This window comes from Arthrobacter globiformis (assembly GCF_030818015.1).
Classification (GTDB): domain Bacteria; phylum Actinomycetota; class Actinomycetes; order Actinomycetales; family Micrococcaceae; genus Arthrobacter; species Arthrobacter globiformis_C.
Genome location: NZ_JAUSZX010000001.1, coordinates 286464 through 512698, shown reverse-complemented (window position 1 = coordinate 512698; position 226235 = coordinate 286464). Strand labels below are relative to the sequence as shown.

General features: G+C 65.8%; 200 protein-coding genes, 12 pseudogenes and 3 riboswitches (1 of these 215 only partly in view). Of the genes and pseudogenes, 93 read left to right on the top strand and 119 right to left on the bottom strand.

The features are described 5' to 3' along the window. The first annotated feature begins 69 nt into the window (after positions 1-69). Positions 70-1356 (top strand): ammonium transporter, encoded by a 1287-nt coding sequence (locus QFZ23_RS02400; RefSeq protein WP_306920347.1) that lies wholly within the window; start codon positions 70-72, stop codon positions 1354-1356. 6 nt (positions 1357-1362) lie between these two features. Here the strand turns inward: QFZ23_RS02400 and QFZ23_RS02395 are convergent, their stop codons facing one another. Together QFZ23_RS02395 and QFZ23_RS02390 are read right to left on the bottom strand one after the other, a co-directional pair. Continuing rightward, positions 1363-1830 (bottom strand): GNAT family N-acetyltransferase, encoded by a 468-nt coding sequence (locus tag QFZ23_RS02395; protein WP_306926621.1) that lies wholly within the window; start codon positions 1828-1830, stop codon positions 1363-1365. A gap of 87 nt (positions 1831-1917) precedes the next feature. Further along, on the bottom strand, positions 1918-3852 hold the full coding sequence (locus tag QFZ23_RS02390) for an FAD/NAD(P)-binding protein (RefSeq protein ID WP_306920346.1): 1935 nt from the start codon (positions 3850-3852) through the stop codon (positions 1918-1920). A gap of 245 nt (positions 3853-4097) precedes the next feature. On the opposite strand from QFZ23_RS02390, the gene QFZ23_RS02385 reads away from it, so the two are divergent. The 8 genes from QFZ23_RS02385 to QFZ23_RS02350 all read left to right on the top strand — a co-directional run bounded on the left by QFZ23_RS02385 (position 4098) and on the right by QFZ23_RS02350 (position 12617). Beyond that, positions 4098-5138: an amino acid ABC transporter permease gene (locus QFZ23_RS02385; RefSeq protein WP_306920345.1), complete on the top strand. Its 1041-nt coding sequence runs from the start codon at positions 4098-4100 to the stop codon at positions 5136-5138. 5 nt (positions 5139-5143) lie between these two features. After that, positions 5144-5953, top strand: coding sequence for an amino acid ABC transporter ATP-binding protein (locus tag QFZ23_RS02380; protein WP_306920344.1), 810 nt, complete (start codon positions 5144-5146; stop codon positions 5951-5953). A 9-nt stretch (positions 5954-5962) separates the two neighbouring features. Next, the gene (locus QFZ23_RS02375; RefSeq protein WP_306920343.1) at positions 5963-7027 is read left to right on the top strand and encodes an ABC transporter substrate-binding protein; all 1065 of its coding nucleotides are present in this window, start codon (positions 5963-5965) and stop codon (positions 7025-7027) included. After that, positions 7024-8190 (top strand): LLM class flavin-dependent oxidoreductase, encoded by a 1167-nt coding sequence (locus QFZ23_RS02370; RefSeq protein WP_306920342.1) that lies wholly within the window; start codon positions 7024-7026, stop codon positions 8188-8190. The genes QFZ23_RS02375 and QFZ23_RS02370 overlap by 4 nt, the downstream gene beginning before the upstream one ends. Further along, positions 8168-9043, top strand: a complete 876-nt coding sequence (locus QFZ23_RS02365) for a DUF1684 domain-containing protein (protein WP_306920341.1) — start codon at positions 8168-8170, stop codon at positions 9041-9043. Before QFZ23_RS02370 ends, QFZ23_RS02365 begins: the two co-directional genes overlap by 23 nt. Next, positions 9040-10233, top strand: a complete 1194-nt coding sequence (locus QFZ23_RS02360; RefSeq protein ID WP_306920340.1) for an LLM class flavin-dependent oxidoreductase — start codon at positions 9040-9042, stop codon at positions 10231-10233. The genes QFZ23_RS02365 and QFZ23_RS02360 overlap by 4 nt, the downstream gene beginning before the upstream one ends. A 10-nt stretch (positions 10234-10243) precedes the next feature. Beyond that, positions 10244-11671, top strand: coding sequence for an NtaA/DmoA family FMN-dependent monooxygenase (locus QFZ23_RS02355; protein ID WP_306920339.1), 1428 nt, complete (start codon positions 10244-10246; stop codon positions 11669-11671). Positions 11672-11825: 154 nt separating this feature from the next. Next, positions 11826-12617, top strand: a complete 792-nt coding sequence (locus tag QFZ23_RS02350) for an IclR family transcriptional regulator (protein WP_306920338.1) — start codon at positions 11826-11828, stop codon at positions 12615-12617. A 44-nt stretch (positions 12618-12661) separates the two neighbouring features. Here the strand turns inward: QFZ23_RS02350 and QFZ23_RS02345 are convergent, their stop codons facing one another. The 9 genes and pseudogenes from QFZ23_RS02345 to cycA form a co-directional block, all read right to left on the bottom strand. Continuing rightward, positions 12662-12799 (bottom strand): hypothetical protein, encoded by a 138-nt coding sequence (locus tag QFZ23_RS02345; RefSeq protein WP_306920337.1) that lies wholly within the window; start codon positions 12797-12799, stop codon positions 12662-12664. A gap of 211 nt (positions 12800-13010) precedes the next feature. Continuing rightward, positions 13011-13235: pseudogene (locus tag QFZ23_RS02340) on the bottom strand (glycerate kinase); the annotation flags it as partial. Further along, complete coding sequence (locus tag QFZ23_RS02335) at positions 13232-14221, bottom strand: 2-hydroxyacid dehydrogenase (RefSeq protein WP_306920336.1); 990 nt, start codon at positions 14219-14221, stop codon at positions 13232-13234. The gene QFZ23_RS02335 and the pseudogene QFZ23_RS02340, both read right to left, overlap by 4 nt. Positions 14222-14223: 2 nt before the next feature. Next, positions 14224-15222 carry a hydroxymethylglutaryl-CoA lyase gene (locus QFZ23_RS02330; protein ID WP_306920335.1) on the bottom strand — a complete coding sequence of 333 codons (999 nt, stop codon included), beginning with the start codon at positions 15220-15222 and terminating at the stop codon, positions 14224-14226. Next, positions 15219-16484, bottom strand: a complete 1266-nt coding sequence (locus QFZ23_RS02325) for a CaiB/BaiF CoA transferase family protein (RefSeq protein ID WP_306920334.1) — start codon at positions 16482-16484, stop codon at positions 15219-15221. The genes QFZ23_RS02330 and QFZ23_RS02325 overlap by 4 nt, the downstream gene beginning before the upstream one ends. A 56-nt stretch (positions 16485-16540) precedes the next feature. Continuing rightward, positions 16541-17989 (bottom strand): GntP family permease, encoded by a 1449-nt coding sequence (locus tag QFZ23_RS02320; protein ID WP_306920333.1) that lies wholly within the window; start codon positions 17987-17989, stop codon positions 16541-16543. Positions 17990-18200: 211 nt separating this feature from the next. Further along, the gene (locus tag QFZ23_RS02315; protein ID WP_306920332.1) at positions 18201-19010 is read right to left on the bottom strand and encodes a methylenetetrahydrofolate reductase; all 810 of its coding nucleotides are present in this window, start codon (positions 19008-19010) and stop codon (positions 18201-18203) included. A gap of 93 nt (positions 19011-19103) precedes the next feature. Continuing rightward, on the bottom strand, positions 19104-20048 hold the full coding sequence (gene purU / locus QFZ23_RS02310; RefSeq protein WP_373427840.1) for a formyltetrahydrofolate deformylase: 945 nt from the start codon (positions 20046-20048) through the stop codon (positions 19104-19106). Then, positions 20045-21535: a D-serine/D-alanine/glycine transporter gene (cycA, locus tag QFZ23_RS02305; protein WP_306920331.1), complete on the bottom strand. Its 1491-nt coding sequence runs from the start codon at positions 21533-21535 to the stop codon at positions 20045-20047. Before cycA ends, purU begins: the two co-directional genes overlap by 4 nt. Positions 21536-21683: 148 nt before the next feature. After that, a riboswitch (glycine riboswitch) is annotated at positions 21684-21781 on the bottom strand. A 249-nt stretch (positions 21782-22030) separates the two neighbouring features. Continuing rightward, positions 22031-22131, top strand: a riboswitch (glycine riboswitch). A gap of 149 nt (positions 22132-22280) precedes the next feature. On the opposite strand from cycA, the gene gcvP reads away from it, so the two are divergent. From gcvP to QFZ23_RS02275, 6 genes are all read left to right on the top strand, one after another. Next, a complete protein-coding gene (gene gcvP, locus QFZ23_RS02300) occupies positions 22281-25145 on the top strand; it encodes an aminomethyl-transferring glycine dehydrogenase (RefSeq protein ID WP_306920330.1) in 2865 nt (954 codons plus the stop codon). 10 nt (positions 25146-25155) lie between these two features. After that, complete coding sequence (gcvT, locus tag QFZ23_RS02295) at positions 25156-26304, top strand: glycine cleavage system aminomethyltransferase GcvT (RefSeq protein WP_306920329.1); 1149 nt, start codon at positions 25156-25158, stop codon at positions 26302-26304. Between the two features lie 29 nt (positions 26305-26333). Beyond that, positions 26334-26717 carry a glycine cleavage system protein GcvH gene (gcvH, locus tag QFZ23_RS02290; protein WP_306920328.1) on the top strand — a complete coding sequence of 128 codons (384 nt, stop codon included), beginning with the start codon at positions 26334-26336 and terminating at the stop codon, positions 26715-26717. Positions 26718-26781: 64 nt separating this feature from the next. Then, a complete protein-coding gene (locus QFZ23_RS02285) occupies positions 26782-28179 on the top strand; it encodes an L-serine ammonia-lyase (RefSeq protein WP_306920327.1) in 1398 nt (465 codons plus the stop codon). A gap of 22 nt (positions 28180-28201) precedes the next feature. After that, positions 28202-29209: a lipoyl synthase gene (gene lipA, locus QFZ23_RS02280; protein ID WP_306920326.1), complete on the top strand. Its 1008-nt coding sequence runs from the start codon at positions 28202-28204 to the stop codon at positions 29207-29209. A gap of 32 nt (positions 29210-29241) precedes the next feature. Continuing rightward, positions 29242-29814, top strand: coding sequence for an MOSC domain-containing protein (locus tag QFZ23_RS02275; protein ID WP_306920325.1), 573 nt, complete (start codon positions 29242-29244; stop codon positions 29812-29814). 32 nt (positions 29815-29846) lie between these two features. On the opposite strand, the gene QFZ23_RS02270 is transcribed toward QFZ23_RS02275, so the two are convergent. Further along, positions 29847-30851 carry an ABC transporter substrate-binding protein gene (locus QFZ23_RS02270; protein ID WP_306920324.1) on the bottom strand — a complete coding sequence of 335 codons (1005 nt, stop codon included), beginning with the start codon at positions 30849-30851 and terminating at the stop codon, positions 29847-29849. 175 nt (positions 30852-31026) lie between these two features. Here QFZ23_RS02270 and QFZ23_RS02265 point away from each other — a divergent pair, with 175 nt between their 5' ends. Continuing rightward, complete coding sequence (locus tag QFZ23_RS02265; RefSeq protein WP_306920323.1) at positions 31027-31641, top strand: DUF6919 domain-containing protein; 615 nt, start codon at positions 31027-31029, stop codon at positions 31639-31641. 179 nt (positions 31642-31820) lie between these two features. Continuing rightward, on the top strand, positions 31821-32984 hold the full coding sequence (locus QFZ23_RS02260; protein ID WP_306920322.1) for an ABC transporter substrate-binding protein: 1164 nt from the start codon (positions 31821-31823) through the stop codon (positions 32982-32984). Between the two features lie 66 nt (positions 32985-33050). On the opposite strand, the gene QFZ23_RS02255 is transcribed toward QFZ23_RS02260, so the two are convergent. Beyond that, on the bottom strand, positions 33051-33506 hold the full coding sequence (locus QFZ23_RS02255) for a hypothetical protein (RefSeq protein WP_306920321.1): 456 nt from the start codon (positions 33504-33506) through the stop codon (positions 33051-33053). 203 nt (positions 33507-33709) lie between these two features. Beyond that, positions 33710-34426, bottom strand: a complete 717-nt coding sequence (locus tag QFZ23_RS02250; protein WP_306920320.1) for a GntR family transcriptional regulator — start codon at positions 34424-34426, stop codon at positions 33710-33712. Positions 34427-34553: 127 nt separating this feature from the next. Between QFZ23_RS02250 and QFZ23_RS02245 the strand changes: the two genes are divergently transcribed. From QFZ23_RS02245 to nagA, 4 genes are read left to right on the top strand one after another with little or no spacing between them, the layout of a single operon-like run. Next, positions 34554-35972, top strand: coding sequence for a sugar porter family MFS transporter (locus tag QFZ23_RS02245; RefSeq protein ID WP_306920319.1), 1419 nt, complete (start codon positions 34554-34556; stop codon positions 35970-35972). Continuing rightward, positions 35972-36997: an N-acetylglucosamine kinase gene (locus QFZ23_RS02240; RefSeq protein ID WP_306926617.1), complete on the top strand. Its 1026-nt coding sequence runs from the start codon at positions 35972-35974 to the stop codon at positions 36995-36997. Before QFZ23_RS02245 ends, QFZ23_RS02240 begins: the two co-directional genes overlap by 1 nt. A 58-nt stretch (positions 36998-37055) precedes the next feature. Next, a complete protein-coding gene (locus tag QFZ23_RS02235) occupies positions 37056-38132 on the top strand; it encodes an SIS domain-containing protein (protein ID WP_306920318.1) in 1077 nt (358 codons plus the stop codon). Then, a complete protein-coding gene (nagA, locus tag QFZ23_RS02230; protein ID WP_306920317.1) occupies positions 38129-39277 on the top strand; it encodes an N-acetylglucosamine-6-phosphate deacetylase in 1149 nt (382 codons plus the stop codon). The genes QFZ23_RS02235 and nagA overlap by 4 nt, the downstream gene beginning before the upstream one ends. Positions 39278-39456: 179 nt before the next feature. Here the strand turns inward: nagA and QFZ23_RS02225 are convergent. The 10 genes and pseudogenes from QFZ23_RS02225 to QFZ23_RS02175 form a co-directional block, all read right to left on the bottom strand. Then, positions 39457-40025, bottom strand: a pseudogene (locus QFZ23_RS02225) (recombinase family protein). 274 nt (positions 40026-40299) lie between these two features. Then, on the bottom strand, positions 40300-40473 hold the full coding sequence (locus QFZ23_RS02220; protein WP_306920316.1) for a hypothetical protein: 174 nt from the start codon (positions 40471-40473) through the stop codon (positions 40300-40302). Between the two features lie 90 nt (positions 40474-40563). Then, complete coding sequence (locus QFZ23_RS02215) at positions 40564-41667, bottom strand: hypothetical protein (protein WP_306920315.1); 1104 nt, start codon at positions 41665-41667, stop codon at positions 40564-40566. Positions 41668-42154: 487 nt separating this feature from the next. After that, on the bottom strand, positions 42155-42709 hold the full coding sequence (locus QFZ23_RS02205) for a DUF3090 domain-containing protein (RefSeq protein WP_306920314.1): 555 nt from the start codon (positions 42707-42709) through the stop codon (positions 42155-42157). Between the two features lie 9 nt (positions 42710-42718). Then, positions 42719-43070, bottom strand: a pseudogene (locus QFZ23_RS02200) (histidine phosphatase family protein); the annotation flags it as partial. A gap of 1637 nt (positions 43071-44707) precedes the next feature. After that, positions 44708-45364, bottom strand: a complete 657-nt coding sequence (locus QFZ23_RS02195) for an amino acid ABC transporter permease (RefSeq protein ID WP_306920313.1) — start codon at positions 45362-45364, stop codon at positions 44708-44710. Continuing rightward, on the bottom strand, positions 45361-45999 hold the full coding sequence (locus QFZ23_RS02190) for an amino acid ABC transporter permease (protein ID WP_306920312.1): 639 nt from the start codon (positions 45997-45999) through the stop codon (positions 45361-45363). The genes QFZ23_RS02195 and QFZ23_RS02190 overlap by 4 nt, the downstream gene beginning before the upstream one ends. Positions 46000-46003: 4 nt before the next feature. Further along, positions 46004-46786, bottom strand: coding sequence for an amino acid ABC transporter ATP-binding protein (locus QFZ23_RS02185; protein ID WP_306920311.1), 783 nt, complete (start codon positions 46784-46786; stop codon positions 46004-46006). A gap of 20 nt (positions 46787-46806) precedes the next feature. Beyond that, positions 46807-47817, bottom strand: a complete 1011-nt coding sequence (locus QFZ23_RS02180) for an ornithine cyclodeaminase family protein (protein ID WP_306920310.1) — start codon at positions 47815-47817, stop codon at positions 46807-46809. Positions 47818-47822: 5 nt separating this feature from the next. Then, positions 47823-48665 carry an ABC transporter substrate-binding protein gene (locus QFZ23_RS02175; RefSeq protein ID WP_306920309.1) on the bottom strand — a complete coding sequence of 281 codons (843 nt, stop codon included), beginning with the start codon at positions 48663-48665 and terminating at the stop codon, positions 47823-47825. Between the two features lie 235 nt (positions 48666-48900). On the opposite strand from QFZ23_RS02175, the gene QFZ23_RS02170 reads away from it, so the two are divergent. The 6 genes from QFZ23_RS02170 to QFZ23_RS02145 all read left to right on the top strand — a co-directional run bounded on the left by QFZ23_RS02170 (position 48901) and on the right by QFZ23_RS02145 (position 58136). After that, positions 48901-49581, top strand: a complete 681-nt coding sequence (locus QFZ23_RS02170) for a GntR family transcriptional regulator (protein ID WP_306920308.1) — start codon at positions 48901-48903, stop codon at positions 49579-49581. A 227-nt stretch (positions 49582-49808) separates the two neighbouring features. After that, positions 49809-50999 carry an NAD(P)/FAD-dependent oxidoreductase gene (locus QFZ23_RS02165; protein WP_306920307.1) on the top strand — a complete coding sequence of 397 codons (1191 nt, stop codon included), beginning with the start codon at positions 49809-49811 and terminating at the stop codon, positions 50997-50999. Positions 51000-51043: 44 nt separating this feature from the next. Beyond that, positions 51044-52456 carry a 2-oxoadipate dioxygenase/decarboxylase gene (hglS, locus tag QFZ23_RS02160; RefSeq protein WP_306920306.1) on the top strand — a complete coding sequence of 471 codons (1413 nt, stop codon included), beginning with the start codon at positions 51044-51046 and terminating at the stop codon, positions 52454-52456. A 38-nt stretch (positions 52457-52494) separates the two neighbouring features. Continuing rightward, positions 52495-54021 (top strand): L-piperidine-6-carboxylate dehydrogenase, encoded by a 1527-nt coding sequence (gene amaB, locus QFZ23_RS02155; RefSeq protein ID WP_306920305.1) that lies wholly within the window; start codon positions 52495-52497, stop codon positions 54019-54021. A gap of 79 nt (positions 54022-54100) precedes the next feature. Further along, entirely contained in the window at positions 54101-55240 is a 1140-nt protein-coding gene (locus QFZ23_RS02150; RefSeq protein ID WP_306920304.1) for a Glu/Leu/Phe/Val family dehydrogenase, read from the top strand. A gap of 34 nt (positions 55241-55274) precedes the next feature. Next, positions 55275-58136, top strand: a complete 2862-nt coding sequence (locus QFZ23_RS02145; RefSeq protein ID WP_306920303.1) for an FAD-binding and (Fe-S)-binding domain-containing protein — start codon at positions 55275-55277, stop codon at positions 58134-58136. 326 nt (positions 58137-58462) lie between these two features. Here QFZ23_RS02145 and QFZ23_RS02140 read toward each other — a convergent pair whose 3' ends face one another. From QFZ23_RS02140 to QFZ23_RS02100, 9 genes are all read right to left on the bottom strand, one after another. Then, on the bottom strand, positions 58463-58672 hold the full coding sequence (locus QFZ23_RS02140; RefSeq protein ID WP_373427839.1) for an IS3 family transposase: 210 nt from the start codon (positions 58670-58672) through the stop codon (positions 58463-58465). Positions 58673-59577: 905 nt separating this feature from the next. Beyond that, the gene (locus tag QFZ23_RS02135; protein WP_306920302.1) at positions 59578-60723 is read right to left on the bottom strand and encodes a Gfo/Idh/MocA family protein; all 1146 of its coding nucleotides are present in this window, start codon (positions 60721-60723) and stop codon (positions 59578-59580) included. 29 nt (positions 60724-60752) lie between these two features. Then, positions 60753-61610 (bottom strand): mycofactocin-coupled SDR family oxidoreductase, encoded by an 858-nt coding sequence (locus QFZ23_RS02130; protein ID WP_306920301.1) that lies wholly within the window; start codon positions 61608-61610, stop codon positions 60753-60755. After that, positions 61600-63333 (bottom strand): GMC family oxidoreductase, encoded by a 1734-nt coding sequence (locus tag QFZ23_RS02125; protein WP_306920300.1) that lies wholly within the window; start codon positions 63331-63333, stop codon positions 61600-61602. The genes QFZ23_RS02130 and QFZ23_RS02125 overlap by 11 nt, the downstream gene beginning before the upstream one ends. After that, entirely contained in the window at positions 63330-63875 is a 546-nt protein-coding gene (locus tag QFZ23_RS02120; protein ID WP_306920299.1) for a gluconate 2-dehydrogenase subunit 3 family protein, read from the bottom strand. The genes QFZ23_RS02125 and QFZ23_RS02120 overlap by 4 nt, the downstream gene beginning before the upstream one ends. Positions 63876-63888: 13 nt before the next feature. Next, positions 63889-64749: a sugar phosphate isomerase/epimerase family protein gene (locus tag QFZ23_RS02115; RefSeq protein WP_306920298.1), complete on the bottom strand. Its 861-nt coding sequence runs from the start codon at positions 64747-64749 to the stop codon at positions 63889-63891. 27 nt (positions 64750-64776) lie between these two features. Next, entirely contained in the window at positions 64777-65796 is a 1020-nt protein-coding gene (locus tag QFZ23_RS02110) for a substrate-binding domain-containing protein (protein WP_306926615.1), read from the bottom strand. Positions 65797-65897: 101 nt separating this feature from the next. After that, entirely contained in the window at positions 65898-67001 is a 1104-nt protein-coding gene (locus QFZ23_RS02105) for an ABC transporter permease (protein ID WP_306920297.1), read from the bottom strand. A gap of 2 nt (positions 67002-67003) precedes the next feature. Further along, a complete protein-coding gene (locus QFZ23_RS02100; RefSeq protein ID WP_306920296.1) occupies positions 67004-68482 on the bottom strand; it encodes a sugar ABC transporter ATP-binding protein in 1479 nt (492 codons plus the stop codon). A gap of 149 nt (positions 68483-68631) precedes the next feature. On the opposite strand from QFZ23_RS02100, the gene QFZ23_RS02095 reads away from it, so the two are divergent. Further along, positions 68632-69885 carry an ROK family transcriptional regulator gene (locus QFZ23_RS02095; protein WP_306920295.1) on the top strand — a complete coding sequence of 418 codons (1254 nt, stop codon included), beginning with the start codon at positions 68632-68634 and terminating at the stop codon, positions 69883-69885. Between the two features lie 299 nt (positions 69886-70184). Here QFZ23_RS02095 and ppgK read toward each other — a convergent pair whose 3' ends face one another. The 8 genes from ppgK to QFZ23_RS02050 all read right to left on the bottom strand — a co-directional run bounded on the left by ppgK (position 70185) and on the right by QFZ23_RS02050 (position 78730). Continuing rightward, entirely contained in the window at positions 70185-70955 is a 771-nt protein-coding gene (ppgK, locus tag QFZ23_RS02085) for a polyphosphate--glucose phosphotransferase (protein WP_306920294.1), read from the bottom strand. A gap of 109 nt (positions 70956-71064) precedes the next feature. Further along, the gene (locus QFZ23_RS02080) at positions 71065-72066 is read right to left on the bottom strand and encodes a sugar phosphate isomerase/epimerase family protein (protein ID WP_306920293.1); all 1002 of its coding nucleotides are present in this window, start codon (positions 72064-72066) and stop codon (positions 71065-71067) included. 217 nt (positions 72067-72283) lie between these two features. Beyond that, a complete protein-coding gene (locus QFZ23_RS02075; protein ID WP_306920292.1) occupies positions 72284-73144 on the bottom strand; it encodes a sugar phosphate isomerase/epimerase family protein in 861 nt (286 codons plus the stop codon). Between the two features lie 32 nt (positions 73145-73176). Further along, a complete protein-coding gene (locus tag QFZ23_RS02070) occupies positions 73177-74205 on the bottom strand; it encodes a zinc-binding dehydrogenase (RefSeq protein WP_306920291.1) in 1029 nt (342 codons plus the stop codon). A 21-nt stretch (positions 74206-74226) separates the two neighbouring features. Beyond that, positions 74227-75087: a carbohydrate ABC transporter permease gene (locus tag QFZ23_RS02065; protein WP_306920290.1), complete on the bottom strand. Its 861-nt coding sequence runs from the start codon at positions 75085-75087 to the stop codon at positions 74227-74229. Continuing rightward, positions 75087-76067: a carbohydrate ABC transporter permease gene (locus QFZ23_RS02060; protein ID WP_306920289.1), complete on the bottom strand. Its 981-nt coding sequence runs from the start codon at positions 76065-76067 to the stop codon at positions 75087-75089. Before QFZ23_RS02060 ends, QFZ23_RS02065 begins: the two co-directional genes overlap by 1 nt. Before the next feature lie 40 nt (positions 76068-76107). After that, positions 76108-77535 (bottom strand): ABC transporter substrate-binding protein, encoded by a 1428-nt coding sequence (locus QFZ23_RS02055; protein ID WP_306920288.1) that lies wholly within the window; start codon positions 77533-77535, stop codon positions 76108-76110. Positions 77536-77596: 61 nt separating this feature from the next. After that, on the bottom strand, positions 77597-78730 hold the full coding sequence (locus tag QFZ23_RS02050; RefSeq protein ID WP_306920287.1) for a Gfo/Idh/MocA family protein: 1134 nt from the start codon (positions 78728-78730) through the stop codon (positions 77597-77599). 250 nt (positions 78731-78980) lie between these two features. Here QFZ23_RS02050 and QFZ23_RS02045 point away from each other — a divergent pair, with 250 nt between their 5' ends. Continuing rightward, on the top strand, positions 78981-80255 hold the full coding sequence (locus tag QFZ23_RS02045; RefSeq protein ID WP_306920286.1) for an ROK family transcriptional regulator: 1275 nt from the start codon (positions 78981-78983) through the stop codon (positions 80253-80255). A 310-nt stretch (positions 80256-80565) separates the two neighbouring features. Further along, positions 80566-81588 carry an AraC family transcriptional regulator gene (locus tag QFZ23_RS02040; RefSeq protein WP_306920285.1) on the top strand — a complete coding sequence of 341 codons (1023 nt, stop codon included), beginning with the start codon at positions 80566-80568 and terminating at the stop codon, positions 81586-81588. A gap of 328 nt (positions 81589-81916) precedes the next feature. Here the strand turns inward: QFZ23_RS02040 and QFZ23_RS02035 are convergent, their stop codons facing one another. Next, the gene (locus QFZ23_RS02035; RefSeq protein ID WP_373427838.1) at positions 81917-83530 is read right to left on the bottom strand and encodes a glycoside hydrolase family 32 protein; all 1614 of its coding nucleotides are present in this window, start codon (positions 83528-83530) and stop codon (positions 81917-81919) included. Positions 83531-83757: 227 nt separating this feature from the next. Between QFZ23_RS02035 and QFZ23_RS02030 the strand changes: the two genes are divergently transcribed. From QFZ23_RS02030 to QFZ23_RS02010, 5 genes and pseudogenes are all read left to right on the top strand, one after another. After that, positions 83758-85194: a family 43 glycosylhydrolase gene (locus tag QFZ23_RS02030; protein ID WP_306920283.1), complete on the top strand. Its 1437-nt coding sequence runs from the start codon at positions 83758-83760 to the stop codon at positions 85192-85194. A gap of 48 nt (positions 85195-85242) precedes the next feature. Next, positions 85243-86576, top strand: a pseudogene (locus QFZ23_RS02025) (ABC transporter substrate-binding protein). Between the two features lie 45 nt (positions 86577-86621). After that, a pseudogene (locus QFZ23_RS02020) lies at positions 86622-87502 on the top strand (carbohydrate ABC transporter permease). Then, complete coding sequence (locus QFZ23_RS02015) at positions 87499-88398, top strand: carbohydrate ABC transporter permease (protein ID WP_306920282.1); 900 nt, start codon at positions 87499-87501, stop codon at positions 88396-88398. Before QFZ23_RS02020 ends, QFZ23_RS02015 begins: the two are co-directional and overlap by 4 nt. Positions 88399-88436: 38 nt before the next feature. Then, entirely contained in the window at positions 88437-89516 is a 1080-nt protein-coding gene (locus tag QFZ23_RS02010; RefSeq protein WP_306920281.1) for a LacI family DNA-binding transcriptional regulator, read from the top strand. Between the two features lie 241 nt (positions 89517-89757). Here QFZ23_RS02010 and QFZ23_RS02005 read toward each other — a convergent pair whose 3' ends face one another. Further along, complete coding sequence (locus tag QFZ23_RS02005; protein WP_306920280.1) at positions 89758-90084, bottom strand: PepSY domain-containing protein; 327 nt, start codon at positions 90082-90084, stop codon at positions 89758-89760. Between the two features lie 154 nt (positions 90085-90238). Continuing rightward, on the bottom strand, positions 90239-90442 hold the full coding sequence (locus QFZ23_RS02000; RefSeq protein WP_306920279.1) for a hypothetical protein: 204 nt from the start codon (positions 90440-90442) through the stop codon (positions 90239-90241). Between the two features lie 14 nt (positions 90443-90456). On the opposite strand from QFZ23_RS02000, the pseudogene QFZ23_RS01995 reads away from it, so the two are divergent. The 3 genes and pseudogenes from QFZ23_RS01995 to QFZ23_RS01985 form a co-directional block, all read left to right on the top strand. Continuing rightward, a pseudogene (locus tag QFZ23_RS01995) lies at positions 90457-90687 on the top strand (carbohydrate ABC transporter permease); the annotation flags it as partial. A gap of 65 nt (positions 90688-90752) precedes the next feature. Continuing rightward, positions 90753-90878, top strand: a complete 126-nt coding sequence (locus QFZ23_RS01990) for a hypothetical protein (protein WP_306926979.1) — start codon at positions 90753-90755, stop codon at positions 90876-90878. Between the two features lie 20 nt (positions 90879-90898). Then, positions 90899-91366: an NUDIX domain-containing protein gene (locus QFZ23_RS01985; protein WP_306920278.1), complete on the top strand. Its 468-nt coding sequence runs from the start codon at positions 90899-90901 to the stop codon at positions 91364-91366. A gap of 43 nt (positions 91367-91409) precedes the next feature. Here QFZ23_RS01985 and QFZ23_RS01980 read toward each other — a convergent pair whose 3' ends face one another. The 4 genes from QFZ23_RS01980 to QFZ23_RS01965 form a co-directional block, all read right to left on the bottom strand. Then, positions 91410-92306 carry an NAD(P)-dependent oxidoreductase gene (locus tag QFZ23_RS01980; protein ID WP_373427837.1) on the bottom strand — a complete coding sequence of 299 codons (897 nt, stop codon included), beginning with the start codon at positions 92304-92306 and terminating at the stop codon, positions 91410-91412. Positions 92307-92320: 14 nt separating this feature from the next. After that, entirely contained in the window at positions 92321-94240 is a 1920-nt protein-coding gene (locus QFZ23_RS01975; protein ID WP_306920276.1) for a TRAP transporter large permease, read from the bottom strand. A 97-nt stretch (positions 94241-94337) separates the two neighbouring features. Then, entirely contained in the window at positions 94338-95360 is a 1023-nt protein-coding gene (locus QFZ23_RS01970; protein ID WP_306920275.1) for a DctP family TRAP transporter solute-binding subunit, read from the bottom strand. 90 nt (positions 95361-95450) lie between these two features. Continuing rightward, positions 95451-96803, bottom strand: coding sequence for an NAD(P)H-dependent oxidoreductase (locus QFZ23_RS01965; protein WP_306920274.1), 1353 nt, complete (start codon positions 96801-96803; stop codon positions 95451-95453). 206 nt (positions 96804-97009) lie between these two features. On the opposite strand from QFZ23_RS01965, the gene QFZ23_RS01960 reads away from it, so the two are divergent. Next, positions 97010-98059 (top strand): LacI family DNA-binding transcriptional regulator, encoded by a 1050-nt coding sequence (locus QFZ23_RS01960; RefSeq protein WP_306920273.1) that lies wholly within the window; start codon positions 97010-97012, stop codon positions 98057-98059. A 13-nt stretch (positions 98060-98072) separates the two neighbouring features. Beyond that, on the top strand, positions 98073-98384 hold the full coding sequence (locus tag QFZ23_RS01955) for a putative quinol monooxygenase (RefSeq protein WP_306920272.1): 312 nt from the start codon (positions 98073-98075) through the stop codon (positions 98382-98384). Positions 98385-98416: 32 nt separating this feature from the next. Here QFZ23_RS01955 and QFZ23_RS01950 read toward each other — a convergent pair whose 3' ends face one another. Beyond that, on the bottom strand, positions 98417-99421 hold the full coding sequence (locus QFZ23_RS01950) for a LacI family DNA-binding transcriptional regulator (protein WP_306920271.1): 1005 nt from the start codon (positions 99419-99421) through the stop codon (positions 98417-98419). Between the two features lie 143 nt (positions 99422-99564). On the opposite strand from QFZ23_RS01950, the gene QFZ23_RS01945 reads away from it, so the two are divergent. Next, the gene (locus QFZ23_RS01945; RefSeq protein ID WP_306920270.1) at positions 99565-100743 is read left to right on the top strand and encodes a Gfo/Idh/MocA family protein; all 1179 of its coding nucleotides are present in this window, start codon (positions 99565-99567) and stop codon (positions 100741-100743) included. Beyond that, positions 100740-101756, top strand: coding sequence for a sugar phosphate isomerase/epimerase family protein (locus QFZ23_RS01940; protein ID WP_306920269.1), 1017 nt, complete (start codon positions 100740-100742; stop codon positions 101754-101756). Before QFZ23_RS01945 ends, QFZ23_RS01940 begins: the two co-directional genes overlap by 4 nt. Here the strand turns inward: QFZ23_RS01940 and QFZ23_RS01935 are convergent. The 6 genes from QFZ23_RS01935 to QFZ23_RS01910 all read right to left on the bottom strand — a co-directional run bounded on the left by QFZ23_RS01935 (position 101753) and on the right by QFZ23_RS01910 (position 106797). Then, positions 101753-102283, bottom strand: a complete 531-nt coding sequence (locus QFZ23_RS01935; protein WP_306920268.1) for a YbhB/YbcL family Raf kinase inhibitor-like protein — start codon at positions 102281-102283, stop codon at positions 101753-101755. The two genes, QFZ23_RS01940 and QFZ23_RS01935, sit on opposite strands and share 4 nt — an antisense overlap. A 9-nt stretch (positions 102284-102292) precedes the next feature. Beyond that, complete coding sequence (locus QFZ23_RS01930; protein WP_306920267.1) at positions 102293-103258, bottom strand: carbohydrate kinase family protein; 966 nt, start codon at positions 103256-103258, stop codon at positions 102293-102295. A gap of 52 nt (positions 103259-103310) precedes the next feature. Next, positions 103311-104489, bottom strand: coding sequence for a fatty acid desaturase family protein (locus tag QFZ23_RS01925; protein ID WP_306920266.1), 1179 nt, complete (start codon positions 104487-104489; stop codon positions 103311-103313). Between the two features lie 14 nt (positions 104490-104503). Then, a complete protein-coding gene (locus QFZ23_RS01920; protein ID WP_306926613.1) occupies positions 104504-105622 on the bottom strand; it encodes a ferredoxin reductase in 1119 nt (372 codons plus the stop codon). A gap of 88 nt (positions 105623-105710) precedes the next feature. After that, positions 105711-105833 (bottom strand): hypothetical protein, encoded by a 123-nt coding sequence (locus QFZ23_RS01915; RefSeq protein ID WP_306920265.1) that lies wholly within the window; start codon positions 105831-105833, stop codon positions 105711-105713. A gap of 142 nt (positions 105834-105975) precedes the next feature. Beyond that, positions 105976-106797 (bottom strand): alpha/beta hydrolase, encoded by an 822-nt coding sequence (locus tag QFZ23_RS01910; RefSeq protein WP_306920264.1) that lies wholly within the window; start codon positions 106795-106797, stop codon positions 105976-105978. A 206-nt stretch (positions 106798-107003) separates the two neighbouring features. Between QFZ23_RS01910 and QFZ23_RS01905 the strand changes: the two genes are divergently transcribed. From QFZ23_RS01905 to QFZ23_RS01895, 3 genes are all read left to right on the top strand, one after another. After that, on the top strand, positions 107004-108110 hold the full coding sequence (locus tag QFZ23_RS01905; RefSeq protein ID WP_306920263.1) for a GTP pyrophosphokinase: 1107 nt from the start codon (positions 107004-107006) through the stop codon (positions 108108-108110). Between the two features lie 6 nt (positions 108111-108116). Beyond that, positions 108117-109619, top strand: a complete 1503-nt coding sequence (locus tag QFZ23_RS01900; protein WP_306920262.1) for a SulP family inorganic anion transporter — start codon at positions 108117-108119, stop codon at positions 109617-109619. Positions 109620-109799: 180 nt separating this feature from the next. Continuing rightward, positions 109800-109964: riboswitch (cyclic di-AMP (ydaO/yuaA leader) on the top strand. Between the two features lie 3 nt (positions 109965-109967). Next, on the top strand, positions 109968-110768 hold the full coding sequence (locus tag QFZ23_RS01895) for an NlpC/P60 family protein (protein ID WP_306920261.1): 801 nt from the start codon (positions 109968-109970) through the stop codon (positions 110766-110768). Positions 110769-111002: 234 nt separating this feature from the next. Here the strand turns inward: QFZ23_RS01895 and QFZ23_RS01890 are convergent. After that, positions 111003-112141, bottom strand: a pseudogene (locus QFZ23_RS01890) (GGDEF domain-containing protein). 156 nt (positions 112142-112297) lie between these two features. Here QFZ23_RS01890 and QFZ23_RS01885 point away from each other — a divergent pair. Beyond that, complete coding sequence (locus tag QFZ23_RS01885) at positions 112298-113317, top strand: bile acid:sodium symporter family protein (RefSeq protein ID WP_306920260.1); 1020 nt, start codon at positions 112298-112300, stop codon at positions 113315-113317. Here the strand turns inward: QFZ23_RS01885 and QFZ23_RS01880 are convergent. The 7 genes from QFZ23_RS01880 to QFZ23_RS01850 all read right to left on the bottom strand — a co-directional run bounded on the left by QFZ23_RS01880 (position 113314) and on the right by QFZ23_RS01850 (position 121342). Next, positions 113314-114723: an LLM class flavin-dependent oxidoreductase gene (locus QFZ23_RS01880; protein ID WP_306920259.1), complete on the bottom strand. Its 1410-nt coding sequence runs from the start codon at positions 114721-114723 to the stop codon at positions 113314-113316. The two genes, QFZ23_RS01885 and QFZ23_RS01880, sit on opposite strands and share 4 nt — an antisense overlap. A 46-nt stretch (positions 114724-114769) precedes the next feature. Continuing rightward, entirely contained in the window at positions 114770-115693 is a 924-nt protein-coding gene (locus QFZ23_RS01875) for an ABC transporter permease (RefSeq protein ID WP_306920258.1), read from the bottom strand. Continuing rightward, positions 115693-116601, bottom strand: coding sequence for an ABC transporter ATP-binding protein (locus tag QFZ23_RS01870; protein WP_306920257.1), 909 nt, complete (start codon positions 116599-116601; stop codon positions 115693-115695). The genes QFZ23_RS01875 and QFZ23_RS01870 overlap by 1 nt, the downstream gene beginning before the upstream one ends. A 359-nt stretch (positions 116602-116960) precedes the next feature. Further along, the gene (locus tag QFZ23_RS01865; RefSeq protein WP_306920256.1) at positions 116961-117596 is read right to left on the bottom strand and encodes a LacI family DNA-binding transcriptional regulator; all 636 of its coding nucleotides are present in this window, start codon (positions 117594-117596) and stop codon (positions 116961-116963) included. Positions 117597-117655: 59 nt separating this feature from the next. Next, positions 117656-118489 carry a hypothetical protein gene (locus QFZ23_RS01860; RefSeq protein WP_306920255.1) on the bottom strand — a complete coding sequence of 278 codons (834 nt, stop codon included), beginning with the start codon at positions 118487-118489 and terminating at the stop codon, positions 117656-117658. Between the two features lies 1 nt (position 118490). Continuing rightward, positions 118491-120215: a multicopper oxidase family protein gene (locus tag QFZ23_RS01855; RefSeq protein ID WP_306920254.1), complete on the bottom strand. Its 1725-nt coding sequence runs from the start codon at positions 120213-120215 to the stop codon at positions 118491-118493. A 377-nt stretch (positions 120216-120592) separates the two neighbouring features. Then, complete coding sequence (locus QFZ23_RS01850; protein ID WP_306920253.1) at positions 120593-121342, bottom strand: LysR family transcriptional regulator substrate-binding protein; 750 nt, start codon at positions 121340-121342, stop codon at positions 120593-120595. A gap of 94 nt (positions 121343-121436) precedes the next feature. Here QFZ23_RS01850 and QFZ23_RS01845 point away from each other — a divergent pair, with 94 nt between their 5' ends. Together QFZ23_RS01845 and QFZ23_RS01840 are read left to right on the top strand one after the other, a co-directional pair. Continuing rightward, positions 121437-121835 (top strand): DUF5997 family protein, encoded by a 399-nt coding sequence (locus QFZ23_RS01845; RefSeq protein ID WP_306920252.1) that lies wholly within the window; start codon positions 121437-121439, stop codon positions 121833-121835. Between the two features lie 358 nt (positions 121836-122193). Next, positions 122194-124479: a chitobiase/beta-hexosaminidase C-terminal domain-containing protein gene (locus QFZ23_RS01840; RefSeq protein WP_306920251.1), complete on the top strand. Its 2286-nt coding sequence runs from the start codon at positions 122194-122196 to the stop codon at positions 124477-124479. Positions 124480-124574: 95 nt separating this feature from the next. Here QFZ23_RS01840 and QFZ23_RS01835 read toward each other — a convergent pair whose 3' ends face one another. From QFZ23_RS01835 to QFZ23_RS01815, 5 genes are all read right to left on the bottom strand, one after another. Further along, a complete protein-coding gene (locus QFZ23_RS01835; protein WP_306920250.1) occupies positions 124575-125618 on the bottom strand; it encodes a hemolysin family protein in 1044 nt (347 codons plus the stop codon). Continuing rightward, positions 125611-126972, bottom strand: a complete 1362-nt coding sequence (locus tag QFZ23_RS01830) for a hemolysin family protein (RefSeq protein ID WP_306920249.1) — start codon at positions 126970-126972, stop codon at positions 125611-125613. The genes QFZ23_RS01835 and QFZ23_RS01830 overlap by 8 nt, the downstream gene beginning before the upstream one ends. A gap of 132 nt (positions 126973-127104) precedes the next feature. Further along, the gene (locus QFZ23_RS01825; RefSeq protein WP_306920248.1) at positions 127105-128259 is read right to left on the bottom strand and encodes an MFS transporter; all 1155 of its coding nucleotides are present in this window, start codon (positions 128257-128259) and stop codon (positions 127105-127107) included. Positions 128260-128332: 73 nt separating this feature from the next. Further along, the gene (locus QFZ23_RS01820) at positions 128333-128776 is read right to left on the bottom strand and encodes a hypothetical protein (protein ID WP_306920247.1); all 444 of its coding nucleotides are present in this window, start codon (positions 128774-128776) and stop codon (positions 128333-128335) included. Beyond that, on the bottom strand, positions 128739-129035 hold the full coding sequence (locus QFZ23_RS01815; RefSeq protein WP_306920246.1) for a hypothetical protein: 297 nt from the start codon (positions 129033-129035) through the stop codon (positions 128739-128741). Before QFZ23_RS01815 ends, QFZ23_RS01820 begins: the two co-directional genes overlap by 38 nt. A gap of 243 nt (positions 129036-129278) precedes the next feature. Between QFZ23_RS01815 and QFZ23_RS01810 the strand changes: the two are divergent. Further along, positions 129279-129710: pseudogene (locus tag QFZ23_RS01810) on the top strand (DNA alkylation repair protein); the annotation flags it as partial. 144 nt (positions 129711-129854) lie between these two features. Beyond that, positions 129855-130439 carry a PadR family transcriptional regulator gene (locus QFZ23_RS01805; protein WP_306920244.1) on the top strand — a complete coding sequence of 195 codons (585 nt, stop codon included), beginning with the start codon at positions 129855-129857 and terminating at the stop codon, positions 130437-130439. 107 nt (positions 130440-130546) lie between these two features. On the opposite strand, the gene QFZ23_RS01800 is transcribed toward QFZ23_RS01805, so the two are convergent. Further along, positions 130547-131338 (bottom strand): lytic transglycosylase domain-containing protein, encoded by a 792-nt coding sequence (locus QFZ23_RS01800; RefSeq protein ID WP_306920243.1) that lies wholly within the window; start codon positions 131336-131338, stop codon positions 130547-130549. 164 nt (positions 131339-131502) lie between these two features. On the opposite strand from QFZ23_RS01800, the gene QFZ23_RS01795 reads away from it, so the two are divergent. From QFZ23_RS01795 to QFZ23_RS01745, 11 genes and pseudogenes are all read left to right on the top strand, one after another. Next, entirely contained in the window at positions 131503-132738 is a 1236-nt protein-coding gene (locus QFZ23_RS01795) for a CaiB/BaiF CoA transferase family protein (RefSeq protein ID WP_306920242.1), read from the top strand. A gap of 1 nt (position 132739) precedes the next feature. Further along, entirely contained in the window at positions 132740-133615 is an 876-nt protein-coding gene (locus tag QFZ23_RS01790; RefSeq protein ID WP_306920241.1) for a hydroxymethylglutaryl-CoA lyase, read from the top strand. A gap of 73 nt (positions 133616-133688) precedes the next feature. Then, positions 133689-135083, top strand: a complete 1395-nt coding sequence (locus QFZ23_RS01785; protein ID WP_306920240.1) for a 2-hydroxycarboxylate transporter family protein — start codon at positions 133689-133691, stop codon at positions 135081-135083. Between the two features lie 72 nt (positions 135084-135155). Beyond that, positions 135156-135692: a gamma carbonic anhydrase family protein gene (locus QFZ23_RS01780; RefSeq protein WP_306920239.1), complete on the top strand. Its 537-nt coding sequence runs from the start codon at positions 135156-135158 to the stop codon at positions 135690-135692. A gap of 33 nt (positions 135693-135725) precedes the next feature. Beyond that, positions 135726-136145, top strand: a complete 420-nt coding sequence (locus QFZ23_RS01775; protein WP_306920238.1) for a thiamine pyrophosphate-binding protein — start codon at positions 135726-135728, stop codon at positions 136143-136145. After that, complete coding sequence (locus QFZ23_RS01770; protein ID WP_306920237.1) at positions 136042-137007, top strand: thiamine pyrophosphate-dependent enzyme; 966 nt, start codon at positions 136042-136044, stop codon at positions 137005-137007. The genes QFZ23_RS01775 and QFZ23_RS01770 overlap by 104 nt, the downstream gene beginning before the upstream one ends. Before the next feature lie 22 nt (positions 137008-137029). Beyond that, positions 137030-137683 carry an IclR family transcriptional regulator gene (locus tag QFZ23_RS01765; RefSeq protein WP_306920236.1) on the top strand — a complete coding sequence of 218 codons (654 nt, stop codon included), beginning with the start codon at positions 137030-137032 and terminating at the stop codon, positions 137681-137683. A 302-nt stretch (positions 137684-137985) separates the two neighbouring features. Next, positions 137986-138195 (top strand): hypothetical protein, encoded by a 210-nt coding sequence (locus QFZ23_RS01760; protein ID WP_306920235.1) that lies wholly within the window; start codon positions 137986-137988, stop codon positions 138193-138195. Between the two features lie 109 nt (positions 138196-138304). After that, entirely contained in the window at positions 138305-138607 is a 303-nt protein-coding gene (locus QFZ23_RS01755) for a DUF4193 domain-containing protein (protein WP_003802821.1), read from the top strand. A gap of 49 nt (positions 138608-138656) precedes the next feature. Then, positions 138657-139359 (top strand): annotated as a pseudogene (locus QFZ23_RS01750) (hypothetical protein). A gap of 68 nt (positions 139360-139427) precedes the next feature. Continuing rightward, on the top strand, positions 139428-139922 hold the full coding sequence (locus tag QFZ23_RS01745; RefSeq protein WP_306920234.1) for a MarR family winged helix-turn-helix transcriptional regulator: 495 nt from the start codon (positions 139428-139430) through the stop codon (positions 139920-139922). A gap of 105 nt (positions 139923-140027) precedes the next feature. Here QFZ23_RS01745 and QFZ23_RS01740 read toward each other — a convergent pair whose 3' ends face one another. Further along, on the bottom strand, positions 140028-141404 hold the full coding sequence (locus tag QFZ23_RS01740) for an aspartate aminotransferase family protein (RefSeq protein ID WP_306920233.1): 1377 nt from the start codon (positions 141402-141404) through the stop codon (positions 140028-140030). A 126-nt stretch (positions 141405-141530) separates the two neighbouring features. On the opposite strand from QFZ23_RS01740, the gene QFZ23_RS01735 reads away from it, so the two are divergent. Then, positions 141531-143075: a PucR family transcriptional regulator gene (locus QFZ23_RS01735; protein ID WP_306920232.1), complete on the top strand. Its 1545-nt coding sequence runs from the start codon at positions 141531-141533 to the stop codon at positions 143073-143075. A gap of 54 nt (positions 143076-143129) precedes the next feature. Here QFZ23_RS01735 and QFZ23_RS01730 read toward each other — a convergent pair whose 3' ends face one another. Next, positions 143130-144635, bottom strand: coding sequence for a CoA-acylating methylmalonate-semialdehyde dehydrogenase (locus QFZ23_RS01730; protein WP_306920231.1), 1506 nt, complete (start codon positions 144633-144635; stop codon positions 143130-143132). A gap of 189 nt (positions 144636-144824) precedes the next feature. Here QFZ23_RS01730 and QFZ23_RS01725 point away from each other — a divergent pair, with 189 nt between their 5' ends. The 3 genes from QFZ23_RS01725 (at position 144825) to QFZ23_RS01715 (ending at position 146514) form a co-directional block, all read left to right on the top strand. Then, positions 144825-145049, top strand: a complete 225-nt coding sequence (locus QFZ23_RS01725) for a hypothetical protein (protein WP_306920230.1) — start codon at positions 144825-144827, stop codon at positions 145047-145049. A 172-nt stretch (positions 145050-145221) separates the two neighbouring features. Continuing rightward, complete coding sequence (locus QFZ23_RS01720) at positions 145222-145908, top strand: GntR family transcriptional regulator (protein WP_306926612.1); 687 nt, start codon at positions 145222-145224, stop codon at positions 145906-145908. Positions 145909-145920: 12 nt separating this feature from the next. After that, positions 145921-146514, top strand: a complete 594-nt coding sequence (locus QFZ23_RS01715; protein WP_306920229.1) for a short chain dehydrogenase — start codon at positions 145921-145923, stop codon at positions 146512-146514. Positions 146515-146662: 148 nt separating this feature from the next. Here QFZ23_RS01715 and QFZ23_RS01710 read toward each other — a convergent pair whose 3' ends face one another. Further along, a complete protein-coding gene (locus QFZ23_RS01710; protein WP_306920228.1) occupies positions 146663-148150 on the bottom strand; it encodes an HNH endonuclease in 1488 nt (495 codons plus the stop codon). Positions 148151-148802: 652 nt separating this feature from the next. Here QFZ23_RS01710 and QFZ23_RS01705 point away from each other — a divergent pair. The 10 genes and pseudogenes from QFZ23_RS01705 (at position 148803) to QFZ23_RS01665 (ending at position 157587) form a co-directional block, all read left to right on the top strand. Next, positions 148803-149651 carry a substrate-binding periplasmic protein gene (locus QFZ23_RS01705; RefSeq protein ID WP_306920227.1) on the top strand — a complete coding sequence of 283 codons (849 nt, stop codon included), beginning with the start codon at positions 148803-148805 and terminating at the stop codon, positions 149649-149651. Between the two features lie 52 nt (positions 149652-149703). Further along, positions 149704-150471, top strand: coding sequence for an amino acid ABC transporter permease (locus tag QFZ23_RS01700; RefSeq protein WP_306920226.1), 768 nt, complete (start codon positions 149704-149706; stop codon positions 150469-150471). Further along, entirely contained in the window at positions 150468-151334 is an 867-nt protein-coding gene (locus tag QFZ23_RS01695; protein WP_306920225.1) for an amino acid ABC transporter ATP-binding protein, read from the top strand. Before QFZ23_RS01700 ends, QFZ23_RS01695 begins: the two co-directional genes overlap by 4 nt. Before the next feature lie 39 nt (positions 151335-151373). After that, a complete protein-coding gene (locus tag QFZ23_RS01690) occupies positions 151374-152624 on the top strand; it encodes an NAD(P)/FAD-dependent oxidoreductase (protein ID WP_306920224.1) in 1251 nt (416 codons plus the stop codon). A gap of 27 nt (positions 152625-152651) precedes the next feature. Then, positions 152652-153566 carry a dihydrodipicolinate synthase family protein gene (locus QFZ23_RS01685; protein WP_306920223.1) on the top strand — a complete coding sequence of 305 codons (915 nt, stop codon included), beginning with the start codon at positions 152652-152654 and terminating at the stop codon, positions 153564-153566. Continuing rightward, on the top strand, positions 153563-154639 hold the full coding sequence (locus tag QFZ23_RS01680) for a proline racemase family protein (protein WP_306920222.1): 1077 nt from the start codon (positions 153563-153565) through the stop codon (positions 154637-154639). The genes QFZ23_RS01685 and QFZ23_RS01680 overlap by 4 nt, the downstream gene beginning before the upstream one ends. Positions 154640-154673: 34 nt before the next feature. Next, positions 154674-156161 carry a gamma-aminobutyraldehyde dehydrogenase gene (locus tag QFZ23_RS01675; RefSeq protein WP_306920221.1) on the top strand — a complete coding sequence of 496 codons (1488 nt, stop codon included), beginning with the start codon at positions 154674-154676 and terminating at the stop codon, positions 156159-156161. A gap of 45 nt (positions 156162-156206) precedes the next feature. Next, positions 156207-156752, top strand: a pseudogene (locus QFZ23_RS23675) (SDR family NAD(P)-dependent oxidoreductase); the annotation flags it as partial. 35 nt (positions 156753-156787) lie between these two features. Further along, entirely contained in the window at positions 156788-156934 is a 147-nt protein-coding gene (locus tag QFZ23_RS01670; RefSeq protein WP_373427836.1) for an SDR family oxidoreductase, read from the top strand. Then, the gene (locus QFZ23_RS01665) at positions 156931-157587 is read left to right on the top strand and encodes an SDR family NAD(P)-dependent oxidoreductase (protein ID WP_306920220.1); all 657 of its coding nucleotides are present in this window, start codon (positions 156931-156933) and stop codon (positions 157585-157587) included. The genes QFZ23_RS01670 and QFZ23_RS01665 overlap by 4 nt, the downstream gene beginning before the upstream one ends. A 201-nt stretch (positions 157588-157788) precedes the next feature. On the opposite strand, the pseudogene QFZ23_RS01660 reads toward QFZ23_RS01665, so the two are convergent. From QFZ23_RS01660 to tkt, 4 genes and pseudogenes are all read right to left on the bottom strand, one after another. Then, positions 157789-157926 (bottom strand): annotated as a pseudogene (locus QFZ23_RS01660) (ribose-5-phosphate isomerase); the annotation flags it as partial. Between the two features lie 12 nt (positions 157927-157938). Continuing rightward, entirely contained in the window at positions 157939-158658 is a 720-nt protein-coding gene (rpe, locus tag QFZ23_RS01655) for a ribulose-phosphate 3-epimerase (protein ID WP_306920219.1), read from the bottom strand. Positions 158659-158749: 91 nt separating this feature from the next. After that, the gene (gene tal / locus QFZ23_RS01650; protein ID WP_306920218.1) at positions 158750-159871 is read right to left on the bottom strand and encodes a transaldolase; all 1122 of its coding nucleotides are present in this window, start codon (positions 159869-159871) and stop codon (positions 158750-158752) included. A 78-nt stretch (positions 159872-159949) separates the two neighbouring features. Further along, positions 159950-162106: a transketolase gene (tkt, locus tag QFZ23_RS01645; protein ID WP_373427835.1), complete on the bottom strand. Its 2157-nt coding sequence runs from the start codon at positions 162104-162106 to the stop codon at positions 159950-159952. A gap of 152 nt (positions 162107-162258) precedes the next feature. On the opposite strand from tkt, the gene QFZ23_RS01640 reads away from it, so the two are divergent. Next, entirely contained in the window at positions 162259-163566 is a 1308-nt protein-coding gene (locus QFZ23_RS01640) for a helix-turn-helix transcriptional regulator (protein ID WP_373427834.1), read from the top strand. Between the two features lie 347 nt (positions 163567-163913). On the opposite strand, the pseudogene QFZ23_RS01635 reads toward QFZ23_RS01640, so the two are convergent. From QFZ23_RS01635 to hxlB, 4 genes and pseudogenes are all read right to left on the bottom strand, one after another. After that, positions 163914-164801, bottom strand: a pseudogene (locus QFZ23_RS01635) (glucose-6-phosphate dehydrogenase assembly protein OpcA); the annotation flags it as partial. Next, positions 164798-166354: a glucose-6-phosphate dehydrogenase gene (gene zwf, locus QFZ23_RS01630; protein WP_306920217.1), complete on the bottom strand. Its 1557-nt coding sequence runs from the start codon at positions 166352-166354 to the stop codon at positions 164798-164800. The gene zwf and the pseudogene QFZ23_RS01635, both read right to left, overlap by 4 nt. Before the next feature lie 214 nt (positions 166355-166568). Beyond that, positions 166569-167192, bottom strand: a complete 624-nt coding sequence (gene hxlA, locus QFZ23_RS01625) for a 3-hexulose-6-phosphate synthase (protein WP_306920216.1) — start codon at positions 167190-167192, stop codon at positions 166569-166571. Between the two features lie 89 nt (positions 167193-167281). Continuing rightward, a complete protein-coding gene (gene hxlB / locus QFZ23_RS01620) occupies positions 167282-167881 on the bottom strand; it encodes a 6-phospho-3-hexuloisomerase (RefSeq protein WP_306920215.1) in 600 nt (199 codons plus the stop codon). A 513-nt stretch (positions 167882-168394) separates the two neighbouring features. Here hxlB and QFZ23_RS01615 point away from each other — a divergent pair. From QFZ23_RS01615 to QFZ23_RS01605, 3 genes are all read left to right on the top strand, one after another. After that, positions 168395-169888: a glyceraldehyde-3-phosphate dehydrogenase gene (locus tag QFZ23_RS01615; RefSeq protein WP_306920214.1), complete on the top strand. Its 1494-nt coding sequence runs from the start codon at positions 168395-168397 to the stop codon at positions 169886-169888. A 123-nt stretch (positions 169889-170011) separates the two neighbouring features. Beyond that, entirely contained in the window at positions 170012-170605 is a 594-nt protein-coding gene (locus tag QFZ23_RS01610) for a histidine phosphatase family protein (RefSeq protein WP_306920213.1), read from the top strand. A gap of 124 nt (positions 170606-170729) precedes the next feature. Beyond that, positions 170730-171443, top strand: a complete 714-nt coding sequence (locus tag QFZ23_RS01605) for a hypothetical protein (protein WP_306920212.1) — start codon at positions 170730-170732, stop codon at positions 171441-171443. An 87-nt stretch (positions 171444-171530) separates the two neighbouring features. Here QFZ23_RS01605 and QFZ23_RS01600 read toward each other — a convergent pair whose 3' ends face one another. Further along, positions 171531-172361: a PRC and DUF2382 domain-containing protein gene (locus QFZ23_RS01600; RefSeq protein WP_306920211.1), complete on the bottom strand. Its 831-nt coding sequence runs from the start codon at positions 172359-172361 to the stop codon at positions 171531-171533. 232 nt (positions 172362-172593) lie between these two features. Between QFZ23_RS01600 and QFZ23_RS01595 the strand changes: the two genes are divergently transcribed. From QFZ23_RS01595 to QFZ23_RS01580, 4 genes are all read left to right on the top strand, one after another. Further along, positions 172594-173394 carry a hypothetical protein gene (locus QFZ23_RS01595; protein WP_306920210.1) on the top strand — a complete coding sequence of 267 codons (801 nt, stop codon included), beginning with the start codon at positions 172594-172596 and terminating at the stop codon, positions 173392-173394. Further along, on the top strand, positions 173391-173813 hold the full coding sequence (locus QFZ23_RS01590; protein ID WP_306920209.1) for a phage holin family protein: 423 nt from the start codon (positions 173391-173393) through the stop codon (positions 173811-173813). Before QFZ23_RS01595 ends, QFZ23_RS01590 begins: the two co-directional genes overlap by 4 nt. Continuing rightward, a complete protein-coding gene (locus QFZ23_RS01585) occupies positions 173810-174451 on the top strand; it encodes a DUF3618 domain-containing protein (protein ID WP_306920208.1) in 642 nt (213 codons plus the stop codon). The genes QFZ23_RS01590 and QFZ23_RS01585 overlap by 4 nt, the downstream gene beginning before the upstream one ends. 149 nt (positions 174452-174600) lie before the next feature. Next, positions 174601-176769, top strand: a complete 2169-nt coding sequence (locus tag QFZ23_RS01580) for a transglycosylase domain-containing protein (RefSeq protein WP_306926604.1) — start codon at positions 174601-174603, stop codon at positions 176767-176769. A 35-nt stretch (positions 176770-176804) separates the two neighbouring features. On the opposite strand, the gene QFZ23_RS01575 is transcribed toward QFZ23_RS01580, so the two are convergent. The 12 genes from QFZ23_RS01575 to QFZ23_RS01520 form a co-directional block, all read right to left on the bottom strand. Beyond that, a complete protein-coding gene (locus QFZ23_RS01575) occupies positions 176805-177536 on the bottom strand; it encodes a GAF and ANTAR domain-containing protein (RefSeq protein ID WP_306920207.1) in 732 nt (243 codons plus the stop codon). Between the two features lie 43 nt (positions 177537-177579). Then, entirely contained in the window at positions 177580-177927 is a 348-nt protein-coding gene (locus tag QFZ23_RS01570) for a DUF3846 domain-containing protein (protein WP_306920206.1), read from the bottom strand. An 80-nt stretch (positions 177928-178007) separates the two neighbouring features. Next, complete coding sequence (locus tag QFZ23_RS01565; RefSeq protein ID WP_306920205.1) at positions 178008-178799, bottom strand: DeoR/GlpR family DNA-binding transcription regulator; 792 nt, start codon at positions 178797-178799, stop codon at positions 178008-178010. 65 nt (positions 178800-178864) lie between these two features. Further along, a complete protein-coding gene (locus QFZ23_RS01560) occupies positions 178865-179545 on the bottom strand; it encodes an SDR family NAD(P)-dependent oxidoreductase (RefSeq protein ID WP_306920204.1) in 681 nt (226 codons plus the stop codon). After that, positions 179542-180807 carry a sialidase family protein gene (locus QFZ23_RS01555; RefSeq protein ID WP_306920203.1) on the bottom strand — a complete coding sequence of 422 codons (1266 nt, stop codon included), beginning with the start codon at positions 180805-180807 and terminating at the stop codon, positions 179542-179544. The genes QFZ23_RS01560 and QFZ23_RS01555 overlap by 4 nt, the downstream gene beginning before the upstream one ends. 3 nt (positions 180808-180810) lie before the next feature. Then, positions 180811-181587, bottom strand: a complete 777-nt coding sequence (locus QFZ23_RS01550) for an HpcH/HpaI aldolase family protein (RefSeq protein ID WP_306920202.1) — start codon at positions 181585-181587, stop codon at positions 180811-180813. Positions 181588-181616: 29 nt separating this feature from the next. After that, positions 181617-182606, bottom strand: a complete 990-nt coding sequence (locus QFZ23_RS01545) for an aldo/keto reductase (protein WP_306920201.1) — start codon at positions 182604-182606, stop codon at positions 181617-181619. A 73-nt stretch (positions 182607-182679) separates the two neighbouring features. Then, positions 182680-183507, bottom strand: a complete 828-nt coding sequence (locus tag QFZ23_RS01540; protein WP_306920200.1) for an ATP-binding cassette domain-containing protein — start codon at positions 183505-183507, stop codon at positions 182680-182682. Continuing rightward, entirely contained in the window at positions 183500-184423 is a 924-nt protein-coding gene (locus QFZ23_RS01535) for an ABC transporter ATP-binding protein (RefSeq protein WP_306920199.1), read from the bottom strand. The genes QFZ23_RS01540 and QFZ23_RS01535 overlap by 8 nt, the downstream gene beginning before the upstream one ends. 1 nt (position 184424) lies before the next feature. Beyond that, a complete protein-coding gene (locus QFZ23_RS01530) occupies positions 184425-185384 on the bottom strand; it encodes an ABC transporter permease (RefSeq protein WP_306920198.1) in 960 nt (319 codons plus the stop codon). Further along, positions 185381-186316: an ABC transporter permease gene (locus tag QFZ23_RS01525; protein ID WP_306920197.1), complete on the bottom strand. Its 936-nt coding sequence runs from the start codon at positions 186314-186316 to the stop codon at positions 185381-185383. Before QFZ23_RS01525 ends, QFZ23_RS01530 begins: the two co-directional genes overlap by 4 nt. Before the next feature lie 3 nt (positions 186317-186319). Next, a complete protein-coding gene (locus QFZ23_RS01520) occupies positions 186320-187894 on the bottom strand; it encodes an ABC transporter substrate-binding protein (RefSeq protein WP_306920196.1) in 1575 nt (524 codons plus the stop codon). A gap of 162 nt (positions 187895-188056) precedes the next feature. Between QFZ23_RS01520 and pdxA the strand changes: the two genes are divergently transcribed. Next, positions 188057-190408, top strand: a complete 2352-nt coding sequence (gene pdxA / locus QFZ23_RS01515; RefSeq protein ID WP_306920195.1) for a 4-hydroxythreonine-4-phosphate dehydrogenase PdxA — start codon at positions 188057-188059, stop codon at positions 190406-190408. A gap of 27 nt (positions 190409-190435) precedes the next feature. On the opposite strand, the gene QFZ23_RS01510 is transcribed toward pdxA, so the two are convergent. From QFZ23_RS01510 to QFZ23_RS01495, 4 genes are all read right to left on the bottom strand, one after another. Further along, complete coding sequence (locus QFZ23_RS01510) at positions 190436-191212, bottom strand: SDR family NAD(P)-dependent oxidoreductase (protein WP_306920194.1); 777 nt, start codon at positions 191210-191212, stop codon at positions 190436-190438. A 31-nt stretch (positions 191213-191243) separates the two neighbouring features. After that, on the bottom strand, positions 191244-192626 hold the full coding sequence (locus QFZ23_RS01505) for an MFS transporter (protein ID WP_306920193.1): 1383 nt from the start codon (positions 192624-192626) through the stop codon (positions 191244-191246). A gap of 118 nt (positions 192627-192744) precedes the next feature. Then, entirely contained in the window at positions 192745-193767 is a 1023-nt protein-coding gene (locus tag QFZ23_RS01500) for a PHP domain-containing protein (RefSeq protein ID WP_306920192.1), read from the bottom strand. A 6-nt stretch (positions 193768-193773) separates the two neighbouring features. After that, on the bottom strand, positions 193774-194151 hold the full coding sequence (locus QFZ23_RS01495) for a VOC family protein (RefSeq protein ID WP_306920191.1): 378 nt from the start codon (positions 194149-194151) through the stop codon (positions 193774-193776). Between the two features lie 167 nt (positions 194152-194318). On the opposite strand from QFZ23_RS01495, the gene QFZ23_RS01490 reads away from it, so the two are divergent. From QFZ23_RS01490 to QFZ23_RS01475, 4 genes are all read left to right on the top strand, one after another. After that, positions 194319-194963: a hypothetical protein gene (locus QFZ23_RS01490; RefSeq protein WP_306920190.1), complete on the top strand. Its 645-nt coding sequence runs from the start codon at positions 194319-194321 to the stop codon at positions 194961-194963. Between the two features lie 43 nt (positions 194964-195006). After that, positions 195007-195474, top strand: a complete 468-nt coding sequence (locus tag QFZ23_RS01485) for an SRPBCC family protein (RefSeq protein ID WP_306920189.1) — start codon at positions 195007-195009, stop codon at positions 195472-195474. Between the two features lie 108 nt (positions 195475-195582). Beyond that, positions 195583-195789, top strand: a complete 207-nt coding sequence (locus QFZ23_RS01480; protein ID WP_306920188.1) for a hypothetical protein — start codon at positions 195583-195585, stop codon at positions 195787-195789. Between the two features lie 211 nt (positions 195790-196000). Then, positions 196001-197167, top strand: a complete 1167-nt coding sequence (locus tag QFZ23_RS01475; RefSeq protein ID WP_306920187.1) for a cytochrome P450 — start codon at positions 196001-196003, stop codon at positions 197165-197167. 36 nt (positions 197168-197203) lie between these two features. On the opposite strand, the gene QFZ23_RS01470 is transcribed toward QFZ23_RS01475, so the two are convergent. The 4 genes from QFZ23_RS01470 to QFZ23_RS01455 all read right to left on the bottom strand — a co-directional run bounded on the left by QFZ23_RS01470 (position 197204) and on the right by QFZ23_RS01455 (position 202214). Next, the gene (locus tag QFZ23_RS01470; protein WP_373427833.1) at positions 197204-198394 is read right to left on the bottom strand and encodes a fumarylacetoacetate hydrolase family protein; all 1191 of its coding nucleotides are present in this window, start codon (positions 198392-198394) and stop codon (positions 197204-197206) included. A gap of 35 nt (positions 198395-198429) precedes the next feature. Beyond that, a complete protein-coding gene (locus tag QFZ23_RS01465; protein ID WP_306920186.1) occupies positions 198430-199950 on the bottom strand; it encodes an aldehyde dehydrogenase (NADP(+)) in 1521 nt (506 codons plus the stop codon). Beyond that, positions 199947-201293 carry an L-fuconate dehydratase gene (locus QFZ23_RS01460; protein WP_306920185.1) on the bottom strand — a complete coding sequence of 449 codons (1347 nt, stop codon included), beginning with the start codon at positions 201291-201293 and terminating at the stop codon, positions 199947-199949. The genes QFZ23_RS01465 and QFZ23_RS01460 overlap by 4 nt, the downstream gene beginning before the upstream one ends. Before the next feature lie 198 nt (positions 201294-201491). Continuing rightward, on the bottom strand, positions 201492-202214 hold the full coding sequence (locus tag QFZ23_RS01455) for a GntR family transcriptional regulator (RefSeq protein WP_306920184.1): 723 nt from the start codon (positions 202212-202214) through the stop codon (positions 201492-201494). A 225-nt stretch (positions 202215-202439) separates the two neighbouring features. On the opposite strand from QFZ23_RS01455, the gene QFZ23_RS01450 reads away from it, so the two are divergent. Continuing rightward, positions 202440-203768 carry an MFS transporter gene (locus tag QFZ23_RS01450; protein WP_306920183.1) on the top strand — a complete coding sequence of 443 codons (1329 nt, stop codon included), beginning with the start codon at positions 202440-202442 and terminating at the stop codon, positions 203766-203768. 92 nt (positions 203769-203860) lie between these two features. Here QFZ23_RS01450 and QFZ23_RS01445 read toward each other — a convergent pair whose 3' ends face one another. From QFZ23_RS01445 to QFZ23_RS01435, 3 genes are all read right to left on the bottom strand, one after another. Further along, positions 203861-204343, bottom strand: a complete 483-nt coding sequence (locus tag QFZ23_RS01445; protein WP_306920182.1) for a pyridoxamine 5'-phosphate oxidase family protein — start codon at positions 204341-204343, stop codon at positions 203861-203863. Between the two features lie 97 nt (positions 204344-204440). Next, positions 204441-205955 (bottom strand): APC family permease, encoded by a 1515-nt coding sequence (locus QFZ23_RS01440; RefSeq protein WP_306920181.1) that lies wholly within the window; start codon positions 205953-205955, stop codon positions 204441-204443. Between the two features lie 71 nt (positions 205956-206026). Further along, positions 206027-207451 carry a flavin monoamine oxidase family protein gene (locus QFZ23_RS01435; protein ID WP_306920180.1) on the bottom strand — a complete coding sequence of 475 codons (1425 nt, stop codon included), beginning with the start codon at positions 207449-207451 and terminating at the stop codon, positions 206027-206029. Between the two features lie 144 nt (positions 207452-207595). Here QFZ23_RS01435 and QFZ23_RS01430 point away from each other — a divergent pair, with 144 nt between their 5' ends. Together QFZ23_RS01430 and QFZ23_RS01425 are read left to right on the top strand one after the other, a co-directional pair. Further along, positions 207596-208288, top strand: coding sequence for a TetR/AcrR family transcriptional regulator (locus QFZ23_RS01430; protein WP_306920179.1), 693 nt, complete (start codon positions 207596-207598; stop codon positions 208286-208288). A gap of 72 nt (positions 208289-208360) precedes the next feature. Further along, a complete protein-coding gene (locus QFZ23_RS01425) occupies positions 208361-208948 on the top strand; it encodes a hypothetical protein (protein ID WP_306920178.1) in 588 nt (195 codons plus the stop codon). Between the two features lie 199 nt (positions 208949-209147). Here QFZ23_RS01425 and QFZ23_RS01420 read toward each other — a convergent pair whose 3' ends face one another. The 6 genes from QFZ23_RS01420 to QFZ23_RS01395 all read right to left on the bottom strand — a co-directional run bounded on the left by QFZ23_RS01420 (position 209148) and on the right by QFZ23_RS01395 (position 214791). Continuing rightward, positions 209148-209585, bottom strand: a complete 438-nt coding sequence (locus tag QFZ23_RS01420; RefSeq protein WP_306926600.1) for an EAL domain-containing protein — start codon at positions 209583-209585, stop codon at positions 209148-209150. Between the two features lie 354 nt (positions 209586-209939). After that, entirely contained in the window at positions 209940-211058 is a 1119-nt protein-coding gene (locus tag QFZ23_RS01415; protein WP_306920177.1) for an NAD(P)/FAD-dependent oxidoreductase, read from the bottom strand. A 140-nt stretch (positions 211059-211198) separates the two neighbouring features. Then, complete coding sequence (locus tag QFZ23_RS01410) at positions 211199-212242, bottom strand: Gfo/Idh/MocA family protein (RefSeq protein ID WP_306920176.1); 1044 nt, start codon at positions 212240-212242, stop codon at positions 211199-211201. Then, positions 212242-213018 carry an amino acid ABC transporter ATP-binding protein gene (locus QFZ23_RS01405; protein ID WP_306920175.1) on the bottom strand — a complete coding sequence of 259 codons (777 nt, stop codon included), beginning with the start codon at positions 213016-213018 and terminating at the stop codon, positions 212242-212244. Before QFZ23_RS01405 ends, QFZ23_RS01410 begins: the two co-directional genes overlap by 1 nt. Then, positions 213015-213803, bottom strand: coding sequence for an amino acid ABC transporter permease (locus QFZ23_RS01400; protein ID WP_306920174.1), 789 nt, complete (start codon positions 213801-213803; stop codon positions 213015-213017). The genes QFZ23_RS01405 and QFZ23_RS01400 overlap by 4 nt, the downstream gene beginning before the upstream one ends. A 121-nt stretch (positions 213804-213924) precedes the next feature. Continuing rightward, the gene (locus QFZ23_RS01395; protein ID WP_306920173.1) at positions 213925-214791 is read right to left on the bottom strand and encodes an ABC transporter substrate-binding protein; all 867 of its coding nucleotides are present in this window, start codon (positions 214789-214791) and stop codon (positions 213925-213927) included. Between the two features lie 176 nt (positions 214792-214967). On the opposite strand from QFZ23_RS01395, the gene QFZ23_RS01390 reads away from it, so the two are divergent. After that, positions 214968-216095 carry a LacI family DNA-binding transcriptional regulator gene (locus QFZ23_RS01390; protein ID WP_306920172.1) on the top strand — a complete coding sequence of 376 codons (1128 nt, stop codon included), beginning with the start codon at positions 214968-214970 and terminating at the stop codon, positions 216093-216095. A gap of 36 nt (positions 216096-216131) precedes the next feature. Beyond that, the gene (locus tag QFZ23_RS01385) at positions 216132-216611 is read left to right on the top strand and encodes an MFS transporter (protein ID WP_306926598.1); all 480 of its coding nucleotides are present in this window, start codon (positions 216132-216134) and stop codon (positions 216609-216611) included. Positions 216612-216707: 96 nt separating this feature from the next. On the opposite strand, the gene QFZ23_RS01380 is transcribed toward QFZ23_RS01385, so the two are convergent. From QFZ23_RS01380 to QFZ23_RS01340, 9 genes are all read right to left on the bottom strand, one after another. Continuing rightward, the gene (locus QFZ23_RS01380; RefSeq protein ID WP_306920171.1) at positions 216708-216983 is read right to left on the bottom strand and encodes a hypothetical protein; all 276 of its coding nucleotides are present in this window, start codon (positions 216981-216983) and stop codon (positions 216708-216710) included. A 171-nt stretch (positions 216984-217154) separates the two neighbouring features. Beyond that, the gene (treS, locus tag QFZ23_RS01375; RefSeq protein WP_306926597.1) at positions 217155-219386 is read right to left on the bottom strand and encodes a maltose alpha-D-glucosyltransferase; all 2232 of its coding nucleotides are present in this window, start codon (positions 219384-219386) and stop codon (positions 217155-217157) included. Positions 219387-219847: 461 nt separating this feature from the next. Beyond that, entirely contained in the window at positions 219848-220171 is a 324-nt protein-coding gene (locus tag QFZ23_RS01370) for a hypothetical protein (RefSeq protein ID WP_306920170.1), read from the bottom strand. Positions 220172-220307: 136 nt separating this feature from the next. Next, positions 220308-221165, bottom strand: coding sequence for a LacI family DNA-binding transcriptional regulator (locus QFZ23_RS01365; RefSeq protein ID WP_306920169.1), 858 nt, complete (start codon positions 221163-221165; stop codon positions 220308-220310). 8 nt (positions 221166-221173) lie between these two features. Further along, positions 221174-222460, bottom strand: a complete 1287-nt coding sequence (locus QFZ23_RS01360; RefSeq protein ID WP_306920168.1) for a mannitol dehydrogenase family protein — start codon at positions 222458-222460, stop codon at positions 221174-221176. 2 nt (positions 222461-222462) lie between these two features. Beyond that, positions 222463-223467, bottom strand: a complete 1005-nt coding sequence (locus QFZ23_RS01355; protein WP_306920167.1) for a carbohydrate kinase family protein — start codon at positions 223465-223467, stop codon at positions 222463-222465. Positions 223468-223533: 66 nt separating this feature from the next. Then, positions 223534-224595: an NAD(P)-dependent alcohol dehydrogenase gene (locus tag QFZ23_RS01350; RefSeq protein ID WP_306920166.1), complete on the bottom strand. Its 1062-nt coding sequence runs from the start codon at positions 224593-224595 to the stop codon at positions 223534-223536. Positions 224596-224633: 38 nt separating this feature from the next. After that, on the bottom strand, positions 224634-225551 hold the full coding sequence (locus QFZ23_RS01345) for a carbohydrate ABC transporter permease (RefSeq protein WP_306920165.1): 918 nt from the start codon (positions 225549-225551) through the stop codon (positions 224634-224636). Next, a protein-coding gene (locus tag QFZ23_RS01340) for a carbohydrate ABC transporter permease (protein ID WP_306920164.1) crosses the window boundary here: on the bottom strand, positions 225548-226235 show its 3' portion. The gene runs 281 nt beyond the window's last position; only the last 688 of its 969 coding nucleotides appear in the window; its start codon lies off the right edge, out of view — the gene reads right to left on this strand; its stop codon occupies positions 225548-225550. Before QFZ23_RS01340 ends, QFZ23_RS01345 begins: the two co-directional genes overlap by 4 nt.

The window sequence follows — 226235 nt, the reverse complement described above, 5'->3', positions numbered from 1 at the left end:
GTGGGGACAACGGCATTCTTCCGGGTCTCAGCAAAATGCCACCCACCGATTTCTTGAGTGGAGTCCGAAATGAACGCTGGAGATGTTGCCTGGATCCTCGCAAGTTCCGCACTGGTGTGCATGATGATTCCCGCCCTGGCCCTCTTCTACGGGGGCATGGTGGGGTCCCGCCGGATCCTGAACATGATGATGATGTGTTTCGGCGGGGCCAGCCTCGTGGCCGTGCTGTGGGCACTGTTTGGATACTCGATGGCCTTTGGCAATTCCGTGAACGGCCTGGGCCTGATCGGGGACGTCACGCAATTCGTCGGCTTGGAGCCTTTGCTGGCGGATAAACCCGGTGCCGCCCTGCCCGGGGCCCTGTTCGCCGCGTTCCAGCTGTTCTTCGCCTGCGTGACCACCGCGCTGGTTGCCGGGGCGGCCGCCGGCAGGATGAAGTTCGGCGCCTGGATGGTGTTCGCCGGCGTATGGGCAACCCTGGTTTATTTCCCCATCGCGCACTGGGTGTTCGCGTTCGACGCGGCGGACGGCTCCATGAAAGGCGGCTGGATCGCCAACGGCATCAAGGCCATCGACTACGCCGGCGGAACAGCTGTCCACATGAACGCCGGTGCCGCCGCGCTTGCCCTGGCCCTGGTATTGGGCAGGAGCAAGGGCTGGCCCAAGATGGAGCACTCGAAGCCGCACAGCCGCCCGCTCGTACTGGTGGGCGCCGGCCTGCTCTGGGTGGGGTGGTTCGGCTTCAACGCCGGATCTTCGCTGGCCGCCGGGCACGCGGCGTCCGTGGTGTTCCTCAACACCGCGGTGGCGGCCGCTGCCGGCCTGCTCGCCTGGGCACTGGTTGAGCGCATCAGGCACGGCGCCACCACCAGTATGGGCGCCGCCTCGGGCCTGGTCTCCGCCCTCGTCGCCATCACCCCCGCCTGCGGTGCCGTCAGCCCGCTCGGGGCCGTGGCCATCGGCGCCATCGCCGGCGCGGTCTGCTCACTCGCGATCGAATGGAAGTTCCGGCTGGGATTCGACGATTCCCTGGACGTGGTGGGCGTGCACCTCGTGGGCGGCATCATCGGCACGCTCCTGATTGGCATCTTCGCCACGGACAGCGCACCAAATGGAGTCAGTGGCCTGCTCTACGGCGGCGGACTCCGGCAGCTCGGTATCCAGACACTTGCCACGGTAGCCGTGCTGGTCTATTCCTTCGGGTTGACATGGGTCATCGCGAAGGTCGTGAACGTGGCCATGGGGCTGCGAATCGACGAGGATGACGAACTCCGCGGCATCGATCTGGCCGCACACTCCGAGCTTGCCTACCTCACGGATGAGGACCCGGTGAACCTCGGTTCTCCGATCCGCTGAACCGGGTCAGTTTTCCAGGAGAGCCAGACCCTTCGTGAACGCCAGCGGCCCGATGGTCTCGGGATCGGCGGCCAGGTCGAACTGCGCCGTGTACCCGGTGTTCAGGTACAGGTGCTTGGCCTCCGGCTGGCGCGGACCCGTGGTGAGGTAGACGCTGCGGTACCCGCGCTCGACCGCCAACCGCTCCAGCTCCGCCAGTACCCGCCGCGCGAGGCCGCGCCGCCGGTGGGCAGAGTGCGTCCAGATCCGCTTGAACTCGGCGGTTGCCGCGTCGTACCGGCGGTAGGCTCCGCCGGCCACGGACTCGCCGTTCTCCTGGATGATCAGCAGTGCACCGGACGGCGCCTCGAATTCCTCGGCCGGGTATCTGTTCAGTTCCTCCGCAGCCGCGCCCCGGCCGAACAGGTCGCCGTAGCGGGTGTCGTACTCGACAGCCAGCTCGTCCAGGAGCGGCCGGACCCGGGGGTCGTGCATGGGCAGTTCGAGGAGGATGAGGTGTCCAGGGGTTGCTTCCAGTTGCTGCGTTGTTTCCAGTTGCTGGGTTGTTTCCAAGTGCATCATTCAGGCCTTTCCGACGGCGGCAGCTGTGCGTGGCCGGCCGGCGCCGGACAACGCTTCAAGTATTTTTCGGGCCAGGGCGTCGTTCTCCCGGAAGGGCGCCGCGTTGGTGCCGGGCCGGGCAAACGCGCCCGCTCCCCAGCCGGAGGTCCCGGGGCCGATGCCGAACAGGCGGTTCCGGGTGCCGCCGCCGCGGCCCACAATCCGGTGGCCCGAGGTGATCAGGAGCCGGCCGGTGGAGTGGCCGCCGTCGGACGTGAGCAGGTGCTGCTCCGCGCCCAGGCCGGTGCCGTGCAGCGAGCGGAGCAGCGGGTTCGCGGAGCGGGCCACGGCGGGACCGGGCAGCCGCGCCTCGATGAAGGCGTTCGCACGCACGCTTACCGGTGACTGCGCGGACGTCGCCACGAACTCGCCGGTGGCGTCATCGGCGGCGACCGCAAGTCCCGGTCCCAGGAAGTGCAGCAGTCCGGCGCGGTGGAGGGCCAGCATCTCGCGCAGGCGGTGGGGCGGCGGGCCGGAATCCACGAAGCTGAAGAACCCGTGCCACCAGCCGTGCACGTCCTCCTGCGAGCGCGCGTTCAGCCGTTCGGGCGGGACGAGCCTGCCCAGCTCCATGTACACCTTCAGCAGGGCCATGAACAGTGCCAGCGTTTCCGGGTGGTCGGGTCCCGTCCGCAGTTCGAGGTCATGCTCGATGTAGGCGGCCACCGCCGCCTGGACGTCATCGTGGCTGGTGAAAAGCCGCCCGCCGAACGGCTTGTCCAGCCGTTCGAGGTCCAGGTGCAGCTCAGAATCCGGCACGGCCGCTGCGACGAGCTCGTGGCGGGCGCTGCTGTACCAGTCGAGGGCAGCAAACCGCCCGGCAAACTCGTCCCAGCCCAGCGCCACGCGCTCCGGGCTGCCGGTGAACAGTTCGCGGTAGTAGCCGTAGCCGGCGTCCTTGGCGATCAGGGGCCAGAGGTGAGAGCGGAAATCCAGTTCGGCGTGTTCCGCCAGGAGCGCGTCCACGGCGGCAGCGGTGAAGAACCGAGGCGCCGCCGCCGATTCGCCGCGCAGGGCCACGGAGATCTTGGAGTGGAACGGCACCCCACGGCGCGAACCTGCCCAGAGCCTGGGCTCGGCTCCGGACGGAAGGTAGCGCAGCCCGCCGTCGGCCGCCTCTTCAAAACGGCCACCGCGGCCTTCGGTGAGCAGCACCAGCAGGTCCACAAACGCCAGGCCCATGCCGGAGACGATGACGTCCTGGCCGGGCGCGACGGGTGAATAGTCGACGTCGGTGGTGTAGCTGGGTGCCGCATGGAACCCGCCGTTCCGGGCCGCAAACGCGGACCAGGCAGCGGAGCGGGCATCGGGCTCCGCGTCTGTGTGCCCCACGGCGGTAATCACGACGTCGGCGTGCAAAGTGCCGCCGCCGGCCAGCCCAACGCTGTACCTGTCGTCGTCGGCGCCCTGTGGTTCGACGCTGACCGCGGTGTCGCGGTGGACGGTGACGCGGACGTCGCTGCCCAGGGCGAGGACGGCGCGGCGGAAGAACCACTCGAGGTACTTGCTCTGAAGCTGGCGGGTGGGAAAGGTGCCGCCCGTCAGCTGCCGCAGCTGTTCCTGCAGGTGCGGGGGCAGGGCCGGCGCGTCGTTGATGGAACCGTCCAGGATGCCGGCAGCCCACGCGGCCAGTCCCGGCCCGTCGATGGCCGGGCCCTCGCAGACCACTGAGGAGTCGGTGAACATGGTGACGTCCTGCGCGGCGGAATTCAGCATCAGGCCGGGGTGCTGGTCGTAGCGCCAGATCCTGCCGGATCCGGGCTCGTACGGTTCCACGATGTGGATCTGCAGCGGACCCTCCGCCAGCCCGGGCCTGTTGGCCGCGAGCCGCTCGAGGATGCCGGCCGTGCGCGGACCACCGCCGATGAAGACCACGGATGGGTGCTGCGCTGGCATCGGAACTCCTGATTAGAAACGGCTCGGAGCCCTCAATCTAGGGTCTGGACAAACCGCCGGTCGAAGGCCCTGTCACGGCCGTTCACCCCGCGTAACGGCGCGTAAATCAGGGCAAGAATTCGTCTCATGACGCCCCGCTAAGCCGCGTGAACGAATGCAACAGACGGCTTTGCCGGACCTTCCGGGCGCACCTAGATTTGCAGCCAACTACCCCGAATAACCAGCCGGAAGAAGCGAGATGGCGCATGAGTTCAGCAGCAACCAGGACGTCCCAGTCCCCACCTGAGGCACCGTCCCCCACTGACGCGCCGGCCGCCAGCGGGACACCGTCTTCGGCGGAGCCGGCCCGCCCCGCCGAGCTGCGTGCCGCCGTCGACTACGCCGACTACCGGCTGGTTCCTGCCCGCCGCCCGTGGCGCTGGGTGGGCACCGTGCTGGTGGCACTCGGGGTGGCTGCCGTCGCATGGTCCCTGGCAACCAACCCGCGCTGGGAATGGGGCGTGGTGGCCCAGTGGTTCACCGCCAAGTCCGTGGTGAACGGCCTGGTGGAAACCCTCAAGCTCACGGCCATCTCCGGGGCGCTCGGCTTCATTCTGGGCTTCATCCTCGCCCTGATGCGGCTGTCCGCATCGCCGCTGCTGGTCTCCGTGTCCTGGACATTCTCGTGGATCTTCCGGTCCACACCACTGCTGGTCCAGATGCTCCTCTGGTACAACCTGGGCTACCTCTACGAGAAGATCAGCCTGGGCATCCCGTTCACGGACATCCGGTTCTTCGAGGCGCAGACCACCACCCTGATCAGCCAGTTCGCGGCCGCCGTGCTAGGCCTGACGCTGAACCAGGCCGCCTACTCGGCCGAGATCATCCGCGGCGGCATCCTGTCCGTGGACCAGGGCCAGCTCGAGGCAGCAGCCGCCCTGGGGATTCCCGCTTGGCGCAGGTCCACCCGGATTGTGCTGCCCCAGGCCATGCGCGCCATCCTGCCCACGGCCTTCAACGAGATCATCGGACTGGTCAAGGGCACCTCGATCGTCTACGTCCTGGCCTACTCGGAGCTCTTCTACACCGTGCAGGTCATTTACAACCGCACCCAGCAGGTCCTGCCGCTGCTGCTCGTGGCCACGCTCTGGTACGTGGTGATCACCTCCGTGCTCAGCGTGTTCCAGTACTACATCGAACGCCACTACTCCAAGGGTGCGGTGCGCACCCTGCCCCTCACACCGCTGCAGAAGGCCCGGAAGTTCTTCGCCGCCCACGCCCCGGTCAACACCACCGGAAGGAAATGATTCCGATGAGCACAACACTTGAGGCCCTCGCCCCCACGCGCGGACTTGTCGAAATCACCAAGGTCCGGAAGTCCTTTGGCCCCACCGAAGTCCTGAAGGGCATTTCCCTGACGGTGGAGCCCGGCGGCGTGGCCGTCATCGTCGGCCCTTCGGGTTCCGGGAAGTCCACCCTGCTGCGGACCATCAACCACCTGGAAAAGGTGGATGCCGGGTTCATCGCCATCGACGGCCAGCTGGTGGGCTACCGGGTCAAAGGGAACAAGCTGCACGAGCTGCCCGAGAGGGACATCCTGAAGCAGCGCACCGAAATCGGCATGGTGTTCCAGAACTTCAACCTGTTCCCGCACCTCACGGCGCTGGAGAACGTGACCGAGGCCCCCGTCGTCGCGCAGGGACGGTCTCAGGCCGAGGCCCGCGAGCGCGGCCTGGAACTCCTGGACCGTGTGGGCCTGCGGGAGCGTGCCGATGCGTACCCCCGCCAGCTCTCGGGCGGCCAGCAGCAGCGCGTCGCCATCGCCCGAGCCCTGGCACTGGACCCGAAGATCCTGCTCTTCGACGAGCCCACCTCTGCCCTTGACCCGGAACTGGTCAACGAGGTGCTGGACGTGATCCGCGAGCTGGCCAAGTCCGGCACCACCCTGATCATCGTCACGCACGAGATGGGCTTTGCCCGCGACGTGGCGGACACCGTGGTGTTCATGGACCAGGGCCAGATAGTCGAACAAGGCAAACCCCAAGACATTTTCACGAACCCGCAGGAAGAACGCACCAGGAGTTTCTTCTCCAAGGTGATCGAGCCCGCCTTCAACATCTAAGGAACTCTTATGGCACTCCTCTCCAGACAGCGCCGCAACGGCGCGCTGCCCGCCGTCGTTCTTGTCGGTACCCTGCTGGGCACCGCGGCCCTGTCCGCCTGCTCCGATCCCGGCGCCGCCGCCTCCGGCGGTCCCACCGGCGCCGCATCAGGTGCGGCGACGACGGCGGCCCGCAACGGCGTCGTCTACAACACATCACCGGACCAGCAGCGGATCCGCGCCGAAAAGGACGCCGGGCTGGCCGCCAAGGTGCCGGCGCTGATCGGCAAGGACGGCAAGCTCACGGTGGCCACCACCGCTGGCTCCATCCCGCTGTCCTTCCACGCCACGGACGACAAGACTCCCATCGGCTCCGAGCTGGACATCGCCCAGCTGGTGGCGGACAAGCTGGGCCTGGAGCTCGATATCCAGGTCACGTCCTGGGAGAACTGGCCCCTGAAAACCCAGTCCGGCGACTTCGAGGCGGTGTTCTCCAACGTGGGCATCAACAAGGACCGGGTGAAGCTGTTCGACTTCGCCAGCTACCGGGCCGCGTACATGGGCTTCGAGGCGAAGAAGTCCGCGTCCTACAACATCCGGGGCGCCGACGACATCTCCGGCCTGAAGGTTTCCGTGGGCTCGGGCACCAACCAGGAGAAGATCCTGCTGGCCTGGAACAAGGAGCTCGAGGCCAAGGGCAAGGAGCCTGCAACCCTTCAGTACTACTCGTCCGACGCCGACACCATCCTTGCGCTGTCTTCCGGACGGACCGACCTGAACATCGCGCCCTACCCCTCGACGGTCTACCGGGAAAACACCCGCGACGACCTCAAGATCGTCGGCAAGGTCAACGCCGGCTGGCCGTCGGAGACCCTGGTGGCCGCCACCACGCTCAAGGGCAACGGCCTGGCACCGGTGATCACCGAGGCACTGAACTCCGCCATCAAGGACGGCTCCTACGCCAAGGTGCTGGACCGCTGGGGACTGTCCGAGGAAGCCCTGCCGGAATCCAAGACCGTGACCGAGGCAAACTTCGCTTCCACCCAGACTGGGGCAGCGCAGACGGGGACAACACAGACGGGGGCCGCGAAATGAAGTTCCAGGTCCTGGACATCATTCCGCACCTGAAGAATCCGGTCACCGGGGAAATCGTCTCCACCGCCGACCGGCTGAACCAGGTGGTGCAGACAGCGCGCCGCGCCGAGGAGCTCGGCTACGACAGCTTCTCGGTGGGCGAGCGGCATGCCGGGGAGTTCATCTCGTCCTCCCCCACCACGGTGCTCGCCGCCATCGCGGCCGTCACCTCCCGGATTCGGCTGCAGAGCGGCGTCACCGTCCTGTCCGTCCTGGACCCCGTGCGGGTGGCTGAGGACTACGCCGCGATCGACCAGCTCAGCCGCGGCCGGCTGGAACTGGTGATCGGCAAGGGCAACGAGGTGCTGCAGTACCCGCTCTTCGGCCTGGACCTCGCGGCCCAGTGGGACCTGCTGGAGGAGAAGTACGCCCTGCTGCGCCGGCTCTGGCGCGAGGAAGACGTGACGTGGTCCGGCCGCTTCCGTCCGACGCTCACCGATAAAACCACCACCACGCCCCGCCCCTATGCCGGTTCCCCGCGGATTTGGCACGGCTCTGCTACAACGCTAACGTCGGCGGCTCTGGCCGCGCGCTGGGGCGACCCGCTGTTCACCGCGAACGCCATCCAGCCGCGGGAAAACTACAAGGTGCTCATCGACCACTACGTGGCGGAGTACGAGCGGCACGGCCACGATCCGCGGCACCGCTACCTGGGCTCGGGCAGCGGGGCCGGCGGAGTGTTCATTGCCGACACCACGCAGGAGGCCAAGCGCCAGTACGGCCCGGTGTACGAGGGACTCACGGCTGCACGCAACGTTCCCGGGAACAACTCGCCGTTCCGGGACATCGACCACGCGGTGGCGGAGGGGCCGGCACTCGTCGGCAGCCCGGAACAGGTGATCGACAAGATCCTTAGCTACCACGAGCTCTACGGGCACGACCTGCAGTCCATCTCGCTGCCCACCACCCTGCCCTTCGAGCAGCAGTTGGACATCCTGGAGCGGTTCGCGCTCGAGGTGATCCCGGCCGTGCGCAGGTCAGCCCCCACCACCCTCTGGGAGTCAACGGATCCCTTTGGCGGCCGCCCCGGCTTCGCGGGAGCCACCGAACCGGACGCCGCCTCCGCCGTCACCACCGACCACGACAACCACAGGAGCGACCATGCCCACGTCTACGCACACTGAATCGGATTCCCCCACAGCAGTCTTCGCCGCCGAATGGGAGCAGTGGCACGCTGCGCATGAGCGCCGCCGCGCTGATCCCCACGGCTTCCTCGCCGTCACCCACCTGCACTGGCTGAGTGCGGAACCTTCCCGGCTCGAGGGCGTTCCGGGCGTCTGGAGCGTGAAGAACGACGCCGTCACGGTGGTTTTGGAGGCCAGCGAAAGCCTGCTGCGGGACGGCAAGGAATTGAATGGGCGGGAGCTGAACGGCAGCGCAGCCAAGGACGGAAGTACCACCGTCGTCTTCAATCCGATCGCCGAGCGTGAGGGCATCAACCTCACGGCGGGTCCCGCCGTCGTCGAACTCGCCAAGCGCGGCGGGGAATACATCGTCCGGCCCCGGCACCCGGAGAACGCCCTGCTCAACGAGTACCGCGGCACGCCGGCCTACGCGCCGGACCCGCGCTTCGCCGTCGAGGGCGTGTACGTACCGTTCGAGTTGCCCCGGCCCACCACTGTGGGGGCCGCCGTGGAGGGCATCGTGCACGTGTACGAAGCACCCGGCGAGATCCGGTTCGAACTGGACGGCCAGGACCTCACCCTCACGGCCTTCAACGGCCACACGCCGGGCACCCTGTCCGTGCTGTTCACGGACGCCACGTCCGGCAAGACCACGTACGCGGCGAACCGCTCGCTCACGGTGGCCGCACCGGACGCCGACGGCCGCGTGACCCTGGACTTCAACCGCGCCGTGAACCTGCCGTGCGCCTACACCGAACTCGCCACCTGCCCGCTGCCGCCAGCCGAAAACCGCCTGACGGTGGCCATCGAAGCGGGCGAACAGAACCCCCACGAAAGGCAGGCCGGAAAGTGAGCACCGCAGCCAACTCCTCCACTCCTTCCGCTGCCCGGCGGGGCTTCCTCGCGCTCGAACTGGACGGCGACGGCGGGCACCCCGCAGCCTGGCGCAAGGCCCGGCACACTCCCGCTGAACTGCTGGACGGAACCCGCGTCCGCGCCACGGTGCTGGCCGCCGAATCGGCCGGGTTCCACGTGGCCACGTTCGCGGACGGAGCCCTGCCCCCTGCGGCCGACTCCCTGGACGGCCGCGACATCCCGGGCCGGCTGAACGCCCTCCAGCGCGCAGCCTTTGCCGGGCCGATCACGGGCTCCATCGTGCTCGTCCCCGAGGTGGACACCGTCTACACCGAGCCGTTCCACATCTCCACGCAGCTGGCCAGCCTGGACTACGTGTCTGGCGGCCGCGCCGGCTGGCTGGTGGCTGCCTCCGACCAAGCGGTTGACGCTGCCGCCGTCGGACGTTCTTTTGTCTCTGCTGACGGGCTGGGCCGGGAGGCCGCCGCTTCGATCGAGGTCAGCCGCCGGCTCTGGGACTCCTGGGAGGACGACGCCGTGATCCGCGACGTCGCCACCGGCCGGTACATCGACGTCGACAAGCTGCACTACGTTGACTTTGCGAGCACTGTTGACTTCGCGAGCACTGCCGGCGCCGGCTACTCCGTCAAGGGGCCGTCCATCATTCCCCGTCCGCTGCAGGGACAGCTGCCCGTTCTGGCACCGGCCGGCCTGCTGAGCGCGGACCAGCTGTCGGCCGGGGCGGCGGACGCCGTCCTCGTCTCCGCGCCCACGCCCGAGCTGCTGGCCGGCGAGATCGCCGAGGCCCGGGCAGCCGCTCCCGCGGCCGCTGTCATCGCCGAGCTCGACGTCGTCCTCGACGCCCGCGGGCAAAGCGCCGCCGGGCGCCTCGCAGAGCTGGATGCGCACACTCCCTGGCAGAGCAGCCGCGCCCGTTTCGTCGGCACCGCTGCGGCGCTCACTGAACTGCTGGGCTCCGTTTTGGAGACTGCCGACGGCGTACGGCTCCACCCCGCGGTCCTGGACGTGGACCTGGAGGAGCTGGCCCAGCTGGTGCTTCCTGCCCTCCGGCGCCGGGGCGTGCTCGCCCCGCAGCAGCCGGGTTCCACTTTCCGGAACCTGCTGGGCCTGCAGCGGCCGGCCAGCCGGTATGCCGCTGTATCCGTGCCCTCCGCGGCCAACAACTAGGGAGAGACCCATGGCAGACACACACATCGGCAACGGCTTCGTGCCCTCCGGCCAGTTACAGCTTGGCGTCTTCTTCCAGGGCGTGAACTCGGGTACGGTCTGGAAGTCGCCGGAATCCGGATCGCAGACGGACTTCGAATCCTTCCGCCGCATCGCCCAAACCGCGGAACGCGGCCTGTTCGCCGCGTTCTTCCTCGGTGAGGGGCTGCGGCTCCGCGAGCACCTCGGCCGCCCGCACGCTCTGGACGTCGTTGGCCGGCCGGACGCGCAGACCATGCTGGCCGCCCTGGCCTCCGTGACCACCCGCATCGGGCTGGTGGCCACGCAGAACACCACGTACAACGACCCCGCCGATTTGGCGCACCGGCTGTCCAGCCTGGACCTGCTCTCCGGCGGCCGTGCTGCCTGGAACGTGGTCACCACGGACAACGCCTGGACCGGCGCGAACTTCCGCCGCGGCGGTTACCTGGACCACGCCGACCGGTACGTCCACGCCGAAGCGTTCGTGACCACGGCCAAGCGGATCTGGGACTCCTGGGAGGACGGCGCCATCGCCGAAACGCCGGCCGCCTCCGCCTGGGCCGCGCCCGGTTCGGCCAGGCCCGTGCACCACGGGGGCAAGCACTACACCGTGGACTACGTGCCGCGGCTGCCGCGCAGCGCCCAGTACCGGCCGGTGCTGTTCCAGGCCGGCGACTCGCCGGAGGGACGCGACTTCGCTGCCCGGCAGGCCGACGTCATCTTCTCCGCCCATCCGAGGCTCGACGACGCCCTCAGCTTCCGCCGCGACATCGTCGAGCGCACGGTCAAGGCCGGCCGCGGCGCGAACGACGTCAAGATCATGCCCGCAAGCGAGTTCATCCTGGCCGCCACCCCGCAGGAAGCGCTCGAGAAGAAGAACTGGGTGCGGAGCCTGCAGATCGGCCCCGAGCAGGCCATCGCCTACCTCGAACAGTTCTGGGGCCGCGAGCTTCAGGGCTTCGATCCGGACGGGCCGTTGCCGGACATCGACCCCGTGGTGGAGGAGACCTCCGAGACCCGCGGCAGCGGTTTCCACGGTGCCAAGGCCAAGCAACTGGCGGATCAGTGGCGGGCCGAAGCAAAGGACAAGGGCCTCAGCATCCGCCAGTTCGTCTCGGCCCGGACCAGCCGCGGGGACTCCAGCTTCACGGGCTCCTACACCGAGGTGGCGGACCGGCTGGCGGAGTATGCCCGCACGGGCGCCGTGGACGGCTTCAACATCTCGCCGTGGCTGATCCCCACCGGCCTGGACGACATCGTCAACCACCTCGTCCCGGCCCTGCAGGAACGCGGCGTCTACCCGACGGAGTACGCCGGATCCACGCTGCGGGAGAACCTCGGGCTGGCGACGCCGGTCAGGCAGGACAACGCAGACACGGTCCGGCTTCGGCTGACCGTCGGTGAGCAGCTCCTCTGAACCCCGTCGGTTGCTCCATAGGTGCCCTTTTCACGCTCCAAAACGGCGCCTACGGAGCAATCGATGGATATTTTTGAGCTGGCGCCGGGACCGCCAGTGACAGGAAGTCTTCAAAGATTGGACCGTGGTGAAGCCACCGTCTAGCGTGAGTCCTATGTCGGCAGCCGATGCTTCAGCGAAATCCAGCAGCAACCCCCTGCTCGTCCTGGGGAAGATCACGTCGATCCTGGATGCCTTCTCGCTCTCGCGGCCGGTGCTCTCGCTGAGCGACATCCGGGAGTACACCGGGATGCCCACTTCCACCGTCCAGCGGCTGGTCACGAACCTCACGTCACAGGGCTTCCTCGACCGGGAGGAGGACGCCTACCGCATCGGCATGCGGATGGCATACTGGGCGGCTCCGGCCACGCGAGGCATGGAAGTCATCGACGTTCTCAGCCCCTTGCTCAAGACCCTGCGGGACACCACCGGTGAAACCGCCTGCTTCTTCAAGGCCGAGCAGCACTACCGGGTGTGTGTCGCCATGGCGGAGACCCGGCATGCACTGCGCCGGGAGATGCATCTTGGCAAGGTGCTTCCGCTCTACGCAGGCTCCGCGGGCCGGGTGCTGCTGGCGTGGGATCCCGAGCTCATGGACGCCGTCCTCAAGGATCCGCTGGAGCCGATCACCGAGTCCACCATTACGAGTTCCGAGGACCTGGAGAGCGTGGTGAAGCAGACCCGGACGGACGGCTTTGCCATCACGGTGGGTGAACGCGAAGACGGGGCCTCCGGGCTTTCCGCGCCGGTTTTCGACTCCGCGGCTGGACTGGTGGGCGCGGTGACCATCAGTGGACCGACCCTGCGCATGCCCCTGGAGACCTGTGAGTCGTGGGTTGAGCCGCTGCTTGCAGCAGCCGAACATATGACACGGCTGATCGGCGGCCGGTTCCCCGGCGAGGCGTAGCGCCCCGCCGGAAACCCCCGCCGGGAACCAGGCCAACCGAAGCGCTACAGCCGCGCCGCCGAGTACCCGGCCACGGACTTGCCCGCCGCGTACATCGCGTCGGCATCCGGGGCCACGAGTACTTCGCTGAAGTTTTGGGCATAGGCGCCGCGGTCCTCCGCGACTGACCCCACGATGGCCATCACCGGGATGTTCCAAGGGTTCCGGGGATACGAATCCGCCAGTTGCCTGAGCCGCTGTTCCAGCAGTCCGATCTCGGCAGGGTCGGCGCCCTTCTGCGGCCCGAAAATCCGCGGCGCATCCAGGAAGGTCGACGTGACATCGGCTGCTCGGCACCGTCAGGCCGCTGGCCTGTGCAAGCTCGACGACGGCGGTGCCGTCCGCTGACAGCCCGATGGTCGCCGTGAGCGGCTCACCCCAGGGGTTCTGCGCGACGACGGAAACAGCAGACGCGTGCAGGCTGCTGCACAGCGCATCGAACGTTCCCTCCCCGCCGTCGGCGACGGGCAGCTCTGTGGCCGTCCCGCCTGCGTCACGGATGCTGGCGGCGATGGCCGCCGCCACTTCCGCCGCCTGGTACGTCCCCTTGAAGCTGTCCGGGGCGACCAGGACGGTCATGCTCCGGTGAGGTTGTTGACGGCGTGTGGCGGGGTGCGTCCCTCGGCGATTGCGACGGCGTTCAGCGCGCTGAGGCGGGCCATCTCGCCGCGGACCGGGACGGTGGCGCTGCCCACGTGTGGCAGCAGCACGGTGTTGGGCAGCTCGGCCAGGCCGGGCGCGAGCCGCGGCTCGTCCTCAAACACGTCGAGCCCGGCACCGGCGATGAGCCGGTCCCGGAGCGCTTCGACCAGGGCGGCCTCGTCCACCACCGGCCCGCGAGCGGTGTTGATCAGGATGGCATCGGGTTTCATCCGCTCGAGCACTGCCCGGTCCACCAGGTGCCGGGTCTGGTCGTTGAGCGGGACGTGCAGGGACAGGAAGTCGCTGCGTTCCACCAGCTCATCCCAGGAGACCTGCCGCACCTTTCCGGCGAACTCGCCCAGCTCCTCGTCGCTGACCTGCCGGTGTCCCGGAGGCCGCGGCGCAAAGAGCACCTGCATCCCGAAGCCCAAGGCCCGGCGGGCGGTGGCACGGGCGATCCGGCCGAACCCGGCCAGGCCCAGCACCGCGCCGGAAACGTCCCGGCCCAGCAGCAGCTCGGGTTCCCAGCCGTGGAATTTCCCGTCGCGGACCAGCCGGTCCGCTTCCACCACGCGGCGGGCGGTGCCGAGGATGAGCAGCATGGCGATGTCCGCCGTCGCATCCGTCAGCACCCCGGGGGTGTTGCCCACCAGGATGCCGTGTCGGGTGGCGGCGTCCACGTCGATGTTGTTGTAGCCGACCGCGAAGTTGGACACACCCTTCACCTGCGCACTGGCCAGCAATGGGGCGTCGACGACGTCGCGAAGCTGGGTGAGGACGACGTCGTACTCGCCGGAGGCGCACAGCGCCGCCAGCGTCCCATAGTCGGGAGGCGACGGCAGCACGGTGACCGTGCCGGCGTCGGAAAGCAGCCGAAGCCCGGGGTCCGGGATCGCGGTGGTGACCAGGAAACTGCTGCCCATTCCTACTTGCCTCCCGTCGCGCCGGGTGCTTCAGCGGGGCTGTCCGACGGGATGACCCAGCGGAACGCCGGGGCTTTGGACCTGGCGCCCTGCGCCGCCTTGGAGCGGTTGGGTTCGCCCAGCTCGGCGAGCAGCTTCTCGGACAGGACAACGAGGTCCGCGAACGTTTCCGGAGTCACCCAGCCGGACCGGGTGGCGAACAGGATGTCTTCACTGGAGGTGTTGCCGCTGGCGCCCGGGGCGAAGGGGCACCCGCCAAGTCCGCCGAGCGCGCCGTCCACCATGGCGGCCCCTGCCTGGATCGCGGCGAGGGTGTTGGCCACGCCCAGGCCCCAGGTGTCGTGGCCGTGGTAGACGATCCGGCGTGCCGGGGATTCCGTCCGGACGCGATGGATGAGACCCGCCACCTGGGCGGGGATCGCCTGGCCCAGCGTGTCGCAGAGGACGATGTCCGTGGTTCCCTCCGCACGGGGGTCGTTGGCGATCGCCAGGACCCGCTCCTCGGGCACGGTCCCCTCGAACGGGCAGGTGAAGGACGTGGCGATGCACAGCTGGATCTGCCCGTTGACCGCCTGCGCGTACTCCACAGCCTGGGGCAGTGCGGCGAGGCTCTCCTCCGTGGTGCGCCCGATGTTCGCCTTGTTGTGCGAGTCCGACGCCGAGAGGCAGTACTGGAAGTTGCGCGCTCCGGCGGCCGCGGCCTTGGCCACGTGGCCGGGGGTGGCCACCCAGATCCAGCACTTTTCCAACTCCTCCGGCGTGAGGTTCTGGACCACCTCCAGGGTGTTGGCCATGGTGGGGACGAGGTCCGGGCGGGCCATGGAGCCCAGCTCGATGGCCGGGACGCCCAGGCGGAGCAATTCCCGGACCGTCTCCAGCTTCCGTTCGGTGGACAGGACTTTCCCTGTGAGCTGCAGCCCGTCCCGCAGGGTGACATCCCGCAGGATGGCGCCGCCGAGAGTCGAGGCGAGGTCAGGGGCTGAGTTGTGGTGCTGGTTCATGCCTGGAGTGCCTCCTCGCGGCCCGATGCCGCACTGATCTCTGCCGGGTCCATGCCGAGGAGTCCGGCGAGGATTTCTGCCGTGTTTTCGCCGAGGTCCGGGCCGAGGTTCCTGATGGGGAGCGATTCGCCGCCGATGACCGGAACAATGCCCGGGAAGCCCACGCCGGGCAGGATCTCCTCGCCGGTGGAGACGTCGAATTTCTGGACCATGTTCCGGGCCGCGTACTGGCTGTCGGTGCTGATGTCCGCCGCCGTGTAGATGGGCCCGGCCGGGACGCCGGCTGCGTCGAGGGCTGCCAGGGCGTCGGCGGCATCCAGTTCCGCGGTCCAGGCGCCGATGGCCTGGTCCAGTTCCTCGCGGCGGCCCCACCGGCCGGCGTTGCTCTGCAGCGTGGGGTCTTCGGCCAGGTCGGGGCGGCCGATGGTCTGCATGTACCGCTGGTAGATGGAGTCCCCGTTGCCGGCGACCACGATGCTGGCGCCGTCCCGGCAGATGTAGGCATTTGAAGGCGCTATCCCTTCCATCCGGCCGCCCACGCGCTGCCGGTCCACACCGTACGCCTGGTAGTCGGGGATCAGGGATTCCATCATGGAGAACATGGCCTCGTTGAGCGCGACGTCGATCACGCGTTCTGTCAGCGGCACGGGGCTCAGCGGCCCGGCACCGGCCGCATTCCCGCGCCGCGCTTCGCGCTGGTAGAGGCTCATCATGGACCCAAACGCGGCGTAGAGTCCGGCGATCGAGTCCCCGATCGAAACGCCCACGCGGACGGGCGGACGGTCGGGGTCGCCGACGAGGTTACGGAACCCGCCGTACGCTTCGGCGACGGCGGCAAACCCCGGACGCTCGGACAGCGGGCCGGTCTGCCCGAAGGCGGAGATGCGCGTGATGATGAGTTCGCGGTTGGCCTCATTGAGGACCTCCGGGCCGAGGCCCCATTTCTCCAGCGTGCCCGGGCGGAAGTTTTCCAGCAGGATGTCCGACTTCGCGGCGAGCTTCAGGACCGCCTGCTTGCCGGCCTCGGTCCGCAGGTCCAGCACCACCGACTTCTTGTTGCGGTTGATGGTCCGGTAGAGCATGGAGGTGTCCCCCTTGTGCAGCCGCCAGTTGCGCAGCTCGTCGCCGGTTCCCGGCCGCTCCACTTTGATGACCTCGGCGCCGAAGTCGGCGAGGAGCCGTCCAGCCGTCGGTGCGGCGATGTAGTTTCCGAGTTCCAGGACGCGGATGCCTTCCAGGGGCGCGATGCGCGGTGGTGTCATGGTGTCTTCTTCTTTCGTGGGCGTACGCCGGGAACGCGTGGGGTTCTCAGGTTCGATTAGAACAGCAGGCTCATGGGCAGGATCAGCAGGATGGCGACGACGGACGCCACCGAGACTCCGACGGTCACCGATTTCAGTGCACCCCGCACGCTCTGGCCCAGGAGCGACTGCAGGAGCCAGAACGTGTTGCTGGTGACGTGGACCATGAACAGTGATCCGGCGCCGGCGGACAGCGCCAGCAGCACGGGGTCCAGGCCGATGACGGGTGCGATGGGAGCGAGCAGGCCTGCGGCGGTGATGGCGGACAGGGTCACGGACCCGACCGCGATGTGCAGCACCGCCGCGATGGCCCAGACCACGAGGAGCGGGGCGACGGTGCTCGCGGAGAAGAAGCCGCCGAGGATGTGGCCGAGGCCTGCTGCGGCGACGGTAGCGGCGAGGGAGCCGCCCACGCCGGTGAGGATCAGGATCTGGCCGCTCTCCTTGAAACCGACGGCGATGGCCTCCTCGACGCGCTTCTGCCCGATGGCGGAGCGGGTGACGAGGCAGGTGCCGATCAGGCCGATCAGCAGGGCGATGACGGGTTCGCCCAGGAGCTGCAGCCAGGGCAGGTCGATCTTCAGGATCTGCAGGATGGCCCCTGCGCCGATGAGGAGCAGCGAGGTCAGCAGCGGCGCAAACAGGACGATCAGCGGGAACTGCTTGGGTTCGCGTTCGGCCACGGCGACACGCCCGGCAGCCTGGGGAGCGGTTCCGTTGGTTCCCGGCCCGCCGGCGGGGTTGCCGGCGGCAACAGGGCGGCCAGCACCGCCGTCGTACTCCTCCTCTTCACCCTCCCGGTCCTCTTCGGCGACGAAGGTATGGTCCTCATCCTTGGCTTCGTTCCAGAAGCCGCGGCGGAAGAGGAACGTCATGATGGCGATGGCGATGATGATCGTGGGGATGACCAGCAGCAGGCCAAACAGCAGCATCTTGCCGAGCGGCACGTTCAGGAGGCCTGCCAGGGCAAGGGATGCGACGCCGGGAACCGTGAAGACGATGCCGCATTCGAGGGCGATGGCCATGGCGGTGGCCATGCGTGCCGTGCCGAGTTTGCCGATTTTAGGTGCCAGCTTGCGGGCCAGCGGGGCCGAGATGACGAGCAGAACGTCCAGGAAAATGGATTGCAGCACCGTTCCGATGGCCAGGCCCATGGTGTAGGGCAGGCGCTTGGGCCCGAACGTGTTCAGCAGGTGCTCCACGAGGCGCCGGATGGCTCCGCTCTGGTTGAGGATGGATCCCATGAGGACGCCGAAGGCGATGAGCAGGCCGACGTCCACCATGATGTCGCCGAATCCGGCGGTGATGGTCTTGACGGTCTTTTCGACGCCGAGGCCGACGGCGAGGCCGAGGTACACGGAGCTGACCACCAGGGCGATGACCGGGTTGACTCTGAAACGGACAATCAGCAGCACGGCGGCGAGAACCGCGACGGCTGTGTTGATCAGGACAGCGATGTCTTGCATGTTGGGAAATCCGATCGTTGGGCCTTCCGCACTGAAGGCTTGGGAGCAGGGGCGGTCGTGAGGGACGACACATTCACTGTTCCCATATTATGGGTTACAGCTCACAATGCAAGATGTCCACCCAACTTTAAACGCAAGAAGGCGCCCGGCCGTGTGGCCGGACGCCTTCTGCGTTGGTTGTCCGCGTCGCGTGTGGGTGAATGCTCCCGGTTCAGGAAGCCTTTGCGCCTTCCCCGCCGCTCCAGTGCATGGCCGGCTGGGTTTCGACGTTGTTGAACGTGTAAAGGTGGATGCCCGCAAGTGCGGGCTCCGTGGCGGCCAGTTCGGCAACCAGGGACCGGGATGAATAGCTGCCGGCGTTCAGGAGCCTGCGGGCGAGCGGGCCCTTGCGGTTCAGGAACTTCAGCGAGGGCCCTACCCCGATCTTGGTGGCCAGCGAGATCAGCTTGGCGCGCGGGACGGCCCCGGCCACGCCCGCCCAGATGGGAAGGTCCACACCTTCGCGGCGCAGCAGTTCGGCGTACCAGCCAATCCTGGGCGCCGAAAAGCACATCTGCGTCACCACGTTCGAGGCCAGATGCTGTTTCTCCAGCAGCGCGTCGAGCATCTTCAGTTCATTGTGCTTCGGATGGCCTTCCGGGTAACCGGCGACGCCGATGGCCATGGTCCCGCCGGTCAGGTCGGCAATGTCCTCCATGAGCCGGCTGCTGTTGCCGTAGGGACCGGCAGCCTCCGCAGCGTCGCCCCCGATCGCGAAAACCTCCGTGATCCCCACAGCCTCACAGTCCCGGAGCATCCCCGCCAGCTGCGCGCGGCTGTCGATGCTTCGTGCGGCAAGATGGGGAATCACCGTGTAGCCAAGCTGCCCAAGCTGAACCGAGGCACGCACGGTGGCCTCAACCCCATGGTGCGGCAGGCACGTCACGGTCAGCGTTGATCCGCCGGGAACTTGGGCGTGGACTTTGGGAATGATGCCGTCCGTGGGGATGATCTCCAGGCGCAAAGGCAATTGGTTCGTCATGAGCAACTCCAGGTCTGGTCGGCCACGGGTGCGCGGCGCGGATAGGTCTTCGATGCGGGGCTGGCTGCTGACAGCCCCGCACCGGTGGGCTTGTCAGCGGAGGATGACCGTCCGGTTCCCTGACAGGATGATTCTTCCTTCGGCGTGCCAGCGCACGGCGTTTGTCAGGGCCTTGCACTCCGCATCCTTGCCCACGGACACCAGATCCACGGGAGTGTACGTGTGGTCGACCTCAATCACCTGCTGCGCAATGATCGGCCCCTCATCAAGCTCTGAGTTTACGTAATGGGCCGTGGCGCCGACCGTCTTCACTCCGCGCTCATGCGCCTGGTGGTACGGTTTTGCGCCCTTGAAGCTGGGCAGGAAGGAATGGTGGATGTTGATGGCCTTGCCGGCGAGCCGGGCTGTGGCGGAGTCGCTGAGAACTTGCATGTAGCGGGCCAGGACCACCAGTTCAACCTCATACGCGTCCACCAATTCCAGGAGCCCGGCCTCCGCTTCGGCCTTGCGCTCCGGCGTCACGGGGATGTGGTGGAACGGGACCCCGTGCCAGGCCGCAAGCCCTTCGAGGTCCGAGTGGTTGGACACTACCGCCGCTATCTCGATCGGCAGTTCGCCGTTGCGGGCGCGGACCAGCAGGTCGTTGAGGCAGTGATCATACCTGGACACCATCACCAGGATCCGCTGCTTGCGGTCATGGCGCTCGAGGCGCCAGTCCATGCTCCATTGCCCTGCCAGCGGCGCGAAACTGTCCCGGAGCTGTTCGACGGCGGCGTTGTCACCCGTCGACGCGAAGTGGACCCTCATGAAGAAGTGCCCCGCGGTCCGGTCGCCGAACTGCTTGAGGTCAACGATGTAGCACTCCTGCCTGAGCAGGAAATCCGCGACCGCCTGGACGATTCCCAGGGAATCCGGGCAATGGAAGGTCAGCACAAACTCCCGGCCGGTTCCGGGGGCCTGACCCGCCGCGGCCTCGCCCGCCGCCGTCGGGTCCGCCTTCTGGGCAACAAACGGCATCTTTTCGTCTGTCCTGATCATCCCTTGACGCTTTCCTTCTCCTCGAGACGCCGGCTCGCATGCTCGCGGGCGGCGCTCTCCTCAGCCTGCAGTTCATCCTGGAACGCTGCATAGCGGGCCAGGTGCGCGGGCCGGCGGCGCAGAACCAGCCAGGCCGCACCGAGGAGGACGAACCAGACGGGTGTGATCAGCAGCGCGGTCAGGGTGTCGGGCTGGGTGGTAAGGGTCCACAGCACAAAGGCGAAGAACGCGAAAACCACCCACACCATGGGAACGCCGCCGGGCATCTTGAACCTGGAGGCAGTGTGCAGGTGCGGGCGACGGCGTCGGAACGCGATGTAGCTGGCGAGGATGATCGACCAGACGAAGACGAAGCAGACAGCGGATACCGTGGTGACCATGTCGAACGCCTTGCCGACGTCCTGGCCGGCGTACATGAGCACCACGCCGGAGAGCAGCAGCACGCAGGACAGGAACAGGGCGTTGTTGGGGACCTTGCGCCGGGACAGGCTGCCGAAGGCGGCCGGCGCGTCGCCTTCCTGGGCCAGGCCATAGACCATGCGCGAGGTGGAGTAGATCCCGGAGTTGGCCGAGGACATGGCCGAGGTCAGCACCACGAGGTTGACCACCGTGGCGGCGGCACCGAGCCCGGCCAGCGAGAACATCGCAATGAACGGGCTGTGACCGGCTGCGAACTGGGTCCACGGCGTGACGGACATCAGGATGATGAGGGCGCCCACGTAGAAGAGCAGCACGCGCACCGGGATGGAGTTGATGGCCTTGGGAAGGTTCTTCTCCGGGTTCTTCGCCTCCGCAGCCGTGGTACCCACCAGTTCAATGCCCACAAAGGCGAACACGGCGATCTGGAAACCGGCCACGAAACCCATGAACTCATTGGGGAAGAAGCCGCCATGGCTCCACAGGTTCGTAAAGGTGGCAGGGCCGGCGTCGGACTGGAAACCGGTGAAGATCATGAACAGGCCCACGATGATCAGCGCGGCGATGGCGATGATTTTGATGAGGGCAAACCAGAATTCGGTTTCACCGAATGCCTTGACTGTGGTGAGGTTCAGCAGCAGCAGGATGGCGACGGTGGCCAGGCCCGGGATCCAGAGGGGCAGTCCCGGCCAGAGTTCCTTCGAATAGCCGGCGATGGCGATGACGTCCGCGATTCCGGTAATCACCCAGCAGAACCAGTAGGTCCATCCGGTGAAGAACCCCGCCCACGGGCCCAGCAGGTCAGCGGCGAAATCGCTGAAGGACTTATAGTTTAGGTTGCTCAGCAGCAGCTCGCCCATGGCCCGCATGACGAAAAAGAGCATGAAGCCGATGATCATGTAAACGAAGATCACGGAGGGCCCGGCCGCGGAAATGGTTTTGCCGGAGCCCATGAACAGGCCCGTGCCAATGGCACCGCCGATGGCGATTAGCTGGATGTGCCGGTTGCTCAGCTGCCGCTCCAGGCGGGGAGCCTCGCCGGCCGTGGAGGCAGGAGGATGAATCGTCATAAGGAACTCCATCGTTCAAGTGGCTTTGAATGGCCACACTGATTCGGTTCCTCCCCGCTCTGTATGGGACCTGAGAGATTCCGCGGACATGGTTCTCCGCTTGCACCGTCGGTGAGACAGGACGGGCCTGCCTGCTTTCCAGAGTTGCCTCGCCGCGGCGGTACGTGGGCCTGAGAGTTTCCTGGGGAGGGTTTGCTCCTACGGCGCCTGCTGAACGTACCGGCAGGGCTCTCCCGCCGCAGATCGTAAGCATTTTCAATTATTATCGAGAAAAAATTCATGCGCGCCGGCGGCGGCCGTCTTCCCGGCCCTGACCCGCTGGTCACCGGTTCAGTGTGGTCTCGGTCACGAAGAAATGTCAAACGGCGGCCGGCTTAGCTGCCTTGACGGCCTGCGGAAAGGAACGTGCGAAACACCCACGCATGGTTCCGATTTGGCCTGGACGGAAATGTCCGGTAACTTGTGAGCCGAATCACCCACATCTTCATAGCCTTTCGAACCGTGGCGGGAGAGTCCTCCCAGTCATACTCCGGGCAGGCGCCGTAGGAGCAAATCCTCCCCAGGAATCTCTCAGGCCCACGTACCGCCGCGGCTAGGCAACTCTGGAAAGCAGCCAAACTCTGTTTGGCTCACCGACGGTGCAAGCGGAGAACCATGTCCGCGGAATCTCTCAGGTCCAATACAGAGCGGGGAGGAACCCAAATCATGCCGTGCCACACGTGGCCGGCCATACCTGGAGTTCCTCATGACGATTCAATCGCTTCCATCAACCTTTGCCGACCGGCATATCGGCGCCCGCCGCCAGGCCGATATCGACACCATGCTCAAGAACATCGGCTATGACTCGGTCGATGGCCTCGTTGACACTGCCGTTCCGGCGTCCATTCGCCAAGAGAACCCCCTGCTGCTCACCGCTGCGCTGAGCGAAGTTGAGGTCCTGGCCGAGCTCCGCCGCCTGGCCGCCAAGAACAAGACCGCCGTCCAGATGATCGGCCAGGGCTACTACGACACCGTCACACCGCCCGTGATCCGCCGCAACGTCCTGGAAGCCCCGGCCTGGTACACCGCGTACACCCCGTACCAGCCGGAGATCTCGCAGGGCCGGCTTGAGGCGCTGCTGAACTTCCAGACCATGGTCCAGGACCTCACTGCACTGCCGGTCGCCAACGCTTCCCTGCTGGATGAAGCCACCGCCGTGGCCGAGGCCGTGCTGCTGATGCGCAGGGCCAACAAGAACGCAGCAGCCAAGGACGGCAAGACGGTCCTGGACGCCGACTGCCTCCCCCAGACCATCGCCGTCGTCAAGGGCCGCGCCGAAGCCCTCGGCTTCGAGGTGGAGGTGGCAGACCTGTCCAACGGGCTTCCCGACGGCGACATCAACGGCGTCGTCCTCCAGCAGCCCGGCGTTTCGGGCCGGGTATGGGACCAGTCCGCCGTCATCGCCGAGGCCAAAGAGCGCGGTGCGCTGGTCACCGTGGCCGCCGACCTGCTTGCCCTGACCCTGATCACGCCTCCGGGCGAACAGGGCGCCGACATCGCCGTCGGAACCGCCCAGCGCTTCGGGGTGCCGCTGTTCTTCGGCGGTCCGCACGCTGCCTACATGGCAGTGCGCACCGGTATGGAGCGAACGCTCCCGGGCCGCATCGTTGGCGTTTCCAAGGACAACGCCGGCGCCCCCGCCTACCGCCTGGCGCTGCAGACCCGCGAGCAGCACATCCGCCGCGAGAAGGCGACCTCCAACATCTGCACCGCCCAGGCGCTGCTGGCCATCGTGTCGTCCTTTTACGCCGTCTACCACGGCCCCGACGGACTGAAGGCAATCGCCGGGACCGTGCACAACAACGCCCGCGTCCTCGCCACCGCGCTCAGGACGGCGGGCCGCGAACTCCTCAGCGATTCCTTCTTCGACACCCTCACCGTGCGCGTGCCCGGCAAGGCCACCAAGGTCATCACGGCGGCAGAGGCCCGCGGTATCAACCTGCGCCTCATCGACGCGGACACGGTGGGCGTTTCCGTTGATGAGACGACGACGGCGGCAACACTTTCCGCTGTCGCCGTCGCCTTCGGCGCCGGTCCGGTAGGGGACGCGGCGGGCTTTGAACTCCCCGAAGCCGTGCTGCGCACCTCCGACTACCTGCAGCACCCGGTGTTCAACACGCACCGCTCGGAGACCCAGCTGCTGCGCTACATCCGCAAGCTTTCCGACCGCGACCTGGCGCTGGACCGCACCATGATCCCGCTGGGTTCCTGCACCATGAAGCTGAACGCGACGGCGGAGATGGAAGCCATTTCCTGGCCGGAGTTCGCCTCGATCCACCCGTTCGCCCCGGATTCCCAGACCGAGGGCTGGCGCGAACTGATTGATGGCCTGGAGGCGGACCTCGCCGAGATCACCGGGTACGACCAGGTGTCCATCCAGCCCAACGCCGGTTCCCAGGGCGAACTGGCTGGCCTGCTGGCCATCCGCGGCTACCACCTCTCCCGCGGCGATCACCAGCGCAACGTCTGCCTGATCCCCGCCTCGGCGCACGGCACCAACGCCGCCTCGGCCGTGCTGGCCGGCATGAAGGTGGTCGTCGTGGCCACCGCCGCCGACGGCACCATCGACCACGCTGACCTGTACGCCAAGATTGAGGCGCACAAGGATGTTCTCTCGGCGATCATGATCACCTACCCGTCCACGCACGGCGTCTACGACGCCGACGTCCGCGAGGTCTGCGACGCCATCCATGCGGCCGGCGGCCAGGTCTACGTGGACGGGGCCAACCTCAACGCGCTCGTGGGCTTGGCCCAGCCCGGCAAGTTCGGCGGCGACGTCTCGCACCTGAACCTGCACAAGACCTTCTGCATCCCGCACGGCGGCGGCGGCCCCGGCGTCGGTCCCGTTGCGGCAAAGGCGCACCTGGCTCCATTCCTGCCGGGGGATGCCAACAACGCCGCGCATGAGGCGGGCCCTGCCGGATCAACAGGCGTTGCGATCAGCGCGTCGCGGTTCGGTTCCGCGGGCGTGCTGCCCATCTCCTGGGCGTACGTGAAGCTCATGGGCGGCAGCGGCCTGACCGAGGCCACCAAGTCCGCGCTGCTCGCCGCGAACTATGTCGCGTCCCGGTTGAACGAGTTCTTCCCGGTCCTCTACACGGGAGACAGCGGGCTAGTGGCGCACGAGTGCATCCTGGACCTGCGTGAGCTCACGGCCCGGACCGGCGTCACCGCCGAGGACGTGGCCAAGCGCCTGATCGACTTCGGCTTCCACGCCCCCACCCTGGCGTTCCCGGTCGCGGGCACGCTGATGGTGGAGCCCACCGAGTCCGAGGACCTGGCCGAGATCGACCGGTTCATCGACGCGATGATCACCATCCACGCCGAAATCGAGCAGGTCGCCAGCGGCGACTTCACCGTGGAGAACTCCCCGCTGCGCAACGCACCCCACACGGCGGCCGCCGTGGTCAGTTCCAACTGGGACCGTTCCTACCCGCGCGAGCAGGCCGCTTTCCCCGTGCCCTCACTCAGGCAGGACAAGTACTTCCCGCCGGTGGGCCGCATCGACGGCGCAGCCGGCGACCGGAACCTGGTCTGCTCCTGCCCTCCCATTTCCGAGTTCGAGAGCTAAGGATTCCGCAATGACCGAGAACTACACCGCCCTCTACGAGCAGCACAAGAAAGCAGGCGCATCCTTCACCGACTTCGGTGGCTGGCAGATGCCCCTCAAGTACGATTCGGAGCTCGCCGAACACCATGCAATACGCAACGCGGCCGGCCTGTTCGACCTCTCCCACATGGGGGAAATCTGGGTGGCCGGCCCGGATGCCGGCGCCTTCCTGGACTACGCCCTGGCAGGCAAGCTGTCCGCAATCGCCGTCGGCAAGGCCAAGTACTCCCTGATTTGCGACGCCGACGGCGGCATCATCGATGACCTGATCACGTACCGCCTTCGCGCGGCTGCGGATGGAACAGCCAAGTACCTGGTGGTCCCCAACGCCGGCAATGCAACGAAGGTTGCCGCTGCCCTCGCAGAACGGGCAGCGAAATTCGACGTCGCCGTCGAGGACGTCTCAGCGGAGACCTCGCTGATCGCGGTGCAGGGACCCAACGCGGAGGAGATCCTGCTCCAGCTCGTCCCGGCCGGACAGCATTCCCTGGTGACCGAGCTGAAGTACTACGCCGCCGTCGAGGTAAGGATCACCGTCGACGGCGCTGTCCAGACCCTGCTGCTGGCCCGCACCGGATACACCGGTGAGGACGGGTTCGAAATCTACGTGCCCAACGACGATGCGCCGGGCCTCTGGGAGGCCCTGCTCCAAGCCGGCGAAGGACACGGCCTGGTCCCGGCCGGCCTCGCCTGCCGTGACTCGCTCCGGCTGGAAGCCGGGATGCCGCTCTATGGCAACGAGCTCACGCGTCAGGTCAACGCCTACGCTGCGGGACTGGGTCCGGTGGTTTCGCTAGCCAAGGAAAGCGACTTCGTGGGCAAGGAGGCGCTGGCCGCAATCAAGGCAGCCGGCGTCGGTTCCACCGTTGGCCAAAAGCTCGTGGGCCTCAAGGGCACCGGCCGGCGCGCCGCCCGCGGCCACTACCCTGTCCTCAAGGACGGCATGCTGGTCGGCGAGGTCACCTCCGGCCAGCCCTCCCCCACCCTCGGTTACCCGGTCGCGATGGCGTATGTCGACGTCGAGCACTCCGAAGTGGGCACGGTCCTGGACGTCGACCTGCGTGGCAAGGCCGAGCCGTTCGAAGTGGTCGCGCTGCCGTTCTACAAGCGCTCCAAGTAACCAGCCCCTAAACCTCAAAGGAAAATCGCATGAGCAAGGTTGTTTCTGAACTGAAGTACTCCGCCGAGCACGAATGGGTTGCTGCTGACGGCGCCGGGCCGGTGGGGATCGGGATTTCCGCTGTCGCTGCCGACGCCCTGGGCGACATCGTGTATGTGGACCTGCCCGAGGTCGGCTCCACTGTCACGGCAGGCGAAACCTGCGGCGAGGTGGAATCCACCAAGTCCGTCTCCGACCTGTACGCACCGGTCACCGGTGAAGTGACCGAGATCAATGACGGCGTCGTCGCCGATCCGGCACTGATCAACAGCGACCCCTACGGCGCCGGCTGGCTGTTCAAGGTGGCCGTCACCGACGAGGGTCCGCTGATGTCGGCGGAAGAATACGCAGCAGCAAACGGCGGCGAACTGTAGTTCCCCCCAGCAAGTCCACCTCCCCAGCCCGAACCGACCACAACTATCCAGTTAGGAACCGACCATGGCTGTTGGCGTCTTTGACCTGTTTTCCATTGGGATTGGCCCTTCGTCCTCGCACACCGTCGGACCCATGCGGGCTGCGGCGGTGTTTGCCGAGGAACTGACGTCCTCCGGCGTGCTGGAGCAGGTGGCGTCGCTGCGGGTGGACCTGTACGGCTCGCTCGCGGCGACGGGGCACGGGCACGGAACCATGACGGCGATCCTGCTTGGCCTGGAGGGTTACCACCCCGAGCTGATCCTGCCCGATGAGGTTGAAGCACGGCTGGCGTCGATCGCGGAGACCGGGACGCTGCAGCTGGCCGGATCGGTTCCGCTGCCCTATGGCGTGGCGGACATGGTGCTGCGGCCGCTGACCGTGCTGCCCCGGCACACCAACGGCATGACGTTCACGGTGTTTGATGCCGCCTGCTCCGAGCTCCGGAAGGCGACGTTCTTCTCCGTGGGCGGCGGTTTCATTGTCCGCGAAGGCGAGGAGGACGCGGCCCAGCAGGAGCTGGAGGAATCGAAGAAGGAACTGCCGCTGCCGTTCCGCACCGCCGCGGAACTGCTGGAGCACTGCCGCGCCCAGGGCCTGTCCATCTCCGACATCATGCTGGTCAACGAACGCGCTTCCCGGTCCGAGGAGGACATCCGCGAAGGCCTGCTCCACATCTACTCGGTGATGGAAAGCTGCGTGGAGGTGAGCCTGAAGCGGGAGGGGCTGCTGCCCGGCGGACTGAAGGTCCGCCGTCGTGCTCCCGACTGGCACGAACGCCTCCTGAAGGAGGACAAGGACCGGGACCCCAAGTACTGGCAGGAATGGGTCAACCTCATCGCCTTGGCCGTCAATGAGGAAAACGCCTCCGGCGGGCGCGTGGTCACCGCCCCCACCAACGGCGCCGCCGGCATCATCCCGGCGGTCCTCTATTACGCGCTGTATTTTGCTCCCGGGATGGATAAGGCCAGCCAGGAAGACCGCGACGACGTGGTGGTCCGTTTCCTGCTCGCCGCGGGCGCCGTCGGGGTGCTGTACAAGGAGCAGGCGTCCATTTCCGGCGCGGAGGTGGGCTGCCAGGGCGAGGTGGGATCGGCGTCGTCGATGGCCGCCGCCGGGCTTGCCGAGGTCATGGGCGGCACACCCGCGCAGGTGGAGAACGCCGCGGAAATCGCCATGGAGCACAACCTGGGCCTGACCTGCGACCCGATCGGCGGGCTGGTGCAGGTGCCCTGCATCGAACGCAATGCGATCGCCGCCGCGAAGGCCATCAACGCGGCCAAGATGGCCCTTTGGGGTGACGGCTCGCACCGGGTCTCGCTGGACGAGGTCATCGTGACCATGCGGGAGACCGGCAAGGACATGAGCTCCAAATACAAGGAAACGGCCATGGGCGGCCTCGCCGTCAACGTCGTGGCCTGCTGATTTAGCACTAAGGAAGAGAACAATGACACTGGCACCAGAAGGCCGGAAAATGCTGCGGATCGAGCAGCGCAATGCGGCCACCCCGGTGGAACGCAAACCGGACTGGATCAAGGCCAAGGTCCAGATGGGCCCGGAATTCGTCGGCCTGAAGAACCTGGTCAAGAAGGAAGGCCTGCACACCGTCTGCGAAGAGGCCGGCTGCCCCAACATCTTCGAGTGCTGGGAAGACAAGGAAGCCACCTTCCTGATCGGCGGCTCCGAATGCACACGCCGCTGCGACTTCTGCCAGATCGACACCGGCAAACCCTCCCCCGTGGACAGGTTCGAACCCACGAAGGTGGCCCGCTCCGTGCAGGCAATGGCCCTGCGCTACGCCACCGTCACCGGCGTCGCCCGTGACGACCTCGAAGACGAAGGCGTCTGGCTCTACGCCGAAACGGTCCGCAAAATCCACGAACTCAACCCCGGCACCGGCGTCGAACTCCTGATCCCGGACTTCTCCGGCAAACCCGGGCACATCGCCGCGATCTGCGACTCCAAACCCGAGGTGTTCGCGCACAACGTCGAAACCGTGCCAAGGATCTTCAAGCGGATCCGGCCCGCGTTCCGCTACGAACGCTCCCTGGACGTCATCACCCAGGGCCGGAACCTGGGCATGGTCACGAAGTCCAACCTGATCCTGGGCATGGGCGAAACCCGCGAAGAAATCTCCGAAGCCCTCCGCGACCTCCACCAGGCAGGCTGCGACCTGATCACCATCACCCAGTACCTGCGCCCCTCCGAACGCCACCTCCCCGTGGACCGCTGGGTCAAGCCGCAGGAATTCGTGGACCTGCAGCACGAAGCCGAGGAGATCGGCTTCCTCGGCGTCATGTCCGGACCCCTGGTCCGCTCCTCCTACCGCGCCGGCCGGCTCTGGGCCACCGCCATGCGCAAAAAGGGCTGGGAAATCCCCGCCGAACTCGCCCACATCGAGTCCTCCGGATCCACCCGCCAGGAAGCCAGCTCCCTGCTCGCGAGGCCGGCCTGACCTCTGTCCTGAGCGGGGTATAGCGTAATTGCATGACGGCAACCTACCGGTACAACGTGGACGTCCTGCATCTGCTCGTCTCGCCGGCGCACGCCTACTTCGGCCGCGCGCGTGACGGCGCCGCTGATGTGCCGACGGCCGATGCCAGCCGGGTGGAGATCGTGGCCGGTAAAGGCATCGTCGGTGACCGGTTCTTCGGCAAGGCTGCCCACATGGACGCGGCGGTCACCCTGTTCGCTGTCGAAGCCCTCGAAGCCATGGCCGCGGAACTGGACGCTGGCCCGTTCGACCCGCTGCTGACCCGGCGCAACGTGATCCTCAGGGGTGCGCATCTGGCCCCGCTCCTCGGCCAGGAGTTCGTGCTGGAATCCCAGGGCGGGGTGGTGCGGTTCAAAGGCGGGCGGCCTGCCCATCCCTGCGCGTGGATGGACCGCATGCTCGCGCCCGGCGCGCACGCCGCCATGCGCGGGCGCGGGGGCATGCGCTGCCGGGCACTTTCCGACGGTGTGCTGCACCGCGGGCCTGCGGTGCTGGTCAGCCCGGTCTCGCTGGAGCCTGATCAGGCGGGCATTCCGAGCGTGCTGCGGCCCGGACGGCTGCCGTAGGAGTAGCTGCTCGCCAGGGTGGTTCCGGCAACCTAGCTCTTGGGCAGGCCCGTCGGGTTCAGTTCCGATTTGGCCACGGCTTCCGATGACAGGCCCCAGCGGTCCAGGATCTTGCCGTAGGTGCCGTCCTCGATCAGGTGGTTCAGGCCTGCCTGTGCAGCGGCGGCGAACCCGTTGCCCTTCCTGGTGGTGGCGGCGATGCTCGCCTTGAGGGGCCAGCCTCCGTCCACCAGGCCCACCAGCTTGGTCTTCTCGTCGGTCGCGGCCTTGTAGGCGGCCGTGGCGTTCGGCCCGAACGTCAGGTCCGCGCGGCCGGACTGCAGGGCCAGGTTCGAGGCGGAGTCGTCGTCGTAGTACTGGAACTCGACCGGCTTCAGCCCCTTGGCCTTGTTCTCCTCGTCCCAGCGCAGCAGGATGGACTCCTGGTTAGTGCCCGAGCCGACAATGACGCGCTTGCCGGCGACGTCCGCGGCGGATTCGACCTTGGTGAGGCCGCTGTCGCTCTTGGCATAGAAGCCGAGCTTGTCGTCCCGGTAGCTGGCGAAGTCGAACTTGAGCTTGCGCTCCTCAGTCACGGTGACGTTGGAGAGAACGGCCTCGTACTTGCCCGATTCGACGCCGAGGGGCCAGTCCGCCCAGGCGGTCGGAACGATCTCGGCTTCCAGTCCCAGCGTCTGGGCCAGCGCGACGGCGATGTCCACTTCGTTGCCCACCGGCGTCTTGTTGTCCGTGGCGTAAACCGCCAGCGGCGGTGCGAAGGGGCTGACGGCCACGGTCAGCGTTCCGTCCTTCTTGATGGCTTCCGGAACCAGGGCCGCAGCAGCCTTGTCCACGGTGACGGGAAAGCGGTCCTGCTCGGGCGTGAGGTTGAAGGTCTTGGCTGCCGACGTGACAGTGGTTGTGGCAGCCGCGTTCGCCGAAGCCGCAGCCCCGGGATCGGAGCAGGCGGACAGCGCCAGCAGGCTGGTGGCGGTGAGGGCCAGGCCCACCCCCGGCTTGATTGTGCCCGTGCGGGATTTGAGAGACTGACGGACCATGGTTGCCCCCTGGAAATAGTGAACGCGAAGGTTGTGGCAGCAACTATCCGGTAACCCAAAAGGGGGGTCAAAGCGCGGAGAAACCGGAAGATACACGGCGTAACCGCGATTCACACTGCGTTCGAAGGCGTCATTCAGCCTGTCGGTCATCCCGAAACCACGCCTAGCATCGAGTATGAGCGATCAATTCACCACCGAACGTGACGGCTACGGCAGGCTCCTGGCAGACCGTGAAGTGTGGCGCCAGGCAGCCTCCCTCCCCGCGGCCGGGGAGCTGACCGCGCGGTGGCTTGAAGGCACCAGCGAGTACCAGCCCGGAACCCTCGCCCCGCGCTTCGATGACGAGACCCTGCCCATCGCCGGCCAGCTGGCCGAGCTCAACCGCAGCGGACTGTTCACGAAGGAATCCCAGCCGGGTTTCGGTCCCGACGCCGGGCATGCCCAGCGCGAGTATGTCACCGGCTTCTGCTCCGCCGAGGCCGCCGCCCGCCTGCTGCGGCTGTCGGCCGAGACGGAACTCATTGCCATCGCCCATGCCCCGGGCGAGGTCAGCCAGGCCTCCGTTCCGGTCACGCTGCACGACGGCGAAGTGGTCACTGTTTTGGGAAGCAGCGAAAATCCGGTCGAGTCCGACCAAATCCAGGACTGGGCACGCGAAAGCAACGAAACCCTTGCCCTCCTGCTGGCCGACTCCTGGTACGTCGAGCTGCTCGACCCGGTTTGGGGCCGGCAGCAGCATCTTTTGCCCGCCGTGCTGGAAACCCTGAAAGCCGCCCCGGACGGTCTCTGACCCGCGATTCTTGACGTTCCGCGACTCCCGATGAAGGTATAAGACCGCCAGGATGAACGATTGCGACGCCGGGTGAACGCCTGCGTCAGCTGCCGTTGTGGCCGCCGGAGGGGCCTCCGTAATCTCAATCCAACGCTCAGCGCCATCCCCTCCGCTCCATCGTCCAAAAGGAAAACATCATGTCTTCTTCACCCGAGAACCAGGGCTCCACCCGGATCGCCGCGGGCCAGCCCAGCGGCCGGAAACGCCCCAGCGGGCTCAAGATCGGCATCGCCGCCGGCATCCTTGCAGTCCTGGGCGCAGGCGTGGCCGTCGCCACCACGGCCGCCAACAACGCCGCCCCGGATTCCGCCAACGCGGCCGCAGTCACCAGCCCCGCGGCCGAGCTGAAGCTGGGTTACTTCGGGAACATCACCCACGCCACCGCGCTGGTCGGAGTCCAGAAGGGCTTCATCGCGAAGGAGCTGGGCGGCACCAAGCTGAGCACCCAGGTGTTCAACGCGGGCCCGGCCGCGATCGAGGCGTTGAATGCCGGCGCGATCGATGCCACGTACATCGGCCCTAACCCGGCCATCAACTCGTTCGTCAAGAGCAAGGGCGAGTCCATCAGCATCATCGCCGGGGCGGCATCCGGCGGCGCGCAGCTGGTGGTCAAGCCCGAGATCAAGACCGCGGCTGATCTGAAGGGCAAGACCCTGGCCTCCCCGCAGCTGGGTGGCACCCAGGACGTGGCGCTGCGCGCCTGGCTGGGTAAGCAGGGCTACAAGACCAACACCGACGGCGGCGGGGACGTTGCGATCAACCCCACCGAGAACGCCCAGACCCTGAAGCTGTTCCAGGACGGTAAGCTCGACGGCGCGTGGTTGCCTGAGCCGTGGGCCTCCCGTCTGGTGCTCCAGGCCGGCGCGAAGGTCCTGGTGGATGAGAAGGACCTGTGGGACGGGTCGCTGACGGGCAAGCCGGGCGAGTTCCCCACCACCATCCTGATCGTGAACAAGAAGTTCGCTGCGGAGCACCCGCAGACTGTCGAGGCGCTGCTCAAGGGCCACGTCGAGGCCGTGAAGTGGCTCAACGACGCCCCGGCCGCCGAGAAGGCCACGGAAGTGAACGCCGCCCTGAAGGAGGCCGCCGGCAAGGCACTCCCGCAGGACGTTATTGACCGCTCGCTGAAGAACATCGTGTTCACGGTGGACCCGCTGGCAGGGGCGTTCAAGAAGCTGCTACAGGACGGCGTGGATGCCGGCACCACGAAGCAGGCCGACATCAACGGCATCTTCGACCTGGCCAAGCTGAACGAAGTCACCGGTGGAAAGACCTCTGCCGCAGGACTGGGCAAGGAATAACCCGGAAGACAGACAAAAGGATCCGGCGGGAGCATTCCCGCCGGATCCTTTTTGGTTGACTCGGTTTTACAGCAGCGCCGAATACTCCGGCACGGCCGAACACTCAGGCACGACGTACGGGTCCTCCGCGTTTTTCAGGGCGTAGTGAAAGACCATGCCGCCCGGGCTTTCCTGGCTTCCGACGTATTCCGCAGCCACCCATTCACCGCTGGCCACGGCTCCGGCCCAGGCATGGGCCTCCTCCCAGTGGACGGCGGAAGCCATCCGGCCGGGCTGCAGGCTCATGGACACGGCAACGCGCACCGAGGGCGCGCCATCGGAGGAACGGGGGCAGGTGAAGCCGACGATGTCCACGGAAACTCCCGGGGTGGCAAGGCACGGCCGGCGGGCCATGGTGGTGGCCGCCGCATCCAGGCCTCCGGAACCGATGTCCTGCCGCGCGAGTGCGTGCACCTGGCTGCGGAACGTGTTCAGTTCCGCGCTGCACTGCGTCCGGATTCTGTGCACCAAAGCTGTGATCATGTCCCCCTCGATTCAGGGAGGGCGTAAAGCCGCCCCGTCGTGATTATGGACTTACACAACCACCCGGTAACTTGCTTCACAATGCCCGGCGACACCCGCCGTCGTGCAACGCAACAGTGCTTCACCTTCCGCAGTTGGGCGTAACAAACGGACGCGGGCCGCCCGCACCGTGCCGTGTGCCGCCCCAAGGACTAAATGCCTCCTTAGACGTGCATCCGCGCCACGAAACGGAACCGGTCCCCTCGGAACACCGACTCGGTCCACTCCACAGGCCGCCCGTCGGGGGTGAAGCCGAGGCGGTGGACCAGGAGCATGGGAGCCCCCATCTCGACGTCGAGGAGCTGCACCTCGGCCGGTCCGGCCAGCTTTGTCTCCACGGTGTCCTCCACCTCGGCGATCCGGATTCCGTAGTCCTCGCGCAGGGCAGCGTACAAGGAGCCGCGCTCGGCCACGGTCCGCGCCAGGTCCGGGAGCGGACCGGCAAGGAATGCAATCTCGTGTGCGAGCGGCTCGCCGTCCACCAGCCTGATCCGTTCCACCCGGTGGATATCCGTTCCCGGTTCCACCGCCAGGCGCCGTGCCGTGGCCGGGTCGGCCGGCAGCTCGCTCACGTCAACGATCCGCGCCGCGGCCGTGAGGCCCTGGCTCGCGGCGTCGTCGGTAAAGGAGGTGAGCTGGCGGACGTGCGTCACCTTCGGGGGCGCCACAAAGGTTCCCCTCCCCTGCGTCCGGTCCAGGCGGCCCTCGGCCACCAGTTCGCCAATGGCCTGGCGGACAGTGGTGCGGGAGGTTCCGTACTGCTCCGCGAGTGCGCGCTCGGTGGGGATCAGGGTTCCGGGCGCCGCGTCCTCGATGAGTGCGAGGATCTGCTCCTTAAGTACGTAGTACTTGGGCAGGGCAGCGGCCGCGGAGGTTTCCATGAATCTGATGGTACCTATTGACACGAAAATTGGTCTAGGCCAAAATGATTGGAAATTGGTTTACACCAATTCTCGTTTGCATCAGTTCCAGACCCTAATCCCGCACCCCACTTCCAAGGACCCAAAGATGTCGTTCCTGCAAGACCTGCGCCAGACGCCCCGCCTCGGCCTTCTGGTCGGCGGCACCGCCGCCACCATCGGCATAATCTACGGCTACGATCTGTCGAATATCGCCGGCGCCCTGCTGTTCATCACCAAGGAGTTCCAGCTCTCCACCAGCCAGCAGGAGCTGGTGACCACCGCCGTCGTCGTTGGTGAAGTTCTGGGCGCCGTCCTCGGCGGCTGGCTCGCCAACAAACTGGGCCGCAAGGCCTGCATGGTGGGCGTGGCCGGAGCGTATGCCGCGTTCGCGGTGCTCAGCGCCCTCGCTGCTGACGTGCCCATGCTGCTCGTGGCCCGCCTGCTCCTGGGTCTGACCATCGGCATTTCCGTGGTGGTGGTGCCCGTCTTCGTGGCCGAGTCAGCGCCGCCCAAGGTGCGCGGCGCCCTGCTCGTTGCGTACCAGGTGGCCACCGTCATCGGCATCATCATCGGGTACCTGGCTGCCTACGTGCTGTCCAGCACCGAAAACTGGCGGCTGATGCTGGGCCTCGCCGCCGTTCCGGCCCTCGCGGTCCTCGCCGTCACCCTCCGCCTCCCCGACACCGCCCGCTGGTACATGATGCGCGGACGCACTGAAGACGCGCGCCGCACGCTCAGCTCGATCGAGCCGGATGCCGACGTCGACGCCGAACTGGCGGAGATGCGCCGCGCCATCAGCGAAGAGCGCGGCGGCGGCCTGCGCGAGATGCTCCGTTCGCCGTATCTGAAGGCGACGGTGTTCGTCGTCGGCCTCGGTTTCTTCATCCAGATCACCGGCATCAACGCCGTGGTCTATTACAGCCCGCGGATCTTCGAGGCGATGGGCTTCACCGGCAACGCCGCCCTGCTCCTGCTGCCCGCACTGGTCCAGGCCGCTGCCCTGGTTGCTGTCTTCGTGTCGCTGTCCCTCGTGGACCGGGTGGGACGGCGTCCCATCCTGCTCGGCGGCATCGGCATGATGATTGTCGCCAACATCATCCTCGTCGCCGTCTTCATGGTGGGCCGCGACTTCGGCGGCGCCCTGACCGTGGTCGGCTTCCTGGGGGTCCTGCTCTTCACGGTGGGCTTCACCTTCGGCTTCGGCGCGCTGGTCTGGGTCTACGCCGGCGAGTCGTTCCCTGCCCGGCTGCGCTCACTCGGAGCCAGCGCCATGCTGACCTCGGACCTCGTGGCCAACGTGATTGTCGCGGCGTTCTTCCTGACCATGCTCCAGCGCCTCGGCGGTGCCGGCACCTTCGCAGTGTTCGGGGCGCTGGCCATCGCCGGCTTTGTCTTCGTCCACCGCCTCGCCCCCGAAACCAAGGGCCGGAACCTCGAGGAAATCCGCCATTACTGGGAGAACGGCGCCCGCTGGCCGGAAGCCACCGGCAGCACCGACAGCAGCAGCAAGCCGGCGGCCAAGTGATGCTGCCCGTCCTCGGCCTGGGCCGTGTCCTGGGCCTGGATATCGGCGGCTCCAAGACCCACGCCATCCTGGCGGTAGTTGCAGGGAAGGACGACGGCGGGACCTCCGCCGATGCCTCTGTCCCGGGCGGCGCTGGCGGCGCTGCCGCACCAGCCCGGAAGCTCGCTGAGTGCACGGTGGGCAGTGCGAACATTGCCTCCGTCGGTCCGGACGAAGCCGCCGCTTCGCTGGACGACCTCGCCGCACAACTCGGCATCGCCGATTCTGCAGGCCATGGAATAGATGCCGTGTTTGCAGGCGCCGCGGGGGCGGACACGCCGGCGGCCAGGGAACGCCTGACTGGCCTGCTCTCCCGCAGGTTCCCGGGAGCCCGGATACACGTGGACCACGACACCCGCATCATCCTCGCCGCCGGCGGCCTCACGGCAGGCACCGTCCTCATCTCCGGCACCGGCTCCGCCGCGTGGGCGAAGGCCGGCGACGGCAGGGAAGCCCGGGCCGGCGGCTGGGGCTATCTGCTCGGCGATGAAGGCAGCGGCTACGCCGTGACCCGCAGCGCGGTCCGCTACGCTTTGCGGGAATCCGACGACGGACTGCCCGCCGGGCCGTTGACCGCCGAACTGCTGGCGCGGACCGGAGCCGCGGAACCCGGCGACCTGCTGGACCTGTTCTACCGTCGGCCGGAGCGCCGCTTCTGGGCCGGGCTGGCAGGAACCGTGTTCGCCCTCGCCACCTCGGACGCAGCAAGCGCAGCCATCGCCGAGGACGCCGCACGGCACCTCGCGGGCCTGGCCCTGACGGTGACCAGGAGGCTGGGCACCGTTCCGGAAGATGCACCGGTCCTGCTTGCCGGGGGGATGCTGGTGAACCAGCCGTCGTTGGCCACCCGGGTGCGCGAGCTGCTGGCTGCCAGCGGCCTCACCGACGTCCGCGTGCTGGACCGCGCGCCCGCCTGGGGCGCCGTGGAGCTGGCCAGCCAGCTTGCGGGCGCGCCACACCGGCCAGCCACCAGAATTTCTGCCTGATCACCCTCATTCGACCCCTGCTGATCCCAACCCTTCTGATCCCACTCCAAGGAGACCCATGACCGCCCCGCACACCACCGCAGCCCCCACTCTCGCCGACTCGCCGCTTCCCGGTTCCCTGATGGCCGCCGAAATCCTGGAACAGCCGGAGGCACTCGCACGGCAGCTTGAACACGGGCGTCCCGCCGTCGCCCGCCTGGCCGCCACCCTCCGGGACGCCGACATCAGGTACGTCCTCCTGGCCGCGCGCGGCACCAGCGACCACGCGGCCCTGTACGCGAAGTACCTCATCGAGACGGTGCTGGGGCTGCCGGCCGGGCTAGCGTCGCCGTCGAGCCTTACGGTGTACGGAGCGGAACCGAAGATGGACGGGGTGCTGTGGCTGGCGGTCAGCCAGTCCGGCGGCTCCCCCGACCTGGTGGACTCCACCGCCGCTGCCGCCCGGGGCGGCGCCCTCACCGTGGCCGTCACGAACGCACCGTCCTCGCCGCTGGCCACTGCCGCACGGCACCACCTGGACATCCTAGCCGGGCCGGAGCGGGCCGTGGCCGCAACGAAGAGCTACACGTCCCAGCTGCTGGCGCTGTGGCAGCTGATCGACGCGTGGGCCGGAGGAAACGGCGCGGAAGCGGCGGACCTGCCGCGTCTCGCCGCCGATGTCCTTGCCCGGCCGGAGATACTGGAGGTTGCAGACCGCTACCGCTTCGTGAACCACATCATCACCACGGGACGCGGCTTCTCCTACCCCACCGCACGGGAGGCGGCACTGAAACTGATGGAAACGTCGTACCTGGCCGCACACGCCTTCTCCGGTGCCGACCTGCTGCACGGGCCCTTCGCCATGATCGACGCCGACCGGCCCGTCATCGCCGTCGCCTCGCCCGGCGCCGGCGGCCGTGCCCTGTACCCCGTGCTGGACCGCCTCGCCGAACGGGGCGCGGACGTCTGCCTGGTGGGTGACGCCGGGGCTGCCCGCCCGCTGAACCATGTGGTGCCGCTGCCGGCCGTCCACGAGCAGCTCTCGCCGATCCTGGAGATAATGCCCCTGCAGCGGCTGGCGCATGCGATGGCCGCCGCGCGCCACCGGGACCCTGATGCTCCGCGGGGCCTGCGCAAGATCACGGAAACCTGGTGAGTCCGACGCTCATTTCTGCTTCCCGTGTCATCCTGCCGGACGCCGCACTGGAGCCCGGCTGGGTGGAGACCGACGGGTCCCTGATCCTTGCCGCCGGATCCGGGCGGGCCGCCAGAGAGCCCGACTTTAGCTTCGCGGACGGCACCCTCGCGCCTGGCTTTGTGGACGCCCACATCCACGGCGGCGGCGGGGTCAGCTTCAATGACGCTGACCCTGCTGCCGCGGCGGTCCGGATCGCCCAGGTGCACCGTTCGCACGGGACCACCACGCTGATGGCCAGCCTGGTCACCGCCCCGCTTACCCAGCTTGAGAAGGCGGTGGCCGCGCTGGCGGCCCTGGTGGAGGAAGGGGTGCTGGCCGGGATCCATCTGGAAGGCCCGTGGCTCAGCCCCGAACACCGGGGCGCCCACGCGGAGGACCTTCTGCTTGCCCCGTCACCGGCGGCCGTCGACAGGCTGATGCTGGCCGGGCGGGGCACCGTGCGGATGGTCACGATCGCGCCTGAACTGGACGGGGGCCTGGCCGCCATCCGGCAGGTCACGGGCTACGGCGCCGTCGCGGCAATCGGCCACACCGGCGCCGGCTACGACCTGGCCCGTGAAGCGATCGCGGCGGGGGCCACCGCCGGGACGCACGTGTTCAACGCGATGCGGCCGCTGCACCACCGGGAACCTGGCCCCGCGCTGGCGCTGCTGGAGGACCCTTCAGTTTTCGCGGAAGTGATATCCGACGGCGTCCACCTCCACCCGTCGCTGGTCCGCTTCATATTGTCGAGCCCGGCGCGGGCCGTTTTCGTCACCGACGCCATGGCGGCAGCCTGCGCGGAGGAAGGCACGTACCAGCTTGGCGGGCTGGACGTCAGGGTGGCCGACGGCGAGGCGCGCCTGGTCAGTGACGGCACCATCGCCGGCAGCATCCTCACGCTGGACGCGGCCGTTCGGCACGCCGTCCTTGACGCAGGCATCCCACTCGCCGACGCCGTCCGGGCGGCAAGCCAGAACCCGGCGGACATGCTGGGGCTGTCCGACGTCGGGCGGATTGAGGCCGGGCGGCAGGCGGATTTGGTGGTGCTCGCCCCGGATCTTGACGTGGCTGCGGTGATGAAGGCGGGTCGCTGGCTGAGCCTGTCGACACCCGTGCGTTGAGGTGGGCCGGAAACCCGCCGGTTGAGCGTCGAGCGGGGTGGTTGAAGCTGTTTATTGAGGTACCGGCCCCTCGCTGGTGGGGTCCTCAACGTACTCCCGCGGGTTTCAGGCCGATAACCGTGATTCCGTCAAGCTGGCGTGGTTGCCGTGGCGTCAGCGGCTGGGTCAGCAGGGAGGGCTTAGTCCGGCTTGGCTTGGCGGAGGTACTGGTACACCGTTTCCCGGCTGATGCCGTAGTCGCTGGCGAGGACGGATTTGGGGATTCCATTCGCTGCCCGCTGGACCAGCTCGGCCGCCAGTTCCGGCGTGAGGGTCTTTTTCCGTCCGCGGTAGGCACCGCGCTGCTTGGCCAGGGCGATGCCTTCCCGCTGCCGCTCCCGGATCAGGGAGCGTTCGAATTCGGCGAAGGCACCCATCACCGAGAGCATGAGGTTGGCCATGGGGGAGTCCTCCCCCGTGAAGACCAGACTCTCTTTGACGAACTCTCCACCCGCACGCCCTTACGGGTCAGAGCCTGGACCAGTGAACGCAGGTCATCCAGGTTGCGGGCGAGCCGGTCCATGCTGTGCACTATGACTGTGTCCCCGTTACGGGCGAACCGCAGCAGCTCAGTCAGCTCCGGTCTGGACGTGTCCCTGCCGGAGGCTTTGTCGGTGAAGACCCGGTCCAGGACCTGGCCGTCCAGCTGGCGTTTCTCGTTCTGGTCCAGCGTGCTTACGCGCACGTACCCGATCCGTTGACCAGCCACCTGAGCCTCCAAACCCTCAACCTGTCAGATTGAGTTCTATGGCCTTTATTGGAGCATAGGTGGCGAGTTCAGGTGGTGAGCGCAACACCTTGAGCTGGGGGGTGTTGTCTCGTGCCGTCGGTGTCGGCCCGGCGTCTGTCCAAGGCTTTTGTGTTCCGTTTGCGCGGGCCGTCCAGCCGCCCAATGATTTAGAGCTAAACATGGTGATGTTGTTCCCGCACAGCCTCGCGGCAGTGCGGGAACAACATCACTTGGTGCCCTTTTCCGATCTGGATCATGAACCCGAGGGGAGGCTGCTCTGGGCGTTGTGGTTGGGCCACCAGCCGATGTGTGCACGCATGGGATCCGGCCAGTTGCCGATTGCACGTCCCATGGGATCGGGCCAGTTGCCGATGTGGGAGCGGCGGGACTGGTCGGAGGCAACGGAAAGCGGGGTGCGGTTGGACATGGCAATTCTCCTGACTGAACGTTGAGTCCGTAGGCCGAGTGCGGCGTACGGCTGGTCTTATCTGCCTGTGTGAAGGCAGAGCTGACCTGTTCAGTCGGGGGAAGACCCCGGATCGGCGGCGGGACCGGAGGGCGGTATCACCGCTGCGCCCGGGGCGAGGGCGCTGGCGGCGGGGAACAGTTCGTTCCAGGAGGCGGCGATATCGGCCGTGTGTGAGCCGGAGCTGTCTGAGCCGGAGGAGCCCGACTCGCCGTGCGTCGCGGCAATATTCAGCCGCTCTGTGGCGGGGTGTTCGTGCAGCAGCCCTTGAGCCGGCGCCTGGATAGCGCGGGCCGGAGGGCGGGTCGAGGCAGTGATCTTCAGCTGGGCGAGTGTCTTGAACGGCGAATCAATGTTTTGGACCGTGGCCAGGTTCGAGGGGGCGGGGGCCGGGGTTGCTGTGCCGGAGAGCGTCGCCGAAGCCGGAGCAGGGCTGGAAGCCTCTGCGGTTGCGGAAACTGCTGCGGCCCGCGTCGGATGAACCTCCCCGGACGGATGGCCAGGGACGGGCCGCCGGGCGTCCGCAACGGGTGATCGCGGCACAGTGGACACCACCGCCGCCAGCGTCTTGCGGACGGTAGCGACAGGAAAGTCCGGGTTGGGCAGTTGTGGAGGTTTGACCGCCGGAAGGGGCAGCCGCAGTAGCCGTTGGGTCACGGAAGCAATGGCGTCGTCCATAGCTGCAACCGCATGATCGACAGTGGAAACTGCCGGGGCCGCAGTCCTGTTCACGGTGGCGGCTACCGATGCGGCTGCCGGAGAAACGGCGGAGACTGCCGGTCCGGCCGTCTTGGTGACAGTGGCGACTGCCGGCGCCGCGACCCGGGGCACTGGGAGGGCCACCGGCTCGGTGGTCGCGGCCACCGTGGAAACAGCAGGCGCGGCCCTGCCCACGATCGCATCGGCGGCAGCTGCAACGTGGTGCGCGGCGGAACCGGCCGGATCCTGCCCGGCCCGCAGAACCTGAGCAGCATGGAGAGACGGAGCATTGGAGAGGCCGAGGTCCAGGGCGCTTTCAGAGACGACGGCCTTGGAAGGGTCCGTTGACGCCTGCGCGCTGCCCGCACCCCACACGAGCCACGCCAGTGCAAGCAGGGCCGGGACCAGAAGGGCGCGCACAGAAACCGTGCGGCAATAGCGAAGCATGCTGCCCATTCCATTCACCCCCCAGAGCAATGCGAGATCAGAATATGCCCGGAGGAGGAACACGTCCAGAGAATATTTGTTCGCATGCTTACCATCGTCCGCCTCGTGCGTAATTCCAGTCCCTTTCCGCGGTTGCTGTCCTGCTGCCGTCAAACGCTCCGCCAAACTCGATACAGCCTAAAAATTGATTCAAAAGGTATACCGGAAAGTGGTTACGCATCGTTGCAGCAGCGCCGCGGTGCCCTGATACATTCCAGGAAAACCGTTTGATGAACACGGCGGTTTTGGCCCGATTCCAAACGCCGATATCCGGCCTTCCGTCAACCTGGGTGAGCCGGGGTGCCGTCGGGAAAAAGTCCCGCAGCGGACTTTCGCCTGCTATCAGCTAAAGGGACGACCACCACGTCACCGATGGTGCCCAGGAATGTAGCGTTTGATGCCGTCGTGATGCGGCGGGTGAGCGTCAGCTTGGCGGTCACAAGGTCCGGGGCTGGTATCAGACCCCGGGAAGGGTGCAGATGTGCCCGTCGGCGTCTATGGGGTAGCCGCAGAGCGAGCAGATCGGACGCCCGGCGCCCACGACCTCACGGGTGCGCTTGGCGAATGCGCGGGCAGTGCCGACCGGCATCCGCACCAGCAGCATTTCGTTCTCGTTAGGGCCGTTCTCATCAAGGGATTCGTCGTCGTCATCAGCATCAACATCGGTGATGGGGTAGGCCTCTATTACGACCTGCGCCGTCGTTGGGTCCCAACCTAAGCTCATGGCGCCGGTCCGAAACTGCTCCTGAACGGCCTCGAGCTGGTCATTATCGACAAGTTCAATGGGCGTACTCGTGGGAACGCTGAAGGGGTTGTTCTCGATGGTGACGAGCTGGTCGAGAATTTCGTCGATCTTCTCGGCGAGCAGAGCCGACTGCTGCTTCTCCAGGGCAATGCTCACGATCTGCGTCCCTGCGCGCACCTGCAGGTAGAACCTGCGCGCCCCCGGAAGGCCAATGGTGCCAACGACGACCCGATCGGGCCAGGCAAACTCGTGAACACGTGTAGGCATGTCAGTATTTTAGGCACGTGAGGTCCATGGTGCCTTTTGCCCTGCACCCCCGCCCACGGGTGCATCGCCAGAGTGGACGCCGTTCGACAGCCACGACAGGTCGCCCGTTTCGGTGTTGGTCGCATAGACGCTCGCCGACTTACGCCGCAGGCACGATCGATACGGAGCAGGGGCCCACGTTAATGCGCTGGAACAGGTCAAGGTGCATGCCGAACGAGTCGGCGAGGATTGACTTGATGATGTCACCGTGACTCACCGCCACTCACACGGCCCCTGGCCCGTACTCGGTTTCGAAGGCTGTATCGGGGCATCGAATCGCTGCCACCGACCGAGCCTGCATCGCTGCCATGGATTCACCGCCGGAAAGATGACGGCGGACAGGTCGCGGACCGGCTCGGGCAGACGGATCGAATCCTGATCTGCCTTCAGCCACCGGGTCTCCTGCAACTGCTGTCATGCTTCCACGGTCGCGCGGAAAGCATGCCGTATTAACGCCCAAATCACAGGCTAAATGACAAGCCCGAAACGCCGATAATGGACCTTTCGGCAACCTGGGGGAGTGGTCTGCCCGGCCCGCTGTAGAAGTGAAGAGTCGAACGGCACCACGTCGAGGAACTGTCTAGAGGCGGCAATTCCGGGGAGCAGGCTCCAAATTTGGAAACTAAGCCTACTGACGATATTTTGGTTGTAGTGTCTCCGCGTTCCCCCATTCGCGGATGCATCGACCTAGAAGGACCCCGCGGCGTTGACTCGTGCTGCGGGGTCTTTCGCCGTCCGCATACACTCCTGAGCCAAGCCGGAGCCCCGAAAATGCCGCCGCGCTTGCTGGTCCAGCGGACGCCATCGCGCCGCCCGTCACGGCGCATGCTGGTTCTCACACGGCCCGAAGGGGAGCGCGCTCCCCCTGTGTGATTGTGAACAGGCTGACCGGTAGGAGCTGAACGACGGGAACTTAGGCCAACACTCCCGGAAGCTCGGACACGCCGGCTCTTCCTGGTGGATAACAGGAAGGCATTTCTCAACAGATCCCTGATCGCTCGGACGGCGACGGTGGACATGCTGTGCACAGCATCCGCATGGCTTTGTCCGGCTTCTCAAAGTGTCAGCACCCCGCCCCTACGATGGTCGTCCCAGTCGAAGGAACAGGTGGTCTCAGGTGAGCGAACAAGGCAGTGGAAAGGCGAGTCGGGTGCAGGTCGCGGGTCTGTGGATTGCGTCGTGCAGCCTTGCCTTGGCGCTGCTCCGGACTGTGCTCGACGTCCTTGAAGTCATGGGACGCTGAGCGGCAAACCGTCCTTGAAGGGTTGCAGGACCGGGTGTTAGGGCGACGGTTCCTGAACATCCGGCCGTGAACCTGGTGCTGGTTGGCCAGTTCTGACCCTGAAGTTATGAGGGGGAAAGGCCCGATCGGCAGTCGTCCCCTGGCCAGATGACGGGTCTGTGATCGACGCCAGCACCAATACTTGGCGCTGCTCGTTCAGAGTGGCCGTGGCCGGTTCTCTATGACGTTCTTCATGACCAGTGTGGAGCTCACGCGCTGGACGCCGGGCAGGGCGGAGATATTCTCGTCGTGATGCCGTTCTCCTAACCGGCTGCTTCCGAGGCGGCTTTTGCGGAAGTGACTTGCGACCCTCGTGACGTAAGGCCAAGCGGGAGACGCACCACCACCTATCGGCGTTCGAAGCTCCCGAGACCGGCCGCTGGGTCGAGCATTGATTACGCTGGCACCCATTCCTCACGCGCCGTCGATGAACTCCGGCCTTCGGTCTCCAACCTACCGATTCTCGGCGAAGCGGGCCGGAAGGCGTGGGACAGGCAGTGGCGTCCCGGACTGCCTGAAGGCGGGTGCTCGTTTATTCAGTCTGTCTCCGGGCCGACACAGTAGTCGCATCCGGCCTCGCACTCGTCTGCAAGAAATCCGCTCGCAGCCTTCACGCGCGTAGCTTCCGCGGTTTCTGGTGCTCTTTGAAGGAGTAAGCTCATATCCGGCTTCCGTCTCTAAAGGTGTTTGGCTAGGTGCTTTTCTGCGCCCACGGAAAGCCAAGTGGCGGGAATCGAAATCGCTGCGTAGATGGCACCGGCAATGATGAACAGATTCAAGTATTTGAAGGAGGATGAGCCCGCTGAGTAGGCCTGGCTCATGAGTTCGGGAACAGCCACGGAGTATGCAAGGGACGTCGCTTGGAACAGCAGGACGGCGAATCCCATCAGGGCCGGCAGCGCAATCCGCATGCCCTGCGGGATGATGACGAAGCGCAGGGTGTCCGCATGGCTCATGCCAAGGGCCTGGGCGCCTTCGATCTCGCTTGCGGGAACTGAGGCGAGGCCGCCGCGGATGTACTCGGCCATGTAGGCCGCGGCGGTCCACGTCAGGGCGAGCGTTGCTGAGGCGAAGGCAGTCAATGTGATGCTGGCGTTGGGAAGCCCGTAGTACATCAGCTGCAGGAGCACCAGCGCGGGCGCTCCACGCCCGACCTCAACGAAGAAGGTGGACGCCCAGCGAAAGGCGGTGTTCCTGGACGTGATGCCGAGCGCGAAAACAAGGGCGAAGACGGTGCCGAAAAGCAGGCTGAGGCCGGTCAGGGCGAGGCTGATTTTCAGGCCGCCGAGCAGGGTGGGGCCGTAATCGATGATGTCTTGGAGGATGGTGTTCATCGGGCCACGGCCTTCCGCATTTTGATGTCCAGGTTCCGGGAGAGCATGCCCAGCGGCATGCTGAGCATGATGTAGATGGCTGCGGCGATGAAGTACACCACGATGCCCTGCCCGGACATCCTGGCGTTTTGCTGGGTGAGGTACACAATCTCCGCGACGCCGATGGTGGACACGATGGAGGAATCCTTCAGCAGGCCGATGCCGTAGGTGGTAAAGCCGGGGATGGCCACACGAAGTCCCTGCGGACCGATGATCCGGGTCCACAGGGTGAACCTGTCCAGGCCCAGGGCTTCGCTGGCCTCCCACTGTCCGGCGTTGACTGCCCCAAGGGCGCCACGGAAAATCTCGGTCAGGTAGGCGCCGGCAACGACGCCGAGTCCGATGACGCCGGCCCAGAAGGCACTGAGCTTGAAGGTGCCGACGCTGATTCCGTAGAAGAGGACGAACAGCCAGACGATGGGCGGGATGCCCCGCAGGATGTCGATCACGGCCCGGGTCAGGAATCGGACGGCGGTCCGGCCGGAACGGAGGCCCGCCAGCAGGGGCAGTGCCACCAGGCTGCCGATGCCTAGGGAAACCGCGGTCACCAGGAGCGTCATTGGCAGGCCGAGGGCGATGGCTTTGAGGATATCCATGTGCTCAGCGCTCCAGTACAGCGCGAAGGAAGCGGCGGGTGCGCTCGTGCTCCGGTTCGCGCATGATCCGGTGCGGATCCCCCTGTTCGATGATGCCGCCGTCAGCCATGACAACCAGGGTGTCGGAGACATTCTCGGCGAAGCCCATTTCATGGGTCACCACGATCATGGTCATACCGTCGGAGGCCAGCTCCTTCATGACCTCCAGGACTTCGACGCCGACCTCCGGGTCAAGCGCGGACGTGGGCTCGTCAAAGAGCATCACCTGCGGTCCGAGCGCCAGGGCGCGGGCGATGGCGATGCGCTGCTGCTGCCCGCCGGAGCACCGCGACGGGTATTGCTTCGCCTTGTCTGCCAACCCCATGCGGCCCAGAAGCTCCATGGACTTGGTGTCCGCTTCCTCGCGGCTGCGGCCGAGGATGCGCTGCTGGGGCAGGCTGATATTGCGCAGCACGGTCATGTGCGGGAACAGGTTGAAGTGCTGGAAAACCATGCCGGCGCTGCGCCGCAAGGGCGCCAGGCTCTTGGCGGAGAGCGGCTTGGATGCGTCGATGCGGTGGCTGCAGATCTCGATCTGGCCTTTGTCCGGCCTTTCCAGCAGGTTGATGCAGCGAAGTAGTGTGGACTTGCCGGCGCCGGACGGACCGATCATGGCGGTCACTGTGCCGGGCGCGACCTCCAGGGTGACGTCCCTGAGGACCACGTGGTCTCCGTAGGCCTTGGCCAGGTTGGTTACCCTCACAGCCGTTTGCCCTGTGGTGAGGGGGTCCTTAGCGATGCTTTGCATTGTGAAGTCCTTTCGGTGGGTCAATTGGGCTCAGCCGGCGAAAGCGCCGGCGAACCATTATCGGAGAGCCACAGCCGGTGGATGGCTGCCGCGATGGCAAGGTCCTGCCAGGGCATTCCCGTGGTTTTGAAGACGGCTGGCCTGCTGGTAGACGGTGCGGGCGGGCCGTTCTGTTGCAGGCGGGCCAACGTGATCAGGTTCTGCGGGTTCAGCTCCCCGTGGGCGACGGCGTCGATGACCTCGCCGGCCTCTGCCAGGGCGGTGTTGGCGGACTCAACGCAGATCCGTGCCCTGGCCATAAGCTCCCGGTCCAGTTCCCTGTTGCCTGATTGGTGGGAGCCGGTGGCCACGACGGTGGCACCGGGCCGCACGGAACGCCCGGAGAACAGCGGGGAAGGCGAGGCAGTGCAGCAGACCGTGACGTCCGCGCTGCCCACCAGCGTCTCTGCCTCCGCCAGGCCGTGCGATGATGCCTTGAGCCCGAGTTCCTCTGTTGCCTTCGTCGCCAGGCCCGCGGCGGCGCCGGGGTTCCGCGCGGCGACAGCGACTGTTTGCAGCCCGAAGACCGCGTGGAAGACCCTGATGTGTTCCCAGGCCTGGACACCGGCACCGAAGACAACTATCCGCGGGATTGTCCGGTGCCCCAGCAGCCGAAGGCCGAATGCTGAGACGGCCGGTGTGCGGATCCGGGTCAGGGCCGCGCCGTCAATGACGGCAGCGGGTTGCTGGGTGTCACCGGCGAAGAGGACATAGACGCCCTGGATGCCGGGCCTGCCCCGGGAGGTGTTGCCAGGCGTCAGAGTGAGGATTTTTGTTCCGGCGTAGTCCTGTGAGGCAGCGGGCATCTGGAGCAACTGGCCATGCGGTGTTTCCACGCGGCTCCGGACGCCGTCGCGCTCGGGGTCGACGCCGCTGGACAGCGCGTCGCTGAGGGCCTGGACGGCTGCCATGGGCGGCAATGCCATGACGTGGTCCGGGCCGAGCACGGTGAGGGGCGGATCCACAACGGTCAGTGCCGCACTGATGGGCATGTGGCTCAGCCGATGAGTCGGGGTGCGCCCGTGTCGGCACCGGTTTCCGGGAGGCCGGCCCCCTTGAGCGCAGAACCGATCGTGCCGTCGGATTTCATTGAGGTGATGGTTGCGTCCAGCGCAGCACCCAGCCCGCTGTTGGACTTGATGTAGGGGAAGGCGATCTGCGCTGGCTCCTTGGACGCCTTGACGCGGGCATCAGGCTGCACGGCAGTCACCTTGTACTTGGAGTCACCCTTGTACATCTCGACGGCGGATCCGTAGCTGTCGATCCCCGTGTCGATGCGGCCGGCTTTCAGGTCGGCCTGCATTTCCACGGCCGACGGGTAGATGGTCAGCTTGTCGCCGAGCAAGGCCTTCAAGTCAGGAACCCAGAGGTATCCATCCACAGTGCCCACCTTGCGGCTCTCGAGTGCGGAAACCTGATCGATGCCCTCGATGCTGACGGTGGCCATCTCGTCCGTGTAGACGGGTCTCGTCAGTCCGACGATCTTGTCCCTTTCCGAGGTCCGGTAGTAGGCGCCGATGGCGACGTCAGCACGGCTGGATTGCACCGCCGGGATGGTGCCCGCGTAAGACGTTGGCTCGGCTTTGACTTCGAGGCAGTTGCGCTTCGCGAATTCCTTGATGAGTTCACCGTCCACGCCGGCCAGCTGGCTGTTGGCGTAGGTGGAGAACGGCGGAAGTTCCGGGACGGCCACCGTGAGCGTGCCGGCACTAAGGGTTTGGAACGAAGCCGCAGGCTTGCAGTCGGCTGCCACCGTCTTTGCGGCGTCATTGCCGCATGCGGTCATCGAGGAGACGACGAGGGCGCCAAGGGCCGCAGCTGTCAGAACAGACTTCTTCATGGAGAGATCCTCTACTGGGAAACGGAGATGTGAGGCGCGACACCTGATCGGTTGTCGATTACTAATAACAGATCACTTCAGCTCCCCTGTCAAGAGGCACTTACTTTTGCGACGTCCGGCGGTTGCGAGACGGTTTCCCTGCGATTTCGGGGGCGTTTCGCCACGCCGGAAGAGCGACTAGGAGTAAGCGCGAAGGGTGCTGGACAATGGATTACACAACACTCGGGAGGAAATCATGCAGCCCATCTCATCCTGGGGCGGCCACGTCGACCCGTCAGCCCTCCAGCACCTGACCCTGAAGGATTCCGCCGAGGAAATCGTCCGTCGCGCACTCCTGAGCGGGTCCATGAAGCCCGGGCAGATCTACTCGGCCAACAGCCTCTCCGCCCAGCTGGGCGTGTCGAACAGCCCCACTCGCGAGGCCATGCTTGCACTTGCCGGCAAGGGACTCCTGGAAGTAGTGCGCAACCGCGGCTTCCGCGTGGTCGAGATGTCCGATCGCGACAAGCAGGAGGTCTATGACCTCCGCCTTCTTATCGAAGTCGAAGCCGTGCGGCGCGTGACCGCTGCAGGCATCGGTGAGTCCGAGTCCGTGGCCCTGAAGGCCCTGGCGGACAAGACCATCGACGCTGCGGAGACCGAGAACATGCTCGAGTACCTGGAAACAGACCAGCAATTTCACTCCCACCTGGTGGGCCTGCTCGGAAACCGTCGGTGGACCGCCATTGTTGAAAACCTCAGGGACCAGTCCCGGATCACCGGCTCCTATCACCTGCAGGAGCGCGGCCTGCTCATGAGCAGCGCCGAGGAACACCGAGGCATCCTCGAGGCAGTCCTCGCTGGTGACGAGAAGCTTGCTGGCGAGCGAATGTCACGCCACCTCGACTACGCGCGCCCGGAGACCGGAAAGGACTGAGCTCTCCCAAGCACGACCTCCGCCCCGCCCTGCGCCAGCAGGGCGGGCTTTTTTCTCGCGTGCGACGGCCAGGCATCCCTCGTCGTCCAACGGCCAAAAAATAAATCTTCTGCCAGCCTCTTGACGGCCATCGTGGCAGCGGTCACGATATAGGTAATCCATAACCCATTACCGATCGCTCTTCGCTACGCCCTTAGGGGGCGCGGGGCCCAGTTAGGAGAGATTTCGTGGCCAATCAGGTTGTTCCGCTGGACTTGAGCTACGCCTATTCCCAGCCGACGGAAGCAGAAGTCGTCATTATCGGCGGCGGCATCATGGGTGTCAGCACGGCTTGGCACCTGGCAGACCGCGGAGTGAAAAACATTGTCGTCATTGAACAGGCCGAACTGGGCAGCGGGTCCTCCGCCAAGCCTCTCGGCGGCGTGCGGGCAAATTTTTCCGATCCGGGAAACATCATCCTGGGACAGCGGTCGCTGGCCGAGTACACCAGGTTTCCGGAAAGGTTCGGTGCCGATATCGGCCTGCAGACCGTGGGGTACCTGTTCCTGTGCCGCTCCGCAGGCGAGGTCGCCGACCTGGAGCGGGCCACGGAGATCCAAAACTCCATGGGCGTGAACAGCCGCATGGTGTCCCCGTCCGAGGCTGGCAAGATCAATCCGCTGCTGGATCCGTCGGTTCTCACGGCTGCATCTTTCTCTCCCGGTGACGGGTTTGCCGAGCCCGGCCTGGCCGTTGAAGCCTATGCCGCAGCAGCCCGGGAACGCGGGGTGACCTTCCTCAACCGCACCCAGGTGGTCGAGATCCAGCGCAACGGCCGGTCGATTGAAACGGTGATTACCAACCGTGGCACCATCCGCACCGGTGCGGTGGTGTGCTGTGCGGGTGCGTGGAGCGCCCGGATTGGCGACATGGCCGGTGTGGACCTGCCGGTCACGCCTGTGCGGCGGCTCATCGGCATGACCCGGCAGCAGGCCCGGCCCTTTCCACGCGTTCCCTTCACCCTGGACCTGTCCACCACCATGTACTTCCACAACTATCTCAATGGCCTGCTCGTGGGTATCTCCCATGAGCAGGAGGGCGGATTTTCCCGCGAGTTCAACTACGACTGGCTGCCGGAGTTCAACGCGGCCGCCTCGGTCTGCGCGCCGGAGCTGGAGAATCCCGACCTGGAGTGGGGCTGGGCCGGACTCTATGAGAACACCCCCGACCACAACGCCCTCATTGGGCAGGCGGAGGAGCTTCCCGGGTTCTTCTACGCCACCGGGTTCTCCGGGCATGGTTTCCTCCAGGGCCCGGCCGTGGGCGAACTCGTGGCCGACCTGTACCTCGGCAAGCCGACTTTCCTCGACCCTTCCCACTTCTCAGCGGACCGCTTCAAAGGGACTGAAACAGCCTTGCGGGAAGTCAACATCATCTGACCACCGAAACAGGCATTGACCACCCGACCAGAAAGGAACCATCCATGTCTTTCCGAGAACCCTGGCAGCTCCGGGCTAAATTCGCCCGCAGGTTATCGACGATGTACGGCGAGGAGGTCCCGGCGTACAACACCCTGGTGGACGTCTCCACCGCCGTCAACGAAGACTACCTGCGCAGCAAGGGCGCCGAAGCGGAACGCCTCGGAAGCATCTCCCGGGTCACGGCCGAAAGGCACGGCGCCATCCGGGTCGGATCCGCCGCAGAAATGGCCCAGGTTGCCCGCGTTTTCGCCGCCTTTGGCATGCACCCGGTGGGCTTCTACGACCTGCGGGACGCCTCCAAATCATCCGTGCCCGTCGTCTCCACCGCATTCCGCCCCGTCGACCCGGAGGAACTGGCCCGGAACCCGTTCCGCGTGTTCACCTCCATGCTGGCCGCCGACGACCCCCGCTTCTTCAGCGCCGAACTGCAGGAGCAACTGCAAAGGTTCATCGGTTCCCGCACCCTTTTCCCAAAAGAGCTGCTGGACCTGGCGGACAAGGCCGCGGCCGCGGGCGGCCTCGAGGACGACGAGGCGGACCGGCTCCTGGAGCTGGCCACCGCCGCATTCAAGCTGTCGGACCACCCCGTGGACCACGCCTGGTACAAGAAGCTCGAGGCGGTCTCCGCCGTTGCCTCCGACATCGGCGGGGTCAGCACCACGCACATCAACCACCTCACGCCCCGGGTGCTGGACATCGACGATCTCTACGGCCGGATGGAAGCCCAGGGGATCACCATGATCGACGAGATCCAGGGCCCGCCCCGCTGGGACGGACCCGACGTCCTGCTGCGGCAGACCTCGTTCCGGGCACTCTCGGAAGACCGGGTCTTCCGCTTCGAGGACGGCACCGTCGGCCCCGGAGAACTTCGGGTCCGCTTCGGCGAGGTCGAGCAGCGCGGTATTGCCCTCACTCCCGCAGGGCGCGACCTGTACGACAGGATGGTCGCCGAAACGGACCGCCGGCTGGCCGCCGGCCAGGGCAACGGCATCCGCGTCGACGTCGCCCGGGGGGTCTGGGAGGAAAACCTCCCCCGCACCGAGAAGGAACTGGCCATGCAGAAACTCGCCTACTTCACATTCACCGTGGACGGCGACGCCCAGTGGAGCCATTACGGCGACTCGCTCCGCGGCCGGACCGTCTCACTGACGGAACTGATCGAACGGGGCGTCGCAGTTCCGGAGCCCATCGTCTACGAGGATTTCCTCCCCCGCTCCGCGGCCGGGATTTTCCAGTCCAACCTCACCGACGAAGGCTCGCGCGACGACGCGCAGGCCGGCACCGACTACGACATCACCGTGATGTCCACGATCGTCGGCCGCACCGTGGCGGATCCGAATGAGCTCTACCAGCGGCAGCAGGACGCCTCCGTTGCCGCGCTGGCAGAAGACCTGGGCACGACTGTCGAAGTCTGACCCGCAAACAACACGAACCCAGAGGAGACAGAAGAAAAATGACTGAGACCATCCAGGAAACCGCCCTCGCAGCATCCGTCAGCCGAGCCCTTGAGGCCTGCGGCGTAACCGCCGATGCGCTCGGCGGCGACCATGAAGCGCGCAGCCCGCTCACGGGCGAAGTGCTGCTCACCGTCCCCAGTGCCACCGCTGACGAGGTCAACGAAGCCATCACGAAGGCCCACGAAGCCTTCCTGAGGTGGCGCGAGGTCCCGGCTCCCGTGCGCGGCAACGTCATCAAGCGGTGGGGCGAACTGCTCACCGAGCACAAGGAGGACCTGGCGGTTCTCGTCCAGGCTGAGGCGGGAAAAATCACCTCCGAGGCCCTCGGCGAGGTCCAGGAAATGATCGACATCTGTGACTTTGCCGTCGGCCAGTCCCGCATGCTCTACGGCAAGACCATGCCGTCCGAGCGCCCGGGCCACCGGCTGCAGGAGACGTGGCACCCCCTGGGCGTGGTGGGTGTCATCTCCGCCTTCAACTTTCCCGTCGCCGTGTACTCCTGGAACACCGCGCTGGCCCTGGTCTGCGGTGACTCCGTCGTCTGGAAGCCGTCCGGCATCACGGTCCTGAGTGCCCTCGGCGCCCACGCCCTGCTGGCCCGCGCCATCAAGGACACCGGCGCACCGGCCGACATCCATCAGCTGGTCATCGCCGACCGCCACGCCGGCCAGGCGATCGTGGACGATCCGCGGGTAGCGCTCGTGTCCGCCACCGGCTCCGTGCGCCTGGGGCAGGAGATCGCCCCGCGCATCGCCGCCCGTTTCGGCCGCGCGCTCCTGGAGCTCGGCGGCAACAACGCAGCGATCGTCGCCCCCAGCGCCGACCTGGACCTCGCCCTGCGCGGCATCGTCTTCGCCGCCGCCGGTACGGCCGGACAGCGCTGCACCACCATGCGCCGCCTCATCGTGCACGAGTCCATCGTTGACGAGCTCACCGAGAAGCTCATCAGCGCCTACGGCACGCTCCGCATCGGCGATCCGACGGACCCGTCCACCCTGGTGGGCCCGCTCATCAACAAGAAGAGCTTCAACGACATGCAGGGTGCCCTCGCCGACGCCAAGGCCCAGGGCGGTACCGTCGTGACCGGCGGCGGCCGTGTCCTCGCCGACGAGCGCCCTGACGCCTTCTACGTTGAACCCGCTATCGTCCGGATGCCCCGGCAGAGCGAGGTGGTCCAGGACGAAACCTTCGCACCCATCCTGTACGTGCTGACCTACAGTGACTTCTCCGAGGCGATCGCGCTGCAGAACGGCGTGCCGCAGGGCCTGTCCTCCGCCATCTTCACCAATGACCAGGCCGAAGCCGAGAGGTTCATCTCTGCCGCCGGGTCGGACTGCGGCATCGCCAATGTCAACATCGGAACCTCCGGTGCCGAGATCGGCGGTGCGTTCGGCGGCGAAAAGGAGACCGGCGGCGGACGCGAGTCCGGTTCCGACTCCTGGCGCGTGTACATGCGGCAGGCAACCAACACCATCAACTACTCCGGCGAACTCCCCCTCGCCCAGGGCGTCAAGTTCCTCTGACCCCTGCCGCTGTGGCCCGGTCACGCCGGCCGGGCCACAGCCGTCCTTTCTCGTAAGCACATCTAGGAGCGCACCGCCGATGGCAAGCATGTTCGACCTCATGGACGAATGGGGTCCTGAGAAAATCGTCGCGGTCAGCGACGCCAAGACGGGGATGAAAGGCGTCCTCGTCATCGACAACACCTCCCGCGGCATCGGCAAGGGAGGCACCCGGATGCAGCCGGGAGTCACCGTCGAGGAGATCGCCCGCCTCGCCCGCGTCATGACCTGGAAGTGGGCTGGCGTCGACCTGTTCTACGGCGGGGCGAAGGCCGGCATCCAGGCCGATCCGCGTTCCCCCTACAAGGAGGAAATCCTGCGGTCCTTCGTGCGCCGGCTCTCCAACGAAGTTCCCCGCGAATATGTCTTCGGCCTGGACATGGGCCTCACCGAGAACGATGCAGCAGTCATCATCGACGAACTCGGCGACCGGGGTTCCGCCGTCGGCACCCCCTACGAGCTGGGCGGTGTGCCCTACGACCAGCTGGGCATCACCGGGTATGGCGTGGCCGAAGTCGTGGATCAGGCCGCGAGCCGGCAGGGGCTGCAGGGTTCCCGCGTGGCCGTGCAGGGCTTCGGCGCCGTGGGCCACGCCGCTGCCTCCCGGCTGCATGAACTGGGTTACCAGGTGGTGGCGATATCCACTGCCGAGGGCGCCATCGCAGACCCGTCCGGGCTGGACATCCCCGAGCTGTTGCGCCGCCGCAGCGAGTCCGGAGACGCCCTGGTCGCTGATTTCCCTGAGTTGAAGATCGACCCGGGCGACGAGCTCTTCGTGGACGCAGAAATCGCGGTCCCGGCAGCACTGCAGGACGTGATCGACGCCTCCGCCGCGGAGCGGATGGGCGCCCGCCTCGTCGTCGAAGGCGCCAATCTGCCCACGAGCTCCGAAGCCCAGCAGGTGCTGCTGCGGCGAGGTGTGACTGTGGTGCCGGACTTTGTGGCCAACGCCGGCGGCGTGGTGAGCGCGGCCTTCGCCATGGACGCCCGATACTCGCCCTTCCGGGCAGCGACGGAGTCCATCTTCAGCACGGTGTCGGAAAAGCTTCGTGCAAACACCGTCCAGGTTCTCGAGGCGGCCGAGAGCCGCTCGGTGACCAGTCACGAGGCGGCCCGCAGTCTTGCCCAGGAACGGGTCCGCGCTGCCATGCTGCTGCGCGGCAAGCCGTTGCCGCACTAGCATCAGCCATCAAGACCCCAACAGGAGTATGAGCATGTCCCCGTCAACGAACCTATCCGGTCACGCGGCAGCAGAAGCGCTCGTTGACGAGCTGCACCGGCTGGGGCTGGAAGGCACTGTCGATGACTCCTCCCTCACGCGGAGCCTGTATTCGACCGATGCCTCCAATTACCGTGTGGTCCCGGAGGTGGTGGTCCTTCCCCGCTCGAAGGAGGACGTCATCACCACGGTGCAGGCGGCGGGCAGGCACCGGGTTCCTGTCACCGTCCGCGGGGCCGGCACCTCGTGTGCCGGCAACGCGGTCGGCCCGGGTGTGGTCATCGACTTCTCCCGGTTCATGAACCGGGTCCTGTCGGTCACCCCGGAGAGTTCGACGGCGGTCGTGGAACCCGGCGTCGTGCTGACCACCCTGCAGGCAGCAGCCCAGCCGTTCGGGCTCAGGTTCGGACCGGACCCGTCTACCGCAACCCGCTGCACCCTCGGCGGGATGATTGGCAACAACGCCTGCGGCCCGCACGGGCTCTCCTACGGCCGCACGGCAGACAACGTGGTGTCCATGACATGGCTGACCGGCCGCGGCGACGTCGTTACGGTTGGCTCCGGAGCCGATGCCCTGGACGCCGTCCCGGGACTGGCGTCGCTCGTGGACGAACACCTGGCGGTGCTGCGCACCGAGTTCGGCCGCTTCGGCCGCCAGATTTCCGGCTACTCCCTCGAGCACCTGCTGCCGGAGAATGGCCGCAACCTTGCCGCGGCACTTGTCGGCACCGAAGGCAGCTGCGGCATCCTCCTGGAAGCCACCGTCAAACTCGTTCCCCGCGCCGCCGCTCCGGCACTGGCTGTGCTGGGGTACAGCGACATGGCCACCGCTGCCGACGACGTGCCCAACCTCCTGCCCTTCCGCCCGCTGGCTCTGGAAGGGCTGGACGCCCAGCTCGTGAACGTGGTGCGCCGCGCGCACGGTGACGGGAGTGTTCCGGCGCTGCCCGCCGGCGGCGGCTGGCTGATGGCTGAGGTCGGCGGGGACACCTCCGAAGAGGCCATCGAAGCAGCCGGCAAGCTCGTCGCCGCTGCCAGCGCCATCGAGGCCATCGTCCTGCCCGCCGGTCCCGAAGCCGTCCGGCTGTGGCAGATCCGTGCAGACGGCGCAGGCCTCGCCGGACGCACCGCCGCCGGGGAGCAGGCCTGGCCCGGCTGGGAAGACTCCGCCGTCCCGCCGGAAAAACTGGGCGGCTACCTTCGCGGCATGGAAGCCCTCATGGCCTCGGAAGGCCTCTCCGGCCTGGCCTACGGCCACTTCGGGGACGGGTGCGTGCACGTCCGCATCGACTTCCCGCTGGAACGCGATGCCGCGCTCATGCGGCGGTTCCTCGAGCGGGCCGCCGCGCTGGCCGCCGAGCACGGCGGCTCCCTCTCCGGCGAACACGGCGACGGCCGCGCCCGCTCGGAACTCCTGAAGACCATATACAGCCCCGAAGCCCTCCGGGTCATGGAAAAATTCAAGGCACTGCTCGATCCCGAGGACCTGATGAACCCGGGCGTCGTGGTCCGTCCGGCGCCGCTCGACGCCGACCTGCGCCGGCCCCAGGCACTGGAGCTGAAGGCCACCGACGGCTTCGCCTTCGCCCACGACGACGGCGACATCACCAAAGCGGTGCACCGCTGCGTCGGCGTCGGGAAATGCCGCGCCGACCTGCGCCCACAGGGCGGCTTCATGTGCCCCTCCTACACTGCCACGCTGGACGAGAAGGACTCCACCCGCGGACGCGCCCGAACTTTGCAGGAGATGCTTAACGGCGGCGTGGTCACCCTGGGCTGGAGTTCCCCGGAGGTCCACGACGCCCTGGACTTGTGCCTGAGCTGCAAGGCCTGCGCTAACGACTGCCCCACCGGGATCGATATGGCCATGTTCAAGTCCGAAACGCTGCACCAGACCTACAAGGGACGCCTCCGCCCGCTTAGCCACTACACGCTGGGCCGGCTGCCCCAGTGGCTCAAGCTCGCCGCGCCCACCGCCCCGCTGATCAATCTCGCAGGCCGCATTCCCGCGCTGCGAAAGCTCATGATGACTCTGATGGGCGCGGACACCCGCCGTTCCCTGCCGCCGCTTCCACTGGTGCCGTTCCGCTGGAGCAAACCAGCGCGACGCTCCCTCACACTGGCCGCCGCCGGCGGCCCTCAACACGGCCCAAAAGTCCTGCTTTGGGTCGACTCCTTCTCCGACGCCATGGCCCCGGGCATTCCCCGCGACGCCCTCCACGTGCTCACGGCGGCAGGCGCCGACGTCGAAATCGCCGGCCCCGGTGCCTGCTGCGGCCTCACCCTCATCTCCACCGGCCAGCTCACCGCAGCCAAGGCAAAGCTCCGGAAAACCCTGGACCTGCTCATCCCTCACGTCCGGGAAGGCCGCACCGTCGTCGGGCTCGAACCCAGCTGCACCGCCACCCTGCGCTCCGACCTGCTCGAACTGCTCCCCGACGACCCCCGCGCAGCCGAGCTCGCACGGTCCGTGAAGACCGTCGCGGAGTTCCTGACCTCCATCAACTGGACCCCGCCTCAGGTCGCGGAGAAACTCCTCGTCCAGCCCCACTGCCACCAGTACTCGGTCATGGGGTACGGCGCGGACCAGGCGCTGCTGGAAGCCATGGGCTGCGACGTCGAAACCTCAGCGGGTTGCTGCGGCTTGGCCGGGAACTTCGGAATGGAAAGAGGCCACTACGAGGTTTCCGAAAACATCGCTCGCGCCGGGATCCTTGCTAAGTCAGACGCCGCACCGGACCGGAAGATCATGGCTGACGGCTTCTCCTGCCGCACCCAGGTCCAGGATCTCGCCGGGCTCGACAGCCGGCACCTCGTCCAGGTCCTTGCCGAAGCACTCAAGGCTGAAACCGGTTAAAAGTCATGCTCGTTGCTCGTGTCGCTATCACTGCCACTATCCATTGTCGGCCGGCCGGAACACACGTGGCAGGACCCACTTGGCCTTGGCGAAAATTGCCGGGCAGCTCAGCGCCTAGGGGTGCTTCCCTATTCAGACGTCACGTTGAAGCACGCCCCAACCTGACAGTGCATCCCCTTGCAGCTTTGCGGAAGGCCGGTTATCGGCGTGCGAAAACCATCCGAAAGTAGGGGCAATTAATACGTCTAGCGGCCGGTTTTTGGGGTGCGTTCGTAGTCTGGCTGGCGCAGGAAGCGCTGTGCAGACCCTGAAAACTAGGAAGCCTGTCAGCAAGTGAGCTGCCAGGGCCTGAGCCCATATTGCACCGGACTCAGGCCCTTGAGCTTTGTTGAGATTCTTTCGTCGTTGTACCCGCGGATGTACTTGTCCGTGCTGTTTCCAGTGCGTCGGAGTTGAGGAATCTGACGTGGTGGAAGAGCTCTTCCTTGAGGTGGCCGAAGAAGTTCTCCATCACAGCGTTGTCGTAGCAAGTGCACTCTCGATTGCTGCGGCCGCCACCTCGTTTCCGGCACCGTCGACGCCCGGTCCAATTTGAGGAATGGACCGCCCGTTATTCTGGTGCAGCCACGGCAGCTGTTAGGTCAAAACGGAACATCCTGAGGTTCTCCAACGGTTCTTATTCGGTGGCGGTCCCATCTCCACACCTGCGGTCCGGCTTTGAGGCGGCCTTCGCAGGAACTGAAGTCAGTGCAGATCCACTGCGAACCGAGTGTCCATGTCTGGACAGAGGCCGTGTAGTATCCAAAATCGCTATCGCGCCACACACTGAGATTTGAAAATACCCGCTTGGACCTGTCCCGTCCCTGCGGACTCAGACAGAGAAAATCCGACATGCCGGCTGAACCAGGCGTGAAGCATTCGTTATCCATACACGGGGGAGCATCTCCGAGTAGCTCACGGAGCAAACCGCAGTCACCTGCATCTACCGCGGAGCACCACAACGACAACAGATTCTCCACGTGGTGCCTGAGCGTGGCCATGCCGCTCAGATTTAGCTCCATACACAGAGGCAAGGGCCCGAAATTCGCTGCCTGTCCATTCTCGCCACGAGCGGGTTCATTCTGCCCGGACCGCGAGGGATTACAGCGCCCAGGACCGTGCTCCCCCGCATGGAATTCGCCGCCTGTCACCAGCTTCGAAATCACTGCCTTGCCGGGCGGATTCCTCATCACTCTTGTCCTTTCGTACCGGCGAGGTGGCACCTGCTCAGCAGCCGAATTGATACCCGGCCACGGCCGGAACTTTTGTCGAACCGTGAACACCCTGCCGTCGGCCCCTCCGAGGAAAAGGCGCCTCGCCCTCAGCATCGGCCGGCGGCACGGGGCGCCCCCGCTAGAGGGTCAACGCGTATTCCTTAGCCCACGGGGGCTGGACGTCCTGATCAAGTTCGACAACGATTGGCTTCGTGTCCGTTAAGGTCCACTCCGGAAGATAGACGCGTTCCCCGCCCCGCATAGCCGATTCGTGCGAGAGGATGCCGGAACAGGTGATGTTCGCCGCCCCGAACGGCGTTCGGGAACGGCTCGGCCTCGCCGAGGACGGCTTGCAACAGACGGTCGGCCAGGTGGGGGTGAGAACCGCCATGGCCCCCTCCCTGAACGAAGGAGCGGTGTTCCGATTCGCCTCCCGCCGTATAGACCCCGGCAGTTGTGAAATGTCGAATTGGTTCGGGGAGACGGTCGGCGAAATCGGGGACAGTGATACGTTCCGGTTTTTCGCCGAGGTACAGCACGTGGGCCGCATCTTCTGTCTGTGCCCATTCGAAGGAACGAATAGAGCCGTATACGTCAAAACTTTCGCGGTATTCCCGAGCCACGGCCCAAAGGTGCCTTGTCACTTCTGCACCTGTATCGCTGTCAAGGAATTTGATGTGCGTGGATTCGATGGCGAAGGGGGAGCCATACTGGCCCTTCATCCGGTCGAAGACGCTCCCCGAACCCAGGCACTGGACGTACTCGGCTTGGTTTCCCCCGAGCCCAAGGGTGGGTCCGATGGCGTGGGTGCCGTTATACATGGGCGGCATGCCATCCCAGTAGGACGGCCAGCCCGTCATGTCCTGATGGTGGGAGGCGCGAAGGAATTGGACTTTCCCGAGGGCCCCCGTCCGGTAGAGCTCCTGGAGGTAAAGGAATTCCCTGCTGTAGAGGGTGGTCTCCATCATCATGTATGTCAGCCCGGTCCGCTGTTGCGCGTCGACTATGCGCTTGCAGTCCTCCACAGAAGTGGCCATTGGTATGGTGCAGCCGACATGCTTGCCGGCTTCCAGGGCTGCGACCACCTGGTCGGCGTGCAGCTGGAGAGGCGTGTTGATGTGGATGACGTCGATGTTGGGATCGGCCAGCATTTTGTCGTAGTCGGTGTATCTGACCTCGACTCCGTACTGGTCACCGACTTCGTTCAATTTGGATTCGGTGCGCTGGCAGATCGCGTACATTTCAGCGTTCGGGTGCTGCTGATAGATGGGGATGAATTCGGCGCCGAATTCCAAGCCGACGATGCCGACCTTGAGGACCTTTGCAGATGACACAGCGTGCCCCTTTCTGATGCTACGAGTAGTTATTTTTTGCTCTCGCCAGCGTCAACGGTCATTTCTAGACCGGTGACCAGGCGTGCTTCGTCGGACAGCAGCCACAGGACGGCGGCGGTGGTATCCGCTACTTCCAGATCGGTATTGATCAACTGCCCGGCGCGGAAGCCCGCCAGCAGTTGCTCCCGAGGGACATTGTTCAGTTCCACCATCGCCGTCGTCATCTCCGTGTTGATGCCCCCCGGAAGGACGGTGTTACAGCGGATGCCGTATTCCCCCAGCTCCTGGGCCAGTGAAGTGCTCAAGCCCCGCAGGGCCATCTTCGCGGCAACGTAGTGGGCCAGGCGGGGCACGGCCTTCAGACCAACCCCGGAGCTGATCAGCACCAGGGACGAACCTGCTCCCCGCTCTATCAGGTGCGGCACGGTTGCCTTGCAGGTGTAGAAGACTCCCGTGAGATTGATGTCGATCATCGTTTGCCAGTTCTCGACGGGCAGCTCCCACGTGCGGTGGAACCCGTCAGAGATGCCGGCATTGGCAATGACAAAATCAATCCCGCCTAGTCGGGCTGCGGTGTCTGCCGCCGCCCCGGCAAGACCGTCATAGTTACGCACGTCTACTTCGAAGGAGACGCAACGCCGGCCCAGGGCGAGGACGTCCTCCCGGGTCTGCTTCAGGTCGGCGCTGGTGGCCGTGTTGTAGTCTGGATCGTTCACATGGCCCGCGGACCCTAAATCCACCAGGGCGATATCCGCCCCTTCACGTGCCAAGCGCAGAGCATGGCTCCGGCCCTGCCCGCGTGCCCCGCCCGTGACAAACGCCACCTTGCCTGCAAACCTGGGCGGAGCGGACGGATCCACGGGCGTTGCGGAAAGGTCATGATGCATGGATGAGCCCCATGTGAGCGCCGTCCACGCCCAGTTTCTTGAGCAGGTGCTCCGCGCTGAAGTAAGCCAACGCCTGGATGGTCTGGTTCGGGTTGTACCCGCCATAGCTGACGAACTGGCCGCCGCCAATGGCGTACAACCCCTCGCACTCGTGGACCTCGCCGTAGATGTCGGTCACGGATGTGGCGGGATCCTCGCCCATCCGGTGCACCCCGACGTCGTGTGTTGAGAGGTGATAGGGGGGCCGGGGCGAATCCATCCAGTAATCCTTCGCCCCCATCTCGCGGGCGATTTTCTCCTTGTACCGGCCCATCAGAGTGACGGAATTGGCGTCGTGATCGTCCCAGTCATGGGTGATGCGCAGCGCCGGCTGGCCCCAGCGGTCCTTGATGGTTGGATCAAGGTCGGCGTAATGGCGCGCGTACGGGAAGTTCGTGGTTTGGGAGTACATGCGGTGCATGTGTGTGTAGTTCTCCCGCAGCCAGTGCTTGAGGTCCAGGCCCCACTTGCGGGTCCGCGGATCCATGTTGTGGTACGCCTCGATGGGCTGAAGGTCCCCGACGACGCTGATGATTGGAGATCCCCAGAGGACTCCCAGGTCGTTGTCCGGGACAAGTTCGGACGTAAAGTCATCCACTGCGCTGGAGGCGTTGAACGTGCCCAGGAACGGGTTGGTCGGCTCAGGCAGGATGGAAGTGAACCAGCCGAAGTTGTGGGTCATGAAGTGCTGGCCCACCTGACCGTTTCTATTGATGTCCGAGAGCAGCAGCAGACGGACGTTCTCCAGGGAATAGGCCGTCAGGATGACCTTGTCGGCAGTCGCCTCCCGGTACGTGCCTGTGCTGTCGAGGTAGCTCACACCGGTGGCGCGCTTGCCGTCAGCTGTCCGGTTGATCCGCAGAACGCGGCTCAGGGGCCGGAGGTCCAGGTTGCCCGTGGCTTTGGCGGCTGGCACCGACGTGACCTGCGTGGTGGACTTAGCCTTGACGTGGCACGGGTAGCCGTGGCAGAAGCCGCAGTTCACGCAAGCGGGCCGCCCCTTGTATTCCTGCGAGTTGATGGCCAGCGGCTGGCGGAAGGGGTGCAGGCCCAGCCGCTTGGTCGCCGCCACGAAGGGTACGTCTCCTGGTCCTTGTGTGACTGGCGGCATCGGGTAGTCCCTGCTGCGCGGCGGTTCGAACGGGTTACCGCCCTCGGGGATCACCCCGCCGGTGTTGCCCAGCCCGGAGATGCCCTGCTCGTATTCCACCCGGTCGTAGTACGGCTCCAGGTCTGCGTAGCTGATCGGCCAGTCCTCCAGCGTGGAGCCCTCCGGCAGTGCCTGGGCGCCGAAACGTTCAGCGATGGCGCTCTTCATTCGGAAGTCGGTTTCTCTGAACCTGTAGGCGGCGGCACCCCAGTGCAGGGTGCCGCCACCGGTTCCGATGGACGGCAGACCGTACAGAGGCTCATCGTTGCCTAGGGCACCGGCGGACCACGGAAGAACGCGGGCCGTCTCGCTGTCGGAGGCACGCCACGTCACCGGGTCCACGTTCACGCCAGCGACGATGGCGCCCCGCTGGTAGTACCGGATTTCGTCCTGCTTGATGGCGAAGTCTTCCTCGGTGTAGTCCTGGCCCTTGTCCAGGCCAAGAACCTTCAGGCCGGCTTTAGTCAGTTGTTCGGCCAGGATTCCGCCGGTGGACCCCATGCCGACGATGATGGCGTCGAAGTTCTCGCTCATTGTGCTCCTCCAATACGGGAGTAAAGATCCTTGATGGTCAGCATCGGAATGGTCCGGGTGTTGAAGTCCGGCGCCATCTGCTCCGCCGTGTACCCCCACTGGGCCCCAGGAAAGCCGACCAGCTCCCAGCCGACCAGCTCCCGGTTTCCGCCATAGGCCGGGTCCCCGAAGAAGCCCTGCACCGTGTGTTCTCGGACGATGCGGAAGAACTGGCCTGCAAAGTCCGAAGGATCCCTTTCGCTCAGCTCAGCCAACTGGCGGACGATCTCTTCCTGCTGCCCGTCGGCCAGTTCGTGGAACCGTCCCTCGGTAATACGCGCTGTGAAATCCGCCAATGCGATCAGGCCGCTGCGGTACACGGACTGCAGCTCCCGCAGGAATCCGCCCAGAGCCTTATCGATGTATTCGGTTACTCCTGCCTCCCTGGCACCCGGAGAGCCGGGCTCGGACGGGATGATCTGCCCCGCAAGGGCATCAATCACTGCGGCTTCCTCACGGTTGAGGAACGTCAGAGGAAAGTCGAGTACAAACTTTGACGCCATCTACATCGCCCTCCTATACCTGCGCGCCCAGGCGTAGTTTCTTGCGTTCCTCCACGAGCGGGCGCAGGAAGTCGATACCTGACCGCGCGTCCTCGTCCGGCTCAATGCCACGCTGGTGGAAGCCGGTTTCCATCGTCAGGTACCCGTCAAACTTGATGTCCAGCATCGCGTCGACCAGGGCCGGCCAGTCACCGATGCCCTTACCGGGGGGCAGCCGGTCGTTGTCAGAAATGTGGATGTGTTTCAGGTTCTCGCCCATCTTGTAGACGTAGTCCGTGTTGACCTCGCGGCGGTACATGACGTGGAAGGTGTCGAACATGAGTTTGACGTTGTCCCGGTTGACGTCCTCCATCAGTTCGATGGCGTCATCGGCGCTTTCACACAGGTTCGTGTCATGCGAGGTCGGTTCGATCACCAGGGTGACGCCCGTGTGCGCGATCCGGTCCGCGATCTCGGTGAGGCATTCACGGGTCCATGCCCAGGCCTGCCGCCGGCTCGTGCCGAAGATCATCCATCCGGGCAGATAGATCAAGGTTTTACCGCCCCACTGGGCGGTCAGTTCGGCCAGCTCGACGTAGTGTTCGATGGTGGCGCGGCGTTCCTCAATGTAGGGCGAAGCCGGGTTGTTTCCGGGGCCGCCGGAGGGTGCGGGCAACATGCTGGAAAGCGACAGGCCATGTTCGTCGAGGAGATCCTTGATCTCAGCCCGCCGTTCGGCTCCAAGGTAGGCCGGGTAGGCGTGCGGGGCTGCGCCACCGATCTCAATGCCGTCATAGCCCATTTTGGCGATCCGCTTGATTGTCTCTTCGAGAGTGTAGGAGGGGACCCAAACAAAGAAGCTGGAATAAGCCCAGGTGTTGTACGAGATTTTCATAACGGTTCCTTTCTTGGCGATCAGGGTTTACTGGGGTGCCTTGCCCAGGTACTGATCTACGTTGGTGTTGTCGATAAGGGTGGAGTCGAGCTTGATACGCGCGTCGAGGGGCTCGCCGGCGCAGAGCTTGGCGGCGGCAATGGTCGCTTCCTTAACAACGAGCGGGTAGCCGACGGTCGCTGCGTAGCTTCCGTCCTTGACCAGATTCAGCGCTTCGGCCTCCCCGTCGATGCCGAACACCTTGATTTCGCCTTCGCGTCCGGCTTCCTTGATCGCCTGGATGGCGCCAAAGGCCATCTGGTCATTGTGTGCGTAGACTCCTTGGATCTTGCCTGTTCCGAAGCGCTGCAGAAGGTCCTCCATGACCTTCAATCCTGTGGCCCGGTCGTAGTTTGCGGTCTGGGACGCGATGATTTCGACCTTTGATCCGGCAATACCTTTGCGGAAGCCAGCTGCCCGGGCGATTGTCGGGGAAGCGCCGAGGCTTCCGGAGAGTTCCACGACGCTTCCGGTTCCGCCGAGGGCCTGTGCCACGGCCTTGCCGTCGACCAAGCCGGCTTCCTCGTTATCGGATCCAATGTAAGTGGAAACCTCTGCGTTGACCTGGCGGTCCGCGGCAATCACCTTGATGCCAGCGGCAGTGGCCTGTTTCGCAACTCCTGCCAACGCGTTGGCATCCTGGGGCGAAAGGATGAGCACCTTGATTCCCTGGGCGATCATTTCTGACACCTGGTTTGACTGGTTGGTCGCATCGCCGCGTCCGTCACTGACGGTGACGTTCATTTTCGGGAAGAAGGCCTTTGCAAATTCAGGAATCTGCTGCGTTGATTTCGCTCCGTAGGGGAAGGAGGCGCTACTCCAGGAGACACCAACTTTGCAGTCGATTCCCGCGGGATCAACCTTTAGCTGAAGCTGTCCTTGGCATGTATCGCCGCAGTAAATGCTCGGAGCCAGCTTGTCGCCGACCGCTTCGTTTGAAGATGTCGCAGTGGCTTGTCCGGTGCAGGCGGAGGCAAGTAGAGACACTGCGATTCCTGCCGCGGCCATGGCGGCGAAAGACCGCGTGCGCTGTTTTGTGGCGTGCATCATTGCATTCTTCACTTTCGTTGGTAAGTCGGGATTGTGATTGTTTTAGGACTGAGATGAAGTCAGCGGGGCATCGTCTGTTCAGCAGGCGAGGATCCGTCCGGCTGGAGGGAGCCGTGCCTAGATTCAGAGGCAGGGACGACGGGTGGCTGGCTTGTAGCTGCCTTCGGTGAGTCGGTGCGTCGCTCCTTGAATCGCCTCACGGTTGCTTTGGCGGCGACCAAAACAGCGATCACGATGACGGCGCCCTTGACGATCTGCTGGTCAAACGGTGAGATCCCGAGGAGATTCATGACGTTGGACAATATGGCCAGCAGGATGGCTCCGAACACTGTTCCAACAGCACCGCCGATGCCACCCATCAGGCTGGTCCCGCCGATGACGACGGCGGTGATGGCGTCCAGGTTGGACAGGCTGCCGGCCGTCGGATCTCCGACGCCGAGGCGGGCTGCGGTCATGACTCCGGCCAGGCCCGCGCATAGCCCGCTGATCGAATAGGCCAGCATGATGGTGCTGGTGGTCCGGACTCCCGAGAGACGTGCGGCTTCTATGCTGCCGCCGATGGCATAGATGTACCGCCCGAAGGCCAGATATCGCAGTACAAGGATGCCGGTGACGGCGATCAACAGGAACACGATGAAGGGCCCGGGTATGCCGAGGAGGCTGCCGCTTCCTATGAAGTTGAAGAATGGTTCACGGTTAGAGAACTGTTTTGGGCCTCCATCCGTGAGGCGTAGCGAAAGGCCCTGAATGGCGACCATGGTGGCCAGAGTCATGATGAACGGCTGGACCTTCAGGACTGCAACGCCTATACCGTTGATGACGCCTGCCACTACTCCAACAAGCATGCCCGCCACGATGGCCAGTGGAACGATCAGACCGTTGTTTATCAGGATCGCCGTCGTAACGCCAGAAAGAGCGAGGATGGAACCAACGGAAAGGTCGATCCCCCCAGTGAGGATGACGAACGTCATTCCAACAGCAATTATCCCCACGATCGCGGACTGGCGACCGACATTGAGCATGTTGCTGGGCTGGAAGAAGGAGGGGACCAACAGAGCCACGGCAGCGACCACAACCAGGAGGATCAGGATCGGCAGCAGATTATTACGCAGTTTCAGGGACAGGCTGTTGGCCCCAGGTCCCGTTCGCGTTTCGGTTGTCACTTCTATCTACCTCCAACGGCATAAAACATGATTTGTTCTTCTGTGGCTGTGGCGCCTTCAAGTTCGGCCGCAACCTCGCCGTGATACATGACCAGAATGCGGTTGCTGAGGGCCAGGACCTCGGGCAGTTCCGAGGAGATTACGATGATGGCCAGACCTTGATGGCACAGTTCGTGGATCAGTTCGTAGATTTCCTGCTTGGCGCCGATATCGATGCCACGGGTGGGCTCGTCAAGGATGAGGACGTCCACGCCTGCCTCAAGCCACTTCGCCAGCACAACCTTCTGCTGATTTCCGCCGGAAAGCGTGGCCACCGGGGAGGAGACGTCCGGGAGTTTGATGCGCAGCTTGTCAACATAACTCTTTGCCAGGGTCCGGTCCCGGCTTGGGGAGGCCGTGGCTGTGCGCTTCTTGAGCATACTGACAAGGGGGATGTTCATCGCCGTGGACAAGGCGGTGAACAGGCCTTGGGTTTTCCGCTCTTCGGGCACGAGGCCGATTCCAGCGTCGATCGCCTGAAGCGGTTTTCCGGCTTTCAGCTTGTGGCCCTTGATGAAGACTTCACCGCTTGTGTAGGGATCGGCTCCGTAGATAGCCCTTGCCAGTTCCGTACGTCCTGCACCTCTGAGGCCGGCCACTCCGACTACTTCTCCAGATCGAACATGGAAGGAGATGTCGTTCAGGACTCCTTCGCGGGTCAGGTTCTTGACCTCTAGAGCCGTCTCCCCCAGGCTTGCCGAGAGTTCGCGTTCCCCGCGGGTGAAGTTTCTGCCCACCATTTTGGAAACGAGGTCGTCGTGATCGGTCTCTGAGATCTTTCCGGCGCCGGTGAGCCTGCCGTCTTTCAAGACGATGTAGCGGTCGGCCAGGTCGAAAACTTCTTCCAGCCGGTGAGACACGAAGATGATGCTGACGCCCCGTTCCTTCAAGCCGTGGATCAGCTTCAGAAGATGGTCGACGTCCTCGCCTCCGAGTACAGCTGTGGGTTCATCTAGAATGAGCACTTGGGCATTACGGTGCAGCGACTTGGCAATCTCGAGCATCTGTTTTTCGGCCACACTCAACTGACGCACCTTACGATTGACGTCGACGTTGAGTCCAAGACTTCCCAGAAAATCCCGTGCTTCGTGCTTCGCTGTCTTCCAGTCGATTACGCCTTTGCGAGGGTATGCCCCGAATACCAAGTTTTCCGCCACTGTGAGGTCCGGGAAAAGATTCAGCTCCTGGTAGACCGTGGCAATCCCGTGGGCTTCGGAGTCCTTCGGCCCGTGGATCTGCACAGGTCGGCCGTTCATCGTCACCTCACCCGCGTCTGGCTGGTGTGCTCCGGAAAGGATGCGGATCAGTGTGGACTTCCCGGCACCGTTCTCTCCGATAAGGGCCAAAACCTGACCGGGATGGAGTTCAAAACTCACGTCGTAAAGGGCCTGCACGCCCAGGAAGTGCTTGGACAGATTCTTGACGGCTAAACGCGGGGCCATTTAATCCTCCGCAAGCCGTTGGATGCTGTAGACGACTGCGTCTATCATCGAATAGATCATGGGTTCACCCTAAAAGAGATCGAGAATGGAAAAAAACTGCCTGATTTATTCTGTTTTCAACATAAAACCTACGAAATGTGGAGCGTGCCATGGGATCCTTGTGGACTGAAGTCGGCCTCCTGCATCAGGACCAGAATCTGGCGCCTGATGCTGTGGCAGCGCGGAGCGTCGTCGCCCGGCTGATAGCCGACGAGGACACTGTGACGAGAACGGAACTAGTCAAAGCCACTGGGCTCGCCCGCTCCACTATCGAGAACCACCTCAGCGTCTTGCTGCAATACGGGCTGATCGAAGACGCAGGACCTGGCCCCCAAGGCAGCCGAGGGCGACCCGCCCAAGCTTTTCGTATCAGCCCCGCCAAAGGCGTCGTTCTGGTAGCCGATGTCTCCTCGCGCGCGACCAGGCTGGCTGTCACAACCCTGGACAAGCAAGTCGTTTCCCGCGGCGAAATCAAGATGGAAGTCACGGCCGGCCCCAACGAGCTACTGGGCGCAATAGCCTCGGCTTTTGAGGCGATGCTCGCGGACGGTGGCTTGGGCATCCGGGATGTTCTCGTCATTTCAGTCGGGCTGCCAGGACCCGTCGACGCCAAGCTCGGGATGGCCGTTCGACCCCCGCTGATGCCTGGCTGGGACGGATTTGGGGTCTGCGGTTACTTCGCTCGTCATTTCGGATGCGACGTGATCGTCGATAACGATGTCCACCTGATGGCCCTGGGCGAGGCCCGCTCGTACAGGGGCGAGCACCTGCCGCTGCTGATGATCAGTATCGGCACAGGTGTGGGCGGCGGGTTCGTCAGCGAGACCGGCCACCTTCTGCACGGAGCCGACGGCGCTGCCGCCGACATCGGCCACAGCAAAGTACCTGACATGAAGGACATGCTCTGCCGCTGCGGCAGCCACGGCTGCTTGGAAGCGGTGGCGTCCATCAGTGCGATGGCCGCGCGGGTCTCCGCCATACGCAATGATGAAATAGGTGAGGAGCAACTATTCGAACTGCTGGTACGGGGCGACCCCGCCACCGTAAACGTCGTGCGGGACAGCGCCACCATCGTTGGGCAAGTTGTTGCCGATTTGGTGAACTTTTGTAATCCGGCCCGGATAGTCCTGGCGGGTGCCGTCACACAATGCACCGAAGACATTCTTGCCCAAGTCCGGAGCGTCGTTTACCAACAGGCCCAACCTCTAGCGACACGCAAACTCTCGTTGGTACACAGTACGCTTGGAAACGAAGCAGGCCTGATTGGCGGAATGATCTCCGGCATCGAACAAGTGCTGTCTCCGCGCGGGATCGCCTACCACACACGGCCCGCGGACTCGACGATGCAGCCGCTTGGTCTTTAGCTGGCGTCTCCTCAGTAGCCGGGGTTGATGTGGCACCGATGGGCGGGGGCTGCCGCGGTCCCGCAGGGAAGGTGTGGAGTTCGATCGGCCTCGCTCACAGGGATCCAGATGGCCGCCGGAAACGGCGACCTCCACCCCAACAAAACCCAGCCGGAGGCCAGGCGAGACTTCTTCGAAGGGCTGGTCGGCCAATTGGCCGGTGAACGGGACATAGGGGCGGGCCATGGCAGGTTCCTTTGGGCTCGGTAGGTTCAGGTGAGGGGCGCTGGTTGAGGCGGATCCAATGCTGCTGCTTCCAATCAACGGTGTTCCGGAGCAAACGCTTGGATCGCTGCCCCGACTATGCCTGCTTCATTGCGGAAAACCGCGGGCACGATGGTGGTCTGGAGTTTGAGGTGGGGTAAGTATTCGCTTGCGCGCTGAGAGATGCCGCCGCCGACGATGAAGAGTTCGGGTGACAGCAGGAATTCCACGTGTGAGAAGTAGCGCTGCAGCAGGACGCTGTACTCTTCCCAGGAAAGTTGGTCCCGTTCGCGCGCCACGGCTGACGTCGTTGTTTCGGCTCTGCAGCCGTCAACTTCCAGGTGTCCGAGCTCGACGTTCGGCACGAGTTGCCCGTTAAGGATGAGCGCGGACCCGATGCCCGTACCCAGCGTGATCACGAGGACGGCCCCGGAAACTCCAGCCCCGGCACCGTAGCGCGTTTCGGCAAGGCCAGCGGCATCGGCGTCGTTGATGACCTCCACTCGCCGTCCCAGTCGGGTGGTCAGGAGTTCGTTGATGTCGGTGTTCAGCCAGCTTCTGTCCATGTTCGCTGCGGAGTGGACCACGCCATGGCGGATGATGCCGGGGAATGTGACACCCATGGGCGAATCGGCTGCCGGAGCTTCCGGATAGACCGACACGTCGGCCACCAGCAGGGCAACGGCTTGGGCAACGGCTTTGGGGGTTGCTGGCTGAGGCGTTGGTACGCACACGGGTTCGCCTAGGAGTTTGCCTCTTGTTGGGTCTACGAGGCCTCCTTTGATTCCGGTGCCTCCGATGTCTATGCCGATAACTGGAGCGTTCATGTGTTCCTGTCCTGGAATGGCCGATGTGGCTTCGGGCACGTTGGCTGCCGGGATCGCTTCCTGCAATCCTGGCCAGGTGCTGGGCTGCGGGTTAGGCCCGCCGTCCCATTCAGTCCTTGCTGCTGAAGGCGGCGTCGAAGCTGGTCTGGGACGCGGGGAAGTCGAACTTCTTCAGCGCGGCGAGGGCTTCGGGGGCGCCGTGCAGGCGGTCCATGCCGGCGTCTTCCCATTCCACCGAGATGGGTCCGGTGTAGCCAATGGCGGTGAGCGCGCGGAAGGAGGATTCCCAGGGGACGTCGCCGCGTCCGGCGGAGACGAAGTCCCAGCCGCGGCGGGGGTCGCCCCAGGGCAGGTGGGAGCCGAGGACGGTGTTGCGGCCGGTGGGGCGCAGCTTGGTGTCCTTGCAGTCCACGTGGTAGATCCGATCCTTGAAGTCCCAGATGAAGGAGACGGGGTCGATGCCCTGCCACATGAAGTGGGAGGGGTCCCAGTTCAGCCCGAACGCTTCGCGGTGGCCGATCGCTTCCAGAGTGCGGACGGTGGTCCAGTAGTCGTAGGCGATCTCGCTCGGGTGGACTTCGTGGGCGAAGCGGACGCCGCATTCGTCGAAGACGTCCAGGATGGGGTTCCAGCGGTCGGCGAAGTCCTGGTAGCCGGCGTCGATGACTTTTTCCGGGACGGGCGGGAACATCGCGACGTATTGCCAGATGGAGGAGCCGGTGAAGCCGACGACGGTGTCCACGCCGAGGGCCTTGGCGAGGCGGGCGGTGTGTTTCATTTCCTCGGCCGCGCGCTGCCGGACGCCTTCGGGGTCGCCGTCGCCCCAGACCTTGGATCCGACGATCGCTTCGTGGCGGAAGTCGATCGGGTCATCGCAGACGGCCTGGCCCTTGAGGTGGTTGGAGATCGCCCAGACCTTCAGGTTGTACTTTTCCAGGACGGCGAGTTTGGACTCGACGTAACCGGGTTCGTCCCAGCGCCAGGCGTCCAGATGGTCGCCGGAGACAGCGATTTCGAGGCCGTCGTAGCCCCAGCCGGACGCGAGCCTGGCGACTTCCTCGAAGGGCAGGTCGGCCCACTGGCCGGTGAACAGGGTGTACGGGCGGGGCATATCAGGCTCCTTGGCTTTACTGGATTGTCCGGTTCGGGTCGGATCGCCGTTTCGGGCCGACGCCTCCGGATCAAAGGTTGTCGGTCCTGCTATGACAGCACTTGCTGCCTTTTCGGATGTCCGTTCTTGAGGTCCGGGGACTGCAGATCGGGTACGGCCAGGAAAATACTGGCGATTGCCGCTGCAGACCCCGGACCATGTGGTGAGTCCGGGATTCTCAGAGGGCGTGGGATTTCTTCATGCAGTCCCTGACGTAGGCGTCGGACGCCCGAAGGTGTTCACCGATTTTTTCGAAGCTCCATCCCTGCGTGCCATGGCATTTGAGACTGGCGACGCCTTCATACCCGACCCTGTGCAGCGTTTCCAGCATTACGGAATGGTCAAGTGTTCCGTCGGGGCGGGGGAGTTGCTGGTCGGCGGGACCGAAGTTCAGCCCGTCTTTGCCGTGGCGGTAGGCGCGGTCGATGTCCCAGATGTAGTAGTAGAAGAGCCGCTTGCGTTCGGCGAGGAACGTGATCGCTGCGCTGATGGTGTCCTGCATCACCCACAGGTGCGGGGGAGCGATGCAGACGCCGAGATAGGGGTCGTCGATGTCGCGGATGAGCCGTTTCATCTGTGCGAGGGTGTCCACGCCTTCGTCCCATCGCTGGTCTTCGTTGGCACCGGATTCGAAATCGGCGGCGAAAGGGACGGTGAGATGGTTTTCGACCGCGATCCTGACTCCTCGACGCGCTCCTGCTTCGACGATGGGTGGCAGGAAGGTGGAGACGAAGTCGGAGTAGTTGGCTTCGCAGTCGAAGACGAGGGTGTCGATTCCGAGGTCCGCGGCGAAATCGACGCGTTCAAGGATTTCGTCCTGGGTCTTTCCGTAGACGGTGAGGCCGCAGGGTTTGACCCCGTACTTGTCCAGCACTCCAAGGATTTTGCTGGGGTCATCTCCCGGAGCGACGTGGTGGGCCAGCGGTGCTGCGGAGGACCAGAGGTTGACTTCCTTGAAGCCTATGTCGGCAAGGTCGCGGATCGAGTCTTCGAAGCCGTAGTCGTGGTATGGGACGAGCTCGGCGGCATATCTGAACATGGGTTCTCTCTCCTTGGAGGGTCTGACAGGAATTACCAGACGAAGACGGCTTTTTCGGTTTCGCGCTGGTCGAAAGCGCGGAAGGCTTCCTCGGCCTGATCGATGGAAAAGTCGTGGCTGATGAGCTTTTCGACCGGAATTTCCTGGTCTATGACGAGGCGGACGATTTCTTCCCAGTCGCTGATGGGGAAGTACCAGCCGCCGACGACGGTGAGCAGTTTTCTGAGCATCTGGTCGCTGGGGTTGATCTGCGTGGCCCGCGACTCACCGACGAAAGCGACGGCGCCGAGCTTGGCGGCGGCCTCCAGGGCAGAGTTCTGCCCGGCGGGGTTGCCGGAACAATCGATGCAGACGTCCGCTCCGCGGCCCTGGGTGAGGTCCCGGATCTGCTGGACGGCGTCGGCTGTCGTGCTGTTGATGACGGCGTCCGCGCCGAGCGAGCTGGCCTGTTCGAGCCGGTGGTCGATGACGTCGACGGCGACGACACGGGCGCCGAAGGCCTTGCCGATGAGTACCGCGGCCGATCCCATTGGTCCCATGCCGAAGATGGCTACGGTTTTTCCGCCGGCCACGCCGAGTTGCTTCTGCACATGGTACTGGCTGCCGACCATGTCCGTCATGACCGCCCCGGCGCGGAAGCTGAGTTCGTCAGGGAGCTGAAGACAGTTGCGTTCGGGGAGCACGAAGTAGTCGGCGTCACCGCCGTGGACGTCGAAACCGAAGCATTTCCACTCGTCACACAGCATCATGTAGCCGCTGAGGCAGTACTCGCAGAATCCGCAGCCCAGGGCAAGGTAGCCCGCAACACGGTCGCCTTCTTTGACGTGGGTCACGGCGTTCCCGACCTTGACGACTTCGCCGGCTGCCTCGTGCCCAGGTATCACCGAACCGTGGCCGGCGCTTTCACCGCCGACGATCGGGGTGCCGTAGTAGATGCTCATGTCGCTGCGGCAGATCGCGGAGGCACGGGTCCTCACCAACACCTCATGCGGTCCCGGCTCCGGGACGTCGCGTTCCACGACGGTGACTCTTTTGTCACCGGGGAGGATGACTGCTTTCATCTTTTCTTCTCCAATACTCATTTACTTGACTGCACCGAAGGTGAGGCCGGCGACCATCTGGCGGCGCAGCACGACCATGAGCACCAGGATGGGCGCGACGATCAGGGTTGCGGCCGCGGTGATGTTGCCCCAGTCCGTGCCGTACATACCGGTGAACTGCTGCAGGCCCACCGGAGCGGTCTTCGCTCCGCTGCGGGTCAGGGACAGGGCGAACAGAAATTCGTTCCACGACAGGACGATGGTCAGTACAGCGGCCGTCGCGACGGACGGCACGAGCAGGGGCCAAATGATCCGGCGGAGCACGTTCCCTGTCGAGGCCCCGTCGACCATGGCTGCTTCCTGGATCTCATAGGGCAGCTGCAGGATCGAGCTGCGCAGGATCCACACCACGATGGGCAGGTTGAAGGCAGCGTACGGGATGATCAGGGCCGGATAGGTGTCCATGAGCCCGAGCTTGCCGGCGAAGACGAAGACCGGGATGACGGCGACGATGGGAGGGAACATGTAGGTCGACAGGATCCAGGATGAGAGCCCCTTGCGGGCCCGGAAATCCCTCATAGTCAGGGCATATGCGGCAGGGACCCCCACAACGATTGCCAGGGCGGTGGCACCGAGACTGACGATTGCACTATTGGTGAGCAGCTGACCGAAGCTTTCGGATTTGCCGCCGCCCGCTGACAGTACGGAGGCGTAGTTGTCCAGGGTCGGCTGGAAGATCCAGGCCGGGGGGATCTGGTTGGCGATCCCGGCCGGCTTGATGGAGGTGATGAACATGAACAGCAGCGGCACAAGGCCGACCAGGAGCCATGCCCACAGGAAGGTACGTCCGATGATGACGCGTGCCACGGTACCCCCGCGGCTGGTTGATGATGTCGTTGTCATTACATTTCCTCAGGGTCTGCTCGGCGGCCGATGATACGCAGCATGAAGGGGATAAGGAGCGAGAGGATGATCAGGAAGACCACGCCCAGCGCGCAGGCGAGACCGACGTTGAAGCTTTGAAGGCCGACGCGGAAAATGCCTAGGTTGATGATCTCGGTGGACTCACCGGGACCGCCACCGGTGAGGATCTTGAATGAATCGAAGGTTTTGAAGGCCTGGATGGTCCGCAGCACGGCAGCGATGGCAATGAACGGCACCATGGCCGGAAAGGTGATGTGCCGGAACATCTGCCATGGGGTCGCTCCGTCGACCATGGCTGCTTCCCTGGGTTCCCCCGGCAGGGACTGAAGGCCGGCCATCAGGATCAGGGCGATGAACGGGGTCCACTGCCACATGTCGAGAATGACCAGTACGATCCATGCCGATGTCGGATCACCGAGCAGGTCGACGCCTTTGGGGAATCCGAAGACGCCGAGGTAGTAGCCCAACCACCCGTAGTTGGGGTTCAGCAGCTGCTTGAAGACCATTGCGGCGACCGCCGGCGTGACGGCGAACGGCAGCAGCATGAGCGCAGCCCCGACCTTGTTGGCGCGGGTCTGGGCCGCTAGCGGGAGTGCCAGGGCGAAGCCCAGGATCATCTCCAGGATCACCGCGACCGCAACGAAGCCGAACGTGATCAGGAATGCGTGCTGGACTGAGGCATTGGTGACCGCCGTGATGAAGTTATCCAGTCCGACGAATTTGCCCACGCCCCCGAGGATCTTGTCGTTTCGGAAGGCCGAGTAGAAGATAAAAATGGCCGGGGCCACCGTCATTAGCAGCAGGACAAACATGGCCGGGGCCATGTAGACCCACGGGGTCGAACGTTTTTTCCAGGTCAGCGGCTTCCTGCCGCGCGGGCCGGCCGTGGCAAGGCCGTCCGCGCGGCGGGAAGCGTCAACCGTCAAGGTCGCATCCAATGGTGCGGCGGTTGCTTTCATAATCGATACTCCTTGGGCGACCTTGAACGGTCCGATGGGGTTAGTAGCCGGCCGATTTAAGGAGGGCCGAGACCTTGTCTGACGCGGACTTGAGGGCGTCCGATGGCGAGGAAGCGCCGGTTGCTGCCTTGTTCACCGCGACGGCCACCTCGTGGCTGAGTTCGGTGTAGTTGGTCAACCGTGCGCGGCCGACGCCTTCTGCGAGGGATTTTCCGAGGGTGTGGTAGAAGGGTGCGAGGGGGTTATCGCTCTTGATGCTGGCAAATACGGAGGTCCGGCTGGGGTGCAGGGACTTGGCGGTCATCGTTGTTTGCTGCTCGGCGGCGGTCAGCCAGCTGACCGCCTGGTAGGCCCATTCCTTGTTCTTGGAATTCTTGTTGACGCTCAGCATCCAGGTCCCGAAGTGGGGTCCGGCGGCCTTCGCGATGGGCACCGGGGCATAGCCGATGGTGCCGCCCTTGACGTTGTCACCGAGCTTGAGGTCGTGGTAGTTGATCGTCATGGCGGTCAGCCCGCTGCCGAACGATTCGGCGGTCGTACCCCAGTCCGCTGACGTGCTGCCCGGGGGGACATGTCCGCTTTGCGCCAGCTTGGCGTAGTAATCCAGCGCCTGGACTCCTTCGGGCGTGTCGAACGTGGGCTTGCCGTTCTGGTCCGCCAGGGTCCCGTCCCCGCCCTGGGATGCGAGCAGGGTCTTGAAGTCATCGGTGGCCCAGTCGCCGACACCCGCCATGACCGTGGTGCCGTAGAGCTTCTTATCCGGCTGGGTAAAGAACTCCGCCACCTGGGCATAGTCGTCCCAGGTCTTCGGGACCGTAAGATCCTTACCGTACTTGGCCTTGAAATTCGCCTTCTGGGCCGGGTCGTTGAACAGGTCGCTGCGGTAGGCCATGACAGCCACGTTCGACTGGACCGGCATCCCGTACACGTCGAATCCTGCATTCTTTATCGCGGAAGCGTCGGGCTTTGCCGTGGGGTCCGGGTAGCGTTTGATCGGGGAATCAACGTTGTAGACGGCTGTGTCGTAGAACACCTTGGGGATGAAGTCGCCCACGTTGGACTGCGGGCCGTCAGGGTTCAGGGCCCCGTTCTCAAGGTACTGGCTCAGGGGTTCGAGGTTCTGCACCAGGGCCGGCGCCCACGGAGTGTCGACGACGACAATGTCGTAGTAGCTGCTGCTGGAAGCGAACTCGGAGAAGACCTTCTGCTGCAACGCGTCGTACGGCTGGTTGTCGATCTTCAGATCGATGCCGAACTTTTCCTTGAACTGCGGCACCAGCGACGCGACGGCGGCGCTGTTGGCTTCATCGGTGGTGTAGAGCATCCGCAGCTCTGCCGGTTTGGCCGCCGCCGCGCTGGGTGCTGATGACCCGCCCGTGCATGCGGTTGCCAACAGGGTTACAGTGAGCGCGGCTCCCAAGCCCGCTACGATGCGTGACCGCTTGACGCGATCGAGAGATCGGATCATCCTACTGCCTTCCTTAAGCCATGGGCGCCCCATGCGCCGAGGCCTACCTGGATGATTTTCATTACTGCACTCCTTCTAGTTCTTTCACGTCTGGGACGTCGACCCACTCGCCGCACTTGCTGGATTCGATGATGCTTTCGGTAAGGACGGCTGACCTGAGGCCGTCACGGAAGGTAGGCAGGCCATCGCGGTTGTCTCCGTTGATTGCGGCATAGGTATCGGCGACAAATGCATTGAACGCATCCTGATAACCCTGGGGATGCCCTGCCGGTAGGACACTGAGCCGTGCCGCTTCGGGGCTAAGCGCGTCTGGGTCGCGGACAAGCAGTTGGGAACCGGCCCGTTTACCAAGCCACAACGTCTCCGGCGCCTCCTGGTCGAACTGGACCGTGCTCTCAGAACCCGAAATCTCGATCATCAGGCGGTTCTTCCGCCCAGGCGCAACCTGGCTGACCAGCAGATTTCCCACGGTGCCGTTCCCAGTCGCGAATACAGCCGCAACGAGGTCCTCCGTCTGGATGTCCTTGTGGTTTGCCCGGCCTGAGAAGAGAGTGCGGCTCAGTGCACCGACCCGTGTTATCCGTTCCCCGCTCACGAATTCGAGGAGATCGCACAGGTGGGACCCGATGTCGGCGAACGCCCGCGAAGGGCCACCGACACCGGCGTCCACCCGCCAGTTATCGTCGTTCCGGGACAGCAGCCAGTCCTGAAGATAGGACCCCTGGATAGTAGAGATCCGTCCCGTCTGGCCGGACGCAATGCGTTCCCGGGCTTCCCGGACCATCGGGTGGAACCGGTAGACGAAGGGAACGGTCGCGACCGCCCCGGCCGTAGCGGCCAGCTCCACCAGATGGGTGGCATCCTGCACGGTGGTAGCCAGAGGCTTCTCACAGACAACGTGCTTGCCTGCTTTCAGCGCTGCCTCGGCCAGTGCGACGTGGGTGGCGTTCGGGGTGCAGACGTGGATGACGTCGATCCTGTCGTCCTGGACGAGGTCCTGGACAGAGGCGTAAGCCTGCTCGACGCCCAGACGGTCTTTGACGCGTGCGGCACTGGCAGGGCTCGAGGACGCGATACCGGCGATTTCCGCCCCTGCGGCACGGGCGGCTCTGCTATGCACCTCAGCCATGAACCCGGCACCGACGAACCCGGCCCGTAACCGGGAAGGGGCTGTTGTGGTTCTGTCGTTTTCCATGCCGAAACAGTGACACGCACCTCGTGGCTTTAGTCAGTCAGCCGCAAAAGTCTGCACCTTTTGACGCTGTTGGCGACGGAACGCGCAAGGAAGTTGCACTTTTTGATGCTGTGGGCATCGACGAGTGGACGGGAACGAGTGGGCGCCTTGACACTGAGTGGAGATAAGGTCCCCTCGGGGTCCTGTGAGCGTGATGTGTCAAGACCTCGCGCTCATCACTCACCTCTTTTGAGCCCCGAAACGGAGAAAAATGAACAACGGCGGCGCCGGCGAACTTTTGCGCATCCTGCGGGACGGACGCCCGCGAACCAGGGCCGACCTGGCCGGGATAACGGGCTTGGGGCGAGCTGCCATCAGTTCTCGTCTCGAGGCGCTCCTGGAACTCGGACTAGTTGCACCGGTGTCGGATGCGCCTTCCACTGGAGGCCGCCCCTCGGCGCGACTAGCCTTCAACCCCGGTGCAAGGCTGGTCGCTGCCGCCGACGTCGGCGCCACACACGCGACCGTGGCTCTCACGGACCTGTCGGGAAGGGTTCTCCTGGAAACAACTGAACGACTTGAGATTTCCTGCGGACCGGAAGCTGTTCTGGACTGGCTAGCGATGACGCTGCAGGGTCATTTGAAAACGGTGAAGCGTCCGGCAACCGACATCATCGCTGTTGGCATCGGGCTGCCCGGTCCCGTGGAACACTCCACCGGAAAGCCGACCAGCCCTCCGATCATGCCGGGATGGGACGGATTCGATGTCCCCGCTTACGTTCAGCAGACCTTTGACGTTCCTGTACTCGTCGACAACGATGTCAACATCATGGCCCTCGGCGAGCGGGCTACACGCTGGCCCAACGAGGACAACATGATCTTCCTTAAAGTCGCCACCGGCATCGGCTCGGGCGTTATCAGTGGAGGAATATTGCAGCGAGGCGCGGCAGGAGTCGCAGGAGACGTCGGTCATATTGCCGTTTCCAAGGCGGCAGGAATTCAATGCCGCTGTGGCAAGACCTCCTGTCTGGAAGCCATCGCAGGCGCTCCGGCCGTCGCCGCCCAGCTCCGAGAAAACGGACTCGAAGCAACCACCGCAAACGACGTCGTCTCGCTCGTTCGTTCCGGCGATTTGGCTGCTATTCAAGCCGTCCGGCAGGCTGGCCGCGACATCGGAGAAATGCTCAACATGTGCGTGAGCCTCATCAACCCTTCCCTTATTGTCGTCGGCGGATCGCTTGCCCAATCCGGAGAACATCTGATCGCCGGAATCCGTGAAACGGTTTATGCACGCTCAACGCCGTTGGCCACCCAGTACCTGAATATCACCCAATCCGAAACCGGCCCGGAAGCGGGAGTGGTTGGGGCCAGCATCTTGGCTGTCGAATATGCCCTCGCCCCTCAACGAGTCAATGATTTCGCGACCAGGCTGCATCCAGGCGGACAGCAAAATAGCGACGATCTGCAGAACGTGGAGCACATCGCCCAAACATCCCGGCCGCTCCGTGACGCCGTGGCCGAACAATTGCACCCCGCATTTCCTTGACCACGTATCCCAACGAAGATGTCGAAGACAGGCACGCCAGGGTGTGGAGTGGCGAATAGCATCGTTTCTCCCAGCCCTTGCCTATCCAACGGCATACTCGCCCGGGCCAAGGCGGTGGCCCATACCGGTCATGTGGGGCGCCGGCACCAAAGCCATCGACGCACCAATCAACAACGTACACAGGTAAAATAGACCCAACAGCTGAGGTCCTTTCTGGCCATCCTTATGAGCCACCGCAACCGCTTGCTCAAGACGTAGTCGCCACTCCCATGGCCGCCATGAAGGTTCAGCTGGTGAAAAGGAGGATGGCATGCCTCAATCCCCTACCGGGAACAGCGGCCGCCTGCGCCGATATGCGGTGCCGGAGGGGCTCAAGCCAGAACAAAGGTTCGAACATTGGCGAGCTTGGTACGGTAATGCCGTCGAAACCCCAATGCGGTTGGAAAAGTCGGCACGCCAGACTCCTGTGTCCTTCAATCCTTCAGCGATTAATCTCGCCGGGTCAGGCTTCAGCCTCATAGAAATGTTCAACGGCCCTGCATTGGGCTCGTGGGCGCCGAATCCCGACACCACGGATCTGCGCCTGGCCTACTTCCGCAAAGCCCCGGCCCTAACCCTCTCTCTCAACGGCGTGCCTGAGCCAGTATCACCGGGCTCCGTCAGGTTCATCGATACCTCGCTGGGCGGAAGTTTCGATGCGCCCGAAGGCTTTCATGCCTTGCAGCTCAACATCGACCGCAGCAGCCTGGATATCAGCGAGGCCGCGCTAGGCTCCCTGCTTCGTCTGCCTGACCTCGCAAAGCACCCAATTGTGGGCACTTTCGTGATCCCTGCGCTAATGAGCTGGAAGCGGCCGGGCATCGACCGGGAGGCATCGGGAACAGCAGACATCCTCCGATCCGTGATGGCAACCCTGGTGGGCTCCCTGCTCGAAACACCGATCGACGATGAGGCGCAGAAACCGGCCCTAAGTCGGGCCGTGAAGAAATACCTTGAAGCCAGTTACGACAACCCCAATCTGGATGTGGCAATGGTCGCTGGAAGGTTCAACCTCTCCCGTCGCTCTCTGTTCTACTTCTTCGAGAATGAAGAACTCCACCTGGGTGAGCGGATACGCGCGTTGAGAACGCGCAAAGCCCTCGAGCTCCTCCTTCAGGCTGGCGCCCAAAGGATCACCTATTCAGAAATAGCGACGTCGTGCGGGTTCACCAATGTGCAAAGCATGCGCCGTGCAGTGAAAGAGTTTACCGGGATGAATGTGAGGGAGATCCATCGATCCAAGCCCGTCGTTCATGAGGCACTGCAACAACTGCGGAGGTCACTGAACCCCTAGCGCCTAACCGCGCTGGAAGCGTCAATGGACGACATCCCGATCCCTCGTCACAAGTACCGTTAGTGCCTCATTGATCAGGTCTTGCAAACCCGCCGCTTGCGCGACTGGCGTCCGTTGCAGCTGACCGAACAACAGCTTGAAGTACACCCCAACCTGACACCACCGGTGCATCCCTCGCGCACCGTCGAACCGTTGGTCTTCCGGCGCTCCAGCGGTTCAGGTATGAGTCTCGTATGACTCTGCGATGACACGCCTCGCCTACGGGGCGCGTATGCTGCGACTCACGTCTCGGAGGTGGAAGCACCAGTTCCAAGAGTGGTCAGCAAAACTAGCCACCGACCGCAGCGAATTCACGGATGGTGATTCCCGAGAACTTCGAAGCGCCGCCGTCGGTGTACAGCGAGATCCCAGTGTCACCCGCTGCGAAGTGCACCTGCTGCGAGAGCACTGTGTGCCCGCCATTTACGAACACTTCAACGCTCTGGGTGTCTACGAAAATACGCAGGTGCACTGAGCGTGCCGCGGAGTCGATTGGTGCGGCAGCCCGCGTGTACGGCACGAGCGGGAAGCCACCCTGGTCCGAAGGTGCCCGGTCTACATACAGCTCGGCACCGTACTTGCCGATGTTCGTGTGGCGGGTGCCATCGGCCGAGCGGCCCACCGATACCCCTACGTTTGTGGCAGCATCCCACGAGATGTCGAGTTCAAGCTCGTAGGCGCGGCCGTTCCACGGCAGTACGCCACTTCCGTTCACGGTGCGATCGGGGAGCGCGGTTGTCGAGCTGACGTGGTTTGTGAGCGCCCCAATAGGGGTGCTGAGTAAGCTGTACCAGCCTCCCGGCTGACGGTCGAGGCGCAGCTCGCGCACGATCGAGTTCTGGCCGTTGTACCCGTCGGATGCATCCGTGGGAACATCGCGGGCGGCGTACTTCCAATTGTTCATCCAGGCGACCGCGTACCGTCGCTCGTCCGGAGCGTCGGCCGCCGGCCAGGTGATGGCGGCGTACCAGTCCCAGCCCCAATCGAGCCACTGGGGGCTTAGGTCGTCAGCAATAAATTGCTCGCCATCCCAGGCGCCTGTCCAGTATGCGTAGGTCATCGGCAGGCCGACGGTATACGCGTCCATGCTTGCGCCAAGCACCCAGTGCCGCGTGCCGTCAGTGGCCGTCATTTGGAAAAGGTCGGGGCACTCGACCCCGCCAAGCGCGTGGTTCGGGTAATCGAAGTTGCGTTTCAACAGCCAGTTCCGCAAATTGGACGAGGTATAGAAGGCTGCATATCGGGCGCGGCCGATTACGCACACCCACTCACCGCGCGCCGCATCCCAGTGGATCTTTGGGTCGCGAAACCATTCCGCATTCTCGATCTCTGCTGGTGTCATCGCAGTCCGGCCGTCGGTGTTGACGATCACCGGATCGGGGAGTGCTGTAAAGGTGTAACCGCCGTCGGTTGACCAGTACAGGTACTGCTCCTGGTACTTGCGGATGCCGTCTGTGGGCTGCGTGGCAAGCGCGACGATCGCACCCGCGCCGAAACCCGCGGTGTTGGCAGTGTCGACCACTGCCGACCCCGACCAAACGGGAAAATTCGTCTGCAGCGGCAGCGCGGCTCCGTGGTGGGCGAAGACCACACCATCGGAGGTTGTTGCATGGTCCCATCCGCCCGGGGCGTTGTTCTCTCCGGAGTGCAGGTAGTACAGGTGGCAGACGCCGTTGACGTACACCGGGCGCTGCGGGTCGCATAGCCAGCCGGACGGTGGGGTCATGTGGTACACGGCGCGCAGTGATCCTTGGGCCTGGGCCGCGGTGCCAGTCACGTTGCCACCCATGAACAACCCTAGTGCTCCCGCTCCTGTGCCTTGCAGGACATGGCGGCGAGAAATTTCATGGGTCGTGGTGGGCGCTGGGGGATTTGCTGGTTGGTAGAACCCTCGTTGGTTCATCGTGACCTCGTCGTCGTGACTAATCTCTCGTCGTCGTGATTAATCGTTTGAGCAGAACGTAGATTAGTCACGGCGATGAGGTCAAGCGTTTAATCAGCACCGGCCTCAACGTGGCGTCCAAAAATGTGTGGCCAGACTTTTATTTTGCTAAAACGCTTGATCACGTTTGCCGAAGCAGGTTACCTTCTAGGTGATAAAACGCTTTAGCAGAATGGACATCAGCGCCGATGAATCACTCAGTCTTCTTCCAGCCCGCCGACGGATGGGTTGGGGATCTTATTCCTTACGAGCAGGACGGCGAGTTCTGGCTCTTCTACCTTCACGAAGTCCGGGCGGATCCGAAGCCGGGGACCTCATGGAATCTGGTGACCACCAGGGACCTGGTCCAGTTTCAGGACCACGGGGTGTCGCTGCACCACGGCGCCGAAGATGACCTGGACTTCAACGCCTACACCGGCAGCATTGTGCGTGACGACGACGGGACCCACCACCTGTTCTACACTGGCCAAAACCCGGGGAACCTGGGCGCAGACGGGCTGCCCCTGCAGCTGGTCATGCATGCCACCAGCACCGATGGCATGAAGACCTGGGTCAAGCACCCGGAGCTGACCTTCGGCGCCCCCGCCGGGCTCGAGACCGGGGACTGGCGGGACCCATTCGTCTTCCGCGACGGGGAAGCCGGGCAATGGCGGATGCTGCTGGCGGCACGGCACGAGGAAGGCCCGGAGCGCCGCCGCGGCGTCATCGCCCAGTGTGTCTCCTCCGACCTCATGAGCTGGGAGCACACCGAACCGTTCTGGGACCCCCGGCGCTACATCACCCATGAATGCCCGGATGTTTTCGCCTGGGGCGACTGGTGGTACATGGTTTACTCCGAGTTTTCGGAATCATTCACCACCCGGTACCGGATGTCCAAAAGCCCCGACGGCCCCTGGTCGGTGCCCGTACTGGACAGCATCGACGGCCGCGCCTTCTACGCTTCCAAGACAGCCGGGCGGGATGGGCGCCGCTTCTTCTTCGGATGGATTGCCAGCAAGGAGGACAACCACGACGACGGCCCCTGGCAGTGGGCGGGAACCATGTCAGTGCTCGAAGCGCGCCAGAACCCGGACGGCACGCTGGGTTTCTCCTTCCCGGATGAACTGGTGGATAGCTTCTGGGACAAAGTTCCGGTTCTCGATAACAAGGAACTGCCCGCTAGGCTGGACGTCCCGGACGGGTATGCAGCCATCATCTCCGCTGAGGACCTGCCCCGGCAGTTTTACGCCAAGGCGGTCCTGGACATTGCGGGCGGCACCACCGAGTGCGGACTGCTGCTGCGCTCCAGCGCCGACGGCGACCAGTCCTACATCCTGCGGCTGGAACCGAAACGCGGCCGCGTGGTCTTTGACCGGTGGCCGCGGAAGGTCACCGGCGACGCCCAGTGGCACGTCTCAGGCGACGTCCCCTTCGACATTGAACTCGAACGCCCCTGCGACCTCAGCCCCGGTAGCCACACGCTTGAAGTCATCGTCGACGGCGACCTGTGCGTCGCCGTCGTGGACCGGCAGGTCAGTCTCAGCACCCGGATGTACGGCCTGCCCGGCAACCGGATCGGCGTCTTCGCCGGCGAAGGATCCGCCACCCTCTCCGAACTTGAAATACGTCAGCGCTCAAACAACTAAATACCTCTCCATCTTCAACCTCCGTTCCAATCAAGGAAGATTGCCGCAATGAAAAAACTGCTCCGCACAGCCGCCGTAGTCGCTGTCACCGCCCTGGCCGTGGCAGGCTGCGGCAGCGGAGGGGCCAGCAACCCCTCCAATGTGACCCCCACCGGCGAAATCAAGCCCCGCGAAATCTCCTGGCTGCTCTCCGGCCGGCTGACGGCCCGGTCATCAACATCATGAAGAAGCTGGCCGCCGATTACGCCAACGACCACCCTGGCTTCTCGCTGAACCTGATCACCACCCCGGACAGGCCCTCCTACATCCAAAAGCTCGAAACCCTCGCGGCCGCCAACAAGCTTCCAGAGCTCTTCGACACCGACGCCACCCCGTTCGCCCAGCAACTGGCCAAGCAGGGCAAGATGCTCGACGGCGAGAAGCTGCTGAAGACCCTCAACGTCTATGACAACTACCGGCCCGGGGCACTGGACTACCAGCGGTTCGACGATGGATCCCTCTACATGATCCCGTTCCAGTTCGAACTGGAGTTCATCTGGTACAACAAGGCACTGCTGCAGAAGGCAGGAGTCTCCGCACCCAAGTCGCTCAACGACATCCCCGCCATGTGCACGGCTCTGCGCAAAGCCGGCATCACGCCGATCGCTCTTGACGGCCAGGACCAGTGGCCTCTGGAACGCTACGTCGCCTACCAGCCGTTCCGGGAAGCCGGCCCTGACTTCATCCAGAAGCTGAAGAAGGGCGAGGCCAAGTTCTCTGATCCCGTAGGCCAGAAGGCCGTCGAATGGTTGGCCGCCCTTGGCAAGGCCAAGTGCTTCCAGGACGGCTTCTCCTCCCAGGGGTACTCCGACGCCCAGAACCAGTTCACCTCCGGCAAGGCGGCGATGTACAACATCGGCACGTGGGAACTGCCGAGCCTGGCCACTGACAAGCTGAGCTCCGCCGTGCGGAATGACATTGACTTCATCACCCTGCCCACCACGGAGGGATCCGCCACCGCCGCCAACGAATTCGTGTCCCCGTCAGGCATCGGCATGGCGGTGAACGCCAAGACCTACGACCCGCTCGTGAGTGACTTCCTCAAGTTCGCCCTGGAGAAGTACCCGGCCCAATACGCAGCAACCGGCGCGCTCTCACCGACCACTAACGTCGAGACCGCCATACCCGCCAACGCCACCCCGTTGTACAGGAAGGCCGTCGAGAAGGCCGGCGACCTCGGGGACAAGCAGGCCATGCCGTGGGACACCCAGCTCGATCCGACCACTAACGGCCGGCTCCAGCAGGAGCTCGTGCTCCTCGTCCAGGGCGACATCACGCCCGAGCAGTTCACCAGCACGATGGACAGCACCGTCGCGCAGAACGCACCCAAGTTCTTCAAGTAACCCCTAGCGGCGGGGGACCCCGGTCCCCCGCCCGAAAGGCCCCTCATGCTGCCCAACAGATCCCGGCTCTCAGTTCTGGTCTTCCTGCTCCCGCCCCTGCTGCTCTACGGCGCAGCCGTGCTGTTCCCGATCCTCCAGTCCCTGTTCCTCAGCTTCTTCTCCTGGAACGGCATCGGCGACATGGAGTTCGTGGGACTGGCCAACTATGTTCGGATGTTCACCACCGATGACATCTTCTGGCGCTCATTCATCAACGCCCTCGGCTACCTGGCCATCTGCCTGGTCCTTCAGCTGGGTGGCGCCCTGCTCGTGGCGAGCCTGCTCACCTCGCTGCGCCGCGGCCGCGAACTCATCAAGACGCTCTACCTTCTGCCGGCTGTCATCTCGACCGTCGCGATCGCCTTCCTCTTCGTGCGCATTTACTCCATCGACCCCGTAGGCCTGCTTAACCAGCTCCTTCATTGGATCGGCCTTGGCAGCCTGGAACGCGCCTGGCTGTCCGACGTCAACACCGTCCTCGCAGCAGTCTCCGCCCCGAGGGATGGCGGTTCACCGGACTGTACATGCTCATCATCTACGCAGCGCTGATGGCCGTCCCGAAGGAGCTGGAAGAAGCCGCCGTCCTGGATGGCGCCTCCCGCTGGACGCTTTTCACCAAGATCCGGTTCCCCTTTATCCGTCCCGTGTGGATCACCACCACCATCATGGCCACCACCTACGGGCTCCGCGGCTTCGACATCCCTTACCTCATGACCAACGGCGGCCCCGGCCAGTCCTCGGAACTCCTCACCACCTACATGTACAAAACAGCGTTCACCAGCACCGACTTCGGGTACGCCAGCACCATCTCCGTGTTCATCGTGATCGAGTGCCTCGTCGCCGTCGGCCTCATCCTCTTCATGCTCAAGCGGAAGGCAGAGTCATGATCACCCAGACAGCACCCGCCGCCACCCACCGCCCGGCGCCCCCTCCGGCAGCCTCCCGGCGGCGCCGGCGGCCGAGCGCCTTCAAGACCCTGTCGCGCGTCCTGGTTGCACTCATCGTCATCGTCCAGGTCTACCCGCTTGCCTGGCTGTTCCTGACCAGTCTTCGCAGCGAAGACGACTTCGCCGCCGGGGACCCCTTCGGCCTGCCCAAGGCACTCACCTGGGAGAACTACGCCCGGGCTTTCGAAACCGGCGACCTTGGCAGGAATATCCTCAACAGCTTCATCGTCACAATGGGCGCGAACATCCTGATCGTACTGCTGGGCATGATGGCCGCCTACGCAATCCAGGTGCTCGGCTTCCGGCTCAGCCGCCTGGTCCGCGGGCTGTTCATGATCGGCATCATCGTTCCCGTCCAGATCGCGCTGGTGCCCTTGTTCATCGACTACTCCACGGTGAACCTGCTCGACACCTACCAGTCCATGATCATTCCGTTGGCCGGGTTCTCCCTGCCAATGTCGGTCTACCTGTTCTCCTCGTTCTTCGAATACATCCCCCGGGAAACATATGAGGCGGCCTCACTGGACGGAGCAGGGCCGTACCGGATCTTCGGGCTGATCACGCTCCCGCTGTCACTGAACACCGTGGTGACAGTCGTACTGGTCAACAGCATCTTTATCTGGAACGACTTCATCTTCGCCAACACCTTCGTCCTGTCAGAGGAACTGAAGACGATTCCGCTGGGCCTGCAGAACTACATCGGCGCCATGGGCAAGGTCGACTGGACCGCAACCTTCGCCGCCGTCTGCGTCACCATCACCCCGCTGCTGCTGGTCTTCCTCGTGCTGAACAAGGCGATGATCCAGGATCTGGAGAGCGGAGCGACGAAGGGATGACGGCCGCGGTAGACGGATATACTCCTGACGGAGGGCAGATGATTTCGAGGGAGAAAAGTTCGGGCGGTCCCGTCACCGGTGCGCGGTCCCCGAGGACACCCGAACGCGCCCACCCCGTCACCCTTCGTCAGGTAGCCGAGGAGGCCGGCGTATCGACGGCGACTGTCTCCCTGGTGGTCAATAAGAAAAAGGACGCCCGCATCTCCGCCGAGACCCGCAAACGGGTCCGCGACGCGATCAACAAGCTGGGCTACCGGCCCAATGCCCTGGCCCAGACACTGGTCAGCGGCAGTTCCCGGTTCATCGGGCTGGTCGCTGACGCCATCGCCACCACACCTTTCGCCGGCCAGATCATCCACGGGGCGCAGGACGAGGCCTGGAAGCACGGCTATGCTCTCCTGATTGCCAACACCGAAGGCAACGCGGAACTCGAGAAGGACGCCATAACGATGATGCTTGAGTACAAGGTACGCGGCATCCTCTATTCCACGTGGTTCCACCGGGAAACGGACGTGCCGGCGTCCCTCCACGAGGCGGACTTCGTCCTCGTCAACTGCTTCTCGAAGGAGCCCGGCACCCGGGCCGTCGTGCCTGACGAGGCACAGGGCGGCCGTTCGGCAACCGAGATCCTGCTGGGGCACGGCCACCGCCGGATCGCGTTCATCAATGCAACCATCCCTGCTCCCGCCAAAGACGGACGCCTCCAGGGCTACAAACGCGCCTTGGAAGACGCGGGCGTTCCCTTCGACCCGGACCTGGTCCTGGAAGGCTACCCCGACCAGGAAGGCGGATATGCAGCCACGCAAGAGCTGCTGAAACGCGACGTCTCCGCCGTCTACTGCTACAACGACCGGATGGCGATGGGCCTCTACGACGGCCTGCGCGAGCAGGGACTGTCCATCCCGGACGACATGGCGGTGGTCGGATTCGACAACCAGGAAGTCATCGCAGCGCACCTCCGCCCGCCGCTTTCCACGGTGGCGCTCCCCCACTATGAACTAGGGGCCGCCGGCGTGCGGATCCTGCTGGGCCTGGAAGAACCACCTGTCAACGCAGCCGCAAAAATAAACTGCCCCACCGTGGAGCGCACCTCCGTGCGGGCCCAGGCACCCGCCTAGCCTCCCATCCCGGCCGGTCAGTCCCGGGCGAAGGCCAGGATCCCGGCGGCCGTTTTCACGGCGGCCCCGTGCTGGAGGATGTGCTCCCAGCAGCATCTCCCCCGCCACTACCGAACGCCAAAGCATCCACGACTTCGACGTTTCGCCGACGGGACTCGCAGACGCACCGGCAAATCAACAAGACTCCGACAGCCTCGTCCACCCCGGTAACAGCTGACCGACGTGGCTCTGCGTGCGCCGGTCAGTCGTCGGCGCCCTGGCTTAGCACCTGGAAGTTGGCGCCGATGTTGACTTCCACCTCGGACCCGTCGCTCTTCCGGATCTCCACTTCATAGGACGAACCAGCGCTGTCACCCCGCTCGACCTCCGTAACCTGCCCGGAGCCCACCTTGGCCATTGCGGCGTCGACTGCTTTGTCCCGATCGGCCTGGTTCAGCGGCTGCTGTGTGCCACCGGTCGTGGTCGTGTCGTCGTCGAAGGGGTTGACGGAAGCGGCTGCAACCGATGCACCTCCCAGAGCTACCGCAGCAACGGCGGCTCCAACAATCCAGGCTGTTCTCTTGCGCACGACAAACTCCTTTCGCATAGTTTTTTCCAGTGTCCCCCCGCTCAGGGGACGGGGCAAGGCGCGTTGATCTCGACAATCTCGATCAGCGGAACAAGCCCGATCCGCGGAAGGAAGCTCGGTGGAGCCCGCCCCCGGTCAGCGGGCGTCGCCGTCGTCATAAGCCTTGCCGCGCCAGGCGGGCAAAGTCGGAGATGAGCACCGACGGATCGTCTTTCCAGTATGCGAGGTACACGGAAATGGGCGGGGCGTCCCGGACAACCTTGTAGACCACACCGGGCCTCGGGTACTGCGTCGCCGTCGCCTCCGAGGACATCCCCATCGCCTGTCCGGTGGAGATCAGTGTCAGCCAGTCGTCCACTCCCTGAACGGGGCGGAGCAGGGCCGTACCGGATCTTCGGGCTGATCACGCTCCCGCTGTCACTGAACACCGTGGTAACAGTCGTACTGGTCAACAGCATCTTTATCTGGAACGACTTCATCTTCGCCAATACCTTCGTCCTGTCAGAGGAACTGAAGACGATTCCGCTGGGCCTGCAGAACTACATCGGCGCCATGGGCAAGGTCGACTGGACCGCAACCTTCGCCGCCGTCTGCGTCACCGTCGTCCGCTGGAAAACGCGCACCCCGAGGGCGCGTTCAAGCGCCGCGACCGACCGACCGGAACAATCGTGCTGGGACAGTTCCTCGTATTCCACGAGTGGCTGGGCATGGCGGTCATCGTCGCCACGAACGTGGCGGCCATTCTGCTCGCCGGACGCGGCACCCGCCGGTCTTTGCCGGCATCCCGGGGGTAGCCTTGGGGCAGGAGGGCAACATGGCTGTCAGGAGTGCAGGCCTTCTGCTGTATCGGCAGAACAGCGGGGCGGAAGTGGAAGTGTGGATCGCCCACATGGGCGGGCCCTTCTGGGAGCGCAAGGACGAGCGCGCCTGGTCGATTCCCAAGGGCGAGTACCTTGAGGAGGAGGATCCGCTCGCGGCCGCGCAGCGTGAGTTCGCGGAGGAAATGGGCGTCCCGGCGCCTTCCGCGGACTATGTGCTGCTCGGCACGTTCCGGCAGCCCTCAGGCAAGCTCATCACCGCATTCACGGCCGAATCCGCCTTCGCTCCCGAGAAAATCCTGAGCAACACGTTTCCGCTGGAGTGGCCCAAGGGGTCCGGGTCGGTCCAGCACTTCCCCGAGATTGACCGCGCCGAGTGGATCAGCGAACCCGTAGCCCGCACCAAGCTGGTCAAAGGCCAGCTGCCGATTCTCGACGCGCTGCTCGAGCACCTCAGAGCATGACGCCCGTGAGATCCACGTACCTGCGCACCACACCCGGCCGCCGTTACCCTGACCGCCCCAGGACCGTCCGGTAGATCCCGGTGTGGTCCAGGTCGCCGTCGCCTGCCTCCACCATGAGCTCAAAGGCACCGCGGACGCTGGCGGAGACCGGCAGCTCCAGCCCGGCGTCCTTGGCGATCTCGGCGATGAAGTTCAGGTCCTTCAGCTGGTTTTTCGCGGAGCCGCCGCCTTCGAAGTCCCCGTCGATCCAGCGCTGCCCCTTTTGCCGGAGCACCTCCGAATTCGCCAGCCCGCCCGCCAGAATGGACTGCACCTTCTCAGGGTCAAGACCGGTGGCAGTGGCGACAGCCATCGCCTCGGCCAGGGCCGTGACCGTGGCGGACACCACGATCTGGTTGCAGGCCTTGGCCGTGGACCCTGCACCGGCTTCGCCGAACCAGACGACCGTGGAACTGTAGAGCGCGAAGAGCGGCAGGAGGCGCCGCACGGTGTCGCGCGGCCCTCCGGCCATGGTGCTCAGCCGGCCTTCCTCGGCTCCGATGGTTCCGCCGCTAAGCGGCGCGTCCACCACCGTCACCCCGTGCCGGTCCTTGCAGTCCCCGGCGAACCGAGCCACTGCCACCGGGGACACTGTTCCGTGGATGACCAGGACCGGTTCCTCGATGCCGGCCGCCTTCCACCCGGCCAGCAGTCCGTCCTCGCCGGGCAGCAGGCTGGCGACTTGCGGCAGGTCCGGCAGGACGGTCAGGACGACGCCGGCCGCAGCCTCCGCCGGTGTGCCGGCCACCCGTCCCCCGCCGATGGCCCTCGCCTTTTCCGCGGTGCGGTTCCAGATCGTGAGCGGAACGCCGGCGGCCAGGATGTTCCTGGCGATCGGGGCGCCCATCGGGCCGGTGCCCAGCAGGGCAACGGACATCAATTCGTTCTGTGTGTCTGTCACTGTGCTCATGTTCGTTAGAAGGGAATGAGTCCGGCCATGGCAGGCAGGAAGGTGCTGAACCACGGAACGGCGGCAAGCACCAGCAGCCCGATGAAGACGGCGATGAGGTACGGCCAGAAATGCTTGAGGCTCTTTTCCACGGTCTCGAGTCCGGTTGCGCAGGCAACGTAGAAGCCGACGCCGGCCGGCGGGGCGAATGAACCGATGCCCATGGAAATGATCAGGACCATGGCGTACTGCACCGGGTTGACGCCGAATTCGGTGGCGATGGGCAGAAGCAGCGGCGCGAAGATCAGAACGGCGGGCAGGCCCTCCAGCAGCTGGCCCATGATGATCAGCAGCACCACGGTGAACAGCATGAAGAGAATGGGTGAGTCGCCCAGACCGGACATGAGGTCGTGAATCTGCTGGGAGACACCGGCGAGGGCAAGAGTCTGGGCCAGCGGCGACGCGGCAGCGATGATGAACAGAACCATGCCCGCCGTCGTCGTTGTTTCCCGCAGCGTATCGCCCAGCAGCCGCTTGCTGCCGCGCCGGTAGGCGGCGGCAAGGACGAAGGCATAGGCGACGGCGACCGAGGACACCTCGGTGGGGGTGGCGAAGCCACTCAGGATGCCCACCACCATGCCTACCGGAAGCAGCAGCGTCGGGATGGCGAAGAACGTGGCGGAACCGCGGGCACGCCAGGTTGCCTTGGGGCTGGCGACGCCGCCCTGCTTCCTGGCGCGGAAGAAGACGAGCGCCATGACGACCAGGGCCAGGAAGGCGGCCGGAACGAAGCCGGCGAGGAACAGTGTGGTGGTGGAGATCGTGGTGATGGAGCCCATGATGAGCAGGACGATGCTCGGCGGGATGGTCTCACCCATGATGGCCGAGGCGGACAGCACCGCCACCACCTCGCCGCGCGGGTACTTTCGTTCCTCGAGCATGCCGCGCATGGTGGTGCCTACGGCCGCGACGTCCGCGACCTTGGACCCGGAGATGCCGGAGAAGATGTACATGGTCACGACGACCACCTGGAGCAGACCGCCCCGAAGGTGGCCGATGAGCGCGTCCACCAGCTTGGCGAGTGGCAGGGTCAGGCCGGCGGAGTTCATGACGGTTCCGGCGAGGATGAAGAACGGGATGGCCAGCAGCACGAAGCCCTTGGCCCCGGAGGCCATGCCGATCGGGATGGCGCTGACCTCGGAGATGCCGCCGAGATAGAGGTAAATGCCGGAAGCCAATGCGAGGACGAAAGCGATGGGCAGGCCGAGGAACAGCAGGGCGAACAGGGCAACCAGGACCACGCCGAGCAGGAGGTTGGGTGAGGCGTAGTAGAACAGCGGCTGGGACAGGACAACGACGGCGGCCAGGACTGCGGTGATCCCGGCCCCGACCAGGACGGCGCGGCGCGGTTGGCGCCAGAGTTTCAGGACGGCGAACCAGGCGATGAGCACCATGCCGATTGAGAAGGGCAGCGACACCCAGAAGACCGGCAGCTGGAGGATCGGTGTTTTTTCCTCGAGCTGCTGGACGAGGGTGGGAACGAAGAGCGCAAAGGCACCCGCACTCATGACGAAGACGAGGCAGTCGACGACGGCCGCCAGGTAGGGCTTCCAGTTGGCCGGGAGCCGCATGATCAGGGCCTGGACGGCCATGTGCGCGCCCTTGGGATAGGCGATTGCACCGCCGATGAAGGCGATGGTCAGGAGCGCGATTTCCGACACTTCCTGGGTCCAGAGCACAGAATCACCCGTGACGACCCTGACCGTGATGTTCAGCAGGATCACGACGAGCTCTGCGAGGATCGCCGCGCCTACGGTCCATTCCAGGGCCTTGTCCAGCCAGATGGCCCCGCTCCAGCGCGGTGCGACGTGCCCGTGGTGGAGAATCTCTTCCGCATCAGACGGAAGGACCTCTTCGAGTTCCTGGGGGGCGAGTGTATGTTCCATGTTCTTCCAGACTGTCAACGTTGAGAGCGGGATGCGGAGTGCGGGGATGCTTGCTGAGGGCCGGAGCGCCGGACTGCGCTCCGGCCCTCAAAGGGTTTTACTTGGCTGCGGCAATCGCCTGGTCGAAGAATTCCTTGCCGATCAGCTTCGAGAAGTCCGGGTAGAGGCTCTTGGAAATGGCCTTGAACTGCTCGAGTCCGGCGGCGGTGGGCTCATTGGCCTTCATGCCCTTGGCGGTAAGCTCGGCCAGCTGCTTCTCTGACTGCTCGGCGTCGTACTCGGTCTTGAAGGTGGCCGTCTCGGCCGAGGCGTCCGTCAGGACCTTCTTCTGGTCCTCGGTGAGGGAATCCCACTTCTTCGATGACAGGGCAAGGACCCAGGCGTCATTGATGTGGTGCGTCAGCGAGACGTACTTCTGGACCTCGGAGAACTTGTTGGTCCACGGCACCTCGATCGGGTTTTCCTGCCCGTCGATGGTTCCGGTCTGCAGGCCGGTGAAGACCTCGGAGAACGCCATGGTGGTGGGGCTGGCGCCCAGCTTGCCGAAGAAGTCGGTCCACAGCGGGTTCCCGGGAACGCGGATCTTCAGGCCCTTGAGGTCCGACGGCTGCTCGATGGGCCGTTCGGAGTTGGTGATCTGGCGGCCGGTTCTGGTAAGGAAGGACAGCGCGACGGTGTTCTTCTCCTTGAGCTTTTCCTTCAGGACGTCGCCGGGCTTGCCGGCCAGGAACGCCGCCTCTTCCTTCGTGTCATCAAAGAGGTAGGGGATGCTTATGGCGTTCATCTCGGGCACCACGGACGCGTAAACCGACGTCGACAGGATCAGCGCGTCCAGCGAGCCGCCCTGCAGCCTCGTGACGGCAGCGTTCTGGTCCCCGCTGAAGCTCGTTCCGTTCGGTACCACCGTGACAACCACGGAGCCGTTGGAGGTCTTCTTCACCTGGTCGGCGAAGTGCTGGGCGGAGACTCCCACCGAGGAGGTCAGCGGGTCCGGGATGGACAGCTGGATCTTGGCCACCGGGGCGCCGCCGCCCGGAGCCCCGGAAGCGCATCCGGCGAGGAGGGTGGCGGCGAGGGTGGTGGCCAGCACTCCGGTGAGGGCGCGGGTCTTCGTGTTCATGTGGTGCCTTTCTTCATTGGAAGGAGTCTTTCCGGCAGGCGCGGGATGACAGGGATCCCGCGCCTCGCCCGGAGGGGGTAATGCGGGTAATCAGGCGCTCAGGGCGGCTTCCGAGACGAGCGCTTCGGTCTCGCGGCGCAGCTCGAGGGCCTGGGACAGCGAGTCGTCCATGATGACGTCTTCCCACCGCACAGTTGCGCCCTTGGCGATGTCGGAACGCAGCTCGACGTGGTGGGCGAGGGCTACCGGCAGGGCGCCAATTTCCACCGAGTGCTTGGCCGAGACGAGCTTGCCCCACACCGTGAAGCCGCCTTCGCCGTCGAGGAATTCGCCAGCCTTGAGGTCCTTCTTCGCCGTCGCAACGACGTCGCCGAAGAACCCGACCGGGGAACCGGTCGCGATGCCGCGAAGGGCTGCGTTGGCGATGGACATGTTCAGTTCGAGACCCACGTAGTGGTACGGGCGGTACAAGGCTGCGTACTGGCCGGTGGGGTCCGGGTGCCAGGGGTATTCGTTGAAGCAGCCGGAGACGTAGCCGTTGGTTGCCTTGACGACGACGAACACGCCCTCCTGGGTGTTGTGGCTGATCCAGCTTCCGTCGCGGTTGACGCTGGACATGACGTCAACGCTTCCTTCGTGGGCGAGGGCGCCGCCGACGTCGGCAGGGCGGCAGATCGTGGCGATTTCCTCCACGTCGCCCGGCGTAAAGCTCAGGCCGTTGTCAGAGGGGGTCAGGCCCGCGCCGTTGGCGACAGCGGCCATTTCGATGGAGGCCTTGGTGCCGTCACGGAAGGAGGTGTGCATGTACGGGTTGAGTTGGCCGGAGTCGGTGAGCTCCTTGGAGAACTCCCAGTTATCCCAGACGTTGTCCGGGTTCATCTCGTGGTAGTGCTCGAGGTACTTGGCGCCCTTGCCGGCGCAGACGACGTCAAAGCCGCTGGTCCGGGCCCAGTCCACCAGTTCCATGATGAGGGCCGGCTGGTCGCCGTACGCCATGGAATAGACGACGCCGGCTTCTTCCGCACGCTTGGCGAGGGCCGGACCGGCCAGGGCGTCGGCCTCGACCGTGACCATGATGATGTGCTTCTTGGTTTCGATGGCGCGGAGCGCGTGCTTCACGCCGACGATCGGGTTGCCGGTGGCTTCAACGATGACGTCGATGTCGACGTCGAACAGCTCGTCCGCGTTTGCCACGATGGTGGTGGAGCGGTTTTCCAGCGCGGTGGCGATGTCCGGGGCGATCTGGTGCTGGGGCCATCCGACCAGCTCGAAGGCACCTTCTGCCCGCTTCACATTGATGTCAGCGATGGCAACAACGTGGATGCCCGGGATGTTGTTTGCCTGGGCAAGGTACATGGTGCCGTACCGGCCGGCACCGATGAGTCCGACGCGGATCGGGCGGCCCTGGTTCTCGCGGTCGCTAAGAAGCTTGTGAAGGTTCATGGGGATCTCTCTGATTGATGTCTGACCGAAGAGAGATGGCCGTCCACCTTGTGGTGGAGCAAACCTCTTCGTCGCACTGTTTGTGATCTGGGTTAGCAGAAGCTGTGATCTGGGTTACCGAGTGGAACCGGTTCCACTTTTGTACCAGTCAGTGTTACGCTGTGTCAACAGATGTCGGTGAACCCCACCGGCCGCAAGGAGGAGCATTGAAGAAGGCGCCCACTATCCGCGACGTGGCGGCAGCGGCGGGGGTCTCCGTATCCGTGGTGTCGCGGGTGCTGAACCCGGACTCCGGCCCCGTCGCGCCGGCCAAGCGCGAACAGGTACTGAACGTCATCAGTGAACTCGGTTACCGCCCCCGTGCTGCGGCGCGTGAGCTCAGCGCCGGCCACGCCCTCACCGTCGGCCTGGTGGTCACGGACCTTGCCAACCCGTTTTTCGCCCAGCTGGCGGACCGCGTGGTGTGGGAGGCCCGCAGCCACGGCGTGCAGGTGGTGGTCATGACCACCCAGGAGGACCCGCACCTTGAGGCCGAATCCCTGGACACGCTTCTTGACCGCTCGGTGGGTGGCGTTATTGCCACCCCAACGGGCGGAAACGTCGAGAAATGGGACCGCCTGCGGGACCTCGGGGTCAACGTTGTTTTCGTTGACCGCGCCATTGCGGAGCTTGGCGACGTCGACGTCGTCAGCATCGAAAACTCCGACTCGGCCCGGCGCGCAACCGACCACCTCCTCGCCCTCGGCCACGAGCGGATCGCCCTGATAACGGGCCCGGCAAGCACCTCCACCGGGCGTTCACGGATCGGCGGCTACCGGGCCGCCCACGAAAGCGTCTCCATCCCGGTCGATCCCATGCTGGTCAGGGATGTGCCTTTCCGCGGGGACGGCGGGGGCGACGCCGTCGGGTCCCTTCTGGCACTCGCGGATCCACCCACCGGACTCATCGTCGCCAACACGGCCCAGGTGCAAAGCTCCGTCCGCCGCCTCGTGCAGATGGGCGTGCGCATACCCGAGGACCTCTCGGTTATCGTCTTTGACGACAATCCGTGGACCGAACTGACGAATCCCCCGCTCAGCGTGATCCGGCAGCCCATCGGCATGCTCGCGGTGCACTCGCTTGAACTCGTCCTCGGACGCATGCAGGGCAGGCTCCCCGCCGGCGCCAGGACCATAGAAGTCAAGGCGGATTTCGTGCCGCGCAGCAGTTGCGCGCCTCTGATTCGCTCCGTCACCAGCAAGTCCGCAACCAGGTAAGGAAAAGGAAACCATGACTGTAGTTGTCACCGCCATGTTCACGCCCAAGGAGGGTGCCTTCGACGACGTCGTGGCAGCCCTCAACCCCGCCATCGCGGAGGTTCACGAGGAGCCGGGCTGCCTTCTGTACGCCATCCACGAAGCCCCGAACGGCCAGATCGTCATGATCGAAAAGTGGGAAAGCGCCGAGCTCCTCGATGCCCACGGCGACGGCGACGCCGTCAAGCGCCTGAACGCCTCGCTTGAGGGACTCCTTGAGGAACCGGTGGAGGTGACCCGGCTGGCCGCGATCCCCGCGGGCACCAGCGCGCAGGGCGCACTCTGATTTGAAGAACGACGGCCCCTCGCCTGAGCATGTCAGGCGGGGGGCGCCGTGGAGCCCCTGACCACCAGTTCCGGGTCCACGAGCTTCGTCTGGACGGGCAGGTCCGGATCCTTCATGCGGTCCAGCAGGGCCCTCGCAGCCCCTGCACCCACCTCGCCGTTGCGGCCGTCGACGGTGGTCAGGCGCAGCAGGTTCGCCGACGCGAGCGGCGAATTGTCGTAGCCGATCAGGGAAAGATCCTCCGGTATCCGGCGCCCCCGGTCCCGTGCCGCGGCCGCCACGCCCATCGCCATCACGTCATTAGCCGCAAAAATCGCCGTGAGCGCGGGGTTTTGGTCAAGCAGCTTCAGGGCGCCCTCGTAGCCGTCCGGCTCCATCGTCAGCCCGTGGCCCTGCACGGTGTGCGGCTGCAGGCCATGGTCGCGCATCGCGGCCTCAAACCCCTGCGCCCGCAGACGGGCGGCGCCGCCCCCACCGGTCACGTGCCCGATGTCCCTGTGCCCCAGCCCGATCAAATGCTCAGTGGCCAGGCGGCCGCCTGCCTCGTCGTCATTGGCGACAATGTCCGCCCCCGGGACAACGACGTCGCGGTTGCCCGCCACCACCGCAGGAACGTCGACGGCGGCGAACATCTCCTCCGTGGGCTCGGTCGCGATCACGATGCCGTCCACCCGCAAAGACATGAGGCCGTCCACCGGCGTCCGGTCCAGGTGGGCGTTGAAGGACGGGTCGGCGACGGCCACCCGGAAGCCGAGAGGGGCGAGTTCATCGTGCAGCCCGCCCAGCAGGCTGACGAACCAAAGGTTCCGGTAGTCGTCCAGTACGACGCCTATGGTCCGGGACCGGTTTCCGGCGAGGGTCGCTGCCGCCCGGCTGGGGCGGTAGTTCAGCCGTTCGATGGCTTCCTCGACGGCGGCCCGGCGCGCAGCTGAGACGCCGGGCGCACCGCGCAGGACCAACGAGACCAGGGACTTTGATACCCCGGCCGCGGAGGCAACGTCATAAATGTTCGGGCGTTTGCCGGTCTCCTGGGTCACTCTGCAATTGTCACCCATCAGCCGACCGTTAGGGATATTGACAGGACAAAGTTCCACCCCTATCGTGTTTGTGGAGCGCTCCATTTTGCGTCACACGTCACAGCGGCTGAGTCCCGCAAAGCCCGTTTCAAAGGAGAAAACCAATGCCCAAAGATCTCGGCGTCGCCGTCATCGGGGCGGGCATGGCCGGCAAGGCTCACGCCGCCGCCTTCCGCACCGCATCCGCCCTCTACAACCCCGTCCTGCCGCCGATCCGGCTGGTCTCCATTGGAGACGTGAACCCGGAGTTCGGTTCCCTCGCCGCACGGCGCTTCGGTTACGAGCGCAACGACACCTCATGGCAGGCCATCGCCGAAGCCGATGACATCGACGTCGTCAGTGTTGTCATCGCCAACTCCCTGCACCGGGAGGTGGTGGAGGGCCTCCTCGCCGCCGGCAAGCACGTGCTGTGCGAGAAGCCGCTGAGCGACACCCTGGAAGACGCGCGGGCCATGGCCGACGCCGCCCGCAACGCCTCCTCAATCGCCCGCATCGGGTTCACCTTCCGCCGCGCCCCGGGCATCGCCTACATCCGCGAGCTCATCCGGAACGGGACCCTGGGCAAGGTGCTGCACTTCAGCGGCCGCTACTGGACGGACTACGGCTTCAGCCCGGAGGCCCCCATGAGCTGGCGCTACAAGGGCGGTCCCGGCTCCGGTGCGCTGGCCGACGTCGGAAGCCACCTGGCCTATGTCTCCGAATTCCTTTGCGGCGACATCAAGTCCATCAGCGGCGGCCGCCTCAGCACGGCCATCGACAAGCGGCCCCTGCCGCTAGCGGCCGTCATCGGACACGACCACGCCGCCGTCAGCGACACCTTCGAAGCCGTGGAGAACGACGACTACGCAGCCTTCTCCGCCGAGTTCGAAAACGGCGCCGGCAGCCTCGAAGTGTCCCGCGTTGCAGCCGGGCACGCCAATAGCCTCAACTTCGAGGTCTTCTGCGAGAACGGCTCCGCCAAGTTCGACCAGCGCCGCCCCGGCGAGGTCCAGCTGTTCCTCAACGACGGCTCCGGCCACGAGAGCGGCTACCGCCAGGTCAGCCTCGGCCCGGGCCACCCCTACATTGCCGGCGGCCTGGCCATGGACGCCCCCGAGGTCGGTTTCGGCCAGAACGACGCGTTCGCCTACCAGTCACGCGCGTTCCTCGAAGAAGTCGCCGGCCTCAGCGAAGAGGAGTCCCTGCCGCGCTGCGCCACCTTCGACGACGGCGTCCGGAACATGGAACTGCTCGCCGCCGTCACTGAATCCGCCCTGAACAACGGAAAGAAGATCACGCTATGAAGCTCGGCGTCTACAACGCAATCCTGCACGACCGCCCGCTGCCCGAGGCCCTGAAGGTCGTCGCCGACCTGGGCCTCACGGGCATCGAAATCAACTCCGGCGGGTTCCTGCCCGCCGTGCACATCCCCACCTTCGATGACATCCTCGAAAGCGACGCCGGCCGCGATGACTACCTGGCGATCTTCGAGGGCACCGGTGTCTCCATCGCCGGGCTGAACTGCAACGGCAACCCGCTGCATCCCAACCGCGCGATCGGGGACAAGCACGCCGAGGACATCCGCCGCTCCATCCGCCTGGCCCACCGCCTCGGGCAAAACCGCGTGGTCACCATGTCCGGCCTGCCCGGCGGGGAACCCGGCGCCACCGTGCCGAACTGGATCGTCAACGCCTGGAACTCCGCGGCGCTGGACGTCCTGGACTACCAGTGGGGCGTCGCCGCCGAGTTCTGGAAGGAAACCGACCGGCTTGCCGCCGACCTCGACGTCAAGGTCGCCCTGGAACTGCACCCGCAGAACCTCGTCTTCAACCCGGCCGACGTGTACAAGCTCGTCGAACTGACCGGCGCCACCCACGTGGGCGTCGAACTCGACGCCTCCCACCTGTTCTGGCAGCAGATGGACCCGGTGGCCGTGGTCCGCGAACTCGGCCCGCTGGTCTTCCACGCTGCGGCCAAGGACGTGCGCGTCAACAAGGAAACAGCCGCCATCTACGGCGTCCTGGACAACCGCTTCCGCCGCCTGTCCCCCGAGGAGAACCGCACCAACCTCGGCGGCGACGAGTGGGCCAACGAATGGCCCAAGCCCGCCGCCTGGGACTTCGTCGCCCTCGGCAAAGGCCACGACACCGCCTACTGGACCGAGTTCCTGCGCGCCCTCCACGAAGTCGACCCCGACATGCTCGTCAACATCGAACACGAAGACACCGAGCTCGGCCGCATCGAGGGCCTCGAAGTCGCAGCCAAGGTCCTGAAGGAAGCGGACGCAGCCCTGGCCGCCTCGCTGGTCAGCCCCTAGCGCTGGTAGACGCCGGTCAGCGTGGCCGTGCCCAGCAGATGCCGGGCGAGTTCGGCACCCAGCTCCGCAGGCTTCGCACCTGTCCCGCCAGGCAGCTCCTCGACATCCAGCGCGTAGGCCGTGACGATGTAGCGGTGCCGGCCGTGCCCCGGCGGCGGGGCCGCCCCCAGGTAGCCGCGGAAGCCGGCGTCGTTCTTCAGCTGCACGGCGCCGGGCGGGGGCTGCGGGCCGCCCTCGGCCCCGGCGCCCTCCGCCAGGGAGGTGGTGTCCGCGGGGATGTTGAGGACCGCCCAGTGCCAGAACCCACCGGCGCCCGGCGCGTCCGGATCAAACACGGTCACCACGTAGCTCCTGGTCCCGTCCGGCGCCCCGCTCCAGCTCAGCTGCGGGGACACGTCGGCGCCGCCGGCGTGCATCCTGCCGCTGCGCTGCGGCGGCGGCAGGGTCCCGCCATCCTCGAAGGACCGGCTGGTGAGTCCGAACGTGGGGACGTCCGGCAGGTTTGAAAACGGGCCCGGCGATGTCATGGCTGCTCCTCAGGTGGTGGGAACTTCGGCTTCCTCGGCTGCTGCTTCGACGCGGTTGAGCTCCGCCCGGGTGGGCGGATTGGCGCCTGCACGGGACACGGTCACTGCCGCGGCGCGGGAGGCGTGGGCCAGGAGCGCTCTGAGCCCCTCTGCGGGGAGCGCGCGCAGGTCAGCCCGGTTCTGGGCGCCGTCCAGACCGCGGTCCACCACGCCGGAAAGCAGCGCCGCCATGAAGGAATCCCCAGCGCCAACGGTGTCCGCCACCTCCACGCGGGGTGCGGCAAACTCGGCCTCGCCCGCGGCGGTGATCCCCCAGGGCCCGGCCCCGCCGCGCGTCACCACCACGACGGCCGGCCCTTCGGCACCGCCAAGCTTCAGCCAGCGGCGCGCCGACTCCAGCGGGTCAACGCCGGGGTAGAGCCAGGCGAGGTCCTCGTCGGAGGCCTTGACGACGTCCGATAGGGTCACGAACTTTTCCGCCTGCCGGCGGGCGTAATCGGCGTCCGCGATGATGCTGGGACGGCAGTTGGGATCAAAACTGATGGTCGACGCCGGGTGGGCATGTTCGACGGCGGCCAGCACCTCCGCGGCCCCGGGCTCCAGCATGGTGGCGATGGAGCCGGTGTGGAGCAGCGTGGTTCCCTGCAGCATGAACGGCAGCCGTTCCGCTAGCCCCGGGAGCTCCCAGGTGAGGTCGAACGTGTAAGTGGCGGCGCCGTCGTCGTCCACCAGTGCCGTGGCCACGCTGGTGGGCAGCCCGTCCGGGGCCTGCGGGAGCATGACGGAACTCGCCCTCAGGTGGGCAGCCACCGACTCCCCGTACGCGTCCCGGCCGTACCGGCCGACGAACTGCACCGGGTGCCCCAGGCGGGCGAGCCCGACGGCGACGTTGAGCGGGCTGCCGCCCACATGGGCTTCGATTCCGGAGCTGCGCTGGACCACGTCAACGAGGCCCTCGCCGATAACAGTGAGCATGGTCATACTCTGCCAGAGAACGCCGCCCGGCGCTCGGGTACCCTGCAGTTGGCTAGGCCTTCTTTCCCGGCAGTGCGAGCTTGAAGACCTTCGCCCAGGAGGATCCCACCTGTTTCAGCAGCGGCCCGGTGGTGTACGGCAGGCCGTAGCGCCGGCAGATTTCCTGGACCTTCGGGGCCACTTCCCCGTACCTGTTGGACGGCAGGTCCGGGAACAGGTGGTGCTCGATCTGGTGGGACAGGTTTCCGGTCATGATGTGCATGAACTTGGAACCGGAAATGTTGGCGGAGCCAATCATCTGCCGGACATACCAGTCGCCGCGGGTCTCGCCCTCGACCATTTCCTCCGTGAAGGTATCCGTGCCTTCGGGGAAGTGGCCGCAGAAGATCACTGCGTGCGCCCACACGTTGCGGACGGCATTGGCGGTGAGCGTTCCGAAGAGGGCCTGCTTGCCCGATCCGGTGAGCATGGCCACTGCCGGGGTGGCGGCGTAGTCCTTGGTGAACTGCTTGAGCGCCTTGATGCCCAGCGCCTTGAGGTCCCGGACCATGGCCTCCTTGCTCTTCTTGCCCTCCTTGTAGTCGACGATTTCCAGGTCGTAGACCGCGATGCCCCATTCGAAAATGGGGGCGAGGATGGCGTTGTACAGCGGATTGCCCAGGGCGCGGGGGGTCCAGGGCTGATCCTCGTCCATGCGCAGCAGGTTGTATCCGACGTCGTTGTCCTTGCCCACCACGTTGGTCCAGCGGTGGTGCAGGTCATTGTGGGTGTGCTGCCACGAACGTGCCGGGGTCACGAAGTCCCACTCCCACGTGGTGGAGTGGATGTCCGGATCGCGCATCCAGTCCCACTGGCCGTGGAGGATGTTGTGGCCGATCTCCATGTTTTCCAGGATCTTGGCAAGGCTGAGCAGGCTGGTGCCGGTGACCCAGGCTGCCTTGTTGCGGCCCATCAGCAGCGCCGCCCTGCCGGAGATCTCCAGCCCGCGCTGGATCTTGATGACCCGGCGGATGTAGGCGGCGTCGGAGGCTCCACGCTTGGCCAGGATCTCGTCCTTGATGGCGTCCAGTTCCCGGCCGAGTTCTGCCACCTGCTCGTCGGTAAGGTGCGCCGCGGCGGGCGGGCGCACGGCCGGCCGGCCGGAGGTGGCCAGGGCCCCCGGCCGCGGTTTCGTGACAGGCGTGTCGGTGGACGTCGTAGTCGCGGCTGTGCGATCGGATATTGCAGTCATGCTTGTGATGCTCCTCAGATGTCGAGGTTAACGGGCCCGGCAGCTGCCGAAACGCACGTCTGGATTAGTTGGCCCGGTTCACCGTGGACTTCGCCGGTGCGCAGGTCCCGGACCTGCCCTGCACGCAGGGGCAGCAGGCAGCTGTGGCAGATGCCCATGCGGCAGCCGCTGGGCATGAGGACGCCGGCGTCTTCGCCCACGTCAAGAAGGGGGGTGTTGCCGTCGGCCTCCACCTCCCGGTCGGAGGCCTCAAAGGTGACCAGACCGCCGTCGTGCCCCTCACCGCCCAGCAGGCTGGTGTTGAAGCGTTCGATGATGAGGTTGACGGGGTCCGCCGCGAAGGGCCCGGTGGCCCCGTCTATGCGGGCGGATTTGGGGTCCTTGGGATGGGCGGCCGCTTCGGCGGCCCACAGGGCTTCGGCGTCGTCGAGGAACCCTTCCGGGCCGCAGGCGTAGGCAGCGCGGCGGCGCCAGTCGGGGCACAGGCTGTCCAGCCCGGCGGCCGAGCCGAAGTCCATCCGGCCGCGCTCCCCCGTGTACCAGTGCGTAACGCGGAAGTTGGGGAACTGGTCCGCGAGCTCGGAAAGTTCCTCGCGAAAAATACTGTCCTCCGGCCTGCGGGCGGAGTGGACCAGCACCACATCGGCGTCGGGGCGGTGCGGCACGAGCGTGCGGACCATGGACATCACAGGGGTGATGCCGCTGCCGGCCGTGAGCATCAGAAGCGGCCGGGGACGTTCGGGAAGGACAAAGTCGCCCTGCGGCGGCGCCAGGAACAGGACGTCCCCGGGCCGGGTATTGCGGACCAGGACGCCGGACACGGCACCCACGTCACTCACGGTAATGGCGGGATCCTCCCCTGCCGGGGCGCTGAGCGAGTAGGAGCGCCAGTGCCGGACGCCGTCGAGCTCTACGCCGATGCGCGCCCACTGGCCGGCTTTATGGGCCTTCCAGCCGCGGCCGGGCCGGAAATGGATGGTGGCTGAATCCGCCGTTTCGGGAACCACCTTGGTGACCACACCACGCAGTTGCCGAGTGGAGAACACCGGGTCAAAGAGCGCGAGAATATCCTCCGGGGCGAGAGGAGTGGTCAGGACAGACGCGGCGCGTGCCAGCTTGCGAAGCCGGATCATGCTATCCACCGCATGATGGGTTCACCCATGTGTATCTCCTAGTGAAACCCGGGATCGTAATATATAAAAGTACCTCAGTCCGCACTTACTAGAGTCCTCCATGCCGGCGCCGGTAGCAACCGGAGCCCGCTTCGGCGTGGTATTCACCGGCGGGATCTCCTTGGCGACGCGTGAGCGTGCAGCCCATGGCGATGGCAGTGAGTTCAGACAAGGCAATGTCCCTCCGTTGTGGCGTCTGCGGCATTCGCGTTTGATGATAAGCATACTTACCGACGGAGTGCATAGGGAAGCTCAGCCCATAGCAGTGCAAACGAACAGACGCCGCGGGAGTTCCCGCACTAACGCCGTAGAGCCTAGAGCAGCAGCAGCTCCTGCACCAGCTCGCGGCACTTTCGGTACGACGGGGCCTTCGGGTCGATCAGCGCGAAGTGGTCGCCGGGGACCCTGACCACCTGGACTGGGGCTCCGGCTGCGCGGGCGGCCGTGGCGTAGGCCTCGGACTGGCTCACCGGCACGGTGTCGTCCTCGAGCCCGTGGACCGCATAGACCGGGATGGTAAGCGGCACGGCGCTCATCGGATCGGCGTACTTGTGGCGCTTGGGGTACCTCTCGGCGGACCCGCCCAGAAAGTTGCTGACGGCACCGTTGCTGAGGTCGTGCCACTCCGCCTGCGCGAGGTTGAGCAGCCCGGACTGACTGACGACGCCGGTCAGGTGGACGGCCTCGCCGTTGAGGTTCCTGGCGACCTGCCGGTCGGCGTCGGGCGCGCCGAGTGCTGCAAGCCGGTCCCGGCCGGCCGCCCAGACGGCTAGGTGCCCGCCGGCGGAGTGCCCCAGCGCCACCACACGGTTCAGGTCGAGGTCGTGCTCGCCGGCCACCTCACGGAGCTTGTCGATCCCGGCGAGGACATCCTCGAACGTCCGCGGCCACCCGCCGCCGTTGCCCGCCCGGCGGTACTCCAGGTTCCAGGCCACGATGCCGTGCGCCGCGAGGTCCTTCGCCAGCGGTTCGCCCAGTTCAGCCCCGTACTGCGAGCGCCAGTAGCCCCCGTGGATCACCACAACGATGCCGCGCGGCGATGGCGGCTTGCCGTTGCGTGACGCAGGTGTTTCCGGCAGGAAGAGCTCGCCCCACTGGCTGGGGTGGTCACCGTAGTGGTACTTCTGCCGCTTCACTGCATCCTCCTAGGATCCTTCGAACGGGGCGCCGGGCCCCTCCTTGCCGCCTCCCGCGCGCCCGGGGTCCGGGGTTGCAGGGCACAGCGGCGCACAACAGCCATGCTCCGAGCCTACATGGACGCCGCTTCCGTGGGGCGGAAGGGGCTGCAGTGGCGGGGGGTGTCACCGGCCCCGCTGTCGCACCGCCTTGATAGTTTGGAACCATGGCAAGCAACTGGGATCGCCTGGACGTCACTCAGCGCGACTCCGTGCAGGAAAACGTGGAGCTCTATGAGCGCGTCCGGCCTGCCCTGAAGCTTGTCACCCGGGAAGTCCTGCAGATACTGCGGACCATGCTCAAGGACACCGAGGTCACGCCGCTCTTCGTCACCGGCCGGACCAAGTCGGTGGATTCCTTCCGCGAGAAGATCTCCCGCACCGAGGAGCCGCTGGAGCCCGGCGGCCCAAGGCTCCTGAAGTTCCCGGACCCGTTCCGCACCCTCAACGACATGGTGGGCGTGCGCGTCATCACCAAGCTGCCGGCGGAGAACGCACTGGTGGCCAACCTGATCAAGCGCCAGCGCCACCTCTTCGACTGCCGCGGCGACCGCGAAAAGGACATCGGCTCCATCGAGTCCGGAACGTACGGCTACTCCAGCCGGCACCTGATCCTGCGCACCATCCAGAACGACGTCGTGAAGAACTACCAGCAGGTCTTCAACCCCGAAGTCCAGCCCAACGGCAGCTACTTCTTCGAATGCCAGATCCGCACCGTGTTCGCGCATGCCTGGAGCGAGATCGAGCACGACATCCGGTTCAAGGCCGAGGACCCGCGGGCCTGGACACCGCACTTCGACCGCCAGTTCACCGCCACCGCAGCCATGCTGGAGACCGTGGAGACCGCCTTCGCCGACCTGCATGAACGCTATGAGGAGGTCCGCAGCTACTGGGACGTGGACGGTGAGGGCGCGGCACAGCTCACCCCCAACCGCATCCGTGACGTCTGGCGCACCCTGCTCCCCCACGTAGACCGTAAGGTAGATGACGACTGGGGATGGGCGGCCGAACTCCTGGCGGCCCACGGACTCAAGCAGACCGTCCAGCTTGCTGGACTGCTCAGCGCCAACCGGATTACCGAGGTCCGGCGGGCCCTGGACCACCGCTACTCCCCCGGGCCGGACCGCCTGCTGGATGACCTCCTGCTGTGGCAGTACGGCACCAAACACATCGACCTCACCGCTGAGGCGCCCGACGCCGTTCCCCACCCGCGGCGCGACAGCCTCCTGCGGCGGCTGAAGCAGATCGAGCGCTACCGCCAGACCAAGAAATAGAGTTTCATGAAGCCCGAACAGCTCCAGTCCGTCCGGGCCACGCTCCGCTCCCCGCGGCGCCTCAAGACCGAGGCCCTCGCCGGACTGGTGGTGGCCCTCGCCCTCATTCCGGAAGCCATCGCGTTCTCTGTGATCGCCGGCGTGGATCCCCGGATCGGACTGTTCGCCTCCTTCACCATGGCCGTCACCATCTCCTTCGTGGGCGGCCGGCCCGCCATGATCTCGGCCGCAACAGGCGCCGTCGCCCTGGTGATCGCGCCGCTGATGCGCAACCACGGACTGGACCACCTGATCGCCGCGGTAATCCTCGCCGGGGTCTTCCAGATCCTGCTCGCCATCCTGGGCGTCACCCGGCTCATGCGCTTCATCCCGCGCTCGGTGATGGTGGGCTTCGTGAACGCGCTGGCAATCCTCGTGTTCATGGCCCAACTGCCGGAACTGCTCGGGGTTCCGTGGCCCGTCTACCCGCTGGTGGCCGCCGGCCTGCTGATCGTCGTCGGCTTCCGCCGCATTACGACGGCGGTGCCGTCACCGTTGGTGGCCATCGTCCTCCTGACGGTCCTCGCCGTGGTGGCCGGGATCGACGTCCCCACCGTCCAGGACAAGGGCCAGCTGCCGGAAAGCCTGCCCACACTGTTCATCCCGGATGTGCCTCTGACGTGGGAAACCTTCCAGACCATCGCACCGTTCTCGCTGTCCATGGCGCTCGTGGGGCTGCTGGAATCCCTGATGACGGCCAAGCTGGTGGACGACATCACCGATACCCGCTCCAACAAGACCCGCGAATCCTGGGGACAGGGCGTGGCCAACATCGTCACCGGCTTCCTGGGCGGCATGGGCGGCTGCGCCGTGATCGGGCAGACAATGATCAACGTCAAGGGCTCCGGCGCCCGGAGCCGGGTGTCCACGTTCCTCGCGGGTGTCTTCCTGCTCGTACTGGTGGTGACCCTGGGCGACATCGTGGGCCTCATCCCCATGGCGGCGCTGGTGGCGGTGATGATCTTCGTCTCGGCCATCACGTTCGACTGGCACTCTGTTGCACCGGCAACGCTTAAGCGAATGCCCAAATCGGAAACCGCAGTCATGCTGATCACTGTGGGCACGGTGGTGGTCACGCACAACCTGGCGATCGGCGTCGGGGTCGGGGTGCTGGCAGCGATGGCGATGTTCGCCCGCCGGGTGGCCCATTTCGCCACCGTGGAGCGGACGGAAATGGAGCTAAACGGCCGGACGGTGGCCACCTACACCGTGGACGGTGAACTGTTCTTCGCCTCTTCCAACGACCTCTACACCCAGTTCAACTACGCCCGCGACGCCGAGCCGGACATCGACGGCGTGGTGATCGACCTGCACGCCTCGCACCTGTGGGATGCCTCCACCATCGCCGTGCTGGACGCCGTCACGCAGAAATACCGCAGGCACGGCCGCGAGGTGGAACTGATCGGCCTCAACTCGGCCAGCATCCAGATGCGGGAGCGGCTGGCCGGCAAGCTCAACGCCGCAGAGTGAGGCTCACCACACCAATTAGACCGTAAGCCCATACCTGATGCGGGCCAACGCAGAATGAACGACACGGCCCCGTTACCTTAATGTGACATTGAACGAAGCCTCCCGTACGGTGGAAAACGTGCCTTTTTCACCGACGAGGCACTCCCGCGCTGATTGCCTAACTCTGCCGCAGCCCGAGGAACCATTCGAAAACCCAATCCGGCAGAGACGGGGAAACCACTTTTCGGCCTGCTTGAAGCGGGCCTTGGGGTGAAGCCGCGCAGTTCCTGACCACGCTCAGGACCGCGGCCGGGTGCCTCCCATCCGAATCCGACAGCTCACCTCGCAGGCATCGGGAGAGGCTTCTTCATGTCGTTCCGCTTTATTTCTGGCCGCCGTGCTGCGGCCGCCCGCTCCAATCCGTTCACCCGCATTGCCTCCGCACACTCGGGCCTCGGCCGCCAGGCAGCCGTGATCCTCGCCGCCTCCGGCTTGGCATTCACGGGCTCCGTTGCGGCTAACGCCGGCGGCGCCGCCCCGGCCCAGCCCGCGAAGGCTCCGGCCGCCGCCCCCGAGGCCGCCAGCCAGGTTCAGGCTCCCCTGAACGCCGCTTCCAGCGTCAAGATCGAGTTTGAACGCCCGGCGGTCAAGTCGGCCCCGGCTCCCGTGGTGGCAGCACCCGTCGTCGAGAAGCCGGCAGCGAAGAAGGCCGCGGCACCTGCTGCCGCCCCGGTTGCCGCCGCCCCTGTTGCTGCGCCCGCCAAGGCTGCAGCCGCACCGGCCGCGCCCGCACCGAAGGTCACCGTCAAGGCTGCGGCTCCCGCCCCGAAGGCCCCCGTCAAGGCTGCGGCAGGCGTCAACGCAGCCATGCTGGCTTCGGCCTACGCCCAGATCGGCATCACGCAGGACTGCACCGCCATGGTGGAGAAGGCCCTCGGCGCCGCCGGCATCCACGTGGGTGACCTGGCCCCGATGCAGTTCCTGAGCCACGGCAAGGTGGTCTCCACCCCGCAGCCCGGCGACATGGTGGTGCAGTCCGGCCACGTGGCCATCTACGCCGGAGCCGGCAAGGTCATCAGCGGCGGCATGAACGGCATCAACGCCACCATGGCCCACCCGCTGTCCTGGCTCACTGCCACCGGCCCCGTCACGTTCGTGCGCGCGGCCTAGCAGAGCTGAAAAACCGCCGTGTTCCGCTGCCTTGGGGGCGGCGGAACACGGCCACCCCCCAAGGTGCACCCACCTTTCTACAAGGATGGTGGAACACACTGGGTATGCCTGATGAAAGACCGCAGTCTCCGGCTGCGAGTCAGGATCGCCGGCTCCGGATTGTCCCCCATGCATTCCGGATCCGGTGCCTGCTTTTAAGCGGACAGCAGCTCCGCCTCAGCACCCGGACCCCGCTCAGCCCCTGACCGTGCGGTTCCGCCCCTGCGATTTGGCTTCGTAAAGGGCGACGTCGGCGGCCGCGATCACCTCATCGAGATCAGCGGTGTTCGCGTTGTAGGTGGAAACGCCGTAGCTGACCGTCGGCATCCGCAGCAGCTCCGGGATGTGCTGCTCTGACAGCCTCCTGCTGATTTCACCCGCGATGATTTCCGCACTCTTGGGACCGGCACCGGGAAGCAGGAGGATGAACTCCTCACCGCCGTAGCGCCCGGCAACGTCCGTGGACCGGACCGATGCGCTGCACGCCTCGGCAAAGGCCTGAAGTGCAAGGTCGCCCGCCGCGTGCCCGAAGGTGTCGTTGACCGACTTGAAGTGGTCCAGGTCGGCGAGGATCAGCGAGCCCCCGCTGTTGGCGGCCTTGCTTCGTTCCAGCTCTTCGGCCGCCGCCTCCAGGAACGCGCCGCGGTTGAGGAGTCCCATGAGCCCATCCTGGGTGGCCACCGTGCGCAGCGCCCGGGTCTGCTGCTCGGTGCTCAGCCCCGCCATGCTGAAGGAAACCACCACCAGCAGCACCATGGTGACCATGGTGGTCACCGCGGAGCCGAAGTACGTTGCAAAAACGGGACCGTTGGCCCTTGGATGAGGAACACGACCAGGCGGCAGGAGTAATAGAATGCCACCCCGCCGGCCGCGATGGCCATGGGGATTCTCACCCGGGAGTACCCAGGTTCAAGCCGCCACAGCTCGTGCGAAGCCAAGCCGATAAGCACTGCCATGGACGCCAGGAAGACGGCACCGCCGGCCCACGTGTTGGATCCCGGGCTGTCGACGCCGGCGGCGGCGCCGGTGATGACCGGCAGCGCAACGGACAGCCACAGGCTGTACTTCAGGTTCCGGAGGGAACGCGCCCCGGCCCAGACCCCCGCCGCGCCGGACACCAGCAGGAAGTTGCCCAGCGGATTGGCCCAGACCTGCTGAGGCGTGCCGTTCAGGAGGAAGGATGCCGAGCCGGAGAGGAACAGGAGCAGCGCGGCGCACCACCAGGCGCTGTAGGGCGAGCGGGTGCTGCGGAAGGTGGAAAAGTAGAACAGCAACGCCAGAGTCAGGGCCATCGCCGCGAAGGCAACCCGCAGTGTTGCCGTGTCTGGGATCATTCCGTCCCCTTGAATCCCGATCCAGTGCAATCCAGTATCGCACCGGGAGAGCCCGGGATCCCGACGTCCCGCGGAGAATCTTCCCGATTAGCGACACATTTGTCTGACATCAGTCATGAATTGGCCGCCGCGGCGCTCCGGTGCCAGGATTATTGAATGCTTGAGGCAACAAAAGACCCCGTATCCGCTCCCTCGGCCACAGAGGCCGACGCCGCACCCCTGAACCCGGCCCTCGCCGCGGAAGCCAGGATTGCGCGTGTCGCGGTGACCGTCTTCCCCCTTCTGGTGCTCGCAGCCGGCGTCGCCGGGTTCCTGCTTCCCGGCGCCTTCAAGCCCCTCGGCCCGGCGGTCCCGTACCTGCTGGGAATCATCATGTTCTGCATGGGCCTGACACTGACGCCGCCCGACTTCACGGCCGTTGCGCGCAGGCCGTGGGCCGTGGTGCTGGGCATCGTGGCCCACTACGTGATCATGCCCGGGGCCGGCTGGGCAATCGCCACCCTCCTCCACCTGGAACCCGCACTCGCAGTGGGCCTGATCCTCGTGGGCTGCGCGCCGTCCGGCACCGCCTCCAACGTGATGGCCTTCCTGGCCAAGGGCGATGTGGCCCTGTCCGTCGCGGTCGCCAGCGTATCCACTCTCATCGCCCCGGTGGTCACACCCGTCCTGGTGCTGTTCCTGGCCGGTTCCTTCCTGACCATCGACGCCGGCGGCATGGTGCTGGACATCGTCAAGACCGTGCTGCTGCCGGTGATCGCGGGCCTGCTCGCCCGGCTGTTCCTCAAGAAGCTCGTCGCGAAGGCGCTGGCGGCGCTTCCCTGGGCATCCGCCGTCGTTATTTCCCTTATCGTGGCCGTAGTGGTGGCGGGAAGCGCCAGCAAGATCCTGGCTGCCGGCGGCATTGTGTTTCTGGCCGTGGTGCTGCACAACGGCTTCGGCCTGGGGCTCGGCTACCTGGCCGGCAAGCTCGGCCGCTTGGACGCGAAGGCGCGCAGGGCACTCGCGTTCGAGGTCGGCATGCAGAACTCCGGCCTGGCGGCAACGCTGGCCACCGCCCACTTCACTCCGCTGGCGGCCCTGCCGTCCGCCGTCTTCTCGCTCTGGCACAACATCTCCGGTGCCATGGTCGCTGCTTGGCTGGCCCGGAAGCCCCTGCCGGAGCAGCAGGAAGCCTAGACCGCAGCGGGCACGGAAGCCCCTGCCGCGACTGCCTGGTCAGCAGGGTCCTCAGGGGCAAATCCGCTCTCCGGCCGCGGCAGTCCGTAGTGCTCACGCAGCGTGCGCCCCGTGTACTGCCGGCGGAACAGTCCGCGGGACCGGAGGATCGGAATGACATGGTCCACGAAGGCGTCCAGGCCCGAGGGCAGCACCGGCGGCATGATGTTGAAGCCGTCGGCCGCGCCCTTCTCGAACCACTCCTGGATGGCGTCCGCCACCTGCTCGGGCGTTCCGGAGAAGGTGCGGTGCCCGCGGCCGCCGCCCAGCCTGCCGATGAGCTGACGGACGGTGAGCCGTTCACGCCGGGCGAGTTCCACGACTAGCGTGTACCGGCTCTTGGCCCCCTCAATCGCGTCCTCCGAGGGGAGGTCCTCGGGCAGCTGCGCATCCAGCGGAAGGGATTCCGGCGAGACCCGCAGGACGCCGGCCAGCTGCTTCCGCGCGTGCTCGGGGTGGATGAGCTCATCGAGCTGCTTCTCCAGCCGCCGCGCCTCGTGCTCGGTGGAGCCGATGACCGGGACGATGCCGGGCAGGATCTTGAGGTGTTCCGGGTTGCGGCCCACGGCGGCCGTCTTTCGCTTCAGGTCCGCGTAGAAGCGCTGTGCCTCGGCCAGGGTCTGCTGCGCGGTGAACACCGCCTCGGCGTAGCGGGCGGCGAAGTCCTTGCCGTCTTCGGAGGAGCCGGCCTGCACGATGACGGGGTGGCCCTGGGGTGAACGCGGCACGTCCAGCGGACCCTGGATCCGGAAGTAGCGGCCGGTGTGGTTGATGCTGTGGACGCGGGAGCTGTCCGCCCAGACCCCGGCGGCCTTGTCCCCCACTGCGGCGTCGTCTTCCCAGCTGTCCCAGAGCTTCCGGGCGGCGTCGAGGAACTCGGCGGCGCGCTCGTAACGGCGCCAGTGCGCTGGCTGGTCCTCCAGGGAGAAGTTCCGCGCGGCCGCCTCGCCGGCGGTCGTCACCACGTTCCAGCCGGCCCGGCCGCCGCTGATGTGGTCCAGGGAGGCGAACCTGCGGGCCAGGTTGTAGGGGTCGTTGTAGGTGGTGGAGGCGGTGGCGATCAGGCCGATCCGCTTGGTCACGGCGGCGATGGCGCTGAGCAGGACCGTGGGCTCGAGGGTTCCGTAGGGGCGCTGGCGCACGTCGCCGTGCAACACGGGCGAGTCGGCGAAGAAGATCGAGTCGAAGGTGCCGCGTTCCGCGGTGCGGGCGAGCTGCTGGAAGTGTGCCACCCGCGTTCCGGCGAAGCTGTCGCTTTCGGGAAGACGCCAGGACGCCTCGTGGTGTCCGGTGCTCATCAGGAAGGCATTCAGGTGGAGTTGGCGTGCGCCGCCGTCGTTGGTTTTGGCTGGGATGATTTCAGGCATGATGTGGTCCTTCCGGGTCTGGGGGCGGGTGGGTCTGGGGAGCGGGTCAGGCGGCGCGGGATCCGACGGCGGTCCGCCAGCGGGAGAAGTGGCGTTCGACGGCGACCAGCAGGTAGTTGACCAGCAGGCCGAGCAGGGACACCGTCAGGATGCCCGCATACATGTCCGGGATGAGGAAGCTCATCTGGGAATTGACGATCAGGTAGCCCAGGCCGGCCTTGGCGCCGACCATCTCGGCGGCGATCAGGACGAGGATGGAGGATGTGCCGGCCATCCGGATGCCCGTGAAGATGGTGGGCACGGCGGAGGGAAGGATCACCTTCTGGAACAGCTGGAAGTTGGACAACCCCAGTGAGCGGGCGGCCCGGATCAGCAGCGGGTCAACGGTGCGGACGCCGGCGATGGTGTTCAGCAGCACCGGGAAGAATGCCGCGTAGGCGACGATGCTGATCTTGGACGTTTCCCCAATGCCCAGCAGCAGCGTGAAAACCGGGAGCAGGGCAAGTGCGGCCGTGTTCCTGAAGACTTCCAGCAGCGGGTTGAGGAAGCGGTCAAGGGCGCCGTACCAGGCCACGAGCAGCCCGAGGGCCACGGCGGTGACGACGGCGATGCCGAATCCGCTCGCGGAGCGGCTCAGGCTGGCGGCAAGGTGGTTCTGCAGCTGGCCGTTTGCGACGAGCGTGCCCAGTGCCTCGAGCACCACGTGCAGGGGCGGAAGGAACACCCTCGTCGATGCCGGGGCGAGGTAGGTGGGTCCCAGTTCCCAGAGCAGCAGGAACAGGAGGATGGCCCCGGAACTCCACACAGCCTTGCCGCCCTGCTGGGCGTACAGGCGCACCCTGGCCGCCGGAGTCATGCCGGGTCCCGGACGGAACGCCGGATTTTGCTCCGTCCGTGCCTCCCCGGCAGCGGCCGCGGGACCGGGCTGCGTTTCCGTTTCGGTGTCCTTGGTCAGTGTTGGCGTGCTCATCAGGCTGCCTTTCCGGTGGTGATGGTCCTGGTTTCGTCCGGTGCCGTTCCGTCGGGCTGGATCTTTGCGTGCCCGGCTTCCTGGGCCCGGCGTACCTCGTCATGCAGCAGCGACCACACCTTGTGCCGGTGTTCCACGAAGGCGGGGTTGGAGCGGACGTCCTCGTCACCGAAGCGGTCCCCCAGATCGATGTCCACGATTTCCTTCAGCCGTCCCGGCCGGGAACTGAGCACGGCCACGCGCTGGCCCAGGTACACGGCCTCGTCGATGCCGTGGGTGATGAAGATGATGGTCTTGCCCGTGGTGGCCCAGATCCGGAGCAGTTCGGCCTGAAGCTGCTCACGCGTCTGGGCGTCCAGGGCGGCAAAGGGTTCGTCCATCAGCAGGATGTCCGGCTCGTAGGCCAGGCTGCGGGCGATGGCCACGCGCTGCTTCATGCCGCCGGACAGCTCGTGGGGGTAACGGTCTTCAAATCCGCCGAGGCCCACAAGCTCGAGGTATTCACGTGCCTTCTCAGCCCGCTCCTTGCGGCTGTAGCGCTTCCCGTCGCTGCCCACGCCTTCCAGTCCGAAGGACACGTTGGCAGCGGCCGTGCGCCAGGGGAACAGGGCATACTGCTGGAAAACGACGGCGCGGTCCCGGCCCGGACCTGCCACTTCCCGGCCGTCCACCAGCACCTGGCCGGTGTCCGGCTTGGTGAGGCCGGCCAGGAGGTCCAGGAGGGTGGTCTTGCCGGAGCCGCTGGGGCCTACGAGGGTGATGAATTCGCCTGCGGAGACGTCAAGGGATATGCCGTCCAGTGCGGTCAGGACTGCCCCTTCCGGGTTGTCCTTGCTGGGCCGCACCGTGAAGTTCTTGGTGATGTTTTGAAGGCTGATTTTCGGTATCGGCCCGGTTCCGGAGGTCATGGCGTGCTTCCCTTCAGCAGGTCGTTCAAGGCGTTTGGTGTCCACCATGAGAGCAGAGATGGAGCACCGCCTGAAGGGGACGGTCACGAGGGGAAACGGGGCGTAACCTGCCGGCCGGGGCGGCGGATGGCAACTCCTGGACGCGCGGGGACTTCGAAGTAAACAGTGCGTAATGGCGGGCGTCTTCCGGGGACACCGGATGACGCACGGCGACAGAAACGGGCCGTGGAGGCGGCTGATGTTGCGGCTGGCTACGGACCATGACGGGCCGGGCCCGCCCGCGCCTTGCACCGAACGCGCACAGCCCGCAGGTCCGATTGTTACGCGGCTGCAAGCACCCGGTTCCGGATCGGATGGTCCTAGAAGACGGGGATCTGCTCGGCAAACGCGCCGGCGGCGGACAGCACCTCGTTCAGCAGCTGGAGCGCGCCGCCGCCGACCAGGGCATGTCCGCTGAGGCACTTCCAGGAGGCCGTGTTTTCTGCGGCCCTGGCCGCGTACCCGGCCATCCGGTCCACGAGCAGCGCGACGGCCTGTTCGGGATGCACCGATTCGGAGATGACCACCTGCGCGATGCCGCGCCTGGCCAGTTCGGCGATGGCGCGGTCCTCTTCCTCGGTGCTGGGGAGGACGCCCATGATGACGCCGTCGGCACCGCCGGCCAGCATGAACTGCCGCCACGACTGGCCGAGCAGGATGACCGGCTGGTAGCCGTGCCGCGGAAGGATCGCTGCGGCGGCGGTGGCCAGCGCCCGGTCCGCCGGCCATTCCAGGTCCTCAATGGCGATGGCCACCAGGTCCGTCCTGCCACGGCGCATTCCCCGCGCCGCCTGGTTGGGCACGTAGCCAAGATCGCCGGCGGCGGCCATGACGCGTTCCTGCGTGGACGCGCTGATCCGGGTGGTGCCTCCGCTCCTGCCGGACAACACGTAGGACACCGTCGTCAGTGAGACCCCGGCCCGTTGCGCAACGTCCCGGATGGTAGGGCTGGACATGCTCCTCACTGCTTTCTCCTATCATTCCTTCGCTCAGTTTCTGGTTTGGAAGTGGTGCATCACTCCGTGTGCGGATGTATTGCCTGGCCTTCGAGCTGTTCTGCGTCCCACGGCGGTTCGGCGGCCATGTCCACGCCGGTTCCGGACGCGGATCGTGGCCCCACCGTCACCTCGGCGGCGGGAAGGTGTGCCGGCCTGCTGATGCCCTCGCGGACGCTCTCGACGGTTTCGTCGCCGAGCAGGGGGCCGGTGTAGCTGATACTGAGCTGCCCGGCCTGTGCCACGGTGCTGTAGTTCCCGAGCGCGTCGGAGATGATGCCCTCCCTGTCCATCGCGGCCGATACTGCGGCTGGGTTGGCTGTGGCAACGCTGAACCGCAGGTCATGCACCAGCACCGGGAGGACGTAGAAGTTCTTCACGCCCAGTTTGCCGGTGTTCTCCTCGGTGACTGAACGCACGATGGTGCGTCCGTCGTCGGGAGTGGCAGTTGACGGAAGGGCCACGATGACCTCGGGGACCATCTGCTGCAGCACAGCGGGTTCAAGCACATCAGGCGAGATGGCGGTCAGGACGGTGCCCCGTGCCGCGGCGGCCGCGTCCAGCCGCTTGCGGATGCCGGCGATGTCGGCGTCCAGCCCGGTGTGGACGGCGATCACCACCCTGCGCCGGACCATGAGGCCGTCGTTGCTGACGGTGGGCCGGCCGTTGCCCAGGTCCTGGCCTTCCTCGGCCTGCGCGAGGACCCGGTTCGCGGCGTCGGCGGCGTCGGCGGGGCTGCTCGCGGGCGGGGTGGGAGCCGGGTTGGCCGCCGGACTGGCCTGGACACCGCCGGTGCAGCCAGCCAGGGAGAAGGCCAGCAGCACAGCCGGTGCGATTAGCAGCGTCCGTTTCATGTCACGTCCCCGCCGGGTAGGCCAACTTGTACTTCGAGGCGTAGTACCCCTCAGGCCGTGTTTCCAGGACGGGCTTGTCGGCGTTGATGGGATCGTTGTTCCGCAGGTCGCCCACGGAGAACTGGACCATCATGTCGTGGTCCTCATGCACGAGGTTGTGGCAGTGCACCATGTACCGGCCGCCGAGGTGCTTGCCGGTGTCGAACTGCATGAGGACCGTGACGGATTCGCTCTCGCCCGCATAGAAGACGTCCTTCGGCCCGCCTTCCCAGGCGAACGGCTTGCCGCCGTTGGTGTTGCGGCCGATGATCTTGCCGTCGATCAGGTGGATGTGGACCGGATGGAACCAGCCGCCGGACTCGTTGACGATGGTCCACTGCTCCACCTGGTTACGCTGCGGGTTGGCGAAGCACCGCGTGAAGTTGGATTTTTCCACTGTGTCCCAGGTTTCACCGTTGATGGTCCATTCCCCGCCCTGCCGCTGGACGCGGAGGATCCTCTTGGCCACGGCCATGTCCGGGGTCAGCGCCATGGTGTCCAGCCCGCCTAGTGCCTTGGTGGGGTGCGGGCCGGGGTCCAGCGTGGTGGGGATGGAGGAGATTGAGTGGGAACCGGGCTGGGCTGCGGAATCAGCCACCACCTGGAATTTCATGACCTTGCCGGTGTTTGCGAAGTTCACGTTGTTCTTGTTGCTCAGGTTCCGCAGCTCCACGGACTGGCCCGGCTTGTACTTCCGGAAGTCGATCAGCACCTCGTAGCGTTCGGCAGTCCCCTGCCGCCAGGAGGACACCGCCTGCACCTTCGGGGTCATCCCGGCGTCGGTGCCGACCACGTAGAACGGGTCGCCGTTGGACAGGGCGAAGCGGTAGGAGCGGGTGATCGAGCCAACGAGGAACCGGAACCGGTAAATGCGCGGCTTGACCTTCATGGTGGGCCAGGGCACCCCGTTGACCATGATGATGTCGCCCCACAGCCCTGCGTGGCCGTTGTCGTTGTAGCCGAGGGACCCGTCAGCGTTCAGCATCACGTCGGAGACCAGGATGGGCACGTCGAACTCGCCCTGCGGCAACTGCGCCCGCTCACGCGCGTTGGTGATGGAGTAGATGGAGGCGAGCCCCGAGTACACGCCCTGTGCCGTCAGCATGTGGTTGTGGTCGTGGTACCAGAGCGTCCGCGCCGCTTGCCAGTTCGGATAGTGGTAGGTCTTCACCCGGCCCGGCGCAGTGCGGTCGTTGGCGTACCCGTCGTACTGGGGCAGCGACGCCGAGCCGTGCAGGTGGGTGACGGTGTTGAAGGTGTTCGGGTAGAGCAGGCCAGTCGCTGGCAGGCGGTTGCTGATCCTCAGCTCCGTCCGGGTGCCCTGCTCAACCCGGACGGTGGGGCCTGGAAAAACGCCGTTGTACCCCGCAAGGGTGGTGCTGAGCCCCCTTGCGATCTGGGCCTTGCCCAGTTTTTGGTTCAGCGCATATTTCGCAAACGGCGTGCCGTCGCGGTCCCGGCCCGTGGCATAGGGAAGCAGTTCCGGCGGCCGCCGGAAGACGGTGGTGAACGGGACCGGCATGTTCGCCGGGGCAAGCGTGCTCGGCGTGATGACCGTTGTTTCATTGTCGTCCGCGCCCCGGCGTCCCGGGACACCCGCGATGGCCGGCCCTCCGGTTGAAGCGGAGACGGCCACTGCGCCGCCCAACAGGCTCAGTTTCAACACGTCCCTCCGTGTTGTTGCCATGACATCCTCCCAGCTGATTGTGATGGCCTCGGCGACGGCGTTGGCGCCGGCCAAATATGGAACACAGTCATGGTGCGCCGTGTGACTCCAGAAAACCTTGGGAAGCAGCGCCCACGGGGGCCTGCCCCACCTGAATAGGTGGGATGGCCGCCGTCGGGAAGTCCTAGGCGGGAGCCCCACCCTCAAATCAGTTCCTGCGGCCACCCGCGGAGGCGGGCCCCCCTAGGAAACTGCTGAACAACTGGTTGGGGGCGGCGGAACGCCACCAATGGCCGTCAAGCGGCGTGTTCTGAACTGAAACACCTTAAGCAGGAAGCGCCGTCCGCTGTCGCAGCGGGCGGCGCTTCCTGCGTCCCTTTGGCGCGGTTCCGGCCAGGCTACCGCTTGCCCTTCTTCCGCGAGCCGCGGCCCTTCCCCTTGTCCGGGTTGGGTGCGTAGCGCTGGGCGACTTTCGGCTTCTTGCCGCCGGCCCCTGCGCCGCCGCCACGGCGGTCCGGTTTGGGTGCCTTCTTCTCTTTCTCCTGCCGGGCGGAGGGCTGCCGTGAGCTTTGCGCCGTGCGGCCGCGGACAATGCCGATGAACTCCTCGATGACCTCGTCCGTGGCGTCGCTGGGCCAGGCGAGCGCGATCTGGGTTCCGGGCGCCCCGGTCAGGCGGCGGGCCACGGTGTCCTTAGTGTTGAAATGCCGGGCGACGGACATGGGAAGTATCAGCAGGCCCGCACCGGACGCCACCACCTGCAGGGCCATTTCCGGCCCGCCCAGTTCATCGGCGTCGAGGAAGGTTTCTTCCGCCAGGTCCTCGAGTGCCACGTCCTCGAACACGGTGATTTCGTGGCCCTTGGGGGCCACCACCACGGGCTGTTCCTCGTACAGCGGGATGACGTTCAGGCCTTCGCGCTCCACCGGGAGGCGGACAAAGCTGAGGTCCGCCGAACCGTCGCGCAGCACCGACAACTGCGTGCCGCCGTCGGACATGAACGAACGAAGGGGAACGTCCGGCATCCGTTCCTCCCAGCGCCGGATCCACTTCCCGGGCGTCACGCCGGCGATGTAGGCGAAGCGCAGCTCGCGCGGCGGGGACTCCGGCGCGGCCGGGTCCAGGGCGGTTTCATCTTCAGCGGGCACACCTTCACAGTACTGCCACCGGCACGCACAGCGCGGCGCGCGTTGCCCACGGGCTTTGGTCAGGGGACCGGGTACAGCCGGATACCCTTAATGCATGACCTCTGCTAACTCCCAGTCCATGAAGCCGGCCACCGTTGCCAAGAAACTTGGTATCTACCTGCCTGCGACGCCCCAGGAGTTCCAGGATTCAACCATCACGCGCGCGGAGTTCGCCGAGCTGCAGTCCAACCCGCCGGAGTGGCTGGCCGAACTGCGCCGCAACGGCCCACACCCCCGCCCGGTGGTGGCGCAGAAACTCAACGTCTCCATCAGCGGTCTTGCCCGGGGCGGGGTTGAAGAGGCGCTGACGACGGCGGAGATCACCGCGCTGCTGCAGGCTCCCCCTGCGTGGCTGGTTGCCGAGCGGGCCACGCACGCCGCCGTCCGCGCAGAAGCCCAGCGGGTCAAGGAAGAGGCCGCCAAGAAGACTGCAAAGAAGGCCCGCCAGGGCTGAGGCTGCCTTGCCGCCGGTTCTGATGAGTGCAGTCCCGCCACAAAACGCCGATTTTCGGCCGCACCCTTGGGGAAACCCGGAGTTCTGATCCCCCCGCATGGGGGCAATTGGGGGTTCCGAACCCCAGTGGGGGGTACACGTCCCCCTCACGGCCGAACGCCGGGTGTGCCCGCCCTGACAGAGGCAAATCACCCTCCTTCCCCTCACGAACCCCTCTATGTGGGGGCCCAAAAGGTACGGCCAAATTTGGTGCCGCAGAGCGTTTTTCCGAGCCAAGACGCACAGCGTTTCCCCAAGGGGACTTATTGATTCTGTGATTGTGCGTGATAGTCGCGCACCTCGGATCGATGAGGTCATCATGAAATCAGCACAAAGCGAGCCGGGAGCGCACAATTCTCGCCTTCCCGGCGCCCGCAGAGCCGGAGTATTTGCCACCGTCTCCGCGGTCATCTGCTCAACCTCCATGTTCGCCATTCCGGCCGCCAGCGCGGCTGTGCCTACTTTCCCGGACAACATCGTCGTCTTCCCCGACCGCGACTTCGTCTCCATCGAGGGATACGAGGGACACGCCGGCGAAACCGCCACCCTCGAAGTCAAGCGTGCGGGAAAGATCATCGGTTCCGCCCAGGCAGCCGTCGACGCCGGCGGCGTCGCCTTTGAGGTAAACCACCCCGGCGGTGTCTGCTGGGGCGCCGGCACCGGCCTGAACGTCACCCCCGATATCCGTCCCGGCGACGTCGTCTCCATGAGGTTTGGCGCAGCCGCCGCCGGAGAAACGACGGTGCAGGACACCTACGTCACCGGCGACGCCGAACTCAGCGGCAGCACCGTCACCGTCAAGGGGCACATCGGCGCCGGCGTCAACCCGGCCCAGCTGGAACAGCGCATCATCGAGCCGGCCCTGAAGGACACCACGGTGGCACGGCGCGACATCCGCGCCATCCCCGGCCCCCTCACACCGGCCCCCAAGGGCGGCTACTCCTCGAGCCTGCTGGTCACCGGCGATACCTTCACCGCCACCTACAACTTCGACGACGCGGCCAACGCTGAAATCGCCGCAAACGCCGGCCTCGGCGAGCGCGCCATGGCCTGGGAGTTCGAAGACGCGGACGCCAACCGGCAGGGCCTGACCATTGCCGAGTACGGCGAGCCCGGCGGCCCCGGCATGGGCGGCTGCCCCAACGGGCCGCTGCAGTCCGGTCCGCCCGCACCGTCCGGGATCACAGCCGCCAAGGTTTCAGGCGGACTCAAACTGAACTGGACGCCGGCCGAAGCCATCCCCGGAACCCCGGCAATCACCGGCTACCGTGCCGTGGCAGTCGGCAAGACCGTGACCGGCAACGAGCAGGTTGAGATCGGCAAGCGCATCTCCGGCCAGGCAGCCACCGGCACCACCATCACCGGTCTCTCCGCCACCGAGGACTACGACGTCTACGTCGTCGGCGTCAGCAGCGTGGGCGAGACCTACCCTGCCGCCCACGCCATACCGATGACGGACAGCACGCCTCCGACCGTATCTGCGACGCCCAACGGCGGCACCTCACCGGTCGCCCAGCGGGTCACGCTCACCGCCAATGAAACGGGCAGTGACATCTACTACACCACCGACGGTTCCGATCCGGTCCTCTCCGGCGGCGTACTTGGGGCCAATGTGATCCGCTACATCGGCCCGATGGACATCGCCACCAACACAACGCTGAGGTTCGCAGCCTTCGACCCGTCCGGCAACGTCTCCACCATCAGTGAAGCCATCTTCAAGGTCACCAACGATCCCGTTCCCGCCGCTCCCGCTTTCTCAGGGGCACCCGTGGTGGGCCAGGGCACCGCCACACTGACATGGACCGCACCGGACCCGGGCGCCGCCGGCCTGACCATCACCGGCTACACCCTCCAGGCCTACACCGCTGACGGCACGGCATTCGGCGCACCCAAGACGGCCGCCGGCACCGCAACGTCCCTGGTCTACGGCGGACTCGCGGGCGACACCGCCTACCAGTTCACGATCAAGGCCAGCAACGTCAACGGCACCGGGCCCGAATCGGCCAAGACTGCCGCCGTCACCGCACAGGGCGCCGTCGTCGCAGTGGCCGGCCCCGACCAGAACGTTGTCCGTCGCACCACGGCCACCCCGGTCACCCTTGACGGCACCGGTTCCACCACCGGAGCAACCTACCTGTGGGAGCAGGTCCTGACCGGGCCAACCGATCCGGACAAGGTCACACTTACCGGGGCCAACACGCTCAAGCCGACGTTCGGCCTCCCGGTCTTCAGGACCCCGATGACCAACAATGCGCTCACGTTCCGCCTCACCGTAACGGTCGGCACGACGGTCCGGACCGATGAAGTCAAGGTAGTGCCGGTTACGGACCGGGTAACCATCGGCGTCGCCCAGTGGAAGACGGGCGATCTCAGGATCGACGGCACCAGCTCCGTAGTCGGCGGCACCGTGACCATCCGCGTCGGCGGCCCGACCGGCCGGGTCCTGGGCCAGGCAGCCGTCACCGCGGCTGCGGCACCGGCAACGGGCGGCGTCTACACCCTGCGGCTCCGCAACGCGGCAGCCGGCACCACGAACCCGGGCACCGTGTGGGTTGAATCCACGCTTGGCGGCACCGCAGGTCCCAAGGCGGTGGCCAACAAGTAGACAACCAGCATTAACCACCGAGTCCGGTGGCCGGCGGCACCAGCCGCCAGCCACCGGACTTCGTTGTGTTGAGGTTCGCCGGTTTCCAGGGTCGTTTAGGAGCTGCTGGTGGCGTCCTGCACTTCGCCCACCAACTCCTCGATGATGTCCTCGAGGAACAGCACGCCGGTGGTGTTCCCCCGCGCGTCGAAGACCCTTGCCACGTGGGCTCCGGTGCGGCGCATGGTGGCCAGGGCATCTTCCAGCTCGCTGCCGCGGAAGGTCGAGGCCAACCGGCGGATGCGTTTCTCCGGGACGGGACGGCTGAACTTCTCCGCTGTGGTGAGGTCCATGACGTCCTTCAGGTGAAGGTAACCGGAGGGGTCGCCGTCGCCGTCAGTCAGGATGTAACGGGAGTAACCGTGCTCGGCGACCGCCCGCTGGATGTCTGCCGGCGTCGACGACGCCGGCAGGAGCACCATCTTGGCGATGGGAACCTCGACGTCGGCAACGGTCTTTTCCGTGAACTCGAAGGCTGCCGTGAGGGCACCGGTATTGTCGGTCAGGACGCCTTCCCTTGTGGACTGCTCCACAATGTTGGCCACCTCGTCCAGGGTGTAGGCGCTGGTGGCCTCGTCCTTGGGCTCCACCCGGAACAGGCGGAGGATGGAGTTGGCGATGCCGTTCAGCGTCCAGATGACCGGTTTGAACACGCGCGCCACCATCACCAGCGGCGGGGCCAGGATGAGCGCGGCGCGGGTGGGGACCGAGAACGAGATGTTCTTCGGGACCATCTCGCCGAGGACCACGTGCAGGAAGGTCACCAGCAGCAGCGCCGCGACGAAGGCAATGATTCCGATGGCTTCCCCGGAGAGGGATGTCAGGCCCAGCGGGATCTCCAGCAGGTGGTGGATCGCCGGTTCGGAGACATTCAGGATCACCAGCGAACAGACCGTGATGCCCAGCTGGCTGGTGGCCAGCATGAGCGTGGCATGTTCCATCGCCCACAGCGTGGTTTTCGCGGCCTTGCTGTCCGCCTCCGCCTTGGGCTCGATCTGTGACCGGCGGGCGGAGATGACGGCAAACTCGGCGCCGACGAAGAAGGCGTTGACCACCAGCAGGACGGCAAGCCAGATGATGCCCGGAAGATACTCACTCATGGGTCAGCTCCTGGGTCAGGCTGTCGATGATCCGGTCGTGGACACTCCTGGGCGGCTCCGCCGATTCCTCGGGCGTGAATTTGAGGCGCTCGACGTGCGTGCCGGCCACCCGCTCCACGCGGAGGGTGCCGCCGTCAATGGCCACCTCGTCGCCGAGTTCAGGGATGCGGTCCAGCTGGTCCGTGACGAAACCGGCCACGGTGTCGTAGTCCTCGCCGTCGGGGACGGCGATGCCGGTCCGGTCCAGGAGCTCGTCCGGCCGCAGCGAAGCGTCGAAGGTGATGGAGCGGCCTATCCGGACCACGCCCACACGGGCGCGGTCGTGCTCGTCCTCCAGCTCGCCGACGATCTCCTCAACCAAATCCTCCAGGGTGACGATGCCGGCCGTTCCGCCGTGCTCGTCGGAGACGATGGCCACCTGGAGGCCCTGCTTGCGGAGCAGCACCAGGAGGGAGTCAACGCCCATGGACTCGGGGACCATGAGCGGTTCGATCATGAGGTCGGCAGCGAGGACGCCCGCCCGGTCCTCGAGGGCTACGGCGAACGCCTGCTTGACGTGCAGCACGCCGAGCACGTCGTCGCGGTCGCGGCCGATGACGGGAAACCGCGAATAGCCGGTGGAACTGGCCAGCGCGATGATCTGCTCGGCCGTGTCATCGGTGTTCACCGCGGTCATCCGCACGCGCGGCGTCAGAACATCCGCGGCACTGTGCTCGGAGAAGCGCAGTGTCCGGTGCAGCAGGGCCGCATGGTCCAGGTCCAGGACGCCTTCCAGCGCGGAGCGGCGGACCAGCGAGCTCAGCTCCTCGGCGCTGCGGGCACCGGAGAGTTCCTCTTTGGGCTCGATGCCGAAGGACCTGATGACGGCGTTCGCTGTGTTGTTGAACAGGAGGATGACGGGCTTGAACACCGTGGTGAACATGGTCTGGAACGGGATCACCACCTTGGCGGTGGCCAGCGGCAGCGCCAGGGCGAAGTTCTTGGGAACCAGTTCGCCGATCACCATCGAGAAGATGGTGGCGATGAAAATCGCGACGACGGCACCCACCCCGGGCACGAGGCCTTCCGGGAACCCGGCAGCCGTCAGCGGCCCGCTCAGCAGCTTGCTGATGGCAGGTTCAAAGGTGTAACCGGTCAGGAGGGTGGTGAGGGTGATGCCCAGCTGCGCACCGGAAAGGTGCGTCGAGGTGATTTTCAGCGCTTTGATGGTGGGTGCAAGGCGTTTCTCGCCCCGGGCCTGGCGCGCTTCCAGGTCGTTGCGGTCAAGATTGACCAGGGCAAACTCGGATGCGACGAAGAATCCGGTGCCGACTGTCAGGATCAGGCCGATCCCGATCATGATCCATTCATTCATTGGGGGCGCCCCTCTCCCGTACTGACCGGCTTGCCGGTCGAATGGGTGAGGGGCCAGGGCATATGTGAAGGAGGGTCGTCCATAGTGCCCTCCACTATATCGGGTGTTTCTGTGCCGTTCTGGGGTGCCAACTTAGGCTTCGGCCTGGACCCCTCTTGGGTAGGCGGCCATCAGCGCCGCTGACACAACCCAGACGGCACCGACCACAACAAGGCTGAGTGCGCCGCCGAATCCTGTGGCGGAGGCGGCCAGGGCTGCGCCGCCGGCTGAGGCGCTGGCGCGAAAGCCCGCGCCGACGGTGAAGATCTGGGACCTGAGGTGGGGCGGACTCAGATGGTTGCGCAGGAAGAGCATCGCGGCGGCCGTGGATGCAGTGAAGACGCCGGACAGGCCGATGGCGACGACGGTCCAGGCCGTCCCGATGTCCGCCGCGGCGCCGACTGTCAGCAGGCCAGTGGCGAGGAAGCCGGCCATCATGACGGCGTGCGGCCGTGCCCGGCTGGGACGGACCGTCTCGCACAGCGCCCCCAGCAGGCTGCCGACTGCGAAGGAGGTCACCACGAGCGCGCCGTCGCTGGGTGAGCCGATCCGTTCGATCGAGAGGGCGACGGCGGCGATCGCCAGTCCGCCCTGGCCAAACTGGGTCAGCGTGGAGGCAGCGGTGACCACCGCCAGAGGGCGGTGGCTGAAGATCCGGTGCAGCCCGGCAGCGACTGCCTCCCACGGCGAAACCCTTGGCGCTGAGTGCGGCTTCAGCCCGATGACAGCAACACTCACTGCGCCTGCGGCGGCGGTGGCGGACAGCACCGCGAGCGCGGCCGGGGCGGGAAGGACAACAGCCATGATGGCCACGAAGGCCGGTCCCGCGACGGCTGAGACATTGTAGGAAAGGGCATCGAAGGCAAACGCCCGGCGGCCGTCGGGGATCACATCGGCGACGAAGCTGGAAAGTCCCCCCATGTAGAAGGGTGAGGCTGCCCCCGCCACAGCCAGGCAGGCGAACACGAGCGGCAGCGGGAGCTGGCCGAGGAATGCGGTTGCGGCGAAGGCCAAGGCGGTAAGCACTCCGGATGCGGCCACAAGCAGGGCGGGGCGCCGGGCCCGGTCAAGCGCGGCACCTGCCAGCGGCGCGGCGAGGACGCTCGGACCGAGGGACACCGCCACCAGCGCACCCCCGATCCCAACATCGTTCATTTGCTGCACAGCGAGGATGGGGATCGCCACAGCGGAGCCGGCCATGGCCATCCGCGGGGGTATCGAAGCCGCGAGGTATCCGGGCGCACTCATGGGCCGGCAGGGACCGCCTTTCCGGGATGTTTTGCTTCGACCTTAGTCCATGGCCCGTCCTCCATTGGAACACTCAGGACGCGGCGTTGGTGAAGGGGATCCGTTCAAAGGACAGGACGCCGGGTGCGCCTGCCTTGGTGGTGGTGACTTTGAGCCAGTCCTTGGTGTTGTCCCATCCGTCAACGGTGACCCTGGTCAGATTCTTCGCGGCCGTGTCCTGGCCGTAGAAGTCCAGCCACGGGGAGCCGGCCGCCAGCGGGTGGTCCTGGTTGTAGACGTGGCTGTCGCCGTTGATCAGGTACACCGGGCCTCCGAAGGCGTTGGATTCGCGGATCAGGGTCTGGACCAGCGGCGTGAAGGCGCTGTAGTTCTCCTGCGTGGGGGCCGTGACGGTCGGGTCGAACATGTCGGCTTGGGTCATGACGACGACGGCGCGGTCGTCGTTCTCGCGGGCCTTCCGGAACGTCTCGGTGAGTTCCTTAGTGTCCGCGGCGGTGCGGTCCCGGACCTCTTTCACCTGCTCGGAGGTGGGTGCGGGGTTGCCGAGCCCTGCCCGCCACGAAGGAAAGTTCCCTGTGGGCGTTGATGTCCTGGATGTAGGACGGGAACGCGTGGAATTCCGCATCGCGGTAGGGGACGTCGCCGATAACGGCAAAGCTGAACGTGCCCTTTGCAGCGGCCCGGTCGTTCACGGCGTGTGCTGGCGGTGCCAGCAGGGACCCCGCCACCAGGGCTGCACCTACACCGGCCAGGGCACGGCATTTAATTGATCGCATGACTTCTCCTTGAGTCTGTCCACCGGCTTTCCCGGGACAGGCTAAGGGCCGGAAGCGAACCGCAGCCGCCCTGCAAGTGAACGAACTCTGCAGGCAGTGGGCCAGTGCAGCTCAGTACCGCCACCGTACAATGCGAGGGAACGGCAGCCGGCGAGCAGGAGCAGTAATGGCGGAGACGACAACTGACGGTTTGATGGCCGAGCTGGCCGCGCTTGAGGACCTGAAAATGCGCGCGGTGAACCGGAACTGGACGCCATGCTGCGCCAGGCCCGGGCCCCCAAGGTGCATGACTGGCTGGTGAACTACGTGGTGAAGAAGAGCCCGCATGCCGAACAGCTGCGCGTCGCCTGGACTGAAGACGCGGACCCGGTGGTCGCGAGCGCCGGCTGGGCCCTGACCACGGAGCGGGTCGCGAAAAAGCCTGCAGTGCTCGACTTGCCAGGGCTGCTGGACACCATCGAGGCGGAAATGAAGGACGCCCCGGACCGCCTGCAGTGGGCGATGAACCACGCCCTGGCCCAGATCGGCATCGAGCACTCAGACCACCGCGCCCGGGCCATCGACATCGGCGAACGGCTGGAAGTACTGAAGGACTACCCGACCCCGCCGAACTGCACGTCACCTTTCGCGCCCACCTGGATCAACGAGATGGTGAGCCGGCGGGGCGAAGCCTAAGGCGACGCTTAAAGGCGGTCCATCGCCGCACGCAGATCGCCAGCCTGCATGCGCATCAAAACTGTTGACGGCCGATATGTGTCGATATATCGTTGAGTATCGCTTCAGATCGGAGCGAGCACCTCAACGGAAGGATGATGCCCCATGAAAGGCATTCACGACCACAACAGATTTTCGGATTTCGGCCCCGAAGCGGGACGCTTCGAGCGGGGAAGGAGCCGGCGCGGGCCGCACGGCCACGGCAGGTTTGGCCCCGGCCGCGGATTCGGCCCGGGCTTTGGCCCCGGCGGTTCACGCCGGGCCAACAGGGGTGACGTCCGCTCCGCGATCCTCTCGCTCCTGGCGGAAGCTCCGTCCAACGGCTACGGAATCATCAAAACAGTCGCCGAGAAATCCTCCGGTGCCTGGCGCCCCAGCCCCGGCTCCGTCTACCCGACGCTCCAGCAACTCGTTGACGAGGAACTCATCGCACCGGTAGGCGACGGCCGCCGGACTGAATTCGCCCTCACCGACCAGGGGCGCGAGTATGTGGCTGACCACGCCGAAGAACTCGACCGGGCCTGGAACACCAGTGCCGAGGAGTCAGGACCCGCGTTCCACCAGAGCGTTGAAAAGCTCATGGGAGTCATTCATCAGTTCCGGTTCGCGGCAACCGACGAACAGCGCGCCGCCGCAATGGAAAAGATCGATGAGACGCGCCGGGCCCTCTACCAGATCCTCGCGGACTAAGGACGCGCCGGCCTCTGGAACCTGGTTTCGACGGGCGTCGGCTCGGGGGGCGTCGGTCCGCCCCTTCACCGAGTCCGCGCCGCAGAACAGCGCCGTGACCGGAATCCTCAGTCAGTCCGCCAGTCGCTACCGGCCTGCTCCACATACTGAACAGCCTTCTCGCCCACTTGGCCCAGGTAGGCCTCGGACTGGTTGTAGGACCAGATGGCGTCACTCCACCCCTGGGACGTGGTGAGATCCCGGCCGCCCGCGCACAGATAGCCGGCCGCACTGAGGGCGGCGTCGTCAATATTGTGCGGGTCGGCCACACCATCCCCGTTGCCATCCCGCCCTGCCAGCTTCCACGTGGAGGGGATGAACTGCATGGGTCCGACGGCCCGGTCCCAGACGGCGTCGCCGTCCAATGCGCCGCCGTCGGTATCGGCAATGGCAGCGAAGCCGTCGCCGTTAAGGCCGGGGCCGACGATCGGCCCGCTCACGTCCCCCGAAGCCGTGAGGCGGCCTCCCCCGAGGGCGCCGTGCGCAGATTCGACAAACCCGACGGCGGCCACCGTGTTCCAGCCGATCCGGCACGCCGGCGCTGCGGCATCCGCCATGCCGGCCGCGGCGACGTACGCCCGTAGGGCCCGCGCGGGGATTCCTGTCCGCGCGGCGGTGCGTGCCAACCAGCCCTGGTCGACGGTCCTGGTGATGTTCACGGCGTGCGCACTGCCACTTGCCAACGGCACGAACTTTCCCGCCATCTGCGGCGGGGCCGGCCGGGCTGCACGCACCCCCGCGCCGGCGTTCCCCGCGCCGGGCACGCCCGCATTGGTCGCGCCGAGGAGCCAGAACGCGCACGCAGTAATGGCGCAGAACGCGAAAAGGCTAAGAACCGCAAGGCGTTTCAGACGAAGCACGGAACAGCCTAACCCGGCAGCAGTCCGCGAATGCCTAAACGGCCCACAAAGGCGTCACAACCCTGTTGCGCAGCTCACACTGCCCTGCTATCGTTTCTCCGCCTAATGACAAGCACTTCCCACAGAATGGGAAACTCGGCGCCAAGAGCGCAGGCAGGACTGACATGACTGACGAACTACACATCGAGGGCAACGCCCTCCCGCTCCGCGGCATCCGCGTGCTCGAGCTGGGCAGCTTCATCGCCGCCCCGTTCGCCGCCCGCCTCTTCGGTGACTTCGGCGCAGAGGTCATCAAAATCGAAAAGCCGCAGGGCGGTGACGAACTGCGCGACTGGCGCAAGACCCGCGGCACCACCTCCATGCTGTTCCGCACCATCGGCCGCAACAAGAAGTCCGTGGCGCTGGACCTCCGCTCCGAGGCGGGACGCGAGGCGGTCAAGAAGATCGCCGCCCAGTGCGACGTGGTCATCGAAAACTTCCGTCCCGGCACGCTCGAGAAGTGGGGCCTCGGCCCGGACGTGCTGCAGGAACTCAACCCCGAACTCGTGATGGTGCGGATCTCCGGCTACGGCCAGACCGGCCCGTACAGGAACCGGGCCGGCTTCGGCAGCTCGGCTGAATCCTTCGCAGGCCTGCGGTACATCACCGGCGAACCCGACCGGCCCGCCGGCCGGGCGGCAGCCAGTGTCGGCGACACCGTCGCCGGCCTCTACGGCGTCATCGGCGCACTGATGCTCATGCTGCAGAAGGCCCGCGGACTGCAGACGGGTGCCTCCCAGGTTGTCGACGTCGCCCTTTACGAAGGGGTGTTCAGCCTGCTCGAATCCCTGGTCCCGGACTATGACGCCTACGGCATGATCCGGCAGCGCACCGGCGGTGCGTTGCCCGGCGTCGTTCCTACCGGTTCCTACCTGTGCGGCGACGGCCTCGAGGTGGTCATCGGCGGCAACTCAAACTCAGTCTTCGTCCGGCTCATGCGCGCCATCGGCCGCGACGACCTCGCCGAGGACAGCACCCTCCTCGCGACGGAGGCCCGCGGTGCCCGCGAGGAGGAACTCAACGGTGCCATCTCCGCCTGGACAGGCAGCATGCCCCTCACCGAAGTCCTCGACAAGCTGGACGACGCCGGTGTTCCCGCCGGTCCTGTGTACGACGCCCCGAGCATCGCCGTCGACCGCCACTACCTGGCCCGGGATATGATCCAGACCCATGAGGTGGTCATCGAGGACGAGCCCGAGCTGATCCGCTTCCCCGGCGTGGTGCCGAAGATCCCGGGCCACGAGGGCCGCGTCCGCTGGGTGGGCCCGGAACTGGGCCAGCACACGGCCGAGGTCCTGCGGGACCTTGCCGGAATGGACGCCGACGATATCGCCGGCCTCGGACTGCAGGAGGTGCGCTGAGATGAGCGTGGAAGTAACGGACGTCTTCCTGCGGGACGGACTCCAGGACGAGCCCGTCATCGTATCCACAGCGCACAAGCTGGAGATCGCCGAGGCACTCGTCGACGCCGGACTGCAGCGCATCGAGGTGGCCTCCTTCGTGAACCCGAAGCGTGTGCCGCAGATGGCCGACGCCGCCGACGTCCTCACGTCGCTGCCGGCAGTTCCCGGGGTCATCTACACCAGCCTGGCGCTCAACGGCCGGGGCATCCAGCGCGCTGTCGACGCCTGCGCCACCGACATCCAGGTGGTCACCTCGGCAAGCCAGGCGCACAGCAACGCCAACGCCGGCCAGACCATCGAGGACGCCCTGGCCAGCCTCGGCGCGGCCGTTGCCAGCTTCCCGGAGATCCGGTTCTTCGCCGGCATCTCCACGGCCTTCACCTGTCCGTTCGAGGGCGCGGTCGACCCCGGCTACCTGCTGCGCGTGGTGCGTGCCTTCAAGGACATGGGCATCACCGACGTCGGGCTCGCGGACACGCTCGGCACCACGCCCACCGAACAGGTGATGTCCAGCCTGCACTACGTCCGCGAGGCCGAACCGGACCTTACGTATTACCTCCACCTGCACAACGGGCACAGCCAGGCGCTGGCCACCGCGAGCGCAGCGGTGGAGTCCGGCGTCGTCCGTTTCGATGCCGCCCTCGGCGGTTACGGCGGCTGCCCGTTCGCCCCCGGGGCGCACGGCAACATCGCAACCGAGGAACTTGTCCGGCACCTGCACGACGCCGGGCACCAGACCGGGATCGACGAGGACCGCCTCGCCGAGGCGGTTCGGCTCGCCCGCGACGTCGTGACGCACTCACCGGCAGCCGGGGTCCTCGACCCAGCACGCTAACCCCTATACCCGCTTCAACTTCCCATCCACAGGCCGCCGACGGCGGTTTCCCACCAACGTTTTGGGGACAATGATGTCTACAAATTCACGTACCACGGACCTCACCAACGAACCTACGGACCAGCCGCCGAGCCAGACCGGCCACGCCGGCTCCCGGCCTGGCACGCACCATCCCGGCCGGCCGGGGCTCAAAATCGCCAACCTTCCGGCGCCGCTCTACCTGCTCCTTGCAGGCCTGGTTCTCACCGCAGCCGTCACCGGCAACCTCCCGGACACCATGGTGGTGGGCTTCGCCACCACCATCCTGCTCGGCGGGCTGTTCATCTGGATCGGCAACCTGTTCCCGGTGGTCAGGGACTTCGGTCTCCCCACCATCCTCTGCACCTTCGTCCCCGCCACCCTCGTGTTCCTGGGCTGGATGCCGGAGAACATCGTCACAGTGGTGAAGAACTTCGTCGACGGCCAGGGCTTCCTGGACTTCTTCGTGGTCGGCATCATCGCCGGTTCCATCCTCGGCATGCCGCGAGCGCTGCTGCTGAAGGCGGGCCCACGTTTCGCCGTCCCCCTCATCGGCTGCCTGATCGCCACCTTTGTCCTGGTCGGACTTATCGGCGCGGTCACGGGCTTCGGCTTCGTCGACGGCATCCTCTTCATCGCCGCGCCCATCATGGCCGGCGGCCTGGGGGTCGGAGCCCTGCCCATGTCGAAGATGTACGCAGCGGCCACCGGCGGCGACTCCGCCGCCTTCATGGGTGACCTGATGTCCGCCGTCGTGATGGCCAACGTGGTCTGCATCCTCATCGCCGGCATCTACAACGGCCTGGGCAAGCGCAAGAAGCAACTCTTCGTTGGTTTCAACGGCCACGGCCAGTTGCTGCGGATTACCGGGCGGGGCGGAGAGCTTACCCTGCCGCCCAAGCGCGACACGTCCTCGTTCATCGCACTGGGCAAGGGCCTGCTCATCGCCGGCAGCCTCTTCGTGTTCGGCAACCTCGTGGCCGCCTTCATCCCCGGACTGCACCCCTATGCCTGGACCATCATCGCCGCCGCGGCAGTGAAGATCTTCAAGCTGCTCCCGCAGGACGTCGAGGACTCAACCGCTGACTGGGGCGACCTGATCGGCGCAGTCCTGGTGCCGGCCCTGCTGGTCGGCGTCAGCATCACCTACATCGACATGACCCAGGTCTTCGCCTCGCTGAGCAATCCCCTGTTCATCCTGCTCACCATCTGCACCGTCATCATCGCCACGGTGACCTCCGGCGTTCTCGGCTGGCTCGTGAAGTTCAACTTCGTCGAGGCATCCATCACGCCCGGCCTGGTCATGGCGGACACCGGCGGCAGCGGCGACGTGTCGGTGCTGAGCGCGGCGAACCGCATGCACCTCATGCCCTTCGCGGCCCTCACCAACCGGCTCGGCGGAGCGCTGGTGCTCTTCGTGACGTCGCTGATCGTGCCGTTTCTTACCTAGCCCTTAATTACGACGGCGGTGCCCGGCAACTGCTGCCGGGCACCGCCGTTCCAACTCACCACTAGGACCAACATGAGCTTGAACATCCTGGCCGTCGACGGCCGTTCCCCCCGGATCACCGGCGACGCGTGGGTGGCGCCGACCGCCACCGTGGTCGGGTCCGCCACCATCGGGGCAGGGACCGGGATCTTCTATGGCGCCGTCATTCGTGCGGACATGGAGGACATCAGCATCGGCGAGGGCAGCAACATCCAGGACACCGCCGTCGTCCACGCCGATCCCGGCCACCCGGCACGCGTGGGCAACCACGTCAGCGTGGGGCACGGCGCGGTGCTGCATGGCTGCACGGTGGGCGACGGTGCCCTCATCGGCATGAACGCCACGGTCCTCAACGGCGCGATCATCGGCGCCGGCTCCCTGGTGGCCGCCAACGCGCTGGTTCCGGAGGGCACCGAGGTGCCGCCCGGCTCGCTCGTGGCGGGGGTGCCGGCCAAGGTGCGCCGCCCGCTTCTGCCGGAGGAAATTGAGCATTGCCGGCAGAACGCCTTAACGTACGCCACACTGACTTTGAGGCACCGGGACGCCACTACCGCGGCGCTGCCGGCCTGACCAGTTCCCACCCCACGAACGCAAGGACAGCCCATGACCACCACTCCCACCACTTCCCGTCCCGCCGGTTCAGGTTTCGCGGGGCAGGGCGCCGCCCTCCCCGACGAGGGCCACGTCTCTGCGGCCGTCGCTGACGTCCTGGCGGAGCGCGCAGGACACCTGTTCGGGCTGATGGGCAACGGCAACGCCCATCTCATCAGCCGGCTCACCCGCTGCGGCTTTCCCTTCACGTCGGCCCGCCACGAGGCCGCGACCGTCGCCATGGCGGACGCGTACCACCGGGCCACCGGAGGCGTCGCGGCCGCCACCACCACGTATGGCGCCGGCTTCACCAACGCCTACACCACTCTTGCCGAAGCCCGGCTGGCCCGCATTCCGCTGGTATTCGTCGGACCTCGGCATCGCCGGCGGCTTCACGCGCAGCCACCGCCTCGACGTCGCACGCCAGGCTGACCTCGTCCTGGTGGCGGGGGCGAGCCTCAACGCCTTCCAGACCCGTTACGGAACCCTGTTCCCGGCAGACGCCAGGATCATCCGGCTCGACAACGAGCCCGATGGCGGGCAAAACGCCGGCTCCGAGTACGTCCGGGCCGACATCCTGCCATTCATCGAGGGCCTGCTGGAGCGCTTGCCCGCCGCAGGATCGCCAACCTGGCGGGATGCTGTCCCCGAGGTGTCGGGGACGGATTTCCGCTCGTCCAGCCCCGTGGAGGACCCGGTGGAGTTCGGCCCGGACGGGCGTCTCAACCCTCGTGCCGTCGTCGCTGCCCTGGACCGGATCCTGCCGGCTGAGCGTTCGGTGGTGATGGACGGCGGGCACTTCATCGGCTGGGCGCCGATGTACCTCTCCGTCCCGGACCCGCACGCCATGGTCCTGGTGGGAACCGCCTTCCAATCCATCGGGCTGGGCTTCGGCTCCGCTGCCGGGGTTTCGGCCGCCCGCCCGGAACGCACCACCGTCCTGGTCAGCGGCGACGGCGGCGGCCTCATGGGGCTGTCCGACTTCGAGACCTTCCTGCGGGCCACCCGCAGGGGTGTGGTGGTGGTCCTGAACGACTCGGCGTACGGCGCGGAGCTGCACCAGTATGCCGCAAAGGGGCTGCACGACCAGGCGATGCTGATCGACGAAGTGGACTTCGCCGCCGTCGGACGCGCCCTGGGCGCCGACAGGATCAAGGCGCGCACGCTTGCCGACTTGGGGCTGCTCGAGGACTGGCTGGCGACGCACGATGACGGCGTGTTCGTTCTGGACGTGGCGATTTCCCAGAAGGTGATTGCCGAGTTCATGGCGGAGTCATTGGCCGCCAAGGGCTGAGGCGGCGTCATAAGCTGGCCACATGCCCCCTACTGAACAGAACGGAAGCAACCGCACGCTGGAGCGTGCCGCCGCGATCCTCGACGCGGTGGGCCGGTCGGCCGTGTCAGCCAGTGAGCTGTCCCGGCGGACCGGCCTGTCGCTGTCCACAGCGCACCGTCTGGCCCTGCAGATGGTGGACTACGGCTTCCTCCGCCGCACCGAGGGCGGCACCTTCCGGCTCGGACAGCGGTTCGTCCGTTCGGCCCTGGAGAACGTTGCCTTGCCCGTGCTCCATGAGCTCCGCGACCGCACCGGCGAGACGGCGCAACTCTGGGTCCGGCGGGGGAATGAACGTGTCTGCCTCATCAGCGCAGACAGCCGCCACGAACTTCGCGCCACCCTGCCGCCAGGTTCGCGCCTCCCCCTGCCCGCCGGCTCGAGCGGCCGGCTCCTCGCCGCCGACGACGAGGTGCTGGCCGAGCTGGCTTCGGCGGGCTGGATTGAATCGGTGGGGTCCCGTACGCCCGGCCTCGGCTCCATCAGTGCGCCGGTACAGACCGAAGAGGGAATCATCGCCGCCGTCTGCCTCGCCATGCCCCTGGCCCGTGTCACTGGATCTCCGGGCCAGGACCACGGCGCCGTCGTGGTGCAGGCGGCACGGCGAATCGAGGAAGCGGTGCGCGAAGGGGCCTAGGGTTCCTGCCGCCGCCTGCCCTCCCGCGGCCGCTCCCAAGCCCCTCCGGCCAAAACGTTGACAAAGTGTTGGCCTCGCGGTTCTACTTTTATGCAGGCACCGAACATGATGCACGCGAACCGTACGCGTGGACAGGCTTACATCAGAGCCCGTGGGGGCGGTGCACCAGCGGCCTACAGGCCATACACATTGGCATCCGGTAGACGCTGCGTACGCAGAGATCCCGGAATGCCCGCTGTCGCCGACTCGCGCGGCCCAAAAACTCTGAACAGCTCAAAACTTTCAACACCCCAAGGACACCCATGCCCAGCTCCACCAAGACCATCGACATCCAGGTAAACGACCGCCAGATCCTCGACGAGAGGCTGGATGCCGCCGTCAAGTGCCTTCAGGAGGCGGCCATGCTCACCGGAACACACGGGATCATGGTCACCCGCAACAGGCCCGGGAGCTACACCGCCACGCTCTCCGACCAGGTTCCATTCGGCATGACCCGCGAAATTATCCTCTAAACTTTGGGGACCTTAACCCGTCCCCGGTATCCGGGAATACCTGGCGGCGCCCACTCGTTGAGTCCTGCGAATGCGCGCCGTCCGGCGCACAGCCGAAGGAGTAAAAACCATGGCAACTGACTACGACGCCCCTCGCGTGGCCCAAGAGGACCAGCCGGCCAACGAGTCCCTGGAGGCCATCCAGTCCCGCCAGGGCGGATCCCAGACTGCCCTGCTTGATGTGGAAGAAGCGGACACCGCCGAAGGCATCGACCTTCCCGGTGCCGACCTGTCGCATGAAGAGCTGCTGATCCAGGTTGTTCCGGTGCAGGAAGATGAGTTCACCTGTATGTCCTGCTTCCTGGTCCACCACCGCAGCCAGCTCGCGCGGGAAAAGGACGGCAAGAAGTACTGCTCGGAGTGTGAAGGCTAGCACCAGAGGGCTAGCTCTGAAGGGCCAGCACTGAGAAGATGGCGCTGTCCTGGCCCGGCTCCGATCGTCCTGGACCGCCGTCGTTCCCGTCGTCGGTCTGATCGTGCTGGCCGTGACCTGGGGAGTCTCCCCCGGTCCGGTGCTGACTACCGTCATCGCAGTGGTTCTGGTGGGTGCCGTTCTGGCGGCGGTGCACCATGCCGAAGTGGTGGCCCAGCGCGTCGGCGAGCCCTTAGGGTCGCTCGTGCTGGCCGTCGCGGTCACCGTTATCGAGGTGGCCCTGATCGTCACGCTGATCGCTTCCGGCGGCGAAGGAAGCCACTCGCTGGCACGGGACACCGTTTTTGCCGCCGTCATGATCACGGTCAACGGCATCGTGGGGATTGCACTGCTGGTGGGCGCCCCCCGGTATGGCTTCCCGCGGTTCAACCCGGAGGGATCCGGTGCCGCCCTGGCCGTGGTTCTCACGCTGGCTACGCTGACGCTGGTCCTGCCGACCTTCACGTCGTCGCGGCCTGGCCTACGGTTCGGCCATTGCCAGCATCGGCCTGACGATTCCCGCCATTGCGGTGGCCAGCATCTGGCTGCAGGGACCGTTGACGCTGGGGCTCGGCGGCACGCAGATAGTCCTGTTCCTGCTGAGCGTCATAGTGGGAACACTCACGGTGGTGCCCGGCCGTGCCACCCGCCTGCAGGGGGCCATCCACCTGGTTCTGTTCGCCGCGTTCCTCTTCCTCGCCATGTTCCCGTAACTGGAATCGCGTAGGAGTTCCGGGCGCCGGTCAGCTGCCTCCAACTGCCACTTCGATATCATGGCCTCATGACTTCCCCTTCAGGGAGCGACGAAGACCTCCTGCTCGAGCGGCAGCTCTGCTTCGCTCTGGCTGTCGCCTCGCGCACCGTCATCAGCGCTTACCGGCCCGTGCTGCAGGAGCTGAACCTGACCCATCCGCAGTACCTGGTGATGCTGGCGCTGTGGGAGAAGAGCCCGCGTTCCGTCAAGGAAATCAGCGACGCCCTCCTCCTGGTTCCGGCCACCCTGTCCCCTCTTCTCAAGCGGCTCGAAGCCTTGGGATATGTCACCCGCCGCCGCGTTCCCGGGGATGAACGCTCCCTTGCGGTCGGGCTGACCCCCGAAGGCACCGCGCTCCGCGACAAGGCGTTGGGCGTGCCCGGCACCATGCTGGCCAAGCTCGGCCTCACCCGCGCCCAGGCGGAGGACATCCACGTGGCCATGACCCAGCTCATCGAAGCCGCCCAGACGGACCACACCCTCCAGACCGACCCCGACATGGATGACGAAGCCACAGCCTAGGCGCCAGGAGCATGCCCCTGCCCTTAGCCCCGGATTTCGACAGCGGTTGACCAACCACCGGCGGATGGCCAGCGGGCTGATCGTCACGCACCGGCCGGCATAGTTTCACCCCACGACGGCGGTTAGCGCCTGGTCGTAGATGTTCAGGGCCGTGGCCACTTCCCCGGGCGTCACGACGGCGGGCGGGACGACGTGGATGCGGTTGTCGGCGATGAAGGGCAGCAGACCCAGGCGCAGGAGTTCTGCTTTGAGCCGGCCCATGTAGTCGGCCGAAACCGGCGTCCGGGTGGACGGGTCCTGGACGAGTTCCAGCGCCCAGAAGACGCCGCGGCCGCGGACCTCGCCGATAACGCCGTGGCGCTCGGCAAGCGCACGAAGGCCGGGTTCCAGGTGGTCGCGGCCGATCCGCGCGGCGTTGCCGACGATGTCCTCTTCCTCGAAGGCCTCGATGGACGCTACGACTGAGGCTGCGGCGAGGGGGTGGCCGGAGTAGGTCAGCCCGCCGGGGAAGACGCGCTCGTCGAAGGTGGCCGCGATGTCGCCGGAGATAATCACGCCGCCCACCGGGACGTAGCCGGAGTTCACGCCCTTCGCGAAGGTGATGAGGTCCGGGGTGACGTTGAACGCGTCGAGGGCGAACCAGTCGCCGGTGCGTCCGAAGCCGGCCATGACTTCATCGAGGATCATCACGATGCCGTACTCGTCGCACAGCTCGCGCACGCCCTCGAGGTAGCCGGGGGTCGGGACGAGGATGCCGGCCGTGCCGGGGACGGTTTCGAGTAGGAGGGCTGCGACCGACTGCGGCCCCTCGGCCTGGACGACGCGGCGCAGGTGGTGCAGTGCGCGCTCGGTCTCCTGTTCCGGCGTCTCTGCCCAGAATTCGGACCGGTAGAGGTACGGGCCGAAAACGTGGACGTGGCCCCGGGCGTATTCGTTGGGGATGCGGCGCCAGTCACCGGTGGCCACGATCGCCGAGCCCGTGTTGCCATGGTACGAGCGGTAGCGGGAGATGACCTTGTCGCGGCCGGTGTGCAGGCGGGCCATGCGGATGGCGTTTTCGTTCGCGTCCGCGCCTCCCTTGGTGAAGAAGACCTTCTCCATGTTGGCCGGGGCGTGGGACAGGATCCTGGCTGCAGCCGTGCCGCGGACGTGGTTGGCGTGGGCCGGCGCGACGGTGGCCAGGCTGGTTGCCTGCTGCGCAATGGCGGCGATGACCTTGGGGTGCTGGTGGCCGATGTTGGTGTTCACCAGCTGGCTGGAGAAGTCCAGGTAGGTGTTGCCGTCGTGGTCCCAGACGGTGCTGCCGGATCCGCCGGCAATGGCCATTGGGGTGAGGGACTTCTGCGCCGACCAGGAATGGAAGACGTTCGCCCGGTCCAGGGCGACGACGTCGGCGTTGGAGATAGCAGCGTCGCTGGCGGCTGCGTTGGTGACTGCGGCATTGATGCCTGCTGCAAACAGGGTTTCCTGGCTGGCGCCCATGACGGTTCCTCTCGGTGGATGGATGGGGACTTCCTTCATCATCCGGTCCACGCCCGACGCAACCCCCTATACCTTTGTACAATCAGTCCAATCCGATTCGACGTTTTCACATCCTAGGGGTCCGGCATGCCGCCAAGCCTGAACGTCCTCCTCCGCAGCCGCGCGCTGAAGCTTCGCCTCGTGATGCCGGAAGCTGGATCCGCCCAACTCGACGAGCCAATCACCTGGGTCCACAGCTCCGACCTGGCGGATCCCACCCCGTTCCTTGACGCCGGGCAGCTGCTGCTCACCGACGGCACACAGTTCCCGATGGACACCAAGCCAAATGGCTCCACCTATGACGAGTACGTGGGGCGCCTGGTGGGGCATGGCATCGCGGGCCTGGGGTTCGCGACGCAGGTGATCCACGGGACGCTGCCGCCGGCGCTGGAGGAAGCCTGCCGGAAACACGGGCTGCCGCTATTGGAGGTCCCGGACCGGACGCCGTTCATCGCGATCATCCGCATGGTGGCCGACTACCTGGCCAAGGAGGAACATGCCCGGGCGGAATGGTCGCTGCAGGCACAGCGCGCCATCTCCCGCGCGGCCCTCCGCCCGGACGGGCTGACCTCGATCCTCGGGGAGCTGGAACGCCAGCTGCACAGCTGGGTGGCTCTCTACGACGCCGCGGGCAACTACGTCCGGATGGCGAGGAACCGTCCGGTTCCCTCCGACATTGCCGGCGAGGTCACGGCGAAGGTCCGCAATGCCCTGGACCTGGGCACACGTTCCGCCTCGCATCTGCTCATCGGGGGCCAGTCCGTGACGCTGCAGACTCTTGGCCGGAAGGGCAGCCTCCGCGGCGCGCTGGCCCTGGGTGCCATCGAGCCCCTGGACCCGGCACGGACGGACATCGTCAACAGCGTGATCGGTCTGGCCAGCCTGACGCTTGAGCAGACGCGCACCCTCGATACCGCCCGCAGGCACCTCCGCGCCGGTGTCTTCGAGCAGCTGCTGGCGGGCAGCACCGACGTCGCGGCTAGAACGGCGCGGCAGGTGTGGGGACAGCTGCCGCGGGAACCGCTGCTGGTGACCGCCTCGCGGCAGGAGAACCCGGCACCGAACCTGCTCGAGGCGCTGGAACTGCTCGCCGACGACTACCGGGGCGCGGTGTTCTATGCCCTGCGCGGCGACCTTTTGGTGGTCATGGCCGGGCGGCAGCACCAGGACAAGGTTCTGGAGCTGCTGCAGCGGCATGGCGCCTGCGGTGTTTCCGCCGAGACGGCGATCGCGGGGCTTTCCGGCGCCCTGGAAGAAGCCACCCGCGCGCTGCGGCGCGCCGCAGAACTGGGGAGGACCGCCATCGAATTTTCCGAACTGTCCGACGGCGGGATGCTGGGCCTGCTGCGCGAGGAGAAGGCCGGTCCTGTGGCGCGCGGACTGCTGCAGCCGCTGATCGCGCACGACGCGGCGGAGCAGGCTGAGCTGCTGGCCACTGTGCGGGAGTGGTTCGCGAACGACTGCGTGTGGGACAAGACGGCCCGGCGCCTTGGGGTGCACCGCCACACTCTGCGGAACCGGGTGGACGCGGCCGGCAGGATCCTCGGGCTGAACCTGGACGGCATGCGAGACCGGCTGGAGCTGTTCGCCGCGGTGCAGTTCCTGGAAGAGACTCAGTTGCGGGAGGGTTGAAAAGCGGCAGGGCCTCCAGCGGTGCGCCGGAGACCCTGCCGTGGATTCACTTGCTTAGTTCTGCGGGAAGCCGAGGTTGATGCCGCCGTGGCTGGGGTCGAGCCAGCGGGAGGTGATGGCCTTTTCGCGGGTGAAGAACTGGAAGCCCTGCAGGCCGTACGCCTTGGAGCTGCCGAAGATCGAGTCCTTGAAGCCGCCGAAGGAGTAGTAGGCCACGGGCACGGGGATGGGCACGTTGATGCCCACCATGCCCACTTCGACCTCGTTCTGGAAGCGGCGGGCTGCGCCGCCGTCGTTGGTGAAAATCGCCGTGCCGTTGCCGAAGGCACCGGAGTTGATCAGATCCAGGCCCTCCTCGTAGCTGCGGACGCGGACCACGGCCAGGACGGGGCCGAAGATCTCTTCCGTGTAGACGCGGGAGGTGACCGGGACGTCGTCGATCAGGGTGGGGCCGAGCCAGAAACCGTTCTCGTCGCCGTCAACGTTGATGCCGCGGCCGTCCACCACCACCTTGGCGCCATCCTCGATGGCGACATCGATGTAGGAGGCCACCTTGTCGCGGTGCTGGCGGGTGACCAGGGGGCCCATATCGCAGTTGCGGCGGCCGTCGCCGATCCGCAGCGTGGCCATGCGGGAGGTGATCTTTTCGATCAGTTCGTCGGCGGCGGGCTCGACGGCGACCACGACACTGATGGCCATGCAGCGTTCACCGGCGGAACCGAAGCCGGCGTTGATGGCGGCGTCGGCTGTCAGGTCGAGGTCGGCGTCGGGCAGGACCAGCATGTGGTTCTTGGCGCCGCCGAGAGCCTGGACGCGCTTGCCGTTGCGTGCGGCGGTCTCGTAGATGTACTGGGCGATCGGGGTGGACCCGACGAAGGAGATGGCCTTCACGTCAGGGTGCTCCAGGAGGCCATCGACGGCTTCCTTGTCGCCGTGCAGGACGTTGAAAACGCCGTTCGGCAGCCCCGCTTCGGTGAACAGCTCGGCGAGCCAGTTGGCCGCCGACGGGTCCTTTTCGCTGGGCTTCAGGACCACGGCGTTGCCGGCTGCGATGGCGATCGGCAGGAACCACAGCGGCACCATCGCGGGGAAGTTGAACGGGCTGATGATGCCCACGACGCCGAGGGGTGACTTGGTGGAGTAGACGTCCACGCCGCTGGAGACGTTCTCGGAGTGCTCGCCCTTGATCAGGTGCGGGAAGCCGGTGGCCAGTTCCACGACCTCCAGGCCGCGGGTGATTTCGCCCAGCGCGTCGGAGACGACCTTGCCGTGCTCGGCCGTGATGATCTGGGCCAGTTCGCCCTTGCGCTCGTTCAGCAGTTCGCGGAAGCGGAAGATGATCTGCTGGCGCTTGGTGATGGACAGGCCGCGCCAGGCCGGGAAGGCCTTCTGTGCGGATGAGATGGCGGCCTCGATGTCGCCGGCGTTGGCCAGGGCCACCCGCTTGGTCTCGGTGCCGCGGGCGGGGTCGAAGACCGGCGCGGTGCGGTCACCGGAGGAGAGTGCTTCTTCTCCCCCGATCCAGTGGGACAGTACGGGAAGTTCCTGGTTTTCTGACACGCTTCTTCTCGCTTTCAGGATTGTTGGCAGGGGCGCCGGACGGCTTACTAGCCACGGTAGTTAAGCCGCATGGCGGTCAGCTCCCTACATTTGTCACGCCCGTCAGGTGTGGATCGACATATGTACACGCCCGACGGCGTCCCGCGTGGCCCTACGGTGATGTCACCAGCACGCCCACCCAGGAGCCCTATGAAACGACGCCGCCCCGCCACTGCCGCCACACAACGGGAAGCCACCGCCGTCCGCACCGGCGAGCACTGCCCTCAGACCGGATGGTGGTACCCGCTGCAGTCCGAGTCTGCAGAACCCGCGCCCGCAGAGCCCGGCCTCGCCCCGTGGTTCGTGGGGCAGGGAAGCGTCATGCCCGCGATCGGCGGTTCACCCTCCCTCTGGCTGCCAAGCCGGAACGGCTGACTGCGCAGGCCCGGCGGCAATAAAACTTCGGGTCGCACCATTTACTCGGGGGTGGGTAAAGAGCTAAACTTTGTCAGACAATCTGCATGCAACGCAGACCAGAACCTAGCAATTGGGGGAGCACATGGCGGAAACGCACCTGTCACCCGAACCGATATCCCTGCCTGTGAGAATGTCGCCCGTGGCCTCCGTTTCCCGCCGGGACGGCGTGGTCAACGAAATCCGCCGCGCGGTGGTGCTGGGCACCATCAAACCGGGTGAAAAACTGACCGAAGTCCAGCTGTCCGAATGGCTCAATGTCAGCAGGCCCACGGTCCGCGAGGCGCTGAACCAGATGGCGCAGGAAGGCCTTCTGGTGCAGGAGCCCTACCGCGGGCTCCGCGTGGCCACCCTGGATACGACGTCCATCATGGACTTGGCAAACACCCGCATGGCGCTGGACATGCTCGCGGTCACCGCGATCATTGAAGACGAAACCGGGCGCCGCCTGCGCATGGTCGAGGAAAGCTGGGCCGAATACAGCCGCGTGGAGATGGACCCGGACCCGGTAGTGCGGCATGAAAGCCACGTGGCCTTCCACCGCAAGCTCTGGGCCGCGTCCGAGAACGCGCTGCTGCTCCGCCTATGGCCCGTCACCGAAGCCCACGTCACCATCATCCTTGCCCAGGACCAGGCAACCCGCGCAGACCCCGTCCGCGCCCACCGCGTGCACGAGAAGCTCGTCAAAGCCATTCGGACCAAAGACCTTGAGGTCATCAGGAAAGCCTTCACCGAACACACGATCGACAGCGCGAAGGAACTCATCGCGCTGCTGGACAAACAACGTGTGGACGCACCCCAGCCGGATAAAAAGAAGTAGGAGTATCAGCCCATGAAGATTCTTATTGTTGGCGCAAACGGCCTTCTCGGTTCCGCGGCGGCCGCAGCACTCAAGGGACGGCACGAGGTATTCGAAGCCTCCCGCTCAAGCGATATCAGCGTGGACCTGGCCGAACCTGACTCGATCCGGCGCATGTTCGATCAGGTGGGCACCGTAGATGCCGTCATCTCCTGCAGCGGTTCGGTTCCCTTCAAGCCGCTCGCTGAGCTCACGGACAAGGACTTCAGGTCCGGCTTTGAGGACAAGGTCCTTGGCCAGGTCAACTTGGTGCAGCTCGGCGCCGAGTACATTTCCGACGGCGGCTCTTTCACCCTGACCAGCGGCGTCCTCGCCCGCGAGCCCATCCTGACCGGCGCCGCGGCATCACTGGCCAACGGCGCCCTCGAGTCCTTCGTCATGGCTGCCGCCGCCGAGCTGTCACGTGGAATTCGGATCAACGCCGTCAGCCCCACAGTCCTGGCCGAGGCCTCTGGGTATCACGAGTTCTTCCCCGGGTTCTCGCAGGTGCCGGCCGAGACGGTCGGCCGCGCCTACGTGAAGTCGGTCGAGGGCATCCAGACCGGTCAAGTCTTCGCACTTGACTAAGCCGCACCAGAAGCGGCCGGACTAGGAGCGGCCGGACCAGAAGCGGCCGGACTAGGAGCGGCCGGACCAGAAGCGGCCACCACCCCGGAAGCGAGCCACCGCAAAACCGAGCCATCCTGAAGCAGGGCCACCGTAAATGCGGTCCACCCTAGAAGGGCGGGGGTTCTGGCTCCTTGGGCGGGTAAAGGGCTTTGCCGAAATCCGCCGCTTCGGTGCTGTATTCCCGGCCCAGGGGCGAACGCCACTCAAGATCACCCGTTGGGGACGACTGTCTATAGCTCCAGGCGCCGATGGACTTTAGCGCGTGGTGCCTTCGGCAGAGCATTGCGAGGTTGCCTGCGTCGGTGGCGCCACCGTCCTGCCACTCGATGGTGTGGTCGGGTTCGCAGGCGGCGGCCCGGCACGTGCATCCCGGGAATCGGCAGGTCCCGTCACGGTAATATAGGTACCGGCGCAGCGCCTTCGGTGGACGGTACGCTGCACGGCCCACGCCCAGGGCCTGCCCGGTGGTGCAGTCGATGAAGAGCCGCTGCCATGCGGGCGCAATGGCCGCCAGGCGCCGGGCCGTGGCAGCGTCAACCGGACCGTAGCCTTCGAGTTCGGCCGCCTGGAATTCAACTGCCTGCAGTTCAGCCGCTTTGAGTTCAGCCGTGGCGAGCGTCTCGACGGGTTCGGCACCGTAACCGAGGACGAGTCCGACGGGAATGGTCACCACGACCTCGGCGCGGAACGCTCCGGATCCTGACTCGTCAGATGCGCCCAAAAAACGGTAGGTGAATGCATCAGCGCGAAGCTCCAACAGCGTGCGGGAATCGGGCGCAGTGCCGGATTCGGGAGGTGCATCGGGTCCAGGAACAGCGAAGGCCCCAGGAAGGGCCCCGGGCTCTGCAGCCCGTGCGCTGGCCAGCCGCGCATCGCGGTCGAGCCCATTAAAGATGGCCATCCCGACTTCCGCCGTGAGGAACGCGGATAGCGTGCACATGCCGTCCGGCTCGGGCGAGAACCACACACCTCGTTCGCGCCGGGCAGATGCCTTCCGGGCCGCGAGGCTCTCGGGGTGGAGGCTCTCGCGCAGCCGCCCCAGGCATGCGCGCAACTCGGACGGGGTGCGGCGTCGGCCTTGCCGCGTCCGCGTGCGCTGCAGGGCCGCCGCGGCGAAATTCTCGGCCTGTTCGGCAGGCAGGGAGCGGACCTGGTCGAGGATGATCCGGGCGTGAGCCTCGGAGATCTCCCCTGCCTCGACCGCTTCAAGGATTCCCCACTGGGACGTCGTTAGATCCGCGGCATCATTCACGAGGCGCGCGGCGGTGCCTCTCGAGAGGGCACAGGCGGTGGACACTTCGCTGACGGCGAGCGCATGGGCCTCGTCCCCGCCAAACCGCACCGGTTGGTTCTCTTGGCGCCGGGGAGATTCTTCGCCAATCGCTTCTTCGACCCTCGCCAGGGCGCTCATTTTCATGGCTGTTGCCCAAGCGAGGAGCCGGTCGGTCGACTCCACCATGGAGAGCGCCTCGTCGGCTGTGAGGAAGGAGGGGAGCGGAAAGCTCACCGTTCCGGTAAGCAGCGAATCCTCGTGATCCGTGAAGTCGACGGCCGGAACCCACGTCTCGTCGGCGACGAACGCTTGGACCTCCATGCCGCGCCTCCTTCCCGGAAACCTGGCCTTCCGAACCACTTGTCTTCTGAAATCACTGCCTTCTGAAATCAGCTGCCGGCTTCTGCCCCTACCGGACACTCCCAGACTAGGGAGCGGGTCTGACATTTAAGGGCCGATCGGGCACCGGATGGCAGGCGGGAACCAATAAGTTTTGCCGCCCCACAGGACAACGAAAGTAGGTAGCAGCTCACGGCCTTCCCAGCCCTGAGAACGCCCTGAAATGCTACCTAGTTGGGTGCTGGGGGTGAGCAGAAAGACCAAGGCGCGGCGTGCCGCCGTCGTAACCGGCCGGACGGTAACGGGGAATTTACATTTCCCGCAACCTCACCCGGTTTCGGGGGCACCAGCCCGGGCATCCGCGGAGCGCAGATTGCGCAATATTTCCTGCCGGCTCAAGGCGAACGAAAAAAACACTGGACGTGGCTCTGGTCACAACGCTACTGTTGAACCAGCAAGCAGATTGTTTGACAATAAAACAACCAAACCGTATCGACGGCACACTGCTTACGCCGTCCCCCACCTCCCCACCGGCAGCGCCCAATGCCGCCGGCAAAATTTCCTTCGAGCTGCGGACGGCCCCTTGATGCCGCTGCCAGCCCGGTAACCCCATTCCCGTAAAGAGGGTTTAACAATGACCAAAACAAGCAAGATCGTCCTTGCTGTCCTCGCCATCGCGGTACTGTCCGCAGCCGCAGGCTTCTTCGGCAGCGGCTTCCGTGGCAACAGCGCCGCCGCTTCTACCGGCTCCGCGCAGGGCACGTTCATCGAGGAAATCAAGAAGCGCGGCGAGCTCCGCGTCGGTGTCGCAATCGCTCCGCCCATGACTGTCCAGCAGGCCGACGGCACGCTGGGCGGCCCCAACCTTATTCCGCTGGAGGAACTGGCCAAGCAGCTCGGCGTGAAGCTGGTGCCGGTGGCCGCGGAGTGGAAGAACATCGTGGCCGGCCTGCAGGCCAACCGCTACGACTTCGCAGCTAACCTGGACTACACCGTGGAGCGGTCACTGGCGATCTCCTTCACGAACCCCGTCTACGAATACCCCGGCGTGTTCGTGGTGAAGGCCAACTCCCCGCATACCACCTCTGACCAGATCATCCAGAGCGGCGGCCAGATCGCAACCGCCCAGGGCGCAGCCCCGGAAGCCACGCTGAAAGGCCTGACGTCCAAGATCATGCCCATGGATTCCTACTCGAACGCCATCTCCGCCATCCAGGCCGGCCGGGCCGTCGCCGAATTCACCGACCTGCCCACCGCTGAATCCCAGGCCCAGGCAGACAAGACGCTGAAGATCGTCGTCCCTGATCCGGCGATCTACTCGGGCACCGCTGCCTACGGTGTACCCGCCGGCGTCGACGCCCGTTCGATGCAGATCGTGAACATCGCCATCGAGCGCGCACAGAAGAGCGGCAAGCTCGCCCAGGCCTACGCCAAGGTCAACTACTTCGAGGTGGACAACCTCGGCGATCTCCAGAAGAAGTGACCTGCCTGGAAATGATCTGGCAAGAAGTCACCCGGCAAGGAGCCAAGACATCATGAACTACAACTTCGACTGGGACGTGGTTGCCCGGGCATTGCCTGCAATGATGCAGGGCCTGGGAATCACCGTCCAGATCACGCTCATCACCATTGCCATCAGCATGGTCCTAGCCGTCCCCGTGGCCGTAGGACGCATGTCCAACATCGAGGTCATCCGGTGGGCCGCCCAGGCGTACATCGAGGTATTCCGCTGCACGCCACTGCTGGTCCAGCTGTTCTGGATCTTCTACGCCATGCCGGCCCTGACCGGGGTTACCCTTCCCGGTGAGGTCTCGGCAGTCATCGCGCTGACGGCCAACCTCACGGCCTTCATGGCCGAGGCCTACCGCAGCGGATTCCAGTCCGTGCCCGTGGAACAGGTCGAAGCCGGGCGGATGCTGCAGCTGAGCCGCTTCCAGCAGCTTCGCTACATCATCGTTCCGCAGGCCCTGCGCCAGCAGCTGCCGGTGATCCTGTCCCTGAACATCTCACTGTTCAAGGACACAGCCCTGGTTTCCACCATCGCCGTCGCGGACCTGATGTTCATCTCGAACACCATCTCCTCCCAGACGTACCGGTCCCTGGAAGTCTTCACGCTGGCCGCCATCGTCTACTTCGCGATCGCCTTCCCCGTATCCCTGGCGACCAGCGCACTGGAACGCCGGATGCAAAACAGCTCCGGCATGGGCGCCCCTCCGCCCCGGAAACTCGTCGCCCGCATGATGCCTGGCTCACGGACGCCTGATACACGGACGGCAGACTCACGGACGGCGGTGCCGGCATGAGCCACTCGGCACCCGGCGCTCAGCTTTCCACCCGCCAGCAGAAGGACAATGATGGAAGCGAACAGAAGGGCACCCAGGTGACAACTCTGGAGCACATCCCGGGCCGCGCCGGCAGCGGGCAGGTCCTGGTGGAGGCCCGCGGCCTCCAGAAGAGCTTCGGTCCCCGGCAGATCCTCAAAAACGTCGACTTCCAGATGAACAAGGGCGACATCACCGTCATCATCGGCAAGAGCGGCTCCGGTAAGTCCACCCTGCTGCGGGCCCTGGCCGGACTCACCGACCCCGACGAAGGCCAGATAATCGTCGACGGCCAGACCGTATTCACCGAACAGCAGCGCACCAAGGAATGGGACAGCGTCCGCTCCGAAGTTGGCATGGTCTTCCAGACCTACACCCTGTGGCCGCACATGAACGTGCTGGACAACCTGGTCTTGGCACCCCGCAAAGTCCGGGGCGCCGGAGCAAAGGAAACTCGGGACCGCGCCGAGGCAGCGCTGGCCGAGGTGGGCATGGCGCACCACATCCTCAGCAAGCCCACCCAGCTCTCCGGCGGTGAACGGCAGCGCGTCGCCATCGCCCGGGCCCTGATGATGAAGCCCAAGCTCCTGCTCTGCGACGAGATCACCTCCGCCCTTGACCCGCCCGTGGCAGCCGAGGTCCTGGACGTTCTGCGCCGCCTGAAGGAGGAAGACGGCATCGCCGTTGCCCTCGTCACCCATGACATGGCCTTTGCCTCCAAGGCAGCCGACCGCGTGGTGTTCTTCCACAACGGTGAAATCGCGGTCAACGCCACTCCGGAAGCCGCATTCGACAACTGCGACAACGAAGACCTCAAGAAGTTCGTGGACGCCGTCCGTTTCTAGCCCGGCCGGGTTAAAAAGCGGACCAAGAAAGGAAACACAGTGCACACCGTTGTAATTGGCGGCGGCGTTATCGGCCTCACGCAGGCCTACCACCTTGCTCGGGAGGGCGAGAACGTCACCGTCATCGATGCCCGGGCCACCGGCCTGGGCGCCTCCGAGGTCAATGCCGGCTGGATCGTGCCGGCGGAGGCGGCACCCGTGCCAGGACCCGGCGTCGTTCTTCAGTCCCTGAAATGGATGCTGCGCCCGGACAGCCCGCTCTACATCCGCCCGTCCGTACAGCCCGACTTCCTGAAGTTCATGTTCAACATGTGGCGCCGGTCCAACTTCCAGGACCAGCGGGCCGGCTTCGAAGGGCACCTGCGCCTGGCGCAGCACACCATCGAGACCTTCGACGAGTACCGTGCCGACGGCATGGACTTCGAAATGCACAGCGAGGGCCTGCTCATGGCCTTCACGCAGAAGGAAAACCTCGAGCACCACCTGGACAACCTGGACCTGCCCAAGTCCTTCGACCTGGACCCGCAGGTCCTGGTGGGCGACGCCGTCCGGACCCACGAACCGCTGCTCACCGACGCCGTCTACGGCGGCATCTACTTCCCGCAGGAACGGCACGTCGATCCCGGCGCCATGGTCACGGCGCTGCACAAGCGGCTCGTGGAGATGGGCGTGCAGATCATCGAAAACTCCCCCATCGACCGGGTCACGTTCAACGGCAGCACCGTCACCGCCGTGCACAGCGGTGAGCAAAAGTTCGACGGCGACCGGTTCGTTCTCGCTGCAGGCGCCTGGACCGGACCACTCTCCAAATTGTTCAAGGCACCCATTCCGGTACGGCCGGGCAAGGGCTACAGCCTCGAAGTCCCCGCCTATGGGCTGAAGGGCGCGGTGAACCTCTCCGACGCCAAGGTGGCCGTGACCCCGTTCAACGCCCGGCTGCGCCTGGCCGGAACCATGGAGTTCGGCGGCCTGGACGAGAAGATCAACCAGGTCCGGATCGACGCCATCCTGCGGGCACCGCGCACCTACTTCAAGGGCTGGGAACCGCCCACCGAACCCGTCACCCCACGGGCCGGCATCCGACCCATGACCCCGGACGGCATGCCGGTCATCGGCGCCCTGGGCAGCCTCAGCAACACGTTTGTTTCCACCGGCCACGGCATGCTCGGCGTAACCCTCGCCCCCGGAAGCGCCGCAGCCCTGACCAAACTCATCCTGAAGGGCAGGAAGAGCCCGGCCCTGCTGCCCTTCACCTCAGCACGCTTCCTGCCCCGCAACCACGCGGGCTAAGACTTCACCTACGAAAGGACTTACAACATGTCACGCACCAAGAAGGACCTCCGCGGCATCCTCGCAGCAGTCACCACCCCGTTCACGGAGGACGGCCGGGCCATCGACGAAGCTGCGCTGCAGCACCAGGTGGAGCGCCTGGTTTCGGCCGGCATCCACGGCATCGTGCCCACCGGCACCACCGGCGAATTCACCACCCTCTCCGCCGACGAATACCGCCGCGTGATCGAGCTCTACGTCAAGGGCGCCGACGGCCGCATCCCCGTCATCGCAGGCATAGGCGCACTCTCCACTCAGGCCGCCATCGACCTCGCCCAGCACGCCGAGACCGTCGGCGCCGACGCCATCATGCTGGTCCCGCCGTTCTACGATCCCCTGGACTTCACCACCCTCAGGGCGTTCCTGTCCGCCGTCGCCGGCTCCATCACCCTGCCGATCGTCTACTACAACGTCCCCGGCGCCACCGGCATCCGACTCACCGCTGCCGAACTCGCCGAACTGGGCCACATCGATGGCGTTGACTACATCAAGAACACCTCCGACGACGCCGTGGGGCTGGCAGAACTGCTGGCCCACCACACCGACAGCATCAAGGCCTTCAACGGCTGGGACACGCTGACATTCTTCGGCATCGCCAGTGGCGCCGAAGCCTCCGTCTGGGGAACCGCCGGCGTGGTTCCCGAACTCGCCGTGGAATTCTGGGAAGCCCTCGCCGAGCAGAAGGACCTGGACCGCGCCCGCGAACTGTGGAAGCACCTCTGGGCCATCAGCGACTTTCTCGAGTCGGTCAATTATGTCGCGGGCATCAAGGCCGGCCTGGAACTCATCGGCCACCCGGTGGGTCCCGCCCGCCTGCCCATCCTGCCCCTCCCCGCCAAGGAACGTGAGCGCTTCGCCGCGATCCTGCAGAATGCGGGCGTCATCCCGGCAGTGACAGCATGAGCCCTCGCTCCACCAGCAGACTCGCCCTCGACGCCATCGAGGTGCACGCAGAGGGCGAGCCCGGACGGATCCTGACCTCCGCCGCCGGGCTCGTCCGTGGCGACACGATGGTGGAGCGCCTGCAGTACTGCAAGGAACACCTGGACTGGCTGCGCCGGCTCATGCTCCACGAGCCGCGCGGCTACCCGGGACTGTGCTCGGTGATCATCCTGCCTGCAGTGAACGAAGGCTCCGACTTCGGCATCGTCGTCCTGGAACAGGGCGGGTTCACCCCCATGTCAGGATCCAACACCATCTGCGCCGTCACAGCGGTGCTGGAGGCCGGCATCGTCTCCGCCCGGGGCCCGGAAACGGTCGTCACCATCGACACCGCTGTGGGCACTGTCCAGGCGGTGGCCAAGGTGCACGAAGGCAAGGTCCTCTCGGTGACCGTCGTGAACGTCCCGGCGTTCGTCGTCGAACTTGACTTCCCGCTCGAGGTCCCGGAACTGGGCACGGTTCCCGTCGACGTCGTGTTCGGCGGCCAGTTCTTTGCCCAGGCCAAGGCGTCCGACATCGGGCTGGAACTGCACCCGGACAACGGCAAGGACCTGGCCCGCGCCGGAGCGCTCATCAAGATGGCCGCGCTGGAGCAGATCAGCGTCAGCCACCCGGACAACCCGCTCATCAGCGGCGTCAACCTGATCATGCTGCACACCGGGGACAGGGTGCCGGGCCGGCAGGACCGCAACACCGTGGTGCTGTCCAATGGCAAGCTCGTCCCGTCCGACCCGTCCACCTGGACCGGTGCGCTGGACCGATCCCCCTGCGGCACCGGCACCAGCGCCCGCATGGCCGCGCTGCACGCCCGCGGCCAGCTCGCCATCGGGGAAGACTTCTCCCACCACAGCATTATCGGCAGCGATTTCATCGGCCGCCTCACGGGCACGACGACGGTCGGCAGCCGGGCCGCGGTCCTCCCCACCGTCACCGGGCGGGGCTGGGTGACAGGACACAGCCAGTGGATCCTGGACCCCACCGACCCCTTCCCCACCGGGTACACCGTGGGCGACATCTGGGCACCCGGCGCCTAAGCAAACACTTTTCGAACGACTGAAAGCAGGAGTTGTGAGCCAGTTCATTAACGGCAAGATCCTCGAGGGCACCACCGGGGAAACCGCGGACGTCATCGACCCGTCCAACGGAACCACCGTCGCCACCATCAGCGTTGCCGGCAGCGACGAGGTCAAGCTCGCGGTCCAGGCCGCGCGGGACGCGTTCCCGGCCTGGTCCCGGGCTACCCCGGCCGAACGCTCGGCCGTCCTCACCCGGTTCGCCACGCTCATGGAAGAGCGCGCCGAGGAATTCGCCCAACTGGAATCCCGCCAGGCCGGCAAACCCATCCGCCTCACTCGCGAATTCGATGTCCCGGGCACCATCGACAACATCGCCTTCTTCGCCGGAGCCGCCCGCAACCTCGAAGGCAAAGCCACCGGCGAATACTCCGCGGACCACACCTCCTCCATCCGTCGCGAAGCGATCGGCGTCATCGGCTCCATCTCGCCGTGGAACTACCCGCTGCAGATGGCCGCCTGGAAGATCCTGCCCGCCATCGCCGCCGGCAACACCATCGTGCTCAAACCCGCCGAGATCACCCCGCTCACCACGCTGCTGTTCGCCCAGGTCGCCACCGAAGCCGGCGTCCCGGATGGCGTCATCAACGTCATCACTGGCCGCGGCTCCACCGTCGGCGCGGAATTGCTGCGCCACCCGGACGTGGACATGCTCTCCTTCACCGGCTCCACCGGCGTGGGCCGCACCGTCCTGGACGCCGCCGCCACCACCGCCAAACGCGTCCACCTGGAACTCGGCGGCAAGGCACCGTTCGTGGTGTTCGACGACGCCGACCTTGAGGCCGCGATCCATGGCGCCGTCGCCGGCAGCCTGATCAACACCGGCCAGGACTGCACAGCAGCCACCCGGGCCATCGTGCACCGTTCCTTGTACGAGGACTTCATCGCCGGCGTCGCGGACCTCTACGCCACGATCAAGCTCGGCCCCACCTCCGACCCCGCCACCGACCTCGGCCCGCTCGTCTCCCAGGCCCACCGCGACAAGGTCGCCGAGATGGTTGACCGCGCCCGCGGCTACGCCCGCGTCATCGGCGGCGGAATGCCTAACACCCAGCAAGACAGTGAGCTGGCCAACGGCTCCTACTACCGGCCCACCCTCGTCGCCGATGCCACCCCGGACAGCGAAATCTTCCGCGACGAAGTCTTCGGCCCCGTGCTGGCCGTCACCCCGTACGACACCGACGACGAGGCCATCCAACTCGCCAACGACACCCCCTACGGCCTTGCCGCCTCCGCCTGGACCAAGGACGTCTACCGCGCCCTGCGTGCCACCCGCGAAATCCGCGCAGGAGCAGTCTGGGTCAACGACCACATCCCGATCATCAGCGAAATGCCCCACGGCGGTATGAAGCAGTCCGGCTTCGGCAAGGACATGTCCACCTACTCCTTCGACGAATACACCGTGGTCAAACACGTCATGTACGACCTCACCGGGGAAAAGGCCAAGGCCTGGCACCGCACCATCTTTTCCCTGGAGGACTAAGGCAAATAACGACGGCGGGACTTTCCGGCCAACGGCAGGACTGCGCTGGTCACCGGGGCGGGCGGCGGCATCGGTTCGGCCATCAGCCGGCGCCTGGCCGCCGAGGGCGCCCACGTGGTCATCTGCGACGTCAATGAGGCAGCGGCCAAGGAGGTGGCAGACATCCTCGTTGGCGAGGGCTTTTCCGCGGAGCCGTTGGTCTTCGACCTCCTCGACCCGGAGGCCTCTCAAGCCGCCGTGCAGCGGATGGTCGACGCACGGGGCCGGCTCGACGTCCTGGTCAACAACGCCGGCGTCAACCGGCGCGGCGACCTGCTTGCCCTGAGCGAAAATGACTGGGACCTGTCCTTCGCCGTCAACGTTGACTCGCTGTTCCACCTGTTCCGGGCAGCACTCCCCCACATGATCGAGGCGGGCGGCGGCGCCGTCGTGAACACCGCTTCCCAGTGGGGCCTCTACCCGGCTCCGGGCCACCTGGCCTACAACGTGTCCAAGGCCGCCCTCGTCGCGTTCACCAAGAACCTGGCCCGCGACTACGCACCAAACAACATCCGGGTCAACGCCGTCGCGCCCGGTGAGGTCCACACGCCCATGCTCGAATCGGGCTGGCACGCAGCGGCCGCACCGTGGCCGACCTCGATGCGCTCGTGCCGTTTGGGCGCATCGGCAAGCCCGACGAAGTCGCCGCGCTCGTGGCGTTCCTCGCCTCGGACGAGGCGCCGTATATCTGCGGCTCGGTCGTCGAAATCACCGGCGCGCAGGCCGTCGCATGAGCGGCGCATCCGTGAGCGGCGAAGGAATGCTGGCGGGCAAGACGGTTCTGGTCACCGGCGCCTCGCGCGGCATTGGCCGCGCGACGGCGGTGGCCCTCCACCGCGAAGGCGCGCACGTGGTCCTGCATTACGGCAACGACAAGGAGTCCGCCCGGGCAACAGCGGACCGCCTCGGCGAGCGCGTGCAGCTGGTGCAGGGCCACCTGCGGGATCCGGCCGAGCGGCGCAGGTTATGGGCCGAGGCCGCCGAGTGGCGCGGCGGCGTCGACGTCCTGGTCAACGATGCCGGGGCGTGGCTGGCGTCTGAAATCGATGCCGACGGCGCGTGGCAGCAGGGCTGGCAGGCGAATTACGAGCTGAACCTGCTGGCCCCTGCCGACCTCTGCCGCGAGGCGATCCTGGGGTTCCCCGCCCGGGGCGGCGGGATCATCGTCAACGTCACCAGCCGCTCGGCCCATCGAGGGGACGACGCCGATCACCTCGCCTACGGCGCTGCGAAGGGCGGGCTGCTCGCCCTAACAAAGGGCATCGCCCGCGGGTACGGCAATGACAACATCCTCGCCTACGCCGTGGCGCCCGGCTGGGTGGCGACGGATATCTCCGCGCACATCTCCCCCGACGATCCAATGCTCAGCGGCCTGCCACTGGGTTGAGGTCAAGCCGCCGGAGGACGTCGCCGAGGTGATCACGTTCCTGGCGTCGGGGCGCTCCCGGCACACCACCGGAGCGACGATCGACATCACTGGCGGGGATTACGTGCGGTGACGTGTCGGCGATCTCCTGGTCCGAGGAACCCGAACCGCCGTGGAACTCCAGGTCGAACGGGTTGTCCTTGCCGATCCAACCATGTCCTTCGTGGAGGCACCGGACCAGTACGCCGCACCACCGGTGGAAACCTTGTTCGCGGAGATCTGCTCGCCGTTGCCTGAGCCGCCCAGCACTATCCCGAGGGCGTCCACGCCCGAGGCCTGGTCGGCCACGACGGCGGCCGCATGAGTGGTCCTTCAGGCTTGCTGGAATACGACGTCGTCGGGGCGCGGTGTTGTTGCGCCGAAAGCGAGTTGGCCCTTTGCCCGCAGCGACTCGATGGCGTCCTCAGGCGACGGCCTGCCGTACACGGCCGATCCGGCCACGAAGACGTTGGCGCCGGCCTCAGCCGCGCGGATGATGGTTTCTTCCGTGATGCCGCCGTCGACCTGGATGGCTACGTTCACCCCGGAACCCTCGACCGCCGCACGGGCGCGGCGGATCTTAGGCAGCACAACGTCCAGGAATGCCTGGCCGCCAAAGCCCGGCTCGACCGTCATGATCAACAGCATGTCCAGTTCGGGGAGCATGTCCAGGTATGGTTCCACCGGGGTGGCCGGGCGCAGTGCCATGCCTGCCTTGGACCCGCGTGCGCGAAGTTCTCGGGCGAGCTTGATGGGGGCGTCGGACGCCTCGACGTGGAACGTCACCGAGCTCAGGCCGACGTCGGCGAACTGGGGCGCCCAGCGGTCGGCATTGGAAATCATCAGGTGGGCGTCCAGCGGCACAGGGCTGACCTTTTGCAGCCGTTCCACGACGGGCAGGCCGATGGTCAGGTTGGGCACGAAATGGTTGTCCATGACATCCACGTGCACGGCGTCGGCGTTGCTGATGCGGGCCAACTCGGCTTCGAGGTTGACGAAGTCGGCCGAGAGGATGCTGGGGTTGATACAGCAATTCAGGGGTGAAATGGACATGATGTCTGCCTTTCGGTGATCTGGGTGACCAGCTGCGCGGAGACCGCAGGGGTCTCCACGCAGCCAGGACGGATGACGGATAGCGCGGTGGCTAGGAGGCCTTCCGTGCGGTGGTGAGGGCGCCGTTAACGTCGGCCAGCAGTTCGTTCCAGCTGGCAACAAACTTGTCCAGGCCTTCGGATTCCAGTTGTGCGACCACGTTGTTGTAAGAGATGCCGAGGTGTTCGAGGGCGTTCAGGACGGTGTTGGCTTCGGCGTAGGTGCCGGTAATGGTGTCACCGGTGACCACACCGTGGTCGAAGGTCGCGTCCAGGGTCTTCTCCGGCATGGTGTTCACGATGCCGGCGGCGACGAGCTCGGTCACATAGAGGGTATCCGGGTAGGCCGGATCCTTCACACCGGTGGAGGCCCACAGCGGGCGCTGTGGGCGAGCTCCCGCCTCCGCCAGGACTGCCCAGCGTTTGGTGGAAAAGAGCTCCTCGTACACCTGGTAGGCCAGGCGGGCGTTGGCAACGCCGGCCTGGCCCTTGAGGGCCTTGGCCTGCTTGGTGCCGATCGCATCCAGGCGCTTGTCGATTTCGGTGTCCACGCGGGAGATGAAGAACGACGCAACAGAGTGGATCTTGGACAGGTCGTGGCCGTTTTCCCCGGCCTGCTTCAGACCGGCCTGGAATGCGTTAATGACGGCCCGGTAGCGCTCCAGGGAAAAGATCAGGGTCACGTTGACACTGATGCCTTCGGCCAGGACCGCGGTGATGGCCTCCAGGCCTTCAATCGTGGCCGGGATCTTGATCAGGACATTGTCCCTGTCGACCTTCTTGTAAAGGTTCTTGGCCTCGGCGATGGTGCCGGCGGTGTCCCAGGCCAGGCGGGGGTCCACCTCGATGGAGACGCGGCCGTCCACGCCATTGGTGGCAGCCGCGATCGGGGCGAAGAGGTCGCAGGCATCGGCGACATCGGTGGTGGTGATCTCGAAGATCGTCTCCTCGACGCCGGCGCCCTGCGCGGCAAGTTCGGCGATCTTAGCGTCGTAGTCCGTGCCGGAGGTGATCGCGGCCTGGAAGATGGACGGGTTGGTGGTTACGCCGACCACGTTCTTCTGGTCGATGAGCTTCTGCAGGCTGCCGCTGGCGAGCCGCTCGCGGGAGAGGTCGTCCAGCCAGATGGACAAACCGGCGTCGGACAGCAGTGCGGTGGGTGTTGCGTTGGTCATGGCTTGTTTCTTCCTTCGAAAGAGGATGTCCCGCGGAACAGGCCGCTGTGCGGGTGAGGGCGGGCGCGCCGTTGTGGGTTAGTTGGCTGCAGCGGCGAGGGAGTCCTTGGCGGCGGCAGTAACCGCTTCTGCCGTGATGCCGAATTCCTGGAACAGGCGCTTGTAGTCGGCGGATGCGCCGTAGTGCTCGAGGCTGATGGAGCGGCCGGCGTCGCCGACGAATTCCTTCCACCCCAGGGCAAGGCCGGCTTCGACGGACACCCGGGCCTTGACCGCTGCGGGCAGGACAGCGTCACGGTAGGCGGCGTCCTGCTTGTTGAACCACTCGACACACGGCATGGACACTACACGGGTGGCGATGCCTTCGGCCTGCAGTGCTTCGCGGGCCTGGACAGCCAGCTGGACCTCGGAGCCGGTGCCGATTAGGATGACCTGCGCGTCCACGGTCTTGCCGTCCTCGGATGCCTCGGCCAGCACGTAGCCGCCCTTGGCCACACCGGCCGGGGAAGCAAAGGTGTCACCCTCGGCCGCGCCCTCGCCACGCTCGTAGGTCGGGACGTTCTGGCGGGTCAGGACGATGCCTGCCGGGTTCTCGTGGTTCTCCAGGATGGTCTTCCACGCGATACCAACCTCGTTGGCATCGGCCGGGCGGACGACGTCGAGACCCGGGATCGCACGCAGCGAAGCGAGCTGCTCCACCGGCTGGTGCGTGGGCCCGTCCTCGCCCAGGCCGATGGAGTCGTGCGACCACACATAGATGGACGGGACGCCCATGAGGGCGCCAAGGCGGATCGCCGGCTTCTGGTAGTCACTGAAGATCAGGAACGTGCCGGAGAACGCGCGGGTCTTGCCGTGCAGGCTGATGCCGTTCACGATCGAGGCGGCGGCGTGCTCGCGGATACCGAAGTGCAGGACCCGGCCGTACGGGTTGCCCTTCCACGCTTCCGTGGAGCGGGAGGCCGGAATGAACGACGGCGAGCCCTCGATCGTGGTGTTGTTGGACTCGGCGAGGTCGGCCGAGCCGCCCCAGAGTTCGGGCATGACCGGGCCGATGGCGTTCAGGACCTTGCCGGAAGCGGCGCGGGTGGAAACGTCCTTGCCTGCCGGGAAGACCGGCAGGGCGGCCTCGAGCCCGGCGGGGAGCTGGCGGGCCTCGACGCGCTCCAGCAGGGCGGCAGCGTCCGGGTTGGCGGACTGCCAGGCCGAGAAGGACTCTTCCCACTCCTTGCGTGCGTGGGCGCCGCGGTCGACGACGCCGCGGGCGTGGGCCAGCACGTCCTCGTCCACCTCAAAGGACTTCCCGGGGTCGAAGCCGAGGACGTTCTTCAATGCTGCCACTTCTTCCGAGCCCAGGGCCGAGCCGTGGATCTTGCCGGTGTTCTGCTTCTTCGGGGCCGGGTAGCCGATGATGGTGCGCAGCGAGATGATGGACGGCTTGGAGGTTTCCGCCTTGGCCGCCAGCAAAGCCGAGTACAGCTCCTGGACGTCTTCGACGTAGTCGCCGGTCTTGGTCCAGTCCACGCGCTGGGTGTGCCAGCCGTAGGCTTCGTAGCGCTTCAGGACGTCTTCAGTGAAGGCGATGTCGGTGTCGTCTTCGATGGAGATGTGGTTCTCGTCGTAGATGACCACGAGGTTGCCCAGTTCCTGGTGGCCGGCGAGGGAGGACGCCTCGGAGGTCACGCCTTCCTGGAGGTCGCCGTCGGAAGCGATCACCCAGATGGTGTGGTCGAACGGGCTCTCGCCGGCGGGAGCATCGGCGTCGAACAGGCCGCGCATGCGGCGCTGGGAGTACGCGAAGCCCACCGAGGAGGCCAGGCCCTGGCCCAGCGGGCCGGTGGTGATTTCCACCCCGGCGGTGTGCTTGTATTCGGGGTGGCCCGGGGTCAGCGAACCCCACGTGCGCAGTGCCTCAAGGTCCTTCAGTTCCAGGCCGTAGCCGGAGAGGAACAGCTGGATGTAGAGCGTCAGGGACGTGTGGCCGGGGGAGAGGACGAAGCGGTCGCGGCCGATCCAGTCCGGGTTCTTCGGGTCGTGCCGCATCAGCTTCTGGAACAGAAGGTAAGCGGCCGGAGCCAGGCTCATCGCCGTGCCGGGGTGGCCGTTGCCGACCTTCTCGACGGCGTCCGCGGCCAAAACACGGGCGGTGTCTACCGCGCGCTGGTCCTCGGCCGTCCAGTCGAGTGTTGAACCTGTGGTGCTGTCTGCGATACGAGTCGCGGTTGCTGTCGGATTCACGATTAATCCCCTTTGATTCGGTCGTCGGCCTGCAGAGGCCACGGATGCTTTCCGGTTGACTCCCATGCTTCCGAAACAAATGGGTAGGTGTAACACTGTTTTCTGACGGTTTTTACTACACTTTAGGACTGGGTAGCCGTTAAACTGTCCGAATGAGCGCAGCCACCCACCAGCCCACGAAGGCGTCCACTATGCCCGTTTCAGACCTGCCGTGGCCGTTGCTGCATTCCGTGGCAGCAGTCGCGGATGCTCCCCTGACCCAGATAGCGGAGCGGCTACGTGATGCCACGCTTCCCTACCTGGGAAACAGCGCACTGGTCATCTTCACCGAAGACTGCACGGGGCGGCCGCAGAAGAAGGCGGGTGCGGAAGAAATCATTTCAAGGGTTTCCATCGCCGAGCTGGACGCGCTTCGCACTTCCGTTTCGGATGAGACCCCCTGGTTCGGGGAAGCCGAACTTGCCGGCCGGTCCCGGTCCGCACTCGCCCTGAAACACGCCTCCAGCCAGGCCCTCCTCGTCCTCACCGATCCTCAGCCGTCCGATCCAGGGCACAACGCCGGCCTGGACTTGGTGGCATATCTGTGGCGCCTCGCTGCGAAGCGGATCCAAGAGAAAGTGGCCGATGCGCCGCCGTCGTACCTGCTGGAATCCCGGGCGGCCTCGGCTGAACGCATCCGCGTGACGGCGGAACTGACCGATCTGCATTCCACCACCCTGGAGACCCTTCTTGCAGCCCTGCGCTCATCCTCAATGGACAATGCAGAGGCCCGCACGATCGCCACAGACCTCACCGCCAAAGCTTTGGTCGCGCTGCGCACCCTCAGCGACCGCACGACGGACCTGGTGGAAGAGCCCGTTGCCAAAGCCTTCGAACGCCTGCGGGAAGACCTGCGACCACTCACGGGCTACAGCGGCATTGAGGCCGAGTTCATCGAACCGCCGCTGAACGGACGGGCCCTCCCCGGCGAAGTTGCCCACGCGGCAAGGGCAGTCGTCCGCGGACTCGTGCTGGCCATGATGGAACAACCTGAGGTCAGCAGAATCCGGACGCAGTGGGACTGCGACGGCGAAAACCTGCTGATCAACGTGCGCGACGACGGCCGTGGCGCACTTGCCGCCGACGCGCCGAGCATCAGCCGTCTGGACCGCCGGGTCCAGGCGCTCACCGGGCAGTTGCGGATGGACGTCATGCCAGGCTGGGGTGCAGACGTCTTCGTCTCGCTCCCCTTGGACCTGCCGGCACGCCCGGCCGGGGATGTTGCCGGATGGAACCTTGCCGCACGGGAACTCGAAGTGCTCCAACACCTCGCCGCCGGAAACCGCAACCGCACCATCGCCTCGAAGATGGGCATCAGCGAGAATACGGTCAAGTTCCATGTGCGGAACCTGTTCAAGAAGCTCGACGTCGGCTCACGCACCGAGGCCATTGCCTTGGCACATAGCCACGGACTGCGGTGATGGTATAGGAACCCGGCGGCATCCGAAGGGGTGACGCCGTCGTCCCCCGGGCTACCCGTTTGGCGGGTCGTGCGGTTGTGGTTGTTGTTGACCCGGCCGGTGAGGTGGTGTGAGGTGGGCTTCGTTGAGGACGATCCGGAGGTGCTAGTGGCCTACTTTGAGGCTCATGCTGAGGCCCTCGCGGACTGGATTTCAACGACGGAGCGCAGGACTTTGCCCTCGTGCATCGTGTCGAAGGCCTCTTCCATCTGGTCGATGGTGATGCGCTCCGAGACGAACGAGTCCAGGTCAGGGTTGCCCTGCCTGTAACCACCTTCTTGATGGACCTTGGAAACAGCCAGACTACGAACCGTTTCACCGAAGACTTCGTCAGGGTCGAGGCGGCGCAGTTCTTCGGCGAGGCAGTCGCGGAGGCTGCGCCGCGGGAGGGAGATCCGTTGTGCGGGTTGGCCTGGTTGGGTGAGTTCGGCGACACTGAGTCCAGGCCGGAACAGCCGGATGTCACCGGACGTCCGGGTCAGCTGGACGCCGCGGATGCCGGTGCCGGCGGGGTCCGCGACGATGGTGACCGGTACGTCGAGCGCCTGCCTGAGCCACGCCGCGAGCAGGATGGTACTGGGCGAGTCTGAAGCGCCTTCGACGGTGACGGCGGTGACGGGCGAGGAGTCGGCCTGGTCCAGGACCGCGGCGAGCTGGATGCGCCAGTTGGTCAGCCGGGTCCAGGCGAGGTCGGTGTCGCCTGCCTTGTAGGTGTTCCGGATGTTTTCCAGGGCCACCTGAGGCTCGGCCTCGTTCGCCGAGTCCGTGATTCGGCGGTGCGCGATTCGGCCGACAGAGGTTTGGCTGGCATTCTTCGGTGCCCCGTGCGGCCACCAGGCCACGATCGGGGCGTCGGGCAGCAGCAGCGCGGCGATGAGGGACTCGCTTTCCTCGGCGAGTTCACCGAAGCCGTGCAGCACGATGACCTCGGACGCGCCGGCGTCCCCGCCGACCCGGATCTGCGCGTCCAGGCGAGTGGGTTTATCCGGCGAACCAGCAGCCAGCACGATGATCCGGCAGGGGTGTTCGCGGCTGGCCTCATTAGCCGCCTCGACCGCCTCTTCCTCGAGCCCGGATTTCGTGACCACCACGAGGGTGAGGACCCGGCCAAGGGCGATCACGCCGCCCTGCTCGCGCAGGGACTGGATCTTCTTGGAAACGTTCGAGGTGGTGGTGTTCGGCAGGTCTACGATCATGGCCTTCTCCAGGTGCGTCCGTCGCGGGCCAGCAGCTCGTCAGCCGAGGCCGGGCCCCAGCTGCCGGGCGCGTACGGCTCGGGCTGTTCACCCAGGCCGGCCCAGTACTCTTCGAAGGGGTCCAGGATCTTCCAGGACAGCTCCACTTCCTCGTGCCGCGGAAACAGCGGCGGCTCGCCAAGGAGCACGTCCAGGATCAGCCGCTCGTAGGCTTCGGGGCTGGACTCGGTGAACGAGTGCCCGTAGCCGAAGTCCATGGTCACGTCCCGGACTTCCATCTGGGTGCCAGGGACCTTGGACCCGAACCGGATCGTGGCGCCCTCGTCGGGCTGGACCCGGATCACCACGGCGTTCTGGCCGAAATCGTCGTCGCCGTGGTCCCGGAACAGCAGGTTCGGTGCCCGCTTGAAGACCACCGCGATCTCCGTCACGCGGCGGCCCAGCCGCTTGCCCGCGCGCAGGTAGAACGGCACCCCGTTCCAGCGCCGGGTGTTGATGTCCACCCGGATCGCGGCATAGGTTTCGGTGGTGGAGTCGGCCGGGATGCCCTCTTCTTCCAGGTACCCCTGGACCTGCTCCCCGCCCTGCCAACCGCCGGCGAACTGCCCGCGGGCCGAATGCGTGGACAGGTCCTCCGGGAGCCTCACCGCAGCGAGAACCTTTTCCTTCTCCGCCCGCAGGTCATCGGCGTTGAAGGAAATCGGCTCCTCCATCGCCGTCAGGGCCAGCAGCTGCAGCAGGTGGTTCTGGATCACGTCGCGGGCCGCCCCCACGCCGTCGTAATACCCTGCCCGGCCGCCGGTGCCGATGTCCTCGGCCATGGTGATCTGCACATGGTCCACGTAATTGGCGTTCCACAACGGCTCGAACAGCTGGTTGACGAAGCGCAGCGCCAGGATGTTCTGCACCGTTTCCTTGCCCAGGTAATGGTCGATGCGGAACACCGCGTCCTGCGGGAACACCGATTCCACGATGTCGTTCAGCTGCCGGGCCGATTCGAGGTCGTGCCCGAACGGCTTTTCAATGACCACCCGCCGCCACTTCTCGCCCTCGGCCTCCGCCAGGCCGTGCTTGGACAGCTGCCGGCAGACCTGCTCGAAGGCCTTCGGCGGGATCGACAGGTAAAACGCGTGGTTTCCCCGTGTGCCGCGCTGCTCGTCCAGTTCGGCCAGAGTGGCGGAAAGCCGCCCAAAGGCGGCGTCGTCGTCGAACTCGCCCTGAACGAACCGGATGCCCTCTGAAAGCTGGTTCCAGACCGCCTCATCAAACGGGGTCCGGGAGTATGCCTTGACGGACTCTTTGATCGCGGCCGTGAGGTCCTCCGTCGTCCGCCTCTGCCGGCCGAAGCCCACCAATGCAAAGCTCGGCGGCAGGAGACCCCGGTTTGCGAGGTCATAGACAGCGGGCAAAAGTTTCTTGCGTGCCAAGTCTCCGGTTACGCCAAAGAGCACCAGGGACGATGGTCCAGCCACCCGGGACAGCCGGCGGTCGCGCGGATCCCGGAGCGGGTTCTGCCCGGACCTCACATGCGAATCAGTGTAAGTAACAGACATTGTTGCCTTCTAACTTTCGACAGGCATTGCGCCGTCGACTGACGGTCACGAGAGAATTAGCTCGCGGTTGGGGCGTGCGGCCGAGCAAGGCTTCTGCATCGTCGAGCGACTCGTAAATATGCCAGCCCCTCATCCTCGGCGTGTGCTGTGCCTTAACTCCGTCGGTGGCGTCCCGCGGCCGTAAGGATGCGGGACGCCACCGTCAATCGGAGACCTAGACGATGGCTGCGCGGAGTTCCTTCGCGGCCAGTGCGGGGTCGGCTGCACCGTAGATGGCACCGCCGGCGACGGCGACATCGGCGCCGGCCTTCTGGACGTCTGCGATGGTGGCGAGCTTCACTCCGCCGGCCACGGAGAACGGAACCCGGGCTTCCGCACCGGCGCGCAGCAGACCGTTCAGGTCGAAACCGGGCTTGGCCTGCTCGTCCAGGCCGGCATGCATCTCAACGAACTTCGCACCCAGCGCGCGGACTTCCTTGGCACGGGTGACCTTGTCCTCGATGCCGATGAGGTCCACGACGACGCCCTTGTTGTGGGCCTTGGCTGCCTTGACCGCACCGGCAATGGTGGAATCGTCGGCGGCACCGAGCACGGTGACCAGGTCGGCACCGGCCTTGAAGGCGATGTCGGCCTCGAGCTCGCCGGCGTCCATCGTCTTCAGGTCAGCAAAAACGATCTTCTCCGGGTGGGCTTCCTTGACGGCCGTAATGACGGAGAGCCCTTCGGCCTTGATCAGGGGCGTGCCGAGTTCGATGATGTCCACGTATTCGGCAACCTTGCCGGCCAGTTCGAGGGCAGCTTCGGTGGTCAGGAGGTCGATAGCAACTTGGAGCTTCATGTGTTGTTTCTTTCTGTAAGGGAACTGCAATGGGTGTGGAAAATTCGGGCGGTCTGAGAGTGGAAGCCTCGGTTACCCGAGGTTGGCGATTACTCGAGGTTGGCGTGGCGCAGCCACAGCTCCTCCGCCGGCTGGGCGTCGTTGTCCCAGAGCGACTGGAAAATGGCCTCGGTAGCAACGAAAAGTACCTGCTCGAAGAGCGACCCGGCGTACTGGCGCGAAACGCTGGTACCGTGGTCGGTCTTCTGGGCGGCGGGAATGATCACCACTGCGTCGGCAAGTCCGGCGAGCGGCGAATCCGGGTTGGTGGTGAATGCGGCAATCCGCGCTCCGGCCTTCGCTGCTGTTTCGGCTGCCTTGACCACTCCCGAGGTCGTTCCCGATCCGGAGGCCACCAGGAGCAGGTCGCCAGAGCTGATGGCGGGTGTGGTGGTATCGCCGGCGACGTGGACGTTCAGGCCCAGGTGCATCAGCCTCATGGCGGCCATGCGCAGGACGAGGCCGCTTCGGCCCGCTCCGGCGACGAACACGCGGCCTGTCAGGCTGATGTGGCGTGCCAGACCGGCTACCTGCTGTTCGTCGATTTTGGCCGCCGTGGCCGCGATCTCGTCCCTGACGAGGGACAGGTTGCGGACAATGTCATCTGTGGTGCTGTAGACCGTACTCGTCGCGGTTGCTGTCGGATTCACGATTTTCCCTTCGATTCGGCCATCGGTCTGTATCGGCCGAGTGGATGCTTTCTGGCTGATATCCATGATTCCGAAGCAAACGGGCAGGGGTAACACTGTTTTCTGACGGTTCTGACTACCCTTAAGGATGGCCGGAGGTTGGGAACGGGCCCAGCAACCGGTATTACGACTATGAGAAGCTGCCGTTCAAAGGCGCTGTTTGCCTGCGGCGTCATCTGCTTCTTCTCGTTCTGGTGCAAGCTGCAGTGATCGGCGTGCTTGGTGTTCATGGTGAACTGGACGAACCCGAATTGCCCCTGGTTCCGGTGGCCCAGGCAGTCTTTGGCCAAGCCTGCTCCATGTTCGCCACCGGCACCTTCCAACCCCCATCACCTACCCAAAAGGATCGTTAAAACCATCCTGAATTAGCGTTCCCCGTACCCGAAAATGGCAGGACGATGGATGTCAAGCCCCTCTCTGGACCATCTCAGGAGCTGAGCAAAAACAGACCCACCCTTTTGGAAAGGCAGCCCGATGCTAAAAACCTCAGATTCTTGTCTCGATGCGTGGATGGGCCGGGAGGCCCTCGCCGAGGCCATGATCCCGGTGATCGGCCGGCTGTACCGTAAAAACAACGTGGTCACCTCCATCCACGGACGCAGCCTGATCAACAAGTCCACGATGAACATCCTGAAGGCGCACCGCTTCGCGCGCCGGATGAGCAAGGATGAGCTGCTCCTGGAGGAGACGGCACCGCTGCTGAACACGCTGGCACGGCTGGACCTGGGCGCCGCTGCCATCGACATCGCCCGCCTGAACCAGAAGTTCAAGTCCGACGGCGGCGACCTGACTTTGGAGGAATTCCTCCGTGCCGAGCTCGCCGGGATTGTGGGCAAGCGCGGCGCCGACGACCGCACCAGCACCGACGTCGTGCTCTACGGCTTCGGCCGGATCGGCCGGCTCCTGGCCCGCCTCCTGATCGAAAAGGCGGGCGGCGGCCACGGCCTGCGCCTGCGCGCCATCGTGGTCCGGCGCGGCTCCGACAACGACCTGACCAAGCGCGCAAGCCTGCTGCGCCGCGACTCCGTGCACGGTTCCTTCGAGGGGACCATCAGGGTGGACACCGACGCCAACACGATTACGGCCAATGGCGTCCAGATCCAGGTCATCTACTCGGATAACCCGGCCACCATCGACTACACCGCCTACGGCATCAAGGACGCCCTCGTGGTGGACAACACCGGCCGCTGGCGCGACGCCGAGGGCCTCGGCCAGCACCTGCTGAGCAAGGGCGTGGCCCGTGTCCTGCTGACCGCGCCGGGCAAGGGTGAGCTGAAGAACATCGTCCACGGCATCAACCACCGCGACATCACCGATGCGGACCGGATCGTGACGGCAGCCTCCTGCACCACCAACGCCATCACCCCGGTCCTGAAAGCCCTCAACGACAAGTACGGCGTGATCCACGGCCACGTCGAGACGGTCCACTCGTTCACCAACGACCAGAACCTGATCGACAACTTCCACAAGGGCGACCGCCGCGGACGCTCCGCCGCGCTGAACATGGTGATCACCGAGACCGGTGCCGCCAAGGCTGTGGCCAAGGCGCTGCCCGAACTGCAGGGCAAGCTCACCGGCAGCTCAATCCGCGTCCCCACCCCGGACGTGTCCCTGGCCGTCCTGAACCTCAACCTGGAAAACGGCACCACCAAGGACGAGGTCAACAACTACCTGCGGGAGATGTCGCTGCACTCGGAGCTGCGCAAACAGATCGACTACATCGACTCACCCGAGGTTGTCTCCACCGACTTCGTCGGCTCCCGCCGTGCAGGGATCGTTGACGGCCTCGCCACCATCGCCAACGACAAGAACCTGGTCGTCTACGTCTGGTACGACAACGAGTTCGGCTACAGCTGCCAGGTGGTCCGCGTCATGGAGGAAATGGCCGGGGCGCACCGGCCGTCATTCCCTGCTGCGGACGTCGTTCAGGAGGCCATGTCGGTGCTTGCCGCAGTGGGATCGGCCTAGCGTCCCCCCTCCACCATGGCGCTCTGCCTCGCACCAACCCCTATGACGAGGCCGCGGTCCTGTTCGGCTGAACTTCCCGAGTTTGCGACTCCACAACGAACGGGCGTAACGCTCTCGGGCACAATGGAAGGCATGACCCTCACGACTTTCGCCCTCATCCGCCATGGCCAGACAGACTGGAACGCGCAGCGTCGGCTGCAGGGATCCAGCGATATTCCGCTGAACGACGTCGGCCGCGGCCAGGCGCGTGACGCCGTCGACGTGCTGTCCGGGCAGGAGTGGGACACGATCGTATCCTCGCCGCTGAGCCGGGCGGCGGAAACCGCCGAACTGATCGCCGCCGGCCTGGGGCTCACAGTAGCCCGGCATGTGCCGGAGCTCACGGAGCGCAGCTTCGGACCCGCCGAGGGCCTGCAGGCCGGCCCCGAACTGGAGGCACTGCGCATCCCCGGCGGCTTCCGTGGCGCCGAAAGCGACGACGAAGCGGCCTCCCGGGGCCTGGCCGCCTTGGAGGCACTGGCCGAGGAGTTCCGCGGTCGCCGCCTTCTGGTTGTCGCACACGGAACGCTCCTCCGCCTGACCCTCAACCGTGCCATCGGCAGCACCCTGCAAAGCATCGACAATGCCGCGCTCAACCTCGCCCACCACCACGCCGTCGACGGCTGGCAGCTCGAATACTTCAACGGCGAACGGGTAGCGGAGGCCGCCCACAGCTGACGAATGTTGATGCTGCCCCTGTCCCCGGCGGCCTGACAGGACTACCTTTCTCCTATGGACCGGGCAAGCAAGAGGTGCCCCGGGTCCGACAAGGGTTTCTACTCAACGAGGAGTGGGACGGTATATGAAGGCACGAACCATAGTATTGGGGATCATCATCCTGTTGCTGGTCGCTGGCGGGGCGGCATTTCTTTACTTCAATAATTTGAGAGCAAGGGCTGCTGATTACAATCCGCAGATCACGCCGGCTGATTTCACGACAAAGATAAACAATAAGTACTTCGCGCTTCCCGTCGGCAAGAAAATGACCTACGGGGCTGGCGGCGACAGGATCGAAATCGAGATCCTAAAGGAGACGCGGGTCATTGAGGGCGTCGAAACCGTCATCTACCTGGACAAGGAATTCAAGAACGGGCAGCTCGTCGAGGAGACCAGGGACTACCTGGCGCAGCACAAGAACGGCGATGTGTGGTACTTCGGCGAGGACGTGAATAACTTCAAGGACGGGAAGCTGCAGGATCATTCCGGCAGCTTTATCCACGGCCAGGACGGGGCAAAGGCCGGCATCTGGATGAAGGCAGAACAGCGCGTGGGCGACACCTACCGGCAGGAGTATTACCTGGGCCACGCCGAGGACATGCGGGACACCATCGCCACGGGCCAGACCGTCACGACGAAAATGGGCACCTACACCGACTGCGTCAAGGTGGACGACTGGACACCGCTGGAGTCCAACTCGCGCGAGCACAAGTATTACTGCCCGCAGGTGAGCTCGATGGTCCTTGTTGAGGAAGCCAGCGGCAAACGGTTAGAGCTCACGAATATCGACCTGCCGTAGGCAGGCATACCGCTACCCTCCGGGATCAGCCCCGGCAGAGCGTGAAGGCCAAGGCCGGCATCCGGCCCTGGCCTTCACCAACTCCTGCTACCGGCGCACGTCGTCGATGCCGTCGGTGTCGATGCGTTCCTTCCGGACTTCCTCATCGACGGTCACCTCGTCGGTCACAGTTTCCTTGTCGAGACGGACCCGCTCAACCGGGACGGTTTCCTTCTCGACGACGGGACGCTCCTCATGCAGCGTGACCTCATGTTCCTCCTCGCTGATGTCCGGGCCGGACAAAGCGGCACCCCGGTTTGCGTCCGTAATGGGTTCGCGCTCGATCCGGACTTCCTCGCGCTGGACCGGGACGGTTGTGGTGACGTTCTCGGTGGTCACGTACTTGCGAAGCCTGGCCCGCCCGGCGGCCTGCCTTTCCGTGCCGACGTTCAGGCGCTCCTCGGACCGGGTCATAGCGTCATCAGTAGTGGGACCGGACGTGTCGCGTCCAACCGTCCCGGTGGCGTCGGCCGTTCCGGTCCGGGTGTCGCTGTACGCGGCATTGCCTGTATCGGCATACCCCGCATCTCCGCGGGTGCCCGTTTCCGTGTACCCCTGGTGGCCGCCGAGGCCGTAGTGGCTGAAGAGCCGGTCCTCTTCCGAGGGTTCGAGATGGCCGTCCGTTTCCACCCTGGGCGCGTCTTTCACCTGGTCCTTGGTGTAGGGAACCACGATGTCGTCGCCTTCAATACGGGCCCCTTGGAGCGGGACAAAGGATTCGGACGTGCCGAACAGGCCGGTCTTGACCGTCACCCAGGTCGGCTGGCCATCGTTGTCGTCGGCATAGACCTGGCCTACGGACCCGATCTTGTTCCCGTCCTCAGAAAGGACGTTTCCGTTGCGCTGCAGCAGATCATCAATGTTTTCCCTGGTGAGCATGGCGTCTCCTTGGATCTCAGATGCTTTGGGTTCGCAACGCCTCACTGCAGGACGCCGCACCCCAATACGATAAGCATGCTTAGCATGTTGCCGGCAAGCATACTTATCAATTTTCTGCTGCTGGCCCTTGAGGCTTGCGCCGGAAATAGCAAGTGTGCTTACTATTTCCGGGTATCAGGATGGCTGCGATCCAGCACCGCTGGTTCTTCATCCTCAAGGAAAGAGAGCAACGATGACCGAGAACGCATACGGCACCGGGGTGTCCGCTCCCGGCGCGGGCACCATCGACTACGCCGGTGACTACGTGGATAGCACCAGCTACCAGAACGAGGGCTCGTCGAAGAAGGACGTGGCCAAGGATGAGGCCGCGAATGTGGCTGGTCAGGCTGCCGGCGCCGCCCAGAACGTGGCGGAGACAGCGAAGACCGAGGCGAAGAACGTCGCATATGAAGCAAAGAACAGCGCCCGGGATCTGCTGCATCAGGCGAAGTCGGACCTGACCAGCCAGGCCGGCACCCAGCAGACCAAGGCCGCCGAAGGCATCCGCACCATTTCCTCGCAGCTGCGCACCATGGCCGACGCGCCGGACCAGCAGGGCGTGGCCTCGGACCTGATCCGGCAGGCCGCCGACCGCTCCGAATCCGTCGCGTCCTGGCTGGATAACCGGGACCCGGGCTCACTGCTGAACGAAGTCAAGTCCTTCGCCCGCCAGCGCCCCGGGACCTTCCTGCTCCTCGCGGCAGGCGCAGGACTGCTCGCTGGACGCCTCGGCCGCAGCCTGCAGGCCGGCTCCCCCGAAACCGGAACGGCCTCACCCCAGGCAGCCCGGCTTTCCGCAACGGATAGCACCAGCACGGCCGGCGCAGGCGAGCCCTTCTACGACCAGAACAGCCTGCGCGAACCCGCCTTTGGCGAGCCGAGCATCTCCGGCACCGGCCCCGCTTCCACGCAGTCGCTTCCCACCGGTTCGTCGGCAGGAGCACTGCGGAATATTGATGACCCGTATACCGAAGGTGGAGGTCGTCCCCTGTGAGCAGCCAGATTCCCGATACCCCGCCGACGGCCAAGGCCGACACCACCTCCCTCGGTGACCTCCTCAGCGAGGTCACCCGGGACCTGTCCACCCTGATCCGGCAGGAAATCGAACTCGCCAAAGCCGAACTGAAACAGTCCGGCACCCGCGCCGGCAAAGGCGGCGGCATGCTCGCCGGCGCCGGCATCGCCGGACACTTCGTGCTCCTGTTCCTCTCCATCGCCCTCTGGTACGCCCTGGGCGAGCTGATGGGACTGGGCTGGTCCGCCGTCATCGTCGCCGTGATCTGGGCCATCATCGCCGCGATCCTGGCCAGTGTGGGACGCAAGGAACTCAAAACCATCAAGGGCATGCCCCAGACCGTCGAAACCGTCCAGGAAATCCCGCCCACCCTCAAACCCAATGGAGACCACCGATGAGTGAGAACCCGGACGCCATCCGCGCCGACATCGAAGCCACCCGGGAACGCCTGGGCACCAACGTGGACGCCGTGGCCGACAAAGTCACCCCGTCCAACATCGTCCACCGCCAGACCAGCAAGGTCAAAGACGCCGTCTTCGGAGTAAAGGACAAAGTCATGGGCACCGCAGACCACGCCACCCACAGCACCTCCGGCAGCCTCCACCACGCCGCGCACAGCACCACCGGCGGCCTCCACCAGGCCACCGACGCCGCCGGCAACGCCATCAGCACCGCCGGCGACGCGATCGCCGACGCACCCCACCAGGTCGCCGCCAAAACCCAGGGCAACCCCCTCGCCGCCGGGCTGATCGCGTTCGGCGCCGGGCTGCTCGCCTCCTCCCTGATCCCGCCGAGCCAGAAGGAACGCGAAGCCGCCGACGCCCTGAAAACCGCCGCCGAACCCATGACCAGCCAGCTGACCGAAGCGGCCAAGGACATGGCCCAGGGCTGGAAGGAACCCGCCCAGGAAGCCGTGGAAAACGTCAAGGCCACCGCCACCGACGCCGCCCAGCACGTCAAGGACGAAGGCCAAACCGCCGCCTCCGACGTCAAAGCAACCGCCACGGACGCCAAGGACCACGTCCAAAACACGTAGCGGTCAAAACACCTACCAGTCAGAGTACGACGACGGCCGGCCCGCTTTGCGCGGGCCGGCCGTTCTTTTCGGCCCGGTCCCGCTCTGGCTCGGCCGTCACGTGAAGCGTATTCTGAAGACACGCTTTCTTTGGGGTGTGAACCGCAGTGATGGTACGCAAAAGCTTGGCGTCGCGAGCTCATACGGCCTTGGCAAGGATGCTCGGGTTCGTGGTTCTCAGTTGCGTCTGCGGCGCCTTGGTCGCCGCTTATTTTGTTCCGCAGCTTGCCGCCGCCGGCGCTGCCGTGAACGGTTCGATCAACTTCTATAACGGCCTCCCGTCGGAGCTTGCCGTGCGGCCGCCGGCGCAAACCACAAGGATCCTGACATCGGACGGCAAACTGATTGCCTCGTTCTACGAGGAAAACCGGGTACGGGTTCCGTTGAAGCAGATGTCGCCATACGTCAGGGATGCCGTGGTGGCGATCGAGGACAGCCGGTTCTATGAGCACAGCGGCGTCGACCCCGTGGGTGTTCTCCGGGCGCTGGTGAGTAACGTCGCCGGCGGGGACCGGCAAGGGGCATCCACGCTGACCCAGCAGTACGTCACCAACGTGGCCAATGAATCAAAAGTTACCTCCGGCCGCGAGGATGAGGTGGTCCTCAGCGGGGAGAAGACCATTGGCGACAAGGTCCGGGAAATGAAGCTCGCCATCGAGCTGGAGAAGAGATTCACCAAGGACCAGATCCTCGAGGGCTACCTCAACATCGTGTTCTTCAACCGCGGCGCCTACGGCATCGAGGCTGCCGCGCAGCACTATTACAGCGTCCCGGCCAGCAAGCTCAGCCTCCCCCAGGCCGCACTGCTGGCGGGGCTCGTCAACAGCCCCAGCCTCTACGACCCCGTGACCAACCCGGAGAACTCGCTCAAGCGGCGCAACCTGGTCCTGGATGCCATGCTGGCCCAAGACAAGATCACCAAGAAACAGCATGACACCGCCGCCGCCACCGGTGTGGGCCTGAAATTCCGAGCTTCGAAGCAAGGCTGCGCCGCAGCCAACATCGCCCCCTATTTCTGCGACTACGTATCCCACCTGATCCTCAACAACCGGGCCTACGGAGCAGACACGGAAGCCCGGGAACAGAAGCTGGTCCGCGGCGGGCTAACGATCACCACAACCCTGGACAGCCGGCTTCAGGCGGCGGCCCAGGCCCAGGTCAACTCCACCGCCGGCGCCAACCCAGGCAAGTGGGGAGCTTCCCTGCTGACGGTCCAGCCGGGCACTGGCAAGATCCTGGCAATGGCCCAGAACACGGTGTTCCTCCCTCAGCCAGGCAAGTTTGATACCCAGCTGAACTTCAACGTGGACGCCAAGGACGCCAACGGAAACGACCTCAACGGTGCCGGCGGGTTCCAGCCGGGATCCACCATGAAGCCGTTCACGTTCGCCGAGTGGCTGCACCAGGGACGCAAGATCACCGAAGAGTTGGACGCCTCACGGCGGGAGTACCCGCTGGGATTCCGCTGGCGGGACTCATGCGCCAAGGTGGTGGGCGGTTACAGCACCAAGCAGCGCCGCGCCGGCCTCGAAGCTGCCGACGATCTGCAGAACGCTTCGGAGGGCTATTACCGCAGGATGCCCGCAAACTACGGGCTTTACAACTCCATCAACACGGCCACGTTCGCCGAGGTGGCCCAATTGGACATCTGCGGAATCCAAAAAATGGTTGACACCCTGGGCCTGCACAGCGGCCTGGACGGGTCCGGGATCAACATGCACCAGCTGGGCAACGTGCTCGGCGGAACCGCCGTGTCACCGCTCAACCTGGCGACCGCCTTCGCCACCTTCGCCGCCGACGGCCGCTACTGCGCGCCGATCGCCATCCAGCGCATCACCGACTTCACCGGACGGGCGCTGGCCAGCCAGCAGCCGGCGTGCCGGGCCGCCGTGGAGCCGAATATTGCCCGCGGCGTCAACTCGGTACTGCAGGACGTGCTCAAGAAGGGTTCAGGCGTCTACATCAACCCCAAAGTTCAGAGCAAGGTTCCCGTGGCGGCCAAGACCGGCACCAACAACAGCAACGGCGCCACCTGGGTACTGGGCTACACCAGCGGCATGACCACCGCTTCCTTCTTCGGGGACGCCCTGAACGGCCAGAAACGGCCAGGCAGGAACATCACCATCAACGGCAAGCACTACGACCGGATTGACGGCTACATGATCGCCGGGCCGCAGTGGGCCAACTACATGCTGAAGGTAGCGAAGATATATCCGGCCAAACCGTTCCCCAAGCCCCCGGCGTCCATGATCGGCAAAGGCAAAGTAGCGCCGCAATGACGAGCCGAAGCTACGGCCGCCAAGCGCCTCCGGTCCTACTCGAAGTGCGTCTCCACACCTGATCCCGACAGCCTTCCCACCAGTTCCGCGGCCACGTCGCGCAGTTTTTGGTTCCGGTTGCTTGAGACCTTGGCAAGTATGTCCATGGCTTCCTGCTGGGAGCACTTGTTCTGCGCCATGATCACCCCGCAGGCGATGTCAATCGCAGTCCGGCTCTGCATCGCGGCCTCAAGGTTCTGCGCCCGTGCCTGGGCGGCACCGATCCGGACCGACAGGTGCAGCGTGCGGCTGGCGATGTCGCCAAACTCGACCGCCCTGTGAAAGAGCTCGGGAGTGAAAAGACCCGGTGTGGGACCGAAAAAATTCAGCGCCGCACTGGCGCCTTCCCCAATGTCCAACGGGATGCCGACGGTGCTGTAGACACCGTTCTCGGCCAGTCGCTTCTGGTATTCCGGCCAGCGGTCATCCGTTTGGACATCGTTGAGCAATTCCGGAGCCATGGTGAAAAGCGCCCGAATGCAAGGCCCGTCGCCCACACGCTGCTCGATGTGGTCCAGCTCTATTGCGCGCGGGCTGCTGCCCGCAACGGTCGAGGTTTGTCTGCGCCGCTTCAAGGTGATGGCGCATTCAACGGCCTCACCCGCCAGGCCGCTGAGGGTGGATGCAGCAAATCCGGCCAAGCCCTCAAGGAAACCGTCAACATTGTCGGCCCCGATAAGGATGTCCTGCAGCTGAAGGACAGCTGTTTCTTCGTTCGCTTCCGTCATTCCACAATGCTAGACGCCAAACGGCCAAGATGTACCCGCGTCCTCAGGCTGCCTGCGGCGTCCCGAAAAGTTCTTCTGCGAGGCGCAGCAGGCGCTCCGGGATGCTGGTGTCCTTGCCCTTGGCGTCGCGGCCGACGATGACTGCCGGTCCGCGGGCTGCGCCTGCCAGGTCGAGGCCGCAATCATGCATGAGTTGGTCGGCACGGAGGTTCACTGGCAGGTTGCCGCTGGTTCCCTCGGCGTTGAGATAAAGGTGCCAGTCGCCCCGGGCGACCGACTCGAAGTCGCCGCCGAGCAGGTCCTTCAGGTTGTCCGGGCCTGCCACGGATACGACCCGGAGGGGTTCGCCCAGGCGGGGCGGGACTATCAAGGCGGTGTGTGCAGTGTTCATTTTGGGTCACTATTAATAACAAATTCACGCTTACCAGTGTTCCCGCCGGACGCCGGATCCTGTCCCGTGAACGAGCGGGCCTAGGCAGAAGCCTGCTGCCCGGCTTCTACCTGGACCAGCTCCACCTGCACGCCGGCCTCCCTGAACAGCGCCACCTGGCCCGGGTCGGCGCCGGAGTCCGTCACCAGGGTCCACGGCTGGGCGAGCTTCGCCCAGGCGTGGAACGGGCGCTTCCCCAGCTTGCCGGAGTCGGCCAGGACGTAGACCGCGTCGCCGCGCCGGGCCATGAGTTCCTTCAGCCGGGTCTGCGCATGGTCTGCCTCGCAGAGCCCGTCGTCGGCGGTGACGGCGTCGGCGCCCAGGAACACGCGGTCAAAGCTCATGCGCTCCAGGGCCGCCTCGGCAAGGGGCCCCACGAATGTCTGGCTCACGCCGCGCAACCGGCCGCCGAGGCAGTCCACCTGGATCCCCGGCGAGTCAGCGAGCTCCTGCAGTGTGTTGATTCCCGGCGTAGTGATGGACAGGTTCTCCCTCCCCCGCAGGGCGTGCGCCAGCGCACCGACGGTAGAGCCGCCGTCGAGCAGGATGTTCTCGCCGTCCTTCACCTCCGCGGCAGCCCAGGCTGCGATGGCGTGCTTCTGCTCGTACGCCTCGCCGGTCCGCTGCCGCAGGGACGGTTCAGGGTGGGCGCCTAGTGCCACGGCCCCGCCGTAGGTCCGCGCCAGCTTCCCCTCCTCGTTCAGGTGAGCCAGGTCCCGCCGGATGGTGGAGGCGGTCACCCGGAAATGCCGCGACAGTTCCTCCACAGACGCCAGCCCCGTGGTGACGGCGAGGTGGTAGATCTCTTCGCGCCTGGCTTTGGCGGTGGTCATCTGTGGCTCTCCTTTGTTGTCACCATCGTAGGGGTCCGGCGGCTGCGCGACTCACAACGGGCACCTCACAGGGAGGCGCCGCCGCAGATCACGTAGTTCTGACCCGTGATGGACTTTCCGTGCGGTCCGAGCAGGAACCCGGCGAGCGCCGCAACGTCCTCGGGATCCACGAGCTGGCCGAGCGCAGGCAGCTTCGGCGGCGCGTCCGCCCGCCCGGGGTCCGCCAGCATGGGCGTGTCCGTGGGCCCCGGCGACAACACGTTCACCGTGATGCCGCGCGGGGCAAGCTCCTGCGCCCACGTCCTGCCCATGCCCATCAGCGCAGCCTTCGTCGCCGCGTACTGGCTCTTGCCGGCCGCGCCCGTGGACGTCCGGCTGCCGATCAGCAGCACCCGGCCGCCGTTGGGCATCCGCGGCACTACCTCGTTGGCCAGCGCACTGGCGGCCCCGACGTGAACGGCAAACATGCCGGCGAGCGCGTCCGGGTCCAGCTCGCCCAGCGGCGCGGTGCGCTGGTATCCGGCGGCGTGCACCAGTGCGTCCGCTGGGTCAATCCCCGCCGCAGTTTCCGCCAGCGACGGCGGGTCGGACAGGTCCGCGTGCAGCCACCGGAACCCTGGCCCCAGCGAGGTCTCGCTGCGGCTCAGCCCGGTGACGGCCCAGCCGTCGGCCAGCAGCCGTTCGGCGATCGCCTTGCCAATGCCGGAGCTGCAGCCCGTGACAATCGCGTGGCGGGTGCCGGTCACTGCTCGTCGCCGCCCGGCGTCGTGCTGCCCCCATAGGCCCACTCCGGGTCAACGCGGACGTACTTGATGGCTTGCCGGAAGTAGGTGTACGCGATGTTCAGCGCACCGTCCGGGCCCTGGTGGATGGACGGGTAGGAGTATTCCCTGTTCAGGCCATCGCGGGAGTTGTTGGAGAGGCAGTAGCCGTCCCCGACGTCGAGGTTCCGCCGGATGGGCCAGCTGCGGCCCGAGTCCTCCGAGATGGCCAGCGTCATGGGCGAGCGCGGCGTCCCCCAGAAGGCGCGCCGCCCGCCGTCGCCCGCTCCGCCGCCGGCAGCCGGGTCCGGTTCGGTGAGCTGGCCCTGTTCGGCGGCCAGGCCGTCGTCGTCAATTTCGTCATAGAGCGAGAGCCGCCGCTCGGTGTTCTCCTCCGCGCGGCTGTGGTTGTAGACCAGCGCCAGGCGGCCGTCGGCGAGCGCCGCGAACTGGATGGAGGAGTTGTTGTTGGGCAGCTCCGTGGGGACCGGCTCGCTCCACGTGGTGCCGTCGTCCGTGGAACGGGATTCGTAGATCGAATCGGCCCAGCGGCTGCGGAACAGTGCCAGCAGCGAGCCGTCGGCCACGGGCTGGATGTTCATGTGGACGCAGCCCAGGCTCCCCGGCAGGATGTGCTCGCTCCAGGTGGCCCCACCGTCGTCGGAGATCATCACGGCACTGTCGTCGCTGTTGCCCACCCACTTCTCCCCCGGCGTGGTGATGCAGCGGAAGATCGGGATGATCAGGCGGCCGGACGGCAGCAGCACCGGCAGCTGCCGGACGAAGACGCCGCCCGTTTCGTTGGCGGGGAACAGCGTTTCGACCGGTCCCCACGTGCGGCCGCTGTCCGTGGAAGTGCGACGGCGGACCTCCGCCGTATCCTGGTTGCCCGCCTTCTGCGCGGTGTATAGGAGCCAGAGGGTACCGCCGCCCTCTCCGGCAATGCCGGGAGCCGTGAACAGGATCGGGTTCTGCTCCGACCGGGTGGAGTCGTCCGAAAGCTGCTGCGCCGGTGACCACTGGCCGCTGCCCGGCTCCAGGGTGGAGAACCAGATGGAAATGTCCGGTACGCCTTCCTGGGTGCCGCCGAACCATACGCAGCCGAGGCGGCCGTCGGGCAGGGTCAGGAGGTTGGCGGCGTGGCTCTGCACAGTCGGCGCCGGCAGGTACGCGAAGTCTGCGCCGTCCGCGCGCTTCACGGCGCCGTCGGGCGTGATGGTGCTGTAGCCGGCGTTGGTCGTCTGCATACCTCAGCCCTCCGACTTGGCGGCGGCCAGGTGCGCCTTGGCAGCCAGCTCCAGGTGGGTCAGGTCCGACGCGACGGTGGTGAACGTGTAGCCCTGGCGGAGCCGCTGGGCGGCGATCTCCCCGGCGGCGGTGTGGATGCCGGCGGCGATGCCTGCCGAGGCGGCCACCTCAGCGATGGTTTCCAGCGCCGCGTTGAACTCGGCCTCGACGGCGGGATCCCCCGGGAAGGCGCCGCCGACTGCGATGGCCAGGTCCGAAGGGCCCACGTAGATGCCGTCCAGACCGGGCGTCGCGCAGATCTCCTTCACGTTGGCCAGCCCTTCGGGCGTCTCGATCATGGCGAAGACCAGGGTGGTGGCATTGGCTTCGGCGGGCACCGGGCCGATCCGCAGGGCCGAGCGCATGGGTCCGTAGGACCGCCCGCCCAGCGGCGGGTACTTCGCGGCGGCGACTGCGGCCGCGGCGTCCACGGCGGTGTTGACGAGCGGGACGATCACGCCGACGGCGCCTGCGTCGAGCGCTTTGCCGATCGCGGTGAAGTCGTTGGCCTCTACCCGCACCATGCCGACGGCGGTGTGCCCGGCGTCGATGGCCATAAGACCGTTCAGCACGCCGGAGTAGCCGAGCAGCCCGTGCTGCGCGTCCAGGGCCACGTAGTCATAGCCGAGCCGGCTGATGCGTTCCGTTGCCACGGGTGCGTCCAGCACTGTCCAGTAGCCGACGGCCTGCTCACGGGCGCGGACCTTGCGGGCGAATTCGGTAGCGAGTTCAGATGTCATGTGGTGTCTTCTGCCTTCAGTTCGGGAAATCAGCGGTTGTAGGCCGGCATGGGCCCGCGGAGTCCGGAGCCGACGGCGTCGCACGCGGCGCTGACGTCCTCGGGCAGCGGCCCCTTGGCCACGGCGGCGATGTTGGAGCGCAGCTGCTCCACCTTGGAACCGCCCAGCAGCATTGAGCCGACGCCGGCCCGGTAGGCGAGCCATCGCAGGGACAGCTCGGCGAGGGTGATGCCTGCTCCTTCGGCGATGCCGGCCAGGGCGTTGACGGCGTCGAACAGCTGCTTGTCCCAGTAGCGCTGGGTGTACATGGCGGCCAGCTTGGAATCACCGAAGCGGCCCTCGGAGGGCTTGGCCTCGAAGCTGTGCTTGCCGGTGAGCAGGCCGCCGCCGAGCGGGTTGTAGACCATGGTGTGGACGTTGTGGGTGGCGGCGAACTCGAGGTATTCCTCCTCCACCCGCCGGGCCACCAGGTTGTAGAGCTGCTGCGCCACTACGGGCGTGGGCGCACCCACCTCGCGGGCAACGTGGATCACGTCGGCGATCTGCCAGGCCGCGAAGTTGGAGACGCCCAGCGCCCCGATCTTCCCTTCGGTCGCCAGCTCGGCCACGGTGCGCAGCGTATCCTGCAGCGGGGTGGCACGGTCCGGCTGGTGCAGGTAGAACAGGTCGATGCTGTCCACGCCGAGCCGGCGCAGGCTGCCCTCCACGCTGTTGCGCAGCCCTTCCGGGGACAGTGGCGAGTGCTGGCCGTGGTCCGCGTGCGGCATGCCGGCCTTGGAGGCGAGGACGACCTCGTCGCGGCGCCCCTTGAGGAGACGGGCGAGCATCTCCTCCGTCACCCCGCCCACGTAGGCGTTGGCGGTGTCGATGGTGGTGATGCCGGCGTCGAGCGCCTCCTCCACCATGCGTCCGGCGGTGGCCTCATCGGCGGTGTCGCCGAACGTCATGGTGCCCAGCACCAGCCGCGAGATGGGAAGCTTCAGTCCTTCCACCGGGGTTCCTTCTGGCTGCTTGCTCATGCGTTGATTCTCCGTGGGTTGCAGTATCGGTCGGGTTCGGGGTTTCGGGGTTTCAGGGTTTCGGGCAGCCGGTTCAGGCGCCCTTCAGTGCCAGCGACCGGACGACGTGGCGGGGCTTGAGGCCGCGCATGGTGGACGGGTCCAGGGCGGCCCGGCGGAGCTTGCGGGTGTAGTCCTCCTTCGGCGCGGTCAGCACGGATGCAGTGCTGCCGGACTCCACGAGCTTGCCGCGCTGCATGACCATGACGCTATCGCTGATCTCCTGCACCACGCCAAGGTTGTGCGAGATGAACACGTAGGTAATGCCGGTTTCGTCCTGGATGGACTTCAGCAGCCGCAGCACCTGGGCCTGGACCGAGACGTCGAGGGCGCTGGTAGCTTCATCGCAGACCAGCAGTTCCGGCTTGGAGGCCAGCGCCCGGGCGATGCCGATACGCTGCCGCTGGCCGCCGGAGAACTCGGCCGGGTGCTTGTCCAGGGACGCTGCCGGCAGGCCCACCTGGTCGATGAGCTTCGCGGCCGCCTTGTTCCGTTCGGCCCGGGAGCGGACACCCTGCAGCTTCAGCGGCTCCGCCACGATCTCCTGCGCGGTGAGGTGCGGATCCAGGGAGCCGTACGGATCCTGGAAGACCATCTGGAACTTGGAACGGAGCGGCCGCAGTTTGGCTTCGCTAAGTGCGGCCAGGTCCGTGCCGTCCAGTTCGATCCGGCCGCTGGCCGGCGTCACCAGCCGCATCAGCGCCTTGGCGATCGTGGACTTTCCGCAGCCGGATTCACCGACGACGGCGATCGTCTTGCCTTTGTCTACGGAGAAGGAGACATCATCCACGGCGCGGAACGTTCCGCCCGGCACGTGGTAGTCCACCACGAGATTCTCGACGGAGAGGAACGGCTTAGTCATGGCTTGCTCCGGTGTTGGTCAGGGCGGCCGCTGCCGCTGTGTCGGATTGCGTGTTGCCGGCGGGAGTTTCGTCCCAAGGGCCCAGGACCGGCACGGCGGCCAGCAGGTTGCGGGTGTACTCCGTGGCCGGGTGCTCCACGACCTGCTGGACGTCGCCGGACTCTACGAAGGAGCCGTCCTTCATGACGTGGATGCGGTCCGAGATCAGCCGGGCCACGCCGAGGTCGTGCGTGATCATCAGGATGCCGATGCCGCGCTGCTCCTGCAGTTCCAGCAGGAGGTCCAGGATGCCGGCCTGCACGGTAACGTCCAGAGCCGAGGTAGGTTCGTCGGCCACCAGGAGCTGCGGTTCACTTGCCAGGGCGATCGCGATCAGCACGCGCTGGAGCATGCCGCCGGAGAGCTGGTGCGGGTACTTCTTCAGCTGCACCTCAGGTGTAGGAATGTGCACCTGTTCCAGCAGCCGGATGGCGCGGGCCCGGACGGCGCCCTTGTCCTTGGAGGCGGCGCCGGCGATCCGGATTGCTTCGGAGAGCTGGCTGCCGATGGAGTGCACGGGGCTCAGCGCGGTCATCGGGTCCTGCGGGATGAGCGCGAGGGTGCGGCCGCGGACCTTGTCGATGGCCTTGGGTTCGGCCACCACGTCCACGCCGTCGATGAGCACGGAGCCGGAAAGCACCGCCAGATCGTCCGGCAGCAGCCGGAGGATGCCCATCGCCGTCGTCGATTTGCCCGAACCGGACTCACCGATGATGGTGACCGTCTCACCGCGGTGGATGCTGAAGCTCACGGAATCCACGGCCCGGATGATGCCGGCGTCGGTGATGAGCTCCACCTGGAAGTCGCGGACCTCGAGCAGGGCCTGCTCGGTGTGGCTGGCGTCAGCATGGCTCTTCGTGCCAGTTTGTGTGTTCATGTCAGGCACCCTTCTTCTTGCGGCGGGGACGGTCACGGAGGCCGTCGCCCAGCAGGTTCACGCCCACCACCATCAGCACGATCACCAGGCCGGGCAGCGTGACCATCCACCAGGAGGTGGTGATGTAGTCCTGGCCGTCGGAGATGATGCGTCCCCAGGTGGCGAACGGACGCTGGGGGCCGGCGCCGAGGAAGCTGAGTGCGCTCTCGAGCAGGACGGCCTGGGCCAGGAGCAGCAGCACCACGAGGGTTGCCTGCTTGATGACATTCGGGATGATGTGCTGGATGAGGATCTGGATGCGGTGCAGGCCCAGGATGCGCGCCGCGGATACGTACGGTTTTTCACGTTCCACTAGCACCATTGACCTGGTCAGCCTGGCCACTTCCGGCCATTGGGCAATGGCGATGACGAACGTGATCACCGGGATGGACGGGCCGAATAGCGCCACCACCAGGAGCAGCATCATGAGGAGCGGCAGGGACATCTGGGCTTCGAGGAGGCGGGAGACCACCGTGTCCACCCAGCCGCCGAAGTAGCCGGCGGCGGCACCGAGGATGATGCCGATGGCGCCGGAGACCACCACGGCCAGGATGCCGATGGTCAGGGAGACCTGGCCGCCGTGCAGGATGCGGGAGAGCAAGTCGCGGCCCAGCTGGTCTGTGCCGAACAAGTGGCCGTCCACCAGCGGGGCGAGCCGGCGGGCGGAGAGGTCCTGGTGGTTGGCGTCCGGCAGCGGAAGCACCTGGGCCAGCAGGATGGGGATGATGACGAGCAGCGTGCAGACGGCGCCGATGCGCAGCTTCCACTTGGCGGCGTTGCGGCGGCGGGTGGCCCCCGCCTTCGCGACGAGTTCCTTGGTGACGGCGCTCGGGGACGGAGTACGCGCTGCTCCGTCGGGCTGGCCGGACGGGACTGCTCGTTCATTTCCTGCGGAAGGTGTCGCGGTGTCGCTGAGGCTCATGCTGCTGCCGCCTTTCCAAGACGAACGCGGGGATCAAGAAGCGGGTAGGCGAGGTCGATGACGAGCTGGACGGCTACGGCCAGCAGGGACGTCAGCAGGACGGTCGCTTGGATGAGTGGATAGTCGCGGGTTTCGAGGGCCCGGACAATGAGGGAGCCGACGCCTGGCCAGGCGAACACGACTTCCACCACCACCACGCCATTCAGCATGGCGGCGAAGCGCGTGCCCAGGGCGGTGAAGACCGGAATGGCGGAGTTGCCCATGGCATAGCGCCAGGTCAGCGCCGGGCTGCCCACTCCCCTGGACCGCGCGACGGTCAGGTAGGGGGCCGCGAAGTTGGCGGTCATCTCACGCCGCACCATCCGCGAAATGAGCGCGATCTGCAGGATGGCGATGGTGACGGTGGGGAGGACCAGTCCGCCCCAGGTGGCGAAGCCCGAGGCCGGGAACAGCGGGATCAGGACGGCGAACCCGGTCAGGAGCATGATGCCAGTCCAGAAGTCCGGCATGGACTGCCCGGCGATGGTGAGGACGTTGACGCCGAGTTCCCGATTGGTATCCGGGCGGCGGGCCATCCACACGCCCAGGGGGATGGCGATCACGGCGGTGAGGAGGATGGCAGCGGTGGCGAGGGTGAGCGTGTACGGCATCCGCTCGGCCACCACCTGCATGGCCGGCGCCTGGAACGAGTAGGACGTGCCGAGGTTGCCGGTGAACAGCTGCTGCAGGAAGATCCAGTACTGCTCCAGCACAGGACGGTCCAGGCCGAACTGTTCGCGGACCTTGGCCAGCTGCTCGGTGGTGGCCAGCGGTCCAGCGTAGGACACGGCCGGATCACCGGGAGCGAGGCGGATCAGGATGAAAACCGTGGAGACCGTCAGGAACACGGTCAGCAGGCCTTGGCCCAGCCGCTTGAGGATGTAGTTGGTCATGACTCAGGCCTCCAGCCGGACGTCAACAAGGGGGTAGGAGTTGGTGGGCGCCAGGGCCAGGCCTGCCACGCGCTTCTGGTGGGCCAGCACCGACTTGGGAACGAATGCCCAGGCGCACGGCCAGGTGTCCCAGATGGCCTTCTGTGCGGTGGCGAGCAGCTGCTCCCGGCGTACCGGATCCACCTCGGAGGACGCGGCCTGGATCTTTGCCTGCACGTCCGGGACCACGTAGCCCTGGTAGGTGTCGCGGGTCTTTTCCTTCTCCGCGGTTCCGGCGTACATGCCCTGCATCATGGTGATGGCCAGGCCGGTGGGGCTGCTGAAGCCGTTGCCCAGCAGGTCCCAGTCGCCCTGCTTGCCCTGGCGCCAGGCCAGGATGTTGCCGCCGGGCTCGAACTGCTGCAGCTGGGTCTTCACGCCGATGTTGCCGAACATCTCCGCCAGCGCCTCCATCACGGAGGTGTCGGAGGCAAACTCGCCGGTTTCCCAGATGATCTTCAGGTTGAGGTCCGTGACGCCGAGGCTCTTCAGCGTGGCCTTGGCCTTCTCCGGATCGTAGGTGTAGTTGCCGGTTTTGGCGAAGCCGGTGAGGCTGGACGGGACCACGCCTTCGGCTTCGCTGACCGAGTCGACCAGGACGTCCTTGACCAGCGCCTCGCCGTCGACCGCCCAGCTGAGGGCCTGACGGACGCGGACGTCGGATAGCGGGTGGCTGGCCGGCTTGCGGAAGTTGTAGAAGATCTGGTTCAGCCGGAGGCTGGACGCCTCGGCAAGGACGACGCCGGGAAGTCCGGCCAGCTGCTCGCGGGAGTCAGGCGTGATGGAGTCAATGACGTCCACCTCGCCGCTGCGCAGCGCGATGACGCGGCTGGATTCCTCCGGCAGGAACCGCACCTCGACGTTCTCTACCTTGGGGGCGGGTCCCCAGTAGTTCTCGTTGCGCTTGAGGCTGTAGGTGCCGGCCCCGCGGTTGAACTTGGTCACCACGTACGGGCCGGTGCCCACGCCTTCCTGCAGCTCCTCCGGCTTGTTCTGGGCTGCCGGGCTGATCAGGATCATGCTCATCAGGGAATCGAGGATGGGGATGGGGTTCTTGGACTCCATCCGGAACGTCCTGTCATCCACCGGAACCACCGTGGGGAATTCCGGGAAGAACCCGGCGACGAACGAGCCCTGCACCTGCTGGTACATCTTCAGCGCCGTGGCGATGTCCTCGATGGCCACCGGGGTGCCGTCCGAATAGCGGACGCCTTCGCGCAGGCGCACCGTCCACGCGGTGGGCGAGGTCATCTCAAAGCGGTCCGCCAGGACCAGGATCGGCTTGGTTTCGGGGCCGATGGCGGTCAGTCCCTGCCGTACGGCACGCTGCACGGTGACGGCGGCGTCGAACTGGTTGAGCTTGTTGTCCAGGCTGACGAGGGACCTGTTGAGGGCCAGCGTCAGGGTGCTGGGTCCCGGCAGGCCCGTGGGGCCGGCACACCCGGCCATGGAGCCTGTGCCCAGGAGAAATCCGGCGGCTGCGCCAAACTGCAGGAGGCGGCGCCGTGAGATCTCACTTCCTTGAGGAAGAACGGTCATCGTTGACCTCTCGGTTGAATGGGACGGCTGGCGGCCGGATGGCCTGCGCCGTGTTACATGCATCACTCTGCCATCCATGCGCGAAATGCGCAACCGCTCTAGCGCAATTCGCGCAAGCATGCCATTATGGTGCTACCGATCGATAGAAGAAGGGAGGACGACGTGACTGCAGTCCTCACCCAGGCCGATGACTTTTCCGGCGCAGCAGAAGTGGGGCAATGCTTTGCAGCCCAAGGGCTGAACACACGGATCCTCCTGTCCGCTCCCGCGGCAGACACTTCCGCCGAAGGCACAGACGCCGGCAGCCGTCCGGACGTTGTGGTTGTGGACACCCACTCACGCGCCGTGGCCCCGGAGTCCGCTGCCGCGGCGGCGGCAGCCGTCTTCGGCAGCACCGCTGCAGAGGGCGCAGGCGTCCTGTTCAAGAAAATCGACTCCCTGTGGCGGGGCAATGTTGGCCCGGAGCTCGCGGCACTTTCGGCTCTGGGCCACCACGTTGTGGTGGCCGGCGCACTTCCCCAGCTGAACCGGACAGTCGTAGGCGGCCGGCCCTTTGCCGACGGCGTACGGCTGGACCGCACCGAACTGTGGCGGGCAGAGGCAGCCGCCCCGCCCGCGGAGATCGCGCAACTGCTGGGCCCTGGTGCTTCGGTGCAGCTTACGGAGCTGTCCGCAGTGCGGTCGGGCAGCCTCGCCGCCGTCCTTGGCGAGGCATTGTCTGTAACATCATCCAGTGCCGCTCCCGCCACCGTCATTGTCGACGGCGAGACTCCGGCCGATCTGGAGGCCGTCGCGGTCGCGCTGCTGGACCTGGACTTCAGGGCCTGCGGACGGCGCATCGTGCTGGCCGGGACCGGCGGAATGGCCCTGCTGCTGGCGGCAAAGCTGGGCAACCGCTCTGCGCGAAACGCGCAACAGGTGTCACACGGCCTGACAACGGCGGGCGTACACCGGACGGTGCTTGCCGTCGTCGGCTCCGCCTCGGCGAAGGCGGCGGCGCAGCTGCGGAATCTGGAGGCCGGCGGCTTCACCGCCCTGCGGATCGCTCCCCACGAACTGCAGCGTCCCGAGGATTTCCGCCCAAGGCTGGCGGAAGCCCAGCAGCTCCTGGCGGCAGGCGAGCCGGCCGCCCTGACTGTCACCGCCGACGTCGTCAATCCGCACGAGTCCGGCAGGATCGTGCGGAACCTGGCGCTGCTGGCTGCCTACGCGGCAACGGGTCCGGAGGCAGCCGCGGACCTGATCCTCACCGGTGGTGAAACGGCCCGCGAGGTACTCGACGCCCTCGGCGTCCGCTCGCTGACCCCGCTCGCATCCGTGCAGCACGGCGCCGTGGTCAGCCTTTCCGACGACGGGCGGCTGGTGGGCACCAAGCCCGGCAGCTTCGGCGACGATGACGCCCTCGTCCAGCTTTGCGCCGCCATCAAAGACCTCCGGTCTTCAAACAGCACTTCCCACCCCTCCCTCAAACCAGGAGCTCCAATGACATCAGCAGTGAACGCAACCGAACAGGACACCCGGCCCTTCATCGCCGTGACAATGGGCGACGGTGCGGGCGTAGGCCCCGAAGTGACCGTGGGTGCCCTTCTCGACGAGAACGCCTACCGCGACTGCCGTCCCGTGGTCATCGGCGACGTCCACCGGCTGCAGCTGGGCGCCAAGGCGCTGGGCGTGGAAGCCAACATCGTCGAGGTGGAGACGGTGGGTGAGGCGGTCTTCGAGGCTGGCCGGATCAACGTGATCGATCCCAAGCTGCTGTCCAAGGACCTGCCGTGGGGCCAGGAATCGGTCGAAGCCGGCAACGCCGCGTACCACTACATCAGGATCGCGTGCGAGCTGGGCATGAGCGGGCAGGTCCAGGGCATCTGCACGGCGCCGCTGAACAAGGCCGCGCTGCACAAGGCCGGGCACATCTACCCCGGGCACACCGAACTGCTGGCCCACTTCATGGGCGTCGAAGAAGTGTCCATGATGCTGTCCACGCCCAAGGTCAAGGTCATTCACGTCACCACGCACATCGGCCTGATCGACGCCATCAACAAGATCGAGCCCGGCCTGGTGGAGCGGACCGTCCGCCGCGGCTACGAAGCCATGCAGCGCGCCGGCATCGCCAACCCGAAGATCGGTGTCTGCGCCATCAACCCGCACGCCGGCGAAAACGGCCTGTTCGGGTACGGCGAGGAGGCCGAGAAGATCACCCCGGCCATCGAGAAGCTCCAGGCCGACGGCATCGACGCCCGCGGCCCGCTCCCCGCGGACACGGCGTTCTTCCTGGCCGGCCGCGGCGACTACGACCTCATCGTGGCGATGTACCACGATCAGGGCCACGGACCGATCAAGGTCCTCGGCATCGAAGCCGGCGTCAACATCACAGTGGGCCTGCCCGTCATCCGCACATCCGTGGACCACGGCACCGCCTTCGACATCGCAGGCAAGGGCATCGTGGACGTTCGCAGCATGATCGAGGCGCTGCGCCAGGCGGCCGAGATGTCGCCCAGCCCGGCGGCAGCCTGAGCGGCCGCGGCAAGCCCAGGCAACCGGTCAGGAAATCTGCAGGCCGCCGTTGATGTCGTACGTCGCGGCGGTGATGTAGCCGGCGTCCTCCCCCATCAGGAACACCATGAGGGCGGCAATGTCGCGGACAGTTCCCACCCGGCCCACAAGGATGTCCCTGGCCATGTCTGCCTTGCGTTCGTCGGTCAGGGTGCCGCCCATAATGTCCGTGTCCACGGGACCGGGGGCGATGCAGTTGACGGTGATGTTGTACTGGCCCATCTCCCTGGCCAAGGCCCGGGTGAAGCCGATGATGGCTGCCTTCGACGCGCTGTACGCCACCTTGGAGTAGGTGCCGCCGCCACGCTGCGCAGAGATGGAGGAGACGCTGACCACCCGACCGAGTTTGCGCTCAATCATCCCGCGGAGCACGCGCTGGGTGACCAGGAACGTGCCGGACATGTTGATCCGGAATACCCGCTCCCAGGCTTCGAGCGTCTCATCCATGAACTCGGTGGGCGAGCTGATGCCGGCGAGGTTCGCCAGCGCCACGATGGGCGGCATGTTGGCCTCCACCTCGTCGATGGCAGCGTTCACGGTGGCCTGGTCGGAGACGTCGGCTCCCACACCCCTGGCCAGGACGCCGTACACGGAGGAGATGTCCTCCGCCGCGCGCCGTGCCGCGTCGCCGTCGATATCGAGGATGGCCACGGCCCAGCCCTCGCTGGCGAGCATTTCCGCCGTCGCCCGGCCAATGCCCCGTGCGGAAGCGGCCCCGGTCAGCACCGCGGTGCGTTCGGCCGGGAACGTGTCGTGGTGCGTCATGTCTGTGATCCCCTCTAGTGCCTGGTGTCGTCTAGTACTTGGTGTCGTCGAACTCGTCAGCGGCGACGGCTTCTTCACCGACGGCCGCAGGGGTGCCGGGCTTCACATGGCCTTCCGGACGCTTGCGGGCGTACAGGTAGGTGGCGACGGCGGTGACGGCGAGGCAGGCCGCCAGGAACACGAGGCCTGATCGGTTGTCGCCCGTGGCGTCATTGAACAGGCCCACCGCATAAGGCGCCACGAAGCCGCCCAGATTGCCGAGAGAATTCACCATGGCGAGGCCGGCGGCTGCCGCGGCTCCCACCAGCGCGGTGGACGGCATGGCCAGGAAGGGGGCAATGGCCGAGTAGATGCCCATGGCCGCGAGGGTCAGGGCGGTCATGGCCAGGATGGCGTTGACCTGCACCAGGTATCCGGCAGCCAGCAAGCCGATGGCCGCCATCACCATGCTGATGCTGGCGTGCAGGACGCGGTTGCCGGTGCGGTCGGACCGCTTGCCCCAGAAGTACACGAAAACCGCTGCGATCGTGTACGGAATGGCCACGATGAAGCCCACCTCGGTGGTGCTGAACTTGCCGAGGGCTGCGACGATGGTGGGCATCCACAGGCCCAGGCCGTAGATGCCGCAGACCAGTCCGAAGTACAGGGCTGAGTAGGCGATGGTGCGGGGGTCCTTGAGCCCGGCGAGGAAGTGGTGCGGCTGGCCCTTTTGTTTGTGGGCCAGTTCCTCGTCCATGGTCCGTGTCAGCCATTCCCGCTCGTCATCTGCCAGCCAGTGCGCGTGGCTCGGACGGTCGGTCATCAGCACCGGGGTAAGCAGGCCGAGGAGGATGGCCGGGATGCCTTCGATGATGTACAGCCACTGCCAGCCGTGCAGGCCGGCGACGCCTTCCATCTGCAGCAGGAGGCCGGAAACCGGGGCGCCTAGTGCGTTGGAGATCGGCTGGGCCAGGATGAAGATGCCCAGGACGGTGACGCGCTGGCGGGCTGGGAACCACAGCGTCAGGAAGAAGAGGATGGCTGGGAAGAAGCCTGCCTCGGCCGCACCCAGAAGGAAGCGGATGATGTAGAAGGTGATCTCCCCGTTCACCAGAGCCATTGCCGTGGCGAAGATGCCCCACGAGATCAGGATGCGGGCGATCCATTTGCGGGCACCGAACTTGTACATACCGCCGTTGCTGGGAATTTCCAGCAGAGCGTACCCGAGGAAGAAAATGCCGGCGCCAAGACCGTATGCGGAGGCGCTGAGCCCGATGTCTTCGCTCATGGTCAGCTTGGCGAAGCCAACGTTGTTGCGGTCCAGGTACGCCACGAAGTAGAGCATCACAATCAGCGGCATGAGGCGGCCGCGCACTTTTCTCAGAGTGCGGTGGCCCAGTTCGTCCAGATGGTTCGCCGGGTTCATAGCGCTCATGGTGCACCTCGCAGGGAGACGGGTCCGCCCGGGTTCCGCGACGGAACAATTAAGGTCTACCACTCCGTCCACGGATAGTCATTATGCTTACTAAATTCCCATGCCGGGGCCCGCGCCGCTAATTCCTGCTGTTCAGCCACTCCAGGAGCCGGTCCAGCGGCCACGTGGTGATGATCCGCTCGGCCGGGACACCATTGCGTTCGGCCCGCTCGGCGCCGTACTGCAGGAAGTCGAGTTGGCCCGGGGCGTGGGCGTCGCTGTCGATGCTGAACAGGCAGCCGGCCGCGAGTGCCAGCTGCATCAGGTTGTCCGGCGGGTCCTGCCGTTCGGGCCGTGAGTTGATTTCGACGGCGACACCGGCTTCCGCGCACGCCGCAAAGACCCGCTCGGCGTCGAATTCGGACTCGGGACGGGTCCCGCGGGACCCCTGCAGCAGGCGGCCGGTGCAGTGGCCCAGAACATTGGTGTGGGGATCGCGGATGCCGCCTAGCATTCGCTCCGTCATGGTGCGCCGGTCCGAGCGGAGCTTGGAGTGCACGCTGGCCACCACCACGTCCAGCCGGTCCAGCATCTCCGGCGTCTGGTCCAGCTCGCCGTTTTCCAGGATGTCCACCTCGATGCCGGACAGCAGCCGGAAGCCACCGTCGGCGACGCCGTTCAGCCCGGCCACCACGTCCAGCTGCTCGCTGAGCCGCTCGGCAGTCAGCCCGTTGGCGATCTTGAGGTTTGGCGAGTGGTCCGTCAGGGCGAGGTATTCCCGGCCCAGGTGCCGGGCGGCGTCGGCCATCAGCTCAGGAGGGGAACCGCCGTCGGACCAGTCACTGTGGCTGTGCAGGTCGCCGCGGAGCAGCGGGCGAAGCCCGTCTCCCCCCGCGGCGAGTGGCTTGGCGCCGCCCTGCCGCAGCTTCTCAAGATAGTCGGGCACGTCGCCGTCCACAGCCTGCCGGATGACGTTGAAGGTGGTGTCCCCGATCCCCTTCGTCCGCTTGAGCCTGCCGTCGCGGGTGCGCTCCGCCACCTCCTCCGGCGTCAGTCCGCTGATGACGCCGGCCGCCTTCCGGAATGCCTGGACCTTGAAGGTCGGCGCGGCGGACCGCTCGAGCCAGAAGGCAATCTCGTTGAGGGCGTCAGCGGCGTCCATTCAGTACTAGTCCTGGTGCAGCTGGATGAAGTTGCCGCAGCCGTCGTCGAAGACTGCTGACATCCCGGACGGATCCTCGGCGGGTTCGCTTCGGAACTGGACGCCGGCGGCGGCCAGGCGCTCGTACTCAGCCTTGACGTCCGGCGTGCCAAAGACAATGGCGGGGATCCCGGCGTCGTACAGTCCTTTGCTGTAGGCGGAGGCGATCGGGTTGTCGCTGGGCTCCAGCAGCAGTCCCACCGTGCTGCCCGCTCCGGGGTCCTTGACGATGAAGAGGTTGTGCTCGGGCATGGTCATGAGGGTGTCAAAGCCGAGGGTCTCCGTGTAGAAGGAGTGCGCCACGGCAGGGTCCTGGACGTGGATGCTGCACATTTTAAGTCGCATGGCGCCTACGCTACGCCGCACGGCCGCCGCTGCAAACCGCCAGTCCGCCCATTGAGCAGGTCCGTCCATTGACCGGGGCGGTACCCATTGACCGGGGCTTCCGCAGGGGCTGCAATTTAAGTGCGGCCCGAATTGCCGGGCAGCGCCCGTCCTTGGGAGGTGCAGTGGTGCCCGCAGTTTCCGAAGCCGCCCCCTTGGGGCTGCTGCAACTGGTCCTCTGGAGCGCAGTGCTGGCGGCCGCAGTCGCCTGCACGGTTTTCATCGTGCGCCATCATTTAAGGACGTCCGACGGCGACAGTTCTGACCTGCTGTTCTGGGACCTTTTCGGCGGCTCGGTGGTGATTGCCCCGGCCCTGCTCATCCCCGCCGTTGCCTCCCCGCCGGCTGCCCTGGCCCTGGCCGCCGTCGCAGGGGTGAGCGGCATTGCTGCCTACCGCAGCAGCCCTGCCGTGCTGTCCTGGTACGAGACCCGGCGGCGCCGGCGGGTGGACGGCCCGCTTTGCCGAGCGGCCGCCGTCGTGCATGAAGAGATCGTGGGACGCTGGGCACGCTACGAACTCGACCCCGCGCTGGCCATCAGCTACCCGGACCTGGCGGACGTCCGCCGGCCTGAAACCGCTGATTTTGTGAAGGCCCTGCGGGAGGCCGAGACGCTGAAAACCGCTTGGGATCCCGGGTATCCGCATGCCGTGGATCGCCTCGGCCTGGCGCTGGACCGGGCGGAAACCGCAGCGGGAGTCCCGGCGAGCCTGCGGCCGGCGAGGTTACCCTCGACGGCGGCCACTCTGCCGCCAGCAGGACAAAACGCCTGACCAGGCGCATTCAGGCTCGCGGAGGCGGCCGTAGGATGGGGCCATGTCAACGTACTCAGTCTCGCGCAGCACCGTCATCCCCGCCCCCGCCAAGGACGTGTTTCCGCTGGTCAACAGCTTCCGTGAGTGGCCCAAGTGGTCGCCGTGGGAGACCGTGGACCCGGACATGAAACGGACCTACTCCGGCGCGGAATCCGGCGTCGGTGCCAAGTACGCCTGGAACGGCAACCGCAAGGCAGGCGCCGGCAACATGGAGATCGTCGAGTCGCAGGAACCTGATGCCATTCGGATCCGGCTGGAGTTCACCAAGCCGTTCCCGGCAGTGAACCCCACCACCTTCACCTTCGTTCCGGAGGGCGGCGGCACGCGCGTCACCTGGACCATGGCCGGCGAACACAAAGGCATCGGCAAGGTCTTTGCACTGTTCATGAACATGGACAAGATGGTGGGCGGCGATTTCGAGAAGGGCTTGGCATCGCTGGCTTCCGTTGTCGGTAGCAGGCCGGCTTAGTCCCGCTTTTTCGGTCGCGGGTTCCTTTGGGGCACTTGTTCGACGAGCTGTTTTCCGGGAAGGTAATAAGCACCCTTAGCAGTTCCGGAAATCGTAAAGGAGAACGCCATGCAGATCGACAAGTCCCAGATCCTCGAACTACTCAGGTCCAAAGGCGACAACGACAAGGCCGCGCAGGCTGAAGCGGAACTGCCGGACCAGGTCGACACGGACCAGCATGCCGGGCTGCTTTCCCAGTTCGGCATCAACCCCGCAGAACTGTTGGGCAAGCTTCCCGGCGGTCTCGGGGACAAGCTCGGCGGCCTCGGGCTGTAGCCGGGCGGCTCCAGGTCTGAGGCCTATCCGAGCCGCACTATACGGAAGACGGGTTCCTTCTTAGGGGCCCGTCTTCTCTCCGTTGTCTGGCCATGCTACTGACGGCAGGCGCATTCCCGGAATAAACTCTGCTCCTACGGGCCCGTTGGGCCCCACCGCCTGGACGCCACGGTAATGCCGAACAGCGCCGGGCCGAGCAGAGAGGCCGGCCATGGACTTCGTGAACAGTGATGGGCCGTCGCTGGATCCCTTCCCGCAGTACGAACGGATGCGGGAATCCGCTGCCGTCTTCCATGACGAGCAATCCGGAAGCTGGCATGTCTACAGGTACGACGACGTTCAACGGGTTCTGTCCGAACACGGGACGTTCTCTTCGAGGATGGGAGGCGACGATCCATCCGAGACAGGCCAACTGTTTGCAGCGAGCCTGATCACCGCCGATCCGCCACGGCACCGGCAATTGCGCTCCCTGGTGACCCAGGCGTTTACGCCGAAGGCAGTGGACGGGCTCGCACCGCGTATTTCGGCATTGACGGAGGAGTTGCTGGACAGGGTCGCTTCCAAAGGATCGGCCGACCTCATCGCCGAGCTGGCCTACCCGCTGCCGGTGATCGTGATCGCGGAGCTCATGGGAATCCCCGCCGGGGACCGCGACCGCTTCAAACACTGGTCCGACGTCATCGTCAGCCAGACGCAGTCAGGAGGCCGGACCGCCGACCACAGCACCACCAACCGGGAAATGACCGAGTACTTCCTGGCCCTCATCGAGCACCGCAGAAGCCAGCCCGGGAATGACCTGATCAGCAACCTGCTGGTGGCCGAAATCGACGGGCAGAAGCTGAGCGTGGCCGAACTGCTGGGCTTCTGCAGCTTGCTGCTGGTGGCCGGCAATGAAACCACCACCAACCTGATCGGGAACGCTGTCCTCAGTTTCACCGAAGCGCCCGGATCAATGGAACGGCTCCGCGCCGAGCCGTCCCTGCTCCCCCAGGCCATAGAGGAAGTGCTGCGCTACCGCTCTCCTGTCCAGTCGATGTACCGGGTGACGGCTGGCAACACAACGTTGGGCGACCAACAGGTTCCGGCCGGGGCGCCGCTGGTGGCCTGGATCGGTTCGGCAAACCGCGATGAGCGCCAATTCCAGCGTCCTGAACAGTTCGACATGGACCGGACGCCAAACCGGCATCTCGCCTTCGGGCACGGCATCCACTTCTGCCTCGGCGCCCCGTTGGCCAGGCTTGAAGCCGGGATCGCGCTGCAGGGCATTCTTGGCCGGCTCCCCGGACTAACCCTCACGCCGGGAGCCCACCTGGAACGGATGGACAGCACCATCGTTTACGGAGTCAAGGAGCTGCCTGTCAGTTGGCAGGCAGCCTGACCCTGGAGCCAGCAAACCCCGCGTCAGCTGCGCGAATCAGCCGCTGGTGGCTGCACCCTCCAGCTGCTGCCTCTGCTCCTCGAGGTAGCCAAACAGCTGCCGCAGTCCGAAGGCCCACTGCGGGAGCTCCTCGGCCGCGCCCACGCGGTTGATGAGGGCACCGAGGTGGCGGCTTCGGATGGTCACAACATCCCCGTGCTTGTGCGTGAACCCCTGCCCCGGCTCGTCGCGGTCCTGTGTTGGCGCGAAAAGCGTGCCGGTGAACAGTGCGAAGCCATCCGGATACTGATGGTGCCTGCCACGGGTGGCCGCCACGAGCTCCTCGAAGGGCCTGCTGATCCTCGCCAGGGTGTTCCGCCCCTCGAGCAGGTATCCGTCCTGGCCTTCGACGCGGAGCAGGATCTCCTCCTCGCGAAGGGCGTCCAGCGTGAAGCCGCCGTCGAACAGCCGGATCAGCGGCCCCAGGGCGCTGGATGCGTTGTTGTCCTTGGCCTTGCCCAGCAGCAGGGCGCTGCGGCCCTCAACGTCGCGCAGGTTGACGTCGTTACCGAGCGTGGCGCCCACCACGTCGCCGTGGGACGTGACGATCAGGACCAGTTCCGGTTCCGGGTTGTTCCATGAGGAGAACGACGGAATCCCGACGCCGGCACCCAGGCCCACCGAGGACAGCACCGGCGCCTTCGTGAACACCTCCGGGTCCGGCCCGATACCCACCTCGAGGTACTGCGACCAGAGACCTTCGGCAATCAGGACCCGCTTGGCCTCGGCCGCCTCCGGGGACCCGGGCCGGACCGCCGCTATGCTTCCGCCGAGTGCCTTCCCGACAAGCTCGCGCATCTCGGTCGCCCTGCCGGCGTCACCGGCACATCGTTCCTCGATCACACGCTCGATCATGCTGTCCACGAACGTCACGCCGCAGGCCTTGATGACCTGCAGGTCAACCGGGGCAAGCAGGTGCGGGCGCCCTGAGTCGCCCGCCAGCGAGGCGGCGACGACGTCGGCCATCGCCCACCGTTGTACCCCCGGCGCCGGGTCAAGGAGCGCCGCACGGACTGCGGCGGCTGGATCAGGCAGTTCGAGCAATTCCGAGACGGTGCCGGCGAGGCGCGTGAGGTCGACGGCGGAGTCCCCGCTGAGAGCCATCACACGGGGACCGCCGGTGGCGGGGTCCCAGATCCGGCCAACCAACAACGCCTGGTCGGCGTCATCAGGAAGGACGGAACTCACCGGAGCAATGGAACTCCCGGGAATTGGCGGAGCGCTCACGGCTGGCCCCCGCTCGTCGCCTCAAAAGGGGCAACAGATGGCCTGCGCCAGAGTCCGTCCACGCGCTGCGGCACGTTCCACGGGTTGCTGTCCCGCAGCGGCTCCGGCAGGCGGGCGGCAGGGAACGACTGGTACGCCACCGGCCGCAGGAAGCGCCGGATCGCGGCCGTCCCCACGGAGGTGGTGGCCGACGTCGTGGCCGGATACGGGCCTCCGTGGTTCTGCGCATAACTGACGGTGACGCCGGTGGGCCAGCCGTTCCACAACACCCGGCCACTGATCTCGGCGAGCCGGGCGGCGAGCCCGGCGACGTCGTCGTCCTCCTCGGCCTGGACCGTGGTGGTGAGCTGTCCCTCGAGCAGTTCGGCGAGGCCCTGAAGCTCAGCTTCGTCCACGTACTCGACCACCAGGCTGGCCGGGCCGAACATTTCCTGGCGCAGGATGCCGGGATCGTTGCGCACCGCATCGGCCGTGGTGCGCAGGACGGTGGGCGCCGGTGCTGCCGCGAAGTCACCCTCGAGCAGCACATCCACTCCATGGCTGCCGGTGAGCCGGCGGACCGCGTCAATGTAGCCGCCGTGCAGGCGCTCGCTCAGCAGCTGCGCCGGAGCGAAATCCGCAAGTGCACCTCCCAGGACACGGCCGATCTCCTCAGCCTCCCCGGCAGGAACGAACAGCAGCCCCGGCTTGGTGCAGAACTGGCCCATGCCCAGGGTGAAGGAACCCGCATAACCGGTGAGGATCTCCTCACGGCGTGCCGCCCAGGCGTTCGGCGTGACAAAGACGGCGTTGATGCCGCCGAGCTCACCAAAGAACGGGATGGGTTCGTGCCGCGCGGCGGCGCGGTCCAGCAGCGCCCGGCCGCCCGCCGTCGAACCCGTGAAGCCGATTGCTTTCACCAGTGGGTGGTCCACGAGTGCCTCGGCTGCCCGCCGTCCGGAAACCAGGGAGAACAGGCCCGACGGCGCCCCGACGGCTTCCAGCGCGGAGATCACCGTTTCGGCGGTGCGAACCGCGAGTTCGCGGTGGCCGTCGTGGGCCTTGTGCACCACACTGCAGCCGGCGGCGAGAGCCGACGCGCTATCTCCGCCCATCACGCTGAACGCGAAGGGGAAGTTGGATGCACCGAAGACGCCCACGACGCCGAGCGGAACGTTGTAGCGCCGCAGGTCCGGACGGGGACCCATGCCCCAGTGGGGGTCGGCGTGGTCGATCGTGGCGTCGAAGTGCTCGCCCTGCAGGATCTCGGCCGCGAACAGCCGGAGCTGGAAGACCGTGCGCTTGAGCTCCCCCTCGAGCCGGGGAACGCCCAGGTGGGTTTCGCGGGCGGCAATCGCCACCAGTGTTGCGGCATCCTGCTCCAAGCCGACGGCCACGGCCTCCAGCCAGCCGGCACGGGTGGCCGGATCCTCGGTCCTGCCCTTTTCGAAGGCGGATTGCGCCGCCTCGACGGCTGCGTTCAATTCCTCGACAGTGGTGACTCCTGCAGTGATGACCGCAGCGCTGGCGCCGGTCATCGGGCAGCCCCTGCGGGAGCGAGGTTTGCGCCCGTCACGGCAGCGCGGCCGCCGACTTCCTGCCAGCCGGAGCCTGCGGGGAATTCCCAGCGGGAGCGGGAGGCGCTCAACATCTCGGCGCCCGTCCCGGGAAGAACCGGCGCGGCGTAGCGCCCGCCGACGATCCGGACCGGCTCGGCGAAATGCTCGTGCAGGTGGTCGACGTACTCGATCATGCGGCCCTCCTGGCTGCCGCTGACCACTGCGTAGTCAAAGAACGAGAAATGCTGGACCAGTTCGCACAGGCCCACACCACCCGCGTGCGGGCAGACCGGAACGCCGAACTTGGCCGCGAGCAGGAGGTTGGCGATGTTCTCGTTGACGCCGCCCACGCGGGTTGAATCGAGCTGCAGGACATCGATTGCCCCCGCCTGCAGCAGCTGCTTGAACACGATGCGGCTGGCCACGGCCTCACCGGTAGCCACCCGGACCGGCGCGACGCCTTTCCTGATGTCGGCGTGACCCAGGATGTCGTCAGTGCTGGTGGGCTCCTCGATCCAGTAGGGGTTGAATTCGTCGAGCTCGTTGACCCAGTCGATTGCCTCGGAGACTTCCCAGCGCTGGTTGGCATCAATCGCGATAGGCAGGTCGCCGACAGCCCCGCGGGCAAGGGCCATGCGCCGGCGGTCGTCGTTGATGTCGCCGCCCACTTTGAGCTTGATCATGGAGAAGCCTTCGGCGGCGGCCTCCTTGCTCAGCCGCACCAGCTTCTCGTCGCTGTAGCCGAGCCAGCCGGGCGAGGTGGTGTAGGCCGGGAATCCGTCCGCCCTGAGTGCGGCAATCCGGGCGGCCTTGCCGTCCTGGCCGGCGCGCAGGATCTCCAGCGCTTCCTCGGGGCTGAGGGCGTCGCGGATATGGGTGAAGTCGACGACGCTCACCAGCTCTTCCGGGCTCATTTCACTGAGCAGGAGCCACAGGGGCTTGTTCTCGCGCCGGGCCCGGATGTCCCACAAGGCACTGACCAGGGCACCGCAGGCCATCTGTGTCACGCCCTTCTCGGGCCCCAGCCAGCGCAGCTGGGAGTCGTGGACCAGGCGCCGGGACGCACCGCCGAGATCATGGATCAGTTCGTCGATGTCCCGGCCTACGAGGAGGCGGGCATAGGCGTCGATGGCGGCGGTGAGGATCTCGTTGCCGCGGCCGCAGCTGAAGACGAAGCCGTGGCCTTCGTCGCGCGCATCGGTGCGGATGACGACGTAGGCAGCGGAGTAATCGGGGTCAACGTTGACCGCGTCGGAGCCGTCAAGCTCCAGGGACGTGGGGAACCGGACGTCCTGTGTGCTGATGGAGGTGATGGAAGGCATGAATGCTTCTTTCAGGTCTGGGGACAGGTTTCAGGTCTGGGGACAGGGGATTCCTATATGAATTTCGATAATCATATAGGAACGGTGGTCGAGATCAAGACCTTCCTGCGCCGAGATCCGGAAACCGCCGTGGTCCGGGTACGAAAAAGCCCCGGCCGCAGTGGCCGGGACTTTCCCTGGGGACCGTGGCCGGCCCGCCTATTTGATGATCCGCTTCCCAGGCGCCCCGACCTCCTCCAGCGGGGCCAGTTCGCCTTCGAAGGCCTGGGCGAACCTGTCGAAGGAGTTGCGGATATGCCGGGTCATGGCCGCCTCCGCCCCCTCCGGGTCACACGCCTCGATGGCATCCGTGACGGCGGAATGCTCCGCGACAGTGATGGCGCCGTCAACGTCCGCAGGGTATAGCCGGAAGGTATGGAGGTGGCAGTGGGTCTGCGCAAAGGCATGCCGGACTACAGGGTTCCCGGAGGCCGCAAGGATGGTGTCGTGGAAGCGGGTGTCGTGCGCCACGAGGTCCTGGCGCAGGTCCTTGGTAACCTTCATGGTCTTCCTGAAACCGGCGAGCTCCTTCTCCAGGGCGGCCGCCGGATTGGCCAGCCGGTCGACGGCGGCAGCCCTGGCAGCCCAGGGCTCCACGAGCAGCCGGAACTCGAACAGCGAGCGCAACTCGGCCAGATCGAGCAGCGGCGTGGTGCTGTACCCGCGGCCGGGGCTGTAGACCACAAGATTGTCGCCCTCCAAGCGCTGGAGCACCTCGCGCACTGGCGTCTGGGACACCCCGAGGCTGCGCGAGACCGCGTCGATGTTGATGCGCGCGCCCGGGGCCATCTCACCTTCGAGAATGGCCGCTCGCATGGACGCGTAGACGTCGCTGACAGCAGCCTTTCCGCGGGAAGTATCGGACGATTGACGTGGTGGCACGCGGTTACCTCTTGATTCTGGTCTGACTGGAGTCGCTGGGGGAATCATAAGCCACGCGCCCCGACGCCTCCGGGCAAACTTTTTTCGACTGCCCCTTGATCCACGCCACATGATCTATATGATTAACCAGATTCCTATATGATTTTGGCGCCGATCTCTTCGGCGTCTTCCCTTACCGCCGGTGCACACAGCACCCGAAGCCATGTTCACGTCGAAGGAGACCGCATGACTGCGCTCGGAAGCAAGACCGCCGCCACATCATCCGCCACGCCACCCCGCCTGATGACCCGAAAGCGCTGGGTCATCATCTGGCTCGCCTTTATCGGCCTCAGCATCAACTACCTCGACCGCTCGAGCCTCAGTGTCGCCCTGCCGTTCATGGGCAAGGACTTTGAGCTCAGCGCAACCCAGCAGGGGCTCATTTTCGCCGCCTTCTTCTGGGCCTACGACTTCTGCCAACTCGCTGCCGGTTGGTACGTGGACAAGGTGGGTCCCCGCCGGTCATTCTCCCTGGCGGCGGTCTGGTGGTCCGCCTTCACCATGGTCACGGCTGCCGCGTCCAGCTTTTGGACGCTGTTCGCGGCCAGGTTCCTGCTGGGTGTCGGCGAGAGCCCGGCACCCAGCACCGCCGCCAAGGTGGTGGCAACCTGGTTCCCGGTTCGGGAGCGTGCCTTCGCCACCAGTATCTGGGACTCCGGTTCGCGGGTTGGCGCCGTGATCGCACTGCCCATCGTCACCCTGATCGTTGCCCTTACCTCCTGGCACGCGGTGTTCATCATCATCGGTGTCGCTGGCATCATCTGGGCAGCCGTCTGGTGGAAGTACTACCGCAGCCCGGAGGAGCACCGGGGGGCCAACACCGCCGAGTTGGACTACATCCGCGAAGGCGGCGCCCGCGGCGAAGCCAGCGATGATGCCGGTGCTGCCAAGCTCCCGTGGCGGTCCCTCTTCAAGTACCGCACGGTGCTCAGCATGATGTTCGGATTTTTCTGCCTGAACAGCGCCATCTACTTCTTCATCACGTTCTTCCCCAGCTACCTCGTGAAGGAACGCGGCTTCGACCTCCTGAAGCTGGGCTTCTTTGGTGCGATCCCGGGCATCTGCGCCGTGCTGTTCGGCTGGCTCGGCGGATACCTGGCCGACCGCGCAGTCCGGGCGGGGGCATCCGTGACCAAGGTCCGCAAGACCGCCATCGCCGGCGGTCTTGCCGGCGGCTCGGTCATCATGTTCGCCGCGCTGGTGCCCGAAGCCTGGATGGCCCTCGCCCTGCTGTCCGTGGCCTACTCCAGCCTGACGGTGGCCGCCACCGGCATCTGGTCGCTGCCGGCCGACGTCGCCCCCAGCTCCCGCCACGTCGGTTCCATCGGCGGCCTGCAGAACTTCGCCTCCAACCTGGCCGGCATCTTCACCCCGATCCTGATCGGCGTGCTGGTGGACCAGACGGGATCATTCGTCGCACCGCTCGCGGTAATCGGCGCAGTATCGCTGGTCGGTGCCGCCAACTACCTGTTCATCATGGGCAAGATCGAGCCGCTGAAGGTCAAAGCGGCCTAACACGGCAGCCCAGACAGAGCAACGCGAGGTCACTTTCCGCCCAATCCGGACCTCCGAATGGGCGCTAGGTGACCCCGCGTTGCAGTTTACAGCTACAGTTCGACGGTCCCGCTCTCGCCCACGCTCATGCGGCTGTGCGTGACCTTGGATTTGACCCATTGCAGAACGGTGGCCCCTGTACCGCCCGGGCTGGTCCAGTACTCGGCGGAGTCGGAGTCCACGTGCAGGAGGACCACCTCGGGAGTGTCCGGACCGTCCGGGAACCAGGCCTCAACCGTCTGGTTCCACATCTCGTGGATCTTGGCCCGGTCGCGCACCACCTCAGCGGCCCCTGCCACCGACACCCACTCGGTGCGCTTGCCGAAGGACACATTGACCCTTGCATCGGCAGAGATGTGGGCCACCTGGGAAGTTCCCTCGCCGGTGAAGAACCACATGTCGCCGTCGTCCTTGACGTCCTGGACGGCCAGCGGCCGGCTGACCAGGGCGCCTTCCTCGTTGATGGTGGTGAACATTCCGATATGGGAATCGTTGATGATGTCCGTGACCTTGCTGATGCTTTCCGTGCCCGTCATGCTGCCACCTCGTTCTGTTCAGTATGGGAAACTTTCCCCTCGGACCAGCGTATTAGTAAGCGTACTTACTTTCTACCCGTACGGACGCCCGGGACTGTTACCGCCCCTGCGCCAGCACCTGGCCGCGGAAGAACTCCGGCCGGATCCTAGCCATCACCAGCATGATCACCACACCGAGCACGATCACGCCCATGCCGAGGATGAACACCATGCCCACGCCGCCCACGGAGGAGCCGGAACCGTACTCGGGATCCATGGAGTCGTAGGCGGTCTTGAAGAACATGACAAGCAGGATGACGCCGCCCAGCAGCGGTGCGAGGAACTTGAAGAAGAAGGCGCGGGCGTTGCTGAAAGCCACGGGCCGGAAGAACCAGACGCAGGCCAGGGCCGTGATGCCGTAGTAGAAACAGATCATCATGCCCAGCGCCGTGATGGTGTCCCAAAGGGCATTCTCCGAAGTGGTCCGGGTGATGACGTAGAAGGCTGCTGCAGCGATAGCCGCAGCAATCGTGGCGTAGCTCGGCGACTTGAACGTGGGGCTGACCTTGCCGAACTTCCCGGGCAGGGCTTTGTAGTGGCCCATGGCCAGCAGCGTCCGTGCCGGGGAGACGAACGTGGACTGCAGCGAGGCCGCGGAACTGCTGAGGATGGCCAGCGACATCAGGATGGCGAACGGCCCCATGACCGGCCCGGACAGGACCGCGAAGATGCTGGACTGGTTGTCCGGATTGCCGGTGCCCAGTCCTGTCTCCCCGACGCCGGCGAAGGACAGCGTGCCCAGCGCTGCCGTCATGTAGATGGCCACGATGACGACGACGGTCACGGTCGCCGCCCGCCCCGGGGTCTTCTCCGGGTTCCGCGTCTCCTCATTCATGGTCAGGGTCACGTCCCAACCCCAGTAGATGAAGATCGACAGTGACACCCCCGCCGCGAAGGACGAGAAGGAGTCGACGGCGAAGGGGTTGAACCAGTCCGGCGAGATGGCCGTGGCGTCGAACGCGGTCCCGTTGGCCACGTGGACGAACGCGGAGACGGCGAACCACCCCAGCACCAGCAGCTGGAACCCCACCAGGACGTACTGGACACCCTTGGTGGTTTCCATGCCGCGGTAGGAGATCCAGCACGCCGCCGCGATGAACACCAGGGTGGTGGCGATGTTCAGCGGCAGATTCTTTGACAGCTCAGTGATCCCGGGACTGCCGAGCAGCTGGGCGAGCATCAGGTAGAAGAAGTCGACGGCGACCGCCGCCAGGTTGGACAGCACGATGATGGTGGCGGCGATCAGCCCCCAGCCTCCCATCCAGCCGATCCACGGGCCAAAGGCCCGCGTTGCCCACGTGAAGGAGGTTCCGGCGTCGGGCATTGCGTTGTTCAGTTCCCGGTAGCCGAGCGCCACGAGCAGCATCGGGATGAATCCGACGAGGAAGACCGCCGGCAGGTGCACGCCCACCTCGGAGACGGTGGGTCCGAGGGCCGCGGTGAGCGTGTACGCCGGCGCGATGCAGGACACCCCGATCACCACGGCGCCGATCAGCCCGACGGACCCGGCCTTGAGGCCCTTTTCACTCAGGCTTTTGTGCGTGCCCTGCGCGACGGGGGCTTTTGTACTCATGGGATTGCCTCTCCGGAGTGTCATTCATCGTCGAATGGGGGTGCGGCCGCTGGGATGTGACCGCTGCGGGACTAGCCGACGGCGGCCGTTGCGTTCGCCAGTTCAGACGCCGTTGCTGCGGCAGATACGGCGGCAGCCTCGGCGATGCGGGCTGCGGTGGACTGGCCCATGCGGACCGCCCCGTCCACGTGCTGGTAGCCTTCGGCGGCGAGGTCGGATGAGCACCAGTAGATGGGACCAACGGCTGCGTGCTGGTCCTTGCCGTAGCGGTGCAGTCCGCCGAGGTCATAGCTGGCGGCATAGGCGCCGCGCGTCCACTCCTCGGAACCCCAGTCGGATTCGTAGTACACCTCAGGCTCCAGGGCCTTCTCCCCAAGGAAGCCGGCGATCGATTCCAGGATGGCGCGGCGGCGCTCGTCGGCACTGAGCTCGAAGACGGCGTCGGCCTTTTCATCGGAGACGAAGCCCACGAGCGTTCCGCGGGTGTCGCCGTGGTTGGTGTTGTCGTAGACCTCCTGGACCAGCGAGCCCGCGCCGAACCCGGTGCCGGAGAGCCCGTCCTCGCGCCAGAACGGCGTGCTGTAAACGGCGTGCACCTTGATGACCAGGCCCAGCGACTGGTGCTGGTGCATCTGGTGCTGGCGGCGCGGCAGCGGCGGGTTGAAGGAGACGCGGGAGTACAGGTTGGGCGGCACGGCCATGATCACGAAGCGCGCGTTCACCGTGGCCCGGTCGGAGACGGCGGTGACGCGGTGGCCGCGTTCGCCGTCGGCCTCCCAGTGGATGGTGCGCACCGGGCTGTTAAGGACGACGTCGGCACCCAGTTCCGCTGCCTGCAGCAGCGAGACCTGCTGCATCCCGCCGATAACCCGCTTGTCCAGGATGAAGTCCTCATCCGTCAGGTGGGTGAAGGAGCCCGCGGAGGCTGCCATCAGGACGGCCTGCAGGGCGGAGAAGGCGTGCGCCGGCTTGGTGAGCATGCCGCCGGCAATGAACAGACCGATGTTGTTGCAGGCTTCCTCGTCAGGGGAGTTCTGTCGCAGCCAGTGGTGGAAGGAGATGGTGTCCAGCTCACGCGACTTAGGGTGCGCCCAAGGTTCGGTGGGGCCGATCTCGGCCGCCAGTTCGTCCAGCAGCGCGATGAGCTTGTTCATTTCAGCAGCCGTGGTGGCGCCGACCGGGAACATGTCGCCGGTGTAGCGGACAGGCGCGCCGTCCGCTCCGATGTAGACGGACTCCCCTTCGCGGTAGCGGGAGTACGTTTCCAGGCCGAACTCCTCCAGCAGGGCCAGCAGTGCGGTCTGGTCCGGGGATACCCACTGGCCGCCGATTTCGAGCATGGCACCGTCAACGGTGTCGGTCCACGTCCGGCCGCCCACGCGGTCACGGGCTTCCAGCACGGCCACAGTCAGGCCCGCCTTTTTCAGTTCGCGTGCGGCGGTGAGGCCGGAGGGGCCGGCGCCTACGATCACTACGTCGCGGTCAAGATTCAGCATGATGTCCTTTCTCTGTGGCCGCGTATGTGATGCGAACCACTAAATGAATGCCATTCATTTATAAGAAACTATAGAGCCTTTGGCGAGGGAGCGGAAGAGGCTGATGGAATAATGCGAAAGGACATTCCCCGGAGAAAGGCAGCCATGCCGGCAACACCAGCCGTAGCAACAGCCGGTTCAGCGGCAGCTGGACCGGGCAGCCGGCGCCGTGCCGGACGCCCCGTGGGAGGCGTGCTGGACAAGGCCGGCATCACGGAAGCCGCGCTGCGTCTCATCGAGAAGAAGGGCTACGACGGCCTCACCATGGCCGCACTGGCCCGCTCACTGAACGTGGCGCCGTCGGCTCTCTACAACCACGTGAAATCCAAGCGGGACGTGCTCCTGCTGGTGGAGGACCATCTCGCATCCCTCGTGGATGTCTCGGCCTTCGGCGCCGGCCCGTGGGAGGACGCCGTGCGGAAGTGGGCGTGGAGCTACCGGGACGTGTTCTCCCGGCACACCCCGCTAATACCGGTCATTGCCGTGCTGCCCGTGACCGATGCCCCGCAGACCCTGGCCATGTATGAAACGGTTAGCTCCGGATTCCGCGACGCCGGATTTCCCGAGGAGCGGATCGTCTCCTCGATCGTCGCACTGGAGTCCTTCATCTTCGGCTCGGCCTACGACGTGACGGCGCCGGCTGACATCTTCGACCCCGGAACCATGGCGGAAGCGACACCGAGTTTCACAGGCGCCGTCCGGCGCCTGGCCGAACAGGGGCACGAACGGCCGGCCGACGTCGCCTTCAGCCTTGGCCTGGAGGCGCTGATCGGCGGGCTGGGTGGACTGAGGTCCTGATCCCATTCCTCCCGCCGTCCAAGGCGACTAAAATTCCTTAACACGCAACGTTGCGAGCCCAAGGACGGCGCCATGACCGTAATCGACCCGGAATCGCTGTTCTTTGAGTACAAACTCCGGTACCGGGGCACGCCCGGGCTGGAACATGATCCCGCCGACTACCCGATGCGCTGGGAAGTTGCGGTGAGTTGCACCCTACCGACCCCCGGCGGTGGCGATGAGGAAAAGCAGCTCGGCAGCGCCGTCGTCCAGGTTGTTCCCAAAGCCGGCATGATCAATCTCTTCCTCACCACCGGCAAGGCAGACCAGGAGATGGCCAAGGCTGTCGAAATGCTGACCATGGAACGCCCGGACCTGATCAGCGGGTACCTGCAGGACGGCGGCGACCTGATGATCGTCTCCTCCCTCGAAATCCTTCCGGAGTACCGCGGCGACAGAACGGGCTACACGGTGCTTAACGCCATCGTCGAAACTGTGGGCCGGTCGGTGAACCTGGTGGTGGTCCACGCCGCACCGGCGGACGGCGAAGGGTCCCCGACGTCGGACTCACCGGGGTATGAGGAGGCCAAATCGGCTTTGCGGGCCTACTGGAAGAACTTCGGTTTCGAGGACGCCACAGGCGACTACCTCGTGTTCTTCCATAAGAAAATCCTGGCCTGACACGCTTACTTCGCCGGCCCCGTCGGTTGCGGCGGCGCGGCCGGGGCACGTTGGCCACGGCCACCACCGGCAAACACCAGCCTGCTCACCATCACCGGCTCGCACTGAACCTACCGCCGTCGTCCGCTCCAACCGCCGCGACTCCAGCCCCAACCCTCGCACCGTCAGGCACCGCAAGCGAAAGCGGCGGATAAGCGCGTCACGCCGAGGGTAGCCCGCTGTCCAGGCGGGACGCGGTGAACCAGTCGTCCAGCTCGGCAGCCGGTACTGGGCGAAGGATGTGGAATCCCTGCGCCTGGTCGCAGCCGTAACGGGCCAGCTGGTCCAGCGCACCTCCGTCTTCTACCCCTTCGGCGACAACCGTCAGGCCGAGGCTGTGCGTGAGGTTGATGGTGGAGGCCACCAGGGCTGCAGCCCTCGGGTCCTCGGTCATCGAAACGATGAAGGAGCGGTCAAGCTTCAGCTCGTTGATTGGCAGCTCCCGAAGGTAGGCCAGCGAACTGTAGCCCGTGCCGAAATCATCGATCGCCACCCGGATGCCTCGGGCCTGCAACCGGGACAGGATGTCCCTGGCACGGACACGGTCCAGCATCATGAAATCCTCGGTGATCTCGACCATCAGCGCCGACTCCGCCAGGCCACGCTCCTCGAGATCACGCCCGTTTCCATCCGCCCCCCAGCATCAGATGCGCCCAGCAGCTCCTTCACCCCGTGGATAAAGCCGGGGCCACGGGCGGCGTGACTGAATTATTCAGCGTTGCCGTCAACCCCTAGGAGTGGCAACCGCATTGACTCGCATCGTACGTCACATCCCGGGCCCATCCGATAGCCGCCTCGTCATTGTGACCGCCTCTTGACTTCTGGTTACCGGCCGGTAGCTTTAGGGGAGCACTCCGGCACCCCAGACAACCGGAGGATTCGCCAACGAAGCCCCGCACGGCTGCTTACAGCGGTGCGGGGCTTCCGTTTTGCCCGAGGCTTGGATGAGTGCCTAGGAGAACCGGGCCGGACGGAACGTGGCCAGCATGGGGTGCTTGTCTCCGGTCAGGATCTCGCCGGCGAGGAGTTCGCCGACAACGAGCCCGAGCGTGGCACCGGAGTGGGTAAACGCCACGAAGCAGCCGGGCACCTGGCCGAGCTCACCCAGCACCGGCTCCCCGTCACCCGGAATCGGCTTGTAGCCGATCTTCCAGCTGGCAGGCTTGAGCTCAGGGTTGCCGGCAACGAGCTTGGAAGCCTCGTCGGCGAGTTCCTGCACCACCTCGTCCGGAATGCTGAACGAACCGTCTGCATGCTCCCTGATGTGCTCCTCATACCAGTCGTGGTCCAGGGCAAAGGTGCTGCCCGGGTTGGGGCGCATGGCGGCCCGCGGCGTGTTCATCACGGCCTTGACGTCGTGCTCCACCGGCTTGGTCAGCACCAGCATGGACACCGGGGAACCGTTGGGGATTTCCACGCCCAAAGGAGCGACGACGGCGGGTGTCGCCGCCCCGCACGCCACCAGTACCGCGTCGGCGTCGTACGTCTCCCCCGCCGCGGTCTCGACGCCCACCGCCCGGCCGCCGTCGACCACCACGGAGGTTTTTCCGGCGTTGAGCACCAGCCGGCCGCCGCGGGCGTGGAATTCTTCCATGAGGTAGTCCACCAGGTCCGGCAGGCTGACCCAGCCCTCACCGGGGTTGAAGATGGCGTTTTCCGGAACCGCGCCCGCATCGATGCCGGGGGTGGCCGCGGCGATCTCTTCCGGAGCCAGCAGCTTCGAATCATAGCCGATGGACTTCTCGTAGGCGTGGCGGGCCTCGGTGGCCTCCCGCTGCCCTTCAGCGTTCCACATCAGCCCGCCGCCGAACTGCAGCCACTCCCGGCCGGGGTCGGCTGCGAAGAGCGTGCGGTACCGGTCCACGCCGGCGAGGCGGAGCTGGTGGTAGGGCGTGGAGCGTTCGCCGGCGGAGTTGAGCCAGGAGAGCGAACGGCCGGTGGCTTCGCTGGCCAGGCCCCGTTCGGTCAGCAGCGTCACGGAAGCGCCTTCGCGGAGCAGGTGGACAGCGGTGGAGACGCCCAGGATGCCGCCGCCGATGATGGCGACGTGCTTGGTGGCGGTGGAGGACATGAGTTCTCCCTTTCTGAGGTTTTGGACACGGTTGATGGGGACGCGGCTTCGGATTTGGACAGAAGCTGCGTCCGGGAAGATAGGGGCGAGGTGCCGCAAGAGTGCTGGCAGGCTCTGGGTCTTGCAGTTAGGACTGCGAGTCAGGCCAGCGCGTGGATGCCTTCGATGACTTTGAGGACTTCGAGCGAGTCGGCCGGGTCGACGGGCAGCGGGCCCTCCCCGCGCAGGGCGGCGGCGAGCTGCACGTAGAACTCGGGGTAGGCGCCGCGTTCTGCAGGAACGGGGCCGGCGGCTCCATCCACCCCCAGAAGCCCCCAAGACTCCTGGGGATCGATGCCGTAGGCGGGATCCGACGGTGCCATGCCGGCCGCGAGCGCGGGCTCCTGGCCGTCCAGGCCCCATTTCGTGTAGCCGGCTTCGGAGCCGAGGACGTGGAAGCGCGGACCCACCTGGGCTGCCATGCCGTTCATCCACAGCCTGCTGCGGACTCCGGACCCGTGAAGCAGCGAGACGAACGCCTCTGTGTCTGCGGCCTCCGGATCCGATCCCCGGTTGGCCGTCTCGCCGTAGCTCTTTTCGACCGGCCCGAACAGCTGGATGGCCTGGTCGATCAGGTGCGCGCCGAGGTCGTGGAGGATGCCGCCACCCTGGGCGAGGGAGACGCTGTCGCGCCAGTTCCCGAAGCCCTCCGGCCGCCACCATTCGAACCGTGATTCGAAGGTGCGCACCTCGCCCAGTGCGGACTCCTGGAGCAGCCTCTGCAGCGTCAGGAAATCGGCGTCCCACCGGCGGTTCTGGAACACCGTGAGCCGCACGCCGCCGTCGGACGCCAGGGCGATCAGGTCCTCCCCCTGGGCGGAGGTGGGCACGAAGGGCTTATCCACCACCACGTGGAGGCCGTGCGCAATGGCCCCCGCCGCCAGGTCGAAGTGCGTGTGCGGCGGGGTGCCCAGGATGACCAGATCTAGGTTCCCGGCCTGGGCGAACATCGCCTCCGGCGTGGGAATGATGCGCGCCTGCGGGTAGAGCCTGGCCGCCTCGGCGGCCCGCGCCGGGTCCGCCGTCACGATCACGTCCAGTGAGTAGTTCGGATCCGCCGCGACCAGCGGCGTATGGAAGACCTTGCCGGAGATTCCAAAGCCGACGACGGCGGTCCGGATGGGTGCCGCTGTTCTGTTCCCCATCAGAGCACCTCGGAGAGGAATCGCTGGAGGCGTTCGCTGCGGGGGTTGTCGAAGAGTTGGGACGGTGTTCCGGCTTCAACGACTTCACCTTCGTCCATGAAGACGACCTGGTCGGCGACTTTGCGGGCGAAGCCCATTTCGTGGGTGACGACGAGCATGGTCATGCCGCGTTTGCCGAGCCCGGCCATGAGGTTCAGGACGCCCTTTACCAGCTCGGGGTCCAAGGCGCTGGTCGCCTCGTCGAACAGCATCACCTCCGGTTCCATGGCGAGGGCTCGGGCGATGGCGACGCGCTGCTGCTGGCCGCCGGAGAGGTCGCGGGGCCGGTGGTCGGCCCGCTCCGCGAGGCCCACCTCGGCAAGGCCGCGGCGGGCGCGTTCCCTGGCCTCTGCCTTGGACATGCCCTTGACGCTCCAGAGTGCCAGGGCCACGTTTTCCAGTGCGGTGTGGTCCGGGAAGAGGTTGAAGTGCTGGAAGACCATGCCGATCCGGGCGCGCAGGATGTCGGGTTTGACCTGCAGTGCGCTTTCGCGGGCGAGCAGCACGTCACCGCTTTTGGGTTCATGCAGCCGGTTGACGCCGCGCAGCAGGGTGGACTTGCCCGAACCTGAGGGTCCGATGATGCAGGTGGTGGTGCCCGGGGCGACCGTGAGGCTGACGTTGCGCAGGACCTCGATGTCCCCGTAGGCCATGGTCAGGTTCCGCAGTTCCAGGCTGGAGCCGTGGAACGTATGGTTTTCCGCGGCGGTATTGGCGGTATTGCTTGCGAGGCTCATGTGTTGCTCCCGGTGATCAGCGGCGAGGCCGCGTCGAGTTCGGTGACTTCCTTCAGGCCGGACGTGGGCGCGGTAGGGCGGCGGCGTCCGGTGCGGAACCTGTTGTCGAAGTAGTTGACCAGGTGGGTCAGCGGCACCGTGATCACCAGGTAGAAGATGCCGGCCATGACCAGCGGTGAGAGGTTTCCGGACAGCACGGCGGCGTCCTGTCCCACGCGGAAGAGTTCGCGTTCGCTGACCAGCAGGCCCAGGAAGTAGACCAGGGAGGAGTCCTTAACGATGGCGATGAACTGGTTCACCAGGGCCGGCAGGACGCGGCGGACACCCTGGGGCACCACCACCAAGGCCATGGATTTGGTGTAGCTCATGCCCAGGGCACGGCACGCCTCGCCCTGGCCTTTGTCCACGCTGAGGATGCCTGCGCGGAAGATTTCGCCGATGTAGGCGCTGGCGATCAGGCTCAGCGCGATGATCCCCAGCGGGTATGGAGAGGGACCGAAGACCGACTGGCTGAACCGGGCGAAGCCCTGGCCAATCAGCAGGATGGTGAGGATCGCGGGGAGGCCGCGGAAGAGGTCGGTGTAGATTCGTGCCGGGATCCGCAGCCAGCGGGACCGCGAGATGCCCATGACTGCCACCACCATGCCGAGCACCACGCCAAGGACGGTGGCGGCGACGGAAATGATCAGGGTGTTCAGAAGGCCAACCCCGAGGAGTTGGGGCAGCACCTCGAGCATTGCTTCAAAGTCGAAGAAGGTGCGGCCGATGATGTTGAGCCAGTCCATTGATTGCTCTCAGACGTTAGTTGTTTCAAAAGTGCCGGACGGGTGGTCCGGGTGCCGGGCGGGCCGGGGTGCGGCCCGCCCGATCTGGATCCGGTGCTTCGCTTACTTGCTGGCGGTCGGGCTACTTGCTTGAGGTCGGGGCCGGGGTTGCGGTCTGTTCTGCCTTGGGCAGGTACTGCTCGGGCATCGGGGAGCCGGGGAACCACTTCTGGTAGAGCTTCTTCCACGTGCCGTCTTCCATTGCTGCGGCCAGGCCCTTGTTCAGTGCCTCCTTGAAGGCGGGCTTGTCCTTGGCGATCGCGAACCCTGCGGGGGCGTCGAAGGACGGGATGTCAGCTGCGCTGACCAGGCCGTACTGCTCCTGGTAAGCCTTGGCAGCCTCGTAGTCGAGGAAGTGAGCGTCCACCGCGCCGCTGTTCACGGCGGACACGGCGGTGTTGTTGTCCGGGAAGCGCACCAGGTTGGCCGACGTGAAGTTCTTCACCGCGTAGGCTTCCTGTAGCGTTCCCTGGACCACGCCCAGGCGCTTTCCGTTCAGGCCGTCGACGTCCTTGATGCCCGAGGTCTTGGTGGTGATGACGGTCAGGTAGCCGGCGAGGTAGCCGTTGGAGAAGTCGACGGTTTCCTTGCGCTTGTCCGTGATGCCGATGGCGGCCACGCCGACGTCGAACTGGCCGTTCGCCACAGCGGCGAGCAGCCCGGAGAAGTCCTGACCGGTGAAGACCACTTTGTCTACGCCGGCGCGGTGGGCCACGTCCTTGAACAGTTCCACGTCGAAGCCGGTGAAGTTACCCTGCGCATCCGTGAAGGTGTATGGCTTTGAGTCACCGAGGCTGGCCACCCGGATGGTGCCCGGTTCAATCAGCCCGTACGGGTTATCGGCCGGGCTGGAGGTGGCGGAGGATGGCCCGCCGCAGCCGGAGAGGGCGAGGATGGCCGCAAGGGCTGCCGCAGCCACCGCTGCCGGGCGGAAGTTCAGTTTGATCACAGCGTTGTCCAATCGTGGGAGGGAAAGCGGTGCTGTCAGGGCCGCCGAAGGATTTGGTCGATGAAGCTCTTGCTGAGTCCGGTCTCAGTCCTTACGATTGAGACCGGACTCACATCGATTGCTAGAAATGTAGCGGAACTCACACGCTGCGTCAACAGCCCCTCTGAAAGGTGAACATGAGCAGTGACGGAGCAAGACGGCGGGATGTAACAGTCGCCGACGTCGCAAAAGCTGCCCAGGTGTCCAAGGCCCAGGCCGCCCGCGCGCTGGGAAATTACGGGGCGGTCAGCGAGGACGTCCGCGAGCGGGTGCTCGCGGCCGCCGAAGAGCTGAACTACCGGCCCAACGAGCTGGCCCGCAGCATGAACACCGGGAAATCGCACACCATCGGCGTCGTGGTGGGCGACATCGAGAACCCGCATTTCGGACTGGCCACCAGGGGGATCACGGACACCGCCAAGAAGAGCGGGTTCAACGTCATCTTGATCAACACGGACGAAAACACCGCGGCCGAAGTGGACGCTGTCCGCGTGCTGCTCGACAAGCGGGTCGACGGCCTGATCGTCGCTCCGGCATCATCGGTGGAGACGGAGCACCTGCAGCGGGTCCACGAATCGGGCCGGCCACTGGTGCTGCTGGACCGGTCGGCCGACCGCCTCGCGGTGGAGACTGTCGCCGTCGACATGGCCGCCATCTCTTACGAATCCACGCGGTACCTTCTCGACGCCGGGCACCGGAGGATCGCCTTCATCTCGACGCTGCGCACCGACGCCGCGTATTCCGCGGGAATACGGCTGGATTCATCGCAGATCTCGGACCGCCTCGAAGGGATGCGGCGGGCCTTCGCGGACGCCGGATGCGAGTTCCCGCAGGACCTCGTGCGGCTCAACGCCGGCGATGCCGGCTCCATCCGGAACCTCACACGCGAGGTGCTGCTCGGCACCGACGCGGCCACCGCCGTCGTGGCTTCCGACGGCCTGATTGCCCTCAGCGTGGTGGAAGCCATCCAGGAGATGGGGCTCCGCATCCCCGACGACGTGTCGTTCCTGATGTACGACGACTTCGCCTGGACCCGCCTGACCACACCGCCCCTGACGGTGGTGGCGCAGCCCGTCTACGAGATGGGGGCCGCGGCGGCCACCGCCCTGATCAGGCAGATCGAGGGCCGTCCGCCCTTGGCGCCGGCGCCGGAGTTCCAGGCGTCGCTGGTGCGGCGCGGATCGGTTGGTGCGGTGCCGGGTTTCGTACCTCCCGAACGCGGCGATGAGCCTTCCACAGAGCCCATGGCTGCACCGGCCATGTAGCGGACGCGTTGGAGGGGCTTCCCGTGTCCCACCTGTCTGAGCGGATCCTCTTTAGCGCCGCTTACTACTGCGAGTACCGCCCTCATGGCACTACTGAGCCTGGCGATCACCGGTGCCCTAATCGACCGGCACCTGCGAACCCTCATGATCATCAGCAGCGCATTGTTCGCAGCCGCCATGTTCGCCTTGGGATTCCTATCAGGGAACCCCGTCGCGGTCTACGCCAGCGCAGCAGCGTGGGGCCTGGCTTTCGGCGGCGCCGCGAGCCTGCTGCAAACGGCGATGATGAACGCCGCGGGCAGCGCCGTGGACGCCGCCCAGGGCGTCATGGTCACCGGCTGGAACATCGGCATCGCCGGCGGCGGGATCATCGGAGGCACCCTCCTCAGCTCGCTGGGCACACCATCCCTGGGATGGGCAACACTGGCACTGCTCCTCATTGCCCTCGTCATCGTGATCATGGGGCGCCGCCACGCGTTGCCGCCCTCACCGCTCGCGCTTCTCCGTCAGCCCTGAAGACCCCATCTTCCGGGTACCGCGCCGTGAACGTCCGACAAGTAGCACCACTTCCAGTTAGAGGGTGCGACACTTACGAGAGAGAGCCCTGGGTGCCTAGTGGTGGCCGGTACGCGTTGTGCCGAACATCAGTGTTCTGCGGCTCACGTCGTAGAACACAGTTTCCGCCGTGGACAGCAGGTCCTGGAGGTTATCCGCATCGTCAGCATCGATGGTAAGCACCTCTTCCCAGGCCCCTTCGTCCAGGACGAGCTGCAGAGTCCACGTTCCCGGTTTGCCTGCGTCCCCGGCGATCCAGCTGAACTGGTAGTGGCTTAGCTGACGGACTTTGATGCTGTCATCAGTAATGGGCTGTTTTGGGGTAGGGCTCATGTTCCTGTCCTTGCCGGCCGCCGGCGTCGGCAGCCTTGCCACATCGGAATCCTGATCCGGACTGGCTGCGATCCCACAGTTCCCTGGGGATCCGCCAGCCGGACCACCAATCTAGCCCCGTCCCAGTCTTATGTAAACGGGGTTTGTTGCCCATGAAGCGGCAGCGCCGGCTCACCCGGCGTCGCCGTCGTCGTCCTTCTCGCCCTCCTTCAGGACCAGTGCCGTGCCCTGGTAGGCACCCAGTTCGAGGAAGAAGCTATGCAGGTCATCGACTTGCCCAACGGCCTCGCCGCTGAAGAGGTCATGGACGCTGCTGCCGGGGACCAGATGGGCCGACTGGATGCTGCCCGCGATGTCCTGGCCGGAGAAATTGAGCACCGTGGCCTGCAGGTCTCCGGTGCCCAGCCGGTTGACCATGACGAGCAGCCCGCGGTGGGAAACTTCCGGCACGTCCAGCAGGGTGCTGGTGGCAATTCCGCTCTGTTCCCGCACGGCAAGGATCTTCTGCAGGCGCCGGGCGAACGAAGCCGGGTCCTCGAGCTGTTCGGGCAACGGGCCGTAGAGGCTGCGGGCACGCGGCATGCCGGCGGAGGAGGCCTCCGCTTCGGGGCTGGTGCCCATGATGTCGTGTGCGCCGCGGTTGATCCACCGGGTGTCTCCTTGCGCGGTAAGCTCCCGCACCTTCTGGCGGTCAAGGGCGGCGACGCCCGTGAGGTCCCAGCCGGACAGCGCAAAGACACCGGGCTGCAGGGCGTTGTACATGGACAGCAGGATGTGGACGTCCAGGACCTGGGCCTGCTGTTCGTCGGTGAGGTTCTCCGGGTCCTGGATGCCCAGGGCGGCCATGATGAAGCTGGCCGTGGTGCAGGCGATGCCGTTGGTGGTGAACAGGGCGTTGTACGGGGTGTCCGGGCCCGTCAGCCGTTCCCGCAGGGTTTGCTGAACATGCTCGGCGAGTTCGGCCCCGGTGAGCTCCTGGCCGTTGAGTTCGAACACGTCGTCCTTGTGGCCGGCGGCGAAATGGACCAGCTCATAGGTCAGTTCGTCGTGGTTCTGCAGGGCATGGACCAGTGATGCCTGGTCGACACCGATTTCCATGGCGAGCCGCAGGGTCAGGCGCAGGAATTCCGTATCGGCAGTCACCAGCGCGTAATGATAGGCCGGCCTGGTGACGAAGTCGTAGGAAAGATCCGGGCCCGCCTCCGAAGTTGCCTTGATGTCGTCGATCGTCAGATTGAGTTCCTGGAAGGAGAACCCGCCAACCTTGCGGATCATGGACCCGATCAGCTGGTTCGCCGCCTCGGACAGCGGGTGCCCTTCCGACCAGCCCGGCTGCTCCTCGGCGCTTTTCTCCACGCCCAGGAACCCGTTCGCGTCCAGCCGCAGGGCGCCCGTGCCCAGGTCGAGCAGTGAGTGCAGTGCGTCCCCGACCACCAGGCGCATTCCCGCAAAGGTGGGGTCCAGCCAGTTGATGGACGGCTGGCCGGCCTTGAAGTAGTGCAGATAGACCCAGCGCCGCGTTTTCCCGGCCGTGTCCACGATGGGCCGCGTGGCACTCCAGTTGGTCTCCTTGACCCCGGGTTCATAGAAGATCACCCGCTGTAGGCGCCCAATGATGTACCCGGCCTTTTGCAGTGCCTGCTCGGCGTCGGGGCTGATGTTCACTGAATCTTCGCCTTCGGGAACGTCCGGCAGCAGGTGCCAGTCCTCTTCCGGAATGTCGATCATGTGATAGATGCCGGGGTAGTCCCGGAAGTTCATCTCGGCCAGGCGGAAGTCAGCCCCCTTGCCTGTGTGGCCGGGAACGATGTCATCGATCACTGTGCCGTCATGGGCGGCCGCGACCTCACACATCTTGCGGAATTCGTCCTCGGTGCCGAACACCGGGTCGATCGCCATGCTGATGCGGTCGAAGTGCCCGTCCACGCTGGGCGTCTGGGACCAGCCCCGGATGCCGCCGGCGAGCTTGACGGGACCGGTGTGCAGGCCCCTGATCCCGATCTCCCGGAAGGCGTCCCACAGTTCAGGATCACCCAGGGCGGAGAGGAAGGACTGGCCCGGGCGGGTGATGAAAGACAGGGGGTAGGCGGTGAACCAAACGGGTGCGCGCTCCACGGCGGCCCGCGGGTTCGGATGGGCATACGAGTTCTGCCACATGCTGGCCTGTCCGGAGAGCTGCCGCGCCATCACGTTCGCGTCCCCCAGCATCGCCTGGTTCCGCAGCCACTCGACATAAGCGGCGTTGCGCCCGTCAAACTCCAGGGACGGCCGGTCGGCAAAGAACTGACGGCGGCGGGCGATCGGCCTCAGCGCCTTGGGACGGGCCGGATAGAACTGCTCGTCATAGGTGATGTCAGCGGCTTCCGTTGCTTCCGGCGCTTCCATTGCTTCCGGCGCTTCCATTGCTTCCGGCGCTTCGGCCGCTGAGTCAGCCGAGGGCAATTCGCCTGCGGAGGCTGAGCCTGTCAATTCCGCGGCCGCCGGATCAGCCGAGGCCGAATCCAGCCCGTCAGGCTCGCCGGCCAAATCGTCGGCTACTGAAACGCTCTTGTTGAAGCTTGCTTCCCGCACAGATTGCTCCTTTATCGGTGGTTCCTGCGTGGCACCTCCGGGGTGTTCTTCAGTCTTCCCGTACCCCGGCGCCTTGAGAGTATTCACATTTGTCGGCTTAGCCCACCGTATGTCGGCGGCCGTCGGAATATCGACTATTTGCCATCAGCGGTTCTCATAGCCGGCAAAACAGCCCTGAAGGTTAGGGGTGGTGTCTGACAGACACTGCCGCCAGAAACCAGGCCGGCGCCTACCGCGCACTCTCCGGCAACCTCGCCTATGAGGACGCCTGACGCCAAGCGCTCCCGCATGGCCTACGTGCTGAGATTCCAGTGGGCTCGGATCGCCTCTGCGATTGGGGCGGCGGTGACGTCCACCCGAAAAGCAACCGGTGCGGTCCCTGTCTCTTCGACTATGGAGTCACGGTACACGCGGCCGCATGAGGGACAGAGGGTATAGAGATCCTCATCCGCAGGCCATTCCGCCAGCTCCGCGGGAACGGAGGTGTTTCCTCCGGCGTAAACGGGGACGCCTTGTGAGTTGGCTTGTATCAATCCGGCCTGGCTGACCGTATTGCCGCACACACAGGTGATGGTGGTGACGTCATGACCGACTACGTCGGCGGTTTCAGTGTCCACGTTTAGCTCCGGTGCTGGATGCGACCTTCTGGTATTAGCTTATGCCCGCCGAAACGTATGGTCGCCTGCTTTCAGACCGCGAACGGATTTCCCCACTGCCGCGCTCTTTCAGCGTTGCCGGGGATGCCGCGCTCTTTCAGCGTTCCCGGGACTGCCGCGCTCTTTCAGCGTTGCCGGGGATGAGGTGCGTCGCGGGTTCCTCGGAGGAACCGTCGATCCGCGCAAACAGTCTTTCTGCCGCGATTCGCCCGATTCCTTCCATGTCTTGGGAGATCAGGTTCTGGAGAACGGTTATGTCGCAAGCTGTGATGCCCGCTTGGCCGAGTTTCTCCATGAATCCGCGGTATCGTTCTTCAGCGGCAGGACTCGGGCTTTCGGCGACGGCGCCGCAGCACGCGGTCCGGCCGTGGCCGAATCCGAGGAGATGGTCAGCGGCCTGCGCAGCGCCGGCGGCGTTGTCAGTGGTCACCGTATCTGCAGGCACTCCGATGGGTGGTGCGCCCAAGAAGACGAGCGCCGTGCCCTCGGCCGCTTCCAGGGCGCGGAATGAGTGCCTTCCGCTGGCTGATCCCAGGATGATCCCGTCGACACGTCGGCCCAGGAAGTTCTCTATGATTCGTAACTCCCTGTCGGGGTCGTAATCATGGCTGGCGGAAATTACGGCAGTCTTCCGTTCCCATGCCTTCTCCTCAATTGCTCGCAGGACCGCAGCGGAGAACGGATCGGCCAGGTTCCCAACCAGAAACCCGAGCGTCAGTGTCCTGCCGTTTGCCCGCTTGAGGTTCGCGGCATCCAGATTCGGTTGGTAATGCAACCGCTCTATCGCGTGACGGACGCGTTCAATGGTCGCCTCGGAGACGTTCGGTTCGCCGTTCACAACACGGGAGACCGTCTTGGTTCCCACGCCGGCCAATGCGGCGACGTGGCGCATGGTGGGACGTGATCGCCCTGTACGGGGCGAGCCGGCGGTGACAGGCATTTTCGGTCTGGACATTCGGTCTTCTAGGAGCGGGCCGTGAGGGATTGCAGGGCTGCCGCGGCCCCATCGGAATGGAGGTCACCGAGAACCCGCGTGTATGCGTCCACAAAGCGTCGGTTATCGATCAGGTCGCCGAAGACCTCACGGTTGGAGACGAAGGCCAGCGGGTCCTCACGCTGGCGCGCGGCGGAGGTCATCAGGGGTTCTTTGAGCCGGTCGACGACGTCAATGGAGTTCCCTTGTTCGTCGCTGCCTTCATCGTAGCGGGCCCAGCTGGCGACAATTGCCGCGGAGCGGTGGATCTGTCCGCCGTTGTCCAGGTTGATGCGGATCACCGGCAACAGCCATTTGGGGATCCGGTCGGAGCTCTCCGCACACAGCCGGGCGAGAGTGTCCTTGACGTGTTGGTTGGAGAACCGCTCAATCAGGGTTTGCTTGTAAGATCCGAGGTCGATGCCGGGCACGGGTTGGAGCGTGGGTGTGGCTTCCTTGTCCATGTAGTCGAGCAGGAACCGGGCGAACAGCGGGTCCTGGGCGACTTCGTGCGCGTAACGGTAGCCGGCGAGGTAGCCGAAATAGCACATGCCCTGATGGCTGGCGTTGAGCAAACGCAGCTTCATCAGTTCGTAGGGTTCGACGTCGTCCACGAGCTGGACACCCGCGTCCTGGAACGGAGGGCGGCCGAGGCTGAAGTTGTCTTCGAGGACCCACTGTTCGAACGGTTCGCACACCACCGGCCAAGCGTCCTCGACGCCGAATTCCTCGGCAAGAGCGGCCCGGTCACCGTCGGTGGTGACCGGTGTGATCCGGTCCACCATGCTGTTGGGAAAGGGGACGCTTTCGGCGACCCAGGCGCCTAATCCCGGGTCTTTAAGGTTTGCAAACGCCGTGAACATCTTGCGGGCGACGTCGCCGTTGGCCTGGATGTTGTCGCAGGACATCACGGTGAACGGAGTGAGCCCGCGTGCCCGCCGCCTGGCGAGCGCCTCGGTGATTAGCCCAAAGGTCGTCTTGGGCGCGGCGCCGGGCTGGAGGCCGTGGATCACGTCGGGGTTATCGGCGTCGAAGTCGCCGGTGACGTGGTGGAAGTTGTAGCCACCTTCGGTCACCGTGAGCGAGACGATGCGGATGGCCCAGTCGTGCGCCTGCCCGGCATTCATGAGCCGGTCCAGGTACATGGCCTGATGGGCGCGATGGAATCCGCCGACGCCGAAGTGGACGATGCCCGAAACCAATTTCGCCCGGTCGTAGGAGGGTGTGGCCACCGGTGCAGGCATCCCGGGGAGGGGACTGTTACTGAGTGTTTGCATGGTCACGCCTTCTGGGCGGAAAAGGAGCCTGTCAGGGAACCCAGCTCGGCTGACGTGGGCGGGTTGGCCCCGGGCCGTGAGCAGGTGATGGCAGCGGCCCGGTTCGCATACGCGGCCAAGGCGTGCAGTTCACCCATGGACAGGTCACGCAGGTGTGGCCGGGCGGCGGCCCCGAGCATGTCCATCTGGGCGAGCCCGGAGATCAGGCCGGCCATGAAGGAGTCCCCCGCCCCGACGGTGTCTGCCACCGTGATGGACTCCCCCGGCATTTCCACGCGTCCCCACCTTGTCAGGATTACGGGGCCATGGGCGCCGCGGGTCAGTGCCACCAGCGACGGTCCGAGCTCCAGCCAGGCCGCCATCGATTCCTCCAGCGTCCTGTCTGGATAAAGCCACAGCAGGTCCTCGTCACTGGCTTTGACGATGTCACTGGCGGCCACAAAGTCTTCGGCTTGTTCCCGTGCCGCGGCCACGTCCGGGCTGATGGCCGGCCGGCAGTTGGGGTCAAAGCTGACTGTGGCGTGCGGGCGTGCTGCTTCGATTAGGCCCCGTACCGACTTGTTGCCAGGGGGCAGTGCTGTCGCAATGGACCCAGTGTGGACATGGAGCGAACTCTCCGCGGCTGCCAGGGCAGGTATGGACGCACCGTTGAGGTCCCAGCTGATGGAGAACGTATATTGCGCTGCTCCGGCAGCATCCAGCGACGCCAGGGCGGTTGAGGTCGGTTCGGAGCCGCCGACGATGCTCTCGACACCGTTGCTGTCCAGATGGTCAGCGATCATGCGCCCGTAATCGTCCTCGGCGAAGTGCGTGACGAGTTTAGTGCGGAGGTCCAGACGGGCGCAGCCGACGGCAACGTTGAGGGGGCTGCCGCCCGGGTGCATCTCGGGGGCGCCGTTTCCCCGGCGCTGGTCATCGATGATGTCAACGAGTGACTCACCGATGACCGTGATCAGGGCTACGTCGTCAGAGATGTCTGGCTCGGGACCGTTCTCGTGTGGTGACATGGCTGCTTCCTTGCAGGTGGTGGCTGAACGTGGTTGCTGCCGGGCTGCGGCGGTGCAGTGATCCGCTTAGCGGCCGGGGTAGACGACGGCTTTGAGCTGGCCCGGCTGTTTGCCGGCTTTGAGTGCTTCCTCGGATTCGGCGAGGGTGAACTTGCCGGTGACCAGGACGTCGAGGTCGACTTTTCCGTCAGCGATGAGTTGGATCGCCAAGGGCCAGGTGTTGGTGTAGCGGAAGACCCCGGAGAGCCAGATCTCCCGGTTCTGGATATACGAGACGGGGAGTTCGACGTCGTCCGCCCCGAGCCCGACGAGGATGACCCTGCCGGCCGGTCCCACGGCTTTGATGCCGGAGCGGACAGCCTGAGGTGCGCCGGAAGCATCAATGAACACATCGACGTCGAGCCCTTCCACACTGTCTGTCCTGGCGTTGAGCGCGTGCGTGGCGCCGTGTTCCAGGGCGAAGGCCAGGCGGTCCTCTGCGATGTCAGTGATGTGGATTTCGGTAGCGCCGAAGGCGCGGGCGGCCTGGGCGGCGATGATGCCGATGGGGCCGGCTCCCGCGATGAGGACGCGGCTTCCGGGGCGGATTTCGGCACGTTCGCAGGCCCATATCCCCACCGAGAGCGGTTCGATGAGGGCGGCGGCCTCGTCGCTGACGCTGTCGGGGATGTCGTAGGCGAAATCGCCTTGGATGGTCACGTATTCGGCAAAGGCGCCGTCGATCGGAGGGGTCGCGTAGAACTCAATGTCCGGGCACAGGTTGTAGCGTCCGGCCTTGCACTGTTTGCAGGTGCGGCAGGGGCGCTGGGGTTCGACGGCGACGCGCTTGCCGATGCGGTCAGGGTCCACCGCGGTTCCGACGGCGGCGATCCGGCCGGAGAGTTCGTGGCCAAGGATCAGCGGGTGGTCCACGACGTAGTCGCCGATCCGCCCGTGTTCGTAGTAGTGGACGTCGCTGCCGCAGACGCCGACGGCGGCCACCTGGACCAGGACCTGGTCCGGCTCGAGCTGCGGGACGGGCAGCGTTTCCATGGCCATGTCGCCCTGGCGCTTCAGGACCGAGGCGCGCATGGTGGCGGGCAGTTCGGCGTCCGTGTGGGTGCGGGACTGTGCGGTGGGTGTTGTCATCGAAGCATTCCTCCAGGAATCGAAGTGGGGGTGGCTGGCTACTTGACGGCGCCGAGAGAGAGGCCCTGGACGAGCTTGTCCTGCGCGGCGAAACCTGCGAACAGCACCGGCAGGGAGATCACGACGGCGGCCGCGCAGACTTTCGCGAGGAAGAGGCCTTGGCTGGAGACGAAGCCGGTCAGGAACACCGGTGCTGTCCCGGCCATGACGCCGGTGAGGACACGGGCCAGGAGCAATTCGTTCCAGCTGAAGATGAAGCAGATCAGGGCGGTGGCGGCGATGCCGGGCATCGCGACGGGGGCGATGATCTTGCGAAGGGTAAGGAGCAGGCTGGCGCCGTCGATCTGTGAAGCCTCCAGCATTTCCACCGGTACTTCCGCTAGGAAGGAGCGCATCATCCAGACAGCAATGGGGAGGTTCATGGAGGTGTACATCAGGATCAGGAACCAGATGTTGTCCAGGGCCCCGGCGGTCTTTGCGAAGAGGAACAGGGGCAGGACTGCGGCCACGACGGGCATCATCTTCGTGGAGAGGAAGAAGAACATGACGTCGGTCCACTTCTTCACCGGGCGGATGGACAATGCGTAGGCGGCCGGGATGGCCAGAACCAGCACCAAAACGGTGGAGAGAATAGAAGCGGTTGCCGAGTTGATCAGCGGAGGCCAGGGACTGACGCCGGAACTGGCCCCAAAGAACTCCTTATAGGCGTCCAGTGTGAGGTTCGCGGCCACTGACGGTGGGTTCGTTGCTGCGTCCGTCTCCGAGTGGAAGGAGGTCAGGATCATCCAGAGGACCGGGGCGGCGAACAGCAGGGCCAGCAGCCAGGCCGCGATGCCTGCGGCGGTGTTGTTGCGGGTGGGATCCATGCGGGATTTGCCGCGGCGGCGTGATCCCGTGTTGAGCGCGGTCGGCCCGGGGGTTGTGCTTTGGGGTGCGGCAGGGGTGAGGGTGCTCATCGTGCTGCCTCCTTCTTGAAGAGCGAGAATACGGTGCGGAGGGCGAAGGTCGCCACGATGATGGTGCCGATGACCACCACGACGCCGGCGGCGGACGCCAGGCCGTATTCGTTGGCGAAGTAGAACGTCTGGTAGATGGCGTAGGGCAGGTTGGCTGTTCCCAGGCCCCCGGAGGTGAGGGTGAAGACGGCGTCGAAGTTCTGCACGATGTAGATCGCGCCGAGCAGGCCACCGAGTTCCAGGTACTGGCGCAGGTGCGGCAGGGTGAGGTGCCGGAAAATAGCCCAGGACGTGGCACCGTCCATCTGGGCGGCTTCTACGGTGTCCATCGGCCGGGACTGCAGGCCGGCCAGCAGGATGAGCATCATGAAGGGCGTCCACTGCCAGACCAGGGAGATGATGACGGCCATCAGCGGCGCCTGGGACAGGAGGTCCGGCTGCGGCGGGGTGTCGCTGCCGAACAGGGACCAGATCCAGGTCAGGACGCCGTTCACCAGCCCGTACGTCGGGTTGAGCAGTGCGTGCTTCCAGATCAGGGCAGCGGCCACCGGCACCACCAGGAACGGCGCGATCAGCAGGGTGCGGGCAAGGCCGCGCCCGATGAACTTCTTGTCCAGCAGCAGTGCCAGGCCGAGGCCGATGACCAGGCTTGCCAAGACGACGGAGACGGTGAGGATGATGGTG

Excerpts from the sequence above, each read along its gene's own strand:
- cycA (WP_306920331.1), bottom strand. The coding sequence starts at position 21,535 with ATGACGATTCATCCTCCTGCCTCCACGGCCGGCGAGGCTCCCCGCCTG.
- QFZ23_RS02330 (WP_306920335.1), bottom strand. The coding sequence starts at position 15,222 with ATGAACCAGCACCACAACTCAGCCCCTGACCTCGCCTCGACTCTCGGC.
- QFZ23_RS01585 (WP_306920208.1), top strand. The coding sequence starts at position 173,810 with ATGAGTGAGAACCCGGACGCCATCCGCGCCGACATCGAAGCCACCCGG.
- QFZ23_RS02095 (WP_306920295.1), top strand. The coding sequence starts at position 68,632 with ATGGGATCCTTGTGGACTGAAGTCGGCCTCCTGCATCAGGACCAGAAT.
- QFZ23_RS02040 (WP_306920285.1), top strand. The coding sequence starts at position 80,566 with ATGCCTCAATCCCCTACCGGGAACAGCGGCCGCCTGCGCCGATATGCG.
- QFZ23_RS01465 (WP_306920186.1), bottom strand. The coding sequence starts at position 199,950 with ATGACCGGCGCCAGCGCTGCGGTCATCACTGCAGGAGTCACCACTGTC.
- QFZ23_RS01805 (WP_306920244.1), top strand. The coding sequence starts at position 129,855 with ATGAAAGGCATTCACGACCACAACAGATTTTCGGATTTCGGCCCCGAA.
- gcvT (WP_306920329.1), top strand. The coding sequence starts at position 25,156 with ATGACCGAGAACTACACCGCCCTCTACGAGCAGCACAAGAAAGCAGGC.
- QFZ23_RS01955 (WP_306920272.1), top strand. The coding sequence starts at position 98,073 with ATGACTGTAGTTGTCACCGCCATGTTCACGCCCAAGGAGGGTGCCTTC.
- QFZ23_RS01925 (WP_306920266.1), bottom strand. The coding sequence starts at position 104,489 with ATGACTGCAATATCCGATCGCACAGCCGCGACTACGACGTCCACCGAC.
- QFZ23_RS01815 (WP_306920246.1), bottom strand. The coding sequence starts at position 129,035 with ATGCGATCAATTAAATGCCGTGCCCTGGCCGGTGTAGGTGCAGCCCTG.
- QFZ23_RS01525 (WP_306920197.1), bottom strand. The coding sequence starts at position 186,316 with ATGACCAACTACATCCTCAAGCGGCTGGGCCAAGGCCTGCTGACCGTG.
- QFZ23_RS01835 (WP_306920250.1), bottom strand. The coding sequence starts at position 125,618 with ATGAGTGAGTATCTTCCGGGCATCATCTGGCTTGCCGTCCTGCTGGTG.
- QFZ23_RS02175 (WP_306920309.1), bottom strand. The coding sequence starts at position 48,665 with ATGAAGAAGTCTGTTCTGACAGCTGCGGCCCTTGGCGCCCTCGTCGTC.
- QFZ23_RS02110 (WP_306926615.1), bottom strand. The coding sequence starts at position 65,796 with ATGGCCGCGGCAGGAATCGCAGTGTCTCTACTTGCCTCCGCCTGCACC.
- QFZ23_RS02185 (WP_306920311.1), bottom strand. The coding sequence starts at position 46,786 with ATGCAAAGCATCGCTAAGGACCCCCTCACCACAGGGCAAACGGCTGTG.
- QFZ23_RS01640 (WP_373427834.1), top strand. The coding sequence starts at position 162,259 with ATGAGCGCAGCCACCCACCAGCCCACGAAGGCGTCCACTATGCCCGTT.
- QFZ23_RS01885 (WP_306920260.1), top strand. The coding sequence starts at position 112,298 with ATGCTTGAGGCAACAAAAGACCCCGTATCCGCTCCCTCGGCCACAGAG.
- QFZ23_RS01505 (WP_306920193.1), bottom strand. The coding sequence starts at position 192,626 with ATGAGCGCTATGAACCCGGCGAACCATCTGGACGAACTGGGCCACCGC.
- QFZ23_RS01725 (WP_306920230.1), top strand. The coding sequence starts at position 144,825 with ATGAAACGACGCCGCCCCGCCACTGCCGCCACACAACGGGAAGCCACC.
- QFZ23_RS02100 (WP_306920296.1), bottom strand. The coding sequence starts at position 68,482 with ATGGCCCCGCGTTTAGCCGTCAAGAATCTGTCCAAGCACTTCCTGGGC.
- QFZ23_RS02380 (WP_306920344.1), top strand. The coding sequence starts at position 5,144 with ATGAGCACAACACTTGAGGCCCTCGCCCCCACGCGCGGACTTGTCGAA.
- QFZ23_RS02325 (WP_306920334.1), bottom strand. The coding sequence starts at position 16,484 with ATGACACCACCGCGCATCGCGCCCCTGGAAGGCATCCGCGTCCTGGAA.
- QFZ23_RS01965 (WP_306920274.1), bottom strand. The coding sequence starts at position 96,803 with ATGAACCTTCACAAGCTTCTTAGCGACCGCGAGAACCAGGGCCGCCCG.
- QFZ23_RS01665 (WP_306920220.1), top strand. The coding sequence starts at position 156,931 with ATGAGCGGCGCATCCGTGAGCGGCGAAGGAATGCTGGCGGGCAAGACG.
- QFZ23_RS01540 (WP_306920200.1), bottom strand. The coding sequence starts at position 183,507 with ATGACTAAGCCGTTCCTCTCCGTCGAGAATCTCGTGGTGGACTACCAC.
- QFZ23_RS01975 (WP_306920276.1), bottom strand. The coding sequence starts at position 94,240 with ATGGAACATACACTCGCCCCCCAGGAACTCGAAGAGGTCCTTCCGTCT.
- zwf (WP_306920217.1), bottom strand. The coding sequence starts at position 166,354 with ATGTCTGTTACTTACACTGATTCGCATGTGAGGTCCGGGCAGAACCCG.
- QFZ23_RS02145 (WP_306920303.1), top strand. The coding sequence starts at position 55,275 with ATGTCCCCGTCAACGAACCTATCCGGTCACGCGGCAGCAGAAGCGCTC.
- QFZ23_RS01760 (WP_306920235.1), top strand. The coding sequence starts at position 137,986 with ATGCCCAGCTCCACCAAGACCATCGACATCCAGGTAAACGACCGCCAG.
- QFZ23_RS02235 (WP_306920318.1), top strand. The coding sequence starts at position 37,056 with ATGACCGCCCCGCACACCACCGCAGCCCCCACTCTCGCCGACTCGCCG.
- QFZ23_RS01785 (WP_306920240.1), top strand. The coding sequence starts at position 133,689 with ATGTCTACAAATTCACGTACCACGGACCTCACCAACGAACCTACGGAC.
- QFZ23_RS01970 (WP_306920275.1), bottom strand. The coding sequence starts at position 95,360 with ATGAACACGAAGACCCGCGCCCTCACCGGAGTGCTGGCCACCACCCTC.
- QFZ23_RS01475 (WP_306920187.1), top strand. The coding sequence starts at position 196,001 with ATGGACTTCGTGAACAGTGATGGGCCGTCGCTGGATCCCTTCCCGCAG.
- QFZ23_RS01365 (WP_306920169.1), bottom strand. The coding sequence starts at position 221,165 with ATGTCCAGACCGAAAATGCCTGTCACCGCCGGCTCGCCCCGTACAGGG.
- QFZ23_RS02265 (WP_306920323.1), top strand. The coding sequence starts at position 31,027 with ATGAGCGATCAATTCACCACCGAACGTGACGGCTACGGCAGGCTCCTG.
- QFZ23_RS02375 (WP_306920343.1), top strand. The coding sequence starts at position 5,963 with ATGGCACTCCTCTCCAGACAGCGCCGCAACGGCGCGCTGCCCGCCGTC.
- QFZ23_RS02400 (WP_306920347.1), top strand. The coding sequence starts at position 70 with ATGAACGCTGGAGATGTTGCCTGGATCCTCGCAAGTTCCGCACTGGTG.
- QFZ23_RS01520 (WP_306920196.1), bottom strand. The coding sequence starts at position 187,894 with ATGACCGTTCTTCCTCAAGGAAGTGAGATCTCACGGCGCCGCCTCCTG.
- QFZ23_RS01535 (WP_306920199.1), bottom strand. The coding sequence starts at position 184,423 with ATGAACACACAAACTGGCACGAAGAGCCATGCTGACGCCAGCCACACC.
- QFZ23_RS01605 (WP_306920212.1), top strand. The coding sequence starts at position 170,730 with ATGAAGGCACGAACCATAGTATTGGGGATCATCATCCTGTTGCTGGTC.
- purU (WP_373427840.1), bottom strand. The coding sequence starts at position 20,048 with ATGATCAGGACAGACGAAAAGATGCCGTTTGTTGCCCAGAAGGCGGAC.
- QFZ23_RS02345 (WP_306920337.1), bottom strand. The coding sequence starts at position 12,799 with ATGGCCATCGTGGGGTCAGTCGCGGAGGACCGCGGCGCCTATGCCCAA.
- QFZ23_RS01425 (WP_306920178.1), top strand. The coding sequence starts at position 208,361 with ATGACCGTAATCGACCCGGAATCGCTGTTCTTTGAGTACAAACTCCGG.
- QFZ23_RS02190 (WP_306920312.1), bottom strand. The coding sequence starts at position 45,999 with ATGGATATCCTCAAAGCCATCGCCCTCGGCCTGCCAATGACGCTCCTG.
- QFZ23_RS01345 (WP_306920165.1), bottom strand. The coding sequence starts at position 225,551 with ATGAGCACCCTCACCCCTGCCGCACCCCAAAGCACAACCCCCGGGCCG.
- QFZ23_RS01765 (WP_306920236.1), top strand. The coding sequence starts at position 137,030 with ATGCCCCCTACTGAACAGAACGGAAGCAACCGCACGCTGGAGCGTGCC.
- QFZ23_RS01745 (WP_306920234.1), top strand. The coding sequence starts at position 139,428 with ATGACTTCCCCTTCAGGGAGCGACGAAGACCTCCTGCTCGAGCGGCAG.
- QFZ23_RS02385 (WP_306920345.1), top strand. The coding sequence starts at position 4,098 with ATGAGTTCAGCAGCAACCAGGACGTCCCAGTCCCCACCTGAGGCACCG.
- QFZ23_RS01740 (WP_306920233.1), bottom strand. The coding sequence starts at position 141,404 with ATGGGCGCCAGCCAGGAAACCCTGTTTGCAGCAGGCATCAATGCCGCA.
- QFZ23_RS01920 (WP_306926613.1), bottom strand. The coding sequence starts at position 105,622 with ATGATCCGGCTTCGCAAGCTGGCACGCGCCGCGTCTGTCCTGACCACT.
- QFZ23_RS01705 (WP_306920227.1), top strand. The coding sequence starts at position 148,803 with ATGACCAAAACAAGCAAGATCGTCCTTGCTGTCCTCGCCATCGCGGTA.
- QFZ23_RS01430 (WP_306920179.1), top strand. The coding sequence starts at position 207,596 with ATGCCGGCAACACCAGCCGTAGCAACAGCCGGTTCAGCGGCAGCTGGA.
- QFZ23_RS02275 (WP_306920325.1), top strand. The coding sequence starts at position 29,242 with ATGACGGCAACCTACCGGTACAACGTGGACGTCCTGCATCTGCTCGTC.
- QFZ23_RS01735 (WP_306920232.1), top strand. The coding sequence starts at position 141,531 with ATGCCGCCAAGCCTGAACGTCCTCCTCCGCAGCCGCGCGCTGAAGCTT.
- QFZ23_RS01700 (WP_306920226.1), top strand. The coding sequence starts at position 149,704 with ATGAACTACAACTTCGACTGGGACGTGGTTGCCCGGGCATTGCCTGCA.
- QFZ23_RS01860 (WP_306920255.1), bottom strand. The coding sequence starts at position 118,489 with ATGAAACGGACGCTGCTAATCGCACCGGCTGTGCTGCTGGCCTTCTCC.
- QFZ23_RS01795 (WP_306920242.1), top strand. The coding sequence starts at position 131,503 with ATGACTGACGAACTACACATCGAGGGCAACGCCCTCCCGCTCCGCGGC.
- QFZ23_RS02270 (WP_306920324.1), bottom strand. The coding sequence starts at position 30,851 with ATGGTCCGTCAGTCTCTCAAATCCCGCACGGGCACAATCAAGCCGGGG.
- QFZ23_RS01555 (WP_306920203.1), bottom strand. The coding sequence starts at position 180,807 with ATGCAGACGACCAACGCCGGCTACAGCACCATCACGCCCGACGGCGCC.
- QFZ23_RS02315 (WP_306920332.1), bottom strand. The coding sequence starts at position 19,010 with ATGACGAACCAATTGCCTTTGCGCCTGGAGATCATCCCCACGGACGGC.
- QFZ23_RS01715 (WP_306920229.1), top strand. The coding sequence starts at position 145,921 with ATGAAGATTCTTATTGTTGGCGCAAACGGCCTTCTCGGTTCCGCGGCG.
- QFZ23_RS01895 (WP_306920261.1), top strand. The coding sequence starts at position 109,968 with ATGTCGTTCCGCTTTATTTCTGGCCGCCGTGCTGCGGCCGCCCGCTCC.
- QFZ23_RS01435 (WP_306920180.1), bottom strand. The coding sequence starts at position 207,451 with ATGCTGAATCTTGACCGCGACGTAGTGATCGTAGGCGCCGGCCCCTCC.
- QFZ23_RS02240 (WP_306926617.1), top strand. The coding sequence starts at position 35,972 with ATGCTGCCCGTCCTCGGCCTGGGCCGTGTCCTGGGCCTGGATATCGGC.
- QFZ23_RS02335 (WP_306920336.1), bottom strand. The coding sequence starts at position 14,221 with ATGGGCAGCAGTTTCCTGGTCACCACCGCGATCCCGGACCCCGGGCTT.
- QFZ23_RS01415 (WP_306920177.1), bottom strand. The coding sequence starts at position 211,058 with ATGTCCTCCACCGCCACCAAGCACGTCGCCATCATCGGCGGCGGCATC.
- QFZ23_RS01935 (WP_306920268.1), bottom strand. The coding sequence starts at position 102,283 with ATGACATCGCCGGGCCCGTTTTCAAACCTGCCGGACGTCCCCACGTTC.
- QFZ23_RS02220 (WP_306920316.1), bottom strand. The coding sequence starts at position 40,473 with ATGTCCAACCGCACCCCGCTTTCCGTTGCCTCCGACCAGTCCCGCCGC.
- QFZ23_RS02395 (WP_306926621.1), bottom strand. The coding sequence starts at position 1,830 with ATGCACGACCCCCGGGTCCGGCCGCTCCTGGACGAGCTGGCTGTCGAG.
- QFZ23_RS02215 (WP_306920315.1), bottom strand. The coding sequence starts at position 41,667 with ATGGGCAGCATGCTTCGCTATTGCCGCACGGTTTCTGTGCGCGCCCTT.
- QFZ23_RS02245 (WP_306920319.1), top strand. The coding sequence starts at position 34,554 with ATGTCGTTCCTGCAAGACCTGCGCCAGACGCCCCGCCTCGGCCTTCTG.
- QFZ23_RS02070 (WP_306920291.1), bottom strand. The coding sequence starts at position 74,205 with ATGAAAGCAGTCATCCTCCCCGGTGACAAAAGAGTCACCGTCGTGGAA.
- QFZ23_RS02065 (WP_306920290.1), bottom strand. The coding sequence starts at position 75,087 with ATGACAACGACATCATCAACCAGCCGCGGGGGTACCGTGGCACGCGTC.
- QFZ23_RS01780 (WP_306920239.1), top strand. The coding sequence starts at position 135,156 with ATGAGCTTGAACATCCTGGCCGTCGACGGCCGTTCCCCCCGGATCACC.
- QFZ23_RS01790 (WP_306920241.1), top strand. The coding sequence starts at position 132,740 with ATGAGCGTGGAAGTAACGGACGTCTTCCTGCGGGACGGACTCCAGGAC.
- QFZ23_RS02250 (WP_306920320.1), bottom strand. The coding sequence starts at position 34,426 with ATGGAAACCTCCGCGGCCGCTGCCCTGCCCAAGTACTACGTACTTAAG.
- QFZ23_RS01390 (WP_306920172.1), top strand. The coding sequence starts at position 214,968 with ATGAGCAGTGACGGAGCAAGACGGCGGGATGTAACAGTCGCCGACGTC.
- QFZ23_RS02010 (WP_306920281.1), top strand. The coding sequence starts at position 88,437 with ATGATTTCGAGGGAGAAAAGTTCGGGCGGTCCCGTCACCGGTGCGCGG.
- tal (WP_306920218.1), bottom strand. The coding sequence starts at position 159,871 with ATGACCAACGCAACACCCACCGCACTGCTGTCCGACGCCGGTTTGTCC.
- QFZ23_RS01600 (WP_306920211.1), bottom strand. The coding sequence starts at position 172,361 with ATGCTCACCAGGGAAAACATTGATGATCTGCTGCAGCGCAACGGAAAC.
- lipA (WP_306920326.1), top strand. The coding sequence starts at position 28,202 with ATGACACTGGCACCAGAAGGCCGGAAAATGCTGCGGATCGAGCAGCGC.
- QFZ23_RS02050 (WP_306920287.1), bottom strand. The coding sequence starts at position 78,730 with ATGGAAAACGACAGAACCACAACAGCCCCTTCCCGGTTACGGGCCGGG.
- QFZ23_RS01840 (WP_306920251.1), top strand. The coding sequence starts at position 122,194 with ATGAAATCAGCACAAAGCGAGCCGGGAGCGCACAATTCTCGCCTTCCC.
- QFZ23_RS01930 (WP_306920267.1), bottom strand. The coding sequence starts at position 103,258 with ATGCTCACTGTTATCGGCGAGGGCCTCGTTGACGTGGTCCAGCGCAGC.
- QFZ23_RS01530 (WP_306920198.1), bottom strand. The coding sequence starts at position 185,384 with ATGAGCCTCAGCGACACCGCGACACCTTCCGCAGGAAATGAACGAGCA.
- QFZ23_RS01400 (WP_306920174.1), bottom strand. The coding sequence starts at position 213,803 with ATGGACTGGCTCAACATCATCGGCCGCACCTTCTTCGACTTTGAAGCA.
- QFZ23_RS01575 (WP_306920207.1), bottom strand. The coding sequence starts at position 177,536 with ATGACGGAAGCGAACGAAGAAACAGCTGTCCTTCAGCTGCAGGACATC.
- QFZ23_RS02045 (WP_306920286.1), top strand. The coding sequence starts at position 78,981 with ATGAACAACGGCGGCGCCGGCGAACTTTTGCGCATCCTGCGGGACGGA.
- hxlA (WP_306920216.1), bottom strand. The coding sequence starts at position 167,192 with ATGAAGCTCCAAGTTGCTATCGACCTCCTGACCACCGAAGCTGCCCTC.
- QFZ23_RS02120 (WP_306920299.1), bottom strand. The coding sequence starts at position 63,875 with ATGGCGTCAAAGTTTGTACTCGACTTTCCTCTGACGTTCCTCAACCGT.
- ppgK (WP_306920294.1), bottom strand. The coding sequence starts at position 70,955 with ATGAACGCTCCAGTTATCGGCATAGACATCGGAGGCACCGGAATCAAA.
- QFZ23_RS01570 (WP_306920206.1), bottom strand. The coding sequence starts at position 177,927 with ATGAACACTGCACACACCGCCTTGATAGTCCCGCCCCGCCTGGGCGAA.
- QFZ23_RS02080 (WP_306920293.1), bottom strand. The coding sequence starts at position 72,066 with ATGCCCCGCCCGTACACCCTGTTCACCGGCCAGTGGGCCGACCTGCCC.
- QFZ23_RS02125 (WP_306920300.1), bottom strand. The coding sequence starts at position 63,333 with ATGAGCGAGAACTTCGACGCCATCATCGTCGGCATGGGGTCCACCGGC.
- QFZ23_RS02075 (WP_306920292.1), bottom strand. The coding sequence starts at position 73,144 with ATGTTCAGATATGCCGCCGAGCTCGTCCCATACCACGACTACGGCTTC.
- QFZ23_RS01870 (WP_306920257.1), bottom strand. The coding sequence starts at position 116,601 with ATGACCTCCGGAACCGGGCCGATACCGAAAATCAGCCTTCAAAACATC.
- QFZ23_RS01510 (WP_306920194.1), bottom strand. The coding sequence starts at position 191,212 with ATGACGCACCACGACACGTTCCCGGCCGAACGCACCGCGGTGCTGACC.
- QFZ23_RS01360 (WP_306920168.1), bottom strand. The coding sequence starts at position 222,460 with ATGCAAACACTCAGTAACAGTCCCCTCCCCGGGATGCCTGCACCGGTG.
- QFZ23_RS01830 (WP_306920249.1), bottom strand. The coding sequence starts at position 126,972 with ATGAATGAATGGATCATGATCGGGATCGGCCTGATCCTGACAGTCGGC.
- QFZ23_RS01450 (WP_306920183.1), top strand. The coding sequence starts at position 202,440 with ATGACTGCGCTCGGAAGCAAGACCGCCGCCACATCATCCGCCACGCCA.
- QFZ23_RS01460 (WP_306920185.1), bottom strand. The coding sequence starts at position 201,293 with ATGCCTTCCATCACCTCCATCAGCACACAGGACGTCCGGTTCCCCACG.
- QFZ23_RS01680 (WP_306920222.1), top strand. The coding sequence starts at position 153,563 with ATGAGCCCTCGCTCCACCAGCAGACTCGCCCTCGACGCCATCGAGGTG.
- QFZ23_RS02205 (WP_306920314.1), bottom strand. The coding sequence starts at position 42,709 with ATGCCTACACGTGTTCACGAGTTTGCCTGGCCCGATCGGGTCGTCGTT.
- QFZ23_RS01685 (WP_306920223.1), top strand. The coding sequence starts at position 152,652 with ATGTCACGCACCAAGAAGGACCTCCGCGGCATCCTCGCAGCAGTCACC.
- QFZ23_RS01775 (WP_306920238.1), top strand. The coding sequence starts at position 135,726 with ATGACCACCACTCCCACCACTTCCCGTCCCGCCGGTTCAGGTTTCGCG.
- QFZ23_RS01380 (WP_306920171.1), bottom strand. The coding sequence starts at position 216,983 with ATGAGCCCTACCCCAAAACAGCCCATTACTGATGACAGCATCAAAGTC.
- QFZ23_RS01875 (WP_306920258.1), bottom strand. The coding sequence starts at position 115,693 with ATGAGCACGCCAACACTGACCAAGGACACCGAAACGGAAACGCAGCCC.
- QFZ23_RS01545 (WP_306920201.1), bottom strand. The coding sequence starts at position 182,606 with ATGAGCAAGCAGCCAGAAGGAACCCCGGTGGAAGGACTGAAGCTTCCC.
- QFZ23_RS01410 (WP_306920176.1), bottom strand. The coding sequence starts at position 212,242 with ATGGGGAACAGAACAGCGGCACCCATCCGGACCGCCGTCGTCGGCTTT.
- QFZ23_RS02390 (WP_306920346.1), bottom strand. The coding sequence starts at position 3,852 with ATGCCAGCGCAGCACCCATCCGTGGTCTTCATCGGCGGTGGTCCGCGC.
- QFZ23_RS02370 (WP_306920342.1), top strand. The coding sequence starts at position 7,024 with ATGAAGTTCCAGGTCCTGGACATCATTCCGCACCTGAAGAATCCGGTC.
- QFZ23_RS01500 (WP_306920192.1), bottom strand. The coding sequence starts at position 193,767 with ATGGACGCCGCTGACGCCCTCAACGAGATTGCCTTCTGGCTCGAGCGG.
- QFZ23_RS01940 (WP_306920269.1), top strand. The coding sequence starts at position 100,740 with ATGAAGCTCGGCGTCTACAACGCAATCCTGCACGACCGCCCGCTGCCC.
- QFZ23_RS01865 (WP_306920256.1), bottom strand. The coding sequence starts at position 117,596 with ATGTCCAGCCCTACCATCCGGGACGTTGCGCAACGGGCCGGGGTCTCA.
- QFZ23_RS01880 (WP_306920259.1), bottom strand. The coding sequence starts at position 114,723 with ATGCCTGAAATCATCCCAGCCAAAACCAACGACGGCGGCGCACGCCAA.
- QFZ23_RS02350 (WP_306920338.1), top strand. The coding sequence starts at position 11,826 with ATGTCGGCAGCCGATGCTTCAGCGAAATCCAGCAGCAACCCCCTGCTC.
- QFZ23_RS02055 (WP_306920288.1), bottom strand. The coding sequence starts at position 77,535 with ATGATCCGATCTCTCGATCGCGTCAAGCGGTCACGCATCGTAGCGGGC.
- QFZ23_RS01350 (WP_306920166.1), bottom strand. The coding sequence starts at position 224,595 with ATGACAACACCCACCGCACAGTCCCGCACCCACACGGACGCCGAACTG.
- QFZ23_RS01550 (WP_306920202.1), bottom strand. The coding sequence starts at position 181,587 with ATGACATCTGAACTCGCTACCGAATTCGCCCGCAAGGTCCGCGCCCGT.
- QFZ23_RS02365 (WP_306920341.1), top strand. The coding sequence starts at position 8,168 with ATGCCCACGTCTACGCACACTGAATCGGATTCCCCCACAGCAGTCTTC.
- hglS (WP_306920306.1), top strand. The coding sequence starts at position 51,044 with ATGTCTTTCCGAGAACCCTGGCAGCTCCGGGCTAAATTCGCCCGCAGG.
- QFZ23_RS02170 (WP_306920308.1), top strand. The coding sequence starts at position 48,901 with ATGCAGCCCATCTCATCCTGGGGCGGCCACGTCGACCCGTCAGCCCTC.
- QFZ23_RS02150 (WP_306920304.1), top strand. The coding sequence starts at position 54,101 with ATGGCAAGCATGTTCGACCTCATGGACGAATGGGGTCCTGAGAAAATC.
- QFZ23_RS01405 (WP_306920175.1), bottom strand. The coding sequence starts at position 213,018 with ATGAGCCTCGCAAGCAATACCGCCAATACCGCCGCGGAAAACCATACG.
- QFZ23_RS02180 (WP_306920310.1), bottom strand. The coding sequence starts at position 47,817 with ATGCCCATCAGTGCGGCACTGACCGTTGTGGATCCGCCCCTCACCGTG.
- gcvH (WP_306920328.1), top strand. The coding sequence starts at position 26,334 with ATGAGCAAGGTTGTTTCTGAACTGAAGTACTCCGCCGAGCACGAATGG.
- QFZ23_RS01905 (WP_306920263.1), top strand. The coding sequence starts at position 107,004 with ATGGCAAGCAACTGGGATCGCCTGGACGTCACTCAGCGCGACTCCGTG.
- gcvP (WP_306920330.1), top strand. The coding sequence starts at position 22,281 with ATGACGATTCAATCGCTTCCATCAACCTTTGCCGACCGGCATATCGGC.
- QFZ23_RS02060 (WP_306920289.1), bottom strand. The coding sequence starts at position 76,067 with ATGAAAGCAACCGCCGCACCATTGGATGCGACCTTGACGGTTGACGCT.
- QFZ23_RS02355 (WP_306920339.1), top strand. The coding sequence starts at position 10,244 with ATGGCAGACACACACATCGGCAACGGCTTCGTGCCCTCCGGCCAGTTA.
- QFZ23_RS01825 (WP_306920248.1), bottom strand. The coding sequence starts at position 128,259 with ATGAGTGCGCCCGGATACCTCGCGGCTTCGATACCCCCGCGGATGGCC.
- QFZ23_RS01445 (WP_306920182.1), bottom strand. The coding sequence starts at position 204,343 with ATGACGGGCACGGAAAGCATCAGCAAGGTCACGGACATCATCAACGAT.
- QFZ23_RS01845 (WP_306920252.1), top strand. The coding sequence starts at position 121,437 with ATGACCTCTGCTAACTCCCAGTCCATGAAGCCGGCCACCGTTGCCAAG.
- QFZ23_RS01945 (WP_306920270.1), top strand. The coding sequence starts at position 99,565 with ATGCCCAAAGATCTCGGCGTCGCCGTCATCGGGGCGGGCATGGCCGGC.
- QFZ23_RS01710 (WP_306920228.1), bottom strand. The coding sequence starts at position 148,150 with ATGGAGGTCCAAGCGTTCGTCGCCGACGAGACGTGGGTTCCGGCCGTC.
- QFZ23_RS02035 (WP_373427838.1), bottom strand. The coding sequence starts at position 83,530 with ATGAACCAACGAGGGTTCTACCAACCAGCAAATCCCCCAGCGCCCACC.
- QFZ23_RS01985 (WP_306920278.1), top strand. The coding sequence starts at position 90,899 with ATGGCTGTCAGGAGTGCAGGCCTTCTGCTGTATCGGCAGAACAGCGGG.
- QFZ23_RS01580 (WP_306926604.1), top strand. The coding sequence starts at position 174,601 with ATGGTACGCAAAAGCTTGGCGTCGCGAGCTCATACGGCCTTGGCAAGG.
- QFZ23_RS01355 (WP_306920167.1), bottom strand. The coding sequence starts at position 223,467 with ATGTCACCACACGAGAACGGTCCCGAGCCAGACATCTCTGACGACGTA.
- QFZ23_RS01720 (WP_306926612.1), top strand. The coding sequence starts at position 145,222 with ATGTCGCCCGTGGCCTCCGTTTCCCGCCGGGACGGCGTGGTCAACGAA.
- QFZ23_RS01855 (WP_306920254.1), bottom strand. The coding sequence starts at position 120,215 with ATGGCAACAACACGGAGGGACGTGTTGAAACTGAGCCTGTTGGGCGGC.
- QFZ23_RS01485 (WP_306920189.1), top strand. The coding sequence starts at position 195,007 with ATGTCAACGTACTCAGTCTCGCGCAGCACCGTCATCCCCGCCCCCGCC.
- QFZ23_RS02115 (WP_306920298.1), bottom strand. The coding sequence starts at position 64,749 with ATGAAAATCTCGTACAACACCTGGGCTTATTCCAGCTTCTTTGTTTGG.
- rpe (WP_306920219.1), bottom strand. The coding sequence starts at position 158,658 with ATGTCCATTTCACCCCTGAATTGCTGTATCAACCCCAGCATCCTCTCG.
- QFZ23_RS02015 (WP_306920282.1), top strand. The coding sequence starts at position 87,499 with ATGATCACCCAGACAGCACCCGCCGCCACCCACCGCCCGGCGCCCCCT.
- QFZ23_RS01565 (WP_306920205.1), bottom strand. The coding sequence starts at position 178,799 with ATGACCACCGCCAAAGCCAGGCGCGAAGAGATCTACCACCTCGCCGTC.
- QFZ23_RS01480 (WP_306920188.1), top strand. The coding sequence starts at position 195,583 with ATGCAGATCGACAAGTCCCAGATCCTCGAACTACTCAGGTCCAAAGGC.
- amaB (WP_306920305.1), top strand. The coding sequence starts at position 52,495 with ATGACTGAGACCATCCAGGAAACCGCCCTCGCAGCATCCGTCAGCCGA.
- QFZ23_RS01440 (WP_306920181.1), bottom strand. The coding sequence starts at position 205,955 with ATGAGTACAAAAGCCCCCGTCGCGCAGGGCACGCACAAAAGCCTGAGT.
- QFZ23_RS01495 (WP_306920191.1), bottom strand. The coding sequence starts at position 194,151 with ATGCGACTTAAAATGTGCAGCATCCACGTCCAGGACCCTGCCGTGGCG.
- QFZ23_RS02320 (WP_306920333.1), bottom strand. The coding sequence starts at position 17,989 with ATGCAAGACATCGCTGTCCTGATCAACACAGCCGTCGCGGTTCTCGCC.
- QFZ23_RS01900 (WP_306920262.1), top strand. The coding sequence starts at position 108,117 with ATGAAGCCCGAACAGCTCCAGTCCGTCCGGGCCACGCTCCGCTCCCCG.
- QFZ23_RS01595 (WP_306920210.1), top strand. The coding sequence starts at position 172,594 with ATGACCGAGAACGCATACGGCACCGGGGTGTCCGCTCCCGGCGCGGGC.
- QFZ23_RS01755 (WP_003802821.1), top strand. The coding sequence starts at position 138,305 with ATGGCAACTGACTACGACGCCCCTCGCGTGGCCCAAGAGGACCAGCCG.
- QFZ23_RS01615 (WP_306920214.1), top strand. The coding sequence starts at position 168,395 with ATGCTAAAAACCTCAGATTCTTGTCTCGATGCGTGGATGGGCCGGGAG.
- QFZ23_RS02255 (WP_306920321.1), bottom strand. The coding sequence starts at position 33,506 with ATGATCACAGCTTTGGTGCACAGAATCCGGACGCAGTGCAGCGCGGAA.
- QFZ23_RS01695 (WP_306920225.1), top strand. The coding sequence starts at position 150,468 with ATGAGCCACTCGGCACCCGGCGCTCAGCTTTCCACCCGCCAGCAGAAG.
- QFZ23_RS01610 (WP_306920213.1), top strand. The coding sequence starts at position 170,012 with ATGGAAGGCATGACCCTCACGACTTTCGCCCTCATCCGCCATGGCCAG.
- QFZ23_RS02030 (WP_306920283.1), top strand. The coding sequence starts at position 83,758 with ATGAATCACTCAGTCTTCTTCCAGCCCGCCGACGGATGGGTTGGGGAT.
- treS (WP_306926597.1), bottom strand. The coding sequence starts at position 219,386 with ATGGAAGCGCCGGAAGCAATGGAAGCGCCGGAAGCAACGGAAGCCGCT.
- QFZ23_RS02195 (WP_306920313.1), bottom strand. The coding sequence starts at position 45,364 with ATGAACACCATCCTCCAAGACATCATCGATTACGGCCCCACCCTGCTC.
- QFZ23_RS02130 (WP_306920301.1), bottom strand. The coding sequence starts at position 61,610 with ATGCATCATGACCTTTCCGCAACGCCCGTGGATCCGTCCGCTCCGCCC.
- QFZ23_RS02260 (WP_306920322.1), top strand. The coding sequence starts at position 31,821 with ATGTCTTCTTCACCCGAGAACCAGGGCTCCACCCGGATCGCCGCGGGC.
- QFZ23_RS02285 (WP_306920327.1), top strand. The coding sequence starts at position 26,782 with ATGGCTGTTGGCGTCTTTGACCTGTTTTCCATTGGGATTGGCCCTTCG.